Source organism: Micromonospora saelicesensis (genome assembly GCF_900091575.1).
Taxonomy (GTDB): Bacteria; Actinomycetota; Actinomycetes; order Mycobacteriales; family Micromonosporaceae; genus Micromonospora; species Micromonospora saelicesensis.
In genome coordinates, this window is record NZ_FMCR01000005.1 from 226904 (window position 1) to 457589 (window position 230686).

The following is a 230686-nucleotide window of genomic DNA, read 5'->3' on the forward strand; positions in this document are numbered from 1 at the left end:
TGCCGCCGGTGATGCCCGGCGGATAGCGCACCGGCTCGCCGACCGGGGTCAACGATCGCGGGTCGAGCTGCCGGACGATGCCCTGCACGGCGTCGACGACGAACGCCGCGTCCTCGTGCAGAGCGACACTCACGCCCAGGCCGGGGGTGGTCCGGGTGGTCGCGCTGAGCTGGAGGGTGGCCAGGTCCAGGGAGCTGACCTGCCCGGTCTGCAGGTCCCGCAGGATCAGCAGCCGGTCGGTCTGGGTGATCTGCATCGGATGCTGCCGGGCACCGGGGATCTCGGTGCGGGTGTCCACCCGGGCGGTGACCCCGTTGACCCGGGCCAGCTCGCTGCGCGCCGCGCTCCACAGCCAGGAACTCGCGTCGTAGTTGGCCACCGCGTTGTCCGCCGCGCCCAACCCGAGGACGGTCAACCCCATGGCGGCCAACAGCGCGGCCACCGTGCCCATGGTCACCAGCCCGCCGCGCAGCCGGGACCGGGAGCGGGGGGCCTCGGTCTGTACGGCGTCGTCGATGCTGGCCACAGCCGGCTGCCTCCCCTGAGTCGTGGCAGGTGGAGCGCCTTCCGGCGACCCCTCCCCTGAGCCGGGTGCCATCATATGGCGCTGGTGGTGGCGGGGGAACCCGCACCGTCACCCCTGTGGATACCGAGAGTGTGCGTTGTGGACGTCCAGCTCAGCCCGGTTTCGGCTCGGCTCAGCGCGGCGACGCCCGGCCGGAGGGCTCCCCGCTCGACGTGGCTTCGCGCTCGCGCGCGGTGCAGACCTGCCCGGAAGTCGCAAAGCTGTCAGTGGAGTAGACCGCCAACACGGTGAAACAGTGATCCACTCGGGAGTTCAACCCGTTGACCGTGTAGCTGGTCCGTCCCGGGTCCACGGTGGCGATCACGCCCAACGCCTGCCCGGCCCTGCCCGCGGCGACCATGAACGGCACCCCGCCGCCGGTCGGGTCCGTCCAGGTCAATGTGATCGTGGCCGAATCGTCGCGCAGCTTCAGGTCGCCCGGCGGAAGCCCGGCCGCCGTCGGTGCCGCCGCCGTCGGCGCGGTCCCGGTCGGCGGCGGGTCGTCGCGGGTCAGCATCACCGCACCGAGGCCGGCCACCGCCACGACGGCCACCCCGGCCGCCACGACCGCGCCGATCAGCGCCGCCCGGTTGCGGCCCGTCGACCCACCCTCATCGACGTACGCCGGCCGGTACGCGTCCGGTGCCGGGTGGTACTGCTGACCCGGGTACGGCGCCTGGTGCTGGTCCTGGCTGTACGGCGCCTGGGGCGGCTGGTGGTGGTACTGCTGGACCGGTGGCGGTGCGGCCGGCGGCCCCAGCGCCGGGTCGGCGCCCGGTGACCAGGCCGGTTGCGCAGCCGGGTTCGGCTGGGCGGCAATGGGGCTTGCCTGAGCGAGGCTCGGGTCTGCCTGGGCGGCGGTGAAGTGCGCCTGGGCGGCACCGGGGCTTGCCTGCGCGGGGGCAGGGTTCGCCTGCGCGGCTGTCGGGGCGGGCTGGGCGGCGGTGGGCCAGCCCGGACCGGTCTCCACCCCGGCCGGGCCGCCTTGCGCCGGAACGGACGGCAACACCACGGTCTGGTCGGACAGCGCGCTGCGGGCCCGCTGAGTCGGCACCACCGGGGCGTCGAGGATGCCCAGCCCGGAGTCGCCGTCCGCACCGGTGCCGCCCGCGTCCATCCTGGTCGGGGCGGACGTGCTCTGCCCGGCGGTGACGGCCTGCGCAGCCGCCGTGGTCTGCGGAGGTGTCGTGGTGTGGGTGGGGGAGTCGGCACCTGGATCTGGCAGGGGCTGCGGTGGGGCGCTGCTGCTCCAGGGCGGTGCGGTCAACCCCCAGGGCGGTACGGGTGGTGCGCTCACCGGAGGCGCGGAGACGGGTGGTTCGTAGGGCGGCCCGGAGACAGGCGGCCCGAAACCGGGTGGTGCGGACACCGGGTAGGTGTGCCCGGGTGGTGCGGATACGGGTTGGCCGTCGCTGGGTGGTGCGGATACGGGCTGGCCGTGGCTGGGTGGTGCGGACACGGGCTGGCCGTAGCCGGGCGGCACGGGTTGGCCGTAGCCGGGCGGCACGGGTTGGCCGTAGCCGGGCGGTGCAGATACAGGTGGGCCCCAGCCGGGCGGTCCGGAGACGGGTGGGCTGTAGCCGGGTGGTGCGGAGACCGGGTATGGCGGGGCCGGTGGTCCCGAGACCGGGTACGGCTGGCTGGGGGGAGCGGAGATCGGAGGCGGGGTCACCGGCGGTGCGCTGATGGGCTGGGCCGGTGGTCCGCTCACCGGGTACGCCGGCCCCGGGTGGCCAACGGTCGGGGAGGGCCTGCCCGATGATGTCGCCTCGGCGCCGGACACGTTGTGCGATTCGCTCGGCGCGGTTGACCGGGCGGCGGCTCGGGCGGCCTCCTCGGCGAGCAGTGGCTCGATCTGCCGTACCCGGATCGTGGGGTTGTCCCAGCGAGGTGCCGGCACGGCCGGTGTTGCCGGCGGGGCGGTCGACGCCGGGGCGGTCGGGGTTGGCGGCGGGGGTACCACCGGCGGGGTCCCGTGGCCACCAACCCGTTGACGTGGTGCCACGGGCGGCCCGGACGGCGGTCGGTCTGGTGACCCTTGCCCGGCCGGCGTCGTCGGCGCGCCTTCAGCCCTCGGCCGGGGCATCGGGCCGGCCGCTGGCCGGGACGGTCCGGGCGGTTGCTCATCCGGGCGTTGACGGGGTGGCATCGCACGCTCGGGTGGTTGCTCATCGGTGCGCCGAAGCGGTGAATGCGCGTTCGTGGGGGGTTGCCCGCTGACGCCCGAGCCGAGCGACATCGCATTCGCCGGCAGTGGCGCGTCGGCGCGCGGGCGGGGCGGCGTCGCAGGTCTGGGTGCGGCCGTCGGCGGGCCGGGCTGCGCTGGCGCGATCGAGGGAGCTGCCGGCTGAACGGGCGTCGCCCGAGGGGCTGGGACCGGTGCCGGGGTGGGGTGGCCGGGCGACGTGTGTGTGGCTGGTGCGCGTACCTCTGGAGGGGTTTGTTGGGGTGCGGTCGGCGGTTGCGGCGCCCAGGGTGAGACGGCGGGCGGCGGGCCACCGGCGGAGGGCCGCATCGCGGCGAGGGTCGCCAGCGACAGGGTCGGGCCGGAGAGCGCCGACCGGGCGCCGGGCTCGGTCACCGGGCCGACCGCGGCCGGACCGGACGTCGGCGCGGAGTGCTGCTCGCCCGCCGTCGAGGGGGGTGGGCCGAGGTAGTCGCGGGCTGCGCGTACCGCCGGGTGGTTCTCCCCCAGTGCGGCGGGACCGGCGGTGGCGACGCGGGTGTAGTTGCGGCGGGCCTCGTGCCGGTTGCCGAGTTCCTCCGCCACCTCGGCGAGCTCGAAGGCGAGCGCGAGCATCAGCGGGTCGGAGTGCTCCCAGCGCCGCTCGCCCGCCGCGAACGCCTCCTCCAACACCCGGCGGGCGGCGAGCGGGTCGTCCCCCTCCCGGTGCAGCCGTGCCAGCAGGTGTGTGGTGTGCAGCACCTCGGGATGGTCGTCACCGTATGGCGGAGGAGCGGATTCGATGGCCTCCGCGAGCAGTTGCCGGGCGGCGCTGAGGTCGCCCGCGGCGCGCAGGGCGAGGGCTCGGTGCTGGGCGGCTGCCAGGGGGGAGGGATGGGACACGTGGCAATGCTGCCGTCAGAGGGCCGCCGGACGCTACCCGGACACGCCCCGACGGTGTGTCGGCGCGGCCGTTTTGAGGCGGCTTGATCAGCGGCGGAAGCGCCGGGGGAGAGGCGCCGGAAGGCGATGTGCATGATCCACGAGCGGCGTGTACAGTAACTCCCCGTGCGGCCCGCTGTGCTGACCACCGGATGAAAGATCATCTGGTCGGCGAGGTAGGCTGAACGTGTAGGTCCGGGTGGCGGAATGGCAGACGCGCTAGCTTGAGGTGCTAGTACCCGTATAGGGTGTGGGGGTTCAAGTCCCCCCTCGGACACGAGTATCTTTCATTTGTGCACAGTATGACGTAGCGGTGGTCAAGTATGCTTGACCACCGCCGAAGCTCCTACGACACAGGCGCCGGCGCTGCCCCTCGTGACAGGCCTCCCGGAGCGAGAGCTGCGACAACACACGCCAGCTCATCTGTCATCCCCGCTGTTGCCCTGCCCGGTCAGCAGACCAGCGCACGTGGTGCTCCTGGTACTCCTGCCGCAGCGATGAGACGACCGCCGCTACCCCTTCCAACCCTCGCCGCCACCCGCAGTCGCCTGGCTGTCTACGGACTGGTCACGCTGAATGCGCACGGCCGGATCGCTGATCGGTCGGCGATGAAGGTGCTTCAGTGGGCGCCCGGACTGCGATTGAGCATCAGGGAGCGCCATGGGCTGATTGTGGTTTCCGCGGATCAACAGGGCGTCTTCAAGGTGGCCAAGGAAGGTCATGTCCGGCTGCCGGCGGTGGTTCGCCAGTGGTGCGGCCTCGCCGCCGGTGACCGCGTACTTATCGTCGCTGAACCGGCCAGCGGACGGCTGGTAGTTCACCCGCCGGCGAAGCTCGACGAGCTGATCACCCAGGCTCACGACGCGGTGTTCGGGGGCGAGCATGAGTGATACCGCGGCGAATCGTGCTGAGTTGGACGCGGCTCGGCTGCTTCTTGCTCGGATGGGCATCTCGCCTGCTGAGCTGTTGGACGCTGCGGTGGCTCGGCCTCCGTCGCCGACCTTTGCCGAGTACGTCCCGGTGGTGGCGGCTGCGGTCACGGCGGGGACGCGGCGTGCCTACGGCTCCTATTGGAAGCGGGTGGTGGAGCACTGGGGGCATCGAAGATTGGACGAGCCCACTCCGTCGGAGATCGAGCAGTTGGCGGAGTACGTCAAGACGCACGTGGTGGCGCGGCGGAACGCCCGTGGAGGTCGAAGCGCGGCGGAGCATCTGATTGCCGCCTTGCGTTGTCTTTACAAGAGGGCAGTCGCTGATGGTTTCATCGTTGCTTCGGACAACCCTGCATTGAAGGTGGCGAAGCCGCGACGGCTGCCGAGCACGCGCAGGGCAGTGGCGGATACCCGGCTGGCCGAGATCAACGAGGTTGCAGCCAGCACGGGCGACGATCCGGCGCTCGACACGTTGCTTCTGCGGTTGCACACCGAGACGGCGTGTCGACGCGGTGGCGCGCTGGCGCTTCGTCCGGCCGATTTGGATCCGGATCAATGTCTGATCCTGCTGCGAGAGAAGGGGGACTCAAGGCGGTGGCAGCCGATTTCTCCGACGCTGATGCGGTACCTGCAACGGCATGCTGAGGAGCGGGGTGCGACGGAGGCGGGGCAACTGCTGCGCTATCGGAGTGGGCAGCCCATCACATACCGGCGTTATGACCATCTGTGGGTGCGGATCGGCGAGCACCTGCCGTGGGTTTACACACAACAGATCAGCACACACTGGTTGCGTCACACCACGCTGACCTGGGTGGAAAGGAACTTCGGCTACGGCGTCGCACGAGCCTACGCCGGTCATTCGGAGGGCGGTAGTGATGCTGGCACTACAGCCACCTACGTGCGGGCGACGATGCAGGAGATCGCCGCAGCGTTGTCGGCGCTCACAAATGAGCCGCATCCCCTGAGTTAATTGTGCGGTGGGACCTGGCCTTGCGGGGTTGGGTCCCACCGCGCCGTGCGGCGGGATTAACAGAACCTTCTTCCGCCAGCCCGCTGTGGACGGCAGCAGGTCTTTCTAGCCCGAAACATCGCCCTGAATAGGGCAGATGTTGTCAAGCGGCGGGCACTAGACGGGGCGCTGGCCGGTACACGGTAGCTGGGCCACCGACAGCTTCGCGCCGAAACCCGCCACGGGGTGCGGCGCTCTCAGCCGGGCTTGCGGCCTTGGTCAGGGCCGGTTTGACGACGCCGACACGGGCTTGCCCCATCGACTCGTCGGCACTTTATCCGTCGCCTCACGGGCTCAAATACCTTGATCGGCGCCGGCGAGCAAGTTGCCGTCGCAGGCAGTGCTCGGGTCGCGTGACCAGGTCTTCCACCAAACCGCCAGCGGTGTGGGCACGGATCCTGGTCGGGTCGGCGAGGTCACCGCTCGAGCTGCCGGACACGGCCGCGTGCAGGTGGAACAGCTTTGGCCGCAAGCCACTGACCTCCGGTCCCTGCGGCGGCACGTTCCGCTGCGGGAACCGCTTCCTCTCCACGCCGTTCGGGTCGGAGGTGATCCTGTACGCCGGGCTGAGCCCGCGCCAGTTACCTACCGTCGGGCTATGGAGGAGTTGCTGCGGGGGCAGGCCGAGGTGGTCACCGGCGATAGGGAAACCGTTGTGTAGCGGGCCTGCCTGTATGAGATCACGCCCGAGCTCGGGCGACGACACGGGCGTGACCTGCGGTTGTACCGGCATCGCCCCGACTACTGCGAACCCCACGGCCGGGGCGGCGAGGACCGGTGCGAGTAAGTCTTGCGCACGGCCCCGCCGCCACCCGCCCTCGAACATGCGTACGATCACCGCGTGCAGGCAGTGATCCGACGGTGGCGGCAGTTTCTTCTCGGCCGCAGTGCCGCTTGGATGCCAGCTCGCTGCTAGGAGGTGACCCGGGCCCGTTTGGTCAGCTCCGAGGGCGTCAGGCGGCCTATCGGCAGTACACCGATTGCGACGAAGCGCGGAGTCTCCGTAGGGCTACGCGACCGCCATGTGCTCCACACGCTGTCCTCAAGGCTGGTGTAGCCCTTGGAGTGGTCACTGTGATCGCCTAGGAGAAGGATGCAGAATGGCGGTGTAGTCGCCGTGTAGTTGACGGCTTGGGCCAGGTATTTGTTTTCGACTTTCTCCCGAGTCCACTTGTTCTCGTGCCGTTTCACCTCCACCACGAACCGCATGCCGAGTTCGGGAGTGTACGTGATGTCGGCACGCCCTGATGCGACGTCGATGACCTCCCGCTGCACACTGCCGGCTTCGAGCATTCCGGCAAGGTATTGCAGGCAGTCGTTCTGCAGATCCTCCTCAAGCCACAGCTTGCCCTTGGGGTGCGGACCGAGATACGCAGTGACACCACCCAATAAATCTGCCTGGGCGTTGAAGCGAAGGTGCAGGAACCGAAGAACGTGGTTCAGCAGGGCGCTGAAGTAGCTTCGCGCGGGTTCCTCCCACTTCGGGCTCTGCACTAGTTGTCCATGAAGCTGCGCTAGCTGAGTATCGAGCAGGAGGTCGCCGGTGAGTGCGAACCCTCTCTCGTGCTCTTCTAGGAGCCCACGCACTTTTTCCTTCAGGACCTCGTCAGTCCCATTGAGCAGCGAGCCCCAGGGCCCCTGCCCGGCCTCGGATTTTCCCGGCGGCTCCGCTGAGGACCCAGAAGCGAGCGCGTGTTGCCGCGCGGAGATTCTCTGGTCGAGTTGAAGAGCGTCGGGGTGCTGCGCCAACTGCGGGTCGTGCTTGAGGCCTTCTCTCAGGTGGTGCAGGAGTCCCATCTCTCGTATGAACGCTGCCTCAATCGGCGGGGAAATGAGTCTCTCCAGGCTGTTGTCGGCCCCCGTGACCGCGTAGACCGACCTGCTGGCTCGATAGACCTGCAGCACCCCTGCCAGGACCTTGCTTGCGTCGAGCCAACTCGGCTGCAGCAGCCAATTTCCTGCGTTGCGAAGTGTCGCCACCAGTTCGAGCCAGGATGCTTCAGTATGGCCTCTAGCCTCTAGCCAGGGAGGCTGGTGCATCCGCGCGGACCACGCGACACGCTGAGAGACGGCTTTGTCAAGATCATGTGCGAGAGAGGCGAGCCGGTCCTGCACATCGATGTCTGGCTGCTGCTCGAGTTCGGTGAACGTGAAGAGCGCTTCCAAGGCAAGTCGGTAGGCTCGAGCGTCTAGGCGTGCTTCTTCCGCATGTTCAACGGCTTGCAAAAGGATGGCCGCTGAGCGGAGCAGACGCAGAATTTCCTGCTGGTTGTCGGCGTGTAGTCCAGCCCGTAGCGTCGCCAAGGCCAGTTCGTAGCGGGCGTCGTTCCGAGTTGCCGGCGGCAGCGACTCAGCATTCTCAAGGGCTTGGAGTACCTTGATCAGGCCGGCGTCCTCGTAGTGGTCGTGCGCGATGCCGATCAGCAGTGGTAGCCGCTCGAGGGCCTCAGCAGGCTCGGTCCCGTCGATCTCCGTGAGCAGAAGCAGGAGGCGGTGGTGATTGGTGTGTTCCCCCAGCGATAGAAGCAGCAGGCCCGCAACGGCGTCGTGTGCGAACGCTGGCGCTTGTTCGCCAGCAAAGGCGTCCTCCGCGTGTCGCAACAGGGCCTTCGCGGTGATGGTGGCGTAGGAGTCGAGGAGAGCCGGCTGGCAGCACAGGAGCTCGATCGCTTCGGCGAGTACCCAGGCAGCGGAAGGAGCCATGAGTCCAGCGGATATGGCGGGCTTCAGAACCTTTCTGATGTCCTCCGCATCGTGCGTCTGGTGGGCCAATGCCTGGAGAAGGTACGGCAGCATCGGTCCTGCGGCTAGGGCTTCCGCCTCGGCCGAGACGGTCTCGCTGCCGCCGAGGTCGTCGAGGCTTGGGCCGAGCTCGAGTTGCTCCTCGGTGGCGCGCGCTGCCCACTCGGAGAGAGCGGCTTCGACGGAGCCCATCGCGTCCTCCTCGGTCAGCGGTGCGATCTTGAGGTCCTGCGTAGTCAGCTAATCATGTTTCGCCTCTAGAACATGTAGTCGCCTTTGCTGGTGATGATCCTTTCCTCGGGCAGCACGTCGCCGATGTATTCCGGTTTGGCCGTCGTCAGGATGACCTGAAGCCCGGGCAGGTCGTCGCTTAGCCGGTTCAACTCCCTGACCAGCCGCGTCGCGTCCGAGGTGGTCACCTCCTCGCTGCCAATCGCATCGATGAGCAGGAGGCCGGGATGGGCCGGCACCCCACGTTGCGTGCTGACCCGAAGCATGGCTATCACCATGGCGATCCGCACCCGTAGACGTTCCCCAGGTTGGAAGTCCGGGAATGCGGTCTTCTCGCCGCCCTTGACGGCGTTTAGGTTTCCGTTGCGCTTGACGTCAACGGAGTCGAGGTTGGGCACGCCGAAGTCGCGAGCGAGTGCGACTATCTGGCGGTCCAGTTCCGGGAACAGGTAGTCAGCGGCCTCTTTGACGACGCCCCCGAGAACCTTGATGACCGCGGCCAGGACCTGCTCAGTTGCGTCAGGCGTCGGCTCGGGCAGCGCCCCATCAGGAGATCCGGTGGCTTGCAGTTGTCCTTCCAGCCGCGCCGCACGGATTTCGAGGTCGCGCTGCGCGCGGTACGCCGTCGCGACGCGCACCTCATCCAGTCGCTGGACAGCCTCGTTGTGGCTCCGTTGGGACTCTGTCAGGATTCGCGTGCGCTCGGCAAGGTCCTCCTTAGCCTTCCCGCGCGCCTCCTGCTGTCCTGCCAGTTCCTCCTCCAGCTCGTGGATGCGCGCTTCGGCGAACTCCTCGTCCACCTGACGCATAGGCCGGGCACATACGGCACAGGACGCATCTTGGCGCTCCGCGTCGTGTCGTGCAGGCTCGATCGGTTCCTCGCAGCGTGGACAACAATCCGGGTCGAGAAGCCCAAGCACCCGACGGGCCTGCCAGGTCTCCTTGGCGTCCATCACCTGCTGCCCGGCAAGAAGACATGCTTGATCAGCCCTAACCTTCAGCTCCTCGGCGTCGGCATGGGCTAAGCGGGCTGCCCGAAGGTCATCAAGGGCGCTGTCGACGGCCGCGATCGCATCAGTGATGAGAGGGTCAGCCGCTCGGTTCGCATGCTCCAGCTGCTTGCGAACCTCGCTCAACTCGTCTTGCCACTGCTTCCGCTCGTCCTGTCGGGCCGTCCGGTCCGACTCAGCACGGTGGGCTGCTTGCCTAGCTGTCTTGTTGAGGCGCTTCTGTGCGGTGTTCAGGGAGGAAAGGATGCCGGCGTAGGGAAGGCCGATGAACAGGTCCAAGAGCTTGGCGGGCAACCATCTCAGATTCGCAATGTCCCCGAGGAGCAGCTTGTTACCACCATGATTGAGGTAACACGCGCCAAAGTAGGCCGCCCAGCCATGATTCTGTGAGGCGCCTCCGCCATCGAGTCCCCCTGTCGGATCCCAGATCGACGTATATCCGAGGCCGAGTGCTTCCATCATGAAGGTGCCGATGAGCTTCTCGATTTCGGCCTCGCCCTCGGCCTCGGCGAGCAGGTGGAGGCTGTCGTCCTCCCCGGTGACGAGTTCGTCGGCGGAGCCGGCCGAGAGGATGCTGCACGAGAGATCCCCGTACGAGCCCTGGACCAGGATCACCCGTACTGCCTGCCCGCTCACCACGACATCGACGATGATGCGGCGAACCCAGGCTCGCACGTCCGGGGCGATCTCTCGCGGAGCGCCGCGGAGCGCCCACACCAGGAACTCGAGCAGGCTCGTCTTCCCGACGAAGTTCTTTGGAAACATGATTGCCCACACGCCGGGGCCGATCGTCCGATCAATGGTGAACTCGGTGCCGTCGTTCTTGACGCCGTTGACCCTCAACCGCTGGACGTCGATTCGCCGGGTTGCCGGCACCGGGCTGGGAAGGGCTATGCCGGCTTCCGTCAGCACCGTCTCCACGTCGGCAACGTCCATAGAACATTTCGCCGCGACGCGTCTGAGGACTTCGCCCGGGCTTGGTGCGGTCCACGCTTGCGCACCAGCGCTCTCTGCTCGGGTCATCACGAAGCCTCCGTCGAACTCGTGCCCAGCGCATGCGCCTCCCGAATTTTCGTCAGACGCGCACGTACCTGGTCGGTGATTCCAGGGATGTAGGAACCTATCGGCGTGTCCGCGTAGTCGCGCTGGAGGTACTGGCGTTGCTTGATCTGGCTCCCTCCAAGCCCGTCCACCAGGTTCACCACGAGCCGAGTGCGCTCGACGTACCAGGCCAGCGCCGGAGCTTCAGCCACTAGGCCAACAGCCGTCATGCGGCCTCGGTCGAGCAGGTAGTAGTTGTGCTGGATGATCCTGGTGCCGCCACCCAAGCGGTGCCGCTTGCGAGCCAGCCCCCGCTCGACGAGAACCGCCAATGCATTGTCGAGGTGCTCGAACGCGCCGAAGCGGTGTCGCAGCATCGGGAAGCGGCGGAGGTCCGGCTCCTCCTCGGTCAGGATTCGTTCGGCCTCACCGACCAGGCCGGGAGACTCAGGGTCTCGCTCGAAGTCGTTCAGCAGCTCGTTGGCCAGGTAGTCAGGATTCCGAACCCAGAAGTCCAGCTTCTGAAGTCGAACCTGCGCACGAACGACACCCGCGGCTCCTGGTGGCGCCTCGGAGTCATCGCCAACAGGTTCCACCGCCGCGTCGAGGAGCAGCAACAGCCGCACGGCGTCCTGCCACAGGCTTGCACGTCGAACCGTCAATCCGCCCACGGGTACGAGCCAACCCGATTATGACTGCCTGTGTCCAGTAGGGAGCCCGCAGTTGAAGCGCTCGCGATACGGCGCGCGCTTGCCGCAGCGCGGGCAACGCCCACCGTCTATCGATCTTGGCCGATCACCCTAGTGCTGTGGGCTGCGACATCCGGTCCGTCCCGCGCCTACGCCGCCGGTACTTGGTCAGCTGCACTGTTCTCGGCACGATCGTACGCCGATCTGGGCGTGCCCCCTGCCGCCATGTGGGGACCAGCCACTGGAACAGGTAGGTGATCGGGTCTACCGCTAACCTGAACCACCGCGTCGCTGTCCATGGCCGCCGCGATCCGCCCGTGGCCGCAGGTCTAAGGTTTTGAGTCGGCGGAAAGGGATCACGTTGTTGGGAACGCCTGCGAAGCCTGGGACATCACCGATGAGTGAAGGTGATCGAGGACCAAGCAACGACGTCATGGTGACCATCGCCGCGAACCGGAAGTGATCCACGTCCGGTGTTCAGCGGTAGTGGCCGTTACCCGACTGGCGGTAGACGCGTGCGTACCCATCGCATCGGGGTGGCCTCGATACGCGAGGATTGTGGGATGTCTAGCCCTGCCGCCCGCCTCGTGCCGCACATCGTGGCGCTAGTTGACCACGCCCGACATGTGGATCTATCCATCGAGGCGCACCCCCACAACAGCTACGGCCACATGGGCGCCATTCTCGTCGATGCGATTCTGCAGGCTGGGATGCGATACGAGACGGTTAACGCCCGGGCGCTTCGATTTCGCTCCGACCAGCCAGGGGCCGATACAACAAGCGGTCTGTTGGCGTTCGGCGGCCCCGACCGCCTACGTGAGGTTCTCAAGTGGCCCGGCAGGAAGCCAGACCGCATCCATCGACTTGCGCTCCACCTGGCCGACCATGGCGTGAATACCGTCGATCAACTTGCGGTCTTCCTGAGTAGCCCCGAGAACGTCATTGGACTCCGTTCGGTAAACGGTGTCGGCCCGAAGACTGCAGACTACCTCTGCATCCTCGCTGGCAAGTCGACGACGGCAGTCGACGTTCACCTTCGTTCGTTTGCTGTCGAGGCCGGGGTTCCGGCTCTCTCATACGCCGATCTGCATAGCTGTTACCTGGGTGCCGCCGATCGCCTTGAAGTAGATCCTCGGGAGCTAGACCATGCGGTGTGGAGGTACGTCTCCGGCCGCGCCGTACAGTGATCGCCGTGAGGCCGCATCTGGCACCCCAAGGGGTGACGACAAGTGCAGAGGGTTAGCACCCCGATGGCAGGGAATGCAGGTCGGCCGTTGAACGAGTTCGTCTACCCAGTCAATGAGAACGACCCAGAAGAGTGGGGGTACGACGAGCCTGTACTCGACACGTTTCGAGCCGTCCGTCCAGGCGGCATCGCCGATTGGCATCTGGGCAGCAGCTTCCGCCTGATGAGAGCCGGCGACACAATCTGGGTGTACGCCGGCGTCCCCTACTCTCGGATCGTCGCACGCGGCATTGCCACTGATGATCCTCGCTGGTCAGAAGACGGCAATCACTGGCGGATCTACATCCAGTGGGATACGCAGACGACCAGGCGCCTCCTCTCCGCCTCGACGCCACCCGGGATCCTCTCCTCTTCACCGCGGACCGTACGCAGGCTCGACATGGATGAGATCAGCCGCATCCAGGACTGGCTCGATGCCTTGCAGGCACCGCGACCACAGGTACTGCCGGAGGCCCGCATACGGCGACTTCAGCAGGTACTGGACCGGCAAGGCCAACCGGCATTCCGGGCCGAGCTCATGAAGGCCTACCGTGGACGGTGCGCGATCAGCGGGTGCGAAGTCAGCCACGTGCTTCAGGCCGCGCACATCGATCCAGTCGCTCATGGCGGTCGCGACCACGTCAGCAACGGCCTACTGCTGCGCGCTGACCTGCATAACCTCTTCGACAAGATGCTCATCTGGATCGACGGCCGCAACCACGTCCGGGTAGATCCGAAGCTCAGGGATACGGAGTATGCAGAGTTCGATGGAGTCTTGCTGCGGCGGCCGATCGAATCCGCTAGTCAGCCAGACAAGGAGGCGCTCCGTCGTCACCGAGAACGGGCCCTCCACGGCGGGTAACTCCCGATCATCGGTGCGTCCGCGCCTCCACCCACCGAGTTCGGTGATGTTCATCCGATCATCGGCACGCGGCAACCGATGTTTGGGCGGCTTCGTCGATGACACCCAGGTCTACCAATACCGACGGACAGTTCATGGGTAGGCCGGAGGTCGTCAAGGACCTTGGCGAGGATGAGCCGGTTTGTCGCGCCTGGCTGCGACGCTCACTCGCCGATCTCTACGTTCAGGACGGAGCACTGCTGAGGTACCGAGTCGGTGAGTGGGGCGCTACGTTCCGTCTCGCCCTGCATCTTGGTCGTCACTCCGTTGGGTAGGACGTGGACGCCGAGTACGAGCGGCAGGTACGGACGGAGAGCGCAAGGCCCGCGATTCAGCCTTGACCATGCGACCTGACCTCATCCAGGTAGCCAGCGCACGGGCTGCGTCAGTCGGGTTGGGCTCGGCACCGAACCACTTGACGATACGGACTTCCCGACCGTGATGCGGCTACGGGTCAATGAGTAGCACGAAGTGCACCGGCCGATTTGGGACCGGCAGATCAAGGGTCGACTGATCGGCTCGCTCGACAACCCCGTCCTCCCGAACCCGATGGCCGAACCGTCCCCCTGATCGACATCATCCCGGGTGTGAACGTGATGGAGCAGCAGGTCCCGGCCGACGTCGGCGGATGGGACGATCCGCCGACGTCGGCCGGATGCTGAGCCGGCTCAACGACGACGAACGAGCCGTCGGCGCGGTGTTTGCGCAGAACCCCGACGCTCCTAAGGGGTGGCCGTGAGGGTGAGCGGCCGGGACGAACAGTTCGGCATCCGGGTACAGCGCAAGCTGAAGTGCGAGGGCGAGCGTCTCCGCCCGCCTCACCGCTGCTGGCGCAGGTGATCACCGTGGCTGACCTGTCGACCGCGTCATGCGACACCGAGGCTGCTTAGTGTGTGATCGCCTCCTCGTCGACCGCCCACTTCGCCCCGTGAAGCGCCGCCGTGGTGCTCCTGCTCGCCGTCCTGACCGGCGTGGCGGCCGGTGTTCTGACTCACCTGGCCGAGCAACTGCTGGCCGCCGCCGTCCTCGCTGGCGGCGCGGCCGCCGGTGGCGCGATGACCCTGTTCCACAACATCATTCGGCACCGGTGACCGGACACGGTCGCTTTGCCTGGCCCCGTAGCCAATTTCCGCAGGCCAGTGCGGGTGCTTCGCCAGCACGGCAGCCAGCCAGTGGTCGGATACGGGAAGTTTGTATGTGATGCAAAAACTGCTGCTAGCCTGGTTGGTGCAGGAGGCCCTCTCGGGGATCCCGCAGCCGCCTTAGGGCCCGCTCATGCGGGCCCTTCGTGCATCTGGCGGATGGCCGGGAATCAGCACCGGGAGTGGTATCGGCGGGAGTCGACCCACGACCACCGTCGTTGGTTGGCGGCCGCCTCTCAGGCATCAGGGACGGTGCCACCGGCCATCCACAGGAACAGGAATGCCACCAGGTGCTGTCCAGACCGCAACAACGACCACTGGATACAGAACGGTCGTCATGGCGGACAATACTGCCGGGGCCGGTCCCTCGTCGGGACCCGCTGGCCGATCCACCACGAGAAGGTGCACTTCTACGGCATCTACTCGGTCGACATCGACGGCGAACTCGCTCAGCTCGACACCGGCGGGTATCCCTCACACCGGGCGGCCGGGCGAGCAAGACCTGGCAACAGCCCGGTTCGGCCACGGCGGTAGGGCTTGTCCGCTGCTGCCAGCGAGCCCCCCGCAGCAGGGATCGCGTCGGGCATACTTTCTTTATGTCCTATTCGGAGCGTGATGTGACCGGCTGGTCCGATGCTGTGGCGAACTTGCACGGCAGTACCGCGCAGGACGAGGGTGACGTGCGGCGGGCCTACGAGGCGATGGCCAACGTGTGGTCGGCTTACGGCTACCAGGACGCACCGACCGAGGTCCTGAGGATGCTTATCGACGCCACTGAGGTTGGATACATGGCCGCCTTGAACGACATCCGCAGCGGCGACCTCGACGATGAGATCACGATGTGGCGCCCGGACCTGGCTGAGCAGTAAGCCCAGGCGAGCCACCGTGCTGCCGGCGGTAGGTCGTGGCGGCGATCGTCGGGATCACGGGCGGTGCAGGACGCAGATGACCTTGCCGAGGATCGTCGCGTGATCGCCGGGCAGTACCGGGTAGCGGGGGTTGCGGGGGACGAGTTCGGCGCGGCCGTCGCGGGTTCGGTACTGCTTGACGGTGGCTTCCCCGTCGAGCATTGCGGCGACGAGGTCGCCGTTGTCGGCGACCGCCTGCTGCCGTACCACGATGATGTCGCCGTCGGCGATGGCCGCTTCGATCATGGAGTCGCCTCGTACCCGTAGCGCGAACAGCGTGCCCCGGCCGACCAGCTCGGCGGGCAGGGACAGCACCTCCTCCACCAGTTCCTCGGCGAGGATCGGCGTTCCGGCGGCGATGGCTCCCAGTAGAGGCACGGCGGTTCCGCGCGGGGCTTCCGACTTCACCGGCGGGTCGTGGCCGAGCATGGGGCGGGCGTCGACCGCTCGCGGCCCGCCAGGAGCCCGTCGGATCAGGCCGTGGTGGGTGAGGGTCTTCAGGTGATGCGCCACCGAGGAGGGGGAACCGAGCCCGACGGCCGCACCGATCTCCCGCACCGTCGGCGGGTAGCCGTGCCGCTGCACCCAGCCACGGATCACGTCGAGGATCTGCCGTTGCCGGGCAGTCAACGACACCGGATCAGGTGGCACGTCAGGAGCGGTCATCCCAGGACGATATCGCGAACTTAGAACGGATGTGCTAAACGGGTGAATGGGGCACGGTCTGCGCGTGTCTTCGAGACGTGGCCGGCGCCTGGCGCATCCCGGCTTGTTTACGTGGGGCAGGGCGACCACGGGGGGGAGCCGCCCTGCCCAACGATGCCGTCACGGTAGACCTGGCCATCGGCGCAGGACAACCCCAAGGGCGGCCCCACGCCGGCGCCTGTGCGATTCGGATCAACCCCATCGGGGTTCCCCTGCGCTGGCCGTCAAGCGCCGTCACCAAGCAAACGGCCCGTCGGCGTTCAGCGTGCAGGGGAGCGCCTGATGGACCGGATGGTTCGGGTGCGGCGACCGAGGTCATAGCAAGAACGCCAGTCCGGTATCGCGGAATGCGTCGGGAGCGGTGCCGGTCGTCGCATTATCTGAAGCTGGCGGCGTGTTCACTCCGGCGGGAGGATCTTCAGGTCGGCGTTCATGCGGGTGGCGACGTCGGCGTCGAGTTGCGGGCCGTGGGCGAAGGTCCAGCCGCCGTCGCGGATGTTGGTGATGGTCTGGGTGAGAGCGCGTCGTGCGTACACGACGCTTTCGTCGCTCCAGAGCACGGCGGTGCCCTGGGCGGTGGTGTGGCTGTTGCTCACGGCTTCGCCGAGCAGGGTCAGGCAGTTGCTGGCGTCGTCGAGGACGCCGACGGCCTCCCACTTGTCGCGGCGTCCTGTTGTTAGCCGGTCGTGGTTGAGGCTGACGCATCGCACCGCTTGGGCGAGCGACGCGATGAGCCGGCCGGTGTCCTCCAGCTTGATCACCGCGGGGGAAGCGTCGGCCACTTCGCGTTTCTGCGCGTCGTCCGCCTGCTTGAGACGGGTCACGAGGTCGGCGGGGTCGACGTTAGGAAGGTGGGACCGTACGTAGGTCTCTGCGCGGATGCCGAGAGTGGCGGCGGTGGTGTTGACAAGGTCGGCGAGGATGTCCTGGGCGGTGACCGCCGAGATGTCCAGGCCTTGACGGCGGCCTTCCTCGCGCAGCCGCTCGACCGCTTCCTGGAACTTGATCGTCCGACGCACGCGTCCTCCTGTGGTGGCCCTCCATCCGCACGATAGCCGGCCGGTGCGTGGGCAACCCGGAAGCTGTCCACAGGGCGGATCTGGTCGCCGAGCCAGGTAAGGCAGGCGCGCCCGAACGGGCCTGTGTCGCGGAGCCGGATCGGACTGTCGCAGAGGGATAATGCCCCAGGTCGCCCGTCGAAGGGGTGGCGGGAGGAGCGGGTTATGCCGAAAAAGCGCACACCTCGCCAGCGTCGCGCCGCGCAGCAACGCGCACGCCTGCAGCAGCGGCAAGACGTGGCTCGGCAGGAAGAGTTCCACGAACAGCATGCCCGTCTGGTCCTCGACCGGATGGGGGACCCCCGGTTCGTGCAGCGCACCGTCGGCGCGGACGGCGCTGCCACGTTGACGTGGGACGCGGGGTCCGAGACGGGTACGGAGTTGCGTGAGGGGTTCCAGGCGCAGTTCGCGGCGTTCCGGGAGAAGTTCGGCCGCGAGCCGGGACCGAAAGATCCGGTGTTCTTCGACCCGGACGCTGACGAGCCGACCCCGTTGAGCCAGCGGAACTTCGATGACGCCGTGGACCACATGCTCAAGGCCGCCGAGGACGCGGGGGTGGACCCGGCCCCGATCCATGCCTGGCGGGAGGTCGGCTACCTCGTCACGGAGGAGAACCAGCACCTGTTCAGCGCCGCCGAGGTACAGGCCTACGCCGACGCCGTGACCCGCCATCGGGGCGACGTCGAGGATATTGACCTCGCGGCGACGGTCGAGCTCTCCGCGGACGGGCTTCGGGACCTGATCGACGAGACGATCACCAGCGGTATGGAGGAACCCGCCTGGCGGATTGGGGAAGCCCTCGACCACGCCGACGATCCCGACGCCGCCGGTCTCGCCGCCACCACCCTGACCGCCGTTCTGATGACCTGGCTGACCAGCGCGAAGGCAACCGCGACCACTGACCTCGCCGGCCCCGCGCTGGGGTGGATCCGCCAGAACCTTGACGACGAACCCGCCGATCAGGCATTCCAACTCGCGGGTCTTCTCGGTAGCCCTCTGGCACCGACGGTGACCGTCAACGAGGCACTCGACCGGCTCGGCGACGCGTTCCTTCCCGCCCTGATCTGGCTCGTCTCCGGGTTGGTCGCCACCGAGGCGAACGGCGACGTGGAATGGCTCGTCCAGTTCGACCCCGACATCGACCAAGACGACTGAGTTACCTCACCGGGCACGCGAATGCCGGCCCAGCGATGGTTCGGTTCGGGTGAGGGTCGACCGGCACTTGAGCTGCGGAGCTTCCATCCCAGCCGTATGGAAGTGGCATGTGCGGGCTCCGAGGACGGGCGGTGATGGCGGCCTCGGCCTGGTAACCGAGACGGTGACGGAGGCGGCCCGTGTGAACGGGGCGGTGAAGTCGACGAGGCAAACGGTGGCAGCCGGGCAGGCGCGCACGGCTGGCAACGAGGCGGATGGGGTTGCAGGGTGAAGACGTCGTCGTTGGGAATGGAGCGCCGCGGCGTTGCCGAGGTGCAACTCGCGTTCACCAATCTGACCTGGGCGTTTCGGGAGCAGCGCGAGGCGGATCAGGGTATCGATGCTCATGTCGAGGTCGATGGTCTGACCACAAACCCCACCGGCCGGTACATAGCCGTTCAGATTAAATGCGGGCCCACGTTCTTCAAACGCAGGACGCGGATCGGCTGGCGCTTTACTGGAGAGCCTCGGCACCTCACGTACTGGCTGGCCAACCTGATGCCCGTGGTGCTCGTCATCGTCGACCCGGAGACCCGAGTCGGCTACTGGGTTCAGATTACCGCCGACGCGGTGCGCGAGACCGACCGCGGCTGGTCGATCGAGGTGCCGTCCGCGAACGTACTCGACGCGTCATCGCGTGACACCCTGCGTGACATCGCGTTCGCCGCTCCTTCGGCCAACCCGGATCCTGTCGCGGAGGTTCTGCCGCTGCTGCCACCTTCCACGGTGGAGATGCTGTCGGCTCTCAGCCAGGTCGACCCCGATGGTGCGCGGCGTCTCGCGCGGATGCTCAGCGGAGGCCGCGATGACCCGAGGGCGGTCGTGGAGCCGCTCCTTGCCGCGAGCCGGGGCTGGGTTCACGCGACAGTGGCGCGGCTTGCGACCGTCGGGGCGTATGCCAACGACCACGGCCACCAGGACCTGGCAATGGAAGCGTTCGCGCTGGCGGCCGAACGGGATCCGGACAACCAGCCGCGGCTGCGTGGCATCGCGGCGATCATGGCCATCACTGTCGGGGACAGGAGCCAAGCCGCCGGCCTTCTCCGTCCCGTCCAGGGCCCGCAACGGGCAGGGACAAACCTGCTCATGGACGTCGCCGTCTGCGCCCTCGAAGCCGATGAATCAGGCAGGGAAGACCTGCTGGAGAAGCTACTAATCGATCGGTCTGACGGTGAGCTCGATGCGGAGCCCACCTGCCTGTTGTTCCTCGCGGAGCGCGCTGCCGGCCGGGGCGACTTCGACCAAGCGCTGGCCCTGTATGACCGCGTCTGCGAACGGCAACCGACCAGCACCGGTGGCAGGCTCGGCCGGGCCAGGGCGCTCATGGAGCGCCTGCTGCGCGGCGCCACGACGCTACCGTTTCAAGACCAGCAGGAGGTGGTAGCGCTCGCCACGTCCGTCCGGGACGACCTACGGCGATGGGCTGGACCCAGCGAGACCGTGCACCGCCTTCTCGTACAGGAGCGCATGCTCGTCGGCGCGTTCATGGAGGTCATCGAACTGGCCACGCCCACCGCATTCGGCGGCCAAGCAAACGACCGCGAAGCGAGCGACCCCGTCGTCGCGATCGTGGGCGCCCAAGCCAGCATTGCCCTGGACGACCGCATTCGCGCCGTCCGGTTCGGCGACGCCATGCGCGGCACACCCGCCGAGCCACTGATCCGCGCGCTCGCTGCGGACCCGCGTCAACCCGCCACGGCTACGGTCGCCATGTGGCGGATCGCGCTCGACAATGCGGACACCCCGCTCGCGGCGAGGATCTGCCTGAACCAACTCGCCTCCAGAGGCGCCCTCGATGCAACGGACCTCGACCGGGTGGCGGTGTTGGCGAATCTCGACGACGGCGACCGTGTCGCTTACACCGCACGCAACGCCGCTGCTAGCGGTGACCACGACGGAGCTGTCACGCTGCTGCGGTCTGCCTGGTCACCCGCTGCGGGAGAGTTGCTGATCGAGATCCTTCGTGAGGCAGGACGCTACGACGAGGCCCTCGCCGTGTGCGAAGAAACCTGGACAGGATACGGGGCGCTCCAGGCGCTCCAGGAGAAAGTCAACATCCTGGCTATCCGAGGCGACCTCGACGCCGCCGACGAATGCGCCAAGGATCTCCTCGCCACCGGCGAACTCGCAACCGAGCACCGCAAAGCCCTGCATCGCCGCCTCATAGAGCGCAGAGCCACGCGGAACGACTGGGCTGGCGTAGAAGCGTGCTGCCGGGCAGCACTCAAAGACGAACCCACGAACCGTGATCACGCATGGGCGTTGATCATCTCTCAGCTCAACCAGAACCGGTGGGACGCGGCGTGGACGTCGTACCGCCATCTGCGACCCGACGTGACCGATCCAGGCATCGTCTCCGCCTGGGTCGACCTGCACCTACGTTTCGACAATACGCCGCAAGCCCGAGCCACCGCTACGACGCTGGCCAGCCGCTTCGCGCACGAGCCGCACACACTCGCCCTACTCGAAAGGCTCAACAACCCGGCGCCGTAACGACTCCGCGCACCCGCGCCGCCCTCCCCTCAACGCAGCCGTGACTGGATGGCCCTACCGGAGGCCCCGTCAGCCTGCCTTCGCGCCCCGTCGGGCAGACCGATCAACTATCGCGGCCGAAGCACCACAGCGAAGACGATCTCCGCGAACCGCCGTCCGCGCGATCCCACCGCTGGCCCTGCCCATCGCCGCTCTGCGGCCAGCCAACGGACACCTGGGTCAGGATCGGCCGCACAGGGAAGGCAGACCGTTGCCCGCCGAGGTCGAGCGACTGGCCCGGCCTCGGACCTCGACCTCCAAGTCGTAGTACCGCAACCGCCCGCGCCATTCGCCCAGGCCGGCCCAACGGCGTGCGCTGCCCGGCTCTCCCGTTTACATCGCCGGAGGGAAGAAGAGGATCGAGTCATCACCGACGGTGCCAGCCCCTGCACGACCTAACCAAGGCTCTCGCCGAGCTGCTCGATTCCTGCCAGGTCGAGCGATGCCAGAGCGCTACGACATTGTCGCCGATTCAGGCTGCGTGATCCACTCTTGCCGAACAAATGTACGAAGGGCGGATTTTGTCGCACCCATCTGTAAGCATCCACTGCATTGATGGTCGCGCGAGAAGGGAGGATGATGCGAACCGATTGGTGGCGGGCTATCGAGCCGGACATGTGGCGGTTCGTCGGCGAACCGCTGGGTAACGCCCGCGAGGACTACGCCGCTGTTCTCTCCGCTTTGCTGCGATTGAGCGGCACTGCGCCGCTGTCAACGATGCGCGACATCGCGGAGCAGATGACGCGGGATGGCTACGGCGAGCCTATGCCCGCCGACCTTCTCCGAAGCCGGCTCGATGAGCTGGTCCAGATGCGTCTGGTACTGCCGTTCTTGAGCCCAACGGCATCGCGAGAGGACCTCCGCGACGGCCACCGCCGTCAGGAGGCGTGGGCGTTGAGCAAGAAGGGCCGCATCATTGTCCGGTCGGTCCGCGACGCGATCAACGACCTCGATCGGGTGCTTGCGCTGCCCCCGCGGCTAATCGACTCAATCCAGGACACGCTACGTCAGCTCCTCCTTCACCTCGACAAGGAGCCCATGCGGGTCGCCCTGGACATCGCCGCCGTGCGGTCGCAGGTCGGTCAGCTGCTCAACGCAGCCGGCGACTACTACGAGGCGATGCGCATGCTGAATCAGCATGACGTCACCGACGATGAGGTCTTCGGCGAGAGCCGGACGCGCATCATGGTGGTGCTGCGGCAGTTCGTGCAGCACACTCAGACAGCGCTCGCGCCGTTGAGGCGCAGCCTCGAGGCTATCCGGGTGGAAGGCTACGCCGTTATCGCTGAAACAGGCGCATCCGGCGCGGGCGCCGTCGAAATGGGCGACACGGCGGCGTGGATCGACGACGCTGTGACGCACTTGGAGAGCCTCGACGCGTGGTTCACGCCCGGCGGCAACATCGACAAGATCATCGACTCGGCCATGTATGCAATCGATGCCCTGCTCTCGGCCATCACCCGCCGCTACCATGCCTCCAACCGCACCAGCGATCTCGCGGCGGACTTCCGGCAGCTGGCGCTGATGATCCACGCCCAAGGCGCCGACGCCGACGCCTACGCCGTTTTCGCCGCCGCCACCGGGATGTGGGCAGCCCAACACCCGAAGGTCCCTCATGAGGACGACGACATCCTGCCGGCAGTCACCGTCGCCGCCGGGCCCAGCGTCAACGTTTCTGTGAGCCTCCGCAGTCGCGCCCCCAGCACATCGACGCCACGGACCGCCCACCGGATGGAAAACCTGGCGCTGTCGCGCGAGGCGGAGGAGCAGGCTGCCCTGGCAGAGATGGCCAGGCTCGCCGAGCTGTCCGAAGGCCTGTTAACGCCGGGCCAAGTGGGCCTGACCCACTTCGCTGGCATCGACAGCGCCCATTTGCAGGTACTGATCGACCTGCTGGAGGAAGCCATGGACAGCTACGACGCCGACCTAGGGTACGGGGAAGCGCTCACCTTGCGGTGCCGCATGCGACTCAAACCAGGCCGTATCGGCAGGGTGACCACCGTCCAGACCGCCGAGGGCAGCCTCACCGCGCCCGACGTCTGGATCGAGATCTCTCCCGTCGTCGCCGATTCGACCAGGTCGCATCGATGACCGCCCTCGACGAGTTCCTTCTTGAGCCCCGTGAGGACAGACTGGCCAACCTCGCGCCGGTCATCCCGGCGCTTCTGCGAAAGCCCTTCCTGACCGAGGAGACGGAACCGGAATTGTTCCGAGCAGCCCGGGCCCGCGAGGACGACCTGCGGCAGTGGTTCCACGCGACCCTGGGATGGCGGGTAAGGATTTCCAACCTCGGGCGGTACGTGCGGCTCTTCAAACGGCGTCACCAACCGCCGCAGGACCGCAGCTGCCTGCCGCGCGAAGGCGCAGGCAAGGTATCCGTGCTGGTGCTCACTCTGCTGTGCCTGATCGCTGAACAGCTCTGGCGGCGTCCCGAGATCACCTTCGGCGATCTGCAGCGAGAAGTGATCCGCACGTGCGCGGCAGAATCCGGCGCCGGCAGGCTACCGGCGTTCCAGGTCGTCACACAGGCCGGAGAGCCGCGTGCCAAGGCCGAGCAACACCGGCGAGCGTTCGTCGACGCGTGTGAGCTGCTGCGCGAGTGGGGCTTCATCACCAGCGACGGCCCGTTGACGGCCGCCGGCACAGATGCCGGCAACGACATCGTGATCACCTGTAACCCTGAACGACTCAACGATCTACTGGCAGCGCCAGCCATCTCCCAACTGCAGATCGACCTGAGCCAGCCGCACACACACGTCGCCAAGCTGTGCGAGGACCAGGCCGCCCTTCCCGACCACGCCTCGGAGAACCAGCGTGACCTGCAGCGGCGGCACCGCGCGCTCCGCGCGGTGATAGACGATGCCGTAGTGCCTCTCGGGGGCGACGGCATCGAGGCCACCTATCTCGCCTCGCCGGGTGGCCGCCGCCAGGCTGTTCAAGCCGCGATGGTCGCCGGGCTGACCTGCGTGGTGCGCCGAGATCTGTGGCTGACCGCCGATTCCGGCCGCCGCAGCACGGACCTCGACTTCCCTCAACCCCACTCCATCCCGGGCCAAGCCGCCCTGCTTATCGTGCAGTGGCTGAACACCGGCGGGGCGCCGCAGCCGCTGACCGAGGATGCCTGCCAGGCGGTCATCGCCGAGGCCAAGGCAGACCAGCCCGAGTGGGCCAAGTCCTTCCGATCGAACGCCGCGCTCCAGACTCTGACCCAGGAAGCCCTCGCAAGCCTCGTCGCCGCCGGGATCCTCATCCGAACCAGCGACCGGCCGCCCGCCTGGACCACCACCGGCGCACACGGCCACTGGCGGGTGCGCGTCGCTACCCCCGACCGCCGCGGCGAGCTACCCCTGACCGACGACGCTCTCTTCGACCAGGACGGCAAGCATGAGCAAGTCCATTGATCAGCCCGCGAACGTCACCCTGTTCGACGCGGGATTCGGCGCCACGCACGCTCTCACCGTTGACGCCCTTCCCGCTGCAGTCGGACGCTGGCAGCCGGTGCGCGCTGGCGTCGTCAACTCCTGGGCCTGGGTTGATGAGCAGTTCCTGTTCCACAACGGCTGGTGCGCCCTCGTCGGGCCCAACGGCTCCGGTAAGTCGCTGACCAGCGGGCAGTGGTTTCCCACCATGATCGACGGCGACACTAGCCCGGCGGCCCTGTCCATGTCGCAGCGGGGATCCGGCAACCTGGCTGACCGCCACCACAACCGGACGCCGGGCCGAGAGAAAACCGGGGTGTGGTGGCTCGAGTTCGGGTTCCGGGCCCCCGACGGCGAGTTGCGGTGGACGACGCTCGGGTTGTGGATCCGCTGGCGCGGCGACAAAGCGGGGACACTTGACCGCGCCTGGTTCACTTCGTATCGATTCCGTCGTCACCCCGATCCGCGAGCGGCTCGCCCCCGGTAGCGCGATGGTCATCTCCCACATCAGCGCCGTCGTGACCGATCGGTACGACAACACGACCGTGTCTGAGGGCAAGGCCGTCTTCCGAGCCCGTGCCGCCACCGAGATTACGCTGCGCACCGACGCGCAACTCGCTGCTCTCTTCGGCGACCTGACGCTGATCGAACCGGGTCTGGTGCCGCTCAACGAATGGCGCCCCGAACTCGGCGAGCCGGACCCCTACGCCGACGGCCCCACGGCTTCGCCAATGCGGGGAGCCGTCGCCATCGATCTCTGATTGTGGCGGTGAGAGGCGCCAAGTCCGGGTCCTTGTCGAATACCCGGCGGGCGGCGGCCGTCCTTTGATCATGCAATAGCTGGCCTCGGCCACGCCGCCGATGTCCGCACCCGCGCCCCGGCCTGATTAGCCTGCCTATCGGCGATGGGTAGGCCTGCCGCTCGTGCCACGTTTGGCAGGTACCCCGCCTGCGGGGTGTTCTCGTCGACCTCGATGGTGTTTCTTCGGGCTCGGTGCCCGGTGCCAGCGGGTACACATGCCTGCTCCGCGGCTCGGTTGAGGCACTGGGTGGCGTCGCGTGAGAGACCGCGTTCGGTGCCGGCAATGTGCGGTTGCTCTCCCCAACCTCCTTGCGCGACACCGGCCGATGGCGCGGTGCCGTCGGCCCGCGCCGTCGCTGACGTGGCAGCGGCGCGGATCGACGGCCCAGTTCGTCCACCGGTGGCGGTCAGCCCGGCAGGGCCACCTGTGCCGGGGTCGACCGGTGAGTGGTGGTGCCGTCGCCGAGCTGCCCGAACGAGTTGTCGCCCCAGCGCCACAGGCTGCCATCGGTGCGCATCGCGCAGGCGTGATAGGAGCGGCGAGGCTGTCCGCTCAAGTGGTGGCGCTACCGACCCGGGGCGGGGTCGACCGGTTCGGCTCGGTGCTCAACGGCGACCGCTAGGCCGACCTCCGGACCCTCGCCATCCTGGAAGTCGCCCTCAAGTCGAGCAGGTTCACGCCGTAGCGCTTGTGCTTTCGAGCAGGGCGAATCGCCTGCCCCCGAAAGGCGCATTCTTCGATTGTGCGTCTGATGAGCGCTTCATCCCTGCTCAGGTGTTGTACGAGCGTGTTACAACAGGGCAGTAAATGTGGCTAGGGGTAGCCGAAACTGTGGACACTGAGGTCAGGGCTGTGCTGAATTTGCTGCGTTAACGACGCAGTCCCGATGACTGGGGAGCGGGTCTGCGTCAAAGCATGCCCGGTTAATTCGCGCGGGCAACTACCCTGTATCCCCGGGATAGGTGGATCCTGTGATCCTGCCCCCATTGTCTGCCCTAAATCAATACCGTGACCGCCGTAAGGCGTACCCGTTCTTTGCGCGGCACCGCGCAGTTGCGGCGATGGCCGTCTTTGTCGCCGTGGTCCTGGCGGCAACGGGCTGTACCGAACATCCCGGAGTTCAAGACGCTTCGGGCACGACCACGGCGACCACCGCTTCCGACACCGCCGGCACCACCAGGACGGCCGAGGCAACGACGCCCACCGCAGGCGCGTCGACCGCAGCGCCGTATCGCCCGGTAGACGCGCTGTGCTCGAAGGTAGCCCTCACACCGATCTCCGAGATCGTCGGTCCGGTCGGAAGCCAACAGGACGACTCCCGCGCGGCCGGCAGCACCGTCAGCACGGCATGCACTGCCACGGTGGGTCGCCTGCCCAACGGCATCGTGGTGACGGTACGTGCCGACATCGGGGCGCCCGGCTCCGGCAGGCTCCTGTACGAGGGCCTGCGCCAGGCCCAGCAGTCTGATGGGCCGAGCATGGACGTGATTGGCCTTGGGTCCGCCGCCTACGCCTACGTGGACCGGGCCAGCGGCTTCGCCATCTGCGCCTATGACGCGAATCTCTACCTGACTGTCACTGCCGCTCCGCTGCGTCCCGGGACGGTCCTGCGCGGGGATCTGCCTGCCCGAGTGCGCGCCGTAGCGGCCTCCACGCTCGCCGCCCTGCGCACCTGACCCGGCATGTGCCACCGGCACGCCTCTGCCGACGCGATAGCCACCCGGGCAGTTGCCCGAACGCCCTTGGAGACCCCTATGCCTACGTCCCCTCTGCCCGCTGTGCTGCCGGGATCCGGTGACACCGACTACGCCCGCTACATGCGTACCGACGACCTGCTGTCCCTACAACGAGGGCCGGGGGAGTGGGTGCACGCCGACGAGCTGCTGTTCCAGATCGTGCACCAGAGCACCGAGCTGTGGCTGAAGCTCACCCGATCCCACCTGTTGCGGGCCCTGGCGCACCTCGACGCGGACCGGCCGTCCGCAGCCGAACTGCTCCTGCATCGCGCCGCGGAAACGCTGCGCCTGACCACCGAGCAGCTACACATGCTGAGGTCTCTGCCGCCGGCCCGGTTCGCCGTCATCCGCACGGCACTGGGCAACGGCTCAGGCTTCGAGTCCCCCGGGTGGGACCTACCGAGACTCCCGGCGCCTCGACGTGGCCCGTATCGCCGACACCGCGCACGCCACCGGCGCAGCCGTGTTCGTCGACGCCTACCAGGCCGCCGGCGTGATGCCCCTCGAAGTCGACGCCCTGCACTGCGACTACCTCGTCACCGGCACCGGCAAGTACCTGCTCGGGCTCCCCCGGCTGGCCTTCCTCTACGTCCGCAACCCCGACGGACCACGGCCGACCCTCACCGGCTGGCTCGGCCGCGCCGACCCCCACGCCCACCGCGCCACCGTCCTGGACTTCCCGCCACACGCCCGCCGCTACGAGACCGGCACACCCGCTGTCGCCGCCGTCTACGCCGCCGTCGCCGGCCTGTCCATGGAGATTGTGCGCCTGGCCGCCGACGTCGACACGCAAGGCCCGCACCTGGCGCTCGTCGAGCCACACGCGGAGGCCATGGCGGCCTGGCTCGGACACCGCGGCGTCATCGCCGCACCCCGCACTGGCGTCCTGCGCCTGGCCACCCACGCCTACACCACCACCGACGACCTCGACGCCGTATCCGAGGCAGTCGCCTCCCACCGCTGCCGCACCCGCCCAGGAGGCCGCATCCCCCTGCGATCGACTCAGCCCCGTTCGGCCATTTCGGCTTCACCGGCGCGGTCAAGCTCCCGATCAGGCCAAACGTCTTCCGCCGGGCCGGGTGCCGGCAGCAGCGGACGGACAAAGCCACTCAAAGGCGCAAAGCCGCTCAGAGGTAGGATCACGTCCACTACTACCGACCATCAGTCCATGACTTGAGGGCCGACCCGGCCAGCCTCACAGTCAGATGAGCTTTTTACCTGACTTCGAGTTGGGTCGGCTCGGGCTGTGTGGCGTTCGGCCCAAGCGTGGAGGGCGTCGCGATCGCCGATCGCGTCCAGGTTCATGGCCGCCTCGATGAGGGCGAGGTGGGTGAACGCCTGCGGGTGGTTGCCCAGTGCGGCTGCGTCGGCGTCACGTTCCTCGGGGTGCAGCCCGAGGGGTCCGGCATAGTTCGTGAGTTGGTCGAAGAGGCGCCGGGCTTCGGTGTGCTGTTTGGCCAGCGCAAGGGCGGAGACCAGTTCGAAACAGCTCAGCAGGAACGCGCCCTCTTCACCGGGTAGGCCATCGTCGATCTTGTATCGGCGGATGAGGGCCGGTGCGATGGTGAGGTCCTCGCGGATCCGCTCGATGGTGGAGACCACCCGCGGATCGTCGCCGGGCAGGAATCCGACCAGCGGCATACGCAGCAGCGCGGCGTCCAGGTCGGTCGAATCGTACGCGATGACGAAGGCGCCGACCCGCTCGTCGTAGCCCCGGTCGAGGATCTCGGCGTGCAGTGTGTCGCGTGCCTGCTGCCACCGCGACACCGGTGCGTCCCGGTCGTGGAGCAGTTCGGCGAGGCGGATTCCCCGGTCGAGGCAGACCCAGGTCATCATCTTGGAGGCGACGTAGTGCCGGCAGGGACCGCGGATCTCCCAAGGGCCGTGGTCGGGTTCGTGCCACCGCTGGGCCATGGTGTCGACGTGTCGCCGCAGCAGCTTCCACTGGTCGCTCGCCAGTTCGCCGGTGAGCTGCTGGTAGGCCAGGGCCGCGTCGAGGACGTGCCCGTAGGTGTCGAACTGGGTCTGTTCGGCGGCGGCGTTGCCGATCCGAACGGGTCGGCTGTGGGCGTAGCCGGACAGGTGTGGCAGTTGCCGTTCCTCGTCTGTCCGGCCGTGGATGCCGGTCAACGGAGGAAGCGGCTGCTCGTCAGCGCACAACTTGAGCAGGAATTGCATGTAGCGGCGGCCTTCCTCCACGTGGCCGAGGCGGAACAGGGCGAGCAGCAGCAGGGCTGCGTCGCGGTGCCAGGTGTAGCGGTAGTCCCAGTTGCGTACCCCGCCGACCTCTTCCGGCAGCGAGGTGGTCGCAGCGGCCAGCAGCGCGCCGGTCCTGTCGTACGACAGACCGCGCAGCACCAGGGCGCTGTGCCGCACCGCCTCCGCGGCGAAGCCGGTGTAGGTGCTGCGCGCCGACCAGTCCCGCCAGGTGGCGCTGGTCCGGGCGGACAGCCCGTCGGCGGCGGCGAGAGGGGGGACAGTGTCGGCATAGCCGAACAGGAGCGTGACGCTCTGTCCGGCCCGCAGCTCCGCCTCGCCGATCAAGGTCCCATCGGCCACCGACGTAGGCAGGTCCGTGATCACTCGCAGCGGTGTGCCCCGCGCGTGCCAGCTGTCGCCGCAGCGTTCCCACCGCACCGGATGCTTGCCGAAGCCGGGGCGCGGGGTCAGCTCCACCCGTAGCCGGACCACACCTGCTTCGGCGCGCACCCGGCGCAGCAGCACGTGCTCCGCCCTGATCGGTTGAGCTGCGTCGCCAGGCGCGATGGCCAGCATGTCCTGGCCGACCGCCGTGCCGTCCGGGCCCTCCCACCGGTTCTCCAGCACCAGGGTGCCGGGCGGGTAGCGGCGGGCCGGCACCGGGCAGCCGGCGACGGCGAGGGAGAACCGGCCCCCGACGTCGCGGTCCAGCAGCCGGGCCAGGACCGCGTCGCCTGCCGCATCGGGTACGCACATCCACTCGACGGTGCCGTCCGGTCCCACCAATGCGGTGGTGTGGGTGTCGGACAGGAAGGCGTACGAGTCGATAGGTGAAAAGCTCATGCCAGTTCCGGCAGCACCCGGGTACCGAACACGTCGAGGAAGCGGTCCTGGTCGCGCCCGACGTGGTGCAGGTAGATCTCGTCGACGCCGAGGTCGGCGTATTCGCGCAGCCAGTACGCGTGGCGTGCCGGATCGCCGGACACGAGCACGTGCCGCCGCATGTCCTCCGGCCGGACATACGCGGTCGCCTCGGCGAAGTCCGCCGGGGTGACCAAATCCCAGCCGACGTCGCTGCCCAGGATCGCGGCGCGCCACTGCTCGTGCGCCACCCGCAGCGCCGTGTCCTCGTCGACGGCCCAGGACAGGTGCACCTGCAACAGCACCGGCCCCCGCCCACCGGCGTCCCGGTACGCCGCGAGCACCCGCCGTACCGCGTCGACGCCCTGGTTGATGGTGATCAGCCCGTCCGCCCACGACCCGGCCCAGCCGGCAGTCTCCGGAGTCACCGCCGCCGCGTACACCGCAGGCGGTTGCGCCGGTCGCGACCACAGCAGCGCCCGGTCCACGGTCACCAGCCCACGATGCGTCACGCACTCGCCGGCGAACAGCCGGCGGATCACCTCCACGCACTCCCACAACCGGGCGTTGCGTTCCGACTTACTCGGCCACCGATCCCCGGTGATGTGCTCGTTGAGTGCCTGCCCGCTGCCCACCGCCAGCCAGAACCGGCCCGGGAACATCTCCGCCAGCGTCGCGGCGGCCTGCGCCACGACCGCCGGGTGGTACCGCTGACCGGGAGCGTTGACCACACCCATCGGCAGGCCGGTACGGGCCAGCGCGGCACCCAGCCAAGACCAGGCGAACCCGGAGTGCCCCTGCTCGGCGCCGAACGGCGCGAAGTGGTCCGAGCACATCGCCCGTCCAAAACCGGCCTCTTCGGCGCTCTCCGTCAGCCGCAGCAGCTCACTCGGCGGGAACTGCTCGTGCGAGGCGTGGTAGCCGTAGACCGGCATGGCTTCTCCCACCCGTGGGTCGATCGGTCTGCAGGACTACCCACTATGACGGTGGGTAGTCCTGCGCGTTCGCCAACATATCGACCCGGTGATCACGACATCCGTCATCAGGTGCTGCTCCTTGATCAGGAGTTACACCGTTCGTCTTACAGTCCCCGGGGCAGGCTTGCTGTCAGGTGTGCTACCCGAGGGTCTGGCCATAAAACGTCGATCGGCGCGGCGGTGGAAGTCACAGAGTGGTTAGCCCTCCTGCTTATGGAGTCTCGGAGTGGGGGTTTCGTCGGTCCAGGAGGCCAGGAACCGTAGGGCGTCGTGGTGGGCTGCCGGGTGGGGCGGTCCAGATCACGAGCTGTTGTTCCGTGTCGTTGGCTTCGACGAGGGTGTCCCAGTCGAGAACCAGTTCGCCGATTGTGGGGGTGGATCAGGGTTTTGCTGCCGGTCGTCAGGCTCGCGACGGTGCGGGCGGCCCACCAGGTGCGAAATTGGGGGTCTCGCACGGACAGTTCTTCGACGAGCCCGGCCAGGCGGGGGTCGTCGGGGTATTTCGCTGCTTGCATGCGCAGTTGCGCGACCGCAGTTCTGGCGACGGATTCCCAGTCGGCGTAGAGGGTGCGCATGGCCGGATTGGTGAACAGGATACGCACATAGTTGCGGTGCTTTTCCGCAACTTTGGCGAAGTCGGTGATCATGGCGGCTGCCAGGCGGTACCAGCCGAGGATGTCCATCCGGCGGCCCATGACGATCGCGGGGGTGGTGGCGAGGTCATCGACCACCATCCGACCCTTCGACCACATCCATCGACGGTCACGATGGCGACGCCGACACCAGTACCGCGCCAGAACAGCCCACTACCAGCGAAGACTCCGACTCCACCAGCTGCGGCTGGAGTACTAGGAGCCAGCCGGCCACGACCTAGCGGTCGGCCTCGGTTTGACCGAGGAGCCCTTACCCACCCGACAGGTTACCGAATTCGACATGTCAGCAGCCGACGGTACTCATCCATGGCGGCCCCCGGCATGGGCCACGCGGGCGGCAGATCATGTGGGTGACTGTCTGTCGTATCGGCGGGTAAGCCATTGCGTCCAGTGGGAGGAGGAGGGGACGTGGAACGAGAGTTCGTGAACTGGTCTGGCAGCCTGTCGTTCATCCCGGCGGAGTATGCCGAGCCTGCGGACGAGGACGAGGTGCGGGCGTTGGTGTGGCGGGCCCGCGAGGCCGGGACGACGTTGCGGCCGGTGGGCTCTGGGCACTCGTCGAGCCCGCTGGTGCGTACCGATGGGATCCTCGCCAGCCTCGACCGGCTGGCTGGGGTGATCGCCGACGACGGCGTGCGCGCCACGGTCGGCGCCGGCACCAAGCTCAGGGCGTTGGGTGAGGGCTTGTACGACGCGGGGCTGGCGATGGACAACCTCGGGGACGTGGACTACCAGTCGATCGCCGGCGCGACCGCCACCGGCACCCACGGCACCGGCCTCGGCTTCGGCAACCTCTCCACGCAGGTGGCCGGCGTCCGGTTGGTCACCGGCACGGGCGACACGGTGGACGTCAGCGCCGACCGCAACCCGGAGCTCCTGCCGGCGGCCCGGCTCTCGCTGGGCGCCCTCGGCGTCCTCACCCGGGTCACGCTGGCCGTGCAGCCCCGCTACCAGCTGCACCGCCGGTCCTGGTGCGCGCCCGTCGCCTGGACCCTGGAGCACCTGGCCGAGTTGCAGCACACCAACCGCAACATGGACTTCTACTGGTATCCCCGCAGCGACCTGACTCAGGTCCGGGTCATGAACCGGGTCGACGAGACGCCGGACGAGCGGGTGTGGCACGCGCCGCGGGTACCGGGCTCGGCGGCCGTGGACGAGCCCCGCGAGGTCCACGTGGCCCCCACCCACCGGGCCATCCCCCGGCACCGGGAGCTGCGCTTCGAGGAGATCGAGTACATGCTGCCGGTGGAGGCCTTTCCGGCCTGCTTCGCGGAGGTACGGCGGCGCATCATGCAACGGCACCGCCGGGTGGCCGGGTGGCGGGTGCTTGTGCGCAGCGTCGCCGCGGACGACATCTGGCTCAGCAACGCCTACGGCCGGCCGACCGTGACCGTCGCCTGCCTGCAGAACACCTCGCTGCCGCACGAGGAGTACTTCCGGGACATGGAGGCGGTCTTCCGGCAGTACGGCGGCCGGCCGCACTGGGGCAAGAGACACTGGCTGACCGCCCGCGACCTGCGGCCCCTCTATCCCCGCTGGGACGACTTCCAGGCGTTGCGTCGCCGACTGGACCCGGACGGGGTGTTCCTCAGCCCGGACCTGGCCCGGCTGCTGGAGGAGGCGTGATGCCGCAGATCGGCGCGCGGACGTGGGTGGTCCCGGGTGGGCGCGTGCCGTTCCCCGGCAACGGCCCGGAACCGGAGTTCACCAGCTTCGACCAGCTGTGCGTGCTCAACGCCACGGATCAGGACACCGAGGTCAGCCTGGACGTCTACTACGAGGACGCCGAGCCCGTCGGGCCGTACCGGATCCTGGTCGGCGCCCGGCGGATCCGGCACGTGCGGGTCAACGACCTGATCGACCCGGAGGCGGTCCGACTCGACCGTCCCTACGGCTGCCTGCTGCGCTCACCCGTGCCGGTGGTGGTGCAGTTCCTGCGCCAGGACACCCGGCTACCCGGTGTCGTCGCGCTGACCGGCGCCATGGCCCATCCCGTCTGACGTTCGGCGCCGGATGAGCCGGGTACCCGCGCCTATGCGGGTCTCGGAGTGTGAACAGCCAGCGACCAAGGCGGACTCCGGGCTGCGTCGGGCCTGCCAGGAGGCATACCGGCGGTTGCAGACGTACTTCATCCTCGCGGTGCAGGCCGGCCTCGCCGCAGCACTGTCGTGGGTGGCAGCCAGGGAGTTGCTGGGAAACGAGGATTCAACCTTCGCCCCGGCCGCCGCGGTCGGTGTGATCGCCGCCGCTATCGGCAACAACGCCCGCCGCACCGTCGAGCTGATCGCCGGGGTGGTGCTCGGCATCGCCGTGGGCGACATGCTGATCGGCCTGCTGGGCACCGGGCCGTGGCAGACCGGTGCCACCGTCTTTGTGGCGATCGCCGTGGCAGCGGTGGTCCGCGGCACTGGCGCCCTGATGGCCCAGGCCGGCGCTACGGGCGTGCTGGTCGCCACCGTCACCCCGAACAACCCCGACCTGGAACTGCCCCGGACCATCAACGCACTGATCGGCGGAGCTATCGGACTGCTGGTCGTGCTCGTCATCGTCCCGCTCAACCCGACGCGGACGCTACGGCGCGTCGTCGACCCCGCGCTCGACGTATTCGCCAGACAGATGAGCGCCTCCGCACAGGCCCTGGCCCGCGGCGACGCCCGCGCCGCCGAGGAACTGCTCGACCGGATGCGCGCCGCCGAGCCGGAACTCAACCGGCTCGACGAAGTCGTCATCGCCGCCGACGAGGTGGCCCGACACTCGCCGCTGCGCTGGCGCCGCCGGCGGAGGCTGGCGGCCTACCGGGACGGCGTCGAGCACATGAAACGGGCCTTCCGCAACAGCCGCACCCTGGTCCGCCGCATCGGCACCACTCTGCGCGACCACGAGCCGGTGCCACCCGGCCTGCCCGCCGCCGTCGAACACTACGGCGAGGCGGTCCGGATGCTGCACCGCGAGTTCCTGGCCGCCCGGGAGCCCGTCGGCGCGCGGGAGCGGGTGCTGGCGGCGGTCCGGGAGGCCGGCGAGGCGTGCCGCCAGGACATGGGATTCTCCGGCACCATCGTCGTGTCCCAGCTGCGGACCATCGCCAACGACCTGCTGCGCGCCACGGGCGTGCCCCGCGACGAGGCGCGCCGGATGGTGCGCCGCGCCGCTGCGGGGCAGGGCTGAGCCGGCGACGTCCCGTCTCACCCTTCACCCGCTGATCCGACCGCACCAGCGGGTGACCACGTCCGCGGCGAACGCCTCAAGCCGTTGCCGCACAACCGAAAGCTCGTCAGCTGGACAAGCCGGCCGCGAGTACGTGGGTAACGACGGCAACGCCGTCGTTACCCAGGTGTGCGTCGCTGCCGGCGATTTATCCGCGCCACCGGCTGCTCCAACGATGAAGCCGCTGGCATGATCCGAGACGCGGCGCGCCGCGGCGAGGGCGACCACCCAATCGACGACTGACGCAACGAGCCCGGCCACGCTTGGCGTAGGCCGGACCGTCGCACTGGCAGGGTTGAGCGAGCTGCCCTGTCTTGCGTCTGCGGTCCAGCCCGGCGCGGCGTTGACGGGGGCGATGCGGCCAGGGTTATAGCGGGTCCAGTCGTCGTCTGCTGCGGCGTGTTCCACCATCACACCACCGCCGGTGCTGCCAAGGGCTTGGGCGCGGACTGGCGGAGGCGCGGTTAGGCGGCCCGGGACGGTGGGAACGGCTGAGGTCGCGGAGGGGGGATCGCTTCGGTGGCCAGCGGTTGGCCGGGTGCAGGCCCGGCGCATCATGGCCGGCTATCGCTGGCCGGGTGCCGTGTCGGCCTGCGTCCACAGGTCACGTAGCGGCGTCCACGAGGATGCCAGATCATTCCAGTAGCAGGTGAAGACTCCTGCGACCGGTTTTGTGGGGTCGCTCCACCAGATCGCGGCCACGATGTGTCCTGCTGTCAACGCCGGCCGAACTTTGACCCCTCTGTTCCGGCCGAATGTTGACCCCCTCGCTGGTTGTTGATGTTCAGTCGTTGGTCTTGGTGGCTGCGGGAACGCGGCCGAGGTCGCGGTCTTTGAGCCGGTAGCTGTCGCCCTTCATCGAGATCACTTCGGCGTGGTGGACGAGGCGGTCGATCATGGCTGCGGCGACGACATCGTCGCCGAACACTTCGCCCCACCTTCCGAAGGGCTTGTTGCTGGTGACGATCAGTGAGGCTCGTTCGTAGCGGTTGGAGACCAGTTGGAAGAACAGGTTCGCGGCTTCTGCTTCGAAGGGGATGTAGCCGACCTCGTCGACGATCAGCAGCGGGATCCGGCCGAGTTTGACCAGCTCGTCCTGCAGCCGACCGGCGTGGTGGGCATCAGCGAGGCGGGACACCCACTGGGCTGCGGTGGCGAACGCGACCCGATGCCCGGCCTGGCAGGCCCGGATCCCGAGGCCGATGGACAGGTGCGTCTTGCCGGTGCCGGGCGGGCCCAAGAAGACGACGTTCTCCTTCGACGCCACGAAGTCGAGGGTTCCCAGGTGAGCGATCGTCTCCCGCTTCAGAGAGCGTTGGTGCTCGAAGTCGAACTCCTCCAGGCTCTTGCGGGCCGGAAATCTCGCTGTCCGGATGCGTCCTTCCCCGCCGTGGGCTTCGCGGGCGGCGACCTCGCGTTGCAGGCAGGCGGCGAGGAACTCCTCATGCGTCCAGGACTCGGTCCTGGCCCGTTCCGCCAACCTCTCGACTGAGGCAGCCAGAGACGGCGCCTTGAGGGCGCGGGTGAGGAACGCGATCTCCGAGGCGACGTTGCGGCTGGTCTTGGCGGCCATCACGCAGCCACCTCGACGTCCAGGCCGAACAGGCGGTCGTAGTCGCTCAACGGCCGGCGTTCGACCTGGGCGTCGACGGCGGTCGTCGGGGTGTGTTGGGCAGCGACGCGCAGGTCTGCGGCGGCTTGCCGGTGGGCGGGATCGGTGATGCTCTGATGGCTTGCCCAGCAGCGGTCGTGCCGGGCCGCGGGTCGGCCGTCGCAGAGCACCGTCACGTGGTCGCAGTCGGCGGTGACCTCGACCCGCCGGCCGACCACCGCTGGGTGCACCGAGTAGTCGTTGCCGTCCAAGCGCACGTAATGATCGCGGGGCAGGCGGGTGGTCTGCCGCCAGCCGACCACCGGCGCAACCGGTGGCAATGGCAGCATCGCGGCCCGGTCGGCGTCCCACCGGTCCAGCGGGCGGCAGCCCAGCATCCGGTGCTGGCGGTTGTTCGCCCGCACCAGCCAGTCGGTGAGCTGCGCGTTGAAGTCCTGAGGTGAGGCGAAGCGGCGACCGGGCAGGAACGACGTCTCCAGATAGCCGTTGGCCCGCTCCACCAGGCCCTTCGCCTCAGGGTCCGCCGGCCGGCACTGGATCACCTTGATGCCGAGGGTGCCGCGGAAGGCGTTCATCGCCTCGGTCAACTGCGGCCGCCCGGCCCGCCACTGCCCGACCGCAGACTCGTTGTCCCACACCAACGCCTTGGGCACCCGACCCCAGCCGGAGATCAGCATCCAGTGCCCGACCAGCAGGTCCGGCGACTGCCTGGTCGGAATCATCACCGCTGACAGCCACCGCGAATACCCCGACACCATCACCAGCACCGGCGGCCGGCCGACCTGCCCGAAGCCCAACGGCACGTCCGCCGGCGGGAACCACAGGTCGCACTGCGCCAGCTCTCCCGGCAGATACTCCGTCCGCTGAACCGGGTCAGGGCGGCGGAACAACGGCCGCAGCTGCTGCACCCGATCGGCGAACACCGTCTTGCCACGGGTCCACCCGACCCGCTCCATGATCACCGTCGTCGGCATGTCCGGGAACTCCGCCAACAACGCCCTGATCTGCGGCTCGACCGCGTCCACGGCCGAACCCTTCGCCGCCCGCTGATAACGAGGCGGCTCATGACTGGCCAAGGCCTTGCGCACCGTGTTCCGCGACACCCCCAGCCGACGGCAGATGGCCTTGATCGCCATCCGCTCCGCCCGGTGCAACCGACGGATCTCCGCCCAGTCCTCCACGCTCAGCACCTCCCGATGCTTCCGGAAGGGGTCAAAATTCAGCCGGAACCACGGGGTCAGTTTTCAGGCGGAGCCGACACCTGCTCGATCGCCTGAGGGAATTCGATAGGCGTACTCGATGTACTGGACCCTTCGGCCGGCGGCGATCTGCTGCGTCGGGGCCGTCGCACCTGCCGCCAGGCCCGGAGTGCTCATCGCTTGGGTGCGGTATCGAGCGTGGGCAGCATCCCTGTCGGTGAGGTTGCGATAGGTGATCCAGTAGCTGGTGACGATGCCGGCTGTGCAGCGTGTGCGGGCTGATTCGCCGTTGCCGCGTTGGGCCTCGCTGATGGCGTCGGTCGAGCAGCCTCCGATGCCGAGCCACGGGCTGGCGAAGTCGGCGAGTTCGGGCGTCGGTAGGCGGGCCCGGTTGACGGCTGCCTGACGTTGGGAGAACAACGCCCCGGCGGGTGGGGTGGGTGCGGTTGCCGCCGCTGTGTGGCGGGCCTGAGGCAGTACCCATGGCTGGAGCCCGAATCCGATGGTGGCGCCGGCTAGCAGAGCCGCCAGAGCGAGTGCCGCAGTTCCTCGCGCCCACCGGCGGCGCCGGCCATGCCCAGGGGCAGAGGCAGCTGAACGTTGGCAGTCGGGGCGCGGCGGGTCCGCCGTTGCGCCCATGCCGTTGTCGGGCGGGGGCGACGCCGTGGGGCGTACGGGTGAGAGCGCAGGCACCCGGCCGGGCGCGGTTGCCGGGACGTCCTCGGTCGAGGATGGCCAGACTGCCCGGTCCGGGTGCGGCGTCCTCATTGGCTACTCCTTGCTGTCGCAGATGATGCGAGCGCGGCTTAACGGGTCTTGCGGCGACCGGCCAACAGCAATCCCACACCGGCTACCAGGGCCACGCCTCCGGTGCCGACGAGCGGAGCGACGCTGCCGCCCGTGACCGGCAGCGAAGGGCCTGAGTCTGCGCGGGGAGCCTGCGGTCCGCCGCCGCTGTGCGCGGTGCCTGTGCCTGGCTGAGGTCCGGTGTCCCCGCCTCGGGGCGGTGTGTTTGACGGCCGGGGGCTTGTCGGGGTCGGCTCCGGCGGGGGAGGGGAGTCGGTCGGTGGGGTGCTCGGATCGGGGCCTGGCGGAGGGGTGGGATCGGGCGAGGGAGTGGTGGGATCCGGCTCGGGCGGCGGGTTCGTCGGATCGGGAGCTTCGGTGACTGCCGGCTCCGCCGCCGCAGAGGGCTTGGTCTCCTCCGAGGATCGCTGCGGCGTGGGTTCATCGGTGCCGACGGTCGTGGCTGCGGCAGCCGGTGGGGTCGCCTCGGCCCAGGCAGGTGACGCCAACAACGCCACGGCCGTCAGAGTTGAAGCAATGACCGCTGCGGCAGTCAGGTGTCCTCGCCTCCAGGGTGCATAGGAATTCACGAACTCGTACCTCTCCATCTCGGGGATGCTCATGCGGTGGGGCAAGTTCCGCTGCTGCCGCGACCGCTAATGCCGGTTGGACGCTAGCGCCTCCGGGACTTAAGCACTAGTTCGCTCTTCGTCGGAGACTGCTATGTCGGCGGCTGTTCCAGCAGCTCAACGTGTCTGTGGAAGGTTGTTGGCATCGCCTGATATGCGGCTAGCTTTAGTTGCATTCATGGACACAGGCGTGGGTGTTGTGGTGGATTCGTTGCCGGTTGGACCCGGTCCTCGACAAACGGGGGAGGGACGCGGGTCTGTGGCTCGCCGTATTGCTGCGTCGGGTTGATGCGCTATGCCCCCAGATTGGTATCGCCGACGAATGAGGATTCGAGTAACTCAACCCGCCGCGGATGTGAGGTACCGCGACCGACAACGGGCAACCGCCGCACTGGTGTCGGTCGGCACCACCGGGCGACACCGCGCGGCCCCGCCTCTTCACCGGGCTACAGGCAAGCTGCTCGTGCTTTTCAGTCTCACGGTGTTGGCCCTGATCGGCTGCGCACGGGCCGACGACAAGCCCCGCTCCGCACCCGCACGCACGTCTGCCGCCTCCTCGCCGGGCACCGCCGGTCGGCGACCAGCCGCAAGCTGCCTACCGACGCGTCGACGGGTGGTACGCGGTACTGGACTCCCTGCCCGCCAGCGACGTGATGGACCCGGCAAGAACGCGACCACCAGGCGCCAACGACCCGCTCACGAAAGAACCACCCGTCACGAACAACACGACCCTCGGCGTCGACGCCCATCGCAACGACGTGAGGGCCACCTACGACACCAACCTCTGCCTCGCCGTGTATGCCCGCGGTCCTGCGCGGCAAGGCCGCTTCATGCCGAGCCGATGCCACACGAGGCAGCCGTCGCCCTGGCCTCGCGGCACGCCTGACCCTCGCACCCGGTCAGCGCACACCTCCCAGGCACCGCCACACGGCGACAGCGCCGAATCAATCAACGCGGAGGACCACATCGTGCCCATGACATCTCTGCCCGCCGTGCTGCCCGGTCCGGGCCGCACCGACTACGCCCGCTACATGCGCACCGACGAACTGCTGTCACTGCAACGCGGTCCCACCGAGCGGGCCCACCCCGACGAGCTTCTGTTCCAGGTCGTCCATCAAGCCTCCGAGCTGTGGTTCAAGCTGATCCACGACGACCTGGCGCGCGCGCTCCAGCACATCGCCGCTGACCAGCCCGGCGCGGCCGACATGCTCATCCAGCGAGCGGCGCTGAGCCTGCGGCTGGTCACCGAGCAGCTGCACATCCTCCGGCACCTGCACCCGGCGCGGTTCGCCGCCTTCCGCAGCGCCTTGGGCAACGGCTCCGGCTTTGAGTCACCCGGTTGGAAGCATCTGCGCGACGCCACCACCGAACTCGACATCGCCTTCAGCCGGATGCTCGCCTCCCTCGACCTCACGCCGGTTGACCTTCACCGCGGCGAGCCCTCCGACCCGCTGTACCGGCTCGCCGAGACGCTGGTGTCCCTCGATGAGCAGATCGCGTTGTGGCGTACTGAGCACTACACCGTCGCCACCCGCATCATTGGCCACGGTGTACTCGGTACCCGCAACACCCCGGTCGACAGCCTGACTCGCCTCATCTCCCATCGCCGCTTCCCCACTTTGTGGGAGGCACGTAGCGAGCTGACCGAGTCCAGCCCGCGGGGCCGCCAGAGCCGGCAGGGCCCGCGATGAACGCTGCCACCGCACCCCTGCCAGCAGCGCTCCGCGGCCGGTTTCCGAGCCTGGAGCAGACGACGCACCTGGCCGCCTGCAGCATCGCCCCCCGCAGCAGTGACATGGACCAGGCGCTGACCATGATGTTGGACGACCTGGTCCGCCCTGGCTTCTGGGGCGCCGCCGAAGAGCAGGTATCCGACGCCCGACGTCGCTTCGCCCGACTCATCGGCGCCGAGGTCGATCAGGTGGCGATCCTGCCCAACGTCAGCATCGCCGCCCACCAGGCGGTGTCCGGCCTGCGATGGCGCCGACGACGCGACCTGCTCACCACCACCGCCGAGTTCCCCGGCGTCGCCCACGTGTGGTTGGCGCAGGAGAAGCGGGGCGCGCGGGTGCGCTGGTGCGGCACCCCCACCGGCCGGGTCACCTCCGCCGACTACCTGCACGCCATCACCACCGACACCGCGCTCGTGTCCGTACCCGCCGTCACCCACCGAGACTCGACACGCCTGAACATCCGACGCATCGCCGGCGCCGCCCACGCCGCCGGCGCCGCCATCATCGTCGACGCCTACCAAGCCGCCGGCGTGATGCCGCTGCACGTCGACGCTTTGCGCTGCGACTACTTGCTGGCCGGCACCGGGAAATACCTGCTGGGCCTGCCCGGCCTTGCCTTTCTCTACGCCCGCCACCCGAAAGAATCCACGCCAGCCCTGACCGGCTGGTTCGGGCGGTGCGACCCGCACGCACTCGACCCGACCCGGCTCGACTTCCCCACCCACGCCCGCCGGTTCGAAACCGGGACACCGTCAGTAGCCGCGGCCTACACGGCAGTCGCAGGGCTGTCGCTCATCGAGAACCTGAACCTGGCGGCGGTCCGCACGCACACGCAACGGCTCCTCGCCTCCGCCGCAGATCGCCTGACCGCCCAAGGCGAGATCGTGCATCTACCGCAGACGGCGGACGAGCGTGGCGCGCACCTCGCGCTCATCGAGCCCCACGCCTGGGCGATGGCCGCATGGCTCGACAACCACGGCATCACCGTCGCACCCCGCCGCAACGTCATCCGCCTCGCCACACACGCCTACACCAGCGACAGCGACATCGACGCGCTCTGCGAAGCCATCGCCGTCTACCGAGTCAAGTCCCGCACCCGCACCCCGATCGGAGCATCGCGATGACCACCGCCGAACCCGTGCGCCGGTGGCTCGCACAGCGCCGTCCCTCGGCCGACCGCTTCCCGTACGACGCGGTCGTCACCGCCTACCAGCACCACGGCAAACACTTCGTACCCGACGAGTGGACACGCGCCTTAGCCGCCGCGAGAGACCGACTCCCACAGCTCATCGGCACCAACACCAGGTACCTGTCCGCATTCCTCGCCTGCGCGCTCGACAAGGTCGACGGGACCTACGACTACCGCTCCTACCTCGGCCTGGCCCTCCTGCGGCTACCCGGTCCCGACCAGGTGCCGCGCACGGCAGCACAGCAGCTCGCCCGGCGCGACCGCCTGCACGTAAACCTGCTGACCGACCTCATCGCCTTCGAACTACGAGCCGCCTACAACGAGCACACGCCGCTCCCTCAGATGCGCCCGGCACCCGCCCTGGTGGCCAAGCGGCTGCGACACGCGGTACGCGCGGCGATGCCGGCACTGCGCCGCCTCAGCCTCGTCGAGCACACCACGGACAGCTCACAGGTCACCCTGGCCCGGCGCGTCGTTGCCGCCGTCAGCATGGTCCTCACCGCCGAAGACCGACGCGCCCTGCAAGTCAGCATGCTGCCGGTCCACATCGCCCACGACGAGTGGCTGTTCATCCGCGTCCTTCAAGCATTCGAGACAACCTTCGCGCTCCTGGCCACCGACCTCACCGACGTCATCACCGCCGTGGAGGCCGGACAGGTACCGCGAGCCGCGAGCAGGTTGTCCGCAGCGGCATCGCTGCTACGCGAGAGCGCATCGCTCTGGCCTCTGATGGCCACCATCCAGCCCGCCGCGTTCCACGCCTTCCGCACGTTCACCGCGGGCGCCAGCGCCATCCAGTCCCGCCACTACAAGATCGTCGAGTCCCTGTGCCGTACACCCCGCAACGCACGCCTCGACTCTCCTGCCTACCTGTCAGTGCCCGACGTCCGCACGGCGATCATGCACGGCCAGGTCAGCCTCGACGATGCCCTCAACGCCGCCCAACAGTCGACACCCGACCCGTCCCTCGGGGCCGCGATGCGCGAGTTCGCCGCAGCGATCAACCAGTGGCGGCAGACCCACTACCGGCTCGCCGTGCGCATCCTCGGACCCGAACGAAGCGGCACCGGCTACACCGAAGGCACCCCATACCTAGGCGACGCCCGCCAGGAGCCGGTCTTCCACCACTGCCCCACCGGCCGACCGGAGGCCGGGGCGGAGATATGAGCACCGCGCCTCCGTCGCCGGCCTTTCGCGCGGCTCCCGATGCCGCAGCAGCTCCGGGCGACACCGGCCCCCATGCCCCCGGTCGATGACGACACCCCACGTCATCCCGACCACCAGCGCGCCGCCCCTCCCGGCCGCTGCCAACTGCCCGCACGACAACCAGGAGGAAGAATGTCGTCGCTCAACCCCACCCGGCCCGACGCCGACAGGCCGCAACTCGCCACGAAGACACCGCGGCTCCTGGCCACCGCGGTCACCCTGCTTCTGACCGCTGCGGCTCTCGTCGTGACGACCACCTCGGCCCAGGCCGCCTCCGGCTGCCGCAGCGCCCCGTACAGCGCGACGTTCGGCATGCACGACTCGTTCGGCATGTTCGACGGCTTGGAGGACGCCTACTTCCCACGCTCGGGCAGCTACCGCACCACGAGCCAGTGCCGCGACATCCAGGTCAGAAACACTGGGAACGGTGGCGCCTGGGGCGGACCCTTCTGGGCCTGCGTGGTGTGGGTCGGCCGGGCTACCTGCTCCAACGGTTGGACCTACGTCCCGGCCGGGCAGTGGCGCAACCTCGCCACCAACGTCAAGGACGGCACCCGGTTCTACCTGTTCATGCAGACCAACCTCGGCACCTACAACGCCGCGAACGGGGTCGGTGAATGGTGATGCAGGAAAAGACCGTGCCGGCTGCCCCACCTCAGATGGCCGGTTAACGGAGGGCAGTGTCCGGACCTCGGTCCGGCGCTGCCCTCCGGGCAGAAAGCGAAGCTCGGCAAGAGCCGGGCGACATGCAGGGAAGATCGCCGTGATCACGGGGGCGAATTCGGGCATCGGCTCAAGAGCTGCCAACTAGCCACGACGACTACACATAGGAGGGGCGACCATGGCGTTTGCGCCGAGGGGCGAATCATCTGGATCCTTTCCACTCCGGCGAAGTGGCCCTCGTGCTGAGGGGGATGAGGTTGATTTCCTCCCGTCTAACAATTCGGGTCTCCCTCTTGCTGATCTCGTCGCACGTCGTCAAAGCCCGACAACCTACTACTCCATCACCGTAATCGATAGCCATGGACGCCTGGCTAGCCGCTCGGCGCTTCGCTTTATGGGGTGGACTGCAGCACAAATGGTCGACTTCGCCGTTGGCTCGGGAACAGTCGAAGTTGCCATCGGAGAATCGAGCGGTGAGCGAATCACTAGGCAGGGGCACTTGCGCCTCTCGCCGAGCATCCGACGTTCGGTAGGAATCGCCGACAAGGACCGTCTAATCCTCGCGGCGGACAAGCGTACCGGAATTCTCGTGGTGGGAACTATGGAATGGCTCGATCGGGCACTCGGAGTCAGCATAAGCTCCCGAGAGGATATCAAGCGATGACCGGCAGCGCATCCGAGCGTCTAGGAAATAGCGAAGTGGAAGCGGTGCGGCTGCTATTGGACCGGCTCGGACTGACGGCTGAGGAACTTCTCAAAGGCGCCTCCCCGAAGAAAGAGGTTCCGACATTCGATGAGTACATCCCGCATGTCTCCCTCGCCGTCGCCGCAGGCACCCGACGCGTCTATGGAACCTATTGGAGAAGGGTCGGGGAAGTCTGGGGGAAACGCCGTATCGATGAGCCGTCTCCGATGGAGATCAAGCAATTTGCCGAAACCATGAAGAAGACTGTAGTAATAAGGCGAAATTCCCGTGGCGGACGAACCGCCGCAGAGCACTTCATATCCGCTATGCGATGCCTGTACGCCTACGCCGTCACCGACGGGCTGATCTCCGCCGCCACCAATCCCGCCGCCCGCGTGCCCAAGCCTCGCCGACTTGCCAGTACTCGCCGAGCTCTGTCCGAGGCCCAACTGAGATCGATTAACGAAGTCGCAAGCAGCACCGGGAACGATCCTCAACTCGATGCGCTCCTTCTCAGGCTTCACGAGGAGACCGCATGCCGGCGAGGCGGGGCCCTCGCCTTGACGCGCTCCGATGTAGATGTCGAGCAATGCCTAGTTCAGCTACATGAAAAAGGCGAGACGGTGCGGTGGCAGCCAGTATCACCTACACTCGCGCGCTCGTTGGTAGAGCACTACGACGACAGAGCAACAAGTGGTTTTAACAGGCAAGTCCTGAGGTATCAAAGTGGGGCACCAGTCACGCGCCGTCGTTACGACTACCTCTGGAACCGTCTGGGAAAAAATCTCTCGTGGGTGGCCACACAGCAGGTCAGCACTCACTGGCTGCGCCACACGACCCTAACCTGGGTAGAGCGCAACTTCGGGTACGGCATCGCGCGAGCTTACGCTGGTCATGACAGCCGCTCCGCTGCTGGAACAACCAGCACTTATGTCAAGGCAGATGTATACGAGGTGGCGCGCGCGCTCAGTGCTCTCACCGGGGAGGACCACCCGATGGTTGCTGGGTTACCTGGATCGCTCTCAGCTGGCGACGGTGTTCGCGCCCTACCGGCTATACCGTTGCGGATCGCTGAGGGTTAAAGGTGTCCGGTGCAGAAATTCCGACCGGGTCCCGGAACTGCCGGTATCAGAGTTGCGGCCGAGATCGGCGCGCGTAGGGAGGCCGTAGGCAAGCTAGGTCTCGCTGTGCGAGTGGAGCCGGGCTGCACCGGCAGGAGATCCGCCTCATCCGTTGCGTAACCTAGCCAACACGCCTGGCTATTTGAACTTAAGTTGGTCGCACTGTAATCTATGAGCATGTGCACCGAGTTTGGTGCACAATTGGAAGGTGTGGGGGTTCAAGTCCCCCCTCGGACACAAATGATTTGCCCACGGTGTGCGCTGAGATTGATTGCAGCGCGCACCGTTTGCGTTTCGGTCTGGTAGGTGAGTCGCAGTCCGAGTTGCCGGTAGACCTCGGCTTTGTCGTCCGGGTCGGCGTCGCGCAGCACGGCGACGATGTCGCCGAGCGCTCGGACTAGCTGTACTGCCCAGGGACGTTGGTCGAGATTGTATGACGACACGATCTGATGTCGTAGGTAGGTGAAGGCCTCCGGTTGTGGAGTGGAGCTGTCTAGGAACCGCTCCGGCAACAGGAGGCCTTCGTGTCCCACGCTAACGCCGCTTTGACTCCTCGTGCACGTCTGCGCCTGGCGCGTCTGATCGTTGATGAGGGCTGGCCTCCTACAGGGTCTCACTTCAAACAGCGGTCTCTGCCTACCTCGGTCGCTACCGCGGCGAAACCCGCCCGCACCCTGAGTCAGACCTGCGCATCTTCCTGAGCTGGTGCACCGACCACGAACTCGACCCGCTCACGGCCAATCGGGCCGACATCGAGCGGTACGTGTGATTTGACGGCCCGACTCGGCCGGCTGCCTGAGATCGCCGCGATGGAGTGTTCGCCACGGTTGAGCTGGTCTTCACGGGGGTCGCCGGGCGCCGGGGAGGTGGCGCCGGGTCGGTCCATTCAGACGACCTCAGCGCCGAGGGCGGCCAGTAGCACGGTGGCGAACAGGATCGGCCCGAGCCCGGCTAACTCCACGACGTGCAGCCTCCACAGCGGGCCGATCCTCTCCGACATCATCCCAGTGATGGCCCGCAGGCCGGCCGTCCCGGGATCAGTTCACGTCTACAGTCACCCGCCATGGCAGCACCGGTGCGCCGCAGGGTATCTCGGGCGGGCAGACGTCCCGGTAGGAGGCCAGGCCGCCGCGGCCGGGCTGGACAGCCCGGTATGCGGCAGCGGTCGTGCCGGGCGGCGGAGGCGCCGGCAGCGGCAGGGCGACCATGACGTCGCCGCTGGCTTGGACTGGGGTCCACCAGTTGTACGGGTTGGGGTATCGCACCGGGTCTACGGCGAGCGTGACGTACAGCCGTTGCCACCGTCGCAGGCAGATGGTGCGCCCGTTGTCGGCCTGCCCGAGCTGGATCGGCCGACCGGTCGCATCGGTAGGCACGCAGCCGGTCGGTGTCAGCGGGTCGGCGGGAGCCGCCGAGCTGGCCGACGCCGGTGTGACGGCCAGCGCCGCGACGACGACCACGGCGGTGAAAAATGTTCTCGCGCGCACGAAACCTCCTCCGCTGTAGTAACCAACATATCCGCCTGAGTCTATCTTTCGGCGTACGTCTCATGAAGGGCAGAAGGGCCGCGCGGCTCCTATCCGAAATGCAGGCAATTCCGTGCCCCCATCCGACGCAAGAGCGGCCGAGGTGCGCGGCTGGATTACCGGGCATCGCCGGCTCGTACGGGGCAACACGCCGGCGTCGACGTCGCGACGTCCTGGGCTCCGGGTCGTGCTCGATGCTGGGCTGAGCGACCTGCTCGCAGGCAGCCCGGCGGGCCGGGCCGGCAACGGGCTTCGGTGGCCACCTCGGAAATGCTCGAACGCGAGTTCATCAACGTCGTAAGTCGCCGGCCGGATGCCGTGTGGTCGTTGAGAGACTTCCCGCGACGTGCCTGGCTGCGAGAACAGGCTGGCGGAAGCGAGCTCTTCAACGGTTCCCACCGAGCGGCGGCCTTGTCGGTGGCGGCAGTAGTGATCGTGAAACTCTACGGATCCTGGCTGGTCCTCTGAGACGACCTCCTGCCGGAGTATCCCGCTGACATCGCCGAGGCGGACGGGGCGATCGTGGCTGATGTCCCGGTCGCCTCGCATGTGGGCCGCCGATCCGTCGCGACCTCACCCCCGTGCCTGATCGGCCGATCTGCAGGAGGAACCGCAGACGCCGCGGCAACTGCTCGCCGCTGGCGTCGATGCCAGCGAGGTCGAGGTGCAGCCGGTGGGCGACAAATCGCAGCAGCCGCAATGTGACCCGGTTCGGCTGGTGCAGAACGATCGCGTCCTGGCTCGGTAACCGAGTGACGACGCGATCGATCGGGCCGCGGCTACGACACCCTCCGTCGCCAACCCAGGTTCCGAACGTCGAGATCCCGGCTGCGGTGGAGTACTAGCCCGCTCACCGCTTTCCGCGTCCTCGGTGAGCCCGGTCAGCCACCCGGCGAGCGGCACCGATTTGGTGCGGCGGCTGATCGCCCGAGGAAAGCAGCTTGTCGGGGCATTGCTCCGGCCGGGGGCGGGGGGAACGCTGAGGACGCCGGTACCCACCGGTCACGTCCATGAGGGAGTGTCATGCCGGACGGAACGACCGATGAGGTCATGGTGCGGGCGGCGAGCACCGTTCGCGCGTACCTCGAGGATCTTCTGCCCGAGAGCGAGCGGGCGGCCTACGACGAGCAGTTGCTGGCCGTGCTGCGCCGGGCCGGCGAGGAGGACGTGGAGGACGAACTCGACCGGCTGCTCGAGTCGCAGCCAAGGGTGAACGACTGGGTCGCCGGCTTTCTCGAGTTCGGCCTGCCGGCCGATTCCCTTCGGTACGTCGAGCGCGGCGCCCGCCCGCCCGGCGAGCCGGCGCCACTTGCTCTCCCCGAGCTCTACGTCTGCCCGGTCGACGGGATCTACGCCAAATTTCTCCGGCTGGCCTACGAGTCGCCGGGCACCTGCCCCGACCATCCGGGCACCGTCCTGGTCCTCGCACCGGAGACGCGGGCATGAACGCCAAGTTCCTCGAAGGCCTCGCCGGCAAGTTATCCGAGCGCCTGGTGGCGGCGGTGCTGTCGCCCGCGTTCACCTTTCTGGGCATCGGTCTGCTGGCCTGGTTGTGGTCGCGGGGCTGGACCGCCGGGTGGGCGACGCTGGCCGCCTGGGTGGGCAAGCGGACCGCCGGGGAATCCCTGGTCCTGATCGTCGGCGTGCTGATCGGCGTCGTGGTGCTGGGCAGCCTGGCCGAGGCGCTGACCGTGCCGGTGATCCGGATGCTGGAGGGCTACTGGCCGCGCTGGCTTGCCTTCGCCGGCTGGCCGTTGCGCAGATGGCACATCGGCCGGTTTCGGCGCCGGGAGCAACGGTTCCAGGCAGCGGCGCTGGCTGCACGCCCGGCTGAGGCGGCGGCGACGCTGCGGTGGGCGGCGACCCGGGCCGAGGACGCTCTCTACCGCTACCCGCCCGACGAGTCCCTGCTGTTGCCGACCCGGCTCGGCAACACGTTACGAGCATCGGAGATGCGGCCCTACTACAAGTACGGGCTGGACCCGGTGCGGTGCTGGAACCATCTGTGGCTGGTCCTGCCCGACTCGGCGCGCGCCGCGATCACCGAGGCCCGGAGCCGGCTTGATGCTGCCGCCGTCGCGGTCACGTTCAGCGTCGCGGTCGCGATCTGGACGATCTGGGCGTGGTGGGCGTTGCCGCTCGCGCTGGTCGCGGCGGCCGTCGCCTACCGGGTCTACGCGATCGCCGCAGCCGAGGCCTACGGCGACTTGGTCGAGGCGGCGTGCGACGTGTACCGGCCGGCGCTCTACTCCGCGCTGCGCTTTCAGTTGCCGCAGACCCCGGACGACGACCACGAACTGGCCGGCTTCGTCAACCGCTACCTCCAGACCGGCGCCCGTTCCAAGGACCGCATCTTCATGCGGCCGGCCAACTGAGCTCCGAGGAGGAAGCGGCGTGGACCCCGACCACCTCAACCGCGTCTTCAACCAGCTGCTGGCCGTCACCGACCCGGCCGGGATCCGGTCGTTGCTCGAGCAAAATCCGGAGGTACTGACCGATGAAGTGGAGGGGGCGCTGGCAGCCACGATCGAGAGCCTGACCGCTGCGGGCGACACCGAGGTACTGCCGGCGGCCGGGTGGATCGCCCGGCTGATCGCGTATTGCCGCATCGTCGGCGTGGACCGGTTCACGCGGGCCCTGGCGGCGGGTGACCGCCCGGATGCCGACGACCTCTTCCCCTCGGCTCAGGAGGCGCTCAACGGCTACCAGGCCACGCGTGATCCGGATTTGCTCGACACCCTGGCCGATCTCGTCGCGTATGCCTACACCATCGAGCCGCCGGGCCCGCTCCAGGCCCTGTTCTCCGACGCCATGGGCGTCGGGTGGCGGCGACACTTCCTCACCACCGGCGACGAGGCCGACCTAGTCCGCGCCGTGCGGGCGCTGCGTCTCGCGGTCGCGGACGCCGGCGAGAGCTCGCCCGCTCGGGGCACACATCTGAGCAATCTCGGTAATGTGCTGCGCACCGCGGCCTCGGCCGGTGGCTCGCCGGAGCTGCTCGCGGAGAGCGCCGAGGCTCAGCGGACCGCGCTAGCCGCCGTCTCCGGCGAGGAGTCCCACGCGGTCGCGGCGAACCTCGGCGCGTCGCTGATCGAGCTGTTCGCCCGCACCGGCGACCACGCCGCACTCGACGAAGCGGTAGAGGTCCTGACCTCAGCACGCAACGGGTCACCGGCTCGGTCGCAGGTCGGCCGGCTGATCCGGTCCAACCTGGCGCTGGCCCTCAGCCACCGCTACGACCTCGCGAGCGACGTGGACGACCTGTCTGCGGCGGTCGACGCCGCCGAGGCCGCGCTCGCCGGCCAGCCCGCGGACGATGCCGGGGCGACCCGCGAGCACATCCAACTCGCCACCGACCTGCGCCGGCGGTATCTGGTGCTCGGCGCCGACGCCGACATCGAACGCGCCATCTCGTTGCTCCGCGCCCGCTTCGCGAGGGGCAGCCTGGAGGCTGGCTTCGAGCTGGCGACGGCCCTTGAGGTGCGGTTCCGGCAGACCGGCAACCGCGAGGACCTCCACGAGGGGCGGGCGCTGCGGGAAGCAGCCGTCGCCGCGACCGCGGCCGAACCCCGCGCAAGTGCCCAGGCCCTCAACAACCTCGGTCTGGCCTACCGCAACGAGTTCGACCACAGCGACCGCCGCGGCCCGGCGGCGGACCTGATCACCCGCGCGATCGACTGTTTCGAAGACGCGCTCGCGGCGCTGTCCGAACAGGGCGAACCGGTGTACCCGGTGCAGGGCAACCTCGCGATGGCGCTGCTGATGAGGTACGAGCGGACGGGCGACCGACGGGACCTCGACCGGGCGGTCGGGCTGGAGGAAATGGCACTGGCCGCCACCCCGCCGGGGAGCCACGACCATGGAGTCCGGCTCGCCGAGCTCGCCTCTGCCCTGCGCGCTACGTCCGGGGCGGACGAATCGGCCGAGAGCGCGAGCCGGGCGGTCACGCTCATGGAGGAGGCGGTCCGGGTGATCGGCGGCTCACCGGTCCGCTTCGGGGTGATGCACAATCTCGCCCTCGCCCTCCTCGAGCGGCACCGTCGGACCGGCGACACCGCGGATTTCGACCGTGCCGCCGAGCTCCTCCTCGTTAGCGTGACCGACGCGACGCGGCTCAGCCCCCGGGTGGCGGTGCAGAGCGGGATGGTGCTCGGCGGGCAGCTCCGTGAGCGGGATCGCTGGGCGGACGCCTCGCATGCGTACGCGCTCGCGATGACCGCGGCCCGCCGGCTGGTCGAGACTCAGTTGCGCTGGGACGACGCCAATTCCACCATTCGCATGCTGGGTCTCCTGCCTCAGCTCGCGGCATACACCCATGCACGGACGGGCAACGCCAGGGCCGCCGTCGCGACGATTGAGCGGGGCCGGGCCTACCTGCTGAACAGCATGCTCGACCGGCGGTTAGCCGACCTGCGCGACCTGGACGCGGCCGGCCAGGACACCCTCGCCGAAGAGTACCGGCGAGCGGTCGACCACCTGCGTTTCCTCGAGACCGCTACGGCCGACCACCCGACGGTGGCCCCGGACCGGGCCGGCCTGATCGGCGAGATCCGGGCCGCCCGGCACGCCTTCGCCGAGGTGGTCGGGCGGGTCCGGGCCGTACCGGGGTTCGAGCGGTTCGCCGACGAGACCGGGGATCACGACGAAGCCGCGCCCATGCCGGTGGTCTATCTGGTCGCGGCCGAGCCCGGCGGTGTCGCGTTGATCCGCCGGCCGGGGCAGACAGCGGGCGAGAGCCTGATCATCGACTGTCCCCGGCTCGGGTTCGTGGACGTCCTCGGGCAGGTCCAGACCTTTCTGGCCCGGCCCGCCTCGGCGGCGGACGACAGCGGGGCCTGGGCCCGGATTCTCGACGAGCTCACGCGCCGGCTCTGGGAGATCGCGATGGGCGCCGTGATCGCGGCCCTGACGCCGGGCGAGCGGGTGGTGCTGATCCCGGTCGGCCTGCTCTCGCTGCTGCCCTGGCATGCCGCCTGGCGCCCGGACGCCACCCGGGACCGGGTCTACGCCCTCGACGAGCTGCGTATCAGCTACGCGCCGACCGCCCGGGTCCTGGCCGAGAACGCGCCCTCCGCCGGCCTCGGCAGCGAGCCGGCGACGCTGATCGTCGAACAGCCGGCGCCGGTCGATGCTCCGCCCCTGCCGCTGGCCGGCGTCGAGGCCGGCGGGGTCGGCGCCCGGTTCGCTCGGGTGACCCGGCGCCGCGGCGAGGGCGCGACCCGGGAGACGGTGCTGGATGACCTCGGCCGGCACGAGGTGGCTCACCTCATCTGCCACGGGTCGGTCGCGCTGGAGCACCCGCTCGACACGTTCCTGCTCATGGCCGGGGACATCCCGATGACCATGCGGGACGTCCTGTCCCGGCCACACGACGGGTTGCACCTGGTGGTGCTGAGCGCGTGCGACACCGGCAGCTACTGGTTCGACAACCCGACCGAAGTGTTCAGCCTCGCGTCCGCGTTCCTCGGCGGCGGCGTGTCCGAGGTGATCGCGTCGCTGTGGCCGGTGCCGGACACCAGCACCACGCTGCTGATGAACGCGGTCTACCGGCTCTGGCGCGACGACGGCGAGTCACCGGCCGACGCGCTACGCCTCGGCCAGCAGTGGCTCCGCGAAAGCACGAACGAGGAGAAATTCGAGGCCTGCCCGGATGCCTTCGGCGCCGCAGTTCGCGCCCTCGCGCCCGCTGCCCGCCGGGTGTGGGGCCGGGCGCGGGCGCATCGCTCTCCGCTGCACTGGGCGGCCTTCGCCCATCACGGTTGGGCGGGCTAGTACTCCAGCCGTACCTGATGAATGCCCGGACCGCTCATCACGGTGGATGGTGCCGAGCACGCTGCGGACTTGCTTTGCTCCTGCGGCTCCGAGGTATGGCAGGTGTTGGCGTCACGCCTCGGGGCGGCGCGGTCAGCGCCGTTGCCTCAGCTCGGGTACGGCGCCGGGCCCGGTATTTGATCACGGTGTCCCACATCTGAAGCTTGTGCTGCGACTCCTGCGGCACCAGGAGCTGAACCAGTGCGATCACCGTGGTGCTGATGATGATGAGGATGGCGACCGCGAGTAGCGCACCCCAAGGCACGCCCACCATGTTGCCGAAAAACGACAAGACACTGGTGAAGCCGAGTCCACCGAGCACGCTCTTCATGATGCCCCCACGGTGATTTTGTAGTCGGGAGCAGACTGCACGCGCTTGCGGAAACTGCTGAGCCGGCTTTCAACCGCCTTGACCGTCAGATTCAGTTCGGCGGCGATCTGGACCTGGGTCTTGCCGGCTGCGATCATCCCGAGGATCAGCTTGGTCATCGGCTGCGCCGTGTTGATCACCCGCTGCAGGTCTACGCGGAGGACTGCGAGGTCGGCGATGCTGGCCGTAAGCCGAGCGCCCACCTGGTCGAAGTCGATCTCTTCGGTCACCGCGAGCCGTTCCAGCTGCCGAGTTCGACGTCGACCTGATCGCCCCGCGCGATCTGACCTCCGGCGCCGTCCAGCTGCACCGCACCGGAACGCGCTGAACCGGTATCCGGCGCCGGCCGATCACGGCCGGCGCCGGACCCGGATCTACTTAGCGCGGAGTCGCTGCGGGTGGGCAGCGGCGTGTTTCTTGAGCGCACAGATTTCGCAACAGCTTGCCGGACGCCGGATCGCCTTCCAGGGCGGCGTAGAGGAGGTGCATCCTCATCGGCTGCGGAGTGCTCGCCGTTGCTGCAGCCTCCGTGGCTATCGGCTCCCACCGTGAGTACTCGGCGTTCAGGCCGGCGTTGGTTGGGGCGGCTCCGAGATGCGGGCTTGTCAGACCGTCAGGCATGTGCCGAGGCGCGCCAGAGGCGAAGTGCTCGGTAGCGGAGCGGCTGGGAGAGCTCGCACGAGTCCTTCATGTCGGCCAGGACGTCGAGCAGATCCCGGGTCGGCCATCCGGCGTCCAACCAATCGAGTGCCAGCGTCGGCCAGTGCTCCCCCCAAGCCGTGAGCGCGAACCGCGCGAGAGCGGGAAGCGGCGTGTCGGCAACAGGCACGTCGGGCAATGCCGCACTGACGTCGCTCGGGGTGCTCTCCAGCAGTGGCAACAACCACACGAGGCGGTCCCCGGCCGGGTAGACCAACCCGTCGGCAGCGCCCTGGATTAGCCAAGTGCCGACGCCATCCCGCACGAGGAGCAGGCCGTTGCTGATCCTGAGCGTCAGATAGGGACCATCGCCGGCAGAGCTCATACCCAACAGGCTGCCATGCCTCGGTAAGGCGCGGCATCCGAGAAGACGGCCGGTTGTCACCGTCGTCGTCGGCGTTCTCCCGCGCGTCGATGCCGAAGTCGATGAGTCAGAAGCTGTTACTTGACGGCGTTCAGTTCGTGGGGGAGAGCCGGCCTGTCTCGTCGCCGTGGGCGTTGAGAAGCACGAGAACGTTGCCGTCGAGACCGGCTCGTCTGGCCGTCGTGAGCCATTGGTCGATCGGTACGCTGTCGGCGCAGAACGCCAGCGTGGTTGGTCTTACGGTGGCGAGCAGGCTGCCGCCAGCAGCCGTAACCCATCGGCCGGCCTGGTCGTTGCAGCCGTCGGGTTGCGGGTGCGCTGCCGGACGTGTTGTCCAGGCTCGGATGCCGCCCGCCGGATCCGTATCGGTTGATCCGGCGGCTGCGGCACCAACACACCCGACACCCCGGCCGCCGCCCCGCCAGCGGCCACCGCCATATCGGCTGCCCCCGCGCCAGCCCAGGCGCCCGCAGAACCGCTCACCGCCGAACAGGTGCTCGGCAAACTGTCGGCGGCGAAAATCGGCCTCACTATCAAGCAGAAGGGCGGCAACGCCGAGCCGAAGCCGTACAGCCCCCAGGCCGTTCAGCGGCACTTCGACAACGCCCTGTGGACGTTCAGCACCCAAGCGCTGCGCATCTGTCGGCTCCGCCTGAAAACTGACCACGTGGTTCCGGCTGAATCGGGACCACCTCCTGAAGCATCGGGAGGTGCTGAGCGTGGAGGACTGGGCGGAGATCCGGCGGCTGCGGCGGTCGAAGGGCATGGCGATTCAGGCCATCGCACGGCGGTTGAGGATGTATCGGAACAGAGGTCGAAGTGGTCAGGCGTTGCTGCTCCCGGGATGACTGGCGCCGGCCGGCGTCTCGGGTCGACTAACGCGGCGCCTGCAGGGTGCTGCAGATCGACGTAAACGTTGCGGGTGAGCTTGCTGGAGTCCGCCGCAGTTCCGTCATCTGAGACACCGGTCCCAGGGGCAACGCCCTGACCCTTCGGGCTGGTGCCTCTTCGGTGAACCCGAAGGCGCCAGCCTTGGCGCACCCCCGCGGAAGCGGTAGGGCGGCGTCCGCACATGCCGATGAGCGTTCACTCGATCATCAAGCAACCGTGAACGGATATCTCTCCGATCACGGTCTCGATCTTGGGACAGCGGAGCGACTCGCCCAGCCGCTAGCATCGCGCTGATTCCCACTCCCCCTTACGGAGACCTCCATGCGCAAACTTGCCGCCGCTGCCCTCGTGGGCATGGTCGTGGCCGTCCTCCCGGCAACGGGCGCCCTAGCCGCCGACCCCAAGCCGGATATCGCGGTGAGCTCCGCCGCCGACAAGGCCAACTACGCCGAGGGCGAGACCTTCACCATCACGGTCACGGTGAAGAACAAGAGCTCCGTCGACGCTAAGCGCGTGCACTACACCGGCGGGGACAGCGAGGGCGTCGAGGATGTCGCCTACGGTGTGCTGTCGACCGGCTTCGATCTCGCCGCCGGCGCCACCAAGACCGTTCAGCTCACCGGCAAGACCAACCGCATGGCGTGGCAGGCCGGCTACGGATTCGTCGCCTTCTCGCTTGCCGCCGACAACGGTGAGGCCAACGACGCCGACAACGTCACCAGCGTGCGGCTGCTGGTGGGGGGCGCCTTCGACGATCTCGGCGGCTACGTCTTCCAGGGTGAGTCCTCTGGCGCCGAGTGGACGCCCCGGACACCTGGCGTCCCGGGTGTCAAGGTCGTCGCCACCAGTGCCGACGGCAAGACGAAGTACGCCGAGGCCATCACGGACGCCAAGGGCCTGTTCCGTTTCGCCCGCCTCCCCGTCGGCGACGTCCTGCTGACCTTCACCGCACCGGCGGGCTGGAAGATCCTGGCCGGCGAGAACGGCGAGGAGAACTACACGCTGGCGCAGGTCCGCGTCGATGACAGCGACGAGCCGCAGATCTTCGTGCCGGCGAAGAAGGTCGCCGTGAGCTCGCCGAGCACCTCGCCATCGGCGTCGCCGTCGGCATCAGCGTCGGCGTCGGCGTTGCCGTCAGCGTCAGCGAGCGCCGGCCCGGGCCTGCCGGTCACTGGCGACAACACCATGCTGCTCGTCGGCGCGGCTACCGCCGCCGTCGCGGTCGGCCTCGCGCTGGTGCTCGTCGCACGGCGCCGCCGCCTACACCTGCGGGCCTGATCGACCAAGGTCCCTCCAGCGGCCGAACACCCGCAGGCTGCAGCGCCCCCTAGTCGTGCAAGGCGAAGGGCGCCGAGGCCCCAGCACCCCGCTGGAGCCTCGGCGCCGCGACTCCGGCCGCGGCAACGTCCTCAACGCGCGCTCCTCTGGTGTTCACGTTCATGGCCGTCGTCGGCCACTCGAACACCCCCGGCCTCGGGATCTTCCTGTGGGGTCTGTACGCGTTGATCAGGTTTACGCTCATGGCGATTCGGTCGCTACGGGCAGCGGTTTTCTCGGTAGGCGTAGGCGTAGCGCGAGGACCGCCGGCGCTGCAGACCATACGTGTCTCCTGACAGGGGGCGTCCCACAGGCCAAAGCGGTAAGGAGCCGATGGTTGGCCCGGCCTTGCAACTGGGAGCAGATTGGGTGCAGGCTGGTTAAGAGGTCACCACGCCCGAAGTGCTCACCGACGCTGCGCGGAGCCGACGGCTTTGACCTGCGATGATGCAGTCAAGCGGTGTGGTGTGACCTCCCAGTGAATACCGAAGAGGTCAAGCCTCCAGCCTCCCGACTGGCTTGTGCCGGCCGACGTCCCGGTTCTCCTATGGCCACGTCTGTAGGCGTGCTGCAGCCCAACGAGCACAACCGTCGCCAGGGCGTGAGCTGAGGATCAATCAGCGTACTGTCCGACTCGGTCCGCGTGAAGGCGTCTCCGCAGTCTCGCCGCTATCTGAGCCTGCGGAGACGCCGGTGGTTCAGCCGTTCTGCGGGTTGGTGTTGTCCGTGCCGCCGAGGCGGGCCAGGAACTCGTGGCACTTGTGGGCACGCGCGGAGTCCTCCGCCATGACCTGCTCGAAGAACGACGCGATCTCGTCTTGGCCGGCGTTCTTGGCGTCGCGGACGTATTGCCCGTAGTCGTGCCCCGCTTTGAGTGAGTGGTACTGCACGGAGATGAGGTCGAACGTCACGTCGTCGAAGCCGGTTTCTCCGGTAGCCATGTGCTCTCCTTCCCCTCAGGTGCCGCGTACGCGCGGGTCGTCCGGTAGTCCTACCCACCCGGACGTCGTGCACTCCCGAAACCTCATGTCACGGCGGCGGCGCGCTCCAACACCGGCAGTCATGACGGTCTCAGGCTCTGCCGAAGACGGCACCGCTCTCTGAGCGCGCAGGGCGGCGGTGCTGTCTGCCGGCCCGTTGTCGGGCCCGTTCTTGAGACCATCTCGCGGGGCGTACGCCGCGTGCGCGGGGGACTGGTGCCGGCGCCACCAAGGGCCGACGCGGCGATCGCGGGGCAGGGTCAAGGCGGTAAGGAGTCGTTGGTTGGCCCGGCCTTGCAACTGGGAGCAGATTGGGTGCGGGTTGGCGAAGACGTCTCCGCGCCCGAAGCGCTCACCGATGTGGGACAGCGACGAGGCCAAGCGCGAGCAGGGCTGGATCAAGAACCGGTATTCCTACTGCCAGAGCCACATGGTGTACATCGGGGCGATCGAATGCGGACTGTTCCCGCCGTCGTGCCGGTTGAGCGGTGACTACCTCTCGCAGAACATGCTGCGCGGCGAGGGCAAGCAGGGCGGCCACATCAACGACCCGAGCAAACTGCGGTGGGCAGGCTTCACTCTCGACGTCGGGGTGCTGTGGGCCCGGGGGGTGTTCTCGGCGCCGACGGCGAAAATGAAGGCCACCATGGAGTGCGACGGCGGCTATCGCGACCCCGTCTTCGACGTCGACGACGACAACGCGTGCTTCCCGGGGCCGGACGACGGCACCGAGAAGACGATCCCGGGCTGGCGGGCCAACAACTACGCCTCCGTGCCCGGCTCACTGACGGCGCTGTGATCGTCGGCCAGGACGTTGACGAGATCTCCGCTGGTCTCGTACTGCGGTTCGAGAACGGCGACCTCGTTATCGGCACACTCGGCCACGAGTTGGTTCTCGCCGTCGGCCAGGTGCCGGCGGCCGCCGCTCATTACTGGGCTGTGCAGCCCTTCGTGCACGGCGGTTGCCGGTAGCGGCGACTTCTTCATCTCCCAGCGGACCTGGCTGCGCAGATCATGACGTGTCACCGCGGGCGCCGGCTCGGTACTGGCGGGCTGTCGACCTGGTGGTTCGCACTCGATAGCATGAGCTTCCCAGCCAGGAGCACGTCGCGCTTTCTGCAGTAGCCGATGACAGCGCGCAAGCGGCCGATGGGTGCCGATAGGGTCCTCGGCGTGGACGCGAACGAGATCACGCCGCATCTGCTTCCCAATCGCTTTGCGGATGCGGTCGGACATCATCTGACGTGCCGCTTGAGTCGTAGGTCCCAACCTGGAGAATCATTGTCCTCGTTGAGGACGAGGGTGAGTCTGTACCAGTCCGCGACGGGTCGTGCGGCGTGTTCCCATTGGTCGAGCCCGGTCCGCAGCGCTGTGAGGGATGCGGAGTTAGGGCTGTCGGCGATGATCGTGGAGTCGGTCAGGATTACGGCGGCTTTCCCTGTCAAGGGTTTCTGTTCAATGTTTTGAGCCGTCCGGACTTCGAAAACGTGATGGGGCCGGCCCCTGTCGGCGTAGGTGTTGTGCGGCCACGTACGCCACCGTTGCACAGCAGCCATCGATGCCCATAAGTCGGCGGCGAGCGTACGCCAGCCCAGAAATTGTTGACTACACACAGTGCTGTCTACCGGCCCCTCGGCGGCCTCTGGATCTGCCGAGTTGAATGCATTGCTCGGCTTCTATCCGACGGTTAATGCCGAGGGTTTGGTTGGCGCTAGTCACCGAGGGCTGGCGTTTGCCTCACCAGGCAGGTCTTCGATGTGAAGTCAGGGAGGACGCCGATGTTGGACAGCTCGTCTACCATAGACTTTAGTGAATATGAATCTCAGTTAAGGGGTCGGCCAGTGATTGGCGATATCGTCCAGATTATTAGCTTGATGGCAGTCGCTGTGACGATCTACTTCGCCTCACTGCAAACCAAGGGTCTGCGAGAACAGGTAAAGATTTCTAACCTCGTAGGAAGATATGAGACTCTAAATCACGCGAGTGAGCGCTACGACGTCGGACTTCAGCTAATTTTCCATTGGCCTAGCCTCCGTCCTTACATCTTCGGCGGGAAGCCTGTCGACTTGCATGGAGACGACCTTGGAAGAGCGCTCATCGTTGCGGACCTAATGGCGGGAGCGACGGATTATGGTCTCCGAGTAGGTGAACGCTTCCCAGATGATCCGCAGTCTGTTTGGGTCAGCATCGCCGTAGCCATGGCGGGGCAACCGCTCTTTCGAGCCCTTCTGGACGAGCGTCCATGCGAATTTCCTGATCTCGTCAGATACTTCAGTCGTTCCAGCGATCCGAATCAAGGTCCCCTCGCTGAATAAGCCATCACCGATGGCACACTCTATTGCCGCCGACCGTGCGCGCAACTCACCGAGTGTTGATCATGGGGATTCGATCGGCCGCGCTGGATTGCAGAGTCGTCCCCACTTGTCCTTCCTTGCCGTAGGTGTGCTGCAGATCGATGTGGAGTGTTGCGGGTGAGCTCGCTGGAGTCCGCCGCAATTCCGTCTTTCGAGACACCGATCCCATGGGCAACGTCCTGAGCTCCCCATTCAGCTGGAAGCCTCTTCTGCGGGCCCGAAGGGTCCAGGGCCGGTGGGCTCCCAGTGGAGAGCGAAGTGGTCAGGTGGTGCTGCTCCCAGGATGCCTGGCGCCGGCCGGCGTCTCGGGTTGCCTAACGCCGCGCCTGCAGGTTGCTGCAGACCGACGCAGAGTGTTCCGGGTGAGCGGGCTGAAGTCCGCCGTGGGTCCGTCATCTGAGACACCAATCCCGCAGAGCGAACTACCACAAGACCCTCAAGAGGACGACCGGCGGCAGGCCGGCAGGAAACCGCGAACGTGCTCCCTGCCGGCTTTCCCTTCGGGCGCTACTCGTCGTTCACGCTGAACGCTCGAAGTCCAAGGCTTGGTGCCAGCGCTTCGACAAGCCAGGTAACACGGTGATCACCAGCGGCCAGCCCAGCGCGAGCGACCGTGCACCAGTCGTCGCGATCGAGCAGGGAAAGATAGCCGCTCAGAACGCGCTCTCGTCCGCCCTCGGGCCAAGCTATTCGTTCCGCCGCTGGGTGATGTAGATGCTCAGCCAGTTGCGCGGCGATGACGAAACGCTCCACCGACGGCTCTAGGCGACCGACGTGCTCGCAGTGGGCCTCTAGAACGGCGGAGGCGGGCGGATAGTGCTCGAGCGTGATGCCCGTGCCGCCGCTGTCAGCCATGATGGTCAGCAGCAGGCCGGTGTGATCGACCAACTCGCTGTCAGGATTCGCCGCGGTGATCGCCTCTTGCAGGTGCGCCTCAGTGGCGACCTTTCCGGCGAAGTAGCGGTTGAGGTAGTCGCCATCACAGGCGCGTCGCAGCATCCATGGCCGCGCTGCGGTGCTGCCGATCGTGCACAGGGACTCCACGACATAGACCCGTCCCCAGCCTGTGACCCGCTCGGCTAGCCACAGCAATGCGTCCGAGCCGCCGCACCACGACCGTCGTTCGAGCGCGCGGGCGGCCAGTGGGCCGAAGCCCTTCGACAGCAACCCGATCGTTTTGATCAACTCGATGTCGTCCTCATCCCATACGGTGGTCAGCAACGCCAGACCAACAGTCGTAGCGCACCGATCGGTCGCGTGCTGGACAAGCCATCGACCGGTCGCTCGAACACGCTCGGCGTCCACTCGACAAGCCGCAGCCATGATGTGTTCGTTGGGATGGATCGGAACATAGATGTCATGGAACGCGCCGGCAAGATCGCCTGGAACGGCGGACCCGTCGGCGAAATGCGTGTCCAAAACGGCGGCGACATCAGCACCGCTGCGGCGCCGATCCTCCGGCTCGCGAGGACGGGACTTCCGACCTCGGTGCTGTCCCTCATCCGGATACGGCTCACCGTCACGGAAAAGAGGCGCGTCGGGATCCTCGCGATGCATCCGCAACGCATGATCAAATAACGACAAGTGGGGTCCGAGCAGGCCAGGCTCGGGTGTCACGCTCACCGGCGGACGGAGGACTCGATTCTTTCGATCATGCCCGGATCATGCCAGGCGCTTCACCCGACCAGCAACCCCGCGCCGGATTGGTTGACCTCCCGGGCACGTGCTGGACGCTCCTGCAGAGCGACTGGCCACCGCGGTGCTGTACGTGTCGAAACCGGAAACAGGAGTCGATGCGGGGATCACGCCTGTGTGTGCTCAGACAGTCGGTGATCCGGTTGGCTCGGGTCGCCCGTCGGGCGGTAGCCGAACTTGACGATCCGGCGTGCGGAGTCGGTGTAGGCCTCCTGCCCGTCGGGCGCGAAGGCGCCGAGGCCATCGACGTAACGGTTGTACATGCAGAACGCGGCGGCGATCAGGACGCTGTCGTGAATCTCCAGGTCGGTGGCGCCTTCCGCGCGAGCGTTCGCGACCATCTCGGCGGTGACGCTGCGGCCGTCGACCTGTACCGCGCCCGCGATGCGCAGCAGCGCGCGTAGTTTGGCCGGGATCGGGGCGGTATCGAGGTCGGCGCGCACCTGATCGACGAGGGTCATACCCTGCTCGAGCTGCGTTGCGGCGGAGGCCGAATGCGACGCGCAGCAGAAGGTGCACTCGTTGAGCCCGGAGACGTATGCGGCGATCAGTTCGCGCTCGCCGGCCGGGAGCGAATGCGGGGCGCGCAGCAGTACCTCGGCCAGCTCGCTGAGCGGCTTGGACGTTTCCGGGCGGTACCGCATGAGGCCGGTGATGCCGGGGAACCGGGTCTCGTCGACGCCGAGATCGATGTGTGCCATGGTCTTCTCGCCTTCCAGGCATGGGCCGCGGCCCAGTCGGACGTTGCCTCTGCCGATCACGCTGGCCAGCACGGGGGCGCGTGACCGATGCTGCGCAGCGTCGCCCGAGCCCCGTTGACACCGGTCCGGGACACCGTCGTCACGCCGATCACGCTCTCGCCAGGTCCACCGGACGGATCTTTCCTTCGTGCTCTCCGTAGCTCGTGACGGGTCGATCCGGGCCGTCGATCGATGATCGTAGTGGTCAGGTTGGCCGCCGTCGACCGGGCGCTGATCAGCGCAGTGCGGTCGCTGGTCATGGCCCGTGGGCCCTGCGCCGGGCTGGAGCTGGTGGTCACCCCGGTCACGGACGAGCCGGGCCGCACGACTGGACCCACGCGGCGACCCGGCGCTCCGGGTCGCGCGCGCCCCTGCCACATCGACGGGAGTTCAGCTGTCGAGTACGTTACCGGCAAATCGATCCGGCGATCGTGGACGGCGGGGAGGCCGCGTGGCCGAAAAGCACCGTTCGTGGTGGGGCTGGGGGGACGTCGAGGACGCGGTGACTGGCGCGGAGGCCACGGCCTTAGTCAACCGGGTGCGTACCCTGCTGCCCGATGCTGACCTGACCGAGCACGTCGCGCCGCCGGTAGCCGAGCTCGGCCTGCGCCAGCCGCGGGTCGATCCGCCGGCGTCACTCGTGCGGTTGTGCTCGACGGACCCGGCCGACCGGGCGGCGCACACACACGGTAAGGCGTTCCGGGACGTCGTTCGCAACCTGCACGGGGACGTTCACGATCCGCCGGACCTGGTGATCCGGCCGGCGACCGAGCAGGATGTCGTTGACGTGCTGGACTGGTGCGCGGGCCGGGGCGTCGCAGTGATTCCCTATGGCGGTGGCTCGTCAGTGGTTGGCGGCGTGGAGCCCCGGTTGGACGGCCGGTATCCCGCGGTGGTCAGTCTCGACCTGGGGTGCCTCGACCGGGTGCTGGAGGTGGACGGGACCAGCCGGGCGGCCCGCATCCAGGCCGGCGTGTTCGGCCCGGCGCTGGAGGACCAGCTCCAGCGGCACGACCTCACGCTGCGGCACTTCCCGCAGTCGTTTGAGTTCTCCACCCTGGGTGGCTGGTTGGCCACTCGCGCCGGCGGTCACTACGCCACCGTGCTGACTCACATCGACGACGTGGTGGAGTCGTTGCGGGTGGTCACCCCGGCGGGCATCAGCCAGTCGCGGCGGCTGCCCGGCTCCGGCGCCGGACCCGCGCCGGACCGGCTGTTCCTCGGCTCGGAAGGCACGCTCGGCGTCATCACCGAGGCGTGGATGCGGCTGCAGCAGCGGCCGCGCTGGCGGGCGGACGCCGCGGTGCACTTCACCGACTACGACACTGCGGTCGCCGCCACCCGGGCCATCGCCCAGGCCGGGCTGTACCCGAGTAACTGCCGGCTGCTCGACCCGGCGGAGGCGCTGCTCAACGCCGGCGCCGCCACCACTGGCGGCGTTCTCGTCCTGGGGTTCGAGTCCGCCGACCATCCGGTCACACCATGGCTGGACCGCGCCGTCGAGCTGTGCCGCGACCACGGGGGAGCCCTGCCGGAGCCACCCAGAGGCGACGACTCGTCTGGTCCACGGCAACGGACCGCCGCCGCCGAGGCCTGGCGGTCGGCGTTCCTACGGATGCCGTACCAACGCGACGCGCTCGCCGCCCGGTCGATGATCGTGGAGACGTTCGAGACCGCGTGCACCTGGGACCGCTTCTCCGCCCTGCGGGCGGCCGTGCTCGCCGCGGCCGGCGACGCGCTCCGAACGGTCGGCGCGACAGGCGTGGTCACCTGCCGCTTCACCCACGTCTACCCGGACGGCCCCGCACCCTACTTCGGCGTATACGCCACCGGCCGCTGGGGCGCCACCGTGGACCAGTGGGACCAGATCAAGCACGCCGTGTCCGACGCGCTGCTCGCCGCAGGCGGCACCATCACCCACCATCACGCCGTCGGCCGCGACCACCGGCCGTGGTACGACCGGCAGCGTCCCGACCCCGTCGCGCTCGCGCTGCGCGCCGCCAAGAGCGCGCTCGATCCGTCTTGGATCCTCAACCCTGGCGTCCTCGTCGATCCGGCCAGCTGATGGGGTACCGAGCATTCGTAGCGCGGGCCGGCTTGTGCGACCATCGCCTCGTCGATGGGGGTGGACCGCACCGACGAGGCGATGGTCAAGGGAAGAGCGCTACTTCTTGGCGATCGTGATCGTCGCCGCGCGGTAGTTGCCGCGCTTGTCGCTCTTCGTCGGGTCGTAGTTCTTCTCGATGTTGCCGGCGCTGTCGACGGAGAACCAACGGAACGTGGTGGTTTCAGTCACGTGGAACACCTGCCCCGGCTCCCGGAACTCGGTCGGGGCGACTCTAGGGTGGCCCGGCTGCCGTCCGTCGTGCCCGCCGCGGGTGTGCAGAGGGAAGTCGCCCAGCCACTCCGAGTCGTTGTAGATGGTGCCGGTGATCAATGCCTTGACGAATGCCCGTGAGAACGCACGTCAGCAAGCTGCAATGTTTGGTTGGACGTTGGCGGCCGAGCATGTTGGCGGGTTTGGCGAGGTCTCGCGGCGGGGCACCCTGGATTCGCGGTGCTGCCCGTTCGGGCCCCGTCAGGATCACACCCCCAGGAGACGAGACGGGCTGGCTACAGCGTTGTTCATGAGCGCATCGACATCGGTCATCCAGAGGATCTTAAGTAGTTTCAAGATCAGATGCTCTCATGGCCGCTGAGACCGATCCCGACGATCCGGCAAGCCTCGAAGGTTCCCACGCCTGCCTGCAGCAGCCGCCAGTACTCCGTCTCGACATCGAGCCGGCGTTTGCGTCCTCGTCGTCCCATCAACACGCCTCACATGATCAGCTGTGTTGCGACAAGTACTGCAACCCGCCGGAACGGAGGGGTCAACTTTCAGCCGGCGTTGACAGGCGTCCTGTGAGATTCCGAAGTAACCAGGGCTCGCTGCTTGCAGCATTTCTCGTGTGCCGGGGTCGCGGGTCGCTGATGGTCACAGTGACAGGCTTGGTGTGCATCGATAATGGCCTGGTGCTACACCGATCCGAGGCTGATCTCGAGTCCGACAGCCCGCCCGCCGTGCTTGCGGAGGCGACCGGCCAGCGTCACGAGCGTGAACCAACGGAATTTGTTCCCGTACTTTGCGGTCATCGCGCGCTTGGCGATGCGCAACTCTGACGCGGGGAGTACCCGCGCCTGGCCCGGTCGCCACCGGTCATGAGGTTCACCGGCAAAGTTGGACGGCGCCACCTCGACTTTCGGGTTCCGCCGGATCCGCTTCACTTTCCAGGAGCGGCCGGGTGTATACGCGTACAGGTTCCCTCCGGCTGACGCCAGCCAGACCGGCGTCGACACCGATGACCCATCCTGACGGAACGTCCGCAATGCAAAATACTCATGCCCATCAGCATTGACTTGACTTGTCATGAGTCCAGTCTTGCCGAGATCGGCTAGGGGCAGCAAGCAATCATGCGCGGCGCATCAACGCCACGGACTCTCATGCCGCTGACAAGGCGCGGCGATCGTGAGCGTTCTGCGCCCGATCGACCGATGCGGCTGCGGGAACCAGCGCTGGCGCCAACCAAGCACTGGCCGGCAGCTCACGGCCGGTCGGCGGTTGGCGGTCGGCGGCTCGGGGCGAGCCCCGGTCTTGGGGGACCAGGTTGGGACCTGCGGGGTGACGCGGTCGAGCGGTGAGGTGTGACCTCCCAGTGAATGCCGAAGTGGCCAGGGCTCTCTCCGTAGGGATCGCCGGGTCGTGAAGCGAATTTAAGGGTGTCGCGGCTTCAGTTCCCGTTGAGACGCGCGACTGCGGCCTGACGCACGGATGCCTCCTCAATAGGGTCGTCGCGTAGCGTGAGCAGCCAGCGTTGCGTCTGGTCCGTGAGCGGCGCGTGCTGAGCGGCCAACAGCCGGACGTCCGGCTCACAGTCGAGGAGACAAGACGGCAGCACGCCAGATGTTTTGTCCGGATCAAGGAGCAGCAGGCTACGCAGATAGCTGCCTCGCTCGTAACTGTGTGGCGATGCAATGGTCAATCGGCGCAGCCGCCGGATCAGGGTTGCCCGCAGGTCGGCCTGGGAGGCTGATGGGGAACCGGTGAGGATCCGGGCCAGGCCTTCGGTGAGTCGGTCGTGGCCGCACCACTCGTCGGTGAGCCGGTCGAGTGCGGCAAGGATCGACGGGATGTCCTGCTCCTCGCCGTGCTCGGCGAGGAGGTGTGCGGCGGCGTCAAACAGCGGGTGCTCGGTGTCGGCAGCCCAGCTTCGTGCAGCTGGGAGGACCTGCGGGCCGAGGACGCGGAGCGCACCGAACAGTCCGGCTTGCCGTTCGGCGGCCAACTGCTCGACCACGTCGAGCAATTCCGGTACGGGCCGTGCTCTGCGACGGATCTGGTGCAGTGCGGTCACCTTCACGGCACGACCGGTGTCCGGTGCCTGCAGGAGCGCGATCAGTTCGGCGTCACTGGTGGTCGAGAGGTCGACCCGGCGACCTTGAGCATCCTTTCGGCTGCGCTGCGCGGCGTTAAGCACGCTGTCGATCCTCGGATCTCGACCCCGCCAGCGCAGCCATGGCTCAGAGGTCGGCAATATCTCGGCCACGTCTCCGGGCCTGATACGCGTGGCTGCGGTCTCCCACAGGTCGTCCCACCACTCCGCTGGCCAGCTGGAGGCCAGCGTTGTCAGTGCATCGATCCAGCGGATGCCGTCGCGGACGTATCCGCGCAGCGTCTCGTGTGCCTGCGTGTTCCCTTTGCGGGCGAGCGCCTCCAGAACGCCGACCGCAAGGTTGAACTGGTTGTCGTCATCGGTCGGGTCCGTTTGGGGCCAGGGGCGGTACGGGCCGCAGGCGCGAAGCTGCGCGACCAGTGGGGCTGTGTCGAGGCGCAGGTCGTGCAGCAGCCGAGCCAGGTAGGTGTAGCGGTCGTCGACCTGCCAGTCCCACCGGGTGTCGCGAGTGGTGCAGGTGTAAACCACGTGCCCGTGATCCGGCTGACCCAGCAGCCAGGCCACTGCGGAACCCTGGCCGCGCTGCAGCGCGCCCAGCCCGGTGCGGTACGGCGCGTAGTGCCACTCGTGCGAGCAGCCGTCGTTTTCACAGCCCATCACGAGACAGAATGAACCCGCGGCTTCCCCCGCTCCACCGAATTTGTTGCGATAAGCGGGGTGCGCAGCACAGCTCCCACCGTAGGGACCACCTCAGCGCTGCGCACCCGAGCCGGCGAGAGATGCCTTCAGCCCTCATAAAGATCATCGCGACTTCAGCGCTGGTCCAGAGACCCGACATCGCCGGCGATCCGGTCCGGACGAGCCGCTGATCAGTTGTAGAACGAGTCTAGGGTGTCGGGTTCATGGCGCAGGTGCTCGCCATCCGGGTACGGCACTCCCATCTCTCGGAACCAGACGTGGGCCAGCAGCTCGGTGTGGTGGTAATACACGGCTGCGGACCGAAGCGACTCGAATGAGCCGGGGGCCTCGAGCAGGTTGTTCACCGCTTGAAGCAGGTACCGCCTCGCCCGATCGGGATGTCCCGGGTACCGGCCGGTGTGGCGTGGCGAGGAGGAATCGATGGCGTTGATCGCGGCGGTGATCCGGTCGCCGACAGTTTGGCAGTACTGGTGCACGATTTGCCGCGCGGTGACTGCCCGGACCGCGTCCGGGTCGTGTACTCCCGTCTCGGCGAGGTCGGCCGCTGCGTCACCGACCGGTGACACCGTCCCGTCCCGGCCGATCGTGAACAGGTACGCGCCGATCTCCGCGGCTGTTTCGCGTGCTGCGGTCGTGTACCCGGATGTCGAGTAGAACAGGTGATGTGGTGAGTGCGGCCGGGTACCGCGAAGCTGCTGCACCTGCGGGGCACCTACCGGCTGCGCCTGCATCTTTACCTGGGCGACACCGGCCCCGGCGACAACGTCTAGGCCACCATCGCGGCTGCCACCGGTCAGCTCCGCATCGGCGAAGCCGAGCGCCCGCATGTGAGCGGCGGCCACCTCCTCACTGGTGCGCCAGTCCGACGGCAGGAAGCGCTGAGCCGCCGCAGCCCCGCGTGCGGACTCGGCAGCGCCCAGGTCGGGAAGGGCCGGCACCTCGGCCTGCTCGGGAAGCAACTTGATCTCCTCGGCTGCGCCTTGCTCGATGAGCTTTTCCAGCCGGTCGAGATGGTCGTCGTCCGAGAAGACCTTGAAAGCGAGTTTCCGGCCGTCGTCAGCGGTGACGCCCAGGGTCCAGCCGACGTTCGGCCAAGTCGTAGCCCTGCTGGTGCCCGCGATCGAGCCCGGAAACGCCGGCCCGGTGCAGACCACGACGGCGCTTGTGGCGCGTTCGACGAGAATCCACCGACGCATCGTCCGGGCAGCGACGAACGGCGCAGTACCGTCGCGGGTCAGCTCCGCGAAAAGGTTGGCCCCGTACCGAACCGCAGCCTCGGCGATGAACTCAACATGGTCGTCTGGGTCGACCGCGGCTAGCAGCCGTGCACCGGCGTCCGGGTGTAATGGCTGGGAACCGCGCGCTCGCAGGTAAGTCCGGTACGCCCATGCTGCGCGGGCATCCTCTCTCAGCGGATCAGGACCGCCGCCATTGGCCATGGAGGTCGGAGCGGATGTCTCGGGAAGACGTTCCGGCACGGGAACCTCCAGATCAACGCGAGGGGCAGCCAGTGGATCATGCATGATTCAAGATCTGCCGTCGACCGTCAGTACCTCGACCGCCTGTGATGTCCACCACCCTCGCCGAGCGGGCCTCACCCTCCTCTTGACCTGGGGACTCGACAGCCGGCTGGCCCGGCCTTGCGACTGGGAGCAGATTGGGTGCAGTTTGGCGAAGTGGTCTCTCTGCCGAAATGCTCATCGACGCCGGAACAGGGGCGAGGGCTTCGACCTGTGGTGATCGGGTGAAGCGGTGCGGTGTGACCTCTAAGTAGAGGTCGAAGTGGTCAGGCGTGTTGTTCCGGGATGGCTGGCGTCGGTGTCTCGCGCCCGCCGCATCATCAGCCGATGATCGTGGCTGCAGACCCGGCCGCGAGCGCCATGGTCGGCGTGACTCACCATGATTGCTGGACGAATCAGCTGACGGACGTACCCGAGCAGTGCCGCCGCCGCGGCCAGGGTGGCCAGCGACAGCGTCGTGGTCACCACCACCGCCCGGTTGGCCACCGACTCGCCGACGCCGTACTCCTGGGCGAAGATGAACGTGTTCTGCGCTGTCGGCAGGCCTGCGCACACCACCACGGCGAGCAACTGCGGTGCGGATAGGTGCAAGGCCAGCCCGGCCGCGTATGCGATGACCGGCTGTGCGACGAGCTTCAGTGCGGTGATCACGGTCAGCTCGGCCAGCGCGGCCGGCTCGGTCCGCGACGGCGCCGTGCGGTGCATCGACGCGCCCAGCGCGACCAGGGCGGCCGGAACCGCGGCGCCCGACAGCAGGGTGAGCGACGTGTCGACTGTCGACGGCAGATGCAGGCCGGCAGCCGAGCACGCGACACCGAGCAGCGACGCCAGGATCACAGGGTTGCGTATCGGCAGGGAGGCGATGCGGCGGACCCGTACCCGCCCGGCCGGGTCGCTGTGCCGGTCCAGGGCGACCAGGATCACGGGCGTCACTACCAGCACCTGCAGCAGCACCACCTCCGCCAGGAACGACACGTTGCCGAGAACCTGCGTTGCGACGGGGATGCCGAGGTTCGCCGAGTTCACGTAACCGGCGGTCATGCCCCAGATCGGCCGTTCACCGGGCTCGCGACCGAACAGCCGGCTCGCGCCGACCCACCCGAACCCGACGGCCGCGGCCGTGCTCACCCCAAAGGCGAGCAGTGAGCGGCCGGCGAACCCGGAAAGCGGCATCCCGGCCAGGGCTAGGAACAGGGCGGACGGCATCGCAAGATGGAACACGAATCGGCCGAGGACCGACGCCACCGCCGCGCCCAGCAGGCCCCAACGACAGGCCGCGTAGCCGACTGCGGTAAGGATCCAGATCGGTGCGAACGCCGGCACCAAGCTCATACGGGCGTCACCGGCGGGCGGGCTTCGCGCCGGCTCAGGGACTGGCGGATGTCCGGGGCGGACGAGCCGAGAAACCCGGCGACAAACCACACCTGGGCGAGGACGTCATCGACCTGCGCAGGGCGAGCCTGGTTCCGTAACACTCCACCGCGCTTGCGCGGGTCTCCAGATACACCGACGCGTCCAAGCTGCGTACCAAGCCGCCGGGCAGCCGGAGACGCCCACGTGTACGTCGATCTGGAAGCCACGCGTCCAGCCTCGCATCCCGTCCGGACCGAGCAAACATCCCGCTCATCCGCAACGTCACGGGGTCATCCCCAACGTGCACATCTGCCGCTGACGAGGCGCGGCGATCGTGAGCGTGTTCCCCGATCGACCGATGCGGCTGCGGGAGCCAGCGCTGGCGCCAACCAAAGCATTGGACCGGCAGCTCACGATCGGTCGGCGGATGGTGCGAGCCCGACCTAGGGGGAGCAGGTTGGGAGCAGCGGGGTGCCCTGAACGGCCAGCGCCAGCCGCCACCCGCCGGGCACTTCTTTCTCCCGTGCTCACCCGTCGGGAGTGCGGCGCCACCCGGCCACTCCGGGTCGCGCACTGTAGTCGACGCCGGCGCCGAAGAAGTTCCGGCCAACCGATGAACGCCGCAGGCTGATCGTCCCGCAGGCGCCTCAGCCGGAGGCCGGTGCGTCGACGGTGGTGCCGTCGGGTTTTTCATCCTACCTTTGCTGCGGCCTTTGCCAGAATTGGTAGTATTTAAGGCTTCGGCACGAGATGGATGAGCCGAAATCCTTGACTCAGCACCCGTGTTGCCGGTTAATCACATCTATGTGTCGGCCGTGTTTACCCTCCCCGGTGGTCAACGACGTCAGCGGATGACGTACATCAATGTGACCCATGTTCTTGCCGAATCGCTTCGAGAGTGCGGAACCGTTGTTCGTAGCCCAGACCCGACGGGTTGCGGGTGCCGGAACGGTATGACGCACAACCCTTCAGCCTCGGTGTCGAGAGGAACTTCTGATGACGGACCTGCCCGTGGGCCGTAGGCGCCTGCTCGCCACCGCCGCTTTGACCGCCGGCTCGGCTGCCCTGATCCCGGCTGTGGGCGCCGGACGGGCCGCCGCCGTTGCGCCTCAGGTCGCGCTGCCCGAGCGCGGGATCTACGACGCGACGGCGGCGACAACCTGGACGGACGGGTTTCTCATCGGCAACGGCGAGTACGGCGCCGTCCTGTACGGAACGCCGACCCTCGAGAAGGTGATCTTCAATCATCACCGCTTCGTGATGCCCAACGGCAGCCGGGGCGTGACCCCGCCAGTAATCTCCGGGCGGCTGGCCGGCGTCCGAGACAAGGCGCTGGCGGGGAACTACGCCGGAGCCAACACGGACTTCGCGGCCGGCTGGAGCCTGCGCTGGACCCAGACCTACCACCCCGGCTTCGAGTTGCAGATCAGCACGCCAGGCATGACCACGGCCAACGGGTACGCCCGCAGCACCGACTTCCGGACCGGGGAGGTCACCTCCACCTGGACCGACAGCTACGGCACCTGGACTCGCCGCGCCTTCGCCTCCCGGGCCGACAACGTCGTCGTACACGAACTCACCCCGGCATCCGGCCGAACGATCGACGCGACGCTGAGCGTCAACACATCCCTCGCGGGCGTCCCCGGCTCGGTCCGTTTCACCACCCAGGCCAGCGTCACTGACGGCTCCGGCTACCTGAACCTGCGCGGCACCTACCCGTCCGGGCAGGGCGCGTTCGGCTTCGAGGGCGTCACCCGGGTCGTCGCCACCGGTGGCACGGTAGCCGCGAACGGGTCGAGCATCGTCGTCACCACGGCAACCAGGCTCGTCCTGCTGACCAAACTCGACAGGTACGAGTCATCGACGGCCTGGGACAGCAAGCCGTTGCACGCGGCGCTGGCCGCGGTTCGCGCCGACTATGCCGAGCTGCGGGCCCGGCACGTCACCCTGCACTCGGCGATGTTCGACCGATCCCGCCTGGACCTGAACGTCTCCGCCGCCGACCGGCAGCTGTCGACCACCGAGCTGATCGCCCGGCAGAACGCCAACCGCAACACCATCGATGTGGCCCTGCTGGAACGGCTCTACGACAGCGGCCGTTACCTGTTCATCAGCTCCAGCGGCGTACTGCCGCCGCGGTTGACCGGAATCTGGGCCGGCACCTGGAATGGCGCCTGGGCCGACGATTTCACCACCGATGCCAACATCAACCTGCAGGTCGCCGGCGGCAACATTCTCGACCTCACGGATGCCATGCAGGGCTATGTCAACCTGATCCTCGGCCAGCTCGCGCACTGGCGCACCAACGCTCGCAACCTGTACGGCGCGCGCGGCTTCCTGGCCCCGTCGCGAACCGACGGCGAGTACGGGTACATGCTGCACTTCGACCCCGGCTTCCCCGGCCAGTGCTGGACCGGTGGAGCGGACTGGTTGCTCTACCCGCTGCTGGAGTATTACCAGGTCACCGGGGACCGGACGTTCCTGGCTGAGAAGCTGGGACCGGCGCTGATGGAGCTGGCGCTGTTCTACGAGGACTTCCTGACCCGCACCGACTCGGCCGGCCGTGTGGTGTTCGTGCCGTCGTTCTCGATGGAGAACTCGCCGGCCAGCACGAACGTCCTTCTGGCGATCAACGCCACCGGCGACATCCAGGCCGGCAGACACGCCCTGCGGGCGGCTGTCGAGGCTGCCAACGCGCTCGGTGTCGAGCAGGGCGCCGGTCAGGGTGTCGCACGCTGGACGGCCCTGTTGGCGAAGCTGCCGCCGTACACCGTCAACGGCAGCGGCGCTCTCGCCGAATGGTCCTGGCCGGGCCTCACGGATCGCTACAACCATCGGCACGTGCATCACCTGTACGGCGCGTGGCCCCTGCACGAGATCAATCCCGAGGAGGCGCCCGGCCTGGTCACCGCCGCGCTCAGGGCCCTGGCGCTGCGCGGTGACGAGAACACCTCGGCGCACGGCAGCCTGCATCGAGCCCTCGCCTCGGCTCGACTGAAGGACGCCGCCGGCGTCTACAGCAACCTCCGGAAGATCATCGGCAACAACATGATCTTCCGGTCGCTGATGACCGCACACAACCCGAACCTGGAGACCTACAACGCCGATGCGGCCAACACGCTGCCGGCCGTGCTCAGCGAAGCGCTTGTGTACACCAGGCCCGGCATCATCGAACTGCTGCCCGCCGTGCCCGGCCAACTCGCCAAGGGCACCATCACCGGCGTCCGCGGACGCAACCAGGTCCGCATCCACAGCCTCACCTGGGACCTGCCCGGTCGCTCGGCAACCGTGGTACTCACCTCGACGATCACCCAGGCGATCACCCTGCTCAGCCGCCGTGGGATGGCATCCATCACCACTACCGCGCCGGTTACCCCCTCGCCGCTCGGTCCGCACGCCCGGGTGATCTCGTTGACGGCCGGGCAACAGATACAGGTCGTCGTCGGCCTGCCAGCCTCCGCCGGCGGCGTTGTTCGACTGGTCAACCGGCGCAGCGCAAAGGTGTTGGACGTCAACGGCGGCTCCACCACGGACGGAGCAACTGTCATCCAGTGGCCGTGGACTGGCGCGACCAACCAGCAGTGGCGCCTGCTGCCCAACAGCGATGGCTCATTCCGACTGTCCGGTGTCAAGAGCGGAAAGGTCCTGGACAGCCCAGGCGGCTCCGGCCAGGGCGCGGCACTCGTTCAATGGACCGACAACGGCGGACGTAACCAGTGGTGGAAGCTCGTCTCCGCGCCGACCAGCGGATACCACCGGCTCGTCAACGTGAGCAATGGCTGGTGTGTCGGGGTCGAAGGCGGCTCCACCGCGGACGGCGCCAGAGTGGTCCAGCAACCGGTCAGCGGCGAGATCAGCCAGGAATGGCAGATTTTTGATGCCTGAGGCGGGAGGTCAGCGGCATTGGTCGCAGCGGCTCCAGGTGATGGCCGCCAGGACCTGCGTCACGCTGAGCGCCGCCACGCCGGGTCGGTCTCGGCCACCGGCGTGCGTGGTGCCGGGTACGGCGGCGGCGTCGGGTCGGCCGCGGGGACCGGCCGGGCCCGGAGGGTACGTCTGACCTTTAGGGGGCACCCGTCAGTCGATCGCCTCTTGCGCGCCGTATCCCCAGGGCGATGACACGAACAGGAAGGTGCCGCGCCGCCCATAGAAACTGATGCCAGCGCGAGTCAAGTGGCACCTCGTGCGGCACGGTGAGGTGAGACGGGCGGCAGCTCACGCAACGACGGGCACTCCGCCAACAGGGGCGGGAACGGCCCGAACCCGTGACCCGCCCCGCCTCCAACACCACGACGGTGTCAGCTCGCCGCAGCGCTGGGAGCTTGTTCGACACGACCAGACATGGCGCGGACCGTGCGTCGCTAAGGAGTCTGCCGATGCGGGCTTTGTTCACGGTTGCCCAGGGCTCCTCGGTCGCGGCGGCGGTGCTCGCCTATCGGGCGGTCTGCCGCAGGGCCGTGCTGGTCTGCGGCCGGGTGCCGGTCGGCGAGCGGCTCGCCCGCGGACCCCTGGACGTGCTGGTGCTCAACGGCGCGGACGACCGGTTCGTCCGGCCCGACGACGTCCGCGCGGACCTGGCGTCGAGCTTCCTGGGCGGGCAGGCCCGCCACGTCGTTCTTCCCGGTCTGGGGCACGAGTTCAACAACATCCGGGCCGGCGACCGGTTGGTGGCGTGCGGCGGGAGGTCGCGAGACTGACGATGGCACACGCGACGAGCGATGAGGTGAAAGATGATCGGTGAACAGCAGTTCTTCGAGTCGGCCCGCGAGTTCCTCCGGGAACGATTCGGCGAACAGGCGGCCCACGTGGACGTCGACACCGAGTTGATCCAGTCCGGCCTGCTCGACTCCCTGCTGGTGCTGGAGTTCTTCTTCCTGGAGGGCGTGCGCGGCGCGGCGATCGCCGCAGACGCCGCGACCGTCGAGGAACTGTCCACGTTGCGCAACGCCTACCGAATCGTGGTGGCGCCGTGACGCTGAGTCTGACGGAGGTCCGCGCCGGCTGCGAATGGCAGCGCGAGTTGTGCCGGAAGAACGGCTCTTCCAGCTATGTCGCGCTCATCACGGAACTCCTCGATCGCCTCGGCACCGACGACACGGTCACCGGGTTGCTCACCGCGGACGACCGGAATCCCATCCAGTCCGCGCTCTGCCTCCGACTGTTTGGCGCGGTCAACCGGATCGCCATGGCCGAGGACGCGGACTGGCTGGGAAGCTATTACCCGACCTTCGGCGGCACGACCGATGTCGACGCTCTGATACCGGCCTTCTTCGACTTCCTGACCGCGCACGACGATGCGGTCCGGGTGCAGATGAAGCTCGGGGTGCAGACCAACGAGGTCGGCCGAGCGGCCCCGCTGTCCGCGGCGATGAACGTCGTCGCGGCACTGACCGGCCGACCGCTGCGGCTGCTCGAGGTTGGTGCCAGTGCGGGCCTGAACCTCCTCCTGGACCGCTACTTCGTCGCCGGTGGCCGGCAGGCGTGGGGACCGCCGGAGTCGCCGCTGCGGCTGACCGGGCACTTCGAGTCCGGTGAACCCCCGGCCGGGGAGCTGACGGTGGCCGAGCGTCGTGGCTGTGACCTGAATCCTCTCGACGTGCACGCCCCCGGCACGGCGGAGTTGCTGCGCTCGTTCGTCTGGCCCGAGCACGTCGACCGGGCACGTCGCCTGGACGCGGCTCTCCAGGTGGCACGGTCGGCGCCACGGCTGGCCATCGACGCCGTCGACGCCTGCTCCTGGTTGATCGACCAGGCCGAGGATCCGGTGGGCGGGCGTACCACCGTCATCTACCACTCGATCGTGCTGCCGTACTTCGACCCCGACGAGCGCACCCGGTTCGAGTCCCTGATCCGGGAGCGGGGTGCGGCGACTGACGCCGACCGCCCCCTGGCGTGGATCTCCCTCGAACCCCGTGCCGACGACTCGAGCGTCGTCGAGCTGCACTGCGAGCTGTGGCCGCAACGCCGGCGCATCAGGCTCGCCCGGACCACCCCGCACGGCACGCACGTCCGCTGGGACCCACAGGACGAGTCGATATTTGACCTGTGCTGATGCGGTTAATTGGTACGCCGTGACCTCACAGTGAGTGGCGAAGTTGTCAGGTGGCGCTGCTCCCAGGACGGCTGGTGCCGGCCGGCGTCTCGGGCCGCGTAACGCCCTGCCTTGAGGTGCACTGTGGATCGATGTAGAGCGTTGCGGGTGAGCTCGGTGGAGCCCGCCGCGGTTCCGTCATTCGAGACACCGATCCCAGGGGCAACGCCCTGACCGGGCACTTCAAGCCTGTGAACTCTTCGGCGGACCCGAGGGCGTCCGCGCTGGCACCCCGTGCGGCATCCCCGCCTGGCAATGCGGTCACATTGATGCGGATGGCAGGAGTTGGTGGGGGGTCCCATGACCGCGACGACGTCTTTTTCTCGTAGCGAGCGTGAGTGCCGGTCGTTGGCACGTAGTCCTGTGCTCATTGGCCGGCAGCCTCGGAACGGCTGTTGAGCCGATGTGCTCGATGGCGTGTGGAACCCCTACCCTGGCGGACCACCGGTCGCACCATTGTGCAAGGACGATGCGAAAGTGGGGCGTTCCCTGACCATCCGTCCAGTGCATAGCGTCCTCGACAGGTCGCGGCAACAACGCCGCAACTCGACGAGGGGAAGCATCTCTGTAGAAGCTCGTGAGGACGGCCCTGGCGACGATGATCGTCGCGGCGGGAGTCGTCGCACCTCAGGCTCCGAGCGCCGCAGCCGTCGCGCCGGCCGGCAACATCACCACGAGCCACGTGGCAACCACCAGCACGGTCCCGGCTCCTTCGGCTCCGTTGGCGATCCAGACCGGGGAGTACGAATACAACTGCATCGGAACCGATGGCAGCAGCTTCTGGATCGGCCCTGGAAGGCCGACCACCGACTGTCGCGGTAGCTACCTGCAGAAGTACCTCGACGGCAACCTGCTTGCGACCTACAACCTCGCCTACGGCGGCGGAGCAGCACAGAATCCCCCGTGGGACACCGGATGCGTCCTGGCGATCGCCGGCGGGGTTGCGCTATTCGTCTTCCCTCCGAGCGGCGCCGCGGCGTGGGTCACATTGGGCGGCCTGTCGGCCGCTGGCCTTCTCCACTCGTGCGTGGTCTATCGCGTCGCGGCGGAAATTCGCCTACAAAATGGTGCGAGTGATCCGAGGACCTCCTCGGCGATCTTGGTCCAGATGAATGGTCGTGGATCGCTGCTCCAGTCGGCGATCCACGACCGGATGTCGGCTTCGAGGGACTGCACCGATTTGTGGACGCCGCGGCGGATCTTCTGTTCGGTGAGGTACCCGAACCACCGTTCGACCTGGTAGATCCAGGAGGATCCGATCGGATTCAACGTGTCGCTCGGTGCGGGCCCGGCCGCTGCTCATCGATCAGCCCATCGAGAGGCTCGACCAGGACCTGAGACGCCATTTGCCCACAGTGGAGTGATGGCACCCAGACGCGTCCGACACCTTCCCGGCATGCCGGACAGCTACTGACTGCTACCGCCAGCTTGCGCGGATGGCTCAGTGCACGTCAAAACCATCTTCGCGCGCATCGCCAGGGCCTGAGCCGCACCACTCGTCCGGATCCTGAAGATCTTGACTCAAAATGGAGCGAGGTGTTGACTTGTGGCCATGGGCCCGGCTTCAGCAGGAGACCAAGGATCGTTCGCCAGTTCGGATGCGGCTGACCGCCAGCTTGTCGTTCCGGGGTGGTATTACGCGACACTCGGAGTAATCGCGGGCGCTGCGGTCGTGGCATTTGCGCTTCTGCCGCAGCCAATCGCGGGCCCCACTCTCGTCGTCGCAGCCCTGCTTGTGGCAGTGACGAGCCGTATCGCGGCGAAAGCCTCGGGAACTCGTCTGCCCATTCCGGCTAGCGCTATCGGCGTCGGTTATCTGGTAGCCCTGGCGGTCGTCCTGGTCGGGTCCTTGATCGTTGTATGGACCGTGGTGCGTCCTGACGGTACTTCCGGGCTCGCCTGGATGCTTGGCGCTCTCGTGTTCGTGGTCGCACTCAGCGGGACATGGGTGGCCAGGGCGGGGCGTTCGGCATAGGCCTCAGTGGTCCTCGGCCGTAACGGGTCAGCACGCACCAATCGCATCTGCGGGTGCCCTCTGATCTGGGCTGACGGAACCCTGGAGGGCTCCCGTCATCCCAGATCAGAGGGCATTTCCCAGATAAGGCGTGGACGCAGCGACAAGCCGTCTCAGAGGTCACGTGTCGGTGCAGCGGACCCGACTCACCCGACCGCTACGCCCCCATTCGTGAAAAGTCCGTCGTGCGGAGGAACGCAAGACGATCGCGAGTGATCTGGGCGGCGTCATCGATCAGCGAGAGACGAGACCCCGTCTCCATCGCCACGGCAACGAGGCCCACTATGCCGCAGAGGAGGAATTTTGCTTCTACAGTCGGATCGACGCTCGGCGAGATCAGACGCTTCTGCTGAGCCTCTTCGAGGTAGTCGGTAAGCCTGACATACCATCCGGACAAGCGACCGCCGAAACCCTTGTCGCCGGACACCTCATCACCGAGTTTGATCGCCACCCGAGCAGTGGGCTGTAGAGCACGTTCGTGGTCACATGCTCGGCAACCCACACGATCGCGTCGAGCGGATCGCCGGCGGGGCGAGGGGACCCCATGAATACGCCCCCGGGTACGCGAGATTGATCACGGCAGACGCGAGCGTCTGCTTGGTGGGGAAGTAATAGGTGACCAACGACTTGGAGGTGCCGGCCAGCTCCGCGATGTGTTGGATGCTCGCCCGCTCGTACCCCGACTCATCAAAGGCCCGAACCGCGGCCTCAAGGATCTCAGGCGCGGCATTTTCCTCGCGATTGTCACTCAGACTGACCTCCACCGCTCGCGGGCACGGCCGCCGCGAGATCCGCACCGTGAAGGTCCTGACCCTCTCCACCGGCATCGACTTCCCACACGCCGCCCAAGCACTGCAGATCCGCCGCCGCAGACGTCGCCTGGACCAGCCGAAACGCTTCACCACCGAGACCGTCTACGCCATCACCGACCTGCGCGTGCACCAGGCGAAACCGGCGCAACTGGCCACGTGGATTCGCGGCCACTGGTCCATCGAAAACAAGATCTACTGGGTGCGGGACGTCACCTACGACGAAGACCGCTGCCAGATTCGCACCGGAACCGGGCCCGAGGTCATGGCCGCCCTACGCAACGCCGCCATCGGCGCCCTCCGCACCGCCGGAGTCGCCAACATTGCCGCCGCCAACCGACATCACGCCCGCGACAGCACCCGGCCCTACTCGGCATCACCTGACGACTTTACCGGGGCCCTGAGCGGGCATGACTCTCGATTCAGACTCACCCAAACTGCTTGGCCCACCCGCCACGCCGCGTCAGCTCGTCACTCGTTGCGAGGACCCTGGGCATCGTCTTGTCGGCACCGGGAGGCGCGGCAGCATGGTACGACTGCTTCAGCGCTGCCACGAAGCCGACAGAACGGGCGAGCCGATGACGACGAGCAGGGCGGGCGAGCTGATGCGCATGCCTGAGGATCCGCAGATGGCAACGTTCCTGGAACTGTTCTACGACCTGGCGTTTGTCTTCGCGCTCACCCAACTCTCGCACGCGCTGATCCAGGACCTCACCTGGAGCGGCGCCTTCCAGACGCTGTTGCTGCTGCTGACCCTGTGGCGGGTCTGGTTCAACACGGCGTGGATAACCGACAGGTTCAACCCGCAACAACCGGCGATACAGTTGCTGGTCATCGCGAATTTGGTGGGCACCCTGGTGATCGCGATCGCGCTGCCCGACGCGTTCGGCAGGCAAGGCCTGGTCTTCGCAGGGGTATTCGTCGCCCTATTCATCGGCACCAACATCTTCCTTGTGATCGCCCTGCGGGGCCACGCACCGCGACGCACCTCCGGGCGGATACTGTTCTGGTACGGCGTGGCCGCCGTGCCGTGGATCGCCGGGGCGCTCTCGCATGGGACGACGCGTGTGGCGCTGTGGACACTCGCGGTGGCCCTGGACTACGCCTCATACGCGCTTTACTACCCCACGCCGAGGATCGGCCGCACGCCCCCGTCGGATTTGCCGACCATGGCCGAACACCTGTCCGAGCGCTACCGGCAGTTCTACATCATCGCGCTCGGCGAGCTGATCCTGGTCACCGGACTGGCGTTTCGCGACACCGCCTTCACGCCCGACCGGACCGCTGCGTTCCTCGTGACGATCACCACCACCGTGCTGCTGTGGCGGATCTACATCTACCGCGCCGGGGAACTGGCGGCCGCAGCCATCAAAACGGCCTCCGACCCGGCCCGCCTTGCCGGATCGACGTCATACGCCCACCTGGTCATGGTGGCCGGCATCGTCGTCACCGCCGTCGGCGACGAACTCGTCATCACCCACCCGTTCGGACATACGCAACCGGCCTGGATCGCCGTCATCCTCGGCGGACCCGCACTCTTCCTCGCCGGGCGTGCCGGCTTCGAGTACGCGGTCTTCGCCCGCGTATCCCGGGATCGGACGATCGGCCTGGTCGTGATGGCTGCCCTGACACCGGCGATGCTCCTCCTGCCGCCGCTGCTGGTCGCCCTCGCCCCCACCGCAGTCCTCGCCGGGGTCGCCATCTCCGACGCCACTCGCGCTCGAGCACATCCAGCCGAACCACCGTCGCCACCAGGCGCACCATCGTGACAGGTCGCGGGCAGCTACCCCCCCGGTCCAGTCCACACAGAATCCCGGCCGGCCGCCGGCGGTCCGCCGGCAAGTTGTGCAAACTTTCTGTACGGGTTCAAGCGGCCCGAAACGGGCCGCACGAGCCGCCGCCAGGGCACGCGGCCTGCACTCCGCTGCCGCTCCACTCCGGCCATGCAACACGCCCGGCGGCTGGCGCGGACAGCGGGGGGACACCGCCACGACTTTGCCGGGGCCCTGGTCGCGGAGCACGGCGATGATGTCGCCGAGCGCGTTCACCAGGGTCGTGATTTCTGCTCGGCTCATCCTGCGCGGGCGGTGCCCGTGTTCGCCTACGCCGCAGTCGTCAGGCCGCCCGACGACGGGCCGCTGGACGCGCCACCAGCCTGGTGGTTGCCTCCTGGCCGCTGCACGAGGCCGGCACGACGGCCCGGGTCCGCCTCGCCTGGCTCCTCGCTGCCTGCCCGCGGCTGCCGCGCTGGTTACGGACGAGCCACGGTGCCGCTCCCTTGGCGTTCGCAGTGCGTGGCGAGCTGCTCGCGGCTCTCGAACAGTCGGCATCGTGGACTTTTCGGCTTTGTTCGGCTGTCTCATGTTGGTCGGCATCAAGATCCTCCAGTCAACCCACCGACACCTGTTCAGGCGTCGTGGTCGCGTGGGTCTTCGATAAAGGTCAGGAAGGATCGACCGAACCGGGTGACCGCGTCCAGCCTGACGTAATGGGCGAAGTAGCTGTGCTCGCCGTTGTATCCGGCTTCGGTGAGTGAGCCGACGTCAAGCAGGCCCTCGTCCTTCAGACGCTCGCACTGCTTGTCGAGGAGGACCTCGATGTCGCCGCTGGCACCGCCCGGAGATTGCACCGGTGCTAGCCGGCGCGCGATGTCGGCAACGAGCACCAGTTCGGTCTCCGGAAACGGCGACTTGGCGCCATCTATCTCCTCGCGGTACTGCGAGTCCGCCAAGACTTGAGCAAACGCAGTGAGACCGGCGGCAGCCGTTCGATCAGATAAAAGAAGACATGGTGTCGGTCTTCGTCCGGGTCGACAGCGAGGGCGGTGTTGAGCACCGCTTTACGGAGCAACTCGCGCTTCTCTCGGCGGCTCCGTTCGGCTATCCGCACCATCTCGGCAACCTTGCCTGCCCAGTCCTTGGCGGCGATCGCTCTGTGCGGGTGGTCTCAGCTCCATGCCGACCATGGTGAACGAGGACGTCCACCTCGATCAATCACCGGGCCTGCTTGTGCGGGTAGTGCCGCTCAGGATGCCGATGGCGGCCAGGGCGCAGCATGCGGCGACGGCCGTGAGCAGGGGTGTGTATCCGGCGGTGGTGTGCAGGAGGGTGGCGGCGACGAGGGGTGCAGCGGCTTTGGCGATGGTGACGGGGGCGGCGAGTCGGCCGGCGATGGTGGCGTAGGCGGTGGTGCCGTACCGGTCGGTGAGTAGGGCGGGGGTGGCGAGGCTGGTGATGCCGAAGCCGAGTCCGAAGCCGATGACGGTGAGGACCGCGCCGGTGCGCGTGCCGGCGAGCAGGGGCATGGTGAGCACGGCCGCGGCCTGGGTGGCGAAGACGGCGGCGACGATGGTGGTGACGCGGAGGTGTCGGCGGGCGGCGGTGAGCACGAGTCGTCCGGTGACGGACAGGACGCCGAGTAGCCCGGTCAGGGTGGCGGCGACGGTGGCGGGGTGGCCGCGGCTGGTGAGGTAGCCGATGAGGTGCACGGTCATGGTGCTGGTGGCCGCGCCGTGGGCGATCAGGGTCGCGGCGAGGATCCAGAACCGGGTGTCGCGCATCGCGGCCTGGGCGACGGCGCGCCGCTGGGCGTGCCCGGACCGCTCGGTGCCGGCGGGTGCCGTGGTCGTTGCCAGTCGGGGCCGGCGGATGGTGAGGGCGTGCAGCGGCACGGTGACCGCGCCGTGGATGGCGGCGAGGACGAGCAGCGCGCCGCGCCAGCCGAGGTGGGCGGTCAGGAGACCGGTGAGGGGCATGAAGATGGTGCTGGCGAACCCGGCGACGATCGTGACGGCGAGCAGGGCGGTGGCGCGCCGCTCAGGGCTGAACCAGGCGACGATGACGGCAAACGCGGGTTCGTAGAGGACCATCGCGCCGGTGATCCCGATCGCGATCATGACAGCGTAGAGCTGTTCGATGGTGTGGACCTGGGACCAGGCGACCAGCAGTGCGGTGGCGGTGATCGAGCCGGCGGTCATCAGGGCACGTCCGCCGTGGTGGTCGAGCCACCGTCCGACGGGGATCGTCGCGAGGGCGCCGGCAAGGACACTCGCGGTGAGTGCGCCGGTGACGGCGGTCGTGGAGGTGCCGAGGGTGGCGGCCATTGGGGTGAGCAGGACGGCGTAGGCGTAGTAGAGAGTGCCGTAGCCGATGGTGGAGGTGATGGCGAGGGCGGCGACGATGCGCCACCCGTGGTGCCCGCCAACAACAGGGTCGGCGGGCACCGTGACGGTGGTGGGCATCAGCTGGCGCAGCAGCCGCCGGTCTGAGCGTCGGCGGGTGCGGCGTCGAGGGTGAGCAGGCTCAACGGTGCGGCGAGCAGGCCGCCGGAGATGCCGGTGGCCAGGCCCCGTCCGGAGCTCGGGGCGGCCGGTGCCGGACCGCAGCAGCTGTCGGCGGTGGCGGACTCGTCCGGGTTGCTGTTGCACACCCCGGTCTCGGGGAGGTCGAGTTGAACGTCGCGGGCGGCGGCCCAGTCGTTGGCGAGGGCGGCGACGACGGAGCGGACCTGCTCGTAGCCGGTGGCCATCAGGAACGTCGGCGCCCGCCCGTAGGACTTCATACCGACGGCGTAGTACCCCGACTCGGGATGGGTGAGCTCGTCCACGCCGTGCGGGGGCACGGTGCCGCAGGAGTGCTCGTTGGGGTCGATCAGCGGGGCCAGGGCGCGGGTGGCGCCCAGCACCGGGTCGAGGTCGAGGCGCAGTTCCGCAGCGATGGTGTGGTCGGGGCGGAAGCCGGTGGCCGCGACGATGCGGTCCACGGTGGTCTGCTCTTCGCTGCCGTCGGCGTGGCGCACGACCACGCTGACCCGGCCGCCGGTGGGGGTGAGGGCGTGCACCGCGAAACCGGTGAGCAGGCGGATCCGGCCGGCGTCGACGTGCGCGCGTAGCCGGGAGCCGAGCGCACCGCGCGCGGGCAGCGCATCGGCGTCGCCGCCGCCGTAGGTGCGCGCTGGCGAGGTGGTGCGGATCGCCCAGGTCACCTCGGTGCCCGGGGTGGATTCGGCCAACTCGGCGAGGGAGAGCAGGGTGTTGGCAGCGGAGTGGCCGGCGCCGACGACAAGGGTGTGCCGGCCGGCGAACCGGTCCCGGTCGGTCCCGAGGACGTCGGGCAGCGCGTGCTCCAGATACCCGGCGACGTCGCGCTCACCACGGGCGGGCAGTCCGGAGGCGCCGAGGACGTTCGGGGTGCCCCAGGTGCCGGAGGCGTCGATGACCGCGCGGGCCAGCACCTCCTGGCCGTCGGCGAGGCGGATCAGAAACGGAGTGGACTCGCGGCCGGCGGTGCGCAGCCGGTCGAGGCCGAGGCGGCTGATCGCCTCGACGCGGGCGCCGTAGCGCAGGTGCGGCTTGAGCTGCGGCACCTCCGCCAGGGGCTGGAGGTAGTCGTCGGCCAACTCGGCGCCGGTGGGCAGGACCTCCAGGTCGGGAGCGACCCATCCGGCGTCGTCGAGCAGCCGGCGGGCGGCGGGGTCGATGTTGTAGCGCCAGGGGGAGAAGACCCGCACGTGTCCCCACTGCCGCACGGCGGCGGCAGGGGTGTCGCCGGCTTCCAGGACGAGGAAGGGCAGGCCACGCTCGTGCAGGTGCGCGGCGGCGGCCAGGCCGACCGGTCCGGCGCCGATCACCACGACCGGCAGGTCGTCCAGGGCGTTCATCAGGTATCTCCTCTGTCGAGAGTTGTCGAATCAAGCAGGTAGACGGCGGCCGTGCGGCGGGGTCGAGGGTTGGTCAGGTGATGACGGGGCTGCGGCGCTCCAGCAGGATCACGTCGCGCCACCGGCCGTGGTGGCGGGCGACCCGCTCACGCACGCCGATGACCCGGAAACCGGCGCGCTCGTGCAGGCGGAGGCTGGCGGTGTTCTCGCCGAAGACACCTGACTGGATGGTCCAGACGCCCGCTGCTTCGGTGGAGGCGATCAGGGCGTCCAGCAGGAGGCGGGCGACGCCGCGGCCGCGGGCGGTGGGGTCGACGTAGACGGAGTGCTCGACCACGCCGGCGTAGACCGCGCGGGCGGAGGTGGGTGAGACGGCAACCCACCCGATCACCGTGCCGTCGCCGCCGACAGCGACGAGGCGGTGCGCGGGCAGTTTGCCAGCGTCAAACTGTGCCCAGGTCGGCGCCGTGGTCTCGAAGCTGGCGTCGCCGCCGTCGAGACCCGCTTGGTAGATCGCGAGCACTTGTGCGGCGTCGCCGGCCGTCATGGGGCGAACGGTGATGTCGGCCATCAGCAGGCTCCGTTCGGGTGCGGGGCGGGTCGGCCCATAACGACGTCGGCGGCGGAGGGGAAGCAGTCGACGCAGGCGTCGTTGATCCGGTAGTGCCGGGCGGTGCCGACCGCCTCGACGAGGACGAACCGCACCTCGGTGAGGATCTTCAGGTGCTGCGAGACGGTGGACTGGGCCAAGCCGATCGCGGCGACGACCTCGCCGACGCTCATCGGTCGGGCGTAACGGGCGAGGTACTCGACGATCTGGACCCGGGTCGGGTCCGCGAGGGCCCGGAACCACGACGCGTACTGCTGCGCGGTGCTCCGGTCGAGCAACTCGTCCACACCTCACCCCTTCTATCGTTCATCGCCGATTGACGATGAAAGTGTAGCGGGCGCGGCAGCGGCGAGGCCGACGGTCGCGACAACGAGGCGGACGATCGCCTTCAGGGTGTGCGGGTCGACGCGGTCCGGGGTGTCGGCGGGACTGTGGTAGCCGGCCATGCCGGCGCCGATGCCGGCCGCCGCGAGCCCCGCGGCGGCGTAGCGGCGGTTGTCGGAGGCGACCGGTCCGGCGGCGAGCGGAAGGCCGGTGTGCCGCCCGGCCTGATCGAGCAGGGCGAGCAGGGCATGGGCCGGCCCGCCGGCCTCGACCGCGGCGGCTTGGTCGAGCTGCCCGGCGCCGTCGACGTTGATGACCAACGGCCGGGCGTCGCCGGCGTGCAGCTGCTGGCTGTGGTGGGCCGAGCCCAGCGCGCCGACTTCCTCGGCGTCGAGCAGCGCGACCGCCAGCCCGACCCCCGCAGGGCGGGCGGTGGCAAGGATTCGGGCGGCTTCCAGGACTACCGCGACGCCGCTGGCGTTGTCCGACGCGCCGGGCTGACGCAGGCCGGGATGGTCGCCGACGCCGTCGTAGTGGGCGGTCAGCAGCACCTCGGTCCCACCCGGCGCCGCTGCCGGGAACCTCGCGTGGATGTTGGCGCCGGTCACGTCGCGGCGGCGCAGCGGGGTGTTCGCGCTCAACCAGCCCGCACTGGTGGCGGCGGCGAGGATGGCGCGGTGGGTGCCCGCGTCGAGGGTCAAAATGGGCAGGGGTCCCGGGTCCGGGCCGGCGAGGACCGTGTACTGCCAGCCGTCGGCGTCGACGGCCCGGCTCAGCAGCAGACCGGCGGCGCCCTGGGCGTCGCGGGCGGCGTCGAGCGGGTTCCCGCCCGCGGGCACCACCAGCCACCGGCCGGTTGGGTCGCCGCTGCCGGCCACACCCAACGGGCCGCGCCTGACCTTAGAAGTGTCGGCTGAGGTGGGGTGGACCGCGGCCTCGCGGCCGAAGGTCAGCCGCGTCGAGGTGTCGCCGTCGCCCCAGACGACGGTCGGTGCCGCGTACAGCTCGGGCACGTTGCGGACCGGGAAATCGTCGGTGTCGACCACCGCGCCGAGGTCGGCAAGATGCGCGACGAGCCAGGCGCGGGCGGCGGCACCGCCGGCCGTGCCGACCCGCCGGCCGGTGAATTCAGCCGAGGCGAGAGCAGTGACCGTGGCGGCCATCCGCTCGGCCGACACCAGGGGAAGTGTCGCGTCGAGGTGGGCGGCCGACTCCGACGAGGCGGTCATCCGCAGCATCCCTGACCCGTCGTGACGGCTTCGGTCTTCGCCTCGGTCCCGCAGCAGGAGCCGGCCGCTTGGGCGGCCTGCTGGCTGCCGCAGCACGGTCCCGCCGTCGGCGACTGCCCGGCGGGCGGAAGGATCGAGCCAACCGCCTGCGCGGGGCTGCCACAGCAGGAACCGGAGCCGGTCACGGCCAGGGCGGCGCCCGGATCACCGGCGAATCCGCCCACCGTCGCGGGGTTGGTCTGGGTGTTCTCGCTCATCACACAACCTTTCGATTAACGGATGCCGGTCAGGGCGTAGGCGGTGTCACGGACCTGACGACCCCTCCCCGCGACGTCTGTCTTGACGTTCGTCGAATCAGAGAGTTGCACGCTGCTTAGACACCTGTCAACCTAGAGGAATGTCAAAGCAAGCCGGATTGCTTCCCGCCATCGACCTCACCGCCGACACACCGTGCTGCCCGCCGCTGGCGCAGAGCCGGGTGCCCGCGCAGACCGCCGCGGTGCTCGCGCCGGCGTTCAAGGCACTCGGCGACCCGGTGCGGCTGCAGCTGATGTCGATGATCGCCTCCGCGAAGGGCGGGGAGGCGTGCGTCTGCGACCTGACCCCGGCGTTCGACCTGACCGGGCCGACGATCTCGCACCACCTCAAGACGCTGCGCGAGGCTGGCCTCGTCGACGCCGAACGGCGCGGCACCTGGGTGTACTACCGGGCCCGGCCGGCCATCCTGCGCCAGCTCGCTGGACTGCTCAGCGTCGAACCGGCCGCCGTGGCCTGAGGCCTGGGCGGCGACCCAGGCCGGGTAGGCGCTCGGCCAGGGCGGTGGCGACGTGCGTGGCGTCGCGGCCGACGCCACGCAGGGTGTTCGATGAGAACGAGCGTTGGAACTCCAACCCCAGGTAGGCCAGCGCGGGGTGGGTGGTGGAGATCCCGCCGACGTGTTCGGGCCTGCCGTCAGGCGTGAGGGCGCCGAGCGCGGCGAGGTATCCGAGGTGCGGCCGGTAGCCGGTCGCGAAGATCACCGCGTCGACCGGCTCGCACGTGCCGTCGGGCCACCTGACGCCCTCGGGGGTGAAGGCGGTGACCATGTCCCGGCGGTCGAACAGGCCGCGGGCGATGGCGTCGCGGTAGAGGCCGGTGTCGAGCACCGCGGCATGACGGATCAGGCGGGTGAGCACCGCGCGGGGGAGGCGGTCCGCCCCGGTGACATCCAGCCAGTGGTGCAGGTCCCGGCCGCGGATGCGCTGCGGCACGAACTGGATCGGCGCCCGGGTGGCCAGGGTGACCCGGGCGGTCGACGCCAGCTCGTGGGCGACCTGGACGGCGGAGTTTCCGGCGCCGACCACGATGACCCGCTTGCCAGCGTACGGCTCGGGCCTGCGGTACCGCGCGACGTGCCGCACTTCGCCGGTGTAGTCGCCGAGACCGGGCAGCGCCGGCAGGTACGGGTTTCCGAACGAGCCGCTGGCCGCGATGATCCCCGTCGCCGCGATCTCGTCGCCGCTGTCGGTGCGCACCAGGTAACCGCCGCCGGGGCGTTGACGCACGGCGGTGACACGCACGCCGGTGCGGATCTCGGCGTCGATGCCGCTGGCGTAGCGGCGCAGGTAGGCGACGACCTCGTCGCGCGTCGGGTACCGCTGCGGATCGCCCCCGCCGAACGCCAGGCCCGCCAGCGCGCTGAAGCGGGCCGGGGAGAACAGGGTCAGGCTGTCGTAGTAGTCCGGCCACGAACCCACCGCCTCAGCACCTGCCTCCAGCACGACGGGGTTCAGGCCAGCGGTCAGGACGGCGTGAGCGGCGGCGAGGCCGGACTGGCCGCCGCCGACGATGATCACAGGATCTTCAGAGGTGGTCACATCACCATCGTATCGTCATTTCGTTGAATGACAATATGACTGTGGTGCGGGAAGGTGTCAGGCATGGATGAGCCCAACCCCGCGCAGGTGGCCCCGCCCGCGACGGCGCCTCCCGGCGCCCCGGGCGGGTTGGCGCCGGACACGCAGGAGTTCCTCAAGGCGCTGGGCAGTCCCACCCGCCAACGGATCATGATGCTGTTCGCCCAGGGCGCCGAACTGTCCGTCGGGCACGTCGCCGAGCGCGTCGGGATCAGCCAGGCGACCGCGTCGCAGCAGCTGACCCTGCTGCGACGGGGGCGGGTCGTGACCTCGCGGCGTGACGGCAAGACGGTCTACTACCGGGCCGACCGCGACGGCGCGCAGGCAGCGCTGGCCGAACTGCAGTCCTACCTCAAGACCTGCTGCTGAACCGACCCCCGCACCGAGGCGACGGCGGACCGGTCCGCGCCCACCCAGCCGTCGTTTGACACGCCGCGATCGCTCAGTAATCATTGAGTCAATGATTACTGAGCTTGCCTCCTTGCAGGGGCGCGCCCGGATCCACGCCGCGCTCGGCGACCCGGCGCGCCTGGCGATCGTGGACGCGCTCACCCTCGGCGACGCCTCGCCTGGAGAAATCGCCCACGACCTTCAGATACCGACGAACCTCGTCGCCCACCACGTCAAAGTCCTTACCGACGCAGGCCTCGTCGTGCGCGGGCGCTCCGAGGGCGACCGGCGTCGCACCTACCTGCGGCTGCGCCCCGAAGCCCTCACCGCACTGAACCCCGCGCCCCTGACCGGCGTGGGACGGGTGGTGTTCGTGTGCACCCGCAACTCCGCCCGCTCGCAACTGGCCGCCGCTCTGTGGTCTGAGCGCACCCACACCCCGGCCGCGTCCGCGGGAACACAGCCCGCCGAGCGGGTCCACCCCCGGGCCGTCGCCGTGGCCCACCGGCACGGTCTGGCCCTCGACCCGAGCAGCACCAACCGCGTCGCGGACATCGTGCGCGACGACGACCTGGTCATCGCCGTCTGCGACAACGCCCACGAGGAACTCACCGCCCCGGCCCGGCCCCGCCTGCACTGGTCGGTGCCCGACCCCGTGCGCCTCGACACCGACGATGCGTTCGAGACGGCGTTCGCCGACCTCGCCGCCCGCGTCGACCGGGTCGCCCCCGTCATCACCCCCGCCATGACCTCGCGAGGACCCCATGACTGACACCCACGCCCACCCGCAGATGTCCATCGACCAACAGCTCGCCCTGCGCACCGCCGCCACCCGCCTCGCCGAGGAGTTCACCGGCGTCTACGGCACCGAAACCATCGCGCGGTTCCTGCACACCAGCTACGACCAGTTCGCCACCGCCGGCAGCATCCCCCACTACCTGCCGCTGCTCGCCGAACGCTTCGCCCGCCAGCGCCTGCAGGCCCTCGCCCGCGTCGAGGGCCACCACCGCGACGGCCGCCCCGTCGCCCTGTTCCTGTGCACCCACAACGCCGGCCGCTCGCAGATGGCGTTGGGGTTCTTCACCCACCTCGCCGGCGACAACGCCGTCGCGTGGTCCGGCGGCAGCGAACCGGGCGCCGAGGTCAACCCCGCCGCCATCGCCGCGATGGCCGAGCGCGGCATCGACATCGCCGCGGAATTCCCCAAGCCGTGGACCGACGAGGTCATCCGCGCCGCCGACGTCGTCATCACCATGGGCTGCGGCGACGCCTGCCCGGTCTTCCCCGGCACCCGCCACGAGAACTGGGACCTCGACGACCCCGCCGGACGCGACCTCGCCGACGTCCGGCCGATCCGCGACGACATCGAACGCCGCGTCCGGCGCCTCCTCGACGACCTCCACGTCGTCCACCCGGCATGACAGACCCGACCCACACCACCAGCGACCGAGAACCGACGGGAGTGCCCGTGAGCACCCGCACCACCCCTGACACCGACCCCGGCGAGAACGCCGTCGTCGGCCGCCTCTCCCGACTCGACCAGTTCCTACCCGTGTGGATCGGCCTGGCCATGGTCGCCGGCCTGCTCCTCGGTCGGCTGATCCCCGGGCTGAACAGTGCCCTGGACGCGGTGCAGATCGGCGGGATCTCGCTACCGATCGCGGTCGGCCTGCTGATCATGATGTACCCGGTGCTGGCGAAGGTCCGCTACGACCGGCTCGACACCGTCACCGGCGACCGGCGGCTGCTGATCTCCTCGCTGGTCCTCAACTGGCTCGTCGGCCCCGCCGTGATGTTCGCCCTGGCCTGGATCTTCCTGGCCGACCAACCCGCCTACCGCACCGGGCTGATCATCGTCGGCCTGGCCCGTTGCATCGCAATGGTCATCATCTGGAACGACCTCGCCTGTGGTGATCGGGAGGCCGCCGCCGTCCTGGTCGCCCTCAACTCCGTCTTCCAAGTCATCGCCTTCGGCGTACTCGGCTGGTTCTACCTGTCCGTACTGCCCGGCTGGTTGGGGTTGTCGGGTGCGGAGCTGAACATTTCGGCCTGGGACATCGCCAGCAACGTGCTCATCTTCCTCGGCATCCCGCTGCTCGCCGGCTACCTCACCCGCCGCCTCGGCGAGCGCGCCAAGGGCCGCGCCTGGTACGAGGCCCGCTTCCTGCCCCGCATCGGCCCGGCCGCCCTCTACGGGCTGCTGTTCACCATCGTGATCCTGTTCGCCCTGCAAGGCGACGCCATCACCAGCCAACCCCTGGACGTCGTCCGTATCGCCCTGCCCCTGCTGGTGTACTTCGCACTCATGTGGGCCGGCTCCTACGCCCTCGGACGCGCCATCGGTCTCGGCTACCAACGCACCACCACCCTCGCGTTCACCGCCGCCGGCAACAACTTCGAACTCGCCATCGCCGTCGCGATCGGCACCTTCGGCGTCACCTCCGGCCAGGCCCTCGCCGGAGTCGTCGGCCCGTTGATCGAGGTACCCGTCCTCGTCGGACTCGTCTACGTCTCCCTGTGGGCACGCCGCCGCTACTTCACGTCAACGCCTTCCATCTCGACAACCGCCTAACCGGTAAGGGAAACACCGTGAGTGACAAGCCCAGCGTCCTGTTCGTCTGCGTCCACAACGCCGGCCGTTCCCAGATGGCGGCCGGCTGGCTGCGCCATCTCGCCGGCGACACCGTCGAGGTCCGCTCCGCCGGCTCCGCCCCCGCCGAGACGATCAACCCCGCCGCCGTGCAGGCCATGCGCGAGGTCGGCATCGACATCACCGACCAAACCCCGAAACTTCTGGAGTACGCCACGGCGGCGTCGTCCGACGTCATCGTGACGATGGGCTGTGGGGACGCCTGCCCGGTATTCCCCGGCCAGCGCTACGAGGACTGGAAGCTCGACGACCCGGCCGGCAAGGGTGTCGAGTCCGTGCGCCCGATCCGCGACGACATCCGTACCCGGGTGGAGAAGCTCCTCACCGAGCTGCGCCCGAGCGCCTGACGCCACCCTTGCCGCCGCCCGCCGGCCCAACCACCGGCGGGCGGCCACCCCTGTGTGCAGGAGTCCCTCGTGTCTGACCCGCACCCGCTGATGACGACCGGCTGCCCGCGGAACTCCAGCGGCGAGGCGTAGTCCACGGTATGCAACTGCCGGCCACTCAACTCCTCCCGACCTGAGACGTCCGGCAGGTACGGGCACTGCCACGTCCCGGTCGCGGAGATGAGGTACCGGGCCGACCACGATCCGGAGTCGGTTTGCACCGCCAAGGGCGCACCCGCCGCCCGCACCTCCCGCACCCGGACCGCAGATCCGGGGCAGGTGCAGCCGCACCAACTCGATGATGTAGTCGCGGGCCGCATCGCCGGGAAACAGGAACATGTGCACCTTGGCCTTGACGAAGGCTCGCAGCTCCAGTACCCGCTTGCGGATGTACTGGTCGCGGCCGAACGCCACCCAGCCTTTTTTCGGCCGATCACCGGCAGCCAGTCCTCGCACCGGGTGACCGGCATATGCAGTCGGCGATACGGGGCTACCGTGAGGCCGAGGCGGGTCAGTCGCGCGTCGCGCCGAGGATCTGGATGGTCGACATCGTGTACGTGTTTGCGTTCAAGACTTCAGCCGGCCTGCTGGAGACACCGGTCAGGGTCGTCGGCTCTTGCTGGGTCGAGGTCCGGTGAGCGCCGTCGAGGTTTTGGTGGTCGGGGCGGGGCCAACCGGACTGGCCATGGCCGGGCAGTTGACCGCCTTGGGTGTGCGGGTCCGGGTGGTGGACCGATCTCTTGACCGGGTGCAGGAGTCCCGTGCCCTGGCGATCCAGCCCCGCACCCTGGAGGTCCTCGCCAGTCTCGGGGTGACTGACGAGATGACGGCCGTCGGGAACCGCGCGGTGCGGCTGTGTCTGCACGCACGGGGGCGGGCGCGCACCGTGCCACTGTTCGACTTGGGTCTGTCCGGCACCGCGTATCCGTATCTGCTGTTCCTGTCGCAGGCGGAGACCGAGCGCATCCTGAATGAGCACCTCGCGGCGGTGGGGCTCGACGTAGAACGGGGTGTCGAGCTGGTGGGGCTGGACCGTGCTGCCGACGGTGCGGTGGCGACGCTGCGGCACGGGGACGGCCAGACCGAGCGGGTCGCAACCCGATACGTGGTGGGTTGCGACGGCGCACACAGCGCTGTGCGGCACCTCGCCGGAATCGGCTTCGAGGGCGCTGCGTATCCGCAGACGTTCGTCCTAGCTGACCTGGAGGCCGACGGCCTCGACACGGGGACGGCGCACGTCTTCTTGTCCGAGCGGGGAATGCTGTTCTTCTTCCCACTCGGGCACCCGAGCACCTGGCGGCTGCTGGTCATGCGGCCACCCGCCGAGGTGGCCTCACCAGACACCCCGGTCACCCTCCACGAGGTGCAGGCACTCGCCGACACCTACACCGATGCGACGGTGCGCCTGCGTGATCCTGTCTGGATGACCAATTTCCGGCTGCACCACCGCGCCGCCACCCACTACCGGGCCGGGTCGGTGTTCCTGGCCGGCGACGCCGCGCACATCCACAGCCCCGCCGGCGCGCAGGGCATGAACACCGGCATCCAGGACGCCGTCAACCTCGGCTGGAAACTCGCCCAGGCCCTGCGGGGCAACGCTGACTCGACGCTCCTGGACACCTACGAGATCGAACGGGCGCCTGTCGGCCGGATGGTGCTGCGCTTCAGCGACCGGGCGTTCACTGTCGCGACGTCCACCAACCCGGCCGTCCGGTTCGCTCGGACCCGGATCGCCCCCGCTCTCATCCCGGTCATGCTCGCGTCGCGGTCAGTGCGGGCCTCCGCCTTCCGGACGGTTTCGCAGCTGGGCATCACCTACCGGAACAGCCCGCTGTCAGTGGAAGGGCCGCGCCCGTCACGCAGCGGTCCACGACCCGGAGACCGGCTGCCCGACGCCCCGCTGTCCGGCACCGCAGACGCCAGCACGCTGCGTCGGCTGACCTCCACGCCCGGATGGCACCTGCTGCTGTGTGGACCAGCCGCTGGCTGGCCTGCGGGCGACACCGTGAGGCTGGCTGGGGAGCAACTCACCGTGCATTGGTTGACCGAGCCCGATGCCGTCGGAGAGGCACCGACGTCCGCTGCTCAGGCGTTGCGACGGTTGGGTCTCGGCACCGGCGCTAATGGCGTGTTACTGGTCCGTCCCGATGGACACATCGGCTACCGGGCTGGTGGCACGGATCTGACCGGGCTGTTCGCCTACCTGGACCGCTGGCTCGGCTCGTAACCCCGCCCGCTGCTGTCATCGGACGCAACGGCCCGGTCGTCGTGCCCAAGTCGGGCGAGCCACCATATCTCAGTGCCTCTGGCAGCCCCATCGAGGACCAGATCCAGCTCTGACACGGCGGGGAGGCAGCCGATGTCCCAGCAACCTTCTGACCCTTCCTGCCGATAGACCTCTTCGGCGTCCCCGAAGAGGTCAGCCATGGTGCTTCCGGTTGTCAGTCGGGCGGCGTCCGCGCATGTCTGAGCGCGTTTCGGAGGCCGGCAGGCCATGGATTGAGGCCGCGTCACTGCATAGCGGTGGCCGGGGGATGATCGATTGATTCGGGGCAGCGGAAGGTGTACAGCGAGTAGCCGCGCCCGATCTGCACGCCGACGGTGTCTGGGGAGGTGGTGGGGTTTTCCTCGGACGGGCGCCAGCTGCAATGCATGCCGTTCCAGTCGCTTGAGTCGACGGTGAGAATCAAGGTCATCGTGGCGCCGCAGGCAGCACAGTTCATCGGGTACGGATCGGTCAGTGACCAGTTGGCGTACCCGCCGACCTTCCATCCTGGAGCGAGCGACAAGTCGCTCTGATAGTGGGGACGGCTCTCGTCTTCGTCGTCATCCCAGTCGTCGAGCCGTTCGCGTAGGTCATCGGGGAGCAGGTCGGCGTATTGGTACTCGCGGACCTGCTCGGGGTGCACCACGCACGGAAGCGGCAGGTACATGTCGCTGATCACCGGCGGTTCGGGAGGCGCTTCGAGCAGCGGGCCGACGGCGGAACTGTCGCGCCAGTAGAGAAAGACGCGAGGGCTGTAGTGCCGGTCCGAGTGGTCCACCGGGCACCACAGCACCTGGAGCAGGTCGGTGCCGTCTGGACCGACGTAGTCCGGGATATCTCGTCGGTACAGCTGCGCGACCGGAACCAATGGAATGGGATCCTCGATCAGGTCGTCCAGGTCCAGAGCGTCGGCCGCATCGAGCTCGGCCCGCTCCTCCGCAGTCAAGAAGTCTCCGCCCGGCAGCGGCTCCCGCGCTTCTGCGGTCGCGAGGATCTCCCGCCTGCGGTGCAGGGCGGCCGGGGTCGTCAGGTTCCATGGCTCGTGCGCCTCGGCGTCGTCGCAGACCGGCCATACCTCGTCGGCCGGCCACAGCAGCGGTCCGCCGACCGAACTGTCCGTAACGGTCGGAGCGCCGGGTCGGGGATGCAGGCGGGTAGCGGTGATGGAATGTGCCCGCAGTTCGGGGAAGAGCGCGGTGATGTCCAGAGGACGCGGAGGTGTGGTGCGGACCATGGAAGTGGATCCTATGGCCCGCACGTTGGTGCGAGTTGGTGCGAGCCCCGTCTAGGGGGAGCAGGTTGGGAGCAGATCGGGTGCAGGTTGGCGAAGAGGTCATCGCGACCGAAGTGCTCTCCGACGCGGGCGGAGACGAGGGTTCTGATCTGCGGTGGTGCGGTCATTCGGTGCGGTGTGGCTTCCCAGTGGATACCGAAGTGGTCGGGGCCCCCTGCTCCCCGCATTGCTCGCGCCACCCGATCACGGGTGGCTGATCGTCACCCACGCCGAGATCGCTGCGTTCGTGAGGTCAGCCGGCCTGCCAACCGGCCGGGTCGATACCGCCGGGCACTGGCGCCGCAGGGTCGTAGGGCTGCCGGGTGAAGATGAAGGTGCCAAGATCGAGGTGGCTGACGACTCCCGCCGCGTCGCGTTGCACCCGCAGCTGTTCGCCGGCGAAGTAGCCGTTGATCCCCTCCCAGCCGCCGTCGTCGGTGGGGCGTAGCCGGGTGCCGCGCCCGCCGGACAGCGGGGTCAACTCCAGGAAGCCATCAGCTTGCGGGCGCAGCACATAAGGGGCCGGCCCCCAGTACCACGGGCCGGCGAGATCCAGTAGCTGTGGGTCAACTGAGGGCAGCGGTCGCCACGGCGCAGGGATCCGCGGCTCCCGCTCGGCGACCGTCTGCAGTAGATCAGCGGCGAGAGTACCGGCGGGCAGGCCGGCGGTCAGGTTACCCATGACGACCGCGCCCAGAGCGTCATCGGGGCTGACCCACACGGCCGCGACGAAGCCCGGCATCGAGCCGGTGTGCCCGGACAATAGTCGGCCGTCGCGGCGCAGCAGCTGCATGCCGAGCCCGTAGCCGCTGTCTGAGTCCGTCGCCTCCGGCGGGCTCGCCGGGTTGCGCATCTGGGCGACGGTGTCCGGATGGAGTACCCGGTCGTCGCCGTCGATGAGGAACGCGGAGAATCTGGCCAGGTCCGTCACGGTCGACCACAGCTGTCCGGCAGGCGCCATCAGACCGGTGTCCACGGCGGGCTCCGCAAGGAGCACGTCGGCCCAGGGATGCACTGCCCAGCCCGTGGCATGCGGTGCGATCGGCAGCAGGGTGGTGCGTGTCATCCCGAGCGGCTCCAGCACCTCGTGCCGTAGCACCTCGCCCCACGCCTGGCCCCGAACCCGTTGCACCAGTGCGCCGAGCAGCGCATAGCCGGGGTTGGAGTAGTGGTGGCGCTGTCCGGGCGGATGCACCTGCGGTTCGCCGCCCAGCACGTCGGCCAGGTCGGGTCGCAGCGCGCCCGGGGTTCGTTCCCACCACGGGCCGGGCGCCTCGGCGATCAGCCCGGCGGTGTGCGCCAGCAGCGCACCGACCGTGGCCTTGCCCGCCGCCGTGCCGGGGAGGTGCTCGGCCAGCGGGTCGGTAAGCGCGAGTCGCCCCTCGTCGCGCAGGCGCAGCACCAGCACCGCCAGGAAAGTCTTGGTGATCGAGCCGATCCGGTATTGGAGGTTGCCATCCGGCACCCTGCCGTCCACCGTTCCCCACCCGTCCACCCACACAGGACGGCCATCACGCACCACGGCAGCGACGACCGAAGGCGCCCGACCCGCTACCTGACCAGTGGCCAGCCGGTGGACCAGCGCACGTCGGGTTTCGGGTAACAACGGCGTCGGGATCGGTGACATGCGGGCAAACCTACCGGGTGCCCCGCACTGCCCCGTGACGATCTGACGCGTCTGGATCTGCCGCTGATGAGGCGTGGCGTCCGTGAGGGCGGCCAGTGATGGCCGGGCCGTGGGAGCAGGCCGGGCGTCGGCGTAAGCCGAGGCTCCTGGGACCAGCAGCCAGAACAGGGTGCACTGAACGGCCTGCAACTGCACCGAACGGCACCCGACGGCGTGTAGCTGCACCCACCCCTGCCTGCGGCTCCACGTTGTCGCAGGTCAGAGTGGGTGCGGCGTCCTGTTTCACAGCGGAGTGCTCCGCGCTTCTGCGCAGCGGTCGACCAGGCTCTATTCCGCCTGGCAAGGGAGTGTGCGCAGGTCAAGGCGCCAAGGAGCCGTTGGTTGGCGTGGCCTTGCATCTGGGAGCAGATTGGGTGCAGGTTGGCGAAGAGGTCTCCGTGCCCGAAGTGCTCACCGATGCCGGAGAGCAGCGAGAAGCTTTGACCTGCGGTGATGGAGATCGAGCGGTGCGGCGTGGCCTCCCAGTGGATGCCGAAGTGGTCTGGGCTCGCTGCTCCCAGCATTGCTCGTGTACCCCGGTCGCTGATCGTCCTCGTGACCGGTCCGCTGTACATCGATGCCCGGGCGCCCACTTCCGCCGTGCCGGACCAGTAGCTGGTCCCGTTAGCTGAGACGCCGATCCCACTCGCGATGCCGTAACCAGCGCATCCTCTTTTGAATCCTGGCCTCAGGTTGATCGGGGACAATGAGCGGCAAAGCATCGACTGGAAGGGGGCGGGCCAGCGTGCGGATCATGATCGCGGATGATGATGCGGCCATCCGTCAGTCGCTGGAGCGGGTGCTCCAGGTCGAGGGTTACGACATCAGCACTGTCGCCAACGGTCTCGCCGTGCTCGACGGGGTCGGTGGGGCCGGCGGTGACACGCTGGATCTGCTGATCCTCGACGTCATGATGCCCCGCCTCGGCGGGTTGGAGACCTGCCGGCGGTTGCGGGCCGCGGGTCGGGATCTGCCGGTGCTGATGCTGACCGCCCGTGACCAGGTCTCCGACCGGGTCGCGGGGCTGGACGCGGGCGCCGACGACTACCTGCCCAAGCCGTTCGCCACTGAAGAGTTGCTGGCCCGGGTGCGGGCCCTGCTGCGCCGTCGTACGCCGACCGACGGGGAGTCGCAGATCCTGTCGTTCGCCGACGTCCGGCTCGATCCCGACAGGTTCGAGGCGTGGCGGGGCGGGCGACCGCTGCGCCTGACCCGGACCGAGTTCTCCCTCCTGCAGGTCCTCATGCGCAACGCGACCCGGGTCTTGACCCGCGACGCGCTATTCGAGGCGATCTGGGGCTTCGACATGAGCGCCACCGCCAACAACCTCCAGGTATACGTCAGCTACCTGCGTCGAAAGATGGAGGCCGAGGGTGAGCCGCGATTGATCTACACGCTGCGCGGCCTGGGATACACGTTGCGGGAGACTCCTCCGTGAGCAGGCCCCCCGGCCGGGAACCGCGCCGGCTGACCCGATGGTGGCGCCGGCGGTCCCTGCGGACCAGGCTGACGGTGATCGCAGCGACGGCCATCGCGGTCAGCGTGTTCGTGGCCTTCCAAGTGGCCATCGAGCTACTGGACTCGGAGCTGCAGGACACCGCCGAGAATCAGCTACGCGCCGACTCCCGCATCCTGGCGACGAACGCGGAGCGCGCCGGTTTGGCGCAAGTCCAGCTACCGCCGTATCCCGGATCCGGTCGGCTGGTGCGGGTCATCCTGCCCGACGGCTCGACCCGGACGCCGGCCGGCCAACCCGTGCTGCCCCCGGTCAGCGAGCACGCCGGGCGCGTGGCGCAGGGCGCGTCGGCCGATCTAATGGAGTCGCACGACGGCGACGACGACGGCTACCTCATCTACACGCTGCGGGCTGGCGACGGCGCGGTCCAGATGGCCCGCGTCACCGACGACAGCCCGATCACCCAGCTCGGGTTGGGCATGCTGCTGATCGGGCTGCTCTGCGTGCTTGGCGGCGCCCTTGTCGGGCGGACCGTGGCGCGGACCGGGCTGGCACCGATCGACCGGCTGACCGCCGCCGCGGTACGCGTCGCGAACACCCAGGATCTCGACGCCGCCATCCCGGATGAGGGCGGTGGGGAGATCCGGCGGCTGATCCAGTCGATCAACGACATGCTCGCCGCGCTCCGGGACTCACGGCGGGCCCAGCGACTGCTCGCCGAGGACGCCGCCCACGAGCTCAAGACCCCGCTCACCAGCCTGCGCCTCAACGTCGAACTGCTGATCCGGCTCGATCGGCGCGGCACCCTGGACAGCGCACTGCCGGCGGAAAGCCGGACCGCGCTGCTCAACGACCTCGGCGCCCAGGTGGCCGAGTTGAGCACCCTTGCCGCCGAGCTGACCGACCTGGCGCGCGGTGACGTCACCGACGAGAACACCGAGCTGCTCGACCTCGCCGACGTGGTGGTGGCCGCCGCGACCCGGGCGCGTTCCCGCGCGCCCGACATCGAGATCGCGCTCGACCTCACCTCCGTGTGGGTGAGCGGCCGACCCGCCGGCCTCCAGCGGGCGGTGCTCAACCTCATCGACAACGCCGGCAAGTGGTCCCCTGCGGACCAGCCGGTCCAGGTCCGGCTCCGCGCCGAGGGCGCGTCGGCGGTGCTCGAGGTCGACGACGCCGGTCCCGGCATCGACGCCGCCGACGTACCGCGGGTGTTCGACCGGTTCTACCGTGCCGACAGCGCCCGGGCGATGCCGGGATCCGGTCTGGGGCTGTCGATCGTGCAGCGGGTCGTTCACGCCCACGGCGGCCGGGCCACCGTCGCCCGCTCCGCACGCGGTGGCGCGCTGCTTCGGGTCGACCTTCCGGCTGCGGCCCCGCCCGCCTCGATCACGCGGCTCACCGCCGGGGAGGACACCGCGGTGCGCTGACCCCAGCCGCAGCGCGTGGCGCAGGACCAGAGGACGGCGACCGCCGGACCCATGAAAATATCCGGGACGGGCCTGAGCCCGTCCCGGATATCGACCGTGCCGCCGCGCTCACCGTCGCAGCGCGGGCTCCTCGTCGGCGAGCGACTGTTGACCGTCCGGCGGCTCTGCTGTCGGACGGGACAGCCGGTTCGGCCACCAGATCCGCCGGCCGATCAGCAGGGTGAGGGCGGGCACCAGGACCGACCGCACCAGCAGGGCGTCGAGCAGCACGCCGAAGGCGACCAGGAACCCGACCTCGATCAGCATCACCAGCGGAAGTGTGGCGAGGACCGCGAACGTGGCCGCAAGGACCAGGCCCGCCGAGGTGATGACGCCACCGGTGGCGGAGAGGGCTTTGAGCATGCCCTCTCTGGTGCCGAGACGCGCGGTCTCCTCCCGGGCCCGGCTGACCAGGAAGATGTTGTAGTCGACGCCGAGCGCCACCAGGAACAGGAATGCCAGCAGCGGCACCGAGTAGTCAATACCCTTGAACCCGAGGATCGTGTCGAAGACGAACACGCTGCCGCCGAAGGCTGCGGCGAATGAGACGATCACGGTGGCCATCAGGACCAGCGGGGCCACGATCGCGCGCAGCAGCAGCCCGAGGATGATCAGGACGACGGCCAGCACCAGCGGGATCACCAGCTTCTCGTCGCGGCTGGTGGTCACCTGGGTGTCGAGGTTCTCTGCACTCGGCCCGCCGACGATCGCCTCCGCCCCGCTCACCGCGTGCACGGCGGTGCGCACCCGCTTGATCGTGTTGTACTCCGCGACCGTGTCCGGCGCGTCCGTCGGAAACACGGAGATGTCGGCCCAGCCACCGCTGGCCTGACCCGGGATGGCCACTGCCACGCCGGAAGTGCCCTTGACGGCGTCGAGCACCCGCTCTTGGTACGCCGGCCGCGTGAAGATCGTCATCGGCTGGCCGCCGAGCTCCGGGAAGTGCTGGCGGAGAACGGTGAAGCCGGTGACCGACTCCGGCGGGGACAAGAACTGGTCCTGCTCCCGCAGGGCGCCGGTGTTGCCCGCCAACCCGATGGCGAGCACGCCGAGGATTCCGAGCGAGCTGAGCGTCGCCACCCACCGGCGGCGGCTGATGGCGGTGCCAAGCCGTCCCCACAGCCCCGGCTTCTCCTCCACGGTCGTGCTGAACCGCGGGATGGCCGGCCAGAAGATCCGCCTGCCGAGCACCACGAGCACCGCCGGGAACAGCGTCAGCATGGCCACCAGCGCGCACAGGATGCCGGCCGCTCCGATCGGGCCCAACCCGCTGGTGCTGTTCAGGTTGGCGACGAGCAGGCAGAGCAGGCCGGCGATCACGGTGGCCGCGGACGCGACGATGGCCGGCGCCGCGCCGCGTAGCGCCTGGACCATCGCAACCCGGACGTTCTCGTGGTGGCGCAGTGTCTCCCGGTATCGAGCGATGATCAACAGCGCGTAGTCCGTGCCGACGCCGAATACCAGGATCGTCAGCAGCGCTGAGTTCTGGTCGTTGACCACGATGCCGAAGCCCTTGACGAGCAGGTAGACGGTCGCCATCGCGGTCAGTGCGGCCGCGCCAACGACCACCAGCGGGATGAACCACAACACCGGACTGCGGTAGGTGAGGATGAGCAGGAGCGTGACGACGACGACGGTGGTGAGGAGGACCTGCACGTCGATGCCGTCGAAGACGGCGTCCATGTCGCCGTCGACCGCGGCCGGGCCGGTCACGTCGAGTTGCAGGCCGGCGGGGCGGTCCTTCGCGGCGTCACGCAACGGGCCGACGATGGCCTCCGGTACGCCGTAGGTGGTGCTCACCTCGAGGGTGAACATCATCGCCTTTCCGTCGGTGGAGGGTCTCGTCGGCGGGCCCTCGTCGTCCTCGCCGGCCGCCGTCGCCACCTTCGGCGGGTACCGCTTGGCAAGGGTGTTGTAGTGGCGCTCGACCGTCGCGCGGTCGGCGTCGGTCATACCGCCGGCGCGGTGGTACACGAACACGAACGTGTTGTCCTCACCGCCGGGGAGACTGTCCTCCAGCACCGCCACCCTGGTGGACTCGGCACCGGCCGGCAGGGTGTCCACGGCTCTGTCGGTCGTTACCGAGCTCAACTTCCCGCTCAACGGCACCATGACCGCCGCCAGCGCCACCCACATGCCAATCACCAACCACGGCACCCACCGGCCTGCCAACCGACCGGCCGGCGCTTCCCCGGACGGCGCTGCGTTGACTGCCATCACTAGCCTCCTACAGACGGGTCACATCGCTTATCTGACGCCGACTTCATACCGAGCGCACCTGAGACGACTGTTAGAACGGCGCTCAGGCCGGTTGGCCGAACCAGGTTCCCAGCGCACGCGCCAGCGTGGTGGCGTCGAGGGTTCAAGGCCCAGGCGACACAGCCGTCGGGCCGGATGAGCAACGCGTAGACGTCCACCCGGTCTGTGCGGGCAGCGACGGTGTTGACCCGTCCGATCCACGCGGCCGCAGCGGTGTCGATCCAGCGAGTCCGGGACGACATCATGGTGATCGTGTGACGTCGGTGCCGCTCACCGCCGGATGCTGTCCTTCAGTCCCTCGACGATGAGCGGCTACACCTGCCGCAGCGGGCCGCCTGACTCCACTGGGGACAGCCGACTCACCCCGAGCCCGTGCACGTACAGGTCTCTTTGGTGGTTTTACCGACGTCGGGGTGGGGGCTCGGTGATGGTCTGTGGAGCCGCGGGGCGTCTGGGGCCTGATGCGCTGGGTTTCGACGCACAGGCAGGATGGGCGGTTTTCGGGTGGAGGTTTCGAAATCCGCGACCGACCTGCGCCGGCGTGGCTTGGGCCCAGTTGCGACGGACCTTGATTCTCGTGCGGGTGTCGAACACCACGGCGCTGCCGACAGCGTTCCCAGTCGTCGCCGTCAGGAAATCGATGCGCTAACGGGAGCTACTGGTTGCTCGGGCTGGCAGCGGCAGGGCTCCGCCTCGGTCTGCCTGTTAGCGCGTTGCCGGTCGTTCTGACGCCTGATGGCTCGGCCTCGTGGGCGCTGAGGCAGATTCCGTGGACGTGGGCGTCGTCCGAATCGCGGCAGAAGTGGATGCCGCAGCGGCCCTCCGGTCGGCGTGGCCGGGGTCGGGGTCGGGGTCGGGGTCGGGACAAGCGAACCGGAATGGCGCTGAGAAACTGGTGGCATGACGAGCCGAATCCACGGGGATCTGCAGTTCGTTCGTGCGACGGCCGCGGACGTGGCGGACGTCCTGGCGGTGCTCGACCACTCCGCGGCCTGGCTCACCGCCGCCGGCATCCAGCAATGGCCGGACCGGTTTGTCACCGAATGGATAACACCGGCCGTTGAGCGCGGGGAAACCTGGCTGGTACGTGCCAACGGTCGCACCGCGGGCACGGTGACGCTCGACTGGTCCGATCCCGTATGGAGCGACTGCGTGGGTCGAGCCGGCTACCTGCACCGGATGGCAGTGGAAAGGTGGGCTGCCGGTACCGGCAGCGCCATCCTGACCTGGGCCGCGGATCGGGCACGCGCCCACGACGCCGCCGTGCTACGGCTCGACTGCGTGGCCACCAATCCCGGCTTGCGGGCCTACTACGAGACCGCCGGCTTTCACCACCGCGGTGACGTCGAAGTCGGCGGCGCTCCCGGTCAGCGCTCCGGCGGCGGCACCCGAACGCTTGTCAGCCGCTACGAGCTACTTCTCTGACGAGAACGGCGGCCGCTCTCGATCGCGTACACGCAGTTACGATGGCCCCGCCAGCGTGCACGGTCGGCGGCAGAAGAGTGAGCAGCGATCTGGGCTTGGCGGACGAAAGCTCGCTTCCTGGTCATCGCCACCGACCTCGGGCTTGACGTGCGCGCGGACTGACGGCAACGTCCGTTGCCCCGATCATGGCGGATGCTCGTCGATCGGAGGTCAAAGCACGTACATCAGGCGATGATCGGCGGATGCTGTCCACGGGGGACGCCGGCCGAGCCGCTTAGCTCCGCCAGGAGGGCGTCCACCGCGGGCCGTCTCGGCGTGCCGCCGAGGGCGCGAGTGACTGCGAAGATGCGTCGCTCGGTGACCGGCTCGACCAGTGGCTCCACGTGCACCCCGAGTGGCACGTGGCGCAGCGCCAGCTCCGGCACCAGCGCGGCGCCCAGCCCGGCCGCGACGAGGTCCAGCGTGAGCGCGAAGTCGACGGCACGGTGCCGGATGTCCGGCTCGAAGCCGGCGAGCCGGCAAGCGTGCAATGTGGACCGTAGGCACGGCGTGTGCTCGGCGCTGGCGATCCATGGCACGTCGCTCAGCTCGGTCAGCCGGCCGGTGTGGCGGCGCCACCGGACCGGGGTGATCAGGTGCATCGGGTCGGTGGTGACCGGATGCCGGTCCAGGTCGTCGACCAGCGGCGCGGGCACGTGGTCGTACTCCTGCAGCACCGCCACATCGAGGGTGCCGGAGCGCAGGTCGAGGCGGCTCTGCTGGTCTTCAGCCTCGATCACCCGCACGTCCAGCTCCGGGTGCTTCGCCCGCAGGCGGGCGGCGGAGGGAGCCACCAGAGCGCCGGCTGCGGACGCGAACGCGCCGACCCGCACCGTACCGCTGACGCCGTGGCGGAGCGCGGCGAGTCCGGCCACCGCCTGCTCCACCGCGCCCAGCACGTCCTTCGCGTGGCTGGCCAGAACCTGGCCGGCCGGGGTGAGGACGATCCCGCGCCCGGCCCGCTCGACAAGCTCGTGCCCGGCCTCTCGGGACAGCTGGACGAGCTGCTGGGAGACCGCCGACGGAGTGACGTGCAGCGCCGCGGCGGCGGCGGTGACGCTGCCGCGCAGCGCGACCTCGTGCAGCACGCGGAGCCGGCGTACGTCAAGATTCATGTAGCCACGCTACAGCAGAAATGAAGAACGTTGAACTGGTCCTTAAGCGTTGCCTCGGGCAGCGTAGCCGGCATGAAAGCATCACACCGACTTCTCGCCCTGCTCGTCGCCGCTATCTGGGGCGTCAACTTCGTCGCCATCGAGCTGGGCCTGCGCGACCTGCCGCCGCTCGTGCTGACCGCGCTGCGCTTCGTCGCGGCGGCGGTGCCGCTGGTCTTCCTGGTGCCGCGCCCCAGCGCCCGGCTCCGCTACGTGGTCGCCTACGGGCTGGTGCTCGGCGTCCTGAAGTTCGGCGCGCTGTTCACGGCGCTCGCGGCTGGCATGTCGGCCGGTCTTGCCTCGCTGGTGCTGCAGGCGCAGGCCCTGATGTCGGTGCTGCTGGCGGCGGCGGTGCTGGGCGAGCGGCCGGCGCGGGCGCAGGTGGCCGGCGTGCTGGTCGGATCGGTCGGGATTGGCTTGCTGGCGATCCACAGCAGCGGCCACGCCTCCGTGATCGGCTTCGTGCTGACGCTGTTCGCGGCGGCAAGTTGGGCCCTGGCAAACCTAGTCATGCGGGCCAGCGACGAGACGCGACCGCTCTCGCTGCTGGTCTGGTCGAGCCTGGTGCCGCCGTTGCCGCTGCTCGGCCTGGCCGGCGTTGTCGACGGCGGACAGGCGGTGCTGGATGCGATCACCGGTCTGTCGTGGCGCGGGCTGCTAGCCGTGGCGTACGTCGCGTACGTGTCGACCCTCGTCGGCTTCGGTATCTGGAACCGGCTGATCGCCCAGTACTCGGTCGCGAGAGTGGCGCCGTTCAGCCTCCTGGTGCCGGTCTTCGGGCTCAGCGCGGCGTGGCTGCTGCTCGACGAGCCCGTCGGCCCGACGGAGCTGGCCGCAGCCGCGACCGTCCTCGCCGGGCTGGCGCTGGTGGTACGGCGTTCCACAGCGGACCGCAACGCCACGGATCCGAGCGAGGGTCGCGAGCCCGAGTACGCCCCGGCCGCGACTGCCTAGTCCGCGGCTACGACACCTCAGCACGCTGGTCGCAATCAAGACGGATACCGGTGCGGCGCTCGCCCGCAGCGAGCATTCCTGCCACCCACAGACTGGGAGTACGCATGGCGCCGTAGCGATCCGCAATCTCGGCGTCGAGCGCGTCGGATCTGACTCCTCCGCGTGGCCAGCCAGCTTCCATCGCGGTGATGAGCTCGCACTGTGTGGCAAAATCGGGACGTCTGACCTGGGCACGTCGACTGGCAACTGTGGTGACGTCACGCGGATCCGAGGAGGTCCCACCGGTTGCCGGCGATGTCGAGGAAGACCGCGACCCGGCCATAGGGCTCGGTCCGTGGCTCCCGGACGAAGGTGACACCGGCCTCGGCCATCCGTCGGTAAGCGGCGTCGAAGTCGTCGACTCGGAGGAAGAACCCGACTCGGCCGGCTACCTGGTTACCGGTTGCGGCACGTTGTTGTTCTCCGTCGGCGCGAGCGAGGAGAATCCCGGTCTGGGCACCCGGCGGCCGGACGACGACCCACCGCTTGGGTCGACCGTCATTGGTCAGCGATGGGGAATCCTCGACGAGATCGAAGCCGAGTACGTCGGTGAAGAACGCGATCGCGGAGTCGTACTCGTCAACGATCAGGGCAACCAAGTCGATCTGCACCACGGCAGCGTACGCAGGGTCCGTCGTGCTCGCCGCCCGCGCGCCGACAGCGGCATGAGAGTGCGCTTTTGGGTCAGCCCTGTGGGCGCCGATCGCGTACCTTGCAGGCATGCCAGTGGCATCCGCCGACGCGCTGCAAGCTGCGGTCGCTACCCCGCCAAATCGTCGCCTCGTAACGATTGCGTTCTCCCTAGCGCTGGTCGCCGTAGGGCTGGTCGGCGGCTTCGGGGCGGCCAAGCTTGCCGACGATCCGCACACCGCCAAGCCGGAGTTGCTCGTTGGGACGGTCACATGGTCGAACGACCAGACCAGGTCCATCGCCTTTGAGGAAGACGGGGCCTTACGGGGCCCTCTCGATGGCGACACGATCTACTCAGTAATCGCCGAAAGCTGGCAGGACGTGAGCGGCGCACTGCACAACGACGGTACCTATCCAACCTGCCTGGCCGGCGAGAAGGACGACCCTGTCTCAAAGGACCGGCACCGGGTCGAGCTTGAGGTCCTACACCGAGACACGGGCGGTCAGCCACAGCACATCGTCGTCCACGTCCACTGCCTCGCTTGATGGCATGAGCCCGGGCCTCCGCTTCTGGCTTTACCTCGGCCACGAGACCGGCCCAGCGTGATCGTTTGGTGACACGCACTCAATTCGGCAGATCCGGACGCCGCCGGGTCGACCAACATGACTGGCTGTAGTTGATCGTTGCAGAGCAAGCTCGGCCGCGAGCCGCAGCCGCACTCGCAGATGTCGATAGCTTCCGTGTGCTCGATCCGCCGCCAGGCGTTCGCCAGGCTCCGTGGATGTCGACGGCCAGCAGGTGCGTCTCGTCCCAGTAGCAGCCAAAGCCTCGGCGCAGAACCGTGTGGCGGCGACGTCGCCGCCCACGTCGACCGCGACCGGCGCGAAACGACAGCGCCGACTCAACCGCACGGGCCGTCTCCGGCGAGCCTGAAATGATCAGGCGCAGACTCTCGGCCGGGGCGTCGCCCGCCACCCGCTGACCGCACCCGAACCGAGGCACCCTCGGGTCGCGGGTCGATCATCTACGGGCCGGATCCGTCCCGGTTTCCGGGCCTGGTCGATCCGGCCCGGACCGCGTCATGCTGCACAGACCGGAATGGAGGACGACGATGGCTGCTGGCGATGCCGTACAGGTGCGGCCGGCGCGAGGGTCGCTGCGACCGCTGGTGTCCGGGGCGACGCTGGTCGCGGTCCTGGCGTTGCTGTTCGGGCTGCCGTGGTGGACGTTGACGGTGGCGGCGCGGTGGCCGGCGCCGGTGGTGGCCGCCGGCACGAGCGTGTTCGTCGTAGCGCTGGTCGCGTTCCCCGTTCTGATGTATCTCGGGCACGGCCGCCGGCGGCTGGACGCGGCGGCCCGGGCGGGGGACACACTCCTTGGCCTGGTCTGGATCCTGTTCGTCTGGGCGCTGCTCGGCAACGTGGCCCGGCTCCCGCTGGCAGCCGCGGGGGTCGCCGATCCGGCGCGGTCCCGGGCTGTGGCGGTCGGTGCGGCGGTCGTCTCGGTCGTCCTGGCCGTCTGGGGGTACGCCGAGGCGGTGCGAGTGCCTCGGGTCCGGCGGGTGGACGTCACCGTGGATCGGCTGGGTGCGGGTCTCGACGGTGTCCGGGTGGTGCTGCTGACGGACACCCACTATGGGCCGATCGACCGGGCCCGCTGGTCCGTCCGGACCATCGAGGTGGTCAATGGGTTGGCTGCCGACATCGTCTGTCACACCGGCGACATCGCCGACGGTACGGTCGACCAGCGCCGGGCGCAGGCCGCGCCGCTGGGAGCCGTCCAGGCGCGGCTGGCCCGGGTGTATGTGACGGGCAACCACGAGTACTACGGCGAGGCGGAGGGCTGGGTCGAGCACATGCGGACCCTCGGCTGGGAGCCGCTGCACAACCGGCACCTTGTGGTCGAGCGGGGCGGCGCCCGGCTCGTCGTCGCCGGGGTGGACGACGTGACCGCCGCCTCGTCCGGCGTCGCCGGTCACCGCGCCGATCACGCCGCGGCGCTGGCCGGCACCGACCCGCGGCTCCCCGTGCTGCTGCTGGCGCACCAGCCCAAGCAGATCGACGACGCGGTCGCGGCCGGCGTGGATCTGCAACTGTCCGGGCACACCCACGGCGGACAGATGTGGCCGTTCCACTACCTGGTCCGGCTGGACCAGCCGGTCGTGCAGGGCCTCAGCCGGCATGGCCAGACCCAGCTCTACACGAGCCGGGGGACCGGTTTCTGGGGTCCGCCATTCCGGATCTTCGCGCCGAGCGAGATCACCCTGCTCACCCTCCGAGCGAGGTAGCCCCGACCGGGCCGACACCTACCGCCTCACCCGAAGGTGACCGGGGATTCCCCGGTCAACCCCGGCCCCGGGATCCACCCGCATGCACCCGATGCCCAGGCGCCTCGGTGAGGCCGGCCACGTTGAGGAATGCGAAGACGAAGATGAGGTCGACGAACAGTTCAAGCCGGGGTGACGCGGGTGCCGGAGACCACCGGGAGGATCCATCGCGAGCGGCGCAGCGGCGGGATGGCACTCACCGACAGAGTCTCCATTGTGGAGCGGTGCTCGCGCGGGCGATCCCTTCCTGTTCCGCCGGTTGGGTGCCGACCCGGGACGTGAACTGCGAAACGACGTCAATTGAAGGGTGTCAGGGCAGGTTGTCAGCGGCCGGCGTTGGTAACCGACGCCGGATCGCGGCGTGGTGGACGGGAAGCGCGACGGATGCCACGTCGCGGACGACGGAGTCCAGCAGGCGTTGGACGCGTGGCTGCTGCCGGGAGACGAGTCGAATGTCGTCGATGATCATCGCGAGGATGGTGTCGTACGAGATGCTTCTCATCTGAGCGCGGACAGTGCCGTCGTCGTCGCGGACGATGTGGGTCGGGTCGGGGCGGGTGGCGAGCCGGCGCAGGAGGTCGTGTGCTTCCTGCACGGCGCGTACGGCGGTGGTGACGTCGTTGATGCCGGGGGACAGCGCGCGTTCGGCGATGTCGGCGAGCTGGCGGAAGCCGAACCCGAGGTCCTGGCCCGGGGTGCGTTCCACGCCGATGGTCACGCCCTGTTCGGCCGCCTCGACTGGCACCGGGCGAGGCGTGGCGTCGGCGATCCGGTGGATGCGCAGCAGCGGTGCTCCCGCGACGACGAAGTCACCCGGTGTGGGTACGACGGTGATGGCGCAGTCGTGCTCGCGGGCCAGCCGCGCGAGCAGGGGGAGATCGACGTTGCTGACCATGCCGGGTTCCGAGGCTGGCACGGTCTGTGTCACCTCACCGAGGACAACGACCTGCGGGTCGTCGGGCGGAGGGAGGCCGGCGATCGACCGTCGGGTCTGCGCGCCGATGGAGCCGATGATGTGCGACACCCGCATCACCGTGGTGATGTGGTGCAGGTAGTAGATGAAGGTGGCGCTGCTGACCAGGACGAGCGCGATCGACACCGCCAGGGACAGCTCGGGCAACCCTTGGTTCGCCTGGTCCGGTAGCGCGGCCAGCACCACCATGGCGAACAGGAACGTCGCGACGAACGTACCGAGCGTCGCCTGGATGATCCGGTCCTGCAGGAAGGTCCGCAGGACGCGGGGGGAGTACTGGCTGCTGGCCAACTGCAGGGCCACGACCGTGATGGAGAAGACCAGCGCGGTGAAGGAGATCATCGCCGTGATGATCGAGGACAACAGCGACCGCGCGCCGGAGGGGCCGCTGGGCACGACCCCTCCGAAGGGAAGATCCAACTGCAGCTCCAGCGCAGATAGCCCGATCGCCGACAGCACCGCGCCGACTGAGAAAATCGCCGGCAGCAGCCAGAAGCTCTCCCGTATCTCGGCGAGCCGCGCGGCGGCGGTACGGGGTCGGCTCACGGCGCGTAGTTCATCGTCGTCACAGGGTCATCGTGGCGCATGCCCGAATGCCGCGCGCGCTGTCCGCCGATGTCGACGAGTGGCTGGTACGTCAGGGTGTGAAGTGGGGATGAGGGGGTAGCGGCGTGGGATGTATCCGCTGCACCTCAGTTACGCGCTGGTGGGGGTCCTGGGGGTGCTGCTGGCGTTCTGGGGCAGCGCCATTCGCCGGGCACCGGTCAGTGAGTCGCTGCTCGCGCTGCTGGTGGGCGTACTGGCCGGTCCGGTTCTCGGGCTGATCGACCTGCCTCCGCACGAGGCGTCGGTGGTGACGTTGGAGGTGAGCCGGATCCTGTTGGCCATCTCGCTGATGGCGGTGGCGCTGCGTTTCCCGCTGTCGGCGTACCGGTCGGTGATCCGTCCGGTCGGCGTGCTGCTCACCGTCGCGATGGTGGCTATGGCGGTGGTCAGCGCCGGCCTGGCCTGGCTGGTCCTCGGCCTGCCCCTTGCCCTGGCGGCCCTGCTGGGCGCCTGTATGACGCCGACGGACCCGGTTCTGGCATCAAGCGTCGTGTCGGGTGGTCCCGCCGAGCGGCAGCTACCGGCGCGTCTGCGTCAGGTGATCAGCGGTGAGTCGGGCGCCAACGACGGGCTTGCCTTCGTCTTCGTCGTGCTCGCCCTGTACGCCGCGACGTCGGGATCCTTCGGAGGTCACCTTCGGGAGGCGGTGTGGGGGGTGCTGGGGGCCGTGGCGATCGGCGCGGCGATCGGTTACGCCGCGGGGCGTGCCGTCATGGTCTCCCAGGCTCGGGAGGATGTTGATCCGGGCTCGCTACTGATCTTCACGGTCGTGCTCGGTGTCGCGGCACTGGGAGCGGCCAGGCTGGCGCGTACCGACGCGATCCTCGCGGTGTTCGTTGCCGGTCTGGCGTACAACGCGGTCATCGGCGACCGGTCGCGGGCGTCAGAGCAGAAGCTCGACGACGCGTTGACCCGCTATCTGGTGTTGCCGCTGTTCTTCCTGCTCGGGGTCGAGGTGCCGTGGCGTGCGTGGCGCGAGTTGGGCTGGCCACTGGCGGCGTTCGTGGTCGCGGTGTTGGTGCTGCGTCGGCTGCCGGTGGTACTTCTGCTGAAGCCGGCGCTGGGGCTGCCCTGGCGGGGTGTGGTGTTCCTGGGGTGGTTCGGGCCGGTCGGCGTGTCGGCGCTGTTCTATCTCACCTACAGCCAGGACGAGGGGGTACGGGACCCACGGCTGTGGGCCGCCGGGAGTCTGGTGGTGGCGGCGAGCACGGTGGTGTACGGGGTGACGGCCATGCCCGGTCGTCGCTGGTACGCGCGGCGGTCGTCGGTCTTCGATCGCTGACAGCGGCGGACCGTCGGAGACCGCTACCGGTGGTCGGCCGAGGTGATGGCGGCTGGTTTCATCGGGTGGGGTGTGTGGACGGTGATGTCCTGGGTCTCCGAGGCCACCCGGATGCCGCTGTCGGCGAAGCGATCCAGCACTCGCCGGGTGACCTGGTCCTTGACCTGACGGGCGCCGCGCACCGGCACGACGAACCGTGCCGAGAGCTCGATCCAGTTCGAGGTGGCGCGGACGAACACGCGGGGATCGACCTCCGCCTCGGCGGTGGGGTAGCGGTGCCGCATCGCGTCGATGGCGTTGCGCGCTTCGGCCGTCGAGGAGACGTTCTGCGCTTCCTCGCACAGGATGCTCTCCGCGAGGTGCCAGTCGGCCTCGTAGGGGATGGGCAGGGTCAGTTCCTCCCACAGGTGGTCCAGCACCATGCTGCTGTTGTAGACCGGTGTGCAGAACACGAAGCGGTTCGACAGCGAGACCACCCGGCCGGTGTACTGGCGGCCCCGGATCCACGATTCCGGGTCGGTGGAGGAGCCGCTTTCGAGGATGCGGGTACGCAGGGGAGTGATTTCGAGGACGTCACCGCGCACGTCGCACATCTGGATCCGGTCACCGACGCGGAACTGCCGGCCGGTCATGATGCTGATCCATCCGGCGAACGCGCCGATGACCTCCTGCAGGGCCAGCGCGAGACCGACGCCGACCAGTCCGACGACCAGGCCGAGCCGGCCGGCGAACGGCTTCCACAGCAGTGCCAGGGCGAACAGCAACACCACGACGGTCAGGTAGTGCGTCGCCTTGCGCAGGTAGTAGCGGTTGGTGGTGTCCTTCACCCGCAGGGTCGACAGGCGCCCGGCCAGGGCGGCGATGACGAGAGCCAGCACGATCAGGACGATGCTGGTCACGAGGCGACCGCTCACGCTGCTCGTGTCCCAGAGTGCCTCCAGGAACCGCTCCATGTTGCTTGCCCATCGTTCTCGGCGGCGACCGGTCGGTGCGTTGCTGTCGCGTCTGCTTCACCATAGGCAGCCGTTGTCAGCGGATTCTTGGAAACGGCTGGTGCGGGCTGGGCCGGCCGGGACGTGCCCGGCTCGGCGATGCGACGTGCACCTCTCTCCGGCGCGCGGGGGATCGTCACCAGACGGTCAGCTCCCGGGCGACGAGCGCGCGTCCACCCTCGAAGGCCCGGTACGGTCCCGGCGGCCCGAGGTGGTAGCGGCCGGTGAGGTCGCGGTGGGAGAACCGGATCACGGTGCCCTCGACGGTCACCAACTGCGGCGCGGCGGGCATCGTCAGGCCCGTCGAGGTCTGGCCGGCATCGTGATGACGTGTGTCCGTGGAGCGTGACCGATGCTGTTGTTGTCGTTCGCCGCTGTCCTTCTGGTGGCGGTGCTGCTCTCGGCGCTGGTTCACCGCACCATCCTGTCCACCGCGGCGTTGTTCCTGGTTGCCGGCTTCATCCTCGGCGAGGACACCACCGGGCAGGCACCCGCCTGGTTCGGCGTGCTACACCGGGTCCAGCGGCCGTTGCGGCCCTGGCGGCGAGATCGGGACAGCTCGTCCGCTGACCAGTGATCCGTTGGGGCCGTCGATCGCGGCCCAGACGGTCTTGCCGTCGCCAAAGGGGAAGAAGCCCCACTTGGTGGTGAGGGCGGCGATGATCGGCAGACCGCGACCACCTTCGGTGACCTGACGAGGGAGGGTAGGGGTGGTGGAGTCGGGTGTTTCGCCCTCGCGGTCCCGGACGCTGATCCTCAGCGAACCTGCCACATTGGCGACGGTGATATCCATGTCGGTCCCGGCGTGTTGGACGACGTTGCTGACCAACTCCGAGGCGATGACCATCGCTCGGTCGGCCACCGCGTGCATGCCCCAGGCCTCGCACTGCCGGGCGACGAGTCTGCGGGCAGCGGCGGGCGACTGCGCGTCGGCGGGCAGTCGCAGGTGCGCGCGGTACGCAGAGATCGGTGCACGGTCGGCGGGGTGTTCGAGCAGAGCTTTCCCGAGGATCGCGTGCTGACCGAGTGTGGCGCGCAGCAGGCGTCCCGGGGGAGTCAGCGGATTGGCCGACACTGTCAGCTCCGGCCCGTCGGTGCGGTCGGTGGCCCACTGGGCGAGGAACGCGCCGATCGGGGCGATGTCCGACGTCGTGATCGTGTCGAGGTCGACCACGAGGGCCAGTGGGGCGTCCAGGGCACCTGCGAGCAGCAGGGCGGCAAGGTGTGGTTCCGCTTCTGGGGTGAGGCCGCCGGCGAGGGTGATCCGGGTGCTCCCACTCTCGAAGTCACGCTGGATGGTCCATTTCATTCGTGGCACGGGAATTGTCATCTGCCGGTCGGCGAGCCGTAGATCGTGCCGGTCGGCCGGTTGGCGGGACGCCCGAGCGTGGCAGCCACCCCGGTGACCCGGAGCACCTCGGCCACGATGCCGTTGGCGTTGTGCAGGATCAGGACGCGTCCCTGCCGGGCGGCGAACCGGTGGACGTCGACGAACTCCTTCACCGCACCGGAGTCGATCAGTGTGGTGTCCTGAAGATCGACGATCAGCCACTGCGTTGAGGTCGCCGCGAGCGTGCGTTCGACGGCGTCGCGCAGATGCCCGGAAACGGCCATGTCCAGTTCTCCGGAGAGGTGCAGGGTCCGCGGCGCGAGCCCCGCACCGGAGGAACGGATGCTGAACACGGGCTTCTGCCCCCTTCCTGAGCTGACGCCGCTACGGCCACGGGGGCCCAAGATACCTGCATGACTGCAGGTAACGTCGCGGCTAAACGGTACCTGCTCGATGACTGCCGTCGTCAGGTGCCGACCGACGCCGACTGCTCCCAGCGCTGCCACCACAGCTCCTCCGTCGGCTCACCGGCGGCGATCACCAGAGAATTGATCAGCTCGGCCGGCGTCCGTCGGCGCCCGGAGTCGGCGACGTGCAGCAGACGCCGGATTTCGGCGGTCCGGCGTCGCATCACATCGCCCACGAGCGTTTTGCCGCCCTCGGTGAGGCTCAACCAGGCGACCCGCCGGTCGTCGGGTTGCTGACGGCGGGCCACCAATTCCCGCCGTACCAGGCGATTGCACGTTCTCGTCGCCGTCGACGGGTGCACCCCCAACAGGGACGCGAGATCCACGGTGCGCAGCGGAGCGCGGGACGCGAGGACGACAAGTGTCCGGTACTGCGGCAGGGTGACCTCGGCGTCCACCGACCCCAGCGTTCGGGCGGTGATCCCCACCAAGGTGCGCGCCAGCGCGGACAGGCCGTCAACCAGCTGATCCTCGGCTGCGGTCGACGCAGTGCCGCCTTCCCCGTACAGTTTCACCCAGAAATGATTGCACGGATGCACGCATAATTGTCGGGTGGGCCGTTCATGCAGATGAGGACTGAAGCGCTGCCCGCCGACCGGGCCGCGCGGTGGGAGCGGCTGACAGCACTCCCGTTGACGGTCCTGTCGGTCCTGTTTCTCGTGGTCTACGCCGCACCAATCCTGCGGCCCGACCTGGCGGAACCCTGGATCCGGGTCTGCGAGGCGACAACTGTTCTCATCTGGCTGACGTTCTGGGTCGACTTCGTGGTGCGGCTGAGCTTGACCAGAGCCCGGCGGCGTTTCCTGCGGGATCACCTCTTCGACCTCGCGGTTCTGGTGCTCCCCGTCCTGCGCCCGCTGCGTGCCCTGCGGCTGATCACCGTGGTGCTGAGCCTGAGCAGACGCGCGGAGTCGTGGGCACGTGGCCGGCTCGCCGTCTACGTGGGCGCCACCACCATGCTGCTGGTGCTGGTGTCCGCGCTGGCGGTCCTGGACGCGGAACGCTCGGCTGCCGACAGCAACATCACGTCGTTCGACGACGCCCTGTGGTGGGCGACGGTGACCATCACGACCGTCGGCTACGGAGATCACTTCCCCGTCACCGGGGCAGGCCGGTTCGTCGCCTTGGGGCTCATGATCGGCGGCATCGGCCTGATCGGTTTCGTCACCGGCTCACTGGCGACCTGGATCGTGGATCGGGTCTCCCAGAAGGGCGGAACCGCGCCGGCCACCGCCGACGACATCGCGGCCCTGCGCGCGGAGATCGAGGCGCTACGTCGACAGCTCGCCCCGGAGACATCGCCGGCGGGCGACGATCCGGATCGGCGGAGCCATGCGGCCCAACCCTCCGGTTGAGCGCGGCGAGGGCAGGGGGCCGGCAGCCCGGTCCTCCGTCGCTGACGCGGCGCCGGACAGGTGGACCCGCTGGCTCGGCATGCGACTGGCCATGGGATTCATCGCGGTGGTCCTGCTGATCGACGTCGCGGCGGCCACCCATGCCGTACTCATTGGCTTCCTGGCCCTCGCCCCGCTGTTCGCCGCCGCCGTCGAAAGCCCGCGCCGCACCGCCGTGGTGTCGGCCACCGCGACCACGGCAGCGGTGGGGGCCGGGCTGCCCAGCGGGATGCTCGGCAGTCTCGATCACCTGCTGCGGGTGGCGGTGGTCATCACGGTCAGCCTGATGGCGGTGTACGTCGCGCGGGCTCGAACGGGACGGGAGGAGCGTCTGCGCCGGATGGCCGAGATCGTGCGGATCACCCAGGCTGCGATCCTGCGCGAACCGCCGCAGTATGCGGCCGGAGTGGAACTGGCCGCCCGGTACGTCTCGGCCTACGAGGAGGCTGGCGTGGGCGGCGACCTGTACGAGGTGGTGGCCGACCAGGACCGATTGCGGATCATCGTCGGTGACGTCTGCGGCAAGGGGCTTGCCGCGGTGCGGCTGGCTTCGGCGGTTGCGGGGGCGTTCCGGCAGTCGGCGATCGTTCGGCCCGACCTGACGCAGGTGGCGCGTGACCTGGATGATCTCGTCGCTCGGGAGCCGACTCCCGCCCGGGGCGCGACGTTCGTCACCGCCGTCTTGGTCGAGCTACACGGGGGCGAGATCCGGACGGTCAACTGCGGTCACCCCGCGCCGATCCTGCGGCACCGCTCCGGAGACCTGGAGGAGTTGACGGTGTCTGCGCCGGATCGACCATTGGGTCTGGGTGGGCCTCGGACATCGGAGAAGGTGGGCCGTTGGGACGTCGGTGACCGGCTGCTGATGCTTACCGACGGGCTGCTCGAGGCACGTGACAGCGATCGGCGCTTCTTTCCGATGCCTACGCTGAGGGCGTGTCTGGCCGAGCCATCGGTGGGCAGGTGTCTTGACGCGGTCTGGGACGCCGTGCACCGGCACGTGGGCGGCGAACCACACGACGACATCGCACTTCTGCTGGCCGAGCGGAGCCCCACGGCACAGTGAGCGACGAAAACGCCTCGCGCTTGGCGATCTTGGACACGGCTCCCGCAGAAGTTAGGCTGGCCTGCGAAAATGGTTCATTGCATCCATGCATGTTTCACCTGGCACTGCCACGGTTAGGAGTCGTGCGTTGGAGTTGACAGTCGACACGATGCAGACGGGGGCCGCCACCCGCATCCGGTTGGGCGGGGAGATGGACCTCGCAACGAGCGGACTCGTGCACGACGCGGTCATTGCGGCGTTGGCGTCCGAAGCGGTGCGAGACGTCATCCTCGATGTCGCTGACCTCACCTTCATCGACTCCACCGGCATGGGAACGCTCGTGGCGTGCCAACGCGCCGTCGCCGTGCGCGGCGGCGCCCTGCGGTTGGAGAACCTCGCCCCTGTCGTCCGGCGGCAGCTCTTTGCCGCCGGACTGCTCGGCCTGCTGGGCGCGGGGACCGAAGACCAGGCCGCCCCCTCGAACTGACCCCGCCGTCCCCTCGGTTACCCCACAGATCGGATCCCCTCGTGACTCCGCCCTCGGACGCGGCCCCTCCGCGTCGCACGGCCCTGGCCGAACGCCTCAGGTACGCGGCCGCTCGGCCGCGCCAGATCATGCGCTCGCCGTGGGCAGGCCGTGTCCTGGCGGCGGTCGCCCTGGTCGCCGTCACCGCCACGGGCATCACGATCGGCACCCTCCTCGGTGCCAGAGGCGCCAGTGACGTCGGGCCGTTCCGGGTCGTTTTCCAGCTGACCCCGTCCGCGGGCGGTGGCACGGAGATCGCCATACCCCCGCTGGGGTCGCTCTTCCTCGACAGCCACGACGGCCCCGCGCGGCTGACCGTCCGCCTCGACTCACTCGACCAGCGACGCACCGAGGCTCTGCTCGACGACCCCGCCGGCCTCGCCCACGCCGGCGCCACGGCGCCCGAGGACCTCCGCGATGCCCTGGTCCGGCTCGGGCTCCGTACGCTCGGCGTGTCGGTCCTCGCGTCCATGCTGCTCGCCGGGTTGACGTTCCGATCCGTGCGCCGCGTCGCCTGGTCGGGTGGTCTCGCGCTGCTGGTCACCGGCGGCACCCTCGGCACGGCCGCCCTGACGGTACGACCGCAGGCACTGGCCGAACCCCGGTACGAGGGCCTGCTGGTCAACGCCCCGGCGCTGATCGGTGACGCGCAACGGATCGCCGATGACTACAACCGCTACGCCGAGCAACTCCAACGCCTCGTCGGCAACGTCGGCGAGCTGTACACCACCGTGTCGACCCTGCCCATCTACCAGGCCGCGCCCGACACCACCCGGATCCTGCACGTCTCGGACCTGCACCTGAACCCCGCCGCCTGGCCAATGATCAAAACCGTGGTCGAGCAGTACGACATCGACCTCGTCATCGACACCGGGGACATCACCGACTGGGGCAGCGAACCCGAGACCTCGTACGTTTCCATGATCGGCCAGCTCAACGCACCCTACGTCTACATCCGAGGCAACCACGACTCACCCCGAACCGCCGCGGCGGTGGCCAGCCAGCCGAACGCGGTCGTGCTGGACGACTCCGTCACGATGATCGCTGGAGTGACGATCGCCGGCATCGGCGACCCCCGGTTCACTCCCGACAAGCAGGAGACCGAGGTCGGGCCCTGGGAGGAGCCGGCCGCGACGGTCGAGGGCACGGGAAAGCAACTCGCCGCGACGATCCGCTCGCGGAACCTACCGGTGGACATCGCACTGGTGCACGACCCCGCATCAGCGACCGCGCTCAACGGCGCCACGCCGCTCGTCCTGGCCGGCCACACACACCAGCGAAAGGTGACGACGCTGCCGCCGACCGGCGCGGTCACCACCCGGCTCGCAGTGCAGGGCTCCACCGGCGGGGCGGGGTTGCGCGGACTCGAAGGTGACAAACCGATGCCCCTGGTCATGTCGGTGCTCTACCTCGGCGCGGATCACCAACTTCAGGCGTACGACGACATTCAGGTCGGCGGCGCCGGCACCGCGCAGGTGAGCCTCAACCGCAAGGTGATCGACGCCGCATCGTCAGTAAACCCGGCCGCGCCATCCGCGACTCCCACCGACAACTAGCTTTCTCGCGTTCGCGCCTGTTCTGCTCGGCCTGCAGGTTCGAGGGCCCCTCGGGCTGCCAGCGGTCGCCGACTTTCTCTTGGGTGTACTCCAGGCGGGCCCACCCGGTGCAACGGCACCCCGCTCTCCGCCGTGGTGGACCGCAGCACCGGGGCACAGTCCACCGCTCGACCTTTCGCACTCCGCGATGTGGACGTCGGGGCCGACGGCGATAGGACACTGTGCATCAGCCGCGCCGACGTCCCCAGATCGTCACCTCCTGTGCGGCGAGCGCCCGGCCGCCTTCGAAGGTTCGGTACGGTCCCGCAGGTCCAAGGTCGTAACGGTTGGCGAGGTCGCGGTGGGAGAAGGGGACCACGGCGCCCACCACGGTGACCAACTGCGGTGGAGCGGGCGCGGAGGGGCCTGTTGACAGCACGAGCAGGGTCCCGTCGGTCAGATCCGCGTCGCGGACGATGAACGCGTTGTCGGTGATGACCTGCTCGACGGCGGCGGTCACGGTGAGACGATCACCCACCGCGGCTCGGGCGACCGTGCCGGGCCGGGTCGCCGGCTCGGGGTCGGGGCGGGGTGCTGGAGCCGCAGTCGGGTGGGTGCAGCCCACGGCCAGGAGGACCACCGGCGCGAGAGCGGTCAGCGCCGGGCGTGTCCGGTCACGCCATCTGTTCATCCGCGGTTCCGCCTCCCTGTCTGTCGTGCCTCGTATCCAACAAAGTTCCCTGGGATGTGGCGGTACGACCGCGGAACCGTGACGGTCGTATGACAATCCCCGGCGCTTGTGAAAGGACGTGTTGAGCAGGGTTTTGGTCCAGATCAGGTCGGGTAGGGCCGAGCGTCGAGGGAACATCAACGCGGCCCGGACGGACGCAACGGAATTCACCGTCGCGAGCTCGCGTCGATGTCGTGCGACGAGTGGAGAGACGGGGCAGATGCGAATCCTGCAGCAGCGCTACCGGCTCGACGAGCTACGCACGGTCGCACTGCAAGAGGCCGTGCTGCAGCCCACGATGCCGTGGTCGCCGTCCTGAGATCAGGTGTCGGGTTACCGCGATGACCGGCCGGTGCGAGCGCCGCGAGTGGCGGCGGACCGCGAGTCCCTCACGCACGCCACCGGGACGGGCCAGAAGCTGGTCCGCTGGGCCATTAGCCGGATGTCACTGCGGGCGACGCGTCCGTCGTCCCTTGATGTCCACTGCGGCCGCATCACCACGTTTGGACCGTGCCCTGCGGGCCCATGACCCGCAAGTAGGAGCTGACTCGCCCTGCGGGCCTGCGCCCGCGCCTGAGGTTGGCCGGGTCTTTCGATGTCTCCGCCCGCAGCCAACACCGATGGGCGAACGGTGCGGACACCGCGCTGGGCGGGGTATGACCAGTCCATGTGGCTTAACGACCCCTCGGATCTGCTCCGCCTCACGCTGATCGCGATACTGACCTATCCGGCCTTGGTGGCGCTCCTGCGCGTCTCCGGCAAACGGACCCTGTCGAAGCTGAACGCCTTCGACCTGGTGGTCACCGTCGCGCTGGGCTCGACCTTAGCGACGATCCTGCTTTCCCGTAGCGTCTCGCTGGTCGAGGGTCTGCTGGCTCTGTCGCTGCTGGTGGCGCTCCAGTACGGGGCCGCGTTCCTGGCCGTGCGCTGGCCACCGTCGCAGCGGCTGCTCAAGTCCGCACCCACGATGCTCATGCGAGACGGCGTCCTGCGACACGACGTAATGCGGCGGATGCGTATCTCGGACAGTGAAATACGGCAGGCGGCGCGCAGCCAGGGACACGGCGACCTGAGCCATCTTGCTGCCATCGTCCTGGAGACCGACGGCAGCCTGAGCGTCATCGGCCGGGAGTCGTGTGGCGACGGGAGCGCCCTGACTGACGTACGCGGGAGGTGAGCCTCCGCGTGCCCTTCCCGACTTCCGGGAACGGTGGGGGGAGGTCGCGGTGCGGCGCCTGGCCAGGGTGATCCGCCGCAGGTCACCAATACCCCGGGGAAGAGGCGCGCCCGCTGGCCGGTCAGATTGCTCATCCGCCGCTGACCGAATGCCGACCAAGGCCTTCCGCCGGCACCGGCGTGGATATCTCATGTTGTCGGACCGTTATCGATCATGGACGTCGCTCGGTGGGGAGCCAGCCGCATGGAACAGGTCTTTCGGATGTTATTGGTGCGCAACGCCGAAGCGGCGGATCCCCGGACCGATGCGGTATCGGTGTCGAACACACCGCTGCAGCAGGAGTTGGGCAGCGTCACCGGCGACGAGTCACGTAGCGAGGTCATGGAGCGCGCGAAGGCGTTCGTCGCCAGTAGCCGGTTCGTCGACGACGCCGAGCGGGTAGCCGGCGGGCCGAAGCTGCGCGAGCTGCGTACCAGGCTGACGGAGCTGCGGGACCCTACCGAGGAGCAGGTGGAGCAGACCGTACGCGACATGCTCGGTGACGGCTACGCCGAGCAGGTCGGCGCTACGACGTGGCGGGAACGCAAAGAACAGTTGGCCGACAGCGCGCTGGCGCTGAAGCTGCTGTCCACCAGCGATCCGGGCGCGATGGCAGAGCTGGTCGGGTTGCTACGCACCGTGCACTTCGTCGAAGCCTGGGTAGACCGCAGCGGCGCCGACCGGGCGGCGGCCACCCTGCCGATCCTCGACATGCCACTGCTGTTGCCGGTGCTCTCCGGGCTGAAGCTGGCGCCACAGCGGCCGAACACCACCGCACCTCCGGCACGTGCGGTGCCGCCGCTTGCGGACTTGCAGCAGGTCGGGCGGCAGGGGCAGGTCATCGACAGCGTCGTGCGAGAGCTGACCACTATCGCTCCCCGGTTCTTCCGCACTCAGGACGGCGACCCGCAGAAGCCGGGCGGCGCACGGCTCGACGACGGCAGACCCACGCCGAAAGCTGCCGCGAAGGGCGCTGGCATCAGCATCGCGGGCACCCAGGACGGCCCCCGCCTCGCGCTCTCCGAGGCCGGCGTCAAGGTGATCAGCGAAGCCAGTCGCCGTTACCTCGGTCAACTGGGGCTGGACCTGTCGCGGGACTCGGTGAGCCAGGTGGTGGCTCGGCTGGACACGGAGAAGGCCGGGTTGGTACGCGACCTGCGCCCCACGGCGGGGAACACCGTACTGGCGCTGGCCGACATGTTCCGTGCCGGCTCGTACGGGCTGGGTGGTGCGTTCCTGTGGCGGTTCCCCGGAGGCGATCGGCAGCCGCTGCCGACCACGCACGGCACGGTACGGCCCATCGGGGAGGGTGAACTGCTGGTAGTGCGGCAACAGCTCACCGGATACGAGCCTGGCGAGGTCGCCCACATCGAGAATGTGCTGCGGGGTGAGAACAAGCAGCGCACCCACCGGCGTCGCGAGGTCACCGAGGAGATCTTCGTGACCGAGCGCGAGACCGAGCGGGAGGAGGAGCGCGATCTGGAGACCACCGAGCGCTTCGAGCTCAGCCACGAGGCGTCCGAGGTGCTCAAGGAGGAGGCGGAGGTCGAGGGCGGGCTGCGGATCCGCGCCCAGGTCAGCCCCGCCGTGCTGATCGAGGCAAACGCACGGGCGGCGTACACCAACGCCCGCGAGAGTTCCCGGAAGAAGGCCAGCGAGTACGCCCGCGAGGTAATTGACAAGTCGGTGAACAGGCTCGCCGAGCGAATCCGTACCCAGGAGACGCTGCGGGTGACCCGCGAGGTGGAGGAGATCAACGACCACAGCGTCGACAACGTCGACGGGGACGGCCACGTGGTCGGTGTCTACCAGTGGGTGGACAAGTGGTACGAAGCCCAACTGTTCCGCTATGGCGGTCGCACCATGTACGACTTCGTGATTCCGGAGCCGGCGATGTTCCTCACCGGTGCGCTGGAGGAGGACGCCACCCGGGACGTGGGGCGACCGCGGCCGGAGCCGTTCCACCTCGACGCCAGCCAGCTCACCGAAGCCGATTACCTCTACTGGGCGAACAAGTACCACGCCACCGGCGTCCAGCCGCCGCCGCGTTTCGAAGAGACCCGCTCGGTGACGTTCTCCTCGGGTGGCGGCGGTGAGGCCGGCGACATGTCGCAGCGCCAGGACCTGCCCATCCCCGAGGGGTACAACGCGGTGCAGGCCCACGTCACCGCGGGCTTCTCCGGATCCCAGATCTACATCTCCGTTGGGCGCAAGGTGTTCCTGTACGAGTCGCACTCCGGTCTGCGGTCGACGAACCTCGACCTGGAGGAAGGCACGATCCCGATCACGATGGTCGCCAACGACACGCCGCTGTTCGCGGTCAGCATCGAGGTGGTCTGCCGGCGCACGGAGCGGGCGATGCTGGACTGGCAGATCCGTACCCACGCCGAGATCAAGCAGGCGTACCTGGAGCAGCAGGCGCGGTTCGACGAGGCGACGGCCCGTGCGGCGGTCAACCACGGGGTGGTCATCGATGGCCGCAACCCGGGGGCCAACCGGGCGTTGGAGCTCACCGAGCTGAAGAAGGCGTGCATCTCGGTGCTGACTCACCAGCACTTCGACGCCTTCGGCGCGGTGGAGACCGGTGCGATGGGGGTGCCGCAGGTGGACGTGGCGGTAGTCGAGGAGCAGGGCAACTACATCCGGTTCTTTGAACACGCCTTCGAGTGGCAGCTGATGAGTTTCCTGTTCTACCCGTACTTCTGGGGCCGGAAGAGCACCTGGCTCGACCGGGTGCGGTACGACAACAATGACCCGGAGTTCGCCGAGTTCGTACGCTCTGGTGCCGCCCGGGTGCTGCTGCCGGTGCGGGAGGGGTTCGAGACCTCGGTGGAGCACTTCATGCGTACCGGACAGGTGTGGCAGGGCGGGCCGCCACCGGAGATCACCGACCCCGAGTACCTGCCGATCGTCAAGGAGATCCAGGAACGTACCGGCGCCCCGGGCGACGAGGTGCCGGAGGGGGCACCCTGGCGCGTACGCGTGCCGACCCGACTGGTCCGGCTGCGCCCGGAAGGCGGGCTGCCGAGCTGGGTCAAGCATGACGACGGCACCTGGCGGCCGGACGAATCGGACGCCCGGTGACGGGGCCGGCGGCTCGGCTCCAGCATGGACGGTAACGAGGACTTCGGACGGTTCCTGGAACTGCTGCTGGCCGACAGCATCGCCGCCGGCTGGTTCGATCCGGACGCAGCGGGCTCATCGGCAGCACTGACCGGTGACGTGATCCCGTCGTACCGCATCACCCTGCCCCCGGCAGGTGAGGACGGCGGCGGTGACCCGCCCGACGGTGGTGGTGCCGACGGCGGGAGCGAGTCTTCTCCGCTGCGGCAGGCGTTGGCGGCGGTGCTCGCCGACGGCGGCACCGCCACGCTGGGGCGTGCCAGCTCACCTACGGTGCGTGCGCTACTGGACCCCACGGCCCGCGACGAGGTGCGGCGTACGGTGAGCGCTGTCGTCACCGCGACGGACGCGTACCGAAGCGAGCTGGACGTTGCCGTACCAGCCGACGCGCCGCACGACATGGTGCTCGCGGCGCTCCTGTCGCTGCTGCACGGACCGGCGTGGGGTGCCGCCCAGACCCGGCTGCACGCGCTGCTCGCCTGGTACGAGCGGACGATCGCACTCAGCGTGGTGATCAGCGTCGAACGGTTGGGCCGCCGCGATTCGGAGCCAGCCGTGTTTCGCGACCTGACCACTGCGGTGCGGCTGGGCCGCAACCGGCTCACCGCCGTAGTACGCGCCCTCGTCGACGCCACCGTCCACGTGCCGCACACCCACCAGGCGCTGGTGGAACGGCAACTCACCATGCTCACCGGCCGGCGGACCGACTGGCAGCGGCGACAACTGGTGGCGCAGTTGGCCGGGGTAGCACCACCGTCGCCGGCCGACCTGGAGGTGTACCAGCGGCTGCGGGCGTTGGCCCGCCGCCGGACCGACCTGGAGGCGGTGCTGAGCGCCGACCGGGCGGAACGGGAGCGGCTGCGCCGGCAAGCCGGCTCCTCCGCGGAGACCCGCGAGACCCGATCCGCTAGCAGGGCCCAGCTGCGGGTGCTCTGGCCTCGGATTCAGGAGCAACAGCAGGAGCTCACGACGACGAGCCGCGAGATCGCCAGCCTCCGCCGGGCGCTCAGCGGCGCGACGATGAGCCGGATCGCGGCGTACGAGGACGCCGAACGCCGCGGGATCCGGGACGACGAGGCCCGCCAGGATCGCGACGCCCTGCTGCAGCGCATGGACCAGGAACTCACGTCGTTGACGAGCCATCGGCTGTCGGTCGCCGACGAGACCGGCCGCTGGGAGCGGTACGAGCTGCTACTGGAGCGGCTGCTGAAGAACAGTCACAACCTCGGGCTGGAGCTGTTCATGGACTCGTTCCTGAAGGTCAGCTCGTCGGCGGAGCGGCGCCGCGACATCGGGATCTCCGCACACACCAACGGCCAGGTGCAGTGGTTGAGCTACCCCGGCCACGGCGACAACGCCGTCGACTGGAACTGTCATGCCGGCCTGCCGCTGCTGCTCTCCGCCCCGCAGGAGTTCCGGCTTCCCGAGCGGTTCCGCGCCACCCCGGACGACGCGGTGGCGTACCGCCTGGCGGGGGGAAGCGCGGTGGTCGAGGCGCGCGCGTCCGACGACCTCCAGGACATCTTCGGCAAGATCGCGTACGGCCTGCTCGGCCGGCAGGGATCGCGGGAGACGGAGCTGGGGGCGCTGCTGCGCGCGCACGGAGACGACGAGATCGCCCCGGCCGAGGTGCTCACCCGTTCGTCCAGTGGCAGCGAGGTGTCCCGGCTGCTTACCGGTCTGGTCGCCCGCAATCTCACTCCGATCGACAACGCCGCAGCCTTCGACGCGCTGCGCGCGGGGATCGTCCGGGACCTGGAAGCCGGTGTGGTGCGTGCCCGTGGCCTGCCGGTGGGGACGGTGCTGTTCCGTCGGGATCGGCTGCATGCCGATTCGGGCGCGTTCGGGCTGGGTCGCATCGTCACCCCCCACATCACGGTGGGTGAGCTGCTCACCTCGGTACGGGAGTTGCTCTCCAGCGACAGCAGCTCCGGGTACGACACCGAACGGCGCAGGTTGGTCAACCGGATCTGGCAGCTGTTGCTGTGGCTGCGCTCGGCCGGCGCCGACGACCACCGGCGCGCGGCCTCGGTGTCGGTGTGCCACACCTACCGCGGGAATACGCCCGACGACCTGACAGTACGGGTCTACTACTCCCACATGTATGACATCGCGGTGCGCGCCGGCAGTCAGGTCAGTGCCGGCGACCGGCTCGGGCTCACCGGCTCCACCGGCAACGCGGTCAACTCGCACGTACACATCGAGATCTTCCTCTCCCGGGGCGGCAGCCAGCTCGGCGCCTGCCTGCCCCACGAGTTCTTCCCGCTCACGTCCTAGCTGGGGCTGACAGCCCAGGCCCACAGGCGGATTGGCTTGCTATCCGCCGATCGGGATGGCGTCGTGAACGCGCAGCACTAGCTGAAACAAGTGCGTTGGTGAGCGCGAGAACGGTGCTCGCTCGAGTTCCTTGGCCCTGCTGATCACGGCTGACGTCCAGCGGATTTCGCGGTGGAACTGGGGGAGCGTCCCGCTCGCCGAGAGCAGTGCCGCGAGCGCCGCGGCACCTGCCGGACGTCCGCGAGGAGACGCGCCTCGCACCTCCTACGCCGGTACCACCTGCCAATCGCCAGCAGCGTCGTGGGCGGTCATGGTGTCCTGCCGGCCGGGTTCCTCTCGCAGGATTGCGCAGTGCAGCCAGGTGTCCGGGATGGCGAAACCGTCCACGAGCGTGCGCAGGTGCGGGCGCAGGTCTTTGAGTAGGCCGTTCACGACGCTGGTGATCGCCTTGGAGCGGGCTGGCGTGAGTCGGCCGTGTTCCAGGAACCAGCCCTTGTTGGTCTCGATGACGCTGAGCGCGTACAGGTCACAAACGCGCGAGAGTAGCGCCCGGACCGCGGTGTCGGCGGTGTCTTCGATGCCGGCGACGAACGCCTCCAGGGTGATCCGGTCGATGTGCGCCGCGGCGACGGCGAGGACATGGTCCTGCACGTCATTGAAGATGTCGAAGGGGTGGTCCTTCTTGGTGGCCGCGCCGTTGCGCAGGCGGCGGACCGCGCCGTCGAGGAGGTGCTTCTCGCGGTCCTCGAAGACCTTGAGCTGCCAGCCTCGGTCGGTGACGGCGACTTCGTCGTCACGGCCGGGTACGGCGCTGATCAGCCGTTCGATGAGCGACCGCGCGGCGGTGCGTTCGAGCACCATCTCGCGGACCTGCTCGGCGACGAAGGAGGCGCGCCCCCAGCCGTCCAGCGAGCCGAACTCGTCCCGGTAGCCGGTGAGCAGTCCCTTGGCCACCAGCTGCAGCAGCACGGTGTTGTCGCCCTCAAAGGTGGTGAAGACGTCGGTGTCGGCCTTGAGGCTGGGTAGCCGGTTCTCGGACAGGTAGCCGGCGCCGCCGCACGCCTCGCGGCACATCTGGATGGTGCGGGTCGCGTGCCAGGTCTGCGCGGCCTTGAGACCGGCGGCCCGGGACTCCAGCTCCCGTTGCCGGTGTTCGTCGACCGGCCCGTCGCCGCCCTGCACCTCACTGAGCGCGGCGACCAGCTCGGTCTGGGCGAAGTGCAGCGCGTACGTGGTGGCCAGGGCGGGCAGCAGCTTGCGCTGGTGGGCCAGGTAGTCGTTGAGCAGCACCTCCCGGTCGGCGTCGGGCGTGCCGAACTGGCGGCGGATGTCGCCGTAGCGCACCGCGATCGTGAGCGCCGACTTGGTGGCCGCCGACGCGGCGCCGCCGACGCTCACCCGGCCACGGACCAGGGTGCCGAGCATGGTGAAGAAGCGTCGGGAGTCGTTCTCGATCGGGCTGGAGTACGTCCCGTCCGGTGCGACCTGACCGTAGCGGTCCAGCAGCATGTCCCTCGGCACCTGTACGTGGTCGAAGGTGAGCCGCCCGTTGTCCACGCCGAGCAGGCCGGCCTTGGGCCCGGCGTCGCCGATGCGCACGCCAGGCAGCGGGTTGCCCTGCGCGTCGCGGATCGGCACCAACCACGCGTGTACGCCGTGCCGCCGGCCGTTCGTGATCAGCTGTGCGAAGACCACCGCCATCCGCCCGTCCCGGGCGGCGTTGCCGATGTAGTCCTTGCGGGCCGCCTCGTGCGGGGTGTGCAGGTCGAAAGTCTGCGTCTGCGGGTCGTACGTGCAGGTGGTGCGCAGCTGCTGGACATCGGAGCCGTGCCCGGTCTCGGTCATGGCGAAGCAGCCGAAGACCGTGCCCGAGACGATGTCCCGGAGATAGGCGTCATGGTGCCGGCGGGTGCCGAGGGCCGCGACCGCGCCGCCGAACAGGCCCCACTGCACTCCGGCCTTGACCATCAGTGACAGGTCGACCTGCGCCAGCATCTCGCTGGCGATGATCGAGCCGCCGACATCGGAGCTGCCGCCGTACTCGGTGGGGAAGGCCGACGCCATACCCAGCTCGGCGGGGAGTTCGGTGAGCAACCGGGTGATCCGCTCCCGTGCCTGGTCGCCGGTCTCCCCGTAGACCGGCAGGAAACGCGCGTCGAGGTGCTCCCGGTGCGCGTTGCGGACTGCGGCCCACGGTCCGTCGAGCACGTCCCGCAGGCGAGCGAGGTCGATGTGATCGAGCATGGTTCCCCCCTCAGCTGACGGCAATGGTGTCGGCAGCGCCCGATCAAGAATACCGACGCCTCGGTGAGTCGCTAAGGGGAGACCGTGGTGAGAGGGCGCACCGATCACGTAACCCCACGCCCGCCTGATCGCTTGTCACGACGATTTGGGGTGTCGGCTGAATGGAGATGGTGTCTTCGAAGTCGGCCGCAATCGGAAGCTGCGGCACTGCGCCGAAGGTGAGATTACGCGATCGAGCCACGATGGAATATGACAGTTGTATGACAGTTCTCTATCAACCCCAACAAATTCTGGAACTGCTCTCCCCGGTCGGGCATCGGCCCGCTGGTGGGAGGCGTTCCAGGGTGACGATCGGCGCAGGCTTCACCAATCCTGCCCGGTCTGGCCGCTGCGGGCGATGGGTTGCGCAACATCCGCTGGACGACCAGTCCGGCACCGGTGCTCGCAAATTTTTGTGTGCATATCCACAACCCTGCGGTGCCGACTGGATTTGTGGCGAGTGCGTCGGTAGGTTTCGCCGCCGGGCCTATGTGCCCTGCGGAACGTGATCGATGTTGATATCGACGAAGAGACGCGAAGATGGCGCCGGTGATGCGATACACCAGCCGGTTTCCGTCGAAAGGGGGATCGTGTCCGCGCTCATAGTGCAGTCGCTCTACAAGATTTTCGGCAGCCGGGCTGACGAAGCGGTACGACGCCTGGCGGACGGCAAGCCCCGCGCCGAGGCGCTCGCCGGGCTGCCGGCCACGGCCGCGGTGATCGATGCGAACTTCGAGGTACGCCCCGGCGAGATCTTCGTCGTCATGGGCCTCTCCGGTTCCGGAAAGTCGACCCTGATCCGGATGCTCAACGGCCTGCTGCAGCCCACCAGGGGAAGCGTGCGGGTCGATGGGGTCGAGTTGACCACGCTCAAGCCGGCTGCGCTGCGCAAGCTGCGCCGCGAGAAGGTCAGCATGGTGTTCCAGCACTTCGCGCTCATGCCGCATCGGACGGTGCTGGAGAACGCCGGGTACGCGCTGGAGGTCGCCGGGCTGCCCAAGGCCGAGCGGCGTGAGCGGGCCATGGACGCGCTGCGCATGGTGGGCCTGACGGAGTGGGCGGACAACCTGCCGCACGACCTTTCCGGCGGCATGCGGCAGCGGGTCGGGTTGGCCCGCGCGCTCGCGGCCGGCACCGAGATCCTGCTGATGGACGAGGCGTTTTCGGCGCTGGACCCGCTGATCCGCCGGGAGATTCAGGACCAGCTCCTGGAGCTTCAGGCCGAACTGGGCAAGACGATCATCTTCATCACGCACGATTTGAACGAGGCCATGCGGCTCGGCGACCGGATCGCGGTGATGCGGGACGGTCGGATCGTTCAGATCGGCACCGCCGAGGAGATCCTGACCGACCCGGCCAACGACTACGTGGCGCAGTTCGTCGCCGACGTCGACCGGACCCGAATCCTCACCGCCGCATCGGTGATGGAGAAGCCCCAGCAGGTGCTCGACGTCAACGCCGGTCCGCGGGTCGCCGCCAAGGCGTTGCGGGAAAGCCAAACCTCGGTGGTCTACGTGACCGGTCCGATGAAGCGGTTCCTCGGCACGGTCACCGAGGACGAGGTGTTGCGGGCGCTCCGCGAGGGCCGTCCCCACCTCGACGGTTACGTGTCGACCGAGCGGGTGCGCACGGTCACCGCGGACACCTCGGTGGCCGACCTCTTCGCCGACTGCGCGGAGAGTCAGCACCCGGTGGCCGTTCTCGACGAGCGTGACCGGCTGATCGGGGTGATTCCCCGGATCACGCTGCTCAGTGCGCTGGCCGCCGCGACCCCGGACGAGCCGACACAGGACCAGGTGGAACTGGTTGGAACGAAGGGAGAGCCGGCATGAGCCTGACGCAGTCGCCGCTGGACAGTTGGCTGCCCCGGGTGCCGCTGGGCGCCTGGACCGAGTCCGCCGTCGACTGGGCCACCGGTGCCCTCGGCCCGTTCTTCGACGGTGTCGCCGCGGTGGTCGAGGCGTTGGTGCGACCGCTCAATGACCTGCTCACCGGCGTACCGGCGGTGGTGGTCGTGCTGGTGCTCGCCGGGCTGGGTTGGTGGCTGCGTGGGTGGAAGTTCGCCCTCGGCACCGCGGTCGGCCTTGGCCTGGTGGCCGGAATGCCGTACTGGGAGGAGACCATGAGCACGCTCGCGCAGGTGCTCGTGGCCAGCACCCTGGCGTTGCTGATGGCTATCCCGCTGGGTGTGCTGGTCGCTGAGAACAAGCGGGCCTCCGCGGTGGCCCGGCCGGTGCTGGACCTGATGCAGACCATGCCCGCGTTCGTCTACCTCATTCCGGCGATCTTCTTCTTCGGCATCGGCACCGTGCCGGGCGTGCTGGCCACCCTGGTCTTCAGCATGCCGCCCGGCGTCCGCCTGACCGAGCTGGGTCTGCGCCAGGTCGACAAGGAAATCGTCCAGGCCGCCGAGTCGTTCGGTGCGCCACCGTGGATGGTGCTGCTGCGGACCAAGCTGCCGCTGGCACTGCCCACGATCATGACCGGCGTCAACCAGGTCATCATGCTGGCCCTGTCCATGGTGGTGATCGCCGGCATGGTGGGCGCCGGCGGCCTCGGCGACGTGATCATGTTCGCGTTGTCCCAGGTCGAGGTGGGCAGCGGCTTCGAAGGTGGGATCGCGGTCGTGATCCTCGCCGTGGTACTCGACCGCCTCACCGACTCGGCGGGCGACCGTTTCCCGTCCGCCCGGGCGCAACGCCTCGCGCGGCAGGCCGCCTGACCGTCGCTCTCCGCCGGCAGTCCCCTTTCCCGCGTACGCGGGTTCGCCGGCATACCCAAAAGAGGAAGGACAACCCTTTGTTCACGACACTGAAACGCGCCCTCGCGCTCACGGTGACCGCCACCCTGGCTCTCGGTGGTGCTGTCGCCTGCGGCGAGCAGGACGACGCGTCGGACAACGGCAAGAAGATCACCATTGGTTACATGGCCTGGGACGAGGCGATCGCCGCGTCCCACCTGTGGCAGGACATCCTGCAGGACAAGGGCTACGAGGTTGAACTCAAGAACCTGGAGGCCGGTCTCGTCTACGGCGGTCTCGCCAACGGCGACATCGACCTGTTCCTGGACAGCTGGCTACCCCAGACGCACGCCTCCTACCTGGAGAAGTACGGCGACAAGCTGGAAAAGCTCGGCATCTGGTACGACGACGCCAGCCTGAGCATCGCCGTGCCGAAATATGTCGAGGGCGTCAACTCGCTGGCTGATCTGGCCGGCAATGCCGGCAGCTTCGGCGGGGACATCATCGGGATCGAGCCGGGTGCAGGTCTGACCAAGGCCACCCAGGAGAAGGTCATCCCCGAGTACGGCCTGGACGGCAAGCTGAAGCTGAAGACCTCCTCCACCCCGGCGATGCTGGCCGCCTTGGACAGCGCGATCGCCGACAAGAAGCCGATCGTTGTCACCCTCTGGCACCCGCACTGGGCCTACGCGAAGTACGAGCTGAAGGACCTCGCCGACCCCAAGGGCACCCTCGGCCAGGCCGAGCAGATCAACACACTCGCCCGTACCGGCTTCGGCAAGGACTTTCCCGAGGTCACCGCGATGCTGAAGAAGTTCAAGATGGACGGTGAGCAGCTCGCGTCCCTGGAGGACCTGATGTTCAACACTCACAAGGGCGACGAGGAGAAGGCCGTTGAGGAGTGGCTGAAGGCCAACCCGGAGTATCTCAAGACGCTCTCCTGAAACCGCGTGACTCGTGGGGCCCCGCCGGTTCGGCGGGGCCCCACGTCGTTTCCGCCAGTGGCTCGACGTCCCGTCACGCACCGGCACGGTGAGCCGTCACGAAAACGGGCCGGAAGCGTCATCGCTCTGTCGTCTAGTCCCGGCCGTTGCCTGGGTAGCGAACAAGGATCAGACGCTACGGAAGGAGCAGCTCATGCCACACGACACGACGGCGATTCTGGTCAAGCTCGGTGACTCCGGGCAGACGATCGCGGATGCCGAGCACGACGTGCGCGGTCGGCGCGTCCTCGACGTCGACGGTGACGACCTGGGCAAGGTTGACGACCTGCTGATCGATCGCGACGAGCACAAGGTGCGGTTCCTACGTGTCGAGCACGGGGGGATCCTCGGCATCGGCGCGACCGCGACGTTCCTCCCCGTCGAGGCGGTCAGTGACGTCACCGACGACACCGTGCGGGTCGACCTGACTCGGGAGAAGATCGAGCAGGCCCCAACGTACGACCCGGAGGTCGTCGAGGAAACCGGCTACTACGAGGACGTGTACTGGTACTACGGCTACGCGCCGTTCTTCAGCCCGCGTGGGGTTGCTGCGCCGTACCCGGTGCCCCCGACCCGACGCTGAGTTTCGGCTGTCCCCCCGACCGGCCGGTGTTTCGGCGGCCGGACACGGCCCGCCGAAACACCGAATCATCTGTGAGGGAACGTCATGACCTACGTCCCCTGGTTTCTGCCCGAGAACTTTCCATCGTTGATCCAGGTCCAGCCGGCCTCTGAGGATGCCCGGCTGGCCTGCCGGCTACTGGAGAGCATGCAGCGCGATCCCCGCTTGCGTCACGAACGCATCTGCATCGAGGTGCAGAACCGCGTGGTCATCCTGGACGGCGTGGTCACGTGCGCCGACGTGAGTAGGGAGGCCCACGCGCGCGCCTGGAGCACTGCGGGAGTGCACGACGTCAACAACCGGCTACGCCCGCTGGAGCGGTGACAGTCGGTCCAACGGACACCGTTGACGGTGGGCGCCCCGGCCACAGCACATGCCGGTGGCCGCTGGTGAGGGCGGGCCGGTCTGATGACGACCATCGGACCGGCTCCCCTCAACCTCCCGGCACCATCGGCCAGATGGCCCAGATCCGCCACCGTCGTTCGCGCCGCGCATGTTGCCGTGGTCGGTGATCGCCACAGCTGCGCGGTCTGCCTGCGGTGTGGCCCCGGACGCTGGTTCTCAGCGAGCCCGGCAGGGCGGTAACCGTGATGTCGACCTCGGTTCCGGCATGCAGAACCGCGACGCCACCTTGATGGCGTTTTCCGCGAAGCGGTCCCGTACTCGTCGGGTGACCTGGTCCTTGACCTGTCGGGCGGCGCGTACGGGCACCACGAATCGTGCCGACAGTTCGACCCGGTTTGAGGTGGCGCGGACGAACACGCCGTCGGCGGGCCGTTATGATCTGCGAGGTCTGTGGAGCGCCGGGAAGTCTGGTCGGCACCGTGTTGAACCCTGCGCCCCGGAGGTTTCCTGTGCTGCTCCTCTGCTTCGCCGCTGTCCTGCTCGCCGCCGTGCTCGTGTCGGCGCTCGCGCACCGGACGATCCTGTCCACGGCGGCGCTGTTCCTGGTCGCCGGCTTCGCCCTCGGTGAGGACACCACCGGGGTGTTGCACCTGCAGGCCGACTCGCCGATCGTGGCTCAACTGGCCGAATTGGCCCTGTTCACGGTGCTGTTCAGCGACGGGATGCGCGTGGGCTGGGCGGATCTGCGCAGCGCGTGGCGGCTGCCCGGCCGGGCGTTGGGCTGGGGTCTGCCGCTGACGCTGCTGGTGACCGCAGTGCTGGCGCACTATGTGGCCGGGTTGGGCTGGGCGGAGGCCCTCCTGATCGGGGCGATCCTGGCGCCCACGGATCCGGTGTTCGCGGCCGCGTTGGTCGGCAACGACAAGGTGCCCGCGCGGCTGCGGCACCTCCTCAACGTCGAGTCCGGGGTGAACGACGGACTCGCGCTGCCATTCGTGGTGGTGCTGCTCGCGGTCGCGGCCGGCTCCGACAACCTGCACCTGGGCGAGTTGACCACCGAACTGGCCGTCGGCCTGGCGATCGGGGTGCTGGTGCCGCTGGCGGCGCTCGCGCTGGAGCGAACCCGCTTCTTCGCTGCCTCGGCGGCGTACGCGCCGCTGAACGGGGTCGCGATCGGCCTGCTGGTGCTGGCGCTCGGCAAGGCTACCCACGGTAATCTGTTCCTTGCCGCGTTCGCTGCCGGTATCACGGTGGCGACCTTCGGGCCCAGGGAACGTGCGGCGTTCGAGCATTTCGGGGAGAACATCGCCGAATTGCTCAAGCTGGGGGCGCTGCTGGTGTTCGGTGCCCTGATCTCGGTGGAGTTCCTCGGCGACATCTCCTGGACCGGTTGGGTCTTCGCCGTTCTGGCCATCGTGGTCGCCCGCCCGATCGCACTGTGGATCTCGTTCCTGCGCTCAGGGCTGAGCCTGCGGGAGCAGGCGGCCGCCATGTGGTTCGGGCCCAAGGGCTTCGCCTCGGTCGTCTACGGCCTGCTGGTAATCGAATCCGGCATCGCCGCAGCCGACGAGATCTTCCACCTGGTCGCGCTCACGATCGTCATCTCGATCCTGGCGCACTCCTCGACCGACGTCGTGATCGCTCAGGCCTTTGACGACACCCGCGACACGCCCAACTGGCACAACGCGCTACGCCGGGTGCGTCGGCGGATAGCGGTCCCACGTCGGCCTGCCGGCGACCCTGCGGCGGTTGCCGCGCCGGATATCGACGGTGAGGCCGAGGACGGTCAGGCAAACGCGAAGTAACGGAGCGGGTGGCGCTGACGGCGATGACGTTGCCACGGAGGCCGACGTCAAGCGCGAGTGCCACCATGGCAGGGGACGACGGCAAGGTCACGGCTCGCACGATGACTCGGGTGCTCTGAGACGCCACCGAGCCGGCGGTCTGCAGGTGGATGACGCGACGTCTGAGTGCGCCACACCGCGGACCGTGTTTGTGATGGGGCTGGTCAGGCACTCAGGTCGCGCCGGCGGTAGCCGATCGCGCCGGCGACCGCTCCTGCTGCGGCGGTGCCGGCCATCACCCACGCTGCGAGCCGGGCCGGTTCGGTGGCCGGTACCGCGGCCAGGTGCGCGAACGGGGACAGCGCGCGGATCCAGGAGGGCGCGTTGACGCTGTCGGCGATGACCTGCCAGATGAACCCGCCAACGGCCGGAAGAGCGCCGATCGCCGCGACGGCGCGTGGTGTCCATCCGAGCGCCAGGACCGCAGCTCCCAGACACAGCAGCACAACCGGCACGACGTTCCAGGCGCCCGCGATCGCGTCGCCGAGCGTAAGGCCGGCATGGACAGAGGCCGTGCCGGCCCACATGGCGACTCCCGCGACCGTGATCAGGACCAGCGCGGCGCAGCCAGCGACGGCCGCCTCGGCGCCCAACAGCCGCACCCGGGTCACCGGTGCGGCCAGCAGCAGGGTGAGACGCCGGGCATTTTCGTCCGCCGCGACGGCGGCGAGCCGCACGGCGACGAACACCCCGACCGGAACGGCCAGCAACGCGAACATGGTGGCCGCGTAACCCTCGACCGTGCCGAGCGCCGGAAAGCCGGCCTGGGCCGCCATGGCCGCGAACTGGGGGTTGCCGGTCAGGAATTCAGTCATGGACCGGGCAATCAGTCCCAGGAGCAGGAAGTACGCGCCGATCCCGGCTGACCATGCGACCGACGGCCGCATGGTGCGCCGTACGGAGAAGCTGAGCACCGAACCGAGCAACGCGGTACGCGCCGGCCGGCTGCCGACCGTCGCAAGAATCCCCGCGCCGACGTCACGCCGCGCCGCGAGCCGACTGGCGAGGGCCAGCAACAGCACTGCGGCGCACGTCAGCACCAACACCGGTAGCCCTCGATTGGTGTCGAACGGGCGGGTGAGCGCCAAGAGCCCGATCGGGGACAGCCACCGAAGCCAGGCCAGCGTGGGCACACCGTCGCCGACCATCCGCATCAGGAGCCCGACGACCAGGACAGCGGACGCGGCACCGTTGGCCGCCGACCGGCTGGCGAACATCTGCGCCGTGACGCCCCCGACGGCGACGAAGAAGAGCCCGACGGCAGCGAGCCCGGTTCCGTGCAACAAGGAACCCGGGGCGTCCACTCCCGCAGCGATCATCGCCGCCGCGGTCGCCGCTCCGACGAGGACCGGAACGACGGCCAGGACACCGAGGTGCTGGCGGACAGCCTCGGCGAGGGTGGTGCGGCCGGACAGCAACAGACTCCACCGGCCGGCATCCTCCTCTTCTCGGGTGATCCGGGTGGCGGCGAGCATCGCCCACACCCCGAGCAGGACGGCCAGGACGGTGCCCGTGCGCCACACCGTGAACCCGCCCGCCTGGTCGAGCGCGACCGGCTCGCCGAACAGGGTGCGGATCGCGGGGTTGCGGGCCAGCGCCGCCAAGGCGGCCGGATCCAGGGCGTCCGTGCGGTAGCCAACCACCACCAGGGCAGACATGCCCGCACACACGGTGGTCACGACCAGGGCGCCGCGGCGTACCTGGCGCACTGCGAGCCCTCTCAGTACATGCTCCGGGCGGGCTGCTGTCGTCGCGGTCATCGGGCGTTCTGCCCGTAGTAGGCGAGGAAGATCTCCTCCAGGCTCTGCTCGCGGACGACGATCGTCGCCACGTCAGCGTCGGCCAGGGCGCGCAGCGCCGCGGCGGGGGAGCCGTTCAGGGTGAACCGCACGGACGCGGCACCGTCTTCGTGCAGGCCGTTGACGCCGGGGACGCCGGTGAGGTCCGGTGGCGCGCCGGTGAATGTGGCGGCCACCTCGGTGTGGTGCAGTCGACGCAGCTGTGCGACGGACGCCACCTCCACCAGTTCGCCAGCGCGCAGGATGCCGACGCGGTCGCAGACGGCCTCGACCTCGGCGAGCTGGTGGGAGCTGAGGAACACCGTCTGCCCGTTGTCGCGGGCAACCCCGACCGCCTGCCGGAACTGCAGTTCCATGAGCGGGTCCAGGCCGCTGGTCGGTTCGTCCAGCACCAGTAGAGGTGCCCGGGTGGCGAACGCCGCGATCAGAGCGACCTTCTGCCGATTGCCCGTCGAGTAGGTGCCGGCAGGTTTGGACACATCGAGTGCGAATCGTTGGACGAGCTCGTCGCGGTAGGCGGTGTCCGTGCCAGGGCCGATGCGGGCGAGCAGGTCCAGCACCTCGGCGCCGGTCATCCGTGGCCACAGCGCCACATCCGCAGGCACGTAGGCGAGGCTGAGGTGGGCGGCGGCGACGTCGGCGGCGTCCTTGTCGAAGATCCAGGCCTGTCCGGAGGTGGGTCGGGCAAGGCCGAGCAGCAGCCGGATCGTGGTTGACTTTCCGGCGCCGTTGGGGCCGAGAAACCCGAACACCTCGCCCGCTGCGACGTCGAGGGTGAGGTCATCGAGGGCGAGTAGCCGCCCGTACCGCTTGGACAGATGTTCGGTGCGCAGGGCAGAAATGCCCATCGGAGCCTCCAGAGCCGCAGCACGACATGACCTGCCGACCAGACTTCCCGGCGCACCTGAGGCGAGAGTACTCCCGGCGGTCGCGGCGCGGAGGCCGCCCGGCCTGACGATCGGGCTACGGGCTTCCGACGTTCGGCAACGGCCTCAGCGAGATGTCGGCCGAATGCTGACCTGGATGCCGTCGAGGAAAGCCCGCGACGATGTGGGCATGACAAGCGACATCGCCCTACTCACCGAGGACCTGACCAAGTTCTATGGTCAGCGTCGCGGTATCGAGGGGCTCAGCCTGGAGGTTCGTGCCGGGGAGGTGGTGGGTTTCCTGGGACCGAACGGTGCCGGGAAGACAACCACGATCCGGCTGCTGTTGGACTTTCTGCGCCCCACTCGTGGACACGCGACTGTGCTCGGGCTCGACCCGCGCAGGGACAAGGCCGCACTGCACCGTCAGATCGGCTACCTGCCCGGTGAGCTCGTGTTTCCCGGGCGGGACAAGGCGGAAGACCTGCTGCGTTTCTTCGCTGCGGCGCGCGGTGGTGTGGCCTGGTCGCAGGTGACCGAGTTCGCGGAGCGGCTCGACCTGGACCTCTCTCGTTCGGTACGGACGATGAGCAAGGGCAACAAGCAGAAGGTGGGGTTGGTGCAGGCGTTCATGCACCGACCGGCGGTGCTGGTCCTGGATGAGCCGACCAGTGGGCTGGATCCACTCATGCAGCAGGAGTTCCTGGCCATGGTGCGCGATGCCAGCCTTGCAGGGCAGACCGTCTTCATGTCCTCTCATGTGCTGGCCGAGGTGCAGCAGGCGGCCGACCGGGTCGCCATCGTCCGCGACGGCCAGTTGGCCGCGGTCCAGCGGGTTGAGTCACTGGGAAAGCGGGCGGTCCGCGCCGTCGAGATTCATTTCGATGACCCGGTGGACCCGGCGGAGTTCAGTGTCCTGCCCGGAGTGAGCGACGTGGTGGTGTCCGGGCCGGTGCTGAAATGCACTGTCGACGGCCGCATCGATCCGCTGATCAAGGCGGCGGCGCGTCATGAGGTGGTGGACATGTTGTCGGCCGAGCCCGACCTGGAAGAGACGTTCCTGTCGTTCTACTACCACGGGGAAGGAGCCGGCGATGCTTCCCGCGCTGGTGCGTAAGACCTGGCGTGACGACCGCCTGGCATTGACCGGTTGGGCCAGTGGCGTTGCCGCTTTCACCGCCATCTACACCTCGTTCTACAGCCAGTTCCAGGGTGCTGCGGAGCTGAAGCAGGACGCTCTGCCCCAGGGCATGCTGGACTTCCTCGGCATCGCCGACATGCTGTCCCCGGCCGGCTATCTTCAGGCGACCATCTTCAGCCTGGTCGGCCCACTGCTGGTCCTGATGTGCGCCATCACGCTGGCTGCCCGCACGATCGCTCGGCCGGAGGAGGACGGTGGCATGGAGCTGATGCTGGCCAACCCGGTCTCTCGCGCCGCTTTCGCCTGGCAACGGGCGGTCGCCGCCGGCAGCGCGCTCACCGGGATCGCCGCCATCCCCGGGCTCCTGCTGATGATCATTGTTCCCTGGATCGGCATGGACATCCCCCTGTCCAACGTCGCCGCCGCGTCGGCCGGCCTGGTCGCCATGGTGTGGAGCTTCGCTGGCGTCGCCTTCCTCGTTGGCGCCGCCACTGGAAAACGGGCTGCCGTCCTCGGGATCACCGGTGGCCTCGCCGTGGCCGCCTACATGGCCAACGCCATCGGCGGCATGCTCGACGGGTGGCACTGGGTGCGCTGGTTGTCACCGTTTCACTACTTCATCGGCACGGACCCGCTGCACACTGGTTGGCACCCAGCCGAGCTGCTCACCCTCGTGCTCCTCGGTGCGGTAACCACGACCGCCGGAGTCATCGTGTTCGACCGCCGCGACATCGGTGTGTAAACCTGAGGCTGGTGGCCTCCGGTTACCGGCGGCCACCAGCACGCCGACAAGGAACAGCCCATGAACGACGACACCTGGCTGGCGGCCAACTGCCAGGATCTGCTGTACGTCCCGGCCAGTGCCCGGCGTCAGGCAGCGGTCAACCTGGGTGCCCGCGCCGCGAATGAGGGGCTCAAGCTACGCGAGCTGGTCTCCGGCCTGCTGGATGCCACCACCGCCCGCTGGAGTGCCACCCCGGTCGAGCCAGCCGACACCGCCATCGCCGTGCATTCCCGGGCCGAGACACTGCTGGACAGCACCCGTGTCCTGCTTACTGCCGCAGTGGACGGTTATACCCGCCAGAACCGTGCCGAACTGGATCGCCACGACAACGAACGTGCCGCTTTCGTCAACGACCTGCTCACCGGCCGCGCCGACCCGGGCGGTCTGGCCGAGCGCGCACACCGGTACGGCATCCGCCTGTCGGCCACCCACACCGTCCTCATCGCCCGTGCGGCCGGCTTGACTCCCGGCATCACGCACCGTATCGATGCCGCACTGGCTTCCAGGTTCGGCGAAGGCAACACCCTCACCACCCTCCGCGACGACGACGTGGTCTGCATCAGCGCCGGCGGCCTACGCGGCGTTGCGGCCGAACTCGCCCACCTGCTCCTCACCGAACTCGGCGCGGGCAACTGGCAGATCGCCGTCGGCCGCGCCCAACCTGGTGTGCACGGCCTGGCCACGTCCCTGGACGAGGCCCGCCACACCCTCGACTACGCCGTCAGGCTCGGCTTCGTCACACCCGTACTCAACGCTGCCGATCTGCTGGTGTTCCCCGTGCTCCTGCGTGACCGCGACGCCATCATCGACCTGGTGACCACGGTCCTCGGGCCACTGACCACGGCGCGCGGCGGTGCCGAGCCGTACCTGGAGACCCTGTCCGTGCTCTTTGACAACCAGGGCAACCACACCGCGACCGCTCGGCAGATGCACCTGTCTGTCCGCGCGATCACCTACCGACTCGACCGCATCCGGGATCTAACCGGCTACCACCCTGGCGAAGCCACGCAACGGTTCACCCTGCAAACAGCCGTACTCGGCGCTCGGCTGCTCGGCTGGCCACCGTAGCCGAGAGCTCAGGACGGCCTTGTCGTGGTCGGCTGTTCCTCGTAGACGTCTGGCACCCCGTCGGCGTCGCTGTCGCGCTCCTCCAGCGCGCAGACCCCCTGGTAATGCCGATTACGAGCGCGTAGAACGACGGTTGCCAGCACCGCCGACAGCAGCGATCCGAGCAGAACACCGATCTTGGAGTGGTCGTCGCGTTCGGTGCCAGCGCCGAACGCCAGCTCGCCGATCAGCAGCGACACCGTGAAACCGACCCCGGCCAGCAGCGCCAATCCCACCATGTCCCACCAGGCGAGCCCTTCCGCGAGCCGGGCCCGGGTGAACCGCTGCACGAGCCAGGTGGCACCGAGGACGCCAGCCGCCTTGCCCACCACCAACCCGACCATCACGCCCAGGGCGACCGAGTCGGTCAGGGTCGCCCCGAGGCCACCCGCCCCGGCTACCGAGACTCCGGCGGCGAAGAACGCGAACACCGGTACCGCGACCCCGGCGGACAGGGGCCGGATTCGGTGTTCGAAGTGCTCCGCCAGGCCAGGGCCAGGTCCCGGCTTGCGGCGTAGCACCGGCACGGTGAAGGCCAGCGCGACCCCGGCGACGGTGGCATGCACCCCGGAGGCGTGCACCAGCGCCCACGTCGTGGCGGCAAGCGGCAGCAGCAGCCACCAGGACCGCACCCGGCGCTGAACCAGCAGAGCGAACAGCGCCATCGGGGCCAGCGCGAGCAGCAGCGGCCCGAAGTGCAGGGAACTGGTGTAGAAGACCGCGATGATCACAATGGCCAGCAGGTCGTCGACCACCGCGAGGGTGAGCAGAAAGGTGCGCATCGCCGAGGGCAGGCTGGTGTTGATCACGCCGAGCACGGCGAGGGCGAACGCGATGTCCGTGGCGGTCGGGATCGCCCACCCGGTCAACGCTCCGTCGCCGGCCCCCACGTTGAACGCCACGTAGATCAACGCCGGCAGCGTCATGCCGCCGAGAGCGGCGGCGACCGGAAGCATCGCCCGGCGGGGCTCCCGTAGGTCACCGGCGACGAACTCGCGCTTGAGCTCCAGCCCGGCGACGAAGAAGAAGATCGCTAGCAGGCCATCGGCGGCCCACTGCGCCAATGAGAGGTCCAGGTGCAGCGCCTCGGGGCCAACGGTGACGTCGGCGAGTGAGCGGTACCCGTCGGACCAGGGAGAGTTCGCCCAGGCGAGAGCAAGCACGGCGGCGACCAGCAGCAGCACCCCACCGACCGTTTCGGTCCGGAGAATGTCTCCGATCCGGCGTACCTCAGGCCAACTCCTGCGGCTGAGCAGGAGTGGCGTGTGGTTCGCCGGTGGGCGGCTCATCGTGGTCCTCCGGTGGGGTCGGTGACGAAGTCGCCGACCAGTCTTCCCGGCACACCGGCTACTACGTTAGCCAAACGACGATCATCAGCCTGTCACCGCCCCTGAAAACGGGAGCGTGTCATCCACGGCCAGGCAGTGTGCAGTCTGAGGGGTCATCAGCGCCGTGGATGTGGCTTTGAGCCGGAGTCACCGTCGGCTACGCCGCGGGCCGCTGAGCCGCAGTGTGTTGCAGATGTCGAAGATGCCCGGCACGTCGTAGGCGAGGTCCGCCGCAACCTGCCGCGCGTTCGCATCACTCACCACGCCGGCGAGGATGACGACCCGGTTCTGCACGGAAACGGTGATCTGCTGGCGCCTCGTGGTCCAGTCGATGCTCAACCGCTGTGCGACCAGCGCCTCAAGTCTCAGGTCCTCGTGGTCGGGCTCGGGCTGGTGCGAGGTGTCGGCAAACCAATTTTCATCGGGCAACGGCCATGGCATGTACATGGTCAGCTCCTTGATTGTGACGAGGCCGGGCGGGATAGCGGACGGTGAGCCGCTGATGTCCTCAGGCTGGTCAGGAACGCGGTCGGGTGAGACTTGTCAGGTCCTCGTCTCCGGTTCAGGGCGAGTCGGATGGATCGGGCCTGGCGGTGGCCACGACGAGTACGACGCCGATGCCGGCGAGGCCGGCCTGGACGACCAGGGTCCTGAGGTTGAGGCTGCTGGTATCGACGCCTGCGAGACGGGCGACGATGCTGCCCGCCAGCGCGGCGACCACCCCGACGGACACTGTCAGCCAGATCGGGGTCTCCTGGCGTCCTGGGACGACGAGCCTGCCGAGCAGGCCGGCAGCGACGCCGACGAGGAGCGCGGTGACGAGGCCAACGATGCTCATGGGCTCCCTCGGATCTCCTTCAAGTACGAGTGCTACGACAATTGAGGGCCGGTTCTCGAGATTCGCCGCGCCATCAGCGGCCATTCGAATGGCCACTGGCTCCTTGTGACCCGATTCCAGGGGTGTCGGTTGTCCCCACCGGCGGCGAGGATGCCTTCGGTCCGGAGGAGTGCGATCAATAACGGGTGGCGGCGACGGCGGTTGGCCGCTCCGGCACCGACCCCTTGGACAGTTGGGCGAGGGCGTCTTCGCGGCTGTCGAAAATGGGGAAGGCTCCGTCCAGGCGCATCGTGTGCAGGACGGTGCGGATGAACCGCGACGGCGCGGCCAGACAGAGGGTGGCCCCACGATCTCGGGCTTCGCGGTGGGCGCGGACGAGGTGACCGAGGCCGGTGGAGTCGATGAGGTGTACTCGGCTCAGGTCGACCACGACGTGCCCGCCCATGTCGGCTGCATGCCGCAGGGCGGTGCGCAGGGTGTCGCCGGTGTCGAGATCGACGTCACCCCCGGCGGCGACAACGGTCACGTCGTCGAGGTGGTCGATGCCGAGGATGCCGCCAGGACCGTGGTCGCCGCACGACGCGTGGCCGCCACCAGGGAGCGGCAGGAGGCTGCAGTGTGGGCAGCGGTGCGGGCCGGTGGCGAAGGGGGAACCGCTCCAGCCCTGTTCGGACACCAGGGTCCAGACGACCTCGGCATCGGGGAGCACGCACGCGGTGGCCTTGACGGTGTCGCCGCAGGTGTCGCAGATCAGGGTCATGAGGTGGTCGTCCGGGACAACGGTCATTCTTCTGGTCCTTCCTGGGGCCATGTCTACCGATGGGGTGGGACACGGCGATCGTGCAGAGCTGATGCGGAGGTCGCGCTCTCGAGCGTGGCGTTTCCGGCGCTGATAGCCGTTGTGCCCCATGGTGGGCAGGGAAGTCCGCTGGGCGGTCGTCAGTGAGCGACTTTTACCGAGGCGCGACCATGAGCGACCAGCGCCGGCTGTGTGCGGGTTGGTGCCTGCCCGCCCGGTGGGGTGCCGGGCGGCGACGATGGGGCAGTGTCGACGACCGGCAGGACCTGGTGCAGGCGGGCGGCGTGCAGGATGCGTCGGATGCGCGGGTTCGGATCGCGGACGGTGAGGACCCCGTCGGCGCGGGCCAGCCGCCGGTGCACATCGAGTAGCAGGCCGATCCCAGCGGCATCGATGTGCCGGCACCCGGACAGGTCGACCACCATCTGTGCGGGATGCAGGGCAAGCAGGCGATCGAACACTGCTCCGGTCGCCGGCAGACAGGCCAGGTCGAACTCGGTGACGCGCACCTCGACCAGCGGCAGCGTGCACGGCGTAGTTGCGAGCGGCCCTGTCACAGGCACACCCCTCTCCCTCGCGGATCCGGTCACCTGTCACCCTGCCGGGCGGGTTTCGCGGCTACCACGCGGATCTGTGACAGTTCCGTGACAAATCAGCCAACCGGCCGCCACGGTTGGCAACCGAGCCGGTCGGCTGGGGATGATGCCGGGTATGACGGCCGTACTGGTGATCGAGGACGACGACCGCATCCGCTTGGCGTTGTTGCTCGCACTGGAGGACGAGGGTTACGACGCGGTGGGCGCGGCCACGGCCGAGGAAGGGCTGCGCGCGCAGCGGCGCGATCCCGCCGACTACGTGCTGGTCGACCTGATGCTGCCTGGTCTCGACGGCTTCGAATGCATTCGGCAGCTGCGCCGTGACGACGACGTCCCGATCGTGGTGGTCAGCGCCCGCGACGACACCCACGACATCGTCGCCGCCCTGGAGGCCGGCGCCGACGACTATCTCGTCAAGCCGGTGGCGATCAAGGAACTGACCGCGCGGCTGCGCGCCCTTCGCCGCCGCGCCCGTACCGGCGCCGCCGGGCACACGCCGGAGCCGGTGCCCGTGCTCGTGGTCGGTGAGCTGGAGATCAGCCCTGACGGGGGAGAGGTGCGCAAAGCCGGCCAACCCGTACCGGTCACCCGTACCGAGTTCCGGCTGCTCTGCGAGCTGGCCGAGCACGCCGGCCGGGTGCTGTCCCGCCAGCAACTGCTCGAACGGGTCTGGGGGTACGACAGCGGCGACGAACGGCTCGTCGACGTGCATGTCGGCCGTCTGCGGCAGAAGATCGAGTCCGACCCGGCGAACCCCCGGCACCTGGTCACCCTGCGGGGCCTGGGCTACAAGCTGCAACGATGAGACGTCTCGGACTGCGTACCCGGGTGACCGCCGCGTTCGCGGTCGGCGCGCTTCTGCTCTCGGCGTCGATGGCCCTGGTCTCCTACGAGTTGACCCGCCGATCCCTGCTCGATGAGCGGGAACGCACCGCCCTGCGCGCAGCCTACTTCGACGCTACCGTCGTCCGTGCCGGGCTCGACACTGACACCCCCGATGTGGTGGAGGTGCTTCGTTCGCTGGACACGGGCGGGAGTCGGCGGCCGGTGCTGCACCTGGACGGCGAGTGGTATGCCCGTACCGCCGACCCCAGCACCACCGCTGCCATCCCCGTTGAGCTGCGTCGGGTCGTCGCGGCCGGCGAGCCCGCGGTGCAGCGGGTACGCGTCGACGGCCAATCCGTCCTGGTCGTCGGGGTGCCCCTGTCCGCGTCCGCGACGTACTTCGAGGTCAACTCGCTCCGAGAACTGGAACAGACGTTCCAGGTCCTGGCGCTCGCGCTGACCACCGTCGCGATCATGGTCGCCGGCTCCGGCGCGGCCCTCGGCTGGTACGCCACCCGGCACGGGCTGCGGCCGCTGACTGCGGTCGCCGACGCGGCCGAGAAGATCGCCGCGGGTGACTTCACCGCCCGCCTCGACACGGCCACCGACCCCGACCTGACCCGGCTTTCCTCCTCGTTCAACCAGATGGTCGACCGCCTCGCGCACCGCATCGAGCGGGACCGCCGCTTCGCCGCCGACGTCAGCCACGAGCTGCGCTCACCACTGCAGACCCTCGCCGCGGCGGCCAGCGTCCTGGCCCGCCGTCGGGAACACCAGGACGAACGCACCGCCATCGCGGCCGGGCTCGTCGCCGACGAGATCGACCGTTTCCAGCGGCTCGTCAACGACCTGATCGACCTGGCCCGCAGCGACCAGCCCGCCCACCGGGCCCCCGTGGACGTCGTCGCGCTGGCCCGCGACGCCTGCCGTGCCCTCGACCTGCCCACGACGCTCGTCCATCTCGCACCCGACGTGCCGGCGACGTGGCTGGTCGAGCGGCGCCGTGTCGCGCAGGTCCTGGCGAACCTGCTCGACAACGCGGTGACCTACGGAGGCGGTCCAGCCGGCGTCCGGCTGAGCCGCGACGGCAGCACTGGCGTGATAGAGGTCGAGGACGACGGACCCGGTGTGCCCGTCGAGGACCGCGAGGCGATCTTCGACCGTTTCGTCCGGGGGCGAGCAGCTCACACCCGGGGCGCCGGCGACGGCACAGGGCTCGGACTCGCGCTGGTCGCGCAGCACGCCGCAGCACACGCCGGACACGTCACCGTCGGTGACCGGCCCGGCGGAGGCGCCTGCTTCCGTGTCACCCTGCCGGAGAGCCTGCCATGAACCATCGTTATCTCGTCGCACTGGCGCTTGCCGCGCTGCTGACCAGCTGCAGCATCCCCACCGACGATGCCCCCCGCGTAGTGCAGGCACCACAAGGGCCGTTTCAGAGCTCCACGCCCGTCGACACCAGCCCACCAGTCGGCCCTGCCGCCGAGACGCTCTGCTTCGTCCGCGACAACCGCATCATCTCTTTCGTCCGGCGCGTCGAGCGGCCACCAACGATCGAGGACCAACTGCGGCATCTGCTGGCCGGGCCCACCGCCGCCGAACGCGCTACCGACTTGACCAGCGCGCTGCCAGGAGCGGTCAACGCCGCCGGTGTCACAGTGGCCGGCACCCAGGCCCGCGTTGGGGTCGACGAACCCGGCGACGACGCCGGCCGCAGCGACGAGGTCCTCGCCTTCGGGCAAATCGTCTGCACCCTCACCAGCCGCGACGACGTCACCACCGTCACATTTTCCCGTGATGGCCGACCTCTCAGAGTGCCGCGCGCTGACGGTTCACTGTCCGACCAGCCCCTCACTCGCGCCGATTTCGCGCCACTGATCACCCCTCGTTGACCTTCGCCTCTACCGCGCCTGGACCCGCGCGAGCCTCCGGGCTGCCCTACAGCGCATCTATGCAAACAATGACCGACAGGCGGTTTACGGTCCATCGGTAGTCCAGCGAACGCTCCTCGTCAGTCCACTTCGGCACCTGCCTGACCTCGGCCGCCGCCGTCATCCTGCTGCTCCTGCTCGCCGAGCTGCTGATGCTGCCGCTGGGTCGAAGGGGTGCCCCCGGGCCTCAGAATCACCCTGGATCGTCTTGTGCGGCTGACCGAAACGGCGCTCAGCAGCACCGACGTAATTTTGAAACGAGACCAGGAGACCACTGAGCGAGCTGATGCCGAGAGGCGGCAGAGCATCCGCCGCGAGCGTTGGATGCTCGTCATCGGAGCCCTCGCCGGTCTGCTCCTCGCCATCCTGAGCCACCAGGTGGGGCTTACCTGAGGCGCGTGATCACTTCGGTCAGCTCCAGCCGTGTGTGAGGTCACGGTAAGCACGGCCTGCCGCAGCTTCTCGCCTAGATCAACGTTTTAACGATGATCTTCGCTGGAAGTTGTGGCCGTCCCCTTGGCGCGGTACCAGCGGTGACGCGGCCCCTCGCTGGCATAACGGCGATCGTGGCCCGGATCTCTCTCGACGCTGGGGGGTGACTGCCGTGGGCGGGTGAGTCGATCACTACGGGGCAGGGACCGGCGAGACCGTGGCCGCGCTCGACGTGATCCCGACGCCGGGACACACCGCACCGGACCAGTGACCTCCCGGAGGCGCCAGCTTCAAGACCACGAAGTCGATCACGATCTTCAGTGCTTCGCTCGACGTCCGCATCCCCGCGGCGGTCAGGCGGAGGCCCGGCTTCATGAGAATCCGGGCCGCCCGCCGGGCGTACGCCCGTTGACCAAGCCGCTTACTCCGGCAGGCGGATTACCGGTGAAGTCAGGCGAAGAGGTTGCCGGTGATGTCGGCGTAGAAGTCGGCGGGATCGCGGGAGAGGGAGGCCTTGACGTTGGCGGTGGGCTTGTCAGCGATGACTTCGATCTTGCCTGCTTCCAGTCCGTCGAGGGCTTGGGCGACCACCTCGTGGGGCGCGAGCTTGGGGATGTCGATGCCAGCCATCATGTCCGTGTCGGCGATCGCCAGCGCCAGGGCGGTGACCAGAGTCTTCTGGTCGGCCAACTCGAGTCGGATGCCATTCGTCAGGGACCACTCCGCGGCCTTGGAGGCGGCGTAGCCGTTGCTGCCGGGGCTGAAGGTGTACCAGCTCAGCGCCGAGATGACGTTGAGGATGGCGCCGCCGCCCAGCCTGGGCGCGAAGGCGCGGGTGACGTTGAGAGTGCCCCAGAAGTTGGTGTCGAGGTCGCGGCGGATGTTCTCCGTGGACGGGCCGAGCAGTGGGGCTTCAGTGGAGGTGCCAGCGTTGTTGATGAGGATGTCGAGGTCGCCCACCTTGCCTGCGGCGGCCTCGATGGACGCGGGATCCGTGATGTCCAGCTGGAGCGCGATGGCACCGGGGATGTCGATGCTTTCCAGGCGACGGGCGGTCGCATAGACGGTGGCGCCCCGGGTGAGGAGGGCCTCGGCGAAGGCCTTGCCGAGGCCGCGGTTAGCTCCGGTCACGAGAGCTGTTGAGCCGTTGATTTGCATATCGCCACGCTAAAACCTCACGTTGACGTCAGGGGCAAACTTGTGCGAGGTGAATCACCCTCGCCCGTGTCGGCGGCGCTCGGCTCAGGGCGACCCGGGTGCGGCCGGTAACGCCCAGTCGGGCGGATCGGGCGTCTCGAGCCGTTCGCGTAGGTCATCGGGGAGCAGGTCGGCGTATTGGTACTCGCGGACCTGCTCGGGGTGCACCACGCACGGAACCGGCAGGTACATGTCGCTGATTACCGGCGGTTCGGGAGGCGCTTCGAGTAGGACGACCGACAGGTCCAGGGACCAGCCGCAGGGCGACCCGCTGCCGCCGCCCGGTGAAAGCCACTGACCGACATGCGGTTACAGATGTCGGATCGGTCGATGACGCAGCGTGCCAAAAGCGGTTTGATCGAGTTCGATGCCGGGCATCCAGTATGGAGGTACGTGCCATCGAAGGCTCGCAACAGCGCCGCCAGCATGAGGCCGAAGCAGCCAAAGACGTCCACCAACTCGCGACACGCACTGCTGCACTCGACTCCAGCGGGAGATTGTGATGACGACACGCAAGCCCGTCGACTTGGTGTTCGTACACGGGCTGTTTTCGTCGCCCTCGACCTGGCAACCGTTCGTGGACCTCATCCAGGGTGATGCGGAGCTGGCGTCGTTCGTCAGCGTACATACGTTTCGGTACGAGTCGCCGCCCATCAGGGTTCGGATCGACCGCCGCATCGCTGAGGTCGACGACATCGCCGACAGACTGTGGACGTACTACGAGAACGAGTTACGAGACGCCGCGTCGATCGTGTTCGTCACCCATAGCCAAGGTGGCCTCGTCGTGCAGCGACTGCTGGCCCGGCAGGTGTGGCGTGGCCGCGCTGACAAACTCAGCCGGATCAAGAACATTGTGATGTTTGCCTGCCCGAACTCTGGAGCGGAGTTCCTGCTGTCGGTGCGGAGATTCACGTTCTTCGCTTCGAGGAATCCTCAGGAGCGACAGTTGCGCCCCTTCGATCGGGCCGTTATGGAGGCGCAGGAAACCGTTGTACGCGCGGTCGTGCAGGCCCAAGGCGTCAGCAAGACCGAGTGCTTCATCCCGCTCGCCTCATACGGTGGCGTCAGCGATCGGATCGCGCCGCCGATCGTCACGTCGATGCCGTTCTCCTCGAATGGCGTCGTCGACGGTGACCACTTCTCGATCATCAAACCGACAGGCCGGGAGACCTCCCAGTACCGAATCGTCCGCAGGGCACTGCTCGGCGCTGGCGAGTCGGAACAGCCGCCTGCGAGTTCCTCGGACACTTCCTCCGAATGGCAGGTGCGGGCGTCGGTCACTCCGCCCTATGGCCGTAGGGACACCCCTTTGCAGGGGCGAGCAAGCCTGATGCGATCGATCGAGTCGCCCAATCCGCTGCGGAGGGTCCATGTACTGGCGGGTCTGGGCGGCTCGGGCAAGAGTCGCCTGGCGTTGGAGATCGCTCATCGGGCGGAGGCGACCGGCTGTCGGGTGTGGTGGGTCCCCGTGACCCGCATCAACTCCTGCATGCGAGCGGTGGCCGTGCGATTGGGCGCGCCAGAGGTCGAGATCGAACGCGCCTGGGTGGGTTCGGCAAGCGCGACCGATCTGGTATGGCGCCTGCTCAATAGCCAGGAGGATCCCTGGCTACTCGTGTTCGACAACGCCGACGATCCCGGGCATCTGGCGCCCTACGACGGGCCGGTGTCAGACGGATCCGGGTGGCTCAGGGAGCCGACAATCGCCAAGGGCAAGGTCCTGGTGACCAGCCGCGACCGGAACGAATCAACCTGGGGAACGTGGAGCGCAGTGCACCATGTGTCGCCGCTGCAAGAGAGCGACGGTGCGGCTGTCCTGCTGGACCGGCTCCGACCCGAGGTCAGCGGGCGTTCCTTCGAGGAAGCCCGGAAGCTGTCCGCGGTGCTGGGAGGTCTCCCACTGGCGCTCCGCGCGGCAGCCGACTACATCAACGACGTCAACACCAAGAAGATCTGGGGCTCTGACTCCGCTGGGATACGGGATCTGGCTACCTACCGGGCAGAGGCTCGTCGGCGTCTCGAGTCAACGACCAATTCGGACAGTGGCGATCTCAACGAATCGCTGGGCTTGGAAATGGAGCATGTATTCGGGTTGTCCCTTGAACTTCTGACGGAACGCGGTGTGACTCTGGCGCCGCGACTGCTGAAGCTGTTCGCCTGCCTGAACATCGCCCCGATCCCATATCACGTGCTGCTACGGCAGGACGTGGTGGCAGAGTCACCGCTGTTTCACGGCTCGAGCCTGAAGCAACGGATCGCGGCGCTCGGCGGCCTGGCCGACCTCGGCCTCGTGGAACCCCATGTGCTGCCGGACGTCAACGACGAGGAACTGGCGCAGGTCCTGTCTCTGCATCCACTCGCTCACGGGGTCCTTCGGCAGGACAAGGAGGTCAGGCAGCGACACCTCGACTACTACGGGCTCAACGTGCAGATGCTCCTGGCAATGACCAAAGGTCTCGATCCGGATTACCCAGAGAGCTGGGTCATGTGGAACGTTCTCGCACCGCACGCGGTCAGTCTCGTACCGGCCACGCTCCTGCAGGGCACCTGGCCGCGGGACCGACAGGTCACCGCATCGGCGCTGGAACTCGCCCGGCTCACCGCCCGCTACCTCATCGTCACGGGTTTACTGGGACCGGCGCAGGACCTCATCGACTCCCTGATTTCCCAGTGTCACCTGTTTGGTCTTGATCGCGACGACCGCGAGATATTGGCGCTGCGCCACGAGGAGGGCCGCATCGCTCTCGACCGAGGCGAGCCAAAGGCCGCGGAGGAGAAGCTCCGGCAGGTGATTGCCGGACGCACCCAGATTCTCGGTGAGGACCACGCCGACACGCTCGCCAGTCGACACAAGTTCGCCAAGGCAATACTCGAGCAGGGCCGCTGGGCCGAGGCGGAGCCACTGCTGCGCTCCATCGTCAATGCGGAGAACTCCGTCCGCGGCCCGGAACACGCAGACACCATGGTGGTGCGGCACAGTCTCGCCCGGGCCATCCTCAACCTGGGTCGCGCCGCCGAGGCGGAGCAAATGATTCGGGAGGTGCTGGACATCCGACGGCGGATCTGGTCGCCGACCACGCCGGAGACGCTCTTCGTCCGCCGCACACTCGCGAAGAGCCTTGCCGAACAGGGAAAGGACGCCGAGGCCGAGGCCGAGGCGAGGGACGCAATCCGCGAGGCCGGTGACCGTTGGCACGCCCCGGCGGTGATGCACCTGCGATACATCCTGGCGGTCGCCCTCGTCCACCAGGGCAAAGAGGCAGCCGCCATCACCGACCTGAGCCAGCTCCTCGTCGATCGGATCAAGGCGCTGGGGCCGGACCACCCGGAGACGGAGCGCACTCGGGTGTTGCTGGCCCAGGCAAGGGGCATCCCGCCGGATCAGACGGACGGCTCGTCTCGTCAACCAGGAGCGGCTGCCCGGCAGGCACCCATGCCGAGGACCACCGCGGAGGACTCCCCTGTCGTGTTGCCGACAGATTGAACCGGGGAAGATCGCCGGAACGTATAGCTACCAGACAGCCCCGTGCACGCTAGCCTCAGGTATCAACATCAGCCGATTTCGCGAGTACTGGGAGACCAGATGACGATACCCAGCAGCCAGAACGAGTCCAGCTCAACCTGGGCTTCCGGGCCGGCGGGCGATGACGCTCAAGCGCAGACTTCACGCCTCGAAGTGGCCCGGCGGATCGCCCGAGAAGCACTGGAAGCGGATCGCCAAGCAGTTGAACTGGACGCCCGGTTTGCCTTTGGCGTCAACAGTAGATGAAGAAGCTTCCCAAACGGCCTTACCGCCGAAAGTAATATGACCAAGCGGGAATCCCACGCAGCATCATGTGTGTAACGGGTACGCGATATGGACTGTTTGGTCTCACCGCCAGCGCAAAACCTAGCCGCCGGCACGGCTCCGGCCGCCCGTCGACGTGCGCAGCACTCCACATCCAGGTGGCGACATTGACGCTCATCATGGGGTATCCTGCGCCCATCGCAGGTTCTACGAGAGTGCGGTGATCAGTGTGATCGAGTCCGTATCCCATGACTCGTTTTTCAAGTCCGTGACCACCGACCACTTTGATCGAGGCCGTATATCCGACCTGGCCGCAGGCAGAATTGCTGCCATTCGGGTCCCGGATCTACTGCCTCGCTCGATTTGCGAAGAAGTGTTGGAGGCGCTTACCCAAGCGAAATTCGAATCGTACGGTCAGGAGCGGGTCTATCCGACGGTCCTACGCTTCGGCGTCGGCGTCAGCGACCACAGACACGGGGGTGCGGTTGCCGACTCGTACTGGCCTGCCGTCAGGGAGAATGAAGACAGGTGGCGCAGTCTCGGGTTGTCCATCGACCCATTCGAGCTCTGCCGCAAGGCGATCGGCACCGACTGGCCCGGCGGCATCGCTGTCGGCCGCAGCGGTGGCCGACAAATGTGCCCCGGGGTCGCCCGCGAGCCCAATGACGGGTTTCAGGTTCACTTCGACAACGTGTTGCGTGAATTCAAGGGCAACCTGCTCGACGCGAACATAATCAGTCAGTTCGCCTTCAACCTGTACCTCAGCATGCCCGATGATGGCGGTGAGACGGTCGTATGGAGGCATCGTTGGAGCCCGGCCGACGAGGCTTTCAGGCTGCCCAATTCGTACGGCTTCTCGGAGGACGTGGTAGCTGGCGTAGAATCGTTCGTGCTAAAGCCAGCAGTCGGTGAAGGGCTGTTGTTCGACCCACGTAACTACCATGCGGTGCGACCCAGTCGTGGCGCGCGACGCATGGCGCTGGGAATGTCGATCGGCCTGAGCGACACCGGTCAACTTCTGACGTGGGGGTAGCGGGCCTGGACAGCGGAGATTCCCATTGACTGCCCCTCCGGGGAAACATTATAGTTGCGAAATGGAAATTCTCCGCTACACCGCCTTCGCGAATGATTCTCGGGGCGGAAATCCGGCCGGCGTGGTGCTCGACGCAACCGGGCTAGATTCCGAGAAAATGGCAGAGATCGCGGCCGAGGTGGGTTATTCCGAGACGGCCTTCCTTTTTCCCGTGGCCGGCGAACACACGGTCGCGCGATACTTCAGCCCTCGCATCGAAGTCCCGTTCTGCGGTCATGCGACGATCGCAGCCGCAGTGGCCCATGCGCGACTCAACGGCCCTGGCGTTCTGCACCTGGCGACGAAGGCCGGCTACATCGAGGTACGTACATCGATCGAGCCGAGCGGATCGGTCTACGCCACTCTGGTGAGCGTGCCACCGCGGACGGCACAGATCCAGGACGACGATCTGGTAGCCCTCTTGGCGGCGCTCGACTGGTCGCCAGACGAACTTGACCCTGGTCTTCCTCCGCTTGCTGCCTACGCCGGGGCCTGGCATCCCGTCATTGGCGCCGCCAGCCGTGAACGTCTGGCCGATTTGCGGTACGACGAAGGCGCCCTACTGGAAGTCATGGAGCGCAACGACTGGGCGACCGTCGACCTGGTCTGGCGCGAGTCCGAGCATGTCTTTCACACTCGGAACCCCTTCCCGACCGGGGGCGTGTTCGAGGACCCGGCGACGGGTGCCGCCGCTGCCGCGTTCGGCGGTTACCTCCGGGAGCTGGGCCTCGTGCGACCGCCGGCGCGTGTCACCATTCACCAGGGTGTCGACATGGGGCGGCCCGGCGTGATTCTTGTCGACGTGCCCGCCGAGCCGAACAGCGGCATAGCGGTTTCCGGGACGGCAGTCCAGCTGTGAGGGGTGCGGGCAATGCCCGCACCCTTCACCTCAGCCACAGGCCTGGGGCGATGTCAGTCAGCGACTTCAACAATGATCTCGACCTCGACAGGTGCGTTCAAGGGCAGGATCGCAACCCCGACGGCACTGCGTGCATGACGGCCGGCCTCGCCGAAAATGGCTACGAACAGGTCGCTGGCGCCATCTATTACGCTTGCCTGCTGGGTGAAGTCGTCAGCTGACGACACGAAGCCCAGCACCTTCACTACCCTGGTGACCTTGTCGAGGCCCACTGCGGCGTCTACCGCAGCGAGGGCAGCCAGGGCGCAACGACGGCTCAGTTCCTTCGCCCGCTGCGGCGTCACCTCTGCGCCGACCCTGCCCGTCTCGACGACCTCGCCGTCCACCATCGGCACCTGCCCGGCGACGAAGATGAGGTTGCCCGAACGAACCGTTGGGACGTAGCTGCCCCTCGGTGGACTGACCGCCGGAAGCTCCAAGCCGAGGTGGGCGAGGCGAACTGACGGGCTCGTATTGGCCTCCACGTCGCGCAGCATCGTGCTGAACCTACCCCTTCGTGAAGCTCTAGGGCTTGATCACCTGACGTCGATCTGAAGCGCGACAGGGCCCACCCTAATAAACGCCACCGAGGCGGATAGGACGTGGTACAGGAAGATACCCGAAGCAGTCCTCTCCATGTCACCAGTCGAGCGGCTCAACAGCCCGTCCGCGCTCATCGTCCAACGTGGCGTTCCGTCCAGGCTGAGTCGGTGCCGTCGCAGCGACGACCGCCACCCAGACTCGCGTCAAGAGCGTGCCCAGGAACAGCGTCAGGCCTCCGATCAGCACACCCCGCAGCCATGCGCGGTCGTCGATCAGGCCGCCGAGCACCAGGAACACGCACAGAAACTCGCACATCAACAGCGACGCGACGGTCAGGACGTAGACACGGACCCGGGGCTTGGTCCAGAAGTACCCGCCCTTCGGCTTCTCACGTCGCGAGGGCCGATGATCACGGGCCAGCACGTCCAGGTAGCGGGAGTCGAAGAGCATGGCGAGCAGGACCACGGGCAGGACCTGCGCCAACGTCGCGTAGAAGTCTCTGAACACGTCCCCACCCATCGGCGTCACGTGAGTGGGCAAGCCTAGGGCTCATCCCGGCCGACACCTATCAGATCGCCGACAGTCACTACGATCAGACCGGGCCCAGGACGCCGTGGATACACCTTTCGCGGGCTGCCTAACTGCACCGTTCGGCGGCGCAGGGTGAGGATCAGGTCGGCTACCAGGGCCGTCCAGCCGGTCTGGTGCCAGGCGCCCAGGCCGGCCCCGTTGTCGCCGTGGAAGTACTCGGGGAAGGCGATCAGGTCGCGCCAGTCCGGGTGGGTCTGGAACATCTGAGCGGCACCGTAGATCGGCCGCCGACCCCAGTCGTCCTGGGTGAACAGCGAGATCAGCCGGGCGGAGAGGTCGTCGGCGATCTCGTCCAGGGTGTGCCTCACCCCGGAGCGGGTCGGTGGCCGCCTCTCGGTGACCAGGGCGCGGTGGTACTCCACCAGGTGCCGCTGGAGTACTAAGAACTTCTAACGATCGCTGTGGTGGCTGCCGGTGGAGCGGAGTGACCGGCGACCGCCTTCCTGGTCCGGCTCGTTGTCCGCCACCGGATTGCCCAGCCGGCTCACCCAGTCGACGAACTCCGCGTCCTGCCTCGGCAGCGGCTCGCCGTCCGCCGGGGCGCCCGCGCCGCCCCCGTCGGCCCGGGACTTGTTGCGCCGGAACAGGCCCAGCCGCCCTCTGGCCCGGCCCGCCTCGACGACTGATGTCGGGTCGGCCGGCGCGGGGGCCCGGTCGGTCCCGGCGGGGCGGGCCGGCACGGCGTCGGTCGTGGGCGGGGGCCCGGCTCGCTGGGCGGTCGCGAGGGCGTCCCAGTTCGCGGCCAGGTTCAGGTTGGGCAGGGGCGGCCGGTGCCGAGGTGGGAGCGCCGGTTCGGGCCTCTCTTGCGTGCCGGCTGACTGGGTCGCCTCGGCGCCGGGAGCGGGCTCGGCCGAGGGCGGCACGCGCCGCGCCGGAACGACCGGCCAGGTCGCCTGAACCCGCGTCCGGTCGGTCTTCGGCGGTTGGTACATCCGGAGGGTCCCCGGGGCGACGAGTGTCTCCGGGGTGTCGTCGAGATCGCCCGGTGTGGCGAGGTCGGCGGGTGCGGGCGATGCGGCGGTAACAGCCGGTGCACCGACGCCCAGCGGTTCGGCTGCGGTCGGGAGCTTCGTTGCGGTCGCGCCGGCGACCGGTCCCGTGCCGGCCAGGTCGACGGGCTCCGGCTCGTCGGTCGCACCACCAACGGCCGGCCTCATGGGCAGCCGCACGGCGGGACCGGCGGCCAGCGGACCGAGGAGGTCGGTTGACTCGGCGACCCGCGCTTCGGCGGTGCGCGGCAGGAGCGGCCAGCGGAACAACGCGGCGGCGGCCGAGCCGAGCACGCCGGCGGCGACGGCGAGCAGCGCCCCGTAGTACGGCGTGATCTGGTACCGGTCGACGGCGTCGCCGGGACCGGCGGTCAGATAGGTGAACGCGACCAGCACCGTGCCGGCCGCGCCGGTCACGCCGTTGACCAGCGGCGGATGCCCGCGCCAGCGGGCCAGCCCGCCGGTCGCCGCGCCGATGAGCAGGGCCACCGACGGCAGAATCAGGATCGCCAGCCGGTGTGCCGTGTCGGCGTCGAGCCCGGCCGGCTCCAGCACACCGAGCCGTACGGCGGGCAACGGCCCGGCGGTTGCGAGCGACGGGACGGCCGAGACGAGCGCCAGCAGCCAGACCACGCCGCCCACTGCCGCCATGTTCCAACCCAGCGGCGGCTTCAGCAGTACGGCGATGGCGGCACCCGCGCCAACCAGCGCGCCGAGGGTCGCGCAGATGCCTAGGGCCCAGATCGGGTCCACAGAGAAGCGCTCGGCGGCCTGGGCCGGCCGGATGCAGAGCGGCGCCACGACGGTGGCGCCCAGCGCGGCGGCGGCGGCGACGGCCACCAATCTGCCAGTGCTTCCCAGCACCCCGTACCGGCGGGCCAGGCGTGCGGCGACGACGGTGCCGGCTACGGCGGCGTGTGCCGCGAACCAGCCGACCCAGACGAGCTGGGCGGGCCACTGGTTGACGGCGGCGTCGGTGGAGGCGTCCGCGAGCTGGACGATGCCGAAGCTGAACGCGATGCCGAGTTGACCGGCACCGGCGAGCATGCCCATCCCGAGCGCTGTGAGCAACAGGTTACGCCAAGTGCGAGAGAACATGTCCGGCACGTTACGCACTCGGTGCGGGTGTTTTTCACCGAATGTCGGTTTTCGCGTCCGACCGCCGTGCCAGCGGTCACCTCAGTTCGACCTGGGCGCGCAACGAACCTGGTGCCGCCCACATTGCTGAGCATGTGGACGGTGTCCGCGTCGCGATGGATGACGTCGGCCGCGGGCACGTCGGCGTCGCTGCAGACGCGACGCCGATGGGGTTCGGCGCAGCGGTGGGTGGGAGCCGGCTCCCACCCACCGCTGCGCGTCGATGGTGCGACCAAGCGATCGGGCTCAGCAGCGTGGTCACATTCGTTGTGGCAGTGTCACGCGGAGTTGCGCCACTTGCGGCCGTGCCCGCCGATGAGCCGGTCGGCGTCGGTCGGGCCCCAGGAGGCGGCCTCGTAGGTGGGGATCGGCGAGTTGTCCTTCTCCCAGTTGTCGATGATCGGGTCGACGATCCGCCAGCACTGCTGCACCTCGTCGCTGCGGATGAACAGCGACGCGTCACCGATCAGCGCGTCCAGGAGCAGACGCTCGTACGCCTCCGGGGACTCCTCGACGAACGTCTGGTCGTAGGAGAACTCCATCGTGGCGGTGCGGACCCGGAAGGAGTGGCCCGGCACTTTGGCACCGAAGCGCAGCGAGATGCCCTCGTTCGGCTGGATCCGCAGGATCAGCGCGTCAGCATCGAGGCCGGTCAGTTGGTCGGTCGGAATCGGCAGGTGCGGCGGCCGCTGGAACTGCAGTGCCACCTCGGTGAGTCGGGCCGGCAGGCGCTTGCCGGTGCGTACGTAGAACGGCACCCCGGCCCAGCGCCAGTTGTCCACGTTGAGCCGCATCGCGGCGTAGGTCTCGGTCCGCGACAGGGGGTCCACGCCGGCCTCCTCGCGGTAGCCGGCCATCAGTTCCTCCCGCGTGCCGCCCCGGGTGTACTGTCCCCGGACCGCAGCCTCGGCGATGTCCCGGTCGGTGGGGAGCCGGATCGCCTGCAGCAGCTTCACTTTCTCGTTGCGCAGGCCCTCAGCCTCGAATGAGGCCGGCGGCTCCATCAGTGCCAGCGCGAGAACCTGAAGCACGTGGTTCTGCACGATGTCCCGCATAGCCCCGGCGTCCTCATAGAAGCCGCCGCGGCTGCCGACGCCGAGGGTCTCGGCGACGGTGATCTGCACGTGGTCGACCCAGGAGCGGTCCCAGATGGGCTGGAAGATCGAGTTCGCGAAGCGCAGCGCCAGCACGTTCTGGACGGTGTCCTTGCCCAGGTAGTGATCGATGCGAAAGACCTGGTGCTCGTCGAACGCGCTGTGCACGACGCCGTCGAGCTCGCGGGCCGTGACGAGGTCGCGCCCGTACGGCTTCTCGATGACCAGGCGGGAGAAGGAGCCTTCGCGTGGCTGGTTGAGCCCGACACCGGCCAGTCCTTTGATCACCGGCTCGAAGGCCCCGGCCGGGGTGGACAGGTAGAAGAGCCGGTTGCCGGACGTGCCCCGCTGTGCGTCCAGCTCGTCGAGGGTCTCCACGAGCCGCTTGTAGGTCTCCGGGTCGTCGTAGCCGCCGGCCACGTACCGCACGCCGCCCTGGAGTTGGCGCTTGCTGGCGAGGGTGCGCTCGCCGAGGGCGCTCTCGGCGAACTGCTCGTCGGTCATCGACGTGCGCGCGACGCCGACCAGCGCGAACTGGTCCGGGAGCCGCTCGTGCCGAGCCAGGCTCTCGACTGCGGGCAGCAGCTTACGCCGGGTCAGGTCACCGGAGGCACCGAAGATCACCAGCGTGGCCGGCGGGGCACTCCGCTCCTGGATGAGCTGAGATGCGTGGTCCATGGTCTGCGTTCCTCCGGGCACAAGGGGTGTGGGGTTTGGGGGTGTCGTGCTGTCATGCCAGGAATTGTGGCTATGGCGGTGGTGTTCGGGGGCCACGCGGCGTGGCCCGTTGGTCGCGGAGCTTGAGCGTCGCATGCCGGGCCGCCGGGTAGGCGACTCGGTGGCGATTCGAGCACCAGGCCGCAGCGAAATTTGAGGTATCAACGCCCGTCAGCAGGGTTGCCTGATTCAGGAGTGTCTCCCAGCACTCGTGCGCCCTTGTTTCCTTGGACGCTGTCGTTGGCGCAGGGCCATGGACTGGCGGCGAGTGGCGCCAAGTCGGCGTCGTGGAAGATGAGCAGCTCGTTGTCAAGGCGTTGGCAACAGAGGGATCCACAGTCCCTCGTGGGTCCATCGCCATTGGTACTGGTCTCGCGGGCGGCCTTTGCGGCTGGGCGGTCTTCAGCGGTGGAGCAGCCGCGGCGGTGGTTCTGACTCCAGCCCAGGCGGACTTCGGACCTGCCCGCGGACGGGCGGCGAAATTCCGGACGCGGCCTCGTTCGAGGCGCAGACCAGGGACGAGCAGGGACGGTTGAACCGGCCGAGTTTTCTCGTGAGTTCGGTCAGCGGCGAGGGCTACGTTGATCTCGTCAGCACCATCGACGACGCGAACGTGGTGGCCGAACGCGACCCACGGGAAATCACCGGCTGAGTCCACGCTCCGCCGCGTTCGGTGGCGTCAGTGACGATCGCCTCCTACCTGGCCATCACCGCCAAAGGGGGCCATTTGGAGATGCCTGCAGGTCCTGCGCTTGCTGCATCCACCCAGCCTGCGGCTCCACGTTTCCCTAGGTCCCATCCTCTGTAATGACCTCCTCGGCGTATCCGAACGCGTTGTCCTCGCCCTCGGTCTCGGCCAACCGGTCGGGCGGCGCCTGCGCTACCGGGTGACCGGTGTCGTCGACCAGCCCCGGCGCCATGCTGCCACCGTGGGCGTCCTGTACCGCCCGGGTGTCGCGGGCCGCCTCGTCCTGCGGCACCCCGGTCTGCCCTCCGTCACGCTGCTGTTCCCGCTCGGCCATGGGCGTCCCTTCCTCGGTCCTGACCAGCGGCGGTACCCGCACGAGTGGCCGGGAAACCGATCAATGACCGGTCCTTCGTCCAACTCGCCAGTGGCGGGCGAGCACGGAGGTTCGTCGGATCAGCTTCGGTTGGTGGCGACCGCGGCGATGACGGCGTGCGGCCGATGAGTGCCGTCAGCCGGCCGACGAAGGCGCTCGACCTCCGTGCATGCCCATGAGTGGATGTTTCTCTTGGCGTGTCTTGGATACTTTCCGCGCATGTTTGACGGTTTCGAGGACGAGCGGGTCGATGTCGGGGAGGTGGAGCTCCGGGTCCGGTATGCGGGGCACGGGCCTGCGGTCCTCCTTATCCACGGACATCCGCGTACGGGGTCGACGTGGCATCGCGTCGCGCCGCAGCTGGTTGGTCGCGGGTTCACCGTCGTCTGTCCCGACATGCGCGGCTATGGGCAGTCCGGCAAGGCGCAGATCCTCGCGGATCACTCGCAGCAGTCCAAGCGGGTGGTTGCCGCGGACCTGGTCCAGCTGATGGAGAAACTGGGCCACCCGACGTTCGCGACGGTCGGACATGACCGTGGGTCGTACGTGGCGTTGCGCCTGGCGCTGGATCATCCCGACTTGGTCAGTCAGTTGGTGGTCATCGACGGTGTTCCCATCAGTGAGGCTCTTGCCAGGTGCGATGCGAAGTTCGCCCATGACTGGTACCACTGGTTCTTCTTTGCGCAGCCGGACAAGCCAGAGCGGGCCATCGCGGCCGACCCCGATGCTTGGTACGCCGGTAAGGCCCGGCCCGAGAGCATGGGAGCCGCGAATTACCAGGAGTTCCGGCGGGCCATCCACGATGCGGCCACCGTTCGGGCCATGCTGGAGGACTACCGGGCGGGCCTCGGCGTTGACCGAGCGCACGAGGAAGCCGACCGGCGTGGCGGTCGTACTGTCGGCTGCCCGACTCTCGTGCTGTGGTCGACCCGGGACGACATGGAAGACCTGTACGGCGACCCGCTAGCCGTCTGGCGCCCGTGGGCCTCCGATCTACGCGGGCACTCGATTGAGTCCGGCCACCACGTCGCCGAGGAGAACCCCGACGACTTGACCGCAGCCCTGCACCACTTCTTGTCCTGAGCCTCCCGCCCCACGCGACACCATGCCCAGCTGTGGACGGGCGGGCAGCCAGACGGTTTGAATGCCGAGTTGCTCGTTCATCGCAGCGAGCTGGTACTCGTAGCGAAGGTCCGCCACCGTCAGCGGTGATACTGGACCAGGCAGAACTCGTGGTCCTCAGGGTCGGCCATAACGACAACCACGCCCTCGTCGTAGTCGTGCCGCTCGCCGGTGAACCGGCCACCGAGATCGACGACCAGGGCCATTGCCTCGTCGATCTGGTCGACGGAGATGTCGAGGTGAATCCGCACCTTGCCTGTCCTGGCTTCCGACACCGGTTGGAACACCAGCCGTGGCTGAGCTTCACCTCGTTCACCGAGGTAAACCCAACCCTCCTGCGACGGACCGGGCTCGCGACCGAGCAGGCCGCTCCAGAATCGGGCTACCCGCTCGGGGTCAAGGCAATCAATCGTCACACCGGACCAGACGTTCGCCATGTACCGATCCTGACGGAACTGCCGTCGCTCGACACCATCCGCCTCTGCCGCTTATAAAGCGCAGCGTCCGTGGGGGCAGCTGGTGATGGCCGGGGCCGTGGGAGCAGGTCGGGCGCGCCTGGGGTCAACGGTCCCTGGCCGTGTGTCGCCGTCAGCCACGGCCGCCGCCGAGACTTTGCCGCGGCCCTGGGGCCACCCGTAGCTGGGACACCAGTGCGACCGTGCCGCCTCAGCGATGTACGCGGAGGCGGCACGGTCGCCGACATTCGAGCCGCGACGCCTACTCCTTCACCCCGATGTTGTCGATCGGAGGAGCGTTGAGCAGCCGTCGGACGGGCCACACAGTGGTTGCCAACGCCAGCAGTGTCGTGCCGCCGAGCACCGCCACCCATCCGAGCGGCGGGACGTACGGGATCGGGCTGCCGGTCAGTCCGTTGACGATCGCGCTCAGGGTCAGCGCCGCGATCGTCGCGCCGATCAGTACCGCGGTGCCGAGCAGCCCTGCCTGTTCGGCCTGGACCATCCTCCGAATCTGACGGCGGGTGACCCCGACCAGTTGGAGCAACGCCAACTCGCGGCGGCGGGCCAGCGCGGCCATGACCATCGTGGTGGCCGCCGCCAGCGCCGCGTACCCCACCATCACGCCGATCAGCAGCCGGTTCAGCCAGGCCCCGATCGCCAGATCGGTGCTGATCAGGCGCGTTCGGGTGGCGGCGTCGAGAACCTCGGTGCCCGGTCGCCCAGCCGACCACGTGGCCAACGCGGTGTCGGCCTCCGGGCCGGCGCTGACCAGGACCTCGTCGTCGGTATCCCCGGCCGTGTGCCCGGCGACCGTCTCGGCGGCCAGCGTGACGTCGCCGAAGCCGAGGCCACGGCCGTAGATCGCGACGACGTCCAACGTGACCGGGGTGCCGTCGCCCAGCCAGAGTTCCGCCTGATCGCCGACATCCCAGCCGGACGAGGACGCCTGCATCGCCGACAGGGCGACAGTGCCCGCGCGCAGGTCGGCCAGGTTGCCCTCGCGCACGGCGAGGTCCATCGTCGACGTGATGCCCGCCGGGTCGACCGACTGCGCGCTGACCGGCTCGATTCCGCCGAGCGCCCGCACCAGCACCTGCGTACGGTGCACACCAGTGGCCGCCCGCACCCCGGCCAGCTCGCGGATCTCCCGCGCCGTGTCCGCCGGCAGCCCACCCGGAGCGACAAGCACCCGCTCGGCGAGAGTTCCCGCGCTGCTCTGCGTGGTGGTCTGCCGTTCCAGGTTGGTCTGCAGGAACCAGACCGAGCCGCCGAACCCCACGGACAGCACGAGGGCGGTCAGGACCGTCGCCATGCCCTGCGCGTTGGCCCGCAGATTGGCCGCGGCCAGGTAGCCGCTGACCCGCCACATCCGCGGCAACAGCGGTGTGAGCAGGCGTGCCGCGTACGCGTTGATCCTCGGTGCGAGCAGCGCCACCGCGATGACGAACAGGTACAGCATGCCGACCGCTCCGGCCAGTGCCCCGGTCGACCCGCCGGCAGCGACCGTGAACGCCCCGGAGGTGCCGGCCGCCGCCAGCGTCAGAACGCCGGCGATCAGCCGTACCCGGCCGCTACGCCGAGGCTCGACAGCGATCTCGCCGAGCGCCTCGATCGGCTTGATCGCGGTGACCCGGCGTGCGGCGACCAACGCGGCGAGCACTGCCACGAGGACCGCCGTACCGACCGCGGCCGGCACCGCGAACAGGCCGTCGGCCATCGGGAAGCTGGCCGGCACGAACCCTCGCCCGACCAGCTCGCCGTGTACCCAGCGGGCCGCCAGCAGGCCGGCCGGGCCGCCGATCGCAGAACCGATCAGGGCGAGCAGCGCGGCCTCGGCGACCAGCATGCGGCGCACCTGCCCCGGCGTGGCCGCGACCGCGCGTAGTAACGCCAGGTCACGTCGACGGTGCCGGACGGACAGCCCGATGGTGCCGGCCACCACGAAGACGATCAGCAGGACGACGTACCCCCCGAAGGCCGATCCGGCCGTGACCAGCAACGCCTGGGCGGCCTGGTTCTCCGACTGTTCGACGTTCCCACGGTCTTTCCCGGTGTACGTCGTGGCGCCGGCCGCCGACGCGACCTCGCGTACCGCGCCGAGGTCGGCGCCGGGCGCCATCCGGACGCCGATCGCATCCACCCGGCCCGGGTGGGCGGACAACCGGGCGGCCTGCGCGTCGGTGAAGAACACCGCCGCCGAACCGGTCTCGGCGGTTCCACTCACCAGGTACGACCGCCTGACCCCGCCGACGACCAGGTCGATGCGGTCGCCGGGTGCCGCGCCGAGCCGGGTGTCGACAAGCACCTCGTCGTCGGCCCGTGGCGCGGCACCCGCGGCGACGGGACGACCGGTGAAGGAGTACGTGTCCCAGCCGTGTCCCACGGCGGCGGGTGAGCCGATCAGCACCCCTTCGTCGCCGGTGACGGCCGCGACGCCCGGCACCTGGCGGATCTGGTCCACCAGGGCCGCGTCCACCGTGCCGCCCTCGGGCAGCGTGACGGTGCTCGTGGTGGTGTCGCCGCCGAACTCTTTGAACGTGTGGCTGACCGTGCGGTTGGCGACGACCGCGTCGGCCGTTGCCCAGAGCCGTGGCTCCGTACGGTAACGCAACCCGGACTCGACGAGGGTGCCCATCGCTACCAGGATCAGCACGCCGGCGATCAGGGCCAGCAGGGTCGCGGCGGCGGGGCCGGCGCGGTGCCGCAGCAGGCGGGCGGCGAGGCCGGTCATCGGAGGACCCGCCGATCCAGCGATGCCAGGTGCTCGGCGATACCGGCCGCTCCGAGCTGCGGAAGGTCGGCGACGATCGCACCGTCGGCCAACACGAGCACGCGGTCCGCGTACGACGCGGCGATCGGATCGTGGGTCACCATCACCACGGTCAGCCCGTGTTCGTCCACGACCGCGCGAAGCAGCGTCAGCACCTCCGCCGCGGTCCGCGAGTCGAGGGCGCCGGTGGGCTCGTCCGAGAAGATCACCTCGGGGCGGGTGGCCAGCGCCCGGGCGATCGCCACCCGCTGCTGCTGGCCGCCGGAGAGCGCGGCAGGCCGGTGATGCAGTCGGTCGGTGAGGCCGACCCGCTCGACCACCTGGGTCAGCCAGGCCCGGTCCGGACGGACGCCGGCCAGGCGCAGGGGCAGCACGATGTTCTCCTCGACGGTGAGCGCGCCGATCAGGTTGAACGCCTGGAAGACGAACCCGATCCGGGTACGACGCAGCTCGGTCAGGCGGGTCTCGGAAAGGCCGGACAGGTCGGTGCCTCCGATGACCACCCGGCCGGAGGTGGGCCGGTCGAGCCCGGCGGCGGTCTGCAGCAGCGTGCTCTTGCCGGAGCCCGAGGGCCCCATCACCGCGGTGAAGGTGCCCCGGTCGAACCCGACATCGATGCCTGCGAGCGCAGTCACCTGGTTGCGGCCGGCGCCGTACACGCGGGTGAGGTGTTCGACGCGTACCGCCGGTTCGATGGTCTGTCCCGGATAATCCGGCATTCTGGTGGCCTCTCTCCGTGTCATCGGCAAGAACTGCGCGCACCAGAAACGCTATTGACGTGCGAGAACGGCGACGATCCCGCGGGCTGCCAGGTCCGGGTACAGCAGGCGCTACCGCCGACCGCCGTCCAGGTAGCGCAGCACCGCGGTGACCCGGCGGTCGGCCTGGTCGTCCGGTGGAAGCTGAAGTTTCGAGAAGATGCTGCGGATGTGCTTGTGCACCGCGCCGTCGGTGACGAACAACCGCTCGGCGATCGCGCTGTTGCCGAGCCCTTCGGCCATCAGCCCCAGCACCTCACGCTCACGCGGCGACAACTCGCTCAGCGCCGTGTCCGTCCGGCGGTTGCGGGCGAGCAACTGCGCCACCACCTCCGGGTCGATCACGCTGCCACCGTCCGCGACGCGGTGCAGCGCGGCGAGGAACTCCTCGACCCGCCCCACCCGCTCCTTCAACAGATAACCGAGCCCGACGGCGCCGACCGAGAACAGGTCGGTGGCGAACGCCTGCTCCACGTACGCCGACAGGACCAGCACCGCGAGGCCGGGGCGGCGCCGTCGGGCCTCCACCGCGGCCACGATGCCCTCGTCGGTGTGGGTCGGCGGCATCCGCACGTCCACGATCGCGACGTCCGGCGCATGTTCGTCGACGGCGACCAGGAACTCGCCTGGCGTACCGGCCGTGGCGACCACGTCCAGATCCTCCGCCCGCAGCAGCAGAGCCAACCCCTCACGCAGCAGCGGGTCGTCCTCGGCGATCACGATCCGCATGGCAGCTCCACGTCCATTCTCGTCGGCCCTCCCGGTGGGCTCGTCAGCGCCATCCGGCCGTCGTACGCCTCGACCCGCCGGCGGATACCGGTGAGCCCTGAGCCACGTGTCTCGTCCGCGTCGCCGTGCCCGTCGTCCTCAATGCACACCAGCAGCCGACCGCGCTCGCGGCGCACGGCCACGTCCACCCGGCTCGCACCGCTGTGCCGGACGACGTTGGTCAGCGCCTCGGCCACCACGAAGTACGCGGTGGCCTCGACCGAGGCCGCGCACCGCACAGCCACGTCAACCTCAAGTCGGCAGGGCACCACGCAACTGCCGGCCAGGCCCGCCAGAGCGCCGACGAGACCCCGGTCGTCCAGCACCGGCGGCAGGATCCCGCGCACCACCGTACGAAGCTCACCGAGGGCCTGTTCCGCGGCGTCCTGCGCCTGCCCGAGGATCTCGTCTGCCCGGTCCGGGTTGCGGCGCATGGCCCGCCGCGCGGCGCCCAGCAACACGTTGACCGCGACCAACCGGTTCTGGGTGCCGTCGTGCAACGAACGCTCGATCCGGCGCAGCTCGACCGCGTGGGCGTCCAGCGCCGCAGCGCGGGTGGCGGTCAGCTCGGCCACCCGCAGCGACAGGTCGACACCCGGCGGCGGAGGCAGCAGCAACCGGCCCGGCCACGCCTGAAGACGGGCCAGGACCGGGCTGATCCAGATCGCGGCGGCCAGCGAGCCGACCCCGAGCAACCCGACCGCGAGTGCCTCGGACAATCCGTCGATGCGCCACCAGACGATCCCCGGGGCGCCGGCGTCGGCAGGGATCAGCCGGTACCACAGCGGGAACGTGACGTACTGCACGGCAGAGAGGGGCAGCGCGAGGCCGACAAGCCCCGTCGCCAGGCCGATGAGCGAGGAAAGCCCGACCCAGCCGAGCTCCCGGCGCACGAAGGGATCGCGCGTCGCCGTCCGCAACCCGGCCGGCACCGGACCCGGCGTGGGGATCGGCTCGCCCCAGCGGGACAGCCGGGCCCGCTCGCGGTCGCTCACCCAGCGCACCGCCCGCAACGCACCGGGCGCCGCCAGCAGCCCCACCCCGACCAGGCAGGTCACCGCCACGATCGCCGCCCAGAGCAGCGCGCCCAGCGCCAGCGTGGCCGTGCCCAGCCCTCCGACCAGGTGCTCCAGGGCGTCGACCGAGGCGCGAACCCGGCCCCGCACGTACGCCATCGACCCACCTCCCCCGCCAACATAGGCCACCACCCGCCGCGCCCGGCAACGGCCGGCACGGAAGGTACAGCCTGCTGTACCACTGTCGTCGAGCTGGCGGGATCGTCCCCGCCGTGCCGCCCACCTAGCGTTGACGGCGTCGAGGAACGTTCGCCGAAGGAGGCAGTCATGACTGATCCGTACCGCATCACCGAGGCCCCGGTCGCCGCACCGAAGAAGCCGGGCGGCCTGCTACGCCCACTGCTGTGGCTGGTGCTCTTCGTCAGCGCCGCGGCCAACGTGGTGCTGTCGACCGCGGCGGACAACCAGTGGATCAGTTCGGCGTTCGGCCTGGTGGCGGTGCTCTGCGCGGTCGCGCTGATCGTCCACCACCGCCGTAACCGCACGCGAGAGTCGTAGGGACACAACCCTCACCCCCGTCGCGCTCGATCACCCTCGCCATTCCGCTCAGATACCTACCCCCGGGGGGTATATTGAGGGCGAGGAGGCGATGAGTATGTCGCACGAGAACGAGCACCACCGGATGCAGACCCCGGGTGAGACGGTGGACCGACACGGCGACCACGGTGATCACAAGAGCCGCCGGGGGAACCCGAGCGGACAGCCTGCACAGCCCGGCGCCCACGACGGCCATGCCGGGCATGACAAGCACGCCGGGCACGACCCGGAGATGTTCCGGCGCAAGTTCTGGCTGAGCCTCGTCCTGACGGTGCCGATCGTGGCCACCAGTCACATGGTGATGGACTGGTTCGGCTACCGGCTGGACTTCCCGGGCGTCGACTGGGTGGGCCCGGCGCTGGGAACGGTGGTGTTCGTCTACGGCGGGTGGCCGTTCCTGCAGGGCGCGGTGCGGGAGGTTCGTGACCGGGCGCCGGGGATGATGCTGCTGATCGCGATGGCCATCACCGTCGCGTACGTGGCCTCGGCGGCGACCGCGCTGGGCGCGTTCGACCTGGACTTCTGGTGGGAACTGGCGGCTCTGGTCACGATCATGCTGCTCGGGCACTGGCAGGAGATGAAAGCCATCGGTCAGGCCCAGGGCGCACTGTCGGCGCTGGCCGCGCTGCTGCCCGACGACGCCGAACGCCTCGGCGGTGACGGGCAGCCCGAACGAGTACGGGCCGGTGACCTGGGCGTCGGCGACGTGGTCCTGGTGCGGCCGGGCGGGCGGGTGCCCGCCGACGGGCGCATCACCGACGGCCGCGCGGAGTTGGACGAGTCGATGATCACCGGCGAGTCCCGGCCGATCGGCCGCGAACGCGGCGACCGGGTGGTCGCGGGCACGGTGGCCACCGACGCGGCCATTCGGGTGCGCGTCGAGGCCGTCGGCGAGGACACCGCCCTGGCCGGCATCCAACGCCTGGTCGCCCAGGCCCAGCAGTCCAGCGGCAGGGCGCAGGTCCTCGCTGACCGGTTCGCGGCCTGGCTGTTCTACATCGCCACCGCCAGCGCCGCCGCGACGCTGTTGATCTGGACATGGATCGGCAACCTCGACGAGGCCGTCGTCCGCACTGTCACGGTGTTGGTGATCGCCTGCCCACACGCGCTGGGCCTGGCCATCCCGCTGGTGATCGCCCTGTCGACCGCGGTGGCTGCGAAGGGCGGCATCCTGGTCAAGGACCGCCTCGCCCTGGAGCGGATGCGCACCATCGACGCGGTTCTGTTCGACAAGACCGGCACCCTGACCCGTGGCGAGCACGTCGTCGCTGGAGTCGCCGCCACCGGCGGCGTCAGCGAGACCGACGTACTGACCGTCGCGGCGGCGGTGGAGGCCGACAGCGAACATCCCCTCGCACGGGCCATCGTCACCGCCGCCGCCCAGCAGGGCGCCCGGCGTACCGCGACGGGTTTCCGGTCACTGACCGGCCGTGGGGTGCAGGCCGACGTCGACGGCGTCAGCTACGCCGTCGGCGGACCCGCCCTGCTGCGCGAACTCGACGCCACCGCGTCCGGTGACCTCGACGAGCACCGGGCCGAGTGGTCCCGGCGGGGAGCGGCGGTACTGCACCTGCTGCGTCTCGACGGCGCGCAGGCAACGGTCATCGGCGCCCTCGCCCTCGAGGACCAGGTCCGTCCCGAGGCTCGGCAGGCCATTACCGAGCTGCGTCAACAGGGCATCCGCAAGATCGTCATGATTACCGGGGACGCACGGACGGTGGCCGAGGCGGTCGCCGCCGACCTGGGCTTCAGGCCCGGCGAGGACGAGGTGTTCGCCGAGGTGCTGCCCGCCGACAAGGACGAGGCGGTCGGTGAGCTGCAACGCCGAGGGCTTCGGGTGGCGATGGTCGGTGACGGCGTGAACGACGCTCCCGCGCTGGCCCGCGCCGACGTCGGCATCGCGATCGGCGCCGGCACCGACGTCGCGATCGAATCCGCAGGCGTCGTGCTCGCCTCCTCCGACCCGCGGGGGGTCACCGGAGTCATCCGGCTCTCGCGCGCCTCCTACCGCAAGATGATCCAAAATTTGGCCTGGGCCGCCGGCTACAACGTCGTCGCCCTGCCCTTGGCCGCCGGTGCTCTGGCCTGGGCCGGCGTGAGCCTGAGCCCTGCGGTCGCCGCGGTGCTGATGTCCGCCTCCACCATCGTGGTCGCGCTCAACGCCCAACTACTGCGCCGCGTGCAGCTACGCCACCCGGATGACTCAGGTCTGGATCGCGGGTTCGCCCCGAAGGATCCGGTGCCGGCCCCTTAGCAGGAACGCGTGGACCCGCCTGAGGTGCTGCTCAGTGTCTGACTCCCCAGGTTTCCGGGATCGTCCTGGCTGTACTAAATGCACCCTGCGCAGCGTAGTTGGCGCGCGTCCTGGTTCGTGTTCCGTGAACGGACCTGCATGCCTCAGCCCGGGTTAGTTCTCGCCGTCGAAGAGGTGGTGCAGGTAACGCTGTGGGTTGGCCAGGAAGGATCGGGTCAGCAGCACCGGCTGGGCGTTGTCGTAGTCGACGTGGCTGATGGCGCCGTCGGGTTCGATCTGCAGGATCCGGGCGTGTGGGGCGGCCAGCAGGATGGGGGAGTGGGTGGCGATGACGAACTGGGCGCCGGCCTGAGTGAGGTCGTGGATGCGGGTGAGCAGCGCCAGGCAGCCGTGCACGGGCAGGGCGGCTTCCGGTTCGTCGAGTAGGTACAGGCCTTGAGGCTTGAACCGGTGGGTGGCCAGGTCGAGGAACGACTCGCCGTGGGATCGTTCATGCAGGCGCAGGCCGTGGACATGCGAATCGGCGGTGACCGTCCGGGTGAGGGCCACCGCCGATTGCGTGGTCGAACCGGTCAGGCGGCCGAGCAGGCGGTGTCCAGCTCCTTGATGGCGGCTTCCAGGGCCTTCTTGCTGGGCTTGGCCTTGGCGGACTTGTTGTACGCGTCGCTCAGGCCCATCATCTCGTTCTGAATTTTCTCGGAGGCCGCGGCGACTGCCTCGTTGGCGCCTATCGAGTGCGCCAGGATCGCGACCGAGCCGGCGGCCCACTGGGCACTGACCGCGAAGTGCCCGGCCGGCGGGCCGATCTTCTCGGCCTCGGTGACCTTGGTCGCGTTGTCCTTGATGTCCTTCTTGATGTCGGCGCAGGCCTTCACTGTGGCCGCGTCGTTGCCTGCGGTGCTGGTCGCGGTGGTGGCCGCGCCGCCGGTCGGGGCGGCGCTCGAGGCCGCCGGGGACGGCGAGGTTGCGGTGCCCTCAGATTCGGGCTGCGGATCGCAGCCGGACATCGCGATCGCTGCCGCAACGGCCAAACCAGTCAGGACGAGTCGAGTTCGGTTCATCGATGTTCCCCCATGATCTTCATGTTCGGCGCACGCTACCAGCCCCGTTCGAACGGGTGGGATCAGTTATTGGGCCGACGAGCACCGAGCCCTGGGTGTGGAGCTGGGTGCGAGGCGCGTCGTGAGCGTGGACGACGGGTGCCCTGCAGTGCTCGCAGGTGTCGGCCTGGGCGGCGAAGATTGGTCTGCGTCGAGAACGTGCCCGACTGCGGGCCCGGTAGCGCTCCAACTTGGCGTCGCACTCGGTGATGATCGTCTGAGCTGCTGTGCCCGCTTTGCGGGCGGATGATCCAAGGGCTCAGCTTCGTTCATCGCGGTGATCGTTTGTCTGATGTGGTGGGCTGCGAAGACGGAGGCCAGTCCGATGCCGATCGGGTCGGTGCGGACGTGTCGTCGGCATCCTGCCACCGTCCTGTCGTTGTCATTCCCGGCGGTTGGTGAAGTTCCTACACTTGTGAGCCAACACCACCTCCGATACATAATGGGCAGTGCACTGAGCGCCGCTCCAGCGACCTATGTGATTCGCCGACCCGATGGAGGCCCGTCCATGGCGTTGAGCCCGGCGACTGGGGGCGGTTGCGGCGAGTCGACGCCACGCTCGCCGATTCAGTCGCCGAGGCCGGTCAATTCCGACGTCGAGTGGGACAGCTTCGACCCGCAGGCATATGTCCGGCACAACTACGCGGATCTGCGGTCCGACGATCGGGAGATCCTCTGCCGCATCCGAGACTTCTTCGCCGAGGCGAAGCTCTCCGACGCGCGGTGCGTCGACGTGGGGTCGGGAGCGAATCTGTACCCGGCGTTGTCGCTTCTGCCGTTCGCGAAGGCCGTCGACCTGTGCGAATGGTCGACGGCGAACGTGAACTGGCTGCGCGCGCAGGTCGACAGTTACGACGAGCTCTGGGACCCGTACTGGCAGGTGTGTGCGGAGCACCCGGCGTACGCGGCACTGGCGGACCCGCGCCGGCGCCTGGCGCAGGTGGGCCGGGTGGTGCGGGCCAGCGTCTTCACCCTGCCGAGGCACGCCTGGAGCGCCGGCACGATGTTCTTCGTGGCCTGCTCCATCTCGGCGGACCGGGGCGAGGCCGAGCACGCGATCGGTCGGTTTCTGGACGCGCTGCGGCCCGGGTCGCCCTTCGCCGTGACGGTCATGCTCGGGTCCCTCGGCTACAGCGTCGGTCGGCGGATGTTCCCGGCGGTGGCACTGCAGCGCGCCGACGTGGTGGCCAGCATCGCGACTGGCGCGTACGACCTGGACGTCCACGAGGTGCGGCCCAAGCCGCCGCTGCGGGACGGGTATTTGAGCATGCTGCTGGCCACCGGCCGTACCCGCGGATAGCGCCGACGCGGGCCTGTGGGACGCGCGGATGTCGTGCTGTCGGCGCAGCGTGGCGGCGCGGCATTCCATCGCGCCCGATTGGCCGGAGTGCCGACACGCGACCCTCGAAGCCTTTCAAGTGGCACTCGACTGGCCCGCTACCATGATGCTGTACGTCATAGTGGACCATCGTGGGCACGGCAATACCAGAGGTTTCGAGTCGACGACTACAACAGACGGCGGTGGATCATGCGGATGCAGCCGCGCCAGGAGATCCTCGACATCTGGCGGGCTACGGTTCGCAGTTGCTGGGCGAACGGTGAATGGCACTGGGGTAGCCGAAGTGGTAGCAACTCGATCAGCGACGCAGAGCAACTGCTGACCCTGTTGCTTCCCGCGGCCAAGGTCCCCGTGTTGTCACTGGACGACCCGGACCGCGCCGACGAAGAGGTGATCGACGCGCTCAGCCCGATCGGCGGCGCGATCGAGATTCCCCGCCGGCTGGTCAGCGTGATGATCGACTATTTCCGGCGGTACACCGACGACGCTGGCGCTCCGATCTTCGGCGGGGGTAGTTACCTCACCCCGCTGGAGGGCGGTCCGGAGCTCACCGACGAGCAGCGTTCCCTGGACATCGTCGACTCGTTCGCGGTGTCGGTCACACTCACGCTGGCGACGATCGGTTTCGTCAAGGTCTACCGGGGCTCCACCCAGCGGCGCGACCTGTTGGCGCAACTGGACGAACTGGAGGCGATGGCGGGCGCGCGCCTGACGGCGGCGATGGTCGGCCTGCTCCGCAGCTTCAGCACCTTCGTCTTCACCTCCAGCGACGAGTACGGCATTCGTCTGTGCGACATGGTCAACCAGGACGAGTTGCCGCGCCGCGAACTGGTGGCGGCGCTGCGCGAGCAGTTGCGGGACACGATGGCGAGCCTGCGTAGCGTGATCATCGGATCTGGTCGGGTGACCGAGGACCTGGACAACAGCGAGATGCTGTTCGAGTGCGGCTGGTCGTGGGGGATCATCTCCGGGGCCGAGGAGGTTCCGACCACAGAGCCGATCGGGCTGCAGCGTGAGGGTGCTGCGGAGAACGCTCCCTACCTCTACTTCACAGTGATCGCGATGGACGCCATCGAGGACCTGAACTCCGAACGCACCCGGCTGCTCGGGTTGCTCAACGAGGAGCAGCAGCGGCTGTCCCGGGCGCTGCAACTGCGCTGGGAGCTCACCCGGACGTACTGGGCGACGGTGGCGACCTTCGGCAACCGACGGCGGTGGCCCATCGAGGACATTCCCTGGCGGACGACCGACGGTGACCGGACCGACTACTACACCCTCCAGGCCACGTCGCTGGCGGTGAAGGGCCTGATCGCCGTCGGGCGCGGCGGTGACGAGGAGCTCGGGCGGATCGCCTCGGTGCTGGTGGAGCTGGCGCAGCGGGCGCGGATCACCCGGCGGGCGTCGCCCGGCGAGCCGGCGCTGTTCGTGCACGCGCCAGGCAAGCGGGTGACACTGAACGACGACACGTCAAAGCCGATCATGACGTGGAACGTGAACGAGTTCTCCACGGTGCTGCTGCAGCGGGCGACCACCGTCGCCGGTCTGCTGAGCAACGCCCGACGGCGCAGCGAACTGCTCGAGCTGGCCGACGAGGTGTGGGACCACCTGCTGCTGCGGCGCATCCCGGACGGCCGGCACCAGGGGCTGTGGGACCACGCCGGTGGTGCTTTTCCCGGCCTGGCGCCGAAGCCGGACGCACCCTCCTGGTATCTGACCGAGCGGGTGGTGCAGGCTCTGGTCACCTCCGGTCAGCTGCTGTGGGAGCGGCCGTTCCCGCGAGCCGGTCGGCTGGCCGACTACGCGCAGGATCTCATCGACGAGGCCGAATACCTGTTCGACCGGGAGTTGATGCGCGGCACCTTCGACGGTGAGGCGATGCAGCGCAGCATGCGCAGCATCCGAGCCAGCCTGGGCCGGGCGCAGTTGCTGGTTGACGAGCGTCCCGGCACGGCGGCCGCTCTGGCGAACACTCTCCTGTTGCTGCTCAACGACGTCGCCACCGGTCAGCAGAAGGCCAGCGAGGGGATCTGAATGCTGGTCTTCGTCACGTCGCACAAGGGCGGCACCGGGCGGTCGGTGACCGCGGCGAACATCGCCTACCGCAGCGCGTTGTCCGGTCGCCCCACCTGCTACCTGGATTACGACTTCGGCTCGCCGACCGCCGGCATCACGTTCCAGATTCCGCAGGCCGTCAATGGCGTGGAGGGCGCCGGGCCCAACGGTGGCGGCCTGCACCGATATCTGCGCGGGGAGATCCCGTCTCCGGAGCAGTTGGACGTGTGGGGCACCTCCGAACGTGCCAGCCTGCGTCAGAGGCCCATCGGGTCCGGTCCGCTGGTGCTCCTGCCGGGGCAACGCAACGGTAGCGAGTTCGGTTTCACCAACGACATCGCCAAGCGCTGCGCCGAGCTCTTCCTCCGGCTGGAGGAGGAGTTCGACCTGACCCTGGTGGACCTCAGCGCCGGCCGGTCGTACGCCAGCCAGATCGCGCTGGCCGCCACCGCGACCTCGACCCTGCGCAAGGTCGCCGTGCGCTGGTTGGTCTTCCACCGGTGGACACCCCAGCACGTCACCGCAGCGGCGGACCTGGCCTTCGAGGCGGGTGGGATCGTGGCCATGGGCAAGGAGTACGGCCACGAGCCGGACAGGCTGCGGGAGTCGCTGCGCTTCATCCGTACGGCGGTGATCGACTCACGTGGCCCGGAGGTCGGCCACCTCGGCCTCGCCCAGCAGGCCTTCCTGCGCAAGTGCGACGCGGAGCTGTCGGAGCTGGCCCGACGACGAGGTGTCGGGCGTACGACGCTGCTCGGCATGGTGCCGCTGGATCCTCTGCTGCAGTGGCGGGAGCAGCTGATCTCCGATCACGACGTGCAATCCAAGATTGCCAACGTCAAGACGGTGGACGCGTTCGTTGACCTGACCGAGAAGCTTTTCGACGAGACGGCATGGGACACCGCGTGATCGGCATGGATGTCAGGTTCCAGGAGGCAGCTGCGGTGCGTCGTACAGAGAGCGTGGCGTACTCGCATCTGTCGGTGGAGCTGGGGCACTTCTACGCTGAGGACTTCGGCGACGGGTGTGAGGAGCTCAGGCGCAAGTTCGAGCGGATCGCTGACTGGTCGGCCGCGATCCCGGCGCTGGCCCGACGAGGGTTGCCCGCACACCGGGAGCCGCGGATCAGCACCTGCTTCATGTTGGACGACTACTTTCACCGCTTCGGTACCCCCCGCGAGGTGATCCCGCAGGTGCAGAGCGCTGCGGCGGAGCACGGCCTGATCTTGGACTACGTGGCCCGGGAGTCCAGCTTCGCCCGGCACGACGGTGCCGAGCTGGCCCGGTTGGTGGTCGACACACTGGTGGTGGAGCCACCTCGGCACACCACCGGGAGTCGTCCACCGTTGAGCGAGTCGGGCTGGCTGTCCAACGGTAAGCGGTCCCCCGGGCACGTCGACGCGCCGGCGATGACCCTGCCACGTCCGTGGTCTCCGCCGTTGCAGTCCGGCGACCCCCGGCACTCCATCTTCGTCGACATCGAGCTCTGGTCCGACGAGCCGGACGCCCGGGTGTGGGCCTGCGCCCTGCTCGCCTCGGTCTGGCAGATGACCCGACTCGGCGTGCTACGGCATCGGGGCGAGACGATGACGCAGCCGTGTCGGCTCGCCGGTGAGTTGCCGACGGACTGGGACGAACTACCGGCGATCGTCCAGTTGAACCCGGCGGCCGCGCCGTTCTGCGCGTATCGCACGCTGACCCTGATGGGCACCCAGTACCTGCCGGTGGAGCTGGCCGTACGGACAATCCTCGGCCAGGTGGCGGTGCCGCCGGCGGTCGCGCAGCAGGTCGCCAAACGGGCCGGCGGCGAGGGCCTGCACCTGCCCAGCGAGCTGGTCGACCGGCTGAGCTACGTGTTCATCAGCGACTGAGCGTGCTCAGCGTCGGCACGGCTCGTCGACGGCCACCCGACCGGCCAGGTCGCGCAGCAGAGCCATGTTGCTCACGCTGATCTGATCCCGGATCCAGTTGACCGACGAGTTCCATTGACGGCTGAACCCGGGTACCTGCTCCAACTGGTCCCAGATCGGCCGCAGCCGCGGGTGCACCCGCGCGCCGGGCAGCCACAGGTGCAGCAGGTGCTCCAGCACCGGCCGCAGCCGCTCGACGTGCTCCTGCCCGGGGGCCGATCGGGTGACCACGGACTCCACCAGCGAGGACAGCATGGTCAGCAGCCAGTCGTGCAACGCGAGATCTTCGCAGAGCCCGGCCACGGCGGCCGGCACGTCCTGCGGGTCCAGCACGAGTTCGACCGTACGCAGGGTGGGCGAGTCCACGGTGACCACCGCCGAGACGTCCCGGTTCGGACGCTCGTCGGCCTGCGCGGTCCAGCGCAGCCGTGTGCGGGCGGTGCGTAGTGGCGGGCGCCGGTCCAGCAGGTCGGACATCTGCACACCGTCGAGCACCCTGCCGGTGATCGCCTCCAGGTTCAGCACGTCGGCGTTGTTGCCGTGCAGGAAGCCCGCGCCCAGGTCGGCGACGTCCAGCTTGCCGACCGTCTCCAGGACGCCGGGGTTGGCCAGATAGTGCGACCACGGTTGGCGGCGCTCGCCAGCGACGACGTGGATGACCGAGGAGGCCTGCACGATCCGGCCGCCGGTGATGATGGCCCGGGTGACGACGGCTCCCACCCCACGCAACTGGCGCTGTCTGGCGCTCGGGAGCCAGCAGTCGACACCGGTGCGGACATCGGGTGACACCGCGTACAGCGATGGACGCCGCGAGGTCAGCACCGCCTCGCCCTCGATCAGGCTGAGCACTTCGGCGCTCTGCTCCTGGGCCAACGCCGTGCTGTGCTGCAGAAGGCTGGTGTGCACCTCACCGACCGTGAGCATGGCTTCCTCCGCAACGCTGCCACCGACCCGCGCTCATCCCGCGGAATGCGGCTCATGCTGATTGACGTACACACCTCGCGACCGGCACTGACACGGATCCGCGGACAACCGAAACTCCGCGAGTACGAGATTCGACCGCCCGGATCCGTATCTGTTGATGGCCATCATAAGCCCGGGGTCGGCGGGAATCCCATGTACGGCGGGCGTTCGGAGTGTTCGCGGGTCGGACGGACGTGACAGCGGCTGATATTTTCAATGGTGCGGTCGCCAGCCACCCCCTGGAGTTTGCCGTTCATGAAGGTCTACATTTCGGCCACACAAAAGGACCTGCTGGAATACCGCGCTGCCGTGCACGCCGTGGCTCGCCGTCTCGAGATCGACGACGTGGCCATGGAGGCGTACGGCGCCGACATCCGGCCGCCGCTGGAGCGCTGCCTCGCCGACGTGCGGCGGTGCGACCTCTACGTGGGGCTGTTCGCCTGGCGGTACGGGTTCCGGCCGCCGGGCCAGGAGTCCTCCATCACCGAGTTGGAGTACCGGGAGGCGCTGGCGGCGGGAAAGCCCTGCCTGGTCTTCCTGCTCGCGGAGGACACGCCCTGGCCGGTCGACATGATCGACCGGGATGCCGACTGGCAGCAGATCGTCGCGTTGCGCCGTGAGCTCAAGGAGCGCCACCTCTGCGCCTTCTTCTCCGGCGTGGACGACCTCACCGCCAAGGTGACCGCCGCACTGGCCGACGTACGCAGTGGCAGGTCCCCGGCGCGCGAGCCCGCCGACCCGGACACCCACCTGCCGACGGCCGTCCGCAACCAGTACTACAAGCAGTTGTCGCTGAGATACCAGGCCGTCTCGGTGGACGCGGTCTCACCGCGTCCCACCATCGGCTACCTCACCGTCGGGCTGCCCAAGGTGTTCGTGGAGCCCCGCGTCCACGAGGACGCGCGACCGGAGATGCCGCTGGCGTGGTGGCGTTGGGCCGGGTCCACGCCGGGCGACGACGTCGGCGGGCTGCCCGGGGTGGTCAACCCGGAGGAGGTGGAGCGGCTCTGGGAGGAGTACGCAGCCAAGGACGAGCTGTCGTTGTTCGACGTGGTGTCCGACCCGGGCCGGCGCATGATCGTGCTGCTCGGCGACCCCGGCTCCGGCAAGTCCGCGGCCGCGCGGTACCTGGCGCTGACGCTGGCCGAGGTCTGCGTCGAGCCTCGACTGAGCGCGCTGGACCGGTACCTACCCGTCCTGATCGAGCTGCGCTCCTACGCCACCCATCACGGGGACGGCCGGTGCGACGGCTTGCTCGACTACGTCGGCCACCGCCACCAGCAGGGGCTGGCCGGTATCGACCAGAACGTGCTGGAGGCGTACCTGCGCCAGGGCGGCCAGGCGCTGTTCCTGTTCGACGGCCTCGACGAGGTGTTCGACCCCGCGCAGCGGGAAGAGGTGGCCGCGCAGATCGCCACGTTCGCCAACGAGTACCCGGGGGTGCTGACCGTGGTCACTTCGCGGGCGGCCGGCTACCAGCGGCACACCTTCGCCAACGCAGGCTTCGACCACTTCACGCTGGAGGATCTCGACGACGAGCAGATCGCGAGGTTTCTCGGCAACTGGTACCGCTATGTGATGCCCACGCCGGCTGCGGAGGCAGAGCGGCAGCGGCGGCAGATCCTCGACGTGGTGGGCAGTTCTCGAGCGATGCGCGAGATCGCCGGCAACCCTCTGCTGCTGATGCTCATGGCGATCGTCGGCCGGGGTCACCCGCTGCCCCGCAACCGACGCCGGCTCTACGCGCACGTGACCGACGTACTGATTTCCGAGTGGGATGTGACCAAGCAACTGCGCGAGAGCCACGGCGACGTGCCGTCGCTGGACCTGCAGGCGAAGCGTCGGCTGCTGCGTCACCTGGCGTATTGGATGCAGTTCCGCGAGTCCGGCCCCGCCGGAAACTACATTGAGTCCGACGAACTGGCGCGCATCTTCCGGGACCACCTCGTCGCGTTCTACGGTTTTGAGAATGAGCGGGCGCTCGCCATGGCCTACTCGATGATCGACAAATTGCGGCAGCGAAGCTTCATCCTGGAACGTTACGGACTGCGACTGTTCGGGTTCGTGCACCGCGCGTTCCTGGAGTTCTTCTGTGCCGAAGAGATCGTGGACAGATGCGAGCACGATCCGACCTGGGACCTCGATCGTCTGCGTTCGCTGTTTCGCGAGCGCTGGGCCGATCCGTCGTGGCGGGAGGTGCTTCGACTGGTCGCCAGCGCCCTGCCCGCCCAGACCGCCAACGAGTTGGTCACCCTGCTCGCCACCGAGGCCACTCAACCGTGGCCGCCGCTGAACCTGACCGGGCCGCCGTGGAACCTGGTGCTGGCGGCGCAGTGCGTGGCCGAGGCGCCGCAGCCCGCCGAACTGGCCGGCGCGGGCGACGCCGTGCTGCGCCAGGTCGTGCGTCTCATCGAGCATGGCATCTCCGCCGACGACCCGAACCTGGTGGATCTCACCGAGCAGGAGCTGCTGTCCTCGATCCGGGCGCTCGGCCCCAGTTGGCCCGGCCGGGAGATCTTCCTGCACTGGTACCGCCGCCGTGGGGTCCGGACCAGTTGGCGATCCGGCTCTCCCTTCGCCACCCGGATCGCGGCGGTGCTGTCCACCGCCGAGGAGCAGATGGAGGACCTGCTCGTCCGGGAGCTGGGGCAGGGCCGCGAGCGGCAGGCCCACCTCACCCTGGTCGCCGGGCTGGCCGAGGCCGCCGGCCGCCTCGAGGCCACCGGCGGCAGCAGTCACCGATGCCGGGACATCCTGCTCGCCCAGGCGCAGGCCGAGGTCTCCACCGCGGTGCGGCAGGCCGCCGTCCGCGCGCTGGTCGCCCACTTCGGCGCCGACCTCGACCTCGTGGACGTACTGCGCGACCTCGCCAAATCCCCTGATCTCGCGGTGCGGGCGCTGGCCGTGCAGTCCCTCGGGACCCGGTCCGAACTCTCCGACGACGTCCGTCAGGTGTTGGCCAGGGCCACCGGGGACACCGCCGTCGCGGTACGGCGAGCCGCCGCCGCAGTGCTCACCGCGCGTTGCGCCGACCTGCCGGACGCACCCGAGACGATGCAACGGCTGCTGGCCACCGACACCGACCCCGGTGTGGTGCAGTGCGTGCTGAAGGGTCTGCTGGTTCTGCCGGAGTACGCCGAGACCGCACGAACCACGGCGTTGCAGCGGGTCACCGGCGATTCCCCGGACGAGGTCCGACGCTGCATTCTGACCCAACTGCTGCCCGAGCGACCCAGCCCGGAGAGCACCGAGCTGTTGCTGAAGCTGGCCTGCTCGGACACGTCCGCGCGGGTCCGCGTGGTCGCCGTGCAGCGGTTGGCGCTCGTACCCGACCCGGAGGGGCGCTGCCGGGCCCGGCTGATCGATCAGATCGAGCAGGACGAGGAGTCCTCCGTGCGGGCCGCCGCGGTCACCGCTCTGATCGACCGGGACCGCGCCGACGACACCGGGTGGACCGTGGTGGCCCGCTCGGCTCACGTCGACGAGGATGCGACGGTACGCCTCGCCGCGGTGCGCGCGCTGGCCGAGGCCTACCCCGACCACCGCACCGGGGAACTGCTGCTGGAGAGCGCTCGACGCGATCCGACCGCGAGCGTCCGGCTCGCCGCGGTCGACCTGCTCACCGGGCGACCGCTGTTCGGCCACGCGACCCGGGATCTGCTCATCAGCCGCGCCTCCCAGGAGCGGGACCCGATCGTCCGGCTGCGGGTCACCCGTAGCCTGGCCCGTCTCGCCGACCCACCGGACCTTGAGGTGCGGGAGTGCCTTGCCGAGCAGGTCAGTCGGGACCCCGACCCGAACGTGCTGTGCGCCGCCGCCCAGGCGCTCGCCCGCCACGGCGACGCCCCGGGCCTGATGGAGACACTGTGCCGGCGGGCCCGCCGAGACAGCTACGTCGGCATCCGGTTGGCCGCCGTGCAGACCCTCTGCGCGTACGGGAGCCCGGAACTGGTGACCGACGTGCTGCTGGAATGCGTCGAGTCCGACACCGACCCGACCGTGTTCGATGCGGCCGTGCGTTGTCTGACCGAGCAGGGCTCGGCGTCCATGGCGGTGACGCTGCGGCTCATGCGCCGTCTGTCGGACCAGGACCCGGCGATCCGCGCCCGCATCGCCGCCGCGCTCGGCGAGCACTTCGGCGCCGACCCGGAGGTTCAGGTGCTGCTGGTCGGGCTGGTCCGCGACGATCCGGCCCTGGAGGTTCGCCGCCGGGCCGTGGAGCAGCTGGGCGCCAGCCTGGCCGGCCGCACGGGGGTACGGGACCTGCTGCTGCGGCTGGCTGACGACGACGACTGGGAGATCCGCCGGACCGCGCTGCTCGCGTTGACCCGTCACTACGACAGGGACACCCGGACCCGGGAGGTGCTCGTGCGGCTCGCGCATCAGGAGGATGACGGCGCGGTGCGGCGGCTGGCCGGGCAACTGCTGGCCACGCTGCCCGACACCCGACCCGACGACTTTCCGTGATCGAGCCGGAGCCGTAGGTGCACGCGCGTGCGCGTCAAGCGACGATCCGATCGACCTCGTCAAATACCATGAGCTCATGACGGATCCCGTCGCCGGCTCGTCCCGCCCGGTCGGCTGGAGTCTGCGAGTCCTCTTCGGAGTGATCGGGCTGGCCGCTCTCGTCCTCGGCTATGTCGGCTTCGAGCGCCTGCTCCAGGCCCGACCGGGCGTCGCCCACGATCCGTACGACGTTCTCTACTACGACCTGCAACTCTTCGTCTTCGGCGCCGAACCCTTCCAGGACGCCGGCCCCTACCCGTGGCAGCTGCAGGTCGCCCGGTTCGCCGCCCCGCTGTTCACGCTCCTCGCCGTGGCCGAGGCCAGCCGGCTGCTGCTGGCCGCCGAGACTCGCCGCCTGCGCGCCCGGCGGGCACGTGGCCACGTCCTGGTCTGCGGCGACTCCCAGTTCGCCCACATGCTCGCCGACCGGCTCTTCGCCGACGGTGAACGTGTGGTGGTGGTGCGCTCCGAACCGTTCGGGCCGCTGGAGTACCGGTGGCGCCGGTACCTCGGCGTGGTCGGCGACCCGACCAGCCCCGAGGTGTTGCGCGGCGCCGGTCTGCCCCGAGCCCACACCATCTACGCCTGCAGCGAGGACGACGACCGCAACCACGCGATCGCCAACACCGCCAACCGGCTCATCCAGGACCGACGGCAACCACCGCGGGTCTACATCCTGGTTCACGACTCGGAGATGTGTCTGTCCCTGCAGGCCCGACGACTCGGTGCCGCCGGGTCCAGCCGGCTGCGGCTGGACTACTTCCACGTCGACGACGTCGCCGCACGCGCACTGCACCGGCACCACCCGCTGCCCAGCGGGGGAGACCAACCAACCAGGATCCTCATCGCGGGCACCGGCACCTTCCGCCGGGCTCTCCTGGTGGAGACCGCCCGGCACTGGCGCGCATCCCGAGCCGACACCCCGGGGGGCCACGCGGTGCCACCCCTGCGGGTGGACGTCGTGGCACCGGATGCCGGCACCGAGATCGCTCTGGCGTCGTCGCGTTACCCGTTCCTGGCCACCGTCTGCCAGTTGACCGCGTACGACCTGGATCTCGACGGTGTCGTCGGTCTCGGCCGCGACGGCTACGACCGCATCTACGTCTGCGCACCGGACGAGATCAGCGGCCTGCAGTTCGTGCTGGACACGCCCGCCCTGTGGCAGGGCGCCGAGAGTGCCGTGTTCGTGCCGGTCTACCGGCAGGCGGCGCTCGCCGCGGCCTTCCACGGCGACTCCCGTCACGACCTGCTCGACGAGGTGCACGGCAAACTCCGCCTCTATCCGGTGCTCACCCACGCCTGCGACGCCCGGCTGATCGCCGAGGACCTCACCGAGCGGCTGGCCCGGCTGATCCACGAGCGGTACGTCCAGGCCCAGCAGCGCGCCGGGGTACGACTCGGCGATGCCCCGGCGATGGTGGACTGGTCACGACTACCCGAGTCGTTGCGGCGGGCCAACCGGGCCCACGTGCAGGACATCGCCGCCAAGCTGTTGGATCTCGGTTGTGTCGTGGCGCCCCGGCACGGTGGCACCGGTGACGCCTCCGCCGCCGGGCAGGCCATCGACGACCGGATCGAGGAACTCGCCCAACTGGAGCACGACCGGTGGTGCCGGGAACGGCGCGGGGACGGGTGGACGTACGGCGACCCGCGTGATGACGTCCAGCGGCGACATCCCGCCCTGCGGCCGTGGGACGAACTGCCGTCCGACGTGCAGGAGCAGAATCGCGAGGGGATCCGGGCACTGCCTGACGTGCTGTCCGACAGCGGGTTCGAGCTGATCCGGCTGGCACCCCCGGTGCCCGCGCAGCGGAGAGGCCCGAGGGATGCCGCCTGACCTCGCCCCGGTCCGCGTCGGCGTGACCGGGCACATCAACCTGACCCGCGACACCGAGCTGCTCGTCGCCGACGCTCTCCGCGTCGAGTTGGGCCGGATCAGCGACCGGCCCGTGCACGGCGTGACCTGCCTGGCGGCCGGCGCAGACCAGGTCTTCGCGCGCACGATCCTCGATCTGGGCGGCACCTACGAGGTGATCCTGCCGGCCCGCGACTACCGGGTCGCGGTGATCAGGCCGGAGAATCGGCTGGCCTTCGACGAGCTGCTCGACCGGGCGGCAGCGGTTGTCCACACCGGTTACGACCGCTCGGACACCGCCGCCTACGTGGTTGCCAACCGGGAGCTGGTCCGACGGGTGCAGCGACTCGTGGCGGTGTGGGACGGCAAACCTGGCCGTCACCCCGCGTCGACGGACCGGACCATCGACTGGGCGCGGCACCACGGCGTCCCGACCACGATCCTCTGGCCTGTCGGTGCCCGCCGAACGCCCACCGAGGGCTGACGGGCCGGTCCTGCTGTCGGTGGAGAATGGTGAGTTACCGCAGTGCTGCTGCGAGGTCGGCGGCGTTGTCGAACGCGGGTGACGCCCTTTCGGATTGGTCTTGCGTGAGCGTGACGGACCGGGCACGGGCCAGCATCTCGGCCGCAGTCTTTGGATCGCGCAGCACCATCGCGAGTTCGGCGCGGTAGACCAGGACCTCTACCTGCTCGACCGGGTCGTCGTCGGCGTGCGGGCGGGCCAACGCGCTGTCGAGGATCCGAACGGCCTGTTCGGCGCTTCCCCTGGAATCTGCCTGCACGACAGCATTCGCCAGGGCCTTGGCCAGCCGCCCGGCAGGCGTGGCGGCCGGCATGGGCGCGGCGGCGGCGTCCCGAAAGACGCGGATCCAGTTGCCGCCCGGGTCGATGACGCTGAATCCGCCCAACCCGTCGGCGTTCTTCCGCGCCCGGGGCCGGGTCATCCGCGGCGTTCCGGACACCAGCACTTTGCCGTACGCGGCGCGCATGCCGGCCGCGAATGCCCGATGTAGTCCCTCGATGTCCGTGGTGAGTACGAGGCAAGAGCCGTAGGACTGCTCCGGGTCGAATCCGGCGATCTCGAAGAACTGCAGATGCAGGTCTTCGCGCTGCACCCCCACACACGCGTTGGGCTTGCGTTGCTTGTAGGTGGTGCGGAAACCGAGAACTCCATAGAAGGTTTCGATGTCGTCAATGGATGCGCACGGCAGCAGGGGAACGGTCCGCTCGTTGGTCATGCCTCCTTCCTAGGCGTCGCAGGGTGCTCGTCGCACATGGAAATAGCCGATCATCGCCCTCGGTTGTCCGATCGGCTGATGACCGAGAGCGTCGGGGGTTGGGAGGTCAGGCGGACTGCCGGTGGCGGCCGAGTGACAGGAGCAGGCCGGCGACGGCCAGGGCGATTCCGGCGGCGGCCGTGTACGCAGGGAGTTGGGCGGGGATGCCGAGGTGGACGGTGATGCCCAGGATGCGGGACAGGCCCCAGGGCAGCAGCGCGAGCTGGTCGTTCCACACCGTCAGCGCGCGTTCCAGGCCCACCACCGAGACCAGGGCGGACAGCACGCCGAGGGGCACACCAGCGGCGGTGAGGGTCAGCCCGACGGCGCTTCGGCGGCGCAGACCGTACCGGTCCCGCAGGACCACGGCGACGACCACGAACAGCCAGCAGAACGCCGCGAACGCGACGGTGACGTACGCCGCGCGCAGACTCGGAGCAGTCCAGAAGGCGAACCAGTAGCCGCCGGGTCCTCGCCCGGCGAGCGCCGCCAGCAGCAGCACGCTGCGCAGCAGCGCGACGCCGCCGACCACGGCCCACAGATGGAACGGATCCCGGCGGCCGACGACGAGGCGTACGACGAGGGTGAACAGCGCCCACCCACCGAGGGTGACCAGCAGGTGCGCCGGCGCGGCGAACCAGGTCAACACGAGCCGGCTCGCCACCAGCACCACGGCCGGGACCAGCCACACCAACACCCGGTCCGCCCGCGTCACGGGCGTCGGCAGCGCGGCGACCCGCCACGGCCGGAGCGCGCCGAGCAGCAACCCGCGCGCGGCGGCTGCGCCGAACCCGCGCCCGTACAGGCCGAGCAGCACCACCAGCAGGATCGACCCGAGCATCGCCCGGGCCGCCCAGGCCATCGCCGGGTCCCGGTCGGCGCGCTGCGCCCCGAGGTCGGCGGCGGTGAAGTTGTACGCGGGCAGGTCCAGGTCGGCGCCGTAGCGCTGCCGGTGCGCGTCGCGCGCGTCGTGGTACGCCGCTGCGGCCAGCCGCCAGTCGTGGCGGGCGGCCGGGGCACCCGTGTCCAGCCACTGCGCGTGCCGCAGCACCATGGCCCGGTACGCGCTCAGCGTCTCGAACAGGTCGACCTGGTAGTCGAGAGTCGCGGCGAAGCGCCCGCGCAGCTCGGGGTCCCGCCAGGTCGCCGGTTCGGTCGCAGCGACCAGGTCGCGCATGCGCCGGGCCAGCACGACTGCCTGCCTGCCCTCCTCGATCGCCTCGTCGACGCGGCCGCCGGTCACCGCGTAGATGCTGTCGAGCGCCGCGGAGTCCCCGGTCGGGATGTCCCACTCGAAAATCCACATCATGGGCGGCGGTTCCAGCCCGAGCGCCCGCACCGACCGGTCGGCGTACGGACCGATGTAGAGGCCCTTGGTGACCGCCTGCCGGGACAGAGCCATGGCCTGCCCGATCGCGGCGACGGTGCCCGGGTCGCCGGAGAACGTGCGGTACGCCCAGTCCGCCGTGACCTGCGCCGGGTCGGCGTGCGGATCCCAGGCCAGGCGGCCGACGGCGTACGTGTTGAGGTCGTAGAGCTGCCAGAACCCTGCGCGCAGGTACAGCGACATGGGCCCGGCGCGCAACGGCCCGCCGTCCTGGGTCCAGTTCCAGACACCCTCGACGTTCGGGTTGGCCGCAAGGAATGCGCGCAGCGCCTGGCGGTGAAGCGGGCCGAGGTCGTTGGGCAGCGAGCCGAACGCCTCGAACTCGCGCCGGGCCTGGAACTCCACGATGCGGCGGTGCCTGCCGCCCAGCAGCGTGGTGTTCAGCGGTAGGTGGCTGTAGAAATCGCCCAGGGTGTACTTGGTGGACACGATCAGATGCGGATCGTCGAGCCCGCCGAGGACCTGCGCGTACGACACCGGGTTGGTGTGCAGGTCGCCGACGGCACCGACGCCCACCGTCCAGGTGCGGAAGATGATCTCCTTCCCGGCTGGGCCCGCGGTGTCCAGCAGCGCCCGCAGCATCGCGCGCACCGACGTTTCCGTGGTGACCGCGAGCCTCGACGAGTAGTCCCAGCCGGTTCCGGCGTACACCTCGCCGCCCTCGCCGACGCGGACCATGAGGCCGTCGACGAACGGCATGCTCTCGAACAGCTCGGCCAGACCGGCCTGGTAAACCGCCCACAGCCGGGGGTCGGCGACGTCGAGGCCGCCGACGGTCCGCGTCAGGTATGCCTCCAGCGGGGGCGACACCGCGAGCATGTCGGTCAGCAGAAAGACCCGCACGCCCATGTCCTCGGCGTACCGGAAGACAGGGCCGAACGCCGCGACCATCGCCCGCGCGCGGTCGACGTGCGGGTCTCCGGGCGGGTAGACCGCGCGCCCGTCGCCGACCTTCACGAACGTGACGTACTCCAGGAAGCCGGGCACGACGATTCCGTTGAATCCCTGTGCCACCGAGTGGTCGACGAACTGCCGAAACTGCGCGTCGATGCGGGCCACCGCGCCGGCGTCCACCCACGGCGCGCGAGGCAGCACCGCCGACCCGACCACGTCGGTGTTCAGGCCATAGTCGTCGCCGGCGGCGAAGACGGCCGGGTCGGGCTCGCGCCCCACCGAACCCGCATCGGTCAGCCGCAGGCCGAGCCGGGGGATGACCACCCGACCCGCGTCCGCCGCGGGGAGCGCCTCGGCACCGGAGCGGATCCGGTCGGCCACCCGGTACATCCCGGCTGCCACGCCCGCGACGTCGCCACCCTGGACAGCCAGCTCGTTGCCGTGCACGTCGAGCCGGTACGACTCCGGCGCCCCGCCGAGGGCGGCCAGCACGCCCGCCCGCAGCGTGCTCACCGCCGACAGGTCCGGAGCCGCGGCGCGCGCCGTGCCGGTGCCCGGCGCGGCCGTCGCGGACCTGGCCGGCCTCGACGCGGCCGGGACGAGCACCGGCCGGGGTAAACCGCGGAAGACGACCGCGTCGGCGACGGCGGCTGCGGCCTTCCTGATGCGCGGCTCGTCGGGTACGACGAGGGACGCCAACGGCGGGACCGGCGCAGGCGTCCGCGTCGGCGCGGCGACAGCGTCCTCGCGCGGCACGGCGGCGGGGGCGTGGCTCAGCCCCAGCGTGTCGCCGACTCCCCAGGCCGTGGCCGCGCCGAGTGCCAACAGGACCGCTGCGGCGACGAGCAGCGGGTACGGCCTGCGGACCTGGGCAACGTGAGCCACGCTCGCATGATAATGGCCTCACCGGCCTCCGTCCTCGACGTGCGGAAGCACGGCGGGAAGACCGAATGTGAATCTCCTGTGAGTTGCCGGTGGTCGGTCGGCAGCATGGTGCCGACGGCTCAACGACGCCTATACAATGCACCTCATCTATATCGAACTGTGGCCATGGCTGAGGTGGATCTGCTGCGTACTCAGGTAGCGCTGATCGGCCTGTTCCGGTTGGCGGCCGGACCGGCCACAGGTGCGACGGTCCCGACCGTATTCGCTCTCGGTGACCCGGGAGTGTGCCGGTGAGTGACCATGTGGCGAGTGGTCGGATGCACGTCTCCATACTGGGCCCCATACAGCTGCGCCGAGACGGCGTCCTGGTCCCGCTGGGTCCACAGCTCACCACGCTGCTCGCCATCCTGCTGTTGGAACTCGGCAAGCCGGTGCCGAGCCGGCGACTGGCGACACTGCTGACCGGCGACGATGTGTCGGACGCCGCGCGGGCCACCCTCCGCAGCCATGTCGCCCACCTGCGGCGTGCCCTCGAACCGGGTGAGCGGGGGCGGCGTGACAAGGGGCTCATCGCCACGGTCGGCCGCGGAACCGCAGCGGGATACCGGCTGGACCTGGACCCGGCGTGCATCGACGCCGTCCAGTTCGAGGAGTCGCTCCGGGAGGGCCGTCGACTTCTGACGTTCGGCGATGCCGAGCAGGCCGACCGGGCCGCCGCGATCCTGCGTACCGCGCTCGACCACTGGCACGGCGAGCCCTACGGAGACCTCGCGGACAAACCTTTTGCGTTGGCCGAAATCGCGCGACTTCGGGCAGTTCACCGTGCGGCGTTGCTCACCTACGCGGAGGCGATCAACGGGTTGGGGCGGCACGCCGAGGCGATGGGCGACCTGACCGGCGCGGTGGCCGCGGATCCGTACGACGAGGGCCTGCGTTGCATGCTCGCTCTCACCCTCTACCGCGACGGCCGGATTGACGAGGCGGCGGAGGTGTGCCGGCAGGGCTTGGCGCTGTTGGGTCGCCGGGGCATCGACGCATCGGAGCTGCACGCCCTACAGCGCGACATCCTGCGGCGGGAGGTGCGACAACCGGTCGGCGGTTCGGCCGGTCGGCCTTCGGTGCCCCGGATGCTGCCTCCGGACGTGCCGTGTTTCGTCGGCCGTGCGCAGGAACTTTCCAGGGCGGAGGCCCGACTGACCGACCGCGACGAGCAGCGGTCGGCGATTCTGCTGGTCCTCGGTCCGGCCGGGGTCGGCAAGACCAGTTCGAGTTTGCGTCTGGCCCACCGGCTGGCCCCTCGGTTCTCCGACGGGCAGCTCTATGCCAACCTCCGCGGCTTCGACGCCACTGCCGCAGCGCTGGCGCCGACCGAGGTGTTGCGCGTCTTCCTCGAGGCCCTCGGCGTGGCACCGGAGCAGATTCCGACCAACCTCAACGGACAGATCGCCAGATATCAGGCCCAGTTGCGGGACCGACGGATCCTGATCATGCTCGACAACGCTCACAGCGCCGACCAGGTCCGGCCACTGCTTCCCTGCTCGACCACGTGCGTGACAGTGGTGACCAGTCGAAATCGGATGTCATCCCTGATCGCCGTCGACGGCGCCCACCCGCTCACCCTGGGCCTGCTGGACGAGGGGGAGGCCGGCCAACTTGTCCGCGACCGAATCGGCACCGACCGCGCCGGGAAAGAACCCGAGGCCGTCTCCGAGATCGCCCGGCTCTGTGCGGGCCTCCCGCTGGCACTGTCCATCGCAGCCGCCCGGGCCGCTGCCAACCCTCAGTTCACCCTCCGATCCCTCGCTGGCGACCTGGCCGGCGCCGGGGTGCTGGACCGGCTCACCGACAGCGACTCTTCGGTGGACGTACGCGCTGTGTTCTCCTGGTCCTACCAGGCCCTGACCCCGGCGGCCGGTCGACTGTTTCGGCTGCTCGGCCTGCATCCGGGCCCGGATTTCACCGCCGCCTCGGCTGCCAGCCTGGCCGGTCTGAGTCGGCGCACGGCCAACGCTATGCTCGCCGAACTGACCGGTGCTCACCTGACTCAGGAACGGGTCCCGGGCCGTTACGTCCTGCATGATCTGCTCCGGGCCTACGCCGGTGAACTGAGCGAGGCCGAGCCCGAGCGGCAGGCTGCACGGCGCCGGTTGCTGGACCACTACCTGCATTCGGCCGTCGCGGCGGACAGGGTGCTGATGCCGTACCGGCCACCGGTTGCGGTGGTCGCACCGGAGGAGGGCGTGACGCCCGAAGACATCGCGGAGGTCGACCCCCTCGCCTGGTTCACAGTGGAGCACCAGACGCTGATCGCCATGGTCGATTGCGCTGCCCAAGCCGGTCTCGACCGGCACGCCTGGCAGCTGGCCTGGGCGACGGCGACCTATCTTGGCCGGGGCAGCTACTGGCACGACGTTCTGACCACCCAATCCCTGGCCCTGTCGGCGGCGTCCCGCCTCGACGACCGGTCGGCGCAGGCCCAGTGCCGCAGGGAACTCTCCCACGCGCTCGCCGGGCTCGGGCGACCCGAGCAGGCGCGGGATCAGCTGCACCGGGCGCTGGCCGACCTCGCCGACGTCGCGGATCCGATCGGCCAGGCGTACAACCACCTGAGCCTGGGTTGGCTGTATGAGTTGCAGGGTGATCGGCGAGCGGCGATACACCACGACCGGGTCGCGCTCGACCTGTTCAGGCGAGGTGGCGACCGCAGCGGTCAGGCCCGGGCACTGAACGCGGTGGGTTGGGATTACGCACAGGTCGGCAACTATCGGCAGGCCATCGGTTACTGCCGGCAGGCGCTGTCGCTGCATGCCGAACTGAGTGATGACGCCGGAGCGGTGAACACCTGGGACACCCTCGGCTACGCCTACCACCACCTGGGCGAGTACGGCATCGCCGTCGAGTGCTACGAGCAGGCACTGTGCCTGAACGTCGGGCATCGCTTCAAGGAAGCCGAGGCCCTGGCACATCTCGGTGACTGTCACCATGCTCTGGGTGACATGGCGGCCGCCGCAAACAGTTGGGGACGGGCGTACGCGATCATGACCGAGCTGCGCATCGGCGGTGCCGAGGCCGTACGGGCCAAGCTGGAACTCACCCGGACAAGTCTGCCGGCCGTTGGTCATGCCGAAGGCGAGCGTCGGGCGTTGAGAACCGCCCCCAGTATCCGCTCGCCGGCGAAGTAACCGATTCGCCGTGAGTCGAAGCTCGAGTCTGGATTATCGCCCAGGAGCACCACCATGCCTGGCGGTACTCGTTCCTCAGCCAGCGCTGGCACCCGGTCACGGGGTACCGGATCACCAGGCACCGCCGCCACCCTCTTGATCAACCAACGGCGTCGGCCCACCTCGGATGCCGAGGCGCCGTCACGCAACGGCGGCAGCGGCCATGTGCCGTCGAGGGTCGGATACTCCACGACCACCACATGTCCTGTGGCCGGCATGCTGCCCCGCCGGACCAGCACCCGGTCGCCGCCGCGGTAGGTCGGCTCCATGCTCGCGCCGTACACGGTCACCGCGACGAGACGACGTGTCAGTAGGCACCGTCCGAGCAGGACCGCGCCGGCCAGGGCAGCCAACGACCCGAAGATCAGCATCCACTCGTACGGCGGGGTCCCGTCGACGAAGGTGACAGCGCGGATCATCTCGCCTCCGTCGCCAGCGCGCTCTCGGCGTGTTCGCCGTAGCCGGACGCCTGAAGATCGAACAACCGGCGGTAGGTGCCGTCGGCCGCCATCAGCGAATCGTGCGTGCCTCGTTCCGTCACGCCGCCGTCGGCGATGACGACAATCAGGTCGGCGTCGCGGAGGGTGCCCAGACGATGGGAGATCAGCACGCTGGTCCGGCCCGCGCGGTACCGCAGCAGGCGGTGGTGGATCTCGTCCTCGGCCGCGGCGTCGAGCCCGGACGAGGGCTCGTCGAGGATCAGCAGGTCCGGTCGGTCCCGCAGGAAGGCGCGGGCAAGCGCCAGCCGTTGCCACTGGCCACCCGAGAGGACCACACCGGTGGTCGGGTCCTGCTTGTCCGACTCCTGGTAGAAGATCCTGGACAGCAGGGTGTCGTAGCCGTGCGGCAGTGCGGTCAGCACGTCATGAATGCCGGCCGTACGCGCGGCGGCGGTGATCCGTCCTCGCTCGCCAAGGGCGGTGAGATCACCCAGAGCGATGTTCTCGGCTGCGGTCAGGTCGTAGTGCATGTAGTCCTGAAAGACGGCGCCGATACGGAGCCGCAGCTGGGCCGGATCAACCTCGCGGATGTCCACCCCGTCCCAGAGAACCTGTCCACGGGTGGGGTCGTGGAACCTGCACAACAGCTTGACCAGTGTCGACTTGCCGGCGCCATTGAGCCCGACGACCGCGAGGGTGGCGCCGGCCGGGATCCGCAGGTTCACCCCACGCAGGACCCACGGCGTCTCGTCGGAGTAACGGAACCACACGTCCCGCAGCTCGATACCACGCCTCAGCTGGTCGATCGGTTGTGCGACCGAGGCGATGGGCAGGTCGGGCGGACTCGTCGTCACCGCTACGTAGTGGTCGAACATCAGCAACGCGTGGTGCGCGCGGGCGATCTCCGCGGCCAGCGTGGCCAACGCGTTCTGCACGCCGGCGACCGCCGCGACGAAGACAGTGACCTCACCTATGGTGATCCGACCGGCCGCTGCGGCGCGGACCGCCAGCAGCAGGCCGATACCGGCGACGACCGCGGACACGAGCGCCAGGCCGGTCTGCGCCAACAGTTCGCGGCGGTCGTTGAGGTGCTTGGCCCGGTTGACCGTCCGGCGGTCGGCCAACATCCGCGCCCGCAGATGGCCGCCGGTGCCGAACAGTCGCACCTCCTTTGCCGCTGCGGAGGTGGAGAGCAACTGGCTGTAGAAAAACTCGCGGCGTTCCGCCGGCCCGATCCGCCACTGCATCCCGGCCCGATAACGGGCCAACAGCATCTCGGTCGCGAGCATCGGCACCGCCGACGCCAACACCAGCACGGCCAGCATCGGACTGAACAGGTAGAGCGACCCGAGGAACCCGGTGACGGTGATCGCCGTACGGGCGGTGCCGAGGACACCGTCCACGACCTGGCTCGGGGTGGTGCCACCGGTCTGCTGGGCGAGCCGGAGTCTATCCAGGAAGTGGGGGTCCTCGAACCGGTCGAGACCGACGAAGCGGTCCACTGCCGTGAACAACCGTTCCTGCGCGAGCAGGCCGACCGACCGGTCCAACTCCGCCCGCAGGTATCGGGTGAGGTGCGGCGTCGATCCCGCCACCATGCCGGCGACGGCGAGCGCCAATCCGATCTGGGTCAGAGTCTTCGGCGCCGCGTCGCCGACGATCCCGTCCAGAATCCCCTTGGTCAGCCACGCAATCAGCACGGGCAGCGCACCGGCGCCGAGCATGAGCACCACGTACCCGAGCAGGGTCACCGGGGCGGCCCGGCCGACCAGCAGGCAGGCCGTACGGATTCGGCGTGCCGACCGCGCCGGTGGTGCCAACACCCTCGACCCGCGGCCGCCATCCGCCGCGATGACGCTCCGCCGCGTCCGCCACCCGATCATGCCGGGGCCGGCGCCGTTTGCTTGATCCGAACCACCCGGCCGGCGTCGTCCGGACCGACCCACATCATGGTGGGATAGGTGAAGGCGCGGAAAGCGTTGCTGAGGGGACCGCCCTTCGGCTCGACCACGACCCGCGCCACAGCGGCGAGCCGCTCGACGAACGCATCGGCATCGTCGGCTCCGGCCGCGACGACAGCGAGCACCTGCTCCCGGCCGCCGGGCACCCGCCGGGCGTGCTCGACGAGTTCGGGCAGTTTCTCCCGGCAGGAGTCGCAGGACGTGGAGACGAAGGCCACGAAGGTTTCCCCCAGCAGCAGCTCGCGGCGCACTGGTGCGCCATCGATGTCGAGGGCAGCGAAGTCACCCACCGGGTCGGCGATGCCCAGTTCGGCGGAGAGCCCGGCCTCGTTCGAGAGCAGCGCCGTGTGCTCACGGAGACGCTTCAGTACGCCGAAGGTGAGTAGGAAGTTCACCGCACTGAGCAGGCCCACGATCAGAACGGCCGAAACAAGAATGGTCATCTGTTGCTCCTGAGGAGTAGTCAACGACTGGGGGTCGTAAGTCGCGGATCGTGGTCGACCCTGCGGAACAGAGCCACCAGGTCGTCGGATCTGGTGGCCAGGAAGCCCAGCAGCAGGCCGACGAAGCCAGCGAGCACCAGCCCCGCCGGCCGGAGGGGGCCGGGCGGTGACGCGGCCGCCGCGACGGCTCCGCCCGTCGCCAGGCCGGTGAGCAGTATGTTGCGGACGACGTGCCTGCGGCCGAGCCTCTCGGCGGTCGCACCGAAGCAGCGGCAGGTACTCGCGGTCCCCCGTTGTACCGCGATTCCCACGCCCACCGTGAAGATGCCCAGCAGCAGGGCCGCACCGACGAGCGCGAGGCTGGGAACGAGCCCCGTGGGCACCGCCAACGCCGCACACAGCGCACCCTCCACCACCACCAGGACGATCGCGGCCGGACGGACCAGGCGTCGCGGCAGCAGGCCGACTCCGCGCAGGGAGGCGACGAATGCGGGGAACGCACCCCGTCCCCACAACTTGCCGACCGAGGACGCAAGGAATACCAACCCGATCGCGCACCGCACACTGATGGCCAGATAGTGCATTGGTGTTCCCTTCGCTTCGACTCATTGACGCCCGGCCACCCCGGCCGAGGATCGACCAGCCGATTCCGATCATGGATTCCACATCGGAGATCTGGCTTCACGACCTCGGCCGGAGGCAGGAAAGCCGCATGGTGACAGCGGTCAGTCGCCCTGCAGCCTCATTTGTCAGCAGCCCTTGCAGTAGATCCACTCGCCGGGCTGATCGATCTCGCCGACGGTGCAGGCGTCGCAGGGCAGCGCCCGTCCGCACCGGCTGATGCACTGCCAGCACGAAGGCCAGCTGCCACAGCCCGCCGACGCATTGATCTTCGGCACGAACATGGCCAGCAACCGGCCGCCCATGCCCTCGATGATTCCCCTCATCCGAGCCTCCCGACATACCCGAGGAGCACCGTGCTCCCTCTGAGGAACACCCTGCCGAGCCGTGGTGCAAGGCTGGTGCAAGGGCCGTGGAAGAGGTGTGGAAGCACGGCTGGCTTGCGCTTCGACTGGCGATCGCCGGCGACCAGTTCAACGCTGCCTGCGGTCCTGCAGGCAGTGCGGCAGGCAGCTATGACATAGATGGGATTACATGTCTTGCGTGATCTCAGGTATGAAGACCGAAGGCACGTCTCGGTGCTGATTCCTGAGAAGGAGCGACAGATGAAACATGCCCTGCGCCGCCTACGAACGGGGGCGGTCGCGCTCGCTGCCTGCTCACTTGGGCTGAGCCTACTGTCGGTACCCGCCGCCGAGGCGTACTCGGTTGCCCCTCTCGCGCCACAATCCGAGCGGGCACCGGAATCGAACCAGTTTTCGGCAGAGGGGGTGACCACGGTCGGTGAACTCCGCACCGTCGCCAGCTCCCTGTCCTACGCCCCGAACGGCGGGACACAGATCATTCAGCATCCCGGCGCCACCTACGTCAAGGTGCACTTCAGCTCACTGCGACTCGCCCAAGGCGACTACGTCACCGTGTCGAGCCGCGACGGCAAGGAGAGCTACCGGTACGACCGCCACCTGAACCGGGCGACCGGTTCGGACTACACCACCGACGGGCAGCCGGGTTTCTGGGCGATGTCGGTGGAGGGCGACACCGCCGTGGTGACACTGCACAGCAGCCGCCCCTCACGTGGCAGCGCCGCCATCATTGACCGGTTCTGGCGCGGATACGACCGCACGGAAATCGCCGCGCACAACTTCTCCACCCAGTCCGTGTGCAGCACCGACGCCCGCCGGGACGTGGTCTGCTACCAGAACAGCCACCCCACCGAGTACGCCCGCGGCAGGGCGGTGGCGCGGCTGCTGATCAGCGGCGGTGGACTGTGCACCACCTGGCGGGTCGGCAACACCAACCGGATGCTGACGAACAAGCACTGCTTCTCGACGCAGTCCGCCGTGAGTGGCAGCGAGATGCAGTTCAACTACCAGTGCGCGACCTGCGGCGGCGCGAATCCCGGCGCCGGCACCAAGGTCAGCGGTGCCACCCTCTACAGGGTGAGCAGCGGCGGCTCCAGCCAGCTGGACTACACCCTGTACTCGGTCAACAACTTCGCCGCCATCCAGGGTTTCGGCACGCTGTACCTGGCAACTACCGCCACCAGCAACGGCACCCGGATCTATGTCCCCGGGCACGGCGACGGCACTGCGAAGCGGCTGTCGATCTACGAGGACACCCAGAACGGCGCGACGTGCGCCGTCCGCAACGCGAACTACAACACCTGGAACATCAGTTACAGCTGTGACACCTCGGGCGGCAACTCGGGTTCACCCGTGCTGAACGCCAGCCACCGTGTGATCGCCCTGCACCACCTCGGCGGTTGTCCGTCCAACCAGGGCGCGAAGGCGCACCTGATCTACAACGAGATCGCCAGTCTGATCGACAACGGCTGAGACCGCGCCAGGGCCCGCCGTTCGGCGGGCCCTGGCACCCGGGAGAAGATCAGCGAAGGGTGTCGATGTCGATGACGAACCGGTAGCGCACGTCCGAGGCGAGCACGCGCTCGTACGCGTCGTTGACTGCCTCGGCGCCGATGACTTCGACCTCGGGAGCGATGCCGCGCTCGGCGCAGAAGTCCAGCATCTCCTGCGTCTCGGCGATGCTGCCGATGCTGGAGCCGGCGAACGAGCGTCGATTGCCGAACAACGCGAAGACGGGCACCGGCAGCGGCTCCGGCGGGGCGCCCACGCTGACAAGCGTGCCGTCCAGACGTAGCAGGCCGAGGTAGCTGGCCATGTCGATCGGTGCGCTGACCGTGTTGATGATCAGGTCGAAGCTGTTCTTGAGCGCCTCGAACGTCGCCGGGTCCTTGGTGGCGTAGTAGTGCTCGGCTCCGAAGCGCAGGCCGTCGTCCTTCTTGCCCAGCGTCTGTGACAGCACGGTCACCTCGGCGCCCATCGCCGCGGCGATCTTGACGGCCATGTGGCCCAGGCCACCCAGGCCCACCACGGCGACCTTCTTGCCGGGACCGGCGTTCCAGTGCGCCAACGGAGAGTACGTGGTGATGCCCGCGCACAGCATCGGCGCGGCCGCCTCGTACGGGATGCTTTCCGGCACCCGCAGCACGAAGTCCTCGTTCACGACGACGTGGGTCGAGTAACCGCCCTGGGTCACGGTGCCGTCCCGGTCGACGCCCGCGTACGTCTGGGTGTTGCCCTTGAGGCAGTACTGCTCGTTTCCGGTGCGGCAGTTCTCGCACTCGCGACACGAGTTGACCATGCAGCCCACACCAGCACGGTCGCCGACCGCGTGGCGGGTGACGTCGGCGCCGACCTCGGTGATCCGGCCGACGATCTCGTGGCCGACGGTGAGCGGGTAGGGAACCTTGCCCCAGTCGCCGCGCACGGTGTGGATGTCCGAGTGGCAGATGCCGGCGTAGCGGATTTCGATGAGAACATCGTGCGGGCCCAGGTCCCGCCGTTCGATCGTGGTACGCACGAGCGGTTCGGTGGCAGAAGGCGCGGCGATGGCGTTGACGGTGAAGATGATGTCCTCCGGTGACGTGATGCTGACCTACGTGCAGCTCGCCACAGCCGTGGCGGCGCTGCGAGTCTCTGTCGGGCGCGTACTGCTGGTACCCCCTCAGGCGCGCCGGGTGTCGCTCCGGCTGACCAGGCTACTTCTTTGCCTACCGCGCGGCCCGTGAGTGAGGAGCCCGCACGCTTCGCTGGGTGCTGGCTCACATGACCGGCGAAACCACCCGGCATGCCGGAGACACCGACATCCTTCGCGAACTGGTCGACGGAGTCACAGTCCGTTGTTCGCGGTCAGCGTGACGAGTGGGGTGGCGGCCCGCGGGCCGAATCGTAAAGGGTGTGGTCATGAATGCCGCCTACGTCCTCGTGCATAGTCCGTCGGCTGCCTGTTCGTTGATGCGGCGCTGCCGTCGCCTGTCGGACCGACGCCTGTCGCGCCACCAGAGCTGTTGGACTTTCTACGCCCCAAGGTGACCGGCGGTCGGCTTCCGCAGTGGACGGCGTGGTGGGACGAGTCCGACGTCGCGCTGGCGATCCTCGACGTCCTGGGTCCCGACATGATCCGATGCGCGGCCTCGCTGGCGGCGACGAGGCGAAGGCGACCACACCGACGACCCGGTGAGGTGCCATCCGAGGATTCCACTCGACCGGACAGTTCGGTGGCTTATGGTGAAAAGCCGGCGTTTCCAGCGCCGTGCGCCGTCCGGATCCGGACCACAGACCTTCACGTTGTCCAGCCGAAGGGCGGATCCATGACCGAGAAGACGTCGCGGTGCCGCGTGCCGACCGGCGCCGCCGACGCGCGCGACGTCCAGCACGGCTGAGATGGACTGGGCCGGATGGGCGTTGTTCGGGTTGGTCGCCACCGCGGTGCTGACCGCCGCGCTGATCACCGCTCAACTGGCCGGCCTCACCCGCCTCGACTTTCCCCTGGTACTCGGGACGCTGGTCACCGAGGACCCCGACCGGGCCCGAGTCGTCGGTTTTTTCATCCACCTCTGCGCCGGTCAGGGCTTCGCTCTCGGCTACGCGGCCACCTTCGCCCTGCTGCACCGCGCCACGTGGTGGATCGGTGCACTGCTCGGGACCGTCCACGTCGGAATCGCGCTGACGGTCCTCCTGCCGCTGCTTCCGGGGGTCCACCCGCGCATGGCCTCCCAACGGGCAGGTCCGGCCAGCACGGCCGTGCTGGAGCCGCCCGGCCTGTTCGGCGTCAACTACGGCATCCAGACTCCAGCGGTCGTGGCTGTCGTACACGTCTTCTACGGGGTGGTCCTCGGGCTGCTTCTTCGGGCCCACTGACCCTCGTCCCGCGACTCGTCGGGAAGCGATCACCATGACCGGTGGATACGAGAGGACGCCTCCCCGGCCCCTGGCGCCGATCAGCGACTACGGGCTGCTGGGTGACACCCGCACCGCGGCTCTCGTCGACGGTGACGGCGGGATCGACTGGCTCTGCGTGCCCCGCTTCGACGGCGAGCCCCTGTTCGGCCGGCTGGTCGGGGGCCCCGATGCGGGGACGTTCCGGCTCGGCCCGGCCCAACCGGCCACGGTCGTCGAACGGCGCTACCGGCGGCACACCGCCACCCTGGAGACGACGTGGGAGGTACGCGGCGGACGGCTCACCCTCACGGAGGGGATGGTGGCCGAGGTCAGTGGTCGCCTGCTGCCCACGACACTGATCGTGCGGCGCCTGTCGACCGATGATTCGGCGGTCGACGCCGTCGTCCAGTTCGACCCCCGCTTCGGTGTACGGCACCGCCGGCCACGGGTCCAGCACCGCCGCCAGGCGCTGGTGTGTCAGTGGGGGTCGCTCGCGGTCTCCCTGGGCAGCGCGCCGCGGCTCTCCATCGAGCCAGGCCGCCCCACCTCGATCACGGTCAGCCCGGGCCGTCCGGTCACCCTCGTGCTTGCCGTGGCGCACCGCGAACCGCTGATCCACGTCGACCCGGCAGCGGCCTGGGACCTCCTGACCGAGGACGAGGACCGCTGGCGGGACTGGACTGCGGAGATCGACCGGTCGCTGCCTTTCCGGGAATACGTCGTTCGAAGCCTGCTGACCCTGCGGCTACTGACGTACTCGCCTTCACGTGCCCCGGTGGCCGCACCCACCACGTCTCTGCCGGAGGATCCCGGTGGGGTACGGAACTGGGACTACCGCTATGTCTGGCCTCGAGACGCCAGCATCGGCGTCAGCGCCTTCCTCAGCGTCGGCAAGCCCGACGAGGCACAGGGTTTCCTCGCCTGGCTGCTGCACGCCAGCCGGCTACAGCGGCCACGCCTACCGGCGCTGCTCACCCTTCATGGGCGCCGGGTGCCCGCCGAACGGGAGCTGCCCGGCTGGCCGGGCTATCTCGGCAGCGTCCCGGTACGGGTCGGCAACGGCGCCGCCGGGCAACACCAACTCGACGGCTACGGCTGGGTGATCGACGCCGCCTGGGCGTTCGTGCAGGCCGGGCACCGTCTCTACACCGAGACATGGCGGGCGATACGCGGCTTCGCCGACATCGTCGCCCGTTACTGGCAGGAGCCCGACGCCGGCATCTGGGAGGTACGCGAACCTGCCCAACACGTGCATTCCAAGCTCATGGGGTGGCTCGCCCTGGATCGAGCCCTGCGCATCGCCGACACCCACCCCCTGTCCGGCCGCCGACGCCGACGTTGGCAGGAAGCACGAGATGCCATCGCCGCCGAGGTACGGACATCCGGCTTCAACCCGACGGCGGGCAGCTACGTCCGCAGCTACGGCTCCGATGCCTTCGACGCGGCCCTGCTCGTCCTGCCGCTGCTGGACATGGACAGCGTCGAGTCGCCCCGTGTGCAGGGCACCATCAATGCCGTTCGGGACCGGCTCTCCGCCGGGGGTCCGCTGCTCTACCGCTATCCGCCGGGCAGTGACGGCTTCCACGGCACCGAGGGCGCATTCCTGCCGTGCTCGTTCTGGCTGGTGCAGGCCCTCGCCCGCACCGGGCGCCGCACCGAGGCGGTCGAACTGTTCCAGTCCATGCTCGACCACGCCAGCCCACTCGGGCTCTACGCCGAAGAGTTGGACCCGACGACCGGCGCTCACCTCGGCAACTATCCCCAGACACTGACTCACGCCGCGCTCGTCCAGGCCGCGCTCGCCATTCGCGACGCCCCCGCCGGCTAGGTTGGCAGGCCCCGGCTAGGAATCGGGGCGCTCCAGTGAGATCTCGACGAGGCCGTCGGCGGCGTAGCCGAGCCGTATCCGAACCCCCTCCACGACGAACTCGTCAGAGGTCGCCTGCACCGGGTCGCCCAGGATCGTCGGCGCTTGTTCGCGATCGCTGCCCACGGTCAGTCCTGCGATCAGCGCGGCGGGACGCGGATACGCGTCGTCGCCGACGAGGCGAAACGTCATGCTGCTCACGCCATCAGGACCGGCCGCGATCAGCGCTCTGCCGGCGGCAAGGCTCCGCGAGATCTCGACCTGTTCGCCGTCCGCCGGCCCACCCAGCGCATCGACGTGCCACCAGAGCTCGCCCGCGAACCGAGCTGGGATCAGGCGCTTCCGGCACGAGAACCACCGCGCTGGTCGCCACGCCGCGCCGCTCGGGTGGAGGAGACGCAGGTCGTCATGCTGGCCCTGCCAGCACTCGCCTTGGAACGCGCGACGATCACGCCCAGTGCCCGAGTTCGGCGTCGATGCGGGGATCGGAGCGCACCCACACTTCGCCGCTGCCGGCTCCGGCCGGGGCGTCGACGCGCTCGAGCCCGAGGGCCTGGATCAGACTCAGCAGTTCGTCGCGAGCCTCGCCCGCTTCCTCGAGCGTGCGGCAATCGAAGAGGACGTAGTGCACACCCCAGGGATCGTTGTAGCCCGAGTCGGCCCAGATGCGACAGAAGCGGTCAACGGCATCCCGGTCGAGCGGCGCGGTCAGTGACCGCTCGCCGCTCAGCGCCGCAGCCGCGGCGAAGCCGCGCGCGATGTCATCGTCGCTCCACCATGGCGCTGCCTGCGCGACTGCGGTAGGCGTGAAGTCCTCCAACGCGAGGAAGCGCTCCAGCAGCCTGCCGACCTGGGCATCCTCGACGTCCAGCCGGTCCTCCTGCAACCGCACCAGCAAGCCCTCGGACATCATGCAGGGGCCCGAATACGTGAAGATGCCGGTCCCGGCCACGAGCCTGCCGCCGTTCGGATGTGAGCTGGTGCGGATCGTGCTGCCCGGCTGCGGCATGTCCCGCACCAGCGCGAGCAGGTCAGGCGGCACGCCGTCGTACAGCGCGGCCCGCGCTTGGGCGTCGATGGAGGCCAGCGGGCTCCCGCGGTCAAACGTGACCACCAGGCCGCGACCGTCCGCGGCGAACCACCCGTCGACGGAGTCACCACTGCCGTCGCCGAACCCATAGTGCGTGAACCCCGCGACCGTCGTCGGCTCGCGCCCGTCGATGTGGGTCAGGACGGCCAGTCGACGGCACAGTTCGCGCGGGTGGGTCCGTCGGAGTACCGACCTGTCGAAATCGAATCGGAGCTGTTCACGCATGGCGCTGGGCACGTCAGGCCACCATGGGCCGTACCGGCCGAGCTTGACGAAGCCGCCGCGGATGAACATGAACGCGAGTTTGCGAAAGTCGCCGGCGTTGACGAGACGGAACTCTGTGCGCGGATCCTGCCCCCCCGATGACCCGTGCGACGATCCCGTGGTCGAGCCAGAGGACCAGTCCCTCGTCGCGCTCATCCGTGATGCAGAACAACGCGTTGTCGTCCGCACGATGCCGATCGATGAACTCCAGGAACGCGCCGAGGGCGTCTGTCGGGCCACCGGGGACCCACTCCTGCTCGTTGTCCTTGTCGTCGCTGAAGGTCAGGGATCGCATTGCCGTCCTCGGTGCTTCGGGCCTCGTACGCCTACTGCCAAGGCCAGACGTTGAAGCGGAACTCTCCCACGCCGCCGTCCGCCACGACATCGACTGCGCCGCGACCAGGTCGTCGAACGCGACCACCTCGTCCTTGGCGAAGCCACACCCTAAGTCGGAGTGGCTCAGCCGGTGTGCGGCTGCCCGGCTGGTTCTGGCCGGGACTACAGGTCGGCGCTACGTTCGGCGTGGTCGTCGTCTACGTCACGCTGCACAACCTGCGTGATCACAGTGCTGCGCTTGCCCCCCGTTCGGCGGGTGTCGGTGGTGCAGCACCCGTCGTCACATCCGCTGGCGTCGCTGCGGTGGGCGGGGGAGCGCAGGGCGGCGCCGGGGGCGCAGCAGGCGTCGCCGCGCCAGGCTTCGCGGCCTTCCTTGACCGCGACCGCGGCGATGATCAGAGCCGCGGTCGGGTCGGCCCACCACCAGCCGAACAGCGAGTTGACCGCGAGCCCGACCAGCAGCACCGCCGAGAGGTACGTGCACAGCAGGGTCTGCTTGGAGTCCGCGACGGCCGACGCCGACCCGAGTTCGCGGCCCGCGCGGCGTTGTGCGGCCGACAGGACCGGCATCACCGCCAGGGATACCGCGGCCAGGACCAGACCGATCGTGGAGTGTTCTGCGCGGTCGACGCCGACGAGCGCGCGCACCGATTCGACGGACACGTAGGCAGCGAGGGCGAAGAACGACAACGCGATGATCCGCAGCGCTGCGCGTTCCCGGCGTTCATGGTCGGGGCCGGAGAACTGCCAGGCCACGGCGGCGGCGGAGGCCACCTCGATGACGGAGTCGAGCCCGAACCCGATCAGCGCGGTCGAGGAGGCGATCCTGCCGGCGCTGATGGCGATGACCGCCTCGATCACGTTGTAGGTGATCGTCGCGGCGACGAACAGGCGCACCCGCCGGATCAGGATCGAGCGACGGGCTGGTGACGGGCCAACCGACATCAGCGGAAGTGGCGTGTTCATCAGCAGCACGCCTCGGATTCGGCGGCCGGGCAGGCGGCTGGATCGACGGCCAGGACCAGACCGAGCAGGTCCCCGAGGGCGTGCGTGAGCCGGGCGTCGGCGAGTTCGTAGCGGCTGCGGCGGCCTTCGGGCACGGCGACGACGAGGCCGCAGCCGCGCAGGCACGCCAGGTGGTTGGAGAGGTTCTGCCGGCTGGTGCCCAGCAGGTCGGCGAGCTCTGCCGGATAACCGGGCCCGTCGCGCAGCGCGAGCAGGAGCCGGGCGCGAACCGGGTCGGACAGGGCATGGCCGAAACGGGCCAGGACCTGCCCATGCGTCAGCGTCTCCACCCGAAAACCATACATCGAACCGTGAATTAACACCTAGCTGAACTGTCGCTTTGGAGAATTCTGTTTGGCGGCACGGCTGCTGCGGCCACTGACACCCCCAGTGCGCCGCCCGCTGTGGCTACCACGGCGGCCGGGGTTGCCGACTGTCCCTCGGTGGCGACCCTCCAGACGCTGGTCGAGCTGCCAAAGGGCTCGTCTCTCACGACAGCGCGCGTCACCCGCTCACTGACGGCTCTCCTTTATCTTCGGCAACAGCGTGCCGTCGTCACACCGCGCCCTGATCTCGCTCCTGTTGCCTGCGGACAGCAGCACCACCTGGATTTCCTTGACGGGCCCGGCGTTGTAGTCCTTGAGGCGGTAGCCGGGGGCAGGAGCGACGTCGACAACGCGAACCTGATCGCCGGTGCAGAGCACAGTCACCACGCCGCCGAGTGCCCGAAGGGGTGTACCTGGATTCGAGGACGTCGGCGTCGACGCGGCGCTGGACGGCCCCGCCGGTTGTTCGGCACTGGGTGACGTTGCAGGGCCAGGGCCGGCCGTCGAACCGGCTCTGGCGGTCGGTCCAGTCGGCCCACCAGGTGCGGTCACCGTACGGCTCGGTCGTGAGACTGGTGTGGGCTCCGCGGACGGCTGCCATGGAGCAGGTGCCTCAGTGGCAGACACATCGAAGGCGGCGTCGGGCGGGGTGGCACCGTCACGTGTGGCGACCCCGCCCGATCTGCCATCGGTGGGTATGAACTGGGGGAGCAGGAGCGAAATGGTCCCTGCCGTCACCACGAGAACGGGGATCAACACGGCGTTGGGGATGCGGCGACGCCGACCGGGGGAGGGACCGGCGGTGGTCGGGGTCGACACGGGCGAGACGGGCGCGGGCTGCGTCGCCTGTTTCACCCGCCGTTCGGCGTCATCGGTCAGATCGTGCAGGGCCGTGGCCACCTCCGCGGCGTCCGGCCGATCCGCGGGGTCCCTGGCGAGGCAGCGGTCGAGGAGGTGGTGAACCTCGGGGGACACTCCCTCGATGTCAGGCAGCGGTGCCGGATCGACGTACACGTGAGCGGTCAACATCTGCGTGGGGGTCTCCGCCGACCACGGCAGCTCATTGGTCAGCGTTCGGTACAGCAACAGTCCGAGCGCGTAGACGTCGGAGGCAGGCAGAACATTGCCACCGGCGAGCCGTTCAGGCGCGAGGTAGGCCGCGGTGCCCAACAGCTGTCCGTCCGCCTCCAGTTCCGGCCGACCGACAGTGGTGGCGATACCGAAATCGACGACCTTCACACCGGCCGGTGTCAGCATCACGTTGGACGGCTTGATGTCCCGGTGCACCAGCTGACGATCATGCGCTGCGGCGAGCGCCTCGGCGACCTGCGCGCACGTCCGCATCGCGGCGGCCGGCGGCAGTGGACCGGCGGCAAGTCGCTGGGACAGGGTCTGGCCGGGCAGCAGTTCCATCACCACGTACGAGACCTGGCGGCCGGTGGCGTCGGTGTGCTCACCGTAGTCGTACACGCTCGTCACGTGCGGGTGCCAGAGGCCGGCTGCGGCCCGGGCCTCGGCCTGGATGCGTTGTCGTGCGCCTCGGGCGGTAGCTTGCGCGCCGGCCAGGACCTTGACGGCCACCGCGCGTTCGAGGACCCGGTCCCACGCCCGCCAGACGGCCGACATGCCACCAGTACCGAGACGGCTCTCGACCTGATACCTGTCGTCCAATAGATCACCGAACATCACTGGGACAGCTTGCCAGAATGGACCCGCAGCGGCATGGCGGTCTACTCCGATGCTGGTCACCGGCCGTCCCCTCGGCTCTACCCGCCTCATCGCCCGGCGCACCTGACCGGACCGGTGAGAGCGGCGGTAAGGGCCGGCCGTGCTCGGCCGGCACTTCGGTGCGCGGTGGGGGAGAATCGCAGCATGTTTGTCATCAAGGAGCGGTTCTTCTCGATCGGCGACGACTTCGACGTGCTCGACGAGCACGGCACCAAGGTCTTCCATGTCGACGGCAAGGTGCTCAGCGTCCGCAACAAGGTCGTCATCGAGGACGCGTCCGGCAATGAGGTCGCCACGCTGCACCGGCACCTGGTGGCGTTGCGTCCCACGTACGAGATCCGGATTGGTGGCGAGAAGGCCGCAGAGGTCCGCAAGAAGCTGCTCACGCCGTTCCGCGACAAGTTCACCATCGACGTGCCGGGGCCCGACGACCTGGAGATGAAGGGTGACCTGCTCGACCACGAGTACGTGATCGAGCGCGGCGGCACCGAGGTGGCCTCGGTCTCCAAGCGGTGGCTGACGATCCGGGACACCTACGCCGTGCAGGTCACCGCCGGCGTCGACCCGCTGCTCATCATCGGCAGCGTCCTCGCCCTCGACCTGGCCATGAACCGCGACAAGAAGAAGGGCGACGACGACTGACCCCTGCGGCAGCCGCATTGCCAGGGCTCGTAGCCGGGCCGGTCTGACGCGTTCCTACGCCGCGAACAGCCCGTAACCAGGCTGGGCAGGAGCAGCCGGCTGCGTTACTGGCTGTGGGGCCGGATGTTGTGGTTGAGGTGGAACACATTGTGCGGGTCCCAGGTCGTCTTGAGTGCGGTGAGCCTGGCGAGCTTGGCGGCCGGGTAGGCGCGGCGTACCCCGCGTTGCCCCTCGTCGGCGGCGAGCGAGTTGACGTAGACGCCGTCGGCGTACGGGTCGAGCGTGGCTGCGGCACTGCGAGCCGCCGCCATCCGGATGTCGTCTTCGGATGGCTCGGTCCAGCGGGAGCCGGCGCCGAACTCGAACATGGTGCCGCGGTGGCTGAACGAGGCGTCGGCATCCGCGACGTCGGCGATGGCGCCGCCGTGCGCCTGTAGGCCGACGTTGGCCAGGTGGGCGCCGGTGTGCAGGTCCGACGCGCCGCGCAGCAGGAACGCCTCGATCGCGGCGGTGGGGAACTGCCGGAGGTAGTGCGCACTGGAGTACCGGCGGTAGGCGTGGCCGCCGACGGTGTCGTCGCGTTGCTGCAGTTCCAGGTACGACGGCGTGCTGACCCGTTCGGCGACCGGGCGGCCGAGCGCGCGCAGTGCCGGCAGCAACCGGTGACCCTGTGCCGGGTCGCCGACCCATACGAAGCCGACGGTGGCGAGAGGCCCCCTGGCCGTGCTGTGGACGTCGGCGGTGAACGTCGCCTGCCGCGGTGCGACGGCATTGAGGTCCCGCCAGCCTTCGAGCACCGGTACGGCGTCCTCGGCGCGGAAGTCGAACTCGGCGACGAGGGTCCGCGTTCCGGTGTGGTGCAGTCGGAAGTCGAAGTCGGTGACGATGCCGAAGTTGCCGCCCCCACCGCGCACGCCCCAGTAGAGGTCGGGGTTCTCGGTTCGGCTCGCGGTCACCACCTCCCCGTCCGCGGTGACCATCGTGTAGCAGACGACGTTGTCGCAGGCCAACCCGTGTTGCCGGGCGAGCCAGCCCATACCGCCGCCGAGGGTCAGGCCGCCGACCCCGGTGTGCGAGACGTTGCCGGCGGTCGTGGCGAGGCCGTATGGCTGCGACGCCCGGTCGAGTGCGCCGAGCAGCGCGCCGCCCTGGACCCGGGCGCGTCGCCGGATCGGGTCGACCCGAACGCCGTTCAACGGGGTCAGGTCGATCATCAGGCCGTTCGCGGGGACGGCGAGGCCGGCCACGTTGTGCCCGCCGCAGCGCACCCCGATCTCCAGGTCGAGTTCGCGGGCCAGGCGTACCGCGGCCACCACGTCGGCGACGCTCGCGACCTGCACGATCATCCGTGGGCGCCGGTCAACCATGGCGTTCCAGACGGTGCGGGCCGCGTCGTAACCCGGATCACCCGGGGTGAGGAGGCGGCCGTCGAAGCGGGGACTTGTCGTCGTCATACGTCTGAGCCTGACGGAAATCGGTACACCCGGTAAGGTCCGATTCCATGGGTCGTACCAGGACCAATTCGAGCACGGCGGAGGACCTGCTCGTCCATGTCGACCGGTCGGCGGCCGAACCGCTGCACCGGCAGATTGCCGCCTCGATCCGGGGCAGCATCCGGGCCGGCCGGTTGCGTCTCGGAACGTCTCTGCCGCCCACCCGCACCATCGCAGCCGATCTGGGAGTCTCACGCGGCGTCGTGGTCGAGGCCTACCAGCAACTCGTCGCCGAGGGCTACCTCACCAGTCGGGCGGGCGGCTACACCCAGGTCGCGGTCGAGCCGGTTCCTCCGTCGGCGGGTCGGCGCGGCGGGGACCGGCCGGCGGCCCGGATCGACTTCGGCTACGGCCGCACCGACGTGGCGTCATTCCCCCGGGCCGCCTGGCTGCGTTCGGTGCGAACGGTCCTCACCACCACGCCGAACGAACGCTTCGCCTACCTCGACGGGCGTGGCGTACCCGAACTGCACGCAGCCCTGATCGACTACCTCAGCCGGGTCCGCGGCACATCGGCCCGCCCGGAGAACGTCGTGATCTGCAGTGGCTACGGTCAAGGCGTCGCGCTGATACTCCAGGTGCTCGCGGCGCGCGGCGCCCGCAGGGTGGCCGTCGAGGACCCGTCCGCGGACGACGACGCCCGCCTCGTCGCGGCCGCCCTCGGCCTGGACGTGATCGGCGTCCCGGTCGGGCCGGACGGCATTCTCGTCGAGAAGCTCGAACGGACCGACGCGGACGCCGTCGTGCTGACGCCCTCGCACCAGTGGCCCACCGGCGGCGTCCTGTCGGCCACCGCGCGGGCCCGGGTCATCGGCTGGGCGCAGCGTCGCGGCGCCGTGGTGATCGAGGACGACTACGACGCGGAGTACCGCTACGACCGCTCGCCCGTCGGCGCCATGCAGGGGCTGGCACCCGACTCCGTCGTCTACTGCGGCACAGCGAGCAAGACCTTGGCGCCAGGGCTGCGCCTCGGGTGGCTGCTCGCGCCGTCACATCTGGTCGACGACATCACGGCGGCCAAGGTACGGGCCGATCGCGGCTCTCCCGTCATCGACCAGCTGACCTTCGCCGACTTCCTCACCCGCGGCGAGTTCGACCGGCACCTACGGCGCATGCGCCCGGTCTACCGCCGCCGCCGCGACGCACTCCTGGCCGCGCTGCGCGCACGCCTGCCCGACCTGGAACCAGTCGGTGTCGCGGCGGGCCAACACGTCGTCACCTGGCTCCCGCACGACCTCGACGAGGCTCCGGTCGTGGCCGCCGCCGCCCGGCGCGGACTGGTCGTGCAAGGCGTTTCCCGGTACCGGCTGCGCCACGCCGGACCCGGCGGGCTGATCTTCGGCTACGCGACCCTCACCGAACGCTTGATCACCGACGGAGTGGAAGCCCTCGCCGACGCGGTCGCAGAGGTCCGTGCGCACACCTGCCGCTGATGGTGCGCATCGACGAGCGACAAAGCCTTACGTCGTCTCGCGCGCCGAAGTTCCTGGCGCGCTGGCTGACGCCGCGCTAACGGGTCGCGTAGACGGGGCAACACCTTCACCCAGTTGCGAGACGTCCTTCAGAACGTCGGCATATTCCGGATGAGCATGGACGAATGCCGTCGCGAACGGACAGGTGACGCTGGCAGTCCTTCCCTGCCTGCGCAGCTCGTCGAGGACGCCGCCGATGAGCCTGGCGGCTATCCCCTTCCCCCGGAACTCCGGGAGCACGGATGTCGCCAACAGCACGAGGCGATTCCCGACCTGGCTGTAGACGAGCCCAGCGGCTGTCCGGCCCGCAATCGTGGCCTCGTAGATGCCGAGCGCGCTGTTGTTGGTGATGACGAGGTCTTCCGCGCCGGACGCGTTGACTCCCGACAGGTTCGAGCCACCCACATCCTGCTGGGCATTGGTCAGCGTGATCATCTCCGCGGGGTTGCCCGCCATGTTGTCCCCTCAATTTCGTCTCTGGTCAGCGACCTGACCGGATTCTCAGCGCTCAGGCAGTCGGCACCGGCAGGCTGACGATGAGCGATCCACGCACGTCAACCAGGACCCGCCCGGTCATGCGCACCACGCGCATGACGACGTCCTCGCAGCCGGGACATCGTGCGACGAGGCCGGGCGCTCGGTCGAACACGCGCATCGCGGCTAGCGGACGGGTCGTCCGACAGCCAGCGCAGGTGAGTTCGGCAACGGTCAGGTCGGTCCCCATGATCTCGCCGAGCGGTCCGGCGAGGGCGTTACCGTCGACCCAGGGTGCGTCGTCTGCTTCGACATGGACGGTCAACATGCTCATCCTCCGGTGGGTCCGAACCGTTCGGTGCGGATGTTCGTGGGGTCGTGCCCGATGTCGACGAGGAGGTCGGCCATGGTCTCGACGAATCCGGTAGGCCCGCAAACGAACGCCACAGCATCAGCCTCGCGTGGCCAGGCGACCTGTGCCAGGGCATCCGCGTCCAGTCGTCGAGGTGGGGCCGGCCAGCCGGGAGGCGCGACCCTGGTGTAGACCTTTGTGACTGCGACGCGACCACCGCCTGCGGCTTCTGCAGTTGCAAGATCCGCAGAGAACAGCGCATCGGACGGGGATCGGGTCGAGTAGAGCAGCCTGGTGGGATTCGTCGCCGCACGCACCATCGACATCAGGGGCGCCACGCCCGACCCGCCGCCGATCAACAACGCCGGGCGCCGATCGGCGAGTCGGCGTACGAACCAGCCTCCGAGCGGCCCACGAATCTCGAGTTGGTCACCTGGCTCTGCGACGTCGACGAGATAAGGCGAGACCTCGCCGTCGGTCACCGCCTGGACGGTCACCTCGAGCCGGCCGGGCCCCGGGGCGGACGAGATCGAGTAGCTGCGGTGCGCCATGTAGCCGTCGGGAGCCGTCAACCGAACGTCGACGTGCTGGCCCGGCACGTGACCTGTCCAGCCGTCAACGTCGAGGACCAGGGTCCGCGCCGTCGCAGTCTCCGCGCGGGTGGCGGCGACGATCGCCGGCTGCCAGGTCAGTCTTCCAGGTACCGCTGCTCGCGCCATGGGTCACCGTCGTTGTGGTAGCCGGCCGTCTCCCAGAACCCGGGCTCGTCGTCGAGACGCAGTTCCAGAGCGCGCAGCCATTTCGCGCTCTTCCAGAAGTACAGGTGAGGAACGAGGAGGCGAGCTGGCCCGCCGTGCACAGGAGCCAGCGGCTCGCCGTCAAACTCGTACGCCACCCAGGCCTGGCCGTCGAGAAGGCCCTCGAGCGGGATGTTCGTGGTGTAGCCGCCGTAGGAGTGGGCAACGACGTACTCGGCCGCGGTGTCGACGTCGGCCAGCAGCGTGTCCACGGAGACGCCTCGCCAGCTCGTGCCGAACTTCGACCAGCGCGTCACGCAATGGATGTCCACGGTCGGCTCGTCGGCAGGAAGGGCGGTGAACTCCGCCCATGACCACGTGCTCCGCTCGCCGGTCTCGGTGACGACGGCGAACTCCCACTCGTCGAGGTCGATGCGCGGTGTCGGTCCCGCCGACAGTACCGGGAAGTCGTCGGTGCGGTACTGGCCAGGCGGGAGGTCGGCGTCGTCGCGTCTGCGGCCGCCGAAGCCGCGTGTGATCACTGCCATGCGCCCCTCCCCAAATGGCCGAGCAGCCGCGATCCCGCTGCCACCCGTGCTTCCACTCGGTCGGTAAATGTTGATGTGGTCCCCGCCCGTGCCGTCAACGTCAGCGAGTGCCCCGATGATGAGATTCTCCGCGGTGGGGACGAGGTCGCCCGCAACGCGAGATGTATTAACTGGACCATCGCGTCCAGGATAGGCTGGCGTGAGGGGGTCTGCAAGCTGGCTGGCGGCGGTGCGTGGGCTGGCAGCAGCTTCCGTCGATCGCTATGGTGCACCTTCTCTGGGCGGACGCCTCCTCAGTGAGCATTACTGGACTCTAGCGTCCAAAGGGTGCGGCTGGAGAGTTCGCCCGGGCAGCAGCGCTTCTGGTGGACTTCCCCTTCCCGGTGTGTAGGGGTGGCCCGGCTCGGAATACGTGCCTCATGGGCCAATCTTGTTCGCCCGACATCCGGCAGGATCCGGGTTCAACACTTAAACCCGGCAGCCGCCGCTTGCAATGCTGGATCAGCTTTGTCACGCCTACCGCTGCGTAGCGGTCGATCTCACTTCGGGCGAGGTCGCTGCGGAGGCGACGGTTGGTCGAGTGGGGGCGGACCGGCGCGCATTCCCACGGATGATCTCGCCCGAGCTATACGCTTCCTGAGTCAGGTAGGCCCGCCGGATCAGACTGGGCACCTGCTCTCGAACGTCTGCCGCCGGCATCCGGCGCTGGCGCAGGTGAACCTGCTGACCATCAACGCGAGCAGCAGGTTCGGGGCTGCCCAATCTGACGTCGGCTCCCCGCCCAGTGCCCTTCTCATTGTGACCCAGAGGGAGTCATCTCTTGGATACCAGGATCCAGAACGTCCGACTGAACGCCACGTCGAACGAGCAGCTCATGGCTCTGGCGAACGCCGGGGCCGCAGCTTTCGGCCATACCGCCAAACTCCAGGTGGACCAGGCCCTGGCCCAGCTTCTGCGGCTACGGGTCGCGCAGATCAACAATTGCAGCTACTGCCTTCTGGTGCACCACGCCGCCGCCCGTACCGCCGAAATTCCGCCGTCCAAGGTCGAGACCCTCAGCGCGTGGTGGGAGACGCACCTGTTCACCGAGGAGGAGCGAGCCGCGCTGGCGTACACCGAGGCCTTGACCCGAGCCGCCGACGCTACTGTCAACAACCGGGTCCAAGAGGCACACGAGAGGATGACCACGCACTTCACGGCGGAGGAGATTCTGGAGATCGTGGCCGTAGTCATCAACATGAACATTTGGACGCGACTCAAGCTCGCCGAGGGTGCCATGCCCACGATGGCGCCTCACGTGTGAGTTGATACCCGGCCCCGTCATTCGAGCATGATTTCGCCTTTCTGCACCTTCAGCGGCCCGCGTCGTTCCCTGCCATCGCGTGGTCCGGTCAGACGCCACGATAGGGGAGCTGAGGCGCTGGCCGAGAAGAAGAGGACAGGGCGAGCCTGGGAGGCCAGAACTGCCGATGGATAGTATCCGGACATTGGGAGCCGGGCAGCACCCGGCGTATGTCGGCGACTGTTTGCGCTCGGTGCAGGGTCGACCGCGCGGAGCGTAGTCGAAGTGCGATCCGCCCCGTACCGCCTTTCAGCAAACAATTCCTGAGGTTCGTCCGCCCAACTAACGTGAGGTCATCCATTCCAGTCAGGTCGGCCGTCACGGACAGCTAGGACCTGGATGCACCAAGACGGAGGCGGCATGGACAACTGGTTCATCTCAGAAGCGGTGTCACGCAGTGCGGAATCCGAAACGGATCGGCGAAGGCTCGCGGCTTTGGTGGATCCAGGGGTGTGCAGTGCCGACCCGGCGGGTGGTGGCTCGCCAAGCGACGCGGCTATCCTCAACTTCGCGCTCAATCTCGAATATCTCGAAGCGGAATTCTATCTCCGTGCGACGACGGGATCCGGACTTCCTGACGAGATGACCACCGGCACCGGGACGCGCGGCGAGGTGTCCGGTGGACGTTCCGTCAACTTCAGCAGCAACTTCGTGCAGAGGTTCGCGAAGGAAATCGCCTCCGACGAGATGCAGCACGTCGCCTTCTTGCGATCCGCGCTCGGCAATGCCGCCGTTGCTCGTCCCGCAATTTCGTTGGACGCGAGCTTCACTGCGGCGGCAACTGCCGCTGGTCTGGTCAAGCAAGGCGAGAGCTTTGACCCGTACGCGAACGACCTCAACTTCCTGTTTGCGGCGTTCCTCTTCGAAGACGTCGGAGTGTCGGCGTTCAAAGGTTCCGCGTCACTGCTGTCCAACAAGACGTACCTTGATGCGGCAGCCGGCCTGCTGGCCACCGAGGCATACCACGCGGGGATTGTCCGGTCCGCGCTCTACAGCGCCGGACTCGCCAACGACACGGTATTTGACTCGGTACAGAAGATCTCCGACGCCCGCAACAGTCTTGATGGTCCGGCGGATGACGACCAGGGTGTCGGCACGGCGGCGGACCCGAACTTCATCCCCACTGATGAAAACGGGATGTGCTACGGCCGATCGGCCCAGTCCATTTTGAACATCGCGTACTTGAGCCCCACCCCGGTGGCTTCGGGTGGCTTCTACCCAGCCGGCATGAACGGCGAGATCGCGATGAGCGCCGGAGCGGCCTGAGGGTTCAGATGTCCGGGGCTGGGCCCTTGAGAATGCCCCGGGTATGGAGGGCGAGAGGTCGGCACCGGTAGCCGGGCGTACCGAAACCTCCGACGGCCGCTCGCCGTGCGTGGTGAGCGGCCGTCGGTACCTCGTTCCAGTGGCCGCTCAGCAGCGGCCGAGGTCCTCCCACTGCTGGGTCCTGCCTGGCTCGGATCCCTGCGTCCAGTGCCGTGCCCGCCACACGTGCTTGCCCTCACCCGACGACGGACCGCTCGGGTCGCCGTACTTGCTCTTCTCGTGCTTCACGTCGGGGTCGCCTGGCTCGCACTACGTCAGATCACCGACCAGGAGGCGGCGGCGCGCCTGCACCACCGCATGCTTCGACCCGCTCGTGAAGCGTCCCTGGCCAGACACTGACCTGCCGAGAGTTGCCAGCGACCGTGCGACGCGGGGTTGCGCAGGGTTGGTTGCGGCACAATGATTGCGATGATCTCGTGGCGTGATGGGCCGTGGTGGGTGGTGGTCGGTCCGGCCGCCGGGGTGGCGCTGGGCGCCGTCGACTCGATCGTCAACCATGTGCCGGTGCTGCTGGGCGAGGTCGGCACCGCGCGTGCTGAGCGGGGCGGCTGGTCACAGGCCGCGGAGTTCGCCAGCCTCATCCTCGACGCCGGATGGGCCTGGGCGGCGATGGCCGTGCTGGTGGGCTGGCTGGTGAGTCAGAGCGTACGACTGGCGGCGGGGATGCTGCGCGGCGCCGTGGCGGGCGGCTGCACGCTGATCTCCGCCACCATCGCCTACTACGGCGTGGACGTGATTTTCGACGGCGACACCTGGTGGGGTGGGGCGACCCAATACTGGCTGATCGCTAGCGTGTGTCTCGGCCCTCTGCTCGGGGCTGCCGGGGCGTTGATCCAACGTTCTGGTCCGGTCGGAACGCTCGCTGTCCTACTTGTTCCCGCCGGTGCGGCGCTGCAGATGGTGCTGCTGCCCCCGCCGCCGGAGAGCGCGATGGCCTGGCCGGTGCGGTTGAGCGTCTGGGCGGCGGCCGCGGGCGCCGCCGTGCTGATCGCTCGTCGGACAGTCCGACCCAGAGGGCACTCGTTGAAGATCTCGCGGTGGGATGGCGAGCTGCGCTAGGGGTCGGCACGCAGGCGTTTGATTCGGGAGTGGTCGTGCTGGCCTACGCTCCGGCCGGGGAGAAGCTCGCCGGGTGGGGTCAGGAGCCCGGGGTCCCGAGCGGTGAAGGGTGAGAGCGCGGCGGCGCCGCACCCTCGTCCACCACAGACGCGACATCAACTGAGCACCATGAAGGGGATCGCCGTGAACAACGATGTCACCGAGTACATCAACAAGACGCAGCCGTGGCAGATCGACGTGTGCGAAAAACTGCGTGCCATGATCGGCGAAACTGTTCCAGGTGTCGAGGAGCGGCTTCAGTACGGCAAGCCGCACTACTTGAAGAACGGCCATTACGCTGCCGTCATCGCGGTAGCCAAGTCCAAGGTGTCGTTCATGGTCTTCAACGCGACGGACATCCCCGAGGTCAAGGGGTTCCTGCGGTCGATGGGAAACGGTGAACGCAAGACTGTCGACATCACGGAAGGGCAGGACGTCGACTATGGCCAACTCGCCAGTTTCCTGAGCAAGACCACGGCGGCCCTGTAGGCGCAGCCCGCCCGACGTGGCCACGGGTCTGGCCCGAAGGGCGGTCGAGAGTGGAGGGGGCGGGGTGCCGCTGCGCCCCGGCCCCCTCCGGCCTACTCCGTCGGTACGGAGTAGGGATCTCTCAGGTCACCCGCAGCGTTGACCGTTGAGGTTGAAGGTGGTTGGCGCCGGATTGGTGCCGCTCCACGTGCCGTTGAAGCCGGTGCTGGTGGACGCACCGGGGGCGAGTTTGCCGTTCCAACTCATGCTGTCCGCGGTGACGCTCGTTCCGTTCTGTTTCCAGGTGGCCGACCAGCCCTGGCCGACCTTCTGGCCAGTGGTGGGGAAGTCGAAGGCGAGTTTCCAGCCGTCGATCGCGGTGGTGCCGGTGTTCTTGACCGTCACGGTCGCGGTGAAACCGCCCGGCCAACTGTTCGCCGTGTAGCCGACCGTGCAGCCGAGGGTCGGGGCGGTGGGCGCGGTCCGTACGGTCAGGCCGGGGGAGGCCGCCGAGACGTTGCCCGCCGCGTCGCGGGCGGTCACCACGAAGGTGTACGGGGTGTCCGGCGTCAGCCCGGTCACGGTGTACGTGGTGCCGGTGGCGCTGCCCACCTTCACGGTGCCGGTGGTGTCGACCCGGTGCACGTCGTACCCGGTGACGCCGGTGTCGTCGGTGGACGGCGTCCAGGCCAGCGCGACGCTGTCACCGGTGATCGTGCCGGCGGTCGGCTTGCCCGGGGCGGTCGGCGCCTGGGTGTCGCCGGGCGTGGTGTCGCGCGGCAGCACCAGGTGGGTGATCGAGTTGGCCGGGAAGGTGGCCGTGAGGCCGCCGGCGGTCACCTGCTGGTCAGCCTCCCGGACGACGCCGGCGAGGTCCGCCCCGCTGTAACGGTAGACCTCAGCGGTGCTCGCGGAGGCGCCGGTGAGGGCGATCGGGCTGGTCAGGTCGTCGCCGGTCTTGTTGATGACGACCAGTGTGAGCGCCTTGTCGGCGCTCCGCTCGGCGGCGTACACGGCCAGCTTGCCCTGGTCGGCGCTTGTCGCCTGGACGGAGGTTTCGCCGAACGCGCCGCCCTTGCCGTCGTAGTTGCGGTAGACGCGGAAGGCGTTGGCCACCGGCTGGTCGGCCTCGGGTGCGGTCCAGAGGGTGGCCAGGTCGAGTCCTTCGCGGCCGAAGATGCCGAGTACGTCGGCCTGGGCGAGCGCGCCGTTGAGCGACCCGTGGCCGCCCCAGTTGTACTCGGTCATCGCGATCTTCGTGCCCGGGTAGTGCTGGTCGACCAGCTCGCGTAGGCGCGGGATGTACCGGACCGGACTGTTGATCCAGCTCTCGTCCACGTAGGTCGGGTCCCAGAGTTGGCGGGTCGAGCGCAGTCGCAGCGCCTGGGTGTTGGCGTCGCCGGCCGCCTCGCCCAATACGCCGGACTGCTGCGGGTAGAGGTGGACGTCGAAGTAGTCGAGGATGCGTGTGCCGTGCTGCTGCTCGTACTCGCGCATCCGGTCCAGGTACCACGGTCCGAGGTCCTGGCCGCCGTGCGCGGCCTTGTCCGGCGGGTTCGACCAGCAGCCGGTGCGCGAGCAGGTGTCCTGGTCGAGGCCCGAATAGAGGATCGAGTTCAGGCCCCAGCCGACGGGACCGAGCGTCTTCGCGCCGGGGTCGGCAGCCTTGATCGCGGCGGCGTACTCGTAGGTGCGGTCGCGTAGCTCGTCGTAGCCCAGCCCGGTCGGGCGGACGTCGCGGTGGGTGGAGTGCCACAGGTCCGGCTCGTTGTCCAGGTTGTAGAACTGGACCCCGCCGTCGGCCGCGGCACCGAACTGCCCTTTGAGGTGGTTGACGAAGTCGGTGGCGTACTCCGCACCGACGGCGACGCTGGTGTCCTCCGGATCGTTGCCGGTGACCGGTGACCCGTCCGGCTTTATGCCGTTGCCGCAGTCCGGTGCCCAGGTGTCGGTGGACTGCTGCGGGCCGTACTTGGCGACGCTGAAGCCACACGCCCGCGACCGGTCCTTGGCGATCCAGCCGAGCATCGGCATTGTCATGACAGTGGCGGCACCCGTGGCCTTGTTCTGCTGCACGAACCGGTCGCTCTCCGAGCCTTCTGGGAGGTCGTCCGGACTCGGGTTGTCGTTGGGGATGTTCTCGAAGTACCAGTCCGACGCACGGTTGGTGGTGTCGGCGCGGAAGTTGTAGCGGGTGGTGGCGTTGCCGCCGTAGCGGTGCACCGGCAGCCGCAGGTCGCGGGCGAGAGCCTCGTCGGCGAAGTTCATGCCGTAGACGTACGGGCTGATCTGGTGCCGGGTGGCGGTGGTGTCCACGGCCAGGGCCGGACCCGCCGCGGCCAGGGCGGGCTCTGGCAGGGCCAGACCGCCGAGGGCCGTGGCGAGCACGACCGGAAGTAGAGCTGTGGTGGGACGCACGAGCAATCCTTTCGCAGAGGAGCTCGACGATGGGAGCGCTTCCACAGCGTTACGCTTTCCTGGCTCGGAGTCAACGTCGGAAGGGTCAGGCCGGCCCCCCGCATCGGCCGTGCCCAGCTCGGGGGCAGTCGGGGAGCACGTCCACTGCCGGCCGACCGACGTCAACGTCATCACATACAATGACGTCCATCAATGGTCGTAGCTGGTGCGGCGGTGCCGGAATAGCTCGGATCGCCGCAGCGTGGGGGCAACCGCGCCGCAGCGGTGCGAGCGGGAGTACCTCAGCGTCGCACGGCCGGAAAGTTCCTGCTGGCCCGGCCCCTGTGCTGGGAGCCAGCCGTCTTGGAGGATGACAATGCGCAGCTTTCTCGCGGTGTTCAGCGCCGCCCTGATCCTCGGCGCCGCAGTCGGCGGCGTTCCGGCCGGCGCGTCGGGGGCCTCCCCGCCCTCATGCCCCCGCGGCCTGCTCTTCTGCGAGGACTTCGAGCGACTGCCTCCCGGAGGGCCCAGCACGTTGAACTGGGGCGTCGACACCCGCCACGGCACGCTCACCGTCGAGCGTGCCCGTCGTGGCAACCAGGTGCTGCACATCCACACCGTCGACAACGGACGCGCATTCCTGCGCGTCGACGACTTCGCCGCGCCGGGCAACCGCTTCTACGGTCGGATGCGTCTGCGCGTCGACGCCTTCCCCACGGCCCCGGACTGGGCGCACTTCACGCTGGTGGAAGCGACCGGCACCGGCAGCGCGGAGGTCGTCCGTCCGGTCGGTGGGCAGTACGCGCCCACGGTCCCCGGAACCTTCTGGGGGGTCGGCGCCGACGGCGGTCCGACCGGCGACTGGACCAACTGGCGGGAGTCCGCGCCGGTCGCTGAGGACACCTGGCAGTGCTTCGAATGGAAGATCGACGCGGCGGACAACCGCGTCGCGGTGTGGATCGATGGCGTGGCGAACCCGGAGCTGACAGCCTCCACGAGTGACCACGGTGGCAACGATGTTCCCTTCGTCCTGCCGACGGTCGACACGGTGAAGATCGGCTGGCAGCTCTATCAGGGCGGCACGACACCGGGCGAGTTTGACCTCTGGATTGACGACATTGCCCTTTCCAGCAAGCGGCTCGGCTGCTGATCTGGAGCCCGGGTGGCTCGGGAGTTCTCGACACATGTGGTCGTGATGTCAGTCCCGAGGGTTGCCCTGCCGGGGTGCGGCTTGCTGCCGCACCCCGGCGGCGGCCCAGCCTCCATGGCGATCATCGACATCTCTCGCTACGATCCGACATCGACGGATTACTGAGCGTTGATGTGTGCTGCCCCCAAGCCCTGGACGCTGGCAATCCGACGCCGCCACAAACGTGGTGCCGGCCTGAGGATCACGCCGTCTCGACGAAGGGAATCCGGATGACCGGGAGCGCGCAGACCACCGAGAGCCGAAGTGTTCCGCCCGCGCGGCCGTACCCGTTCAGTGTGCCCGACCGCCTCGTCGTCGACCCGACCTACAGCGAGCTGCGTGAGAACGAGCCGATGACCCGGGTGAAGCTCCCCTACGGCGAGGAAGCGTGGCTCGCCACCCGGTACGAAGACGTCCGTACAGTCCTCGGCGACGTGCGGTTCGGCCGCGCCCCGGCCGTCCAGCGCGACGAGCCCCGACTCACCCCGCGCCAGCAGTACAGCGGCATGCTGACCCTGGACCCGCCCGATCACACCCGGCTGCGCCGGCTGGTGGCGAAGGCGTTCACGGCACGTCGGGTAGAGGCGCTGCGACCCCGAACCCAGGAGATCGCCGACGTACTGGTCGACAACATGGTCCGGCTCGGTCCTCCGGCCGACCTGGTGGAGCACGTCGCCACGCCGCTGCCGATCCAGGTGATCTGCGAGCTGCTCGGGGTCCCGTACGCCGACCGCGACCGCTTCCACATCTGGTCCGAGGCGATCGTCTCGACCACCTCCCTGCCGATGGAAACGATCCAGGAGTACCTGAACAGTCTCTGGGGCTACATCGGTGGTCTGGTCGCCGAGCGCCGCCGGGAGCCGGGAATCGACGACCTGCTCGGGGCGTTGGTCCGGGCCCGCGACGAGAACCAGGATCGGCTCAGCGAGACCGAGCTGGTGGAGCTGGCCGGAGGGCTGCTCGCGGCCGGCCACGAGACCACGGTGACCCAGATCCCCAACTTCGTCTACGTCCTGCTGCACAATCCGGACCAGCTCGCTCGGCTACGGGCCGACCCGTCGCTGGTGCCGGCCGCGGTCGAGGAACTGCTGCGGTACGTGCCGCTCGGCGTCGGCTCATCCTTCGCTCGGTACGCCAAGGAGGACGTCGAGGTCGGAGGCGTGCTGGTCCGGGCAGGTGAACCAGTCCTCGGCTCACTGTCGTCGGCGAATCGGGACGGTGCCGTCTTCGCCGACCCGGACCGGCTGGATCTCCAGCGCGAGCAGAACCCGCACCTGGGCTTTGGGCACGGCGTCCACCACTGCGTCGGTGCGCAGCTGGCCCGCATGGAGTTGCAGGTCGCCGTCTCCACCCTCGTGACACGCCTGCCCGGATTGCGGCTCGCCGTACCGGAAGCCGAGCTGGAGTGGAAGCGGGGCATGTTGGTGCGGGGCCTGCTCGGCATGCCGGTGGCCTGGTGAGTACCGCCTGGCGGATCGGGGTGGACTCGAGCCGGTGCATCGGCACGAGCATCTGCGCCGGTACCGCGCCCGAGCACTTCCGCCTGGTCGACGGCCTGTCCGCGCCGCTGGCCGACGTGGTCGCCCCGGCCGACGTCATCCTCGACGCCGCCGACTCGTGCCCGGTGGAGGCGATCACGGTCCACGACACCACCGACGACCGCCTGATCGCGCCGCAGGAGTGACGCGGAATATCCATTGCCATCCGATTGGCACAGCGCCTACCTTGAATGAGCAAGGCCGTTCCGACCAACCCAAGGAGTTCCCCGTGTTGCAGTACGCCTACGCCGAAACCACGCGGTTCATGCCGCGCGGCGGTGTCGTGCTGCCCTCGATTGGGCGAGCCCACGATCTGTGCGCGAGTGAGCAGAACTGGAAGCCGGGGTGGCGGCGCGAATAGCGCCAGCGCAAGCTGCGAAGCCGCCCACCCCGACCGGGATAGGGCGGCTTTCTCGTTACTGGAACAACTTCATAGGGGCGTAGCTCAACTGGTAGAGCACCGGTCTCCAAAACCGAAGGTTGCAGGTTCGAGTCCTGCCGCCCCTGCTTCTCGTCCCGGCTTCGGCCGGCGGCGTTGCAGATTCTCAACTCCACAGTGAATGGCATGAGCAATACCCCGGCCGCGTGGACCAGTCGGGGGCACTACGTCCGGGACGAGGGAGACGGCTGACCCGCTCGCTTTGGGAGCGAGAGACACGGGGTTCGACACCCCGGTCCCGGACCATGGGGTTGTAGCTCAGTGGGGAGAGCGCCGGTTCGGCAGACCGGAGGTCGAGGGTTCGAATCCCTTCTTCTCCAAAAATTCAGGCCCTCCCGCCGTAACCGGTAGCGCACGGGAGTGAAACTCCGTTCGAGCCGGGGGAGGGCAGGCTGGCGGCGATTCCCGCCGGCTCCATGGGCCGTTGGAGCAAGCTGGCAGCTCACCTGGTTCTCAGCCAGGAGGTTACGGGTTCGAGCCCCGTACGGCCTACGCAGGAAAATGCCATGCGGTCGTGGTGAACTTGGCGGACACGTCGGTCTTCCAAACCGAAGAAGCGGGGTCGGTGCCCGCCGACCGCTCAAGCCGACGTAGCTCAACGGCAGAGCATCCGGCTCATGACCGGAAGGCCCCCGGATCGACACCGGGCGTCGGCACCACGCGCTCGTGGTGGAACTCAGGTAGACACACCGGCTCAGACCCGTGTGCCGAGGGCGTGGGGGGCGACTCCCCCCGACTCCACTCACCGGCTGCGAGCCGGTCCCATGCTGGCGTAGCTCAGCGGCTTGAGCACCTCGTTGTCAGCGAGGCGGTCGCGGGTTCGAGTCCCGTCGTCAGCGCCATGGAGAGGTCGCCTAGTCCGGCCGATGGCACCGCGTTGCTAACGCGGAGCGGGTAACACCGCCGAGGGTTCGAATCCCTCCCTCTCCGCCATGTCGTCGTGGCCAAGCTGGTTAAGGCACTGCGCTGATAACGCAGAGATCGTGGGTTCAACTCCCTCCGACGACACCATGCCCCCGTGGCTCAGCGGACAGAGCACCAGATTACGGATCTGGGGGTCGCGCGTTCGAATCGCGCCGGGGGCACGCATCGGGATGTGGCGCAGTTTGGCAGCGCGCCCGCCTCGACGACGGAAAGATCGCTAGGCCTTGGGGGTTCGAATCCCGCCCCCGCTCCCGCCCCGGTAGCTCAGCGGGAGAGCATCGGCTCGACAAGCCGAAGGCCGCTGGTTCGACACCAGCTCGGGGCACGCACCGCGCGTTCGGTTATGGGTAGGCCCCTAGCCTTTCAAGCTGGTGAAGCGGGTTCGAGTCCCGCACGCGCGACCATTCCGGCGCCCAATCGGTAGGGCGGCGGACTGTGATCCGTACAGGTACTGGTTCGAATCCCACCCTTTCCGCGCATGCCCGTGTAGCTCAACGGAAGAGCACCTGGTCCACACCCAGGGGGTCGGAGGTTCGACACCTTCCGCGGGCACTGGCCCTCAGGCCGAAGTTGTGGCTGTAGCTCAGCGGTAGAGCGCCGGTTTGTGGCACCGGAGGACGAGGGGTCAGCACCCTCCAGTCACCCCAAGGGAGTGCGCCACCGATGGTGAGGTGGGCCGGGTTGTAACCCCGGTGCGTTCGCGCTCAGGGAGTTCGAATCTCTCCACTCCCACGCTTGCCCGCGTAGCTCAGGGGACAGAGCACCAGCTTCCGGAGCTGGGTGTCGGGGGTTCGATTCCCTCCGCGGGCGCTTCTGCCTGGTCGTGTGCCCGAGTGGTGAGGGAGCGGTCGGCAAAACCGCGTACGCCGGTTCGATTCCGGTCACGGCCTCGAATGCCATCCACTGTGATTAGCGAGCTCGTCCCGCTACTGGTGGCGTGGTGACATGCCCGTCTCCGCCACCGGCCGTACCGGCAGTGCCCGCTGCCGATCAGTCAGACGGGTAGGCGGATCTTGGACAGTGCGATGCTGGCGGGCTCCTCTGATCCGCAGGATGCCAGGTAGCTCCCGGTCGCACCGGCGTCAGACAGCCGCCGTCGCCGGCTGTCGGACGATCGGAGATGCTCATGACCACCCCGATGGGCTCGCGCCGGCACCGCCCCAGCGACGACGTCCGGCGGCTGCACACCGCGCTGCTGCGGATGCCCGCCGACATCGCCACCGACGAACTGGTCGACGGCCGGTACGGGCCGACCACCCGTCGTGGCGTGGCTGAGTTCCAACGGGCGCACAAGCTGCCGGTGACCGGCACGGTGGACGGGGCGACCCGGGACGCGGTGCAGATGGTGCTGGCCGAGCCGCCGTCGCGGTTCGTTGTGGTTGGTCGGGTGCGTTGGGTCGACGGGCAACCGGCGAACGCTCTGACTGTCGGCGCGTTCGACCGGGACCTGCGGGACGCCGAGCAGCTCGGCGAGGCGACCACCGGGGACGACGGGCTGTATCGCGCCGACTATTCGCGGGACCGGTTCACCCGCTCCGAGAAGCAGTCCGCTGACCTGTTCGTCCGGGTGTCCGCTGGCGATCGCCTCCTGTCCGACCCGCCGCTGAGCGCGGTGCTGTTCAACGCCCCCGAGCTGGCCGTGCTCACCGTGGATCTGTCCGGTGGTGGGGACCGGGAACGCAGTGAGTACGAGCGGATCCTCGCCACGATTGTCCCGCTGCTCGGCCAGGTCCCGCTGTACGAGCTGCGGCAGGACGACGAGGCCGAGGACGTGACGTTCCTGGCCGCCGAGACCGGACTGCCCGCGACGGCGTTGGCGCACTTCGGTGTGGCGCAGAAGCTGGCCGCGTCCTACAAGCTGCCGGCGGTGTTCGGTTACGCGCTGTTCGCCGAGCGGACGTTGTTGACCGCGAGCCGAACCGGTGCCGCGCTCGCCCGGTTCGACGTCGATCTGAACACCGAGCTGCGGCCGCTGTACTACGACATCGCTCTGCTCGACGAGCACACAGTCCGGAACGCCGTCGCCGACGCCGTGCGCCATCGGTTCGTTCCCGAGGACCTGCTCGGCGAACTGGACCGGATCCTCGACATGCTGGCCCGGGTACGGCCGGAGGCCAAGGAGTACGTCACGCAGGAACGGCCGAAGGTGTTGTACGGGCGGGTGGAGCGGTTCCTCGCCGACGGCGCGCACGAGCGGGTCCAGAGTCTCCTCGCCGTCGACGCTGCTGGCGACCTGCCCGGGCTGATCGCCCGGCTGGCTGACGCGGCGGCGTTTCCCGACCGGTCGGCCGCCGAGGCGGCCGGCGCGGCGAGCGTGCTGGCCGACGTGCTGGGCTACGACGAGACGATTGTCGACCGGGTCCGCGACCGCGAGGGGATCGAGGGTGCGGCCGACGTACGCCGGCTGGCCCGGCTGGCCCCGGCGGACTGGCGGCGGGTGTTGCGGGACAGCACCACGGATGTCCGGGTCGCCGGTCAGCCGGTCCGGCCGGAGCTGATCGACCTGCATGCCGGCGCGCTGGCCCGCAAGCTGGAGAGGCGCTATCCCACCACGGCCTTCACCGCGCAGCTCGAACGCGACGCGGGCGCCGTGGCCGCCGCCGCAGCAAACGCCGACGCCGCAGCCGACACCGGAGGCGAACGATCCGACGGCAGCGGCGATCGGTCCGGCCCGGGTCGACGGGCTGGAACCGACGAACAGCCCGGCAACGACGAGCGGGCGAGCGCCGCCGAGCGCGCCTTCGGTGGGCACCGGGACGCGGTGCTCGAACTGCTCACCGGGAATCCGGACTTCGACCTGGCGACCGGCAACGTGGAGCGGCTGCTGCGGGACCACCCGGAGCGGCTGCGGACCGGCCGGCCGGCGCTCAAGGCGGCGCAGCGGATCTTCAAGCTGGCGCCGACCTATCGGCAGACGACGGCGTTGCTGGCGGCCGAAGTGCCGTCGGCGGCACGGATCCATGCCCTCGGCGAGACGCGGTTCGTGGCCACCGCCGTGAACACCGGCCGGTTCACCGACGAGCAGGCCCGGTCGGTGTATCGCCGGGCCGTGGACGTGCACGTGGCGAGCGGGCTGCTGGCCGGCGAGCTCCAGAGCGCGGCGCGGGCGCTGCCGGTCCGGGCCCTGGGCGGCTCGGTGGCCCCGGACCTCACTCCGGTCAGCGCCGACTTTCCCAACCTGAGCAGCCTGTTCCAGCTCGCCGACTCCAGCTACTGCGAGCCGTGCCGCAGCGTGCACAGCGCCGCCGCGTACCTGGTGGACGTCCTTCAGTTCCTCGGCAACCGGCTGGTCACCGACGCCGACACACCGGGTCCGGCCACCAAGGTCGCCCGGGACGTCCTGTACGGACGCAGGCCGGACCTCGGTGACCTGGATCTGAGCTGCGAGAACACCGACCTTCCGCTGCCCTACCTGGACCTGGTGTGCGAACTGCTGGAGGAGGCGGTGGCGCCGGACGCGGGCCTGGCGTTCGGCGGCCCGCTGAGCGGCGGCGTCGATCCGGTGGAGGCGCCGTCGGCCGGGCTGCTGAGCCTGTTGCAGGGCCAGGGATGGCCGTTCACCGACCGTTCCCTCGTGTACGAGCCGGACCTGGCTGGGGCCCGGGTGGTACGGGACGTCGGCGTGGTGGCCAAGGCGACCCCGGACGGGGCCGGCGGGTGGTTCGTGCGCCGACTGCGCCAGACCACCGGCACCGCGCTGGAGTTGGCGGCCGCGCCGCAGTACGTGAACGCCGCCGCCTACACCCTGCTCGCGGGCAGCCGGTACGCGTTCGCCCTGCCGTTCGACCTGGCGCACGAGGAGACCCGCAGCTACTTCGCCCAGTTCGACATCGCCCGGGCCGACGTGATGCGGGCGCTGCGCCGGTCGGCGGGCCCGAGCGGCGAGGCCATCGCGGCCGAGGAACTGGGGATCAGCGACGCGCAGCGGCAGTTGGTGGTCACAGCCGACCCGGCCGCTCAGGACGACATCTGGAACACCGCACCGCTCGGCGCTCTGGGCGGCATCGCCCGGGTGGACAACTTTCTCGCTCGGGCGCGCCTGGACTATCGGGAGTTGACCGAGCTGCTGGCGCTGGCCTGGGTCAATCCCGGGAACGCCATGTTCGTCAAGCACCTGGACACCGGGTCCGACCTCAGCGCAAAGCGGATCCAGCAGCTCACCGACGCGCGCCTGGACCGGATCCACCGGTTCCTGCGCCTGCTGCGTGCGCCGGCCTGCACCGGTTGGACGCCGCAGTTGCTGGACCGGGCGATCCGGGCCGACGCGCTGGGCGGGGGAGCCCTGGACGACGACCTCCTGGTCACGGTGGCGGCACTGCACCGGCTCGCCGCGCGGCTCGGGCGGCCGTTGCCCGAGGTGGTCGACCTGTTCGCCCCGCTGGACGAGTCGCGGTACGCCGAGGTGTTCCGCAACTCGGCGAACGGCCCGGTCCTCGAGGCGTTCGAGCCGGCCAACGTGCTCGCCAACGAGCAGGCGGAGCTGGCCACACCCGGCTCGGGTGCCCCGCTGTCGACGCACGAGGCGTACCTGGCGACCTGCCTGGGGGCCACGACGGCGGACACCGCCCTGCTGGTGGCCGACCTTCCGGCCCCGGCGATCGTCAGCAACGTCGGCCTGCACGCGGTGTACGCCGGGACACTGCTGGCCCGGGCGCTCGGGCTCACCGCCACCGAATACCTGATCATGAAGGGTCTGATCGGGTCGGATCCGCTCACCGCACCGGCCACCGCGCTGGCCTTCGTCGAGCGGTTCGACGCCGCCCGGGCCGGCACCGGCATCCGCCCGGCAGACCTGCGCTACCTGCTCCGACACGTTGCCGACGACCTGGCCGCGCGGGACCTGCCGGACGAGACGCTGACCACGGTGCTCACCGGGTTGCAGGCCGGCTACCAGAGCGGGTACGCGGCGACCCGACCCGCTGTCGATCCGGCGGCGCCCCCCGAGGAGAACCTGCCGGGGATGCGTGCCCTGCTGGCCACGGTTCCCGGGATGACCGAGGCGGACCTGGCCGGCTTCGCCTCGATAGTGGACGGCGGTTGGACCGACGCGGTGACCACCCCGGCGCAGTTCGTCGACGCGAAGCTCGCCGCCCTGGTGGACACCACACCGATAACGGCCGCGATCGTGGCCAACCCCACCGAGGCCCAGCAGACCACGCTGCTGCTGGCCATCACCACGGCCCTGTCCAGCTACGCGTACACCCGTACCAAGCAGGAGTTGGCGGTGGCGGCGGTGGCCGACACCTTCGGGTTCTCCGCGGACGCCGCTGCCACCGTGCTGGTCGGCGCGGAGCTGACCCGGCCGCTGCTCGCAGTGCTCACCGACGACGCGCTGGTGGACCTGGTGAACGAGCCGCCGGCGCCACCGGCGGTCACCCCGGCCGGGTTCGACGAGCAGTACCGGGCACTGCGCCTGCTGCACGTGCTGAGCCAGCTCGTCGAGCACCTGACGGTGCCCGACGCGGACCTCGGCTGGCTGCTGACGAACGCCGATTCGCTCGGCTGGCTGGCCCCGGACCGGTTGCCTTACCAGACCGGCCGGCCGCCGGCCGCGTTGGCCGACTGGATCCGGTTGGCCGCCGGGGTCGAGCTGGCCCGCACCTACCCGCCGGTGGCGAACCCGCTGGACGCGGCCGCGCCGTGGACGGTGTACGGGCTGTTCGACCTGGTCCTGGCCGCCGGCACGACCGTCACGCAGGTCCACACCCAGCTGGCGCAGCTCGGTGGCTGGGACGCCAGCGTGCTGGCCGACCTGGACACCCACCTCGAACTGTCGGCGGTGGACCTCACCGCGTACCGGTCGCCGGCGACGATCCTGCGGTTGGCCGATGCGCTCACCCTGCTGCGCCGGCTGGGCCTACCGGTGGCGGCGGCGGTGCCGCTGGGCCAGCCAGTCACCACGGCGGCGGGGGCAGCCACCATGCGGCAGGCCCTCAAGGCGCGCTACGCCGAGGCGGAGTGGTTCGGGGTGCTCCAAGGGGTGCAGGACCGGCTGCGGGTGGCCAAGCGGGACGCGCTGGTCGCGTACCTGTTGGCCGAGAACCCGGGGCTGCGCGACACCAACGACCTGTACGACCACTTCCTCATCGATGTCGAGATGGGCGCCTGCATGGCGACGTCGCGCATCGTGCAGGCACACGCCACCGTCCAGTTGTTCGTGCAGCGCTGCCTGCTCGGCCTGGAGCCGGACAGCGTCGCGGCGGTCACCGAGGATCCGGGTTGGGACCAGTGGAACTGGATGGCCAACTACCGGGTGTGGGAGGCCAATCGGAAGATCTTCCTGTATCCGGAGAACTGGATCCTGCCGGAGTTGCGGGACGACAAGTCGGAGCTGTTCACCGAGCTGGACGATCAGTTGCAGCAGGACGAGCTGACCGACCTGGCGGTGGAGAACGCCACCATCACGTACCTGGAGAAGCTGGACGACCTGGCGCACCTGGACGTGATGGCCTGCTACTACCAGCACGACCGGCATCTCATGCACGTGTTCGCCCGCACCCGGGGCGGCGACCCGACGGTGTACTACCACCGGCAGTTCGAGCGGGAGCGGTACTGGACGCCGTGGCGGCGGGTGCCGCTGGACATCGCGGGCGACCACCTGCTCGCCTTCGACCGCAACAGCCGGCTCACAGTGGCCTGGCCGGTCTTCACCCAGGAGACCGACACGGCGCAGACCTCCCAGATTCCGGACCCGGACGGCATCCCGCCGGGCGGCACGGAGACGGAGCGGCCGCGCCGGCGGTGGCGGATCCAACTGGCCATCGGCGAGCGGACGCAGGACCGCTGGCAGCCGAAGAAGATCTCCAAGGACGCGCTGTACTACCCGGCCAGCGGCTACCGGGAGGACCTCCCCGCGGCGGACGAGTTCACCTGCTTCGCGTACGAGGCCGGAGCGGCCGGCCAGGCGATCAGCGTGCTCACCGGTACCGAGTTCGTCGGCTCGTTCGCGTTGACCGGCTGCCGGGGCTATCCGGAGCCGGTGCCGGGCGGCGGTTCGGGCAACCTGCTGCTGTCGCCGGTGTTCAAGGACACCGAGCTGCTGGCCGAACGGTTCACCGAACTGGTCTCCCGGACACAGAACGACCTGGCGATCAGCACCCCGCTGATGGGCGCGTTCCAGACGCTGGTGGCGCAGACGCCCGGCCGGTTCCGGGTGACGTACCCCATGCAGATGTCGTTGCTCGACTGGATCATCATGCTGCTGGGGCTGGCGCAGAGTGTCCGGGGCACCCACGACCGCCGGCCGGTGCTGCCACTGGGCACCCTGATGCCGTACTTCTACGGCGACTACGACCGTGGCTACGTGATCATCCCGGGCTTCTACGACCGGCGTGCCGAGGACCCGGCGGACCGGATCGAGAAGACGTACAGCGACGTGGACGAGCTTGCCCGCGACGTGTTGGCGCTGCTCACCGAGTACCTGCGTCGGTACGCCGAGGATCCCGCGCACGACCTCGCGGCCGCCGTGCAGGCGATGACCGAGGACGCGGAGTACCACCGGCTGATCGCCGAGTTCGAGGT

191 protein-coding genes, 18 tRNA genes and 9 pseudogenes (2 of these 218 cut by a window edge) are annotated in these 230686 nt (G+C 68.8%); 121 read left to right on the plus strand and 97 right to left on the minus strand.

Features of this window, described 5'->3' with window-relative positions; translation table 11 throughout:
• The 3 genes and pseudogenes from GA0070561_RS22255 to GA0070561_RS34765 form a co-directional block, all read right to left on the minus strand.
• A protein-coding gene (locus GA0070561_RS22255) for a fibronectin type III domain-containing protein (RefSeq protein ID WP_425255907.1) crosses the window boundary here: on the minus strand, window positions 1-526 show its 5' portion. The gene continues 2099 nt to the left of window position 1, outside the view; only the first 526 of its 2625 coding nucleotides appear in the window; it begins with the start codon at window positions 524-526; its stop codon lies off the left edge, out of view.
• Between the two features lie 172 nt (window positions 527-698).
• Complete coding sequence (locus GA0070561_RS34760; protein WP_425255909.1) at window positions 699-1862, minus strand: fibronectin type III domain-containing protein; 1164 nt, start codon at window positions 1860-1862, stop codon at window positions 699-701.
• A gap of 1596 nt (window positions 1863-3458) precedes the next feature.
• A pseudogene (locus GA0070561_RS34765) lies at window positions 3459-3632 on the minus strand (hypothetical protein); the annotation flags it as partial.
• 232 nt (window positions 3633-3864) lie between these two features.
• Between GA0070561_RS34765 and GA0070561_RS22270 the strand changes: the two are divergent.
• From GA0070561_RS22270 to GA0070561_RS34335, 4 genes and pseudogenes are all read left to right on the plus strand, one after another.
• Window positions 3865-3948, plus strand: a tRNA-Leu gene (locus GA0070561_RS22270).
• Between the two features lie 331 nt (window positions 3949-4279).
• A complete protein-coding gene (locus tag GA0070561_RS22275; RefSeq protein ID WP_091404178.1) occupies window positions 4280-4561 on the plus strand; it encodes an AbrB/MazE/SpoVT family DNA-binding domain-containing protein in 282 nt (93 codons plus the stop codon).
• A complete protein-coding gene (locus tag GA0070561_RS22280) occupies window positions 4554-5573 on the plus strand; it encodes a tyrosine-type recombinase/integrase (protein ID WP_167362459.1) in 1020 nt (339 codons plus the stop codon). Before GA0070561_RS22275 ends, GA0070561_RS22280 begins: the two co-directional genes overlap by 8 nt.
• 637 nt (window positions 5574-6210) lie before the next feature.
• Window positions 6211-6399: pseudogene (locus tag GA0070561_RS34335) on the plus strand (hypothetical protein).
• A 125-nt stretch (window positions 6400-6524) separates the two neighbouring features.
• On the opposite strand, the gene GA0070561_RS22290 reads toward GA0070561_RS34335, so the two are convergent.
• The 3 genes from GA0070561_RS22290 to GA0070561_RS22300 form a co-directional block, all read right to left on the minus strand.
• Window positions 6525-8546 carry a hypothetical protein gene (locus tag GA0070561_RS22290; protein WP_091404181.1) on the minus strand — a complete coding sequence of 674 codons (2022 nt, stop codon included), beginning with the start codon at window positions 8544-8546 and terminating at the stop codon, window positions 6525-6527.
• Between the two features lie 65 nt (window positions 8547-8611).
• Window positions 8612-10516, minus strand: coding sequence for a hypothetical protein (locus GA0070561_RS22295; RefSeq protein ID WP_141710419.1), 1905 nt, complete (start codon window positions 10514-10516; stop codon window positions 8612-8614).
• Between the two features lie 101 nt (window positions 10517-10617).
• Window positions 10618-11307, minus strand: coding sequence for a hypothetical protein (locus tag GA0070561_RS22300; RefSeq protein ID WP_244166376.1), 690 nt, complete (start codon window positions 11305-11307; stop codon window positions 10618-10620).
• Window positions 11308-11888: 581 nt separating this feature from the next.
• Here GA0070561_RS22300 and GA0070561_RS22305 point away from each other — a divergent pair.
• The 4 genes from GA0070561_RS22305 to GA0070561_RS22315 all read left to right on the plus strand — a co-directional run bounded on the left by GA0070561_RS22305 (window position 11889) and on the right by GA0070561_RS22315 (window position 15462).
• Window positions 11889-12512 carry an HhH-GDP family DNA glycosylase gene (locus tag GA0070561_RS22305; RefSeq protein WP_091404188.1) on the plus strand — a complete coding sequence of 208 codons (624 nt, stop codon included), beginning with the start codon at window positions 11889-11891 and terminating at the stop codon, window positions 12510-12512.
• Between the two features lie 87 nt (window positions 12513-12599).
• Window positions 12600-13412 carry an HNH endonuclease gene (locus GA0070561_RS22310; protein ID WP_167362460.1) on the plus strand — a complete coding sequence of 271 codons (813 nt, stop codon included), beginning with the start codon at window positions 12600-12602 and terminating at the stop codon, window positions 13410-13412.
• 980 nt (window positions 13413-14392) lie between these two features.
• A complete protein-coding gene (locus GA0070561_RS33665) occupies window positions 14393-14542 on the plus strand; it encodes a hypothetical protein (RefSeq protein WP_167362461.1) in 150 nt (49 codons plus the stop codon).
• Between the two features lie 647 nt (window positions 14543-15189).
• Window positions 15190-15462, plus strand: a complete 273-nt coding sequence (locus GA0070561_RS22315) for a hypothetical protein (RefSeq protein WP_091404195.1) — start codon at window positions 15190-15192, stop codon at window positions 15460-15462.
• 54 nt (window positions 15463-15516) lie between these two features.
• On the opposite strand, the gene lexA is transcribed toward GA0070561_RS22315, so the two are convergent.
• Window positions 15517-16167 carry a transcriptional repressor LexA gene (lexA, locus tag GA0070561_RS22320; RefSeq protein WP_091404200.1) on the minus strand — a complete coding sequence of 217 codons (651 nt, stop codon included), beginning with the start codon at window positions 16165-16167 and terminating at the stop codon, window positions 15517-15519.
• A gap of 437 nt (window positions 16168-16604) precedes the next feature.
• A complete protein-coding gene (locus GA0070561_RS22325; RefSeq protein ID WP_091404203.1) occupies window positions 16605-17225 on the minus strand; it encodes a hypothetical protein in 621 nt (206 codons plus the stop codon).
• A gap of 204 nt (window positions 17226-17429) precedes the next feature.
• Between GA0070561_RS22325 and GA0070561_RS22330 the strand changes: the two genes are divergently transcribed.
• The 6 genes from GA0070561_RS22330 (at window position 17430) to GA0070561_RS22355 (ending at window position 25170) form a co-directional block, all read left to right on the plus strand.
• On the plus strand, window positions 17430-18419 hold the full coding sequence (locus tag GA0070561_RS22330) for a protein kinase family protein (RefSeq protein ID WP_091404208.1): 990 nt from the start codon (window positions 17430-17432) through the stop codon (window positions 18417-18419).
• A gap of 267 nt (window positions 18420-18686) precedes the next feature.
• Window positions 18687-20951, plus strand: a complete 2265-nt coding sequence (locus GA0070561_RS22335; RefSeq protein WP_141710421.1) for a DUF4365 domain-containing protein — start codon at window positions 18687-18689, stop codon at window positions 20949-20951.
• 615 nt (window positions 20952-21566) lie between these two features.
• Window positions 21567-23081 carry a DUF2397 family protein gene (locus GA0070561_RS22340; RefSeq protein ID WP_167362462.1) on the plus strand — a complete coding sequence of 505 codons (1515 nt, stop codon included), beginning with the start codon at window positions 21567-21569 and terminating at the stop codon, window positions 23079-23081.
• Window positions 23078-24391: a DUF2398 family protein gene (locus tag GA0070561_RS22345; protein ID WP_091404219.1), complete on the plus strand. Its 1314-nt coding sequence runs from the start codon at window positions 23078-23080 to the stop codon at window positions 24389-24391. The genes GA0070561_RS22340 and GA0070561_RS22345 overlap by 4 nt, the downstream gene beginning before the upstream one ends.
• Window positions 24375-24896 carry a hypothetical protein gene (locus GA0070561_RS22350; protein ID WP_091404223.1) on the plus strand — a complete coding sequence of 174 codons (522 nt, stop codon included), beginning with the start codon at window positions 24375-24377 and terminating at the stop codon, window positions 24894-24896. Before GA0070561_RS22345 ends, GA0070561_RS22350 begins: the two co-directional genes overlap by 17 nt.
• Window positions 24897-24900: 4 nt before the next feature.
• Window positions 24901-25170 carry an SAM-dependent methyltransferase gene (locus GA0070561_RS22355; RefSeq protein ID WP_091404226.1) on the plus strand — a complete coding sequence of 90 codons (270 nt, stop codon included), beginning with the start codon at window positions 24901-24903 and terminating at the stop codon, window positions 25168-25170.
• 454 nt (window positions 25171-25624) lie between these two features.
• Here the strand turns inward: GA0070561_RS22355 and GA0070561_RS34340 are convergent.
• Window positions 25625-25729 (minus strand): annotated as a pseudogene (locus GA0070561_RS34340) (hypothetical protein); the annotation flags it as partial.
• Window positions 25730-26273: 544 nt separating this feature from the next.
• Here GA0070561_RS34340 and GA0070561_RS33140 point away from each other — a divergent pair.
• From GA0070561_RS33140 to GA0070561_RS34350, 3 genes and pseudogenes are all read left to right on the plus strand, one after another.
• On the plus strand, window positions 26274-26888 hold the full coding sequence (locus tag GA0070561_RS33140) for a hypothetical protein (RefSeq protein ID WP_141710423.1): 615 nt from the start codon (window positions 26274-26276) through the stop codon (window positions 26886-26888).
• 141 nt (window positions 26889-27029) lie between these two features.
• Window positions 27030-27275 (plus strand): annotated as a pseudogene (locus GA0070561_RS34345) (tryptophan 2,3-dioxygenase family protein); the annotation flags it as partial.
• A 52-nt stretch (window positions 27276-27327) separates the two neighbouring features.
• Window positions 27328-27921, plus strand: a pseudogene (locus GA0070561_RS34350) (aminotransferase class V-fold PLP-dependent enzyme); the annotation flags it as partial.
• 188 nt (window positions 27922-28109) lie between these two features.
• On the opposite strand, the gene GA0070561_RS22385 reads toward GA0070561_RS34350, so the two are convergent.
• From GA0070561_RS22385 to GA0070561_RS22395, 3 genes are all read right to left on the minus strand, one after another.
• Window positions 28110-29990, minus strand: a complete 1881-nt coding sequence (locus GA0070561_RS22385) for a glycoside hydrolase family 15 protein (protein WP_091404237.1) — start codon at window positions 29988-29990, stop codon at window positions 28110-28112.
• Complete coding sequence (locus GA0070561_RS22390; protein ID WP_091404239.1) at window positions 29987-30943, minus strand: TIGR03885 family FMN-dependent LLM class oxidoreductase; 957 nt, start codon at window positions 30941-30943, stop codon at window positions 29987-29989. The genes GA0070561_RS22385 and GA0070561_RS22390 overlap by 4 nt, the downstream gene beginning before the upstream one ends.
• Before the next feature lie 146 nt (window positions 30944-31089).
• Window positions 31090-31719 (minus strand): MmyB family transcriptional regulator, encoded by a 630-nt coding sequence (locus GA0070561_RS22395; protein ID WP_208603825.1) that lies wholly within the window; start codon window positions 31717-31719, stop codon window positions 31090-31092.
• Window positions 31720-32046: 327 nt separating this feature from the next.
• On the opposite strand from GA0070561_RS22395, the gene GA0070561_RS22400 reads away from it, so the two are divergent.
• From GA0070561_RS22400 to GA0070561_RS22410, 3 genes are read left to right on the plus strand one after another with little or no spacing between them, the layout of a single operon-like run.
• Entirely contained in the window at window positions 32047-33264 is a 1218-nt protein-coding gene (locus tag GA0070561_RS22400; RefSeq protein ID WP_091404242.1) for a D-arabinono-1,4-lactone oxidase, read from the plus strand.
• Window positions 33264-33638: a sensory rhodopsin transducer gene (locus GA0070561_RS22405; RefSeq protein ID WP_244166379.1), complete on the plus strand. Its 375-nt coding sequence runs from the start codon at window positions 33264-33266 to the stop codon at window positions 33636-33638. Before GA0070561_RS22400 ends, GA0070561_RS22405 begins: the two co-directional genes overlap by 1 nt.
• Window positions 33639-33651: 13 nt before the next feature.
• Window positions 33652-34803: an FUSC family protein gene (locus GA0070561_RS22410; protein ID WP_244166380.1), complete on the plus strand. Its 1152-nt coding sequence runs from the start codon at window positions 33652-33654 to the stop codon at window positions 34801-34803.
• Between the two features lie 823 nt (window positions 34804-35626).
• Here GA0070561_RS22410 and istB read toward each other — a convergent pair.
• Genes istB through GA0070561_RS22425 form a run of 3 tightly spaced genes read right to left on the minus strand, consistent with a single transcriptional unit; the run spans window position 35627 to window position 38073 of the window.
• The gene (gene istB, locus GA0070561_RS22415) at window positions 35627-36415 is read right to left on the minus strand and encodes an IS21-like element helper ATPase IstB (RefSeq protein WP_091404255.1); all 789 of its coding nucleotides are present in this window, start codon (window positions 36413-36415) and stop codon (window positions 35627-35629) included.
• A complete protein-coding gene (gene istA / locus GA0070561_RS22420) occupies window positions 36415-37644 on the minus strand; it encodes an IS21 family transposase (protein ID WP_091404260.1) in 1230 nt (409 codons plus the stop codon). Before istA ends, istB begins: the two co-directional genes overlap by 1 nt.
• 54 nt (window positions 37645-37698) lie before the next feature.
• Window positions 37699-38073, minus strand: coding sequence for a hypothetical protein (locus tag GA0070561_RS22425; RefSeq protein WP_208603826.1), 375 nt, complete (start codon window positions 38071-38073; stop codon window positions 37699-37701).
• Window positions 38074-40042: 1969 nt separating this feature from the next.
• On the opposite strand from GA0070561_RS22425, the gene GA0070561_RS22430 reads away from it, so the two are divergent.
• The 5 genes from GA0070561_RS22430 to GA0070561_RS22450 all read left to right on the plus strand — a co-directional run bounded on the left by GA0070561_RS22430 (window position 40043) and on the right by GA0070561_RS22450 (window position 45626).
• A complete protein-coding gene (locus GA0070561_RS22430) occupies window positions 40043-40759 on the plus strand; it encodes a tryptophan 2,3-dioxygenase family protein (protein WP_244166413.1) in 717 nt (238 codons plus the stop codon).
• Window positions 40756-41925 (plus strand): aminotransferase class V-fold PLP-dependent enzyme, encoded by a 1170-nt coding sequence (locus GA0070561_RS22435; protein ID WP_208603827.1) that lies wholly within the window; start codon window positions 40756-40758, stop codon window positions 41923-41925. Before GA0070561_RS22430 ends, GA0070561_RS22435 begins: the two co-directional genes overlap by 4 nt.
• Window positions 41922-43157, plus strand: a complete 1236-nt coding sequence (locus GA0070561_RS22440; protein WP_091404267.1) for a tryptophan 2,3-dioxygenase family protein — start codon at window positions 41922-41924, stop codon at window positions 43155-43157. Before GA0070561_RS22435 ends, GA0070561_RS22440 begins: the two co-directional genes overlap by 4 nt.
• A gap of 171 nt (window positions 43158-43328) precedes the next feature.
• Window positions 43329-43820: a hypothetical protein gene (locus GA0070561_RS22445; protein ID WP_244166381.1), complete on the plus strand. Its 492-nt coding sequence runs from the start codon at window positions 43329-43331 to the stop codon at window positions 43818-43820.
• A 699-nt stretch (window positions 43821-44519) separates the two neighbouring features.
• Window positions 44520-45626, plus strand: a complete 1107-nt coding sequence (locus GA0070561_RS22450) for a tyrosine-type recombinase/integrase (RefSeq protein WP_091404268.1) — start codon at window positions 44520-44522, stop codon at window positions 45624-45626.
• Window positions 45627-46702: 1076 nt separating this feature from the next.
• On the opposite strand, the gene GA0070561_RS22460 is transcribed toward GA0070561_RS22450, so the two are convergent.
• Window positions 46703-47152: a hypothetical protein gene (locus GA0070561_RS22460; RefSeq protein ID WP_141710426.1), complete on the minus strand. Its 450-nt coding sequence runs from the start codon at window positions 47150-47152 to the stop codon at window positions 46703-46705.
• Between the two features lie 294 nt (window positions 47153-47446).
• Between GA0070561_RS22460 and GA0070561_RS33670 the strand changes: the two genes are divergently transcribed.
• The 4 genes from GA0070561_RS33670 to GA0070561_RS22475 all read left to right on the plus strand — a co-directional run bounded on the left by GA0070561_RS33670 (window position 47447) and on the right by GA0070561_RS22475 (window position 52963).
• Window positions 47447-47659 carry a hypothetical protein gene (locus tag GA0070561_RS33670; RefSeq protein WP_167362453.1) on the plus strand — a complete coding sequence of 71 codons (213 nt, stop codon included), beginning with the start codon at window positions 47447-47449 and terminating at the stop codon, window positions 47657-47659.
• A gap of 555 nt (window positions 47660-48214) precedes the next feature.
• A complete protein-coding gene (locus tag GA0070561_RS22470) occupies window positions 48215-48637 on the plus strand; it encodes a hypothetical protein (RefSeq protein ID WP_091404277.1) in 423 nt (140 codons plus the stop codon).
• Entirely contained in the window at window positions 48634-49566 is a 933-nt protein-coding gene (locus tag GA0070561_RS33155) for a hypothetical protein (protein WP_112625778.1), read from the plus strand. Before GA0070561_RS22470 ends, GA0070561_RS33155 begins: the two co-directional genes overlap by 4 nt.
• Window positions 49567-49585: 19 nt before the next feature.
• Window positions 49586-52963, plus strand: a complete 3378-nt coding sequence (locus tag GA0070561_RS22475) for a CHAT domain-containing protein (protein WP_141710427.1) — start codon at window positions 49586-49588, stop codon at window positions 52961-52963.
• Window positions 52964-53000: 37 nt separating this feature from the next.
• Here GA0070561_RS22475 and GA0070561_RS33160 read toward each other — a convergent pair whose 3' ends face one another.
• The 4 genes from GA0070561_RS33160 to GA0070561_RS33165 all read right to left on the minus strand — a co-directional run bounded on the left by GA0070561_RS33160 (window position 53001) and on the right by GA0070561_RS33165 (window position 55102).
• Window positions 53001-53333, minus strand: coding sequence for a hypothetical protein (locus GA0070561_RS33160; RefSeq protein WP_141710428.1), 333 nt, complete (start codon window positions 53331-53333; stop codon window positions 53001-53003).
• Window positions 53330-53602 (minus strand): helix-turn-helix domain-containing protein, encoded by a 273-nt coding sequence (locus GA0070561_RS22480; RefSeq protein WP_091404289.1) that lies wholly within the window; start codon window positions 53600-53602, stop codon window positions 53330-53332. Before GA0070561_RS22480 ends, GA0070561_RS33160 begins: the two co-directional genes overlap by 4 nt.
• A gap of 383 nt (window positions 53603-53985) precedes the next feature.
• Window positions 53986-54396 (minus strand): hypothetical protein, encoded by a 411-nt coding sequence (locus tag GA0070561_RS22485; protein WP_091404292.1) that lies wholly within the window; start codon window positions 54394-54396, stop codon window positions 53986-53988.
• Window positions 54397-54526: 130 nt separating this feature from the next.
• Entirely contained in the window at window positions 54527-55102 is a 576-nt protein-coding gene (locus GA0070561_RS33165; RefSeq protein ID WP_141710429.1) for a hypothetical protein, read from the minus strand.
• A gap of 545 nt (window positions 55103-55647) precedes the next feature.
• On the opposite strand from GA0070561_RS33165, the gene GA0070561_RS22490 reads away from it, so the two are divergent.
• Window positions 55648-56604: an SdrD B-like domain-containing protein gene (locus GA0070561_RS22490; protein WP_112625784.1), complete on the plus strand. Its 957-nt coding sequence runs from the start codon at window positions 55648-55650 to the stop codon at window positions 56602-56604.
• Between the two features lie 737 nt (window positions 56605-57341).
• Here GA0070561_RS22490 and GA0070561_RS22500 read toward each other — a convergent pair.
• Entirely contained in the window at window positions 57342-57584 is a 243-nt protein-coding gene (locus tag GA0070561_RS22500) for an acyl carrier protein (protein ID WP_091404301.1), read from the minus strand.
• A gap of 397 nt (window positions 57585-57981) precedes the next feature.
• Between GA0070561_RS22500 and GA0070561_RS22505 the strand changes: the two genes are divergently transcribed.
• Window positions 57982-58422: a hypothetical protein gene (locus GA0070561_RS22505; RefSeq protein WP_091404305.1), complete on the plus strand. Its 441-nt coding sequence runs from the start codon at window positions 57982-57984 to the stop codon at window positions 58420-58422.
• Here the strand turns inward: GA0070561_RS22505 and GA0070561_RS33170 are convergent.
• The 3 genes from GA0070561_RS33170 to GA0070561_RS22515 form a co-directional block, all read right to left on the minus strand.
• Window positions 58386-58649: a hypothetical protein gene (locus GA0070561_RS33170; RefSeq protein WP_141710430.1), complete on the minus strand. Its 264-nt coding sequence runs from the start codon at window positions 58647-58649 to the stop codon at window positions 58386-58388. The genes GA0070561_RS22505 and GA0070561_RS33170 overlap by 37 nt on opposite strands.
• A gap of 1835 nt (window positions 58650-60484) precedes the next feature.
• Window positions 60485-61600 (minus strand): hypothetical protein, encoded by a 1116-nt coding sequence (locus GA0070561_RS22510; protein ID WP_091404308.1) that lies wholly within the window; start codon window positions 61598-61600, stop codon window positions 60485-60487.
• Window positions 61601-61779: 179 nt separating this feature from the next.
• Window positions 61780-62373, minus strand: coding sequence for a carboxymuconolactone decarboxylase family protein (locus tag GA0070561_RS22515; protein ID WP_091405297.1), 594 nt, complete (start codon window positions 62371-62373; stop codon window positions 61780-61782).
• A 490-nt stretch (window positions 62374-62863) separates the two neighbouring features.
• Here GA0070561_RS22515 and GA0070561_RS22520 point away from each other — a divergent pair, with 490 nt between their 5' ends.
• Window positions 62864-64477, plus strand: a complete 1614-nt coding sequence (locus GA0070561_RS22520; RefSeq protein ID WP_091404310.1) for an FAD-binding oxidoreductase — start codon at window positions 62864-62866, stop codon at window positions 64475-64477.
• 99 nt (window positions 64478-64576) lie between these two features.
• Here the strand turns inward: GA0070561_RS22520 and GA0070561_RS22525 are convergent, their stop codons facing one another.
• The 6 genes from GA0070561_RS22525 to GA0070561_RS22545 all read right to left on the minus strand — a co-directional run bounded on the left by GA0070561_RS22525 (window position 64577) and on the right by GA0070561_RS22545 (window position 70393).
• Window positions 64577-64849 (minus strand): hypothetical protein, encoded by a 273-nt coding sequence (locus tag GA0070561_RS22525; RefSeq protein ID WP_091404313.1) that lies wholly within the window; start codon window positions 64847-64849, stop codon window positions 64577-64579.
• A gap of 239 nt (window positions 64850-65088) precedes the next feature.
• Window positions 65089-65226, minus strand: coding sequence for a hypothetical protein (locus GA0070561_RS33675; protein ID WP_167362454.1), 138 nt, complete (start codon window positions 65224-65226; stop codon window positions 65089-65091).
• A 201-nt stretch (window positions 65227-65427) separates the two neighbouring features.
• A complete protein-coding gene (locus tag GA0070561_RS22530) occupies window positions 65428-65820 on the minus strand; it encodes a PPOX class F420-dependent oxidoreductase (protein WP_091404316.1) in 393 nt (130 codons plus the stop codon).
• 359 nt (window positions 65821-66179) lie between these two features.
• Window positions 66180-67499 (minus strand): hypothetical protein, encoded by a 1320-nt coding sequence (locus GA0070561_RS22535; protein ID WP_091404318.1) that lies wholly within the window; start codon window positions 67497-67499, stop codon window positions 66180-66182.
• A gap of 212 nt (window positions 67500-67711) precedes the next feature.
• Complete coding sequence (locus tag GA0070561_RS22540) at window positions 67712-69064, minus strand: restriction endonuclease (RefSeq protein ID WP_091404321.1); 1353 nt, start codon at window positions 69062-69064, stop codon at window positions 67712-67714.
• A gap of 243 nt (window positions 69065-69307) precedes the next feature.
• A complete protein-coding gene (locus GA0070561_RS22545; RefSeq protein ID WP_091404325.1) occupies window positions 69308-70393 on the minus strand; it encodes an AEC family transporter in 1086 nt (361 codons plus the stop codon).
• A gap of 1017 nt (window positions 70394-71410) precedes the next feature.
• On the opposite strand from GA0070561_RS22545, the gene GA0070561_RS22550 reads away from it, so the two are divergent.
• The 5 genes from GA0070561_RS22550 to GA0070561_RS33685 all read left to right on the plus strand — a co-directional run bounded on the left by GA0070561_RS22550 (window position 71411) and on the right by GA0070561_RS33685 (window position 77748).
• The gene (locus tag GA0070561_RS22550; protein WP_091404328.1) at window positions 71411-74299 is read left to right on the plus strand and encodes a glycosyl hydrolase family 95 catalytic domain-containing protein; all 2889 of its coding nucleotides are present in this window, start codon (window positions 71411-71413) and stop codon (window positions 74297-74299) included.
• A gap of 491 nt (window positions 74300-74790) precedes the next feature.
• Window positions 74791-75111, plus strand: a complete 321-nt coding sequence (locus GA0070561_RS22555) for an alpha/beta fold hydrolase (protein ID WP_091404330.1) — start codon at window positions 74791-74793, stop codon at window positions 75109-75111.
• Between the two features lie 33 nt (window positions 75112-75144).
• Window positions 75145-75387: a hypothetical protein gene (locus GA0070561_RS33680; protein WP_167362464.1), complete on the plus strand. Its 243-nt coding sequence runs from the start codon at window positions 75145-75147 to the stop codon at window positions 75385-75387.
• Window positions 75384-76466 (plus strand): DUF2332 domain-containing protein, encoded by a 1083-nt coding sequence (locus tag GA0070561_RS22560; RefSeq protein WP_167362465.1) that lies wholly within the window; start codon window positions 75384-75386, stop codon window positions 76464-76466. Before GA0070561_RS33680 ends, GA0070561_RS22560 begins: the two co-directional genes overlap by 4 nt.
• Window positions 76467-77082: 616 nt before the next feature.
• Window positions 77083-77748, plus strand: coding sequence for a hypothetical protein (locus tag GA0070561_RS33685; protein ID WP_167362466.1), 666 nt, complete (start codon window positions 77083-77085; stop codon window positions 77746-77748).
• Between the two features lie 928 nt (window positions 77749-78676).
• Here GA0070561_RS33685 and GA0070561_RS22575 read toward each other — a convergent pair.
• Together GA0070561_RS22575 and GA0070561_RS22580 are read right to left on the minus strand one after the other, a co-directional pair.
• Window positions 78677-78970: a hypothetical protein gene (locus GA0070561_RS22575; protein WP_091404338.1), complete on the minus strand. Its 294-nt coding sequence runs from the start codon at window positions 78968-78970 to the stop codon at window positions 78677-78679.
• A gap of 31 nt (window positions 78971-79001) precedes the next feature.
• Window positions 79002-79316, minus strand: coding sequence for a TetR/AcrR family transcriptional regulator (locus tag GA0070561_RS22580; RefSeq protein WP_244166382.1), 315 nt, complete (start codon window positions 79314-79316; stop codon window positions 79002-79004).
• Between the two features lies 1 nt (window position 79317).
• Between GA0070561_RS22580 and GA0070561_RS34355 the strand changes: the two genes are divergently transcribed.
• The gene (locus GA0070561_RS34355; protein ID WP_244166383.1) at window positions 79318-79947 is read left to right on the plus strand and encodes a transposase; all 630 of its coding nucleotides are present in this window, start codon (window positions 79318-79320) and stop codon (window positions 79945-79947) included.
• Window positions 79948-79957: 10 nt separating this feature from the next.
• Window positions 79958-81097 (plus strand): low temperature requirement protein A, encoded by a 1140-nt coding sequence (locus tag GA0070561_RS22590; protein WP_244166384.1) that lies wholly within the window; start codon window positions 79958-79960, stop codon window positions 81095-81097.
• A gap of 638 nt (window positions 81098-81735) precedes the next feature.
• Here GA0070561_RS22590 and GA0070561_RS33690 read toward each other — a convergent pair.
• The 7 genes from GA0070561_RS33690 to GA0070561_RS22620 all read right to left on the minus strand — a co-directional run bounded on the left by GA0070561_RS33690 (window position 81736) and on the right by GA0070561_RS22620 (window position 87406).
• Window positions 81736-82059 (minus strand): hypothetical protein, encoded by a 324-nt coding sequence (locus tag GA0070561_RS33690; protein WP_112679571.1) that lies wholly within the window; start codon window positions 82057-82059, stop codon window positions 81736-81738.
• 258 nt (window positions 82060-82317) lie between these two features.
• Window positions 82318-83568 (minus strand): MFS transporter, encoded by a 1251-nt coding sequence (locus GA0070561_RS22595; protein ID WP_091404346.1) that lies wholly within the window; start codon window positions 83566-83568, stop codon window positions 82318-82320.
• On the minus strand, window positions 83568-84986 hold the full coding sequence (locus tag GA0070561_RS22600; protein WP_091404348.1) for an FAD-dependent oxidoreductase: 1419 nt from the start codon (window positions 84984-84986) through the stop codon (window positions 83568-83570). Before GA0070561_RS22600 ends, GA0070561_RS22595 begins: the two co-directional genes overlap by 1 nt.
• Window positions 84987-85059: 73 nt before the next feature.
• The gene (locus GA0070561_RS22605) at window positions 85060-85557 is read right to left on the minus strand and encodes a GNAT family N-acetyltransferase (RefSeq protein WP_091404352.1); all 498 of its coding nucleotides are present in this window, start codon (window positions 85555-85557) and stop codon (window positions 85060-85062) included.
• Window positions 85557-85883: an ArsR/SmtB family transcription factor gene (locus tag GA0070561_RS22610; protein ID WP_091404355.1), complete on the minus strand. Its 327-nt coding sequence runs from the start codon at window positions 85881-85883 to the stop codon at window positions 85557-85559. The genes GA0070561_RS22605 and GA0070561_RS22610 overlap by 1 nt, the downstream gene beginning before the upstream one ends.
• Window positions 85884-85895: 12 nt before the next feature.
• The gene (locus GA0070561_RS22615; protein ID WP_208603829.1) at window positions 85896-87149 is read right to left on the minus strand and encodes a M28 family metallopeptidase; all 1254 of its coding nucleotides are present in this window, start codon (window positions 87147-87149) and stop codon (window positions 85896-85898) included.
• Window positions 87146-87406: a hypothetical protein gene (locus tag GA0070561_RS22620; protein ID WP_091404361.1), complete on the minus strand. Its 261-nt coding sequence runs from the start codon at window positions 87404-87406 to the stop codon at window positions 87146-87148. The genes GA0070561_RS22615 and GA0070561_RS22620 overlap by 4 nt, the downstream gene beginning before the upstream one ends.
• A gap of 140 nt (window positions 87407-87546) precedes the next feature.
• Between GA0070561_RS22620 and GA0070561_RS22625 the strand changes: the two genes are divergently transcribed.
• Complete coding sequence (locus GA0070561_RS22625; RefSeq protein ID WP_091404364.1) at window positions 87547-87924, plus strand: ArsR/SmtB family transcription factor; 378 nt, start codon at window positions 87547-87549, stop codon at window positions 87922-87924.
• Here the strand turns inward: GA0070561_RS22625 and GA0070561_RS22630 are convergent.
• A complete protein-coding gene (locus tag GA0070561_RS22630; RefSeq protein ID WP_208603830.1) occupies window positions 87896-89005 on the minus strand; it encodes a flavin-containing monooxygenase in 1110 nt (369 codons plus the stop codon). The two genes, GA0070561_RS22625 and GA0070561_RS22630, sit on opposite strands and share 29 nt — an antisense overlap.
• A 63-nt stretch (window positions 89006-89068) precedes the next feature.
• Between GA0070561_RS22630 and GA0070561_RS22635 the strand changes: the two genes are divergently transcribed.
• The 6 genes from GA0070561_RS22635 (at window position 89069) to GA0070561_RS22660 (ending at window position 94697) form a co-directional block, all read left to right on the plus strand.
• Window positions 89069-89413: an ArsR/SmtB family transcription factor gene (locus tag GA0070561_RS22635; RefSeq protein ID WP_091404374.1), complete on the plus strand. Its 345-nt coding sequence runs from the start codon at window positions 89069-89071 to the stop codon at window positions 89411-89413.
• A 91-nt stretch (window positions 89414-89504) separates the two neighbouring features.
• Window positions 89505-90206 (plus strand): arsenate reductase/protein-tyrosine-phosphatase family protein, encoded by a 702-nt coding sequence (locus GA0070561_RS22640; RefSeq protein WP_091404378.1) that lies wholly within the window; start codon window positions 89505-89507, stop codon window positions 90204-90206.
• Window positions 90199-90855: an arsenate reductase ArsC gene (locus tag GA0070561_RS34360; protein ID WP_091404381.1), complete on the plus strand. Its 657-nt coding sequence runs from the start codon at window positions 90199-90201 to the stop codon at window positions 90853-90855. Before GA0070561_RS22640 ends, GA0070561_RS34360 begins: the two co-directional genes overlap by 8 nt.
• A 47-nt stretch (window positions 90856-90902) precedes the next feature.
• Complete coding sequence (gene arsB, locus GA0070561_RS22650; protein ID WP_279616376.1) at window positions 90903-92006, plus strand: ACR3 family arsenite efflux transporter; 1104 nt, start codon at window positions 90903-90905, stop codon at window positions 92004-92006.
• A 17-nt stretch (window positions 92007-92023) separates the two neighbouring features.
• Window positions 92024-92431, plus strand: a complete 408-nt coding sequence (locus GA0070561_RS22655; RefSeq protein ID WP_091404388.1) for an arsenate reductase ArsC — start codon at window positions 92024-92026, stop codon at window positions 92429-92431.
• A gap of 673 nt (window positions 92432-93104) precedes the next feature.
• A complete protein-coding gene (locus GA0070561_RS22660; protein ID WP_141710431.1) occupies window positions 93105-94697 on the plus strand; it encodes an FAD-dependent monooxygenase in 1593 nt (530 codons plus the stop codon).
• A gap of 283 nt (window positions 94698-94980) precedes the next feature.
• Here GA0070561_RS22660 and GA0070561_RS22670 read toward each other — a convergent pair whose 3' ends face one another.
• Both GA0070561_RS22670 and GA0070561_RS22675 read right to left on the minus strand, forming a co-directional pair.
• Entirely contained in the window at window positions 94981-95970 is a 990-nt protein-coding gene (locus tag GA0070561_RS22670; RefSeq protein ID WP_112626024.1) for a hypothetical protein, read from the minus strand.
• 292 nt (window positions 95971-96262) lie between these two features.
• A complete protein-coding gene (locus GA0070561_RS22675) occupies window positions 96263-97636 on the minus strand; it encodes a serine hydrolase domain-containing protein (protein ID WP_091404398.1) in 1374 nt (457 codons plus the stop codon).
• Window positions 97637-98429: 793 nt separating this feature from the next.
• Between GA0070561_RS22675 and GA0070561_RS22680 the strand changes: the two genes are divergently transcribed.
• Both GA0070561_RS22680 and GA0070561_RS22685 read left to right on the plus strand, forming a co-directional pair.
• Window positions 98430-99113: a response regulator transcription factor gene (locus GA0070561_RS22680; protein ID WP_279616377.1), complete on the plus strand. Its 684-nt coding sequence runs from the start codon at window positions 98430-98432 to the stop codon at window positions 99111-99113.
• 74 nt (window positions 99114-99187) lie between these two features.
• The gene (locus GA0070561_RS22685; RefSeq protein ID WP_244166385.1) at window positions 99188-100561 is read left to right on the plus strand and encodes a HAMP domain-containing sensor histidine kinase; all 1374 of its coding nucleotides are present in this window, start codon (window positions 99188-99190) and stop codon (window positions 100559-100561) included.
• Window positions 100562-100669: 108 nt separating this feature from the next.
• Here the strand turns inward: GA0070561_RS22685 and GA0070561_RS22690 are convergent, their stop codons facing one another.
• Together GA0070561_RS22690 and GA0070561_RS34770 are read right to left on the minus strand one after the other, a co-directional pair.
• Window positions 100670-102817, minus strand: a complete 2148-nt coding sequence (locus tag GA0070561_RS22690; protein ID WP_091404407.1) for an MMPL family transporter — start codon at window positions 102815-102817, stop codon at window positions 100670-100672.
• A 2-nt stretch (window positions 102818-102819) separates the two neighbouring features.
• A pseudogene (locus GA0070561_RS34770) lies at window positions 102820-103113 on the minus strand (aromatic-ring hydroxylase C-terminal domain-containing protein); the annotation flags it as partial.
• 700 nt (window positions 103114-103813) lie between these two features.
• Here GA0070561_RS34770 and GA0070561_RS22695 point away from each other — a divergent pair.
• Window positions 103814-104284 (plus strand): GNAT family N-acetyltransferase, encoded by a 471-nt coding sequence (locus tag GA0070561_RS22695; RefSeq protein ID WP_167362467.1) that lies wholly within the window; start codon window positions 103814-103816, stop codon window positions 104282-104284.
• 224 nt (window positions 104285-104508) lie between these two features.
• Here the strand turns inward: GA0070561_RS22695 and GA0070561_RS22700 are convergent, their stop codons facing one another.
• Window positions 104509-105438, minus strand: coding sequence for a LysR family transcriptional regulator (locus tag GA0070561_RS22700; RefSeq protein ID WP_091404413.1), 930 nt, complete (start codon window positions 105436-105438; stop codon window positions 104509-104511).
• Between the two features lie 72 nt (window positions 105439-105510).
• Here GA0070561_RS22700 and GA0070561_RS22705 point away from each other — a divergent pair, with 72 nt between their 5' ends.
• The gene (locus GA0070561_RS22705; RefSeq protein ID WP_091404416.1) at window positions 105511-106431 is read left to right on the plus strand and encodes an EamA family transporter; all 921 of its coding nucleotides are present in this window, start codon (window positions 105511-105513) and stop codon (window positions 106429-106431) included.
• Window positions 106432-106688: 257 nt separating this feature from the next.
• Here the strand turns inward: GA0070561_RS22705 and GA0070561_RS22710 are convergent, their stop codons facing one another.
• A complete protein-coding gene (locus GA0070561_RS22710) occupies window positions 106689-107084 on the minus strand; it encodes a VOC family protein (RefSeq protein WP_091404418.1) in 396 nt (131 codons plus the stop codon).
• 106 nt (window positions 107085-107190) lie between these two features.
• Here GA0070561_RS22710 and GA0070561_RS22715 point away from each other — a divergent pair, with 106 nt between their 5' ends.
• Window positions 107191-107646, plus strand: a complete 456-nt coding sequence (locus GA0070561_RS22715) for a hypothetical protein (RefSeq protein ID WP_141710432.1) — start codon at window positions 107191-107193, stop codon at window positions 107644-107646.
• Window positions 107647-108212: 566 nt separating this feature from the next.
• Window positions 108213-109388 (plus strand): metallophosphoesterase, encoded by a 1176-nt coding sequence (locus tag GA0070561_RS22720; protein ID WP_091404425.1) that lies wholly within the window; start codon window positions 108213-108215, stop codon window positions 109386-109388.
• Window positions 109389-109737: 349 nt separating this feature from the next.
• On the opposite strand, the gene GA0070561_RS22725 is transcribed toward GA0070561_RS22720, so the two are convergent.
• Window positions 109738-110946 carry a DUF2254 domain-containing protein gene (locus GA0070561_RS22725; protein WP_091404429.1) on the minus strand — a complete coding sequence of 403 codons (1209 nt, stop codon included), beginning with the start codon at window positions 110944-110946 and terminating at the stop codon, window positions 109738-109740.
• A 130-nt stretch (window positions 110947-111076) separates the two neighbouring features.
• Here GA0070561_RS22725 and GA0070561_RS22730 point away from each other — a divergent pair, with 130 nt between their 5' ends.
• The gene (locus GA0070561_RS22730; protein WP_091404432.1) at window positions 111077-112288 is read left to right on the plus strand and encodes a cation:proton antiporter domain-containing protein; all 1212 of its coding nucleotides are present in this window, start codon (window positions 111077-111079) and stop codon (window positions 112286-112288) included.
• Between the two features lie 23 nt (window positions 112289-112311).
• On the opposite strand, the gene GA0070561_RS22735 is transcribed toward GA0070561_RS22730, so the two are convergent.
• Complete coding sequence (locus GA0070561_RS22735) at window positions 112312-113241, minus strand: mechanosensitive ion channel domain-containing protein (protein WP_091404435.1); 930 nt, start codon at window positions 113239-113241, stop codon at window positions 112312-112314.
• A 175-nt stretch (window positions 113242-113416) separates the two neighbouring features.
• Complete coding sequence (locus GA0070561_RS33695) at window positions 113417-113572, minus strand: hypothetical protein (protein WP_167362468.1); 156 nt, start codon at window positions 113570-113572, stop codon at window positions 113417-113419.
• Between the two features lie 60 nt (window positions 113573-113632).
• Between GA0070561_RS33695 and GA0070561_RS34560 the strand changes: the two genes are divergently transcribed.
• Window positions 113633-113857, plus strand: coding sequence for a hypothetical protein (locus GA0070561_RS34560; RefSeq protein ID WP_091404438.1), 225 nt, complete (start codon window positions 113633-113635; stop codon window positions 113855-113857).
• Here the strand turns inward: GA0070561_RS34560 and GA0070561_RS22745 are convergent.
• From GA0070561_RS22745 to GA0070561_RS22755, 3 genes are all read right to left on the minus strand, one after another.
• Window positions 113789-114589 carry an ATP-binding protein gene (locus GA0070561_RS22745; protein WP_091404442.1) on the minus strand — a complete coding sequence of 267 codons (801 nt, stop codon included), beginning with the start codon at window positions 114587-114589 and terminating at the stop codon, window positions 113789-113791. The two genes, GA0070561_RS34560 and GA0070561_RS22745, sit on opposite strands and share 69 nt — an antisense overlap.
• Before the next feature lie 17 nt (window positions 114590-114606).
• A complete protein-coding gene (locus tag GA0070561_RS22750) occupies window positions 114607-114963 on the minus strand; it encodes an STAS domain-containing protein (protein WP_091404447.1) in 357 nt (118 codons plus the stop codon).
• A 113-nt stretch (window positions 114964-115076) separates the two neighbouring features.
• Complete coding sequence (locus GA0070561_RS22755; protein ID WP_091404449.1) at window positions 115077-115592, minus strand: MarR family winged helix-turn-helix transcriptional regulator; 516 nt, start codon at window positions 115590-115592, stop codon at window positions 115077-115079.
• A 48-nt stretch (window positions 115593-115640) separates the two neighbouring features.
• Here GA0070561_RS22755 and GA0070561_RS22760 point away from each other — a divergent pair, with 48 nt between their 5' ends.
• The 4 genes from GA0070561_RS22760 to GA0070561_RS22775 all read left to right on the plus strand — a co-directional run bounded on the left by GA0070561_RS22760 (window position 115641) and on the right by GA0070561_RS22775 (window position 119598).
• On the plus strand, window positions 115641-116432 hold the full coding sequence (locus GA0070561_RS22760) for a potassium channel family protein (protein ID WP_244166386.1): 792 nt from the start codon (window positions 115641-115643) through the stop codon (window positions 116430-116432).
• A 79-nt stretch (window positions 116433-116511) separates the two neighbouring features.
• Window positions 116512-117537, plus strand: a complete 1026-nt coding sequence (locus GA0070561_RS22765; RefSeq protein WP_167362469.1) for a PP2C family protein-serine/threonine phosphatase — start codon at window positions 116512-116514, stop codon at window positions 117535-117537.
• A gap of 127 nt (window positions 117538-117664) precedes the next feature.
• Entirely contained in the window at window positions 117665-118003 is a 339-nt protein-coding gene (locus tag GA0070561_RS22770) for an STAS domain-containing protein (protein WP_167362470.1), read from the plus strand.
• Between the two features lie 128 nt (window positions 118004-118131).
• Window positions 118132-119598: a metallophosphoesterase family protein gene (locus GA0070561_RS22775; RefSeq protein WP_091404462.1), complete on the plus strand. Its 1467-nt coding sequence runs from the start codon at window positions 118132-118134 to the stop codon at window positions 119596-119598.
• A 226-nt stretch (window positions 119599-119824) separates the two neighbouring features.
• Here GA0070561_RS22775 and GA0070561_RS22780 read toward each other — a convergent pair whose 3' ends face one another.
• Complete coding sequence (locus tag GA0070561_RS22780; RefSeq protein ID WP_091404466.1) at window positions 119825-120268, minus strand: hypothetical protein; 444 nt, start codon at window positions 120266-120268, stop codon at window positions 119825-119827.
• Window positions 120269-120974: 706 nt separating this feature from the next.
• Here GA0070561_RS22780 and GA0070561_RS22785 point away from each other — a divergent pair.
• From GA0070561_RS22785 to GA0070561_RS22795, 3 genes are all read left to right on the plus strand, one after another.
• On the plus strand, window positions 120975-121484 hold the full coding sequence (locus GA0070561_RS22785; protein WP_091405304.1) for a DUF421 domain-containing protein: 510 nt from the start codon (window positions 120975-120977) through the stop codon (window positions 121482-121484).
• 315 nt (window positions 121485-121799) lie between these two features.
• Window positions 121800-124607 (plus strand): hypothetical protein, encoded by a 2808-nt coding sequence (locus tag GA0070561_RS22790; RefSeq protein ID WP_091404469.1) that lies wholly within the window; start codon window positions 121800-121802, stop codon window positions 124605-124607.
• Window positions 124608-124631: 24 nt separating this feature from the next.
• The gene (locus GA0070561_RS22795; RefSeq protein WP_091404472.1) at window positions 124632-126923 is read left to right on the plus strand and encodes a M23 family metallopeptidase; all 2292 of its coding nucleotides are present in this window, start codon (window positions 124632-124634) and stop codon (window positions 126921-126923) included.
• A gap of 264 nt (window positions 126924-127187) precedes the next feature.
• Here the strand turns inward: GA0070561_RS22795 and GA0070561_RS22805 are convergent, their stop codons facing one another.
• Window positions 127188-129167 (minus strand): acyl-CoA dehydrogenase family protein, encoded by a 1980-nt coding sequence (locus GA0070561_RS22805; RefSeq protein ID WP_091404479.1) that lies wholly within the window; start codon window positions 129165-129167, stop codon window positions 127188-127190.
• 629 nt (window positions 129168-129796) lie between these two features.
• On the opposite strand from GA0070561_RS22805, the pseudogene GA0070561_RS22810 reads away from it, so the two are divergent.
• From GA0070561_RS22810 to GA0070561_RS22835, 6 genes and pseudogenes are all read left to right on the plus strand, one after another.
• A pseudogene (locus GA0070561_RS22810) lies at window positions 129797-130966 on the plus strand (quaternary amine ABC transporter ATP-binding protein); the annotation flags it as partial.
• Window positions 130967-131034: 68 nt separating this feature from the next.
• Window positions 131035-131928: an ABC transporter permease gene (locus GA0070561_RS22815; RefSeq protein ID WP_091404485.1), complete on the plus strand. Its 894-nt coding sequence runs from the start codon at window positions 131035-131037 to the stop codon at window positions 131926-131928.
• A gap of 77 nt (window positions 131929-132005) precedes the next feature.
• Complete coding sequence (locus tag GA0070561_RS22820; RefSeq protein WP_091404488.1) at window positions 132006-132890, plus strand: glycine betaine ABC transporter substrate-binding protein; 885 nt, start codon at window positions 132006-132008, stop codon at window positions 132888-132890.
• Window positions 132891-133083: 193 nt separating this feature from the next.
• Complete coding sequence (locus GA0070561_RS22825) at window positions 133084-133512, plus strand: PRC-barrel domain-containing protein (RefSeq protein ID WP_091404491.1); 429 nt, start codon at window positions 133084-133086, stop codon at window positions 133510-133512.
• A gap of 84 nt (window positions 133513-133596) precedes the next feature.
• Window positions 133597-133875 (plus strand): BON domain-containing protein, encoded by a 279-nt coding sequence (locus GA0070561_RS22830; RefSeq protein ID WP_091404493.1) that lies wholly within the window; start codon window positions 133597-133599, stop codon window positions 133873-133875.
• A 530-nt stretch (window positions 133876-134405) separates the two neighbouring features.
• On the plus strand, window positions 134406-135701 hold the full coding sequence (locus tag GA0070561_RS22835) for a cation:proton antiporter (protein ID WP_244166388.1): 1296 nt from the start codon (window positions 134406-134408) through the stop codon (window positions 135699-135701).
• Window positions 135702-135904: 203 nt separating this feature from the next.
• Here the strand turns inward: GA0070561_RS22835 and GA0070561_RS22840 are convergent, their stop codons facing one another.
• Both GA0070561_RS22840 and GA0070561_RS22845 read right to left on the minus strand, forming a co-directional pair.
• A complete protein-coding gene (locus GA0070561_RS22840) occupies window positions 135905-137398 on the minus strand; it encodes a polyketide antibiotic transporter (protein ID WP_141710433.1) in 1494 nt (497 codons plus the stop codon).
• A gap of 98 nt (window positions 137399-137496) precedes the next feature.
• Window positions 137497-138387 carry an ABC transporter ATP-binding protein gene (locus GA0070561_RS22845; protein ID WP_091404503.1) on the minus strand — a complete coding sequence of 297 codons (891 nt, stop codon included), beginning with the start codon at window positions 138385-138387 and terminating at the stop codon, window positions 137497-137499.
• A 208-nt stretch (window positions 138388-138595) separates the two neighbouring features.
• On the opposite strand from GA0070561_RS22845, the gene GA0070561_RS22850 reads away from it, so the two are divergent.
• The 3 genes from GA0070561_RS22850 to GA0070561_RS22860 are packed head-to-tail and all read left to right on the plus strand — an operon-like array spanning window position 138596 to window position 141398.
• Window positions 138596-139522: an ABC transporter ATP-binding protein gene (locus tag GA0070561_RS22850; protein ID WP_091404505.1), complete on the plus strand. Its 927-nt coding sequence runs from the start codon at window positions 138596-138598 to the stop codon at window positions 139520-139522.
• A complete protein-coding gene (locus GA0070561_RS22855; protein WP_091404509.1) occupies window positions 139500-140288 on the plus strand; it encodes an ABC transporter permease subunit in 789 nt (262 codons plus the stop codon). The genes GA0070561_RS22850 and GA0070561_RS22855 overlap by 23 nt, the downstream gene beginning before the upstream one ends.
• 60 nt (window positions 140289-140348) lie before the next feature.
• Window positions 140349-141398, plus strand: coding sequence for a PucR family transcriptional regulator (locus GA0070561_RS22860; RefSeq protein WP_091404512.1), 1050 nt, complete (start codon window positions 140349-140351; stop codon window positions 141396-141398).
• Between the two features lie 8 nt (window positions 141399-141406).
• Here the strand turns inward: GA0070561_RS22860 and nhaA are convergent, their stop codons facing one another.
• The 5 genes from nhaA to GA0070561_RS22885 form a co-directional block, all read right to left on the minus strand.
• Window positions 141407-142726, minus strand: coding sequence for a Na+/H+ antiporter NhaA (nhaA, locus tag GA0070561_RS22865; RefSeq protein ID WP_091404515.1), 1320 nt, complete (start codon window positions 142724-142726; stop codon window positions 141407-141409).
• Between the two features lie 186 nt (window positions 142727-142912).
• Window positions 142913-143212 (minus strand): BON domain-containing protein, encoded by a 300-nt coding sequence (locus tag GA0070561_RS22870; protein WP_091404519.1) that lies wholly within the window; start codon window positions 143210-143212, stop codon window positions 142913-142915.
• Between the two features lie 115 nt (window positions 143213-143327).
• A complete protein-coding gene (locus GA0070561_RS22875) occupies window positions 143328-143603 on the minus strand; it encodes a GlsB/YeaQ/YmgE family stress response membrane protein (RefSeq protein ID WP_091404523.1) in 276 nt (91 codons plus the stop codon).
• A 175-nt stretch (window positions 143604-143778) separates the two neighbouring features.
• Complete coding sequence (locus GA0070561_RS22880) at window positions 143779-144390, minus strand: STAS domain-containing protein (RefSeq protein WP_091404527.1); 612 nt, start codon at window positions 144388-144390, stop codon at window positions 143779-143781.
• A gap of 152 nt (window positions 144391-144542) precedes the next feature.
• Window positions 144543-144965, minus strand: a complete 423-nt coding sequence (locus GA0070561_RS22885) for an STAS domain-containing protein (protein ID WP_244166389.1) — start codon at window positions 144963-144965, stop codon at window positions 144543-144545.
• Window positions 144966-145113: 148 nt separating this feature from the next.
• On the opposite strand from GA0070561_RS22885, the gene GA0070561_RS22890 reads away from it, so the two are divergent.
• From GA0070561_RS22890 to GA0070561_RS33700, 4 genes are all read left to right on the plus strand, one after another.
• On the plus strand, window positions 145114-145803 hold the full coding sequence (locus GA0070561_RS22890; RefSeq protein ID WP_091404533.1) for a response regulator transcription factor: 690 nt from the start codon (window positions 145114-145116) through the stop codon (window positions 145801-145803).
• Complete coding sequence (locus tag GA0070561_RS22895) at window positions 145800-147155, plus strand: sensor histidine kinase (protein ID WP_091404536.1); 1356 nt, start codon at window positions 145800-145802, stop codon at window positions 147153-147155. The genes GA0070561_RS22890 and GA0070561_RS22895 overlap by 4 nt, the downstream gene beginning before the upstream one ends.
• The gene (locus GA0070561_RS22900) at window positions 147152-147715 is read left to right on the plus strand and encodes a GerMN domain-containing protein (RefSeq protein WP_091404538.1); all 564 of its coding nucleotides are present in this window, start codon (window positions 147152-147154) and stop codon (window positions 147713-147715) included. The genes GA0070561_RS22895 and GA0070561_RS22900 overlap by 4 nt, the downstream gene beginning before the upstream one ends.
• Before the next feature lie 249 nt (window positions 147716-147964).
• A complete protein-coding gene (locus GA0070561_RS33700; RefSeq protein ID WP_091404541.1) occupies window positions 147965-148147 on the plus strand; it encodes a hypothetical protein in 183 nt (60 codons plus the stop codon).
• A gap of 489 nt (window positions 148148-148636) precedes the next feature.
• Here the strand turns inward: GA0070561_RS33700 and GA0070561_RS22915 are convergent, their stop codons facing one another.
• Window positions 148637-149344: an SDR family oxidoreductase gene (locus GA0070561_RS22915; RefSeq protein ID WP_091404546.1), complete on the minus strand. Its 708-nt coding sequence runs from the start codon at window positions 149342-149344 to the stop codon at window positions 148637-148639.
• A gap of 541 nt (window positions 149345-149885) precedes the next feature.
• On the opposite strand from GA0070561_RS22915, the gene GA0070561_RS22920 reads away from it, so the two are divergent.
• The 4 genes from GA0070561_RS22920 to GA0070561_RS22930 all read left to right on the plus strand — a co-directional run bounded on the left by GA0070561_RS22920 (window position 149886) and on the right by GA0070561_RS22930 (window position 155101).
• The gene (locus tag GA0070561_RS22920) at window positions 149886-152867 is read left to right on the plus strand and encodes an alpha/beta hydrolase (protein ID WP_091404548.1); all 2982 of its coding nucleotides are present in this window, start codon (window positions 149886-149888) and stop codon (window positions 152865-152867) included.
• Between the two features lie 99 nt (window positions 152868-152966).
• Complete coding sequence (locus tag GA0070561_RS33195) at window positions 152967-153152, plus strand: hypothetical protein (RefSeq protein WP_141710434.1); 186 nt, start codon at window positions 152967-152969, stop codon at window positions 153150-153152.
• Window positions 153153-153390: 238 nt separating this feature from the next.
• Window positions 153391-154203: a 2OG-Fe(II)-dependent halogenase WelO5 family protein gene (locus tag GA0070561_RS22925; RefSeq protein ID WP_208603831.1), complete on the plus strand. Its 813-nt coding sequence runs from the start codon at window positions 153391-153393 to the stop codon at window positions 154201-154203.
• A 61-nt stretch (window positions 154204-154264) separates the two neighbouring features.
• On the plus strand, window positions 154265-155101 hold the full coding sequence (locus GA0070561_RS22930; RefSeq protein ID WP_091404551.1) for a PhzF family phenazine biosynthesis protein: 837 nt from the start codon (window positions 154265-154267) through the stop codon (window positions 155099-155101).
• 53 nt (window positions 155102-155154) lie between these two features.
• On the opposite strand, the gene GA0070561_RS22935 is transcribed toward GA0070561_RS22930, so the two are convergent.
• From GA0070561_RS22935 to GA0070561_RS33200, 6 genes and pseudogenes are all read right to left on the minus strand, one after another.
• Window positions 155155-155637 carry a RidA family protein gene (locus tag GA0070561_RS22935; protein ID WP_091404553.1) on the minus strand — a complete coding sequence of 161 codons (483 nt, stop codon included), beginning with the start codon at window positions 155635-155637 and terminating at the stop codon, window positions 155155-155157.
• Window positions 155638-155779: 142 nt separating this feature from the next.
• On the minus strand, window positions 155780-156190 hold the full coding sequence (locus GA0070561_RS22940) for a hypothetical protein (RefSeq protein WP_141710435.1): 411 nt from the start codon (window positions 156188-156190) through the stop codon (window positions 155780-155782).
• Between the two features lie 146 nt (window positions 156191-156336).
• Window positions 156337-156597, minus strand: a pseudogene (locus tag GA0070561_RS22945) (MGH1-like glycoside hydrolase domain-containing protein); the annotation flags it as partial.
• Window positions 156598-156663: 66 nt separating this feature from the next.
• On the minus strand, window positions 156664-158361 hold the full coding sequence (locus GA0070561_RS22950; protein WP_141710436.1) for a hypothetical protein: 1698 nt from the start codon (window positions 158359-158361) through the stop codon (window positions 156664-156666).
• Window positions 158362-158678: 317 nt separating this feature from the next.
• Entirely contained in the window at window positions 158679-160172 is a 1494-nt protein-coding gene (zwf, locus tag GA0070561_RS22955) for a glucose-6-phosphate dehydrogenase (RefSeq protein WP_091404564.1), read from the minus strand.
• 827 nt (window positions 160173-160999) lie between these two features.
• Entirely contained in the window at window positions 161000-161233 is a 234-nt protein-coding gene (locus GA0070561_RS33200) for a hypothetical protein (protein ID WP_141710437.1), read from the minus strand.
• Between the two features lie 258 nt (window positions 161234-161491).
• On the opposite strand from GA0070561_RS33200, the gene GA0070561_RS22965 reads away from it, so the two are divergent.
• Window positions 161492-162355, plus strand: coding sequence for an alpha/beta fold hydrolase (locus GA0070561_RS22965; protein WP_091404605.1), 864 nt, complete (start codon window positions 161492-161494; stop codon window positions 162353-162355).
• A 119-nt stretch (window positions 162356-162474) separates the two neighbouring features.
• Here GA0070561_RS22965 and GA0070561_RS22975 read toward each other — a convergent pair whose 3' ends face one another.
• The 5 genes from GA0070561_RS22975 to GA0070561_RS22995 all read right to left on the minus strand — a co-directional run bounded on the left by GA0070561_RS22975 (window position 162475) and on the right by GA0070561_RS22995 (window position 168323).
• On the minus strand, window positions 162475-162831 hold the full coding sequence (locus GA0070561_RS22975) for a VOC family protein (RefSeq protein WP_091404610.1): 357 nt from the start codon (window positions 162829-162831) through the stop codon (window positions 162475-162477).
• Between the two features lie 280 nt (window positions 162832-163111).
• Window positions 163112-165583 carry an FtsX-like permease family protein gene (locus GA0070561_RS22980; RefSeq protein WP_091404615.1) on the minus strand — a complete coding sequence of 824 codons (2472 nt, stop codon included), beginning with the start codon at window positions 165581-165583 and terminating at the stop codon, window positions 163112-163114.
• Window positions 165580-166341 (minus strand): ABC transporter ATP-binding protein, encoded by a 762-nt coding sequence (locus GA0070561_RS22985; RefSeq protein ID WP_091404619.1) that lies wholly within the window; start codon window positions 166339-166341, stop codon window positions 165580-165582. Before GA0070561_RS22985 ends, GA0070561_RS22980 begins: the two co-directional genes overlap by 4 nt.
• A gap of 111 nt (window positions 166342-166452) precedes the next feature.
• Window positions 166453-167109 carry a response regulator transcription factor gene (locus GA0070561_RS22990; RefSeq protein ID WP_091404623.1) on the minus strand — a complete coding sequence of 219 codons (657 nt, stop codon included), beginning with the start codon at window positions 167107-167109 and terminating at the stop codon, window positions 166453-166455.
• Window positions 167097-168323 carry a sensor histidine kinase gene (locus GA0070561_RS22995; protein WP_091404626.1) on the minus strand — a complete coding sequence of 409 codons (1227 nt, stop codon included), beginning with the start codon at window positions 168321-168323 and terminating at the stop codon, window positions 167097-167099. Before GA0070561_RS22995 ends, GA0070561_RS22990 begins: the two co-directional genes overlap by 13 nt.
• A gap of 168 nt (window positions 168324-168491) precedes the next feature.
• On the opposite strand from GA0070561_RS22995, the gene GA0070561_RS23000 reads away from it, so the two are divergent.
• Both GA0070561_RS23000 and GA0070561_RS23005 read left to right on the plus strand, forming a co-directional pair.
• Window positions 168492-168722 carry a hypothetical protein gene (locus tag GA0070561_RS23000; protein ID WP_091404631.1) on the plus strand — a complete coding sequence of 77 codons (231 nt, stop codon included), beginning with the start codon at window positions 168492-168494 and terminating at the stop codon, window positions 168720-168722.
• A 97-nt stretch (window positions 168723-168819) separates the two neighbouring features.
• A complete protein-coding gene (locus tag GA0070561_RS23005) occupies window positions 168820-171015 on the plus strand; it encodes a heavy metal translocating P-type ATPase (protein ID WP_167362471.1) in 2196 nt (731 codons plus the stop codon).
• A 153-nt stretch (window positions 171016-171168) separates the two neighbouring features.
• On the opposite strand, the gene GA0070561_RS23010 is transcribed toward GA0070561_RS23005, so the two are convergent.
• Both GA0070561_RS23010 and GA0070561_RS33705 read right to left on the minus strand, forming a co-directional pair.
• Window positions 171169-171564 (minus strand): hypothetical protein, encoded by a 396-nt coding sequence (locus tag GA0070561_RS23010; protein ID WP_244166390.1) that lies wholly within the window; start codon window positions 171562-171564, stop codon window positions 171169-171171.
• Window positions 171565-171587: 23 nt separating this feature from the next.
• Window positions 171588-172076, minus strand: coding sequence for a hypothetical protein (locus GA0070561_RS33705; RefSeq protein ID WP_167362472.1), 489 nt, complete (start codon window positions 172074-172076; stop codon window positions 171588-171590).
• A 547-nt stretch (window positions 172077-172623) separates the two neighbouring features.
• Between GA0070561_RS33705 and GA0070561_RS23020 the strand changes: the two genes are divergently transcribed.
• The 4 genes from GA0070561_RS23020 (at window position 172624) to GA0070561_RS23035 (ending at window position 177377) form a co-directional block, all read left to right on the plus strand.
• Window positions 172624-173415, plus strand: a complete 792-nt coding sequence (locus GA0070561_RS23020) for an SCO2525 family SAM-dependent methyltransferase (protein WP_091404642.1) — start codon at window positions 172624-172626, stop codon at window positions 173413-173415.
• A gap of 228 nt (window positions 173416-173643) precedes the next feature.
• Window positions 173644-175485 carry an SCO2524 family protein gene (locus GA0070561_RS23025; RefSeq protein ID WP_112620071.1) on the plus strand — a complete coding sequence of 614 codons (1842 nt, stop codon included), beginning with the start codon at window positions 173644-173646 and terminating at the stop codon, window positions 175483-175485.
• Window positions 175486-176415 carry an SCO2523 family variant P-loop protein gene (locus GA0070561_RS23030; protein WP_091404650.1) on the plus strand — a complete coding sequence of 310 codons (930 nt, stop codon included), beginning with the start codon at window positions 175486-175488 and terminating at the stop codon, window positions 176413-176415. It begins immediately after the preceding gene.
• 5 nt (window positions 176416-176420) lie between these two features.
• Window positions 176421-177377 (plus strand): SCO2522 family protein, encoded by a 957-nt coding sequence (locus GA0070561_RS23035; protein WP_258395631.1) that lies wholly within the window; start codon window positions 176421-176423, stop codon window positions 177375-177377.
• Window positions 177378-177383: 6 nt separating this feature from the next.
• Here GA0070561_RS23035 and GA0070561_RS33710 read toward each other — a convergent pair whose 3' ends face one another.
• A complete protein-coding gene (locus tag GA0070561_RS33710) occupies window positions 177384-178340 on the minus strand; it encodes an SCO2521 family protein (RefSeq protein ID WP_091404653.1) in 957 nt (318 codons plus the stop codon).
• Between the two features lie 294 nt (window positions 178341-178634).
• On the opposite strand from GA0070561_RS33710, the gene GA0070561_RS23045 reads away from it, so the two are divergent.
• The 3 genes from GA0070561_RS23045 (at window position 178635) to GA0070561_RS23055 (ending at window position 185224) form a co-directional block, all read left to right on the plus strand.
• The gene (locus GA0070561_RS23045; RefSeq protein WP_167362473.1) at window positions 178635-182846 is read left to right on the plus strand and encodes a HEAT repeat domain-containing protein; all 4212 of its coding nucleotides are present in this window, start codon (window positions 178635-178637) and stop codon (window positions 182844-182846) included.
• Between the two features lie 76 nt (window positions 182847-182922).
• Entirely contained in the window at window positions 182923-184722 is a 1800-nt protein-coding gene (locus tag GA0070561_RS23050) for a RyR domain-containing protein (RefSeq protein WP_167362474.1), read from the plus strand.
• Window positions 184712-185224 carry a hypothetical protein gene (locus GA0070561_RS23055; protein ID WP_091404666.1) on the plus strand — a complete coding sequence of 171 codons (513 nt, stop codon included), beginning with the start codon at window positions 184712-184714 and terminating at the stop codon, window positions 185222-185224. The genes GA0070561_RS23050 and GA0070561_RS23055 overlap by 11 nt, the downstream gene beginning before the upstream one ends.
• A 34-nt stretch (window positions 185225-185258) precedes the next feature.
• On the opposite strand, the gene GA0070561_RS23060 is transcribed toward GA0070561_RS23055, so the two are convergent.
• Window positions 185259-185978 carry a VOC family protein gene (locus tag GA0070561_RS23060; protein WP_091404671.1) on the minus strand — a complete coding sequence of 240 codons (720 nt, stop codon included), beginning with the start codon at window positions 185976-185978 and terminating at the stop codon, window positions 185259-185261.
• Between the two features lie 106 nt (window positions 185979-186084).
• Window positions 186085-189183: a hypothetical protein gene (locus GA0070561_RS23065; protein WP_208603832.1), complete on the minus strand. Its 3099-nt coding sequence runs from the start codon at window positions 189181-189183 to the stop codon at window positions 186085-186087.
• A gap of 290 nt (window positions 189184-189473) precedes the next feature.
• On the opposite strand from GA0070561_RS23065, the gene GA0070561_RS23070 reads away from it, so the two are divergent.
• Complete coding sequence (locus GA0070561_RS23070; protein WP_141710438.1) at window positions 189474-192365, plus strand: AfsR/SARP family transcriptional regulator; 2892 nt, start codon at window positions 189474-189476, stop codon at window positions 192363-192365.
• Here the strand turns inward: GA0070561_RS23070 and GA0070561_RS23075 are convergent.
• The 5 genes from GA0070561_RS23075 to GA0070561_RS33215 form a co-directional block, all read right to left on the minus strand.
• The gene (locus GA0070561_RS23075) at window positions 192302-192823 is read right to left on the minus strand and encodes a S26 family signal peptidase (RefSeq protein WP_208603833.1); all 522 of its coding nucleotides are present in this window, start codon (window positions 192821-192823) and stop codon (window positions 192302-192304) included. The two genes, GA0070561_RS23070 and GA0070561_RS23075, sit on opposite strands and share 64 nt — an antisense overlap.
• Window positions 192820-194667: an ABC transporter ATP-binding protein gene (locus GA0070561_RS23080; RefSeq protein WP_244166392.1), complete on the minus strand. Its 1848-nt coding sequence runs from the start codon at window positions 194665-194667 to the stop codon at window positions 192820-192822. The genes GA0070561_RS23075 and GA0070561_RS23080 overlap by 4 nt, the downstream gene beginning before the upstream one ends.
• Before the next feature lie 56 nt (window positions 194668-194723).
• Window positions 194724-195248, minus strand: coding sequence for a TlpA family protein disulfide reductase (locus GA0070561_RS23085; protein ID WP_091404680.1), 525 nt, complete (start codon window positions 195246-195248; stop codon window positions 194724-194726).
• A 20-nt stretch (window positions 195249-195268) separates the two neighbouring features.
• Window positions 195269-195832, minus strand: a complete 564-nt coding sequence (locus GA0070561_RS23090; protein WP_091404683.1) for a MauE/DoxX family redox-associated membrane protein — start codon at window positions 195830-195832, stop codon at window positions 195269-195271.
• A gap of 165 nt (window positions 195833-195997) precedes the next feature.
• Window positions 195998-196195 (minus strand): hypothetical protein, encoded by a 198-nt coding sequence (locus GA0070561_RS33215; RefSeq protein WP_112639507.1) that lies wholly within the window; start codon window positions 196193-196195, stop codon window positions 195998-196000.
• A gap of 444 nt (window positions 196196-196639) precedes the next feature.
• Here GA0070561_RS33215 and GA0070561_RS23095 point away from each other — a divergent pair, with 444 nt between their 5' ends.
• Window positions 196640-197704: a trypsin-like serine peptidase gene (locus GA0070561_RS23095; RefSeq protein WP_244166393.1), complete on the plus strand. Its 1065-nt coding sequence runs from the start codon at window positions 196640-196642 to the stop codon at window positions 197702-197704.
• Window positions 197705-197753: 49 nt separating this feature from the next.
• On the opposite strand, the gene GA0070561_RS23100 is transcribed toward GA0070561_RS23095, so the two are convergent.
• Window positions 197754-198797 carry an NAD(P)-dependent alcohol dehydrogenase gene (locus GA0070561_RS23100; RefSeq protein WP_091404686.1) on the minus strand — a complete coding sequence of 348 codons (1044 nt, stop codon included), beginning with the start codon at window positions 198795-198797 and terminating at the stop codon, window positions 197754-197756.
• Between the two features lie 144 nt (window positions 198798-198941).
• Between GA0070561_RS23100 and GA0070561_RS33220 the strand changes: the two are divergent.
• The 3 genes and pseudogenes from GA0070561_RS33220 to GA0070561_RS23125 all read left to right on the plus strand — a co-directional run.
• A pseudogene (locus tag GA0070561_RS33220) lies at window positions 198942-199087 on the plus strand (mycothiol transferase); the annotation flags it as partial.
• Window positions 199088-199612: 525 nt separating this feature from the next.
• Complete coding sequence (locus GA0070561_RS23120) at window positions 199613-200089, plus strand: hypothetical protein (RefSeq protein WP_091404692.1); 477 nt, start codon at window positions 199613-199615, stop codon at window positions 200087-200089.
• A 34-nt stretch (window positions 200090-200123) separates the two neighbouring features.
• Window positions 200124-201938 (plus strand): glycoside hydrolase family 15 protein, encoded by a 1815-nt coding sequence (locus GA0070561_RS23125; protein WP_091404695.1) that lies wholly within the window; start codon window positions 200124-200126, stop codon window positions 201936-201938.
• 15 nt (window positions 201939-201953) lie between these two features.
• Here GA0070561_RS23125 and GA0070561_RS23130 read toward each other — a convergent pair whose 3' ends face one another.
• The 6 genes from GA0070561_RS23130 to GA0070561_RS23150 all read right to left on the minus strand — a co-directional run bounded on the left by GA0070561_RS23130 (window position 201954) and on the right by GA0070561_RS23150 (window position 206747).
• Complete coding sequence (locus tag GA0070561_RS23130) at window positions 201954-202169, minus strand: hypothetical protein (RefSeq protein ID WP_091404698.1); 216 nt, start codon at window positions 202167-202169, stop codon at window positions 201954-201956.
• A 256-nt stretch (window positions 202170-202425) separates the two neighbouring features.
• Window positions 202426-203361 (minus strand): hypothetical protein, encoded by a 936-nt coding sequence (locus GA0070561_RS23135; protein WP_208603834.1) that lies wholly within the window; start codon window positions 203359-203361, stop codon window positions 202426-202428.
• Window positions 203306-203716, minus strand: a complete 411-nt coding sequence (locus GA0070561_RS34775; protein ID WP_425255911.1) for a DUF6357 family protein — start codon at window positions 203714-203716, stop codon at window positions 203306-203308. The genes GA0070561_RS23135 and GA0070561_RS34775 overlap by 56 nt, the downstream gene beginning before the upstream one ends.
• 113 nt (window positions 203717-203829) lie before the next feature.
• Window positions 203830-204633 (minus strand): cation efflux transmembrane domain-containing protein, encoded by an 804-nt coding sequence (locus tag GA0070561_RS23140; RefSeq protein WP_091405317.1) that lies wholly within the window; start codon window positions 204631-204633, stop codon window positions 203830-203832.
• A complete protein-coding gene (locus GA0070561_RS23145; RefSeq protein ID WP_181545443.1) occupies window positions 204633-204962 on the minus strand; it encodes an ArsR/SmtB family transcription factor in 330 nt (109 codons plus the stop codon). The genes GA0070561_RS23140 and GA0070561_RS23145 overlap by 1 nt, the downstream gene beginning before the upstream one ends.
• 222 nt (window positions 204963-205184) lie before the next feature.
• The gene (locus GA0070561_RS23150; protein ID WP_244166394.1) at window positions 205185-206747 is read right to left on the minus strand and encodes a serine/threonine-protein kinase; all 1563 of its coding nucleotides are present in this window, start codon (window positions 206745-206747) and stop codon (window positions 205185-205187) included.
• Window positions 206748-206870: 123 nt separating this feature from the next.
• Between GA0070561_RS23150 and GA0070561_RS23155 the strand changes: the two genes are divergently transcribed.
• Window positions 206871-207368: an LURP-one-related/scramblase family protein gene (locus GA0070561_RS23155; RefSeq protein WP_091404706.1), complete on the plus strand. Its 498-nt coding sequence runs from the start codon at window positions 206871-206873 to the stop codon at window positions 207366-207368.
• Between the two features lie 104 nt (window positions 207369-207472).
• On the opposite strand, the gene GA0070561_RS23160 is transcribed toward GA0070561_RS23155, so the two are convergent.
• Window positions 207473-208822 (minus strand): FAD-binding oxidoreductase, encoded by a 1350-nt coding sequence (locus GA0070561_RS23160; protein ID WP_091404709.1) that lies wholly within the window; start codon window positions 208820-208822, stop codon window positions 207473-207475.
• A 47-nt stretch (window positions 208823-208869) separates the two neighbouring features.
• Between GA0070561_RS23160 and pdxR the strand changes: the two genes are divergently transcribed.
• Window positions 208870-210294, plus strand: a complete 1425-nt coding sequence (gene pdxR, locus GA0070561_RS23165) for a MocR-like pyridoxine biosynthesis transcription factor PdxR (RefSeq protein WP_091404713.1) — start codon at window positions 208870-208872, stop codon at window positions 210292-210294.
• 27 nt (window positions 210295-210321) lie between these two features.
• Here pdxR and GA0070561_RS23170 read toward each other — a convergent pair whose 3' ends face one another.
• Genes GA0070561_RS23170 through GA0070561_RS23185 form a run of 4 tightly spaced genes read right to left on the minus strand, consistent with a single transcriptional unit; the run spans window position 210322 to window position 212444 of the window.
• Window positions 210322-210789, minus strand: a complete 468-nt coding sequence (locus tag GA0070561_RS23170; RefSeq protein ID WP_091404716.1) for a GNAT family N-acetyltransferase — start codon at window positions 210787-210789, stop codon at window positions 210322-210324.
• Between the two features lie 52 nt (window positions 210790-210841).
• Window positions 210842-211135, minus strand: coding sequence for a DUF6510 family protein (locus GA0070561_RS23175; RefSeq protein WP_091404721.1), 294 nt, complete (start codon window positions 211133-211135; stop codon window positions 210842-210844).
• Window positions 211136-211137: 2 nt separating this feature from the next.
• On the minus strand, window positions 211138-211878 hold the full coding sequence (locus GA0070561_RS23180) for an FAD-binding oxidoreductase (RefSeq protein WP_091404726.1): 741 nt from the start codon (window positions 211876-211878) through the stop codon (window positions 211138-211140).
• Window positions 211848-212444 carry a sulfite oxidase-like oxidoreductase gene (locus GA0070561_RS23185; RefSeq protein WP_091404729.1) on the minus strand — a complete coding sequence of 199 codons (597 nt, stop codon included), beginning with the start codon at window positions 212442-212444 and terminating at the stop codon, window positions 211848-211850. The genes GA0070561_RS23180 and GA0070561_RS23185 overlap by 31 nt, the downstream gene beginning before the upstream one ends.
• 820 nt (window positions 212445-213264) lie before the next feature.
• Here GA0070561_RS23185 and GA0070561_RS23190 point away from each other — a divergent pair.
• Both GA0070561_RS23190 and GA0070561_RS23195 read left to right on the plus strand, forming a co-directional pair.
• Entirely contained in the window at window positions 213265-213747 is a 483-nt protein-coding gene (locus GA0070561_RS23190) for a carboxymuconolactone decarboxylase family protein (RefSeq protein ID WP_208603835.1), read from the plus strand.
• 399 nt (window positions 213748-214146) lie between these two features.
• Complete coding sequence (locus tag GA0070561_RS23195; RefSeq protein WP_091404736.1) at window positions 214147-215052, plus strand: ferritin-like domain-containing protein; 906 nt, start codon at window positions 214147-214149, stop codon at window positions 215050-215052.
• Window positions 215053-215199: 147 nt separating this feature from the next.
• Here GA0070561_RS23195 and GA0070561_RS33225 read toward each other — a convergent pair whose 3' ends face one another.
• Complete coding sequence (locus tag GA0070561_RS33225) at window positions 215200-215340, minus strand: hypothetical protein (protein WP_244166395.1); 141 nt, start codon at window positions 215338-215340, stop codon at window positions 215200-215202.
• Between the two features lie 180 nt (window positions 215341-215520).
• On the opposite strand from GA0070561_RS33225, the gene GA0070561_RS23200 reads away from it, so the two are divergent.
• Together GA0070561_RS23200 and GA0070561_RS23205 are read left to right on the plus strand one after the other, a co-directional pair.
• Window positions 215521-216171 carry a hypothetical protein gene (locus tag GA0070561_RS23200; RefSeq protein WP_091404741.1) on the plus strand — a complete coding sequence of 217 codons (651 nt, stop codon included), beginning with the start codon at window positions 215521-215523 and terminating at the stop codon, window positions 216169-216171.
• 168 nt (window positions 216172-216339) lie between these two features.
• On the plus strand, window positions 216340-216699 hold the full coding sequence (locus tag GA0070561_RS23205) for a DUF1801 domain-containing protein (RefSeq protein ID WP_208603836.1): 360 nt from the start codon (window positions 216340-216342) through the stop codon (window positions 216697-216699).
• Between the two features lie 126 nt (window positions 216700-216825).
• Here the strand turns inward: GA0070561_RS23205 and GA0070561_RS23210 are convergent, their stop codons facing one another.
• Window positions 216826-219096, minus strand: a complete 2271-nt coding sequence (locus GA0070561_RS23210; RefSeq protein WP_091404744.1) for a glycoside hydrolase family 44 protein — start codon at window positions 219094-219096, stop codon at window positions 216826-216828.
• A gap of 355 nt (window positions 219097-219451) precedes the next feature.
• On the opposite strand from GA0070561_RS23210, the gene GA0070561_RS23215 reads away from it, so the two are divergent.
• From GA0070561_RS23215 to GA0070561_RS23300, 22 genes are all read left to right on the plus strand, one after another.
• Complete coding sequence (locus GA0070561_RS23215) at window positions 219452-220225, plus strand: hypothetical protein (protein ID WP_091404747.1); 774 nt, start codon at window positions 219452-219454, stop codon at window positions 220223-220225.
• 269 nt (window positions 220226-220494) lie between these two features.
• Window positions 220495-221724 carry a cytochrome P450 gene (locus GA0070561_RS23220; RefSeq protein WP_091404751.1) on the plus strand — a complete coding sequence of 410 codons (1230 nt, stop codon included), beginning with the start codon at window positions 220495-220497 and terminating at the stop codon, window positions 221722-221724.
• Window positions 221721-221948 (plus strand): ferredoxin, encoded by a 228-nt coding sequence (locus tag GA0070561_RS23225; protein WP_091404755.1) that lies wholly within the window; start codon window positions 221721-221723, stop codon window positions 221946-221948. Before GA0070561_RS23220 ends, GA0070561_RS23225 begins: the two co-directional genes overlap by 4 nt.
• An 83-nt stretch (window positions 221949-222031) precedes the next feature.
• Window positions 222032-222163 (plus strand): hypothetical protein, encoded by a 132-nt coding sequence (locus GA0070561_RS34565; RefSeq protein ID WP_258395627.1) that lies wholly within the window; start codon window positions 222032-222034, stop codon window positions 222161-222163.
• A 73-nt stretch (window positions 222164-222236) separates the two neighbouring features.
• A tRNA-Trp gene (locus tag GA0070561_RS23230) sits at window positions 222237-222309 on the plus strand.
• A 102-nt stretch (window positions 222310-222411) separates the two neighbouring features.
• Window positions 222412-222487 (plus strand) — tRNA-Pro (locus tag GA0070561_RS33715).
• 1 nt (window position 222488) lies between these two features.
• Window positions 222489-222561 (plus strand) — tRNA-Ala (locus tag GA0070561_RS23235).
• Between the two features lie 98 nt (window positions 222562-222659).
• Window positions 222660-222733: transfer RNA gene (locus GA0070561_RS23240), tRNA-Glu, on the plus strand.
• 16 nt (window positions 222734-222749) lie between these two features.
• Window positions 222750-222822, plus strand: a tRNA-Gly gene (locus GA0070561_RS33720).
• 3 nt (window positions 222823-222825) lie between these two features.
• Window positions 222826-222900 (plus strand) — tRNA-Met (locus GA0070561_RS23245).
• Between the two features lie 107 nt (window positions 222901-223007).
• A tRNA-Asp gene (locus GA0070561_RS23250) sits at window positions 223008-223083 on the plus strand.
• Between the two features lies 1 nt (window position 223084).
• A tRNA-Ser gene (locus tag GA0070561_RS23255) sits at window positions 223085-223174 on the plus strand.
• Window position 223175: 1 nt separating this feature from the next.
• Window positions 223176-223252, plus strand: a tRNA-Ile gene (locus tag GA0070561_RS23260).
• 1 nt (window position 223253) lies between these two features.
• A tRNA-Arg gene (locus GA0070561_RS23265) sits at window positions 223254-223326 on the plus strand.
• A 92-nt stretch (window positions 223327-223418) separates the two neighbouring features.
• Window positions 223419-223490 (plus strand) — tRNA-Val (locus GA0070561_RS23270).
• 5 nt (window positions 223491-223495) lie between these two features.
• Window positions 223496-223569: transfer RNA gene (locus tag GA0070561_RS23275), tRNA-Glu, on the plus strand.
• Window positions 223570-223645: 76 nt separating this feature from the next.
• Window positions 223646-223717, plus strand: a tRNA-Val gene (locus GA0070561_RS23280).
• Between the two features lie 20 nt (window positions 223718-223737).
• Window positions 223738-223812 (plus strand) — tRNA-His (locus GA0070561_RS23285).
• A gap of 1 nt (window position 223813) precedes the next feature.
• Window positions 223814-223897: transfer RNA gene (locus GA0070561_RS33725), tRNA-Tyr, on the plus strand.
• Between the two features lie 5 nt (window positions 223898-223902).
• A tRNA-Arg gene (locus tag GA0070561_RS23290) sits at window positions 223903-223975 on the plus strand.
• Between the two features lie 9 nt (window positions 223976-223984).
• A tRNA-Cys gene (locus tag GA0070561_RS23295) sits at window positions 223985-224055 on the plus strand.
• 236 nt (window positions 224056-224291) lie between these two features.
• A protein-coding gene (locus GA0070561_RS23300) for a Tc toxin subunit A-related protein (RefSeq protein ID WP_208603837.1) crosses the window boundary here: on the plus strand, window positions 224292-230686 show its 5' portion. It continues 3004 nt past the right edge of the window; 6395 of the gene's 9399 nt are visible here — the first part of the coding sequence; the start codon lies at window positions 224292-224294; the stop codon falls past the right edge of the window.

Excerpts from the sequence above, each read along its gene's own strand:
- GA0070561_RS22275 (WP_091404178.1), top strand. The coding sequence starts at position 4,280 with ATGAAGGTGCTTCAGTGGGCGCCCGGACTGCGATTGAGCATCAGGGAG.
- GA0070561_RS22280 (WP_167362459.1), top strand. The coding sequence starts at position 4,554 with ATGAGTGATACCGCGGCGAATCGTGCTGAGTTGGACGCGGCTCGGCTG.
- GA0070561_RS22290 (WP_091404181.1), bottom strand. The coding sequence starts at position 8,546 with ATGGGCTCCGTCGAAGCCGCTCTCTCCGAGTGGGCAGCGCGCGCCACC.
- GA0070561_RS22305 (WP_091404188.1), top strand. The coding sequence starts at position 11,889 with ATGTCTAGCCCTGCCGCCCGCCTCGTGCCGCACATCGTGGCGCTAGTT.
- GA0070561_RS22315 (WP_091404195.1), top strand. The coding sequence starts at position 15,190 with ATGTCCTATTCGGAGCGTGATGTGACCGGCTGGTCCGATGCTGTGGCG.
- lexA (WP_091404200.1), bottom strand. The coding sequence starts at position 16,167 with ATGACCGCTCCTGACGTGCCACCTGATCCGGTGTCGTTGACTGCCCGG.
- GA0070561_RS22330 (WP_091404208.1), top strand. The coding sequence starts at position 17,430 with ATGCCGAAAAAGCGCACACCTCGCCAGCGTCGCGCCGCGCAGCAACGC.
- GA0070561_RS22340 (WP_167362462.1), top strand. The coding sequence starts at position 21,567 with ATGATGCGAACCGATTGGTGGCGGGCTATCGAGCCGGACATGTGGCGG.
- GA0070561_RS22345 (WP_091404219.1), top strand. The coding sequence starts at position 23,078 with ATGACCGCCCTCGACGAGTTCCTTCTTGAGCCCCGTGAGGACAGACTG.
- GA0070561_RS22350 (WP_091404223.1), top strand. The coding sequence starts at position 24,375 with ATGAGCAAGTCCATTGATCAGCCCGCGAACGTCACCCTGTTCGACGCG.
- GA0070561_RS22355 (WP_091404226.1), top strand. The coding sequence starts at position 24,901 with ATGGTCATCTCCCACATCAGCGCCGTCGTGACCGATCGGTACGACAAC.
- GA0070561_RS33140 (WP_141710423.1), top strand. The coding sequence starts at position 26,274 with ATGGCCGTCTTTGTCGCCGTGGTCCTGGCGGCAACGGGCTGTACCGAA.
- GA0070561_RS22385 (WP_091404237.1), bottom strand. The coding sequence starts at position 29,990 with ATGAGCTTTTCACCTATCGACTCGTACGCCTTCCTGTCCGACACCCAC.
- GA0070561_RS22390 (WP_091404239.1), bottom strand. The coding sequence starts at position 30,943 with ATGCCGGTCTACGGCTACCACGCCTCGCACGAGCAGTTCCCGCCGAGT.
- GA0070561_RS22395 (WP_208603825.1), bottom strand. The coding sequence starts at position 31,719 with ATGGTGGTCGATGACCTCGCCACCACCCCCGCGATCGTCATGGGCCGC.
- GA0070561_RS22405 (WP_244166379.1), top strand. The coding sequence starts at position 33,264 with ATGCCGCAGATCGGCGCGCGGACGTGGGTGGTCCCGGGTGGGCGCGTG.
- GA0070561_RS22410 (WP_244166380.1), top strand. The coding sequence starts at position 33,652 with ATGAGCCGGGTACCCGCGCCTATGCGGGTCTCGGAGTGTGAACAGCCA.
- istB (WP_091404255.1), bottom strand. The coding sequence starts at position 36,415 with ATGGCCGCCAAGACCAGCCGCAACGTCGCCTCGGAGATCGCGTTCCTC.
- GA0070561_RS22430 (WP_244166413.1), top strand. The coding sequence starts at position 40,043 with ATGACATCTCTGCCCGCCGTGCTGCCCGGTCCGGGCCGCACCGACTAC.
- GA0070561_RS22435 (WP_208603827.1), top strand. The coding sequence starts at position 40,756 with ATGAACGCTGCCACCGCACCCCTGCCAGCAGCGCTCCGCGGCCGGTTT.
- GA0070561_RS22440 (WP_091404267.1), top strand. The coding sequence starts at position 41,922 with ATGACCACCGCCGAACCCGTGCGCCGGTGGCTCGCACAGCGCCGTCCC.
- GA0070561_RS22445 (WP_244166381.1), top strand. The coding sequence starts at position 43,329 with ATGTCGTCGCTCAACCCCACCCGGCCCGACGCCGACAGGCCGCAACTC.
- GA0070561_RS22450 (WP_091404268.1), top strand. The coding sequence starts at position 44,520 with ATGACCGGCAGCGCATCCGAGCGTCTAGGAAATAGCGAAGTGGAAGCG.
- GA0070561_RS22470 (WP_091404277.1), top strand. The coding sequence starts at position 48,215 with ATGCCGGACGGAACGACCGATGAGGTCATGGTGCGGGCGGCGAGCACC.
- GA0070561_RS33155 (WP_112625778.1), top strand. The coding sequence starts at position 48,634 with ATGAACGCCAAGTTCCTCGAAGGCCTCGCCGGCAAGTTATCCGAGCGC.
- GA0070561_RS33160 (WP_141710428.1), bottom strand. The coding sequence starts at position 53,333 with ATGAAGAGCGTGCTCGGTGGACTCGGCTTCACCAGTGTCTTGTCGTTT.
- GA0070561_RS22485 (WP_091404292.1), bottom strand. The coding sequence starts at position 54,396 with ATGAGCTCTGCCGGCGATGGTCCCTATCTGACGCTCAGGATCAGCAAC.
- GA0070561_RS22490 (WP_112625784.1), top strand. The coding sequence starts at position 55,648 with ATGCGCAAACTTGCCGCCGCTGCCCTCGTGGGCATGGTCGTGGCCGTC.
- GA0070561_RS22500 (WP_091404301.1), bottom strand. The coding sequence starts at position 57,584 with ATGGCTACCGGAGAAACCGGCTTCGACGACGTGACGTTCGACCTCATC.
- GA0070561_RS22505 (WP_091404305.1), top strand. The coding sequence starts at position 57,982 with ATGTGGGACAGCGACGAGGCCAAGCGCGAGCAGGGCTGGATCAAGAAC.
- GA0070561_RS22515 (WP_091405297.1), bottom strand. The coding sequence starts at position 62,373 with ATGGCACACATCGATCTCGGCGTCGACGAGACCCGGTTCCCCGGCATC.
- GA0070561_RS22530 (WP_091404316.1), bottom strand. The coding sequence starts at position 65,820 with ATGACAAGTCAAGTCAATGCTGATGGGCATGAGTATTTTGCATTGCGG.
- GA0070561_RS22535 (WP_091404318.1), bottom strand. The coding sequence starts at position 67,499 with ATGGGCTGTGAAAACGACGGCTGCTCGCACGAGTGGCACTACGCGCCG.
- GA0070561_RS22540 (WP_091404321.1), bottom strand. The coding sequence starts at position 69,064 with ATGCATGATCCACTGGCTGCCCCTCGCGTTGATCTGGAGGTTCCCGTG.
- GA0070561_RS22545 (WP_091404325.1), bottom strand. The coding sequence starts at position 70,393 with ATGAGCTTGGTGCCGGCGTTCGCACCGATCTGGATCCTTACCGCAGTC.
- GA0070561_RS22550 (WP_091404328.1), top strand. The coding sequence starts at position 71,411 with ATGACGGACCTGCCCGTGGGCCGTAGGCGCCTGCTCGCCACCGCCGCT.
- GA0070561_RS22555 (WP_091404330.1), top strand. The coding sequence starts at position 74,791 with ATGCGGGCTTTGTTCACGGTTGCCCAGGGCTCCTCGGTCGCGGCGGCG.
- GA0070561_RS33680 (WP_167362464.1), top strand. The coding sequence starts at position 75,145 with ATGATCGGTGAACAGCAGTTCTTCGAGTCGGCCCGCGAGTTCCTCCGG.
- GA0070561_RS22590 (WP_244166384.1), top strand. The coding sequence starts at position 79,958 with ATGGCAACGTTCCTGGAACTGTTCTACGACCTGGCGTTTGTCTTCGCG.
- GA0070561_RS22595 (WP_091404346.1), bottom strand. The coding sequence starts at position 83,568 with ATGCCCACCACCGTCACGGTGCCCGCCGACCCTGTTGTTGGCGGGCAC.
- GA0070561_RS22600 (WP_091404348.1), bottom strand. The coding sequence starts at position 84,986 with ATGAACGCCCTGGACGACCTGCCGGTCGTGGTGATCGGCGCCGGACCG.
- GA0070561_RS22605 (WP_091404352.1), bottom strand. The coding sequence starts at position 85,557 with ATGGCCGACATCACCGTTCGCCCCATGACGGCCGGCGACGCCGCACAA.
- GA0070561_RS22615 (WP_208603829.1), bottom strand. The coding sequence starts at position 87,149 with ATGACCGCCTCGTCGGAGTCGGCCGCCCACCTCGACGCGACACTTCCC.
- GA0070561_RS22620 (WP_091404361.1), bottom strand. The coding sequence starts at position 87,406 with ATGAGCGAGAACACCCAGACCAACCCCGCGACGGTGGGCGGATTCGCC.
- GA0070561_RS22625 (WP_091404364.1), top strand. The coding sequence starts at position 87,547 with ATGTCAAAGCAAGCCGGATTGCTTCCCGCCATCGACCTCACCGCCGAC.
- GA0070561_RS22635 (WP_091404374.1), top strand. The coding sequence starts at position 89,069 with ATGGATGAGCCCAACCCCGCGCAGGTGGCCCCGCCCGCGACGGCGCCT.
- GA0070561_RS22640 (WP_091404378.1), top strand. The coding sequence starts at position 89,505 with ATGATTACTGAGCTTGCCTCCTTGCAGGGGCGCGCCCGGATCCACGCC.
- GA0070561_RS34360 (WP_091404381.1), top strand. The coding sequence starts at position 90,199 with ATGACTGACACCCACGCCCACCCGCAGATGTCCATCGACCAACAGCTC.
- GA0070561_RS22670 (WP_112626024.1), bottom strand. The coding sequence starts at position 95,970 with ATGGTCCGCACCACACCTCCGCGTCCTCTGGACATCACCGCGCTCTTC.
- GA0070561_RS22675 (WP_091404398.1), bottom strand. The coding sequence starts at position 97,636 with ATGTCACCGATCCCGACGCCGTTGTTACCCGAAACCCGACGTGCGCTG.
- GA0070561_RS22680 (WP_279616377.1), top strand. The coding sequence starts at position 98,430 with ATGATCGCGGATGATGATGCGGCCATCCGTCAGTCGCTGGAGCGGGTG.
- GA0070561_RS22690 (WP_091404407.1), bottom strand. The coding sequence starts at position 102,817 with ATGGCAGTCAACGCAGCGCCGTCCGGGGAAGCGCCGGCCGGTCGGTTG.
- GA0070561_RS22700 (WP_091404413.1), bottom strand. The coding sequence starts at position 105,438 with ATGAATCTTGACGTACGCCGGCTCCGCGTGCTGCACGAGGTCGCGCTG.
- GA0070561_RS22705 (WP_091404416.1), top strand. The coding sequence starts at position 105,511 with ATGAAAGCATCACACCGACTTCTCGCCCTGCTCGTCGCCGCTATCTGG.
- GA0070561_RS22715 (WP_141710432.1), top strand. The coding sequence starts at position 107,191 with ATGCCAGTGGCATCCGCCGACGCGCTGCAAGCTGCGGTCGCTACCCCG.
- GA0070561_RS22720 (WP_091404425.1), top strand. The coding sequence starts at position 108,213 with ATGGCTGCTGGCGATGCCGTACAGGTGCGGCCGGCGCGAGGGTCGCTG.
- GA0070561_RS22730 (WP_091404432.1), top strand. The coding sequence starts at position 111,077 with ATGTATCCGCTGCACCTCAGTTACGCGCTGGTGGGGGTCCTGGGGGTG.
- GA0070561_RS22735 (WP_091404435.1), bottom strand. The coding sequence starts at position 113,241 with ATGGAGCGGTTCCTGGAGGCACTCTGGGACACGAGCAGCGTGAGCGGT.
- GA0070561_RS33695 (WP_167362468.1), bottom strand. The coding sequence starts at position 113,572 with ATGCCCGCCGCGCCGCAGTTGGTGACCGTCGAGGGCACCGTGATCCGG.
- GA0070561_RS34560 (WP_091404438.1), top strand. The coding sequence starts at position 113,633 with ATGCTGTTGTTGTCGTTCGCCGCTGTCCTTCTGGTGGCGGTGCTGCTC.
- GA0070561_RS22745 (WP_091404442.1), bottom strand. The coding sequence starts at position 114,589 with ATGAAATGGACCATCCAGCGTGACTTCGAGAGTGGGAGCACCCGGATC.
- GA0070561_RS22760 (WP_244166386.1), top strand. The coding sequence starts at position 115,641 with ATGCAGATGAGGACTGAAGCGCTGCCCGCCGACCGGGCCGCGCGGTGG.
- GA0070561_RS22765 (WP_167362469.1), top strand. The coding sequence starts at position 116,512 with ATGCGACTGGCCATGGGATTCATCGCGGTGGTCCTGCTGATCGACGTC.
- GA0070561_RS22775 (WP_091404462.1), top strand. The coding sequence starts at position 118,132 with ATGCGCTCGCCGTGGGCAGGCCGTGTCCTGGCGGCGGTCGCCCTGGTC.
- GA0070561_RS22780 (WP_091404466.1), bottom strand. The coding sequence starts at position 120,268 with ATGAACAGATGGCGTGACCGGACACGCCCGGCGCTGACCGCTCTCGCG.
- GA0070561_RS22785 (WP_091405304.1), top strand. The coding sequence starts at position 120,975 with ATGTGGCTTAACGACCCCTCGGATCTGCTCCGCCTCACGCTGATCGCG.
- GA0070561_RS22795 (WP_091404472.1), top strand. The coding sequence starts at position 124,632 with ATGGACGGTAACGAGGACTTCGGACGGTTCCTGGAACTGCTGCTGGCC.
- GA0070561_RS22805 (WP_091404479.1), bottom strand. The coding sequence starts at position 129,167 with ATGCTCGATCACATCGACCTCGCTCGCCTGCGGGACGTGCTCGACGGA.
- GA0070561_RS22815 (WP_091404485.1), top strand. The coding sequence starts at position 131,035 with ATGAGCCTGACGCAGTCGCCGCTGGACAGTTGGCTGCCCCGGGTGCCG.
- GA0070561_RS22825 (WP_091404491.1), top strand. The coding sequence starts at position 133,084 with ATGCCACACGACACGACGGCGATTCTGGTCAAGCTCGGTGACTCCGGG.
- GA0070561_RS22830 (WP_091404493.1), top strand. The coding sequence starts at position 133,597 with ATGACCTACGTCCCCTGGTTTCTGCCCGAGAACTTTCCATCGTTGATC.
- GA0070561_RS22840 (WP_141710433.1), bottom strand. The coding sequence starts at position 137,398 with ATGTCTGCCCTGGTGGTGGTTGGCTACCGCACGGACGCCCTGGATCCG.
- GA0070561_RS22845 (WP_091404503.1), bottom strand. The coding sequence starts at position 138,387 with ATGGGCATTTCTGCCCTGCGCACCGAACATCTGTCCAAGCGGTACGGG.
- GA0070561_RS22850 (WP_091404505.1), top strand. The coding sequence starts at position 138,596 with ATGACAAGCGACATCGCCCTACTCACCGAGGACCTGACCAAGTTCTAT.
- GA0070561_RS22855 (WP_091404509.1), top strand. The coding sequence starts at position 139,500 with ATGCTTCCCGCGCTGGTGCGTAAGACCTGGCGTGACGACCGCCTGGCA.
- GA0070561_RS22860 (WP_091404512.1), top strand. The coding sequence starts at position 140,349 with ATGAACGACGACACCTGGCTGGCGGCCAACTGCCAGGATCTGCTGTAC.
- nhaA (WP_091404515.1), bottom strand. The coding sequence starts at position 142,726 with ATGAGCCGCCCACCGGCGAACCACACGCCACTCCTGCTCAGCCGCAGG.
- GA0070561_RS22870 (WP_091404519.1), bottom strand. The coding sequence starts at position 143,212 with ATGTACATGCCATGGCCGTTGCCCGATGAAAATTGGTTTGCCGACACC.
- GA0070561_RS22875 (WP_091404523.1), bottom strand. The coding sequence starts at position 143,603 with ATGAGCATCGTTGGCCTCGTCACCGCGCTCCTCGTCGGCGTCGCTGCC.
- GA0070561_RS22880 (WP_091404527.1), bottom strand. The coding sequence starts at position 144,390 with ATGACCGTTGTCCCGGACGACCACCTCATGACCCTGATCTGCGACACC.
- GA0070561_RS22890 (WP_091404533.1), top strand. The coding sequence starts at position 145,114 with ATGACGGCCGTACTGGTGATCGAGGACGACGACCGCATCCGCTTGGCG.
- GA0070561_RS22895 (WP_091404536.1), top strand. The coding sequence starts at position 145,800 with ATGAGACGTCTCGGACTGCGTACCCGGGTGACCGCCGCGTTCGCGGTC.
- GA0070561_RS22900 (WP_091404538.1), top strand. The coding sequence starts at position 147,152 with ATGAACCATCGTTATCTCGTCGCACTGGCGCTTGCCGCGCTGCTGACC.
- GA0070561_RS22915 (WP_091404546.1), bottom strand. The coding sequence starts at position 149,344 with ATGCAAATCAACGGCTCAACAGCTCTCGTGACCGGAGCTAACCGCGGC.
- GA0070561_RS22920 (WP_091404548.1), top strand. The coding sequence starts at position 149,886 with ATGACGACACGCAAGCCCGTCGACTTGGTGTTCGTACACGGGCTGTTT.
- GA0070561_RS33195 (WP_141710434.1), top strand. The coding sequence starts at position 152,967 with ATGACGATACCCAGCAGCCAGAACGAGTCCAGCTCAACCTGGGCTTCC.
- GA0070561_RS22930 (WP_091404551.1), top strand. The coding sequence starts at position 154,265 with ATGGAAATTCTCCGCTACACCGCCTTCGCGAATGATTCTCGGGGCGGA.
- GA0070561_RS22935 (WP_091404553.1), bottom strand. The coding sequence starts at position 155,637 with ATGCTGCGCGACGTGGAGGCCAATACGAGCCCGTCAGTTCGCCTCGCC.
- GA0070561_RS22950 (WP_141710436.1), bottom strand. The coding sequence starts at position 158,361 with ATGTTCTCTCGCACTTGGCGTAACCTGTTGCTCACAGCGCTCGGGATG.
- zwf (WP_091404564.1), bottom strand. The coding sequence starts at position 160,172 with ATGGACCACGCATCTCAGCTCATCCAGGAGCGGAGTGCCCCGCCGGCC.
- GA0070561_RS33200 (WP_141710437.1), bottom strand. The coding sequence starts at position 161,233 with ATGGCCGAGCGGGAACAGCAGCGTGACGGAGGGCAGACCGGGGTGCCG.
- GA0070561_RS22965 (WP_091404605.1), top strand. The coding sequence starts at position 161,492 with ATGTTTGACGGTTTCGAGGACGAGCGGGTCGATGTCGGGGAGGTGGAG.
- GA0070561_RS22975 (WP_091404610.1), bottom strand. The coding sequence starts at position 162,831 with ATGGCGAACGTCTGGTCCGGTGTGACGATTGATTGCCTTGACCCCGAG.
- GA0070561_RS22980 (WP_091404615.1), bottom strand. The coding sequence starts at position 165,583 with ATGACCGGCCTCGCCGCCCGCCTGCTGCGGCACCGCGCCGGCCCCGCC.
- GA0070561_RS22985 (WP_091404619.1), bottom strand. The coding sequence starts at position 166,341 with ATGCCGGATTATCCGGGACAGACCATCGAACCGGCGGTACGCGTCGAA.
- GA0070561_RS22990 (WP_091404623.1), bottom strand. The coding sequence starts at position 167,109 with ATGCGGATCGTGATCGCCGAGGACGACCCGCTGCTGCGTGAGGGGTTG.
- GA0070561_RS22995 (WP_091404626.1), bottom strand. The coding sequence starts at position 168,323 with ATGGCGTACGTGCGGGGCCGGGTTCGCGCCTCGGTCGACGCCCTGGAG.
- GA0070561_RS23000 (WP_091404631.1), top strand. The coding sequence starts at position 168,492 with ATGACTGATCCGTACCGCATCACCGAGGCCCCGGTCGCCGCACCGAAG.
- GA0070561_RS23005 (WP_167362471.1), top strand. The coding sequence starts at position 168,820 with ATGTCGCACGAGAACGAGCACCACCGGATGCAGACCCCGGGTGAGACG.
- GA0070561_RS33705 (WP_167362472.1), bottom strand. The coding sequence starts at position 172,076 with ATGAACCGAACTCGACTCGTCCTGACTGGTTTGGCCGTTGCGGCAGCG.
- GA0070561_RS23020 (WP_091404642.1), top strand. The coding sequence starts at position 172,624 with ATGGCGTTGAGCCCGGCGACTGGGGGCGGTTGCGGCGAGTCGACGCCA.
- GA0070561_RS23025 (WP_112620071.1), top strand. The coding sequence starts at position 173,644 with ATGCGGATGCAGCCGCGCCAGGAGATCCTCGACATCTGGCGGGCTACG.
- GA0070561_RS23030 (WP_091404650.1), top strand. The coding sequence starts at position 175,486 with ATGCTGGTCTTCGTCACGTCGCACAAGGGCGGCACCGGGCGGTCGGTG.
- GA0070561_RS23035 (WP_258395631.1), top strand. The coding sequence starts at position 176,421 with ATGGATGTCAGGTTCCAGGAGGCAGCTGCGGTGCGTCGTACAGAGAGC.
- GA0070561_RS33710 (WP_091404653.1), bottom strand. The coding sequence starts at position 178,340 with ATGCTCACGGTCGGTGAGGTGCACACCAGCCTTCTGCAGCACAGCACG.
- GA0070561_RS23045 (WP_167362473.1), top strand. The coding sequence starts at position 178,635 with ATGAAGGTCTACATTTCGGCCACACAAAAGGACCTGCTGGAATACCGC.
- GA0070561_RS23050 (WP_167362474.1), top strand. The coding sequence starts at position 182,923 with ATGACGGATCCCGTCGCCGGCTCGTCCCGCCCGGTCGGCTGGAGTCTG.
- GA0070561_RS23055 (WP_091404666.1), top strand. The coding sequence starts at position 184,712 with ATGCCGCCTGACCTCGCCCCGGTCCGCGTCGGCGTGACCGGGCACATC.
- GA0070561_RS23060 (WP_091404671.1), bottom strand. The coding sequence starts at position 185,978 with ATGACCAACGAGCGGACCGTTCCCCTGCTGCCGTGCGCATCCATTGAC.
- GA0070561_RS23075 (WP_208603833.1), bottom strand. The coding sequence starts at position 192,823 with ATGATCCGCGCTGTCACCTTCGTCGACGGGACCCCGCCGTACGAGTGG.
- GA0070561_RS23085 (WP_091404680.1), bottom strand. The coding sequence starts at position 195,248 with ATGACCATTCTTGTTTCGGCCGTTCTGATCGTGGGCCTGCTCAGTGCG.
- GA0070561_RS23090 (WP_091404683.1), bottom strand. The coding sequence starts at position 195,832 with ATGCACTATCTGGCCATCAGTGTGCGGTGCGCGATCGGGTTGGTATTC.
- GA0070561_RS33215 (WP_112639507.1), bottom strand. The coding sequence starts at position 196,195 with ATGAGGGGAATCATCGAGGGCATGGGCGGCCGGTTGCTGGCCATGTTC.
- GA0070561_RS23120 (WP_091404692.1), top strand. The coding sequence starts at position 199,613 with ATGGACTGGGCCGGATGGGCGTTGTTCGGGTTGGTCGCCACCGCGGTG.
- GA0070561_RS23125 (WP_091404695.1), top strand. The coding sequence starts at position 200,124 with ATGACCGGTGGATACGAGAGGACGCCTCCCCGGCCCCTGGCGCCGATC.
- GA0070561_RS23130 (WP_091404698.1), bottom strand. The coding sequence starts at position 202,169 with ATGACGTTTCGCCTCGTCGGCGACGACGCGTATCCGCGTCCCGCCGCG.
- GA0070561_RS23135 (WP_208603834.1), bottom strand. The coding sequence starts at position 203,361 with ATGTTCATCCGCGGCGGCTTCGTCAAGCTCGGCCGGTACGGCCCATGG.
- GA0070561_RS34775 (WP_425255911.1), bottom strand. The coding sequence starts at position 203,716 with ATGTCGTGGCGGACGGCGGCGTGGGAGAGTTCCGCTTCAACGTCTGGC.
- GA0070561_RS23140 (WP_091405317.1), bottom strand. The coding sequence starts at position 204,633 with ATGAACACGCCACTTCCGCTGATGTCGGTTGGCCCGTCACCAGCCCGT.
- GA0070561_RS23155 (WP_091404706.1), top strand. The coding sequence starts at position 206,871 with ATGTTTGTCATCAAGGAGCGGTTCTTCTCGATCGGCGACGACTTCGAC.
- GA0070561_RS23160 (WP_091404709.1), bottom strand. The coding sequence starts at position 208,822 with ATGACGACGACAAGTCCCCGCTTCGACGGCCGCCTCCTCACCCCGGGT.
- pdxR (WP_091404713.1), top strand. The coding sequence starts at position 208,870 with ATGGGTCGTACCAGGACCAATTCGAGCACGGCGGAGGACCTGCTCGTC.
- GA0070561_RS23170 (WP_091404716.1), bottom strand. The coding sequence starts at position 210,789 with ATGGCGGGCAACCCCGCGGAGATGATCACGCTGACCAATGCCCAGCAG.
- GA0070561_RS23175 (WP_091404721.1), bottom strand. The coding sequence starts at position 211,135 with ATGTTGACCGTCCATGTCGAAGCAGACGACGCACCCTGGGTCGACGGT.
- GA0070561_RS23180 (WP_091404726.1), bottom strand. The coding sequence starts at position 211,878 with ATGGCGCGAGCAGCGGTACCTGGAAGACTGACCTGGCAGCCGGCGATC.
- GA0070561_RS23185 (WP_091404729.1), bottom strand. The coding sequence starts at position 212,444 with ATGGCAGTGATCACACGCGGCTTCGGCGGCCGCAGACGCGACGACGCC.
- GA0070561_RS23195 (WP_091404736.1), top strand. The coding sequence starts at position 214,147 with ATGGACAACTGGTTCATCTCAGAAGCGGTGTCACGCAGTGCGGAATCC.
- GA0070561_RS23200 (WP_091404741.1), top strand. The coding sequence starts at position 215,521 with ATGATCTCGTGGCGTGATGGGCCGTGGTGGGTGGTGGTCGGTCCGGCC.
- GA0070561_RS23205 (WP_208603836.1), top strand. The coding sequence starts at position 216,340 with ATGAAGGGGATCGCCGTGAACAACGATGTCACCGAGTACATCAACAAG.
- GA0070561_RS23215 (WP_091404747.1), top strand. The coding sequence starts at position 219,452 with ATGCGCAGCTTTCTCGCGGTGTTCAGCGCCGCCCTGATCCTCGGCGCC.
- GA0070561_RS23220 (WP_091404751.1), top strand. The coding sequence starts at position 220,495 with ATGACCGGGAGCGCGCAGACCACCGAGAGCCGAAGTGTTCCGCCCGCG.